General features: G+C 65.0%; 222 protein-coding genes, 1 tRNA gene and 1 other RNA gene. 103 read left to right on the forward strand and 121 right to left on the reverse strand.

Going from position 1 to position 223,943, the window contains the following annotated elements; genetic code table 11:
* Window positions 1–61: 61 nt before the first annotated feature.
* Window positions 62–526, forward strand: a complete 465-nt coding sequence (locus tag PD284_RS22105; protein WP_274630269.1) for an SRPBCC family protein — start codon at window positions 62–64, stop codon at window positions 524–526.
* A 156-nt stretch (window positions 527–682) separates the two neighbouring features.
* Here the strand turns inward: PD284_RS22105 and PD284_RS22110 are convergent, their stop codons facing one another.
* On the reverse strand, window positions 683–2,485 hold the full coding sequence (locus PD284_RS22110) for an IlvD/Edd family dehydratase (RefSeq protein WP_274630270.1): 1,803 nt from the start codon (window positions 2,483–2,485) through the stop codon (window positions 683–685).
* 151 nt (window positions 2,486–2,636) lie between these two features.
* Here PD284_RS22110 and PD284_RS22115 point away from each other — a divergent pair, with 151 nt between their 5' ends.
* Window positions 2,637–3,086, forward strand: coding sequence for an SRPBCC family protein (locus PD284_RS22115; protein WP_274630271.1), 450 nt, complete (start codon window positions 2,637–2,639; stop codon window positions 3,084–3,086).
* 37 nt (window positions 3,087–3,123) lie between these two features.
* On the opposite strand, the gene PD284_RS22120 is transcribed toward PD284_RS22115, so the two are convergent.
* The 3 genes from PD284_RS22120 to PD284_RS22130 form a co-directional block, all read right to left on the reverse strand.
* Window positions 3,124–3,411, reverse strand: coding sequence for a BrnA antitoxin family protein (locus PD284_RS22120; RefSeq protein WP_274630272.1), 288 nt, complete (start codon window positions 3,409–3,411; stop codon window positions 3,124–3,126).
* Window positions 3,392–3,667: a BrnT family toxin gene (locus tag PD284_RS22125; RefSeq protein WP_274630273.1), complete on the reverse strand. Its 276-nt coding sequence runs from the start codon at window positions 3,665–3,667 to the stop codon at window positions 3,392–3,394. The genes PD284_RS22120 and PD284_RS22125 overlap by 20 nt, the downstream gene beginning before the upstream one ends.
* A 101-nt stretch (window positions 3,668–3,768) precedes the next feature.
* Window positions 3,769–4,938, reverse strand: coding sequence for an Mrp/NBP35 family ATP-binding protein (locus PD284_RS22130; protein ID WP_274630274.1), 1,170 nt, complete (start codon window positions 4,936–4,938; stop codon window positions 3,769–3,771).
* Window positions 4,939–5,139: 201 nt separating this feature from the next.
* On the opposite strand from PD284_RS22130, the gene PD284_RS22135 reads away from it, so the two are divergent.
* The 4 genes from PD284_RS22135 to PD284_RS22150 all read left to right on the forward strand — a co-directional run bounded on the left by PD284_RS22135 (window position 5,140) and on the right by PD284_RS22150 (window position 7,618).
* Window positions 5,140–5,640 carry a VOC family protein gene (locus tag PD284_RS22135; protein ID WP_274630275.1) on the forward strand — a complete coding sequence of 167 codons (501 nt, stop codon included), beginning with the start codon at window positions 5,140–5,142 and terminating at the stop codon, window positions 5,638–5,640.
* Window positions 5,641–5,694: 54 nt separating this feature from the next.
* Window positions 5,695–6,114 carry a YciI family protein gene (locus tag PD284_RS22140; protein ID WP_274630276.1) on the forward strand — a complete coding sequence of 140 codons (420 nt, stop codon included), beginning with the start codon at window positions 5,695–5,697 and terminating at the stop codon, window positions 6,112–6,114.
* Window positions 6,115–6,139: 25 nt separating this feature from the next.
* A complete protein-coding gene (locus PD284_RS22145) occupies window positions 6,140–6,547 on the forward strand; it encodes a VOC family protein (protein WP_274630277.1) in 408 nt (135 codons plus the stop codon).
* A gap of 141 nt (window positions 6,548–6,688) precedes the next feature.
* Window positions 6,689–7,618 (forward strand): LysR family transcriptional regulator, encoded by a 930-nt coding sequence (locus tag PD284_RS22150; RefSeq protein ID WP_274630278.1) that lies wholly within the window; start codon window positions 6,689–6,691, stop codon window positions 7,616–7,618.
* Here PD284_RS22150 and PD284_RS22155 read toward each other — a convergent pair.
* Entirely contained in the window at window positions 7,593–7,853 is a 261-nt protein-coding gene (locus PD284_RS22155; protein ID WP_274630279.1) for a hypothetical protein, read from the reverse strand. The genes PD284_RS22150 and PD284_RS22155 overlap by 26 nt on opposite strands.
* 263 nt (window positions 7,854–8,116) lie before the next feature.
* On the opposite strand from PD284_RS22155, the gene PD284_RS22160 reads away from it, so the two are divergent.
* From PD284_RS22160 to PD284_RS22185, 6 genes are all read left to right on the forward strand, one after another.
* Window positions 8,117–8,344 carry a hypothetical protein gene (locus tag PD284_RS22160; protein ID WP_274630280.1) on the forward strand — a complete coding sequence of 76 codons (228 nt, stop codon included), beginning with the start codon at window positions 8,117–8,119 and terminating at the stop codon, window positions 8,342–8,344.
* A 248-nt stretch (window positions 8,345–8,592) separates the two neighbouring features.
* On the forward strand, window positions 8,593–9,072 hold the full coding sequence (locus tag PD284_RS22165; RefSeq protein ID WP_274630281.1) for a formate dehydrogenase subunit gamma: 480 nt from the start codon (window positions 8,593–8,595) through the stop codon (window positions 9,070–9,072).
* The gene (locus PD284_RS22170; protein WP_274630282.1) at window positions 9,069–10,625 is read left to right on the forward strand and encodes a formate dehydrogenase beta subunit; all 1,557 of its coding nucleotides are present in this window, start codon (window positions 9,069–9,071) and stop codon (window positions 10,623–10,625) included. Before PD284_RS22165 ends, PD284_RS22170 begins: the two co-directional genes overlap by 4 nt.
* 210 nt (window positions 10,626–10,835) lie before the next feature.
* Complete coding sequence (gene fdhF / locus PD284_RS22175; protein WP_274630730.1) at window positions 10,836–13,712, forward strand: formate dehydrogenase subunit alpha; 2,877 nt, start codon at window positions 10,836–10,838, stop codon at window positions 13,710–13,712.
* A gap of 2 nt (window positions 13,713–13,714) precedes the next feature.
* Complete coding sequence (fdhD, locus tag PD284_RS22180) at window positions 13,715–14,548, forward strand: formate dehydrogenase accessory sulfurtransferase FdhD (RefSeq protein WP_274630283.1); 834 nt, start codon at window positions 13,715–13,717, stop codon at window positions 14,546–14,548.
* Window positions 14,538–14,831, forward strand: coding sequence for a formate dehydrogenase subunit delta (locus tag PD284_RS22185; RefSeq protein WP_274630284.1), 294 nt, complete (start codon window positions 14,538–14,540; stop codon window positions 14,829–14,831). Before fdhD ends, PD284_RS22185 begins: the two co-directional genes overlap by 11 nt.
* A 175-nt stretch (window positions 14,832–15,006) precedes the next feature.
* On the opposite strand, the gene PD284_RS22190 is transcribed toward PD284_RS22185, so the two are convergent.
* From PD284_RS22190 to PD284_RS22240, 11 genes are all read right to left on the reverse strand, one after another.
* Window positions 15,007–15,576: an NADPH-dependent FMN reductase gene (locus PD284_RS22190; RefSeq protein WP_274630285.1), complete on the reverse strand. Its 570-nt coding sequence runs from the start codon at window positions 15,574–15,576 to the stop codon at window positions 15,007–15,009.
* Window positions 15,577–15,672: 96 nt separating this feature from the next.
* Window positions 15,673–16,530 (reverse strand): sugar phosphate isomerase/epimerase family protein, encoded by an 858-nt coding sequence (locus PD284_RS22195; RefSeq protein ID WP_274630286.1) that lies wholly within the window; start codon window positions 16,528–16,530, stop codon window positions 15,673–15,675.
* A 100-nt stretch (window positions 16,531–16,630) separates the two neighbouring features.
* Window positions 16,631–17,044 (reverse strand): hypothetical protein, encoded by a 414-nt coding sequence (locus PD284_RS22200; protein ID WP_274630287.1) that lies wholly within the window; start codon window positions 17,042–17,044, stop codon window positions 16,631–16,633.
* A 59-nt stretch (window positions 17,045–17,103) separates the two neighbouring features.
* Window positions 17,104–18,531 carry a gamma-aminobutyraldehyde dehydrogenase gene (locus PD284_RS22205; RefSeq protein ID WP_274630288.1) on the reverse strand — a complete coding sequence of 476 codons (1,428 nt, stop codon included), beginning with the start codon at window positions 18,529–18,531 and terminating at the stop codon, window positions 17,104–17,106.
* Between the two features lie 145 nt (window positions 18,532–18,676).
* The gene (locus tag PD284_RS22210) at window positions 18,677–19,492 is read right to left on the reverse strand and encodes an ABC transporter permease (protein ID WP_274630289.1); all 816 of its coding nucleotides are present in this window, start codon (window positions 19,490–19,492) and stop codon (window positions 18,677–18,679) included.
* A 176-nt stretch (window positions 19,493–19,668) separates the two neighbouring features.
* Window positions 19,669–20,640 (reverse strand): ABC transporter permease, encoded by a 972-nt coding sequence (locus PD284_RS22215; RefSeq protein WP_274630290.1) that lies wholly within the window; start codon window positions 20,638–20,640, stop codon window positions 19,669–19,671.
* A complete protein-coding gene (locus PD284_RS22220; protein ID WP_274630291.1) occupies window positions 20,637–21,011 on the reverse strand; it encodes an endonuclease domain-containing protein in 375 nt (124 codons plus the stop codon). Before PD284_RS22220 ends, PD284_RS22215 begins: the two co-directional genes overlap by 4 nt.
* Window positions 21,012–21,186: 175 nt before the next feature.
* The gene (locus PD284_RS22225) at window positions 21,187–22,185 is read right to left on the reverse strand and encodes an ABC transporter ATP-binding protein (protein WP_274630292.1); all 999 of its coding nucleotides are present in this window, start codon (window positions 22,183–22,185) and stop codon (window positions 21,187–21,189) included.
* Window positions 22,186–22,334: 149 nt separating this feature from the next.
* A complete protein-coding gene (locus PD284_RS22230) occupies window positions 22,335–23,492 on the reverse strand; it encodes an ABC transporter substrate-binding protein (protein ID WP_274630293.1) in 1,158 nt (385 codons plus the stop codon).
* 322 nt (window positions 23,493–23,814) lie between these two features.
* Entirely contained in the window at window positions 23,815–24,717 is a 903-nt protein-coding gene (locus tag PD284_RS22235; protein ID WP_274630294.1) for a LysR family transcriptional regulator, read from the reverse strand.
* A 177-nt stretch (window positions 24,718–24,894) separates the two neighbouring features.
* Window positions 24,895–25,677: a DeoR/GlpR family DNA-binding transcription regulator gene (locus PD284_RS22240; RefSeq protein WP_274630295.1), complete on the reverse strand. Its 783-nt coding sequence runs from the start codon at window positions 25,675–25,677 to the stop codon at window positions 24,895–24,897.
* A 217-nt stretch (window positions 25,678–25,894) separates the two neighbouring features.
* Between PD284_RS22240 and PD284_RS22245 the strand changes: the two genes are divergently transcribed.
* From PD284_RS22245 to PD284_RS22265, 5 genes are all read left to right on the forward strand, one after another.
* Entirely contained in the window at window positions 25,895–26,860 is a 966-nt protein-coding gene (locus tag PD284_RS22245) for an ABC transporter substrate-binding protein (protein ID WP_274630296.1), read from the forward strand.
* A gap of 167 nt (window positions 26,861–27,027) precedes the next feature.
* A complete protein-coding gene (locus tag PD284_RS22250) occupies window positions 27,028–28,041 on the forward strand; it encodes a quaternary amine ABC transporter ATP-binding protein (protein WP_411956242.1) in 1,014 nt (337 codons plus the stop codon).
* Between the two features lie 215 nt (window positions 28,042–28,256).
* Window positions 28,257–30,272 carry an ABC transporter permease gene (locus PD284_RS22255; protein WP_274630298.1) on the forward strand — a complete coding sequence of 672 codons (2,016 nt, stop codon included), beginning with the start codon at window positions 28,257–28,259 and terminating at the stop codon, window positions 30,270–30,272.
* Window positions 30,269–31,180, forward strand: coding sequence for a phosphotransferase family protein (locus tag PD284_RS22260; RefSeq protein WP_274630299.1), 912 nt, complete (start codon window positions 30,269–30,271; stop codon window positions 31,178–31,180). The genes PD284_RS22255 and PD284_RS22260 overlap by 4 nt, the downstream gene beginning before the upstream one ends.
* Window positions 31,177–33,630, forward strand: coding sequence for a GcvT family protein (locus PD284_RS22265; RefSeq protein WP_274630300.1), 2,454 nt, complete (start codon window positions 31,177–31,179; stop codon window positions 33,628–33,630). The genes PD284_RS22260 and PD284_RS22265 overlap by 4 nt, the downstream gene beginning before the upstream one ends.
* A gap of 40 nt (window positions 33,631–33,670) precedes the next feature.
* On the opposite strand, the gene PD284_RS22270 is transcribed toward PD284_RS22265, so the two are convergent.
* Complete coding sequence (locus PD284_RS22270) at window positions 33,671–34,303, reverse strand: class I SAM-dependent DNA methyltransferase (protein ID WP_274630301.1); 633 nt, start codon at window positions 34,301–34,303, stop codon at window positions 33,671–33,673.
* Between the two features lie 94 nt (window positions 34,304–34,397).
* On the opposite strand from PD284_RS22270, the gene PD284_RS22275 reads away from it, so the two are divergent.
* Entirely contained in the window at window positions 34,398–35,300 is a 903-nt protein-coding gene (locus tag PD284_RS22275) for a phosphotransferase (protein ID WP_411956243.1), read from the forward strand.
* 13 nt (window positions 35,301–35,313) lie between these two features.
* On the opposite strand, the gene PD284_RS22280 is transcribed toward PD284_RS22275, so the two are convergent.
* A complete protein-coding gene (locus PD284_RS22280) occupies window positions 35,314–36,234 on the reverse strand; it encodes a DMT family transporter (protein WP_274630302.1) in 921 nt (306 codons plus the stop codon).
* Window positions 36,235–36,354: 120 nt separating this feature from the next.
* The gene (locus tag PD284_RS22285) at window positions 36,355–36,648 is read right to left on the reverse strand and encodes a hypothetical protein (protein WP_274630303.1); all 294 of its coding nucleotides are present in this window, start codon (window positions 36,646–36,648) and stop codon (window positions 36,355–36,357) included.
* Between the two features lie 126 nt (window positions 36,649–36,774).
* On the opposite strand from PD284_RS22285, the gene PD284_RS22290 reads away from it, so the two are divergent.
* A complete protein-coding gene (locus tag PD284_RS22290) occupies window positions 36,775–37,404 on the forward strand; it encodes a CDGSH iron-sulfur domain-containing protein (protein ID WP_274630304.1) in 630 nt (209 codons plus the stop codon).
* Window positions 37,405–37,407: 3 nt separating this feature from the next.
* On the opposite strand, the gene uxuA is transcribed toward PD284_RS22290, so the two are convergent.
* From uxuA to PD284_RS22335, 9 genes are all read right to left on the reverse strand, one after another.
* Complete coding sequence (gene uxuA / locus PD284_RS22295; RefSeq protein ID WP_274630305.1) at window positions 37,408–38,607, reverse strand: mannonate dehydratase; 1,200 nt, start codon at window positions 38,605–38,607, stop codon at window positions 37,408–37,410.
* Window positions 38,608–38,750: 143 nt separating this feature from the next.
* Window positions 38,751–40,034 (reverse strand): amidohydrolase family protein, encoded by a 1,284-nt coding sequence (locus PD284_RS22300; RefSeq protein ID WP_274630306.1) that lies wholly within the window; start codon window positions 40,032–40,034, stop codon window positions 38,751–38,753.
* Window positions 40,031–40,972 (reverse strand): ABC transporter permease, encoded by a 942-nt coding sequence (locus PD284_RS22305; protein WP_274630307.1) that lies wholly within the window; start codon window positions 40,970–40,972, stop codon window positions 40,031–40,033. The genes PD284_RS22300 and PD284_RS22305 overlap by 4 nt, the downstream gene beginning before the upstream one ends.
* A 3-nt stretch (window positions 40,973–40,975) precedes the next feature.
* Window positions 40,976–42,025 (reverse strand): ABC transporter permease, encoded by a 1,050-nt coding sequence (locus tag PD284_RS22310; protein WP_274630308.1) that lies wholly within the window; start codon window positions 42,023–42,025, stop codon window positions 40,976–40,978.
* A gap of 83 nt (window positions 42,026–42,108) precedes the next feature.
* Window positions 42,109–43,623, reverse strand: coding sequence for an ABC transporter ATP-binding protein (locus PD284_RS22315; protein ID WP_274630732.1), 1,515 nt, complete (start codon window positions 43,621–43,623; stop codon window positions 42,109–42,111).
* A 173-nt stretch (window positions 43,624–43,796) separates the two neighbouring features.
* Window positions 43,797–44,822, reverse strand: coding sequence for a BMP family protein (locus PD284_RS22320; protein WP_274630309.1), 1,026 nt, complete (start codon window positions 44,820–44,822; stop codon window positions 43,797–43,799).
* Window positions 44,823–44,944: 122 nt separating this feature from the next.
* Window positions 44,945–45,628 (reverse strand): fumarylacetoacetate hydrolase family protein, encoded by a 684-nt coding sequence (locus PD284_RS22325; RefSeq protein WP_274630310.1) that lies wholly within the window; start codon window positions 45,626–45,628, stop codon window positions 44,945–44,947.
* A gap of 98 nt (window positions 45,629–45,726) precedes the next feature.
* On the reverse strand, window positions 45,727–46,710 hold the full coding sequence (gene mbfA / locus PD284_RS22330) for an iron exporter MbfA (RefSeq protein ID WP_274630311.1): 984 nt from the start codon (window positions 46,708–46,710) through the stop codon (window positions 45,727–45,729).
* A gap of 45 nt (window positions 46,711–46,755) precedes the next feature.
* Complete coding sequence (locus PD284_RS22335; protein WP_274630312.1) at window positions 46,756–47,307, reverse strand: winged helix-turn-helix transcriptional regulator; 552 nt, start codon at window positions 47,305–47,307, stop codon at window positions 46,756–46,758.
* A gap of 265 nt (window positions 47,308–47,572) precedes the next feature.
* Here PD284_RS22335 and PD284_RS22340 point away from each other — a divergent pair, with 265 nt between their 5' ends.
* The 5 genes from PD284_RS22340 (at window position 47,573) to ligD (ending at window position 52,733) form a co-directional block, all read left to right on the forward strand.
* Entirely contained in the window at window positions 47,573–47,926 is a 354-nt protein-coding gene (locus PD284_RS22340) for an ArsR/SmtB family transcription factor (protein WP_274630313.1), read from the forward strand.
* Window positions 47,926–48,399 (forward strand): SRPBCC family protein, encoded by a 474-nt coding sequence (locus PD284_RS22345; RefSeq protein WP_274630314.1) that lies wholly within the window; start codon window positions 47,926–47,928, stop codon window positions 48,397–48,399. The genes PD284_RS22340 and PD284_RS22345 overlap by 1 nt, the downstream gene beginning before the upstream one ends.
* A gap of 25 nt (window positions 48,400–48,424) precedes the next feature.
* Complete coding sequence (locus PD284_RS22350; RefSeq protein ID WP_274630315.1) at window positions 48,425–49,033, forward strand: glutathione S-transferase family protein; 609 nt, start codon at window positions 48,425–48,427, stop codon at window positions 49,031–49,033.
* 305 nt (window positions 49,034–49,338) lie between these two features.
* Entirely contained in the window at window positions 49,339–50,220 is an 882-nt protein-coding gene (ku, locus tag PD284_RS22355) for a non-homologous end joining protein Ku (protein ID WP_274630316.1), read from the forward strand.
* An 8-nt stretch (window positions 50,221–50,228) separates the two neighbouring features.
* Window positions 50,229–52,733, forward strand: coding sequence for a DNA ligase D (ligD, locus tag PD284_RS22360; protein WP_274630317.1), 2,505 nt, complete (start codon window positions 50,229–50,231; stop codon window positions 52,731–52,733).
* 16 nt (window positions 52,734–52,749) lie between these two features.
* On the opposite strand, the gene PD284_RS22365 is transcribed toward ligD, so the two are convergent.
* Window positions 52,750–54,744, reverse strand: coding sequence for an adenylate/guanylate cyclase domain-containing protein (locus PD284_RS22365; protein ID WP_274630318.1), 1,995 nt, complete (start codon window positions 54,742–54,744; stop codon window positions 52,750–52,752).
* Window position 54,745: 1 nt separating this feature from the next.
* The gene (locus PD284_RS22370; protein WP_274630319.1) at window positions 54,746–58,447 is read right to left on the reverse strand and encodes a tetratricopeptide repeat protein; all 3,702 of its coding nucleotides are present in this window, start codon (window positions 58,445–58,447) and stop codon (window positions 54,746–54,748) included.
* Window positions 58,448–58,601: 154 nt separating this feature from the next.
* Here PD284_RS22370 and PD284_RS22375 point away from each other — a divergent pair, with 154 nt between their 5' ends.
* Window positions 58,602–59,129, forward strand: a complete 528-nt coding sequence (locus tag PD284_RS22375; protein WP_274630320.1) for a Pycsar system effector family protein — start codon at window positions 58,602–58,604, stop codon at window positions 59,127–59,129.
* Window positions 59,130–59,238: 109 nt separating this feature from the next.
* Here PD284_RS22375 and PD284_RS22380 read toward each other — a convergent pair whose 3' ends face one another.
* The 11 genes from PD284_RS22380 to PD284_RS22430 all read right to left on the reverse strand — a co-directional run bounded on the left by PD284_RS22380 (window position 59,239) and on the right by PD284_RS22430 (window position 71,521).
* Window positions 59,239–60,672 carry an aldehyde dehydrogenase family protein gene (locus PD284_RS22380; protein ID WP_274630321.1) on the reverse strand — a complete coding sequence of 478 codons (1,434 nt, stop codon included), beginning with the start codon at window positions 60,670–60,672 and terminating at the stop codon, window positions 59,239–59,241.
* A 27-nt stretch (window positions 60,673–60,699) separates the two neighbouring features.
* Window positions 60,700–62,316 (reverse strand): GMC family oxidoreductase, encoded by a 1,617-nt coding sequence (locus tag PD284_RS22385; RefSeq protein ID WP_274630322.1) that lies wholly within the window; start codon window positions 62,314–62,316, stop codon window positions 60,700–60,702.
* A complete protein-coding gene (locus tag PD284_RS22390; RefSeq protein WP_411956244.1) occupies window positions 62,313–63,560 on the reverse strand; it encodes an alpha-hydroxy acid oxidase in 1,248 nt (415 codons plus the stop codon). The genes PD284_RS22385 and PD284_RS22390 overlap by 4 nt, the downstream gene beginning before the upstream one ends.
* Window positions 63,557–64,192, reverse strand: coding sequence for a glutathione S-transferase family protein (locus PD284_RS22395; RefSeq protein WP_274630324.1), 636 nt, complete (start codon window positions 64,190–64,192; stop codon window positions 63,557–63,559). Before PD284_RS22395 ends, PD284_RS22390 begins: the two co-directional genes overlap by 4 nt.
* 7 nt (window positions 64,193–64,199) lie before the next feature.
* Window positions 64,200–65,441 (reverse strand): aminotransferase-like domain-containing protein, encoded by a 1,242-nt coding sequence (locus tag PD284_RS22400; RefSeq protein ID WP_274630325.1) that lies wholly within the window; start codon window positions 65,439–65,441, stop codon window positions 64,200–64,202.
* A gap of 40 nt (window positions 65,442–65,481) precedes the next feature.
* Window positions 65,482–66,543, reverse strand: coding sequence for an ABC transporter ATP-binding protein (locus tag PD284_RS22405; protein WP_274630326.1), 1,062 nt, complete (start codon window positions 66,541–66,543; stop codon window positions 65,482–65,484).
* A gap of 69 nt (window positions 66,544–66,612) precedes the next feature.
* Window positions 66,613–67,620 carry a DUF2804 domain-containing protein gene (locus tag PD284_RS22410; RefSeq protein ID WP_274630327.1) on the reverse strand — a complete coding sequence of 336 codons (1,008 nt, stop codon included), beginning with the start codon at window positions 67,618–67,620 and terminating at the stop codon, window positions 66,613–66,615.
* A gap of 50 nt (window positions 67,621–67,670) precedes the next feature.
* Complete coding sequence (locus tag PD284_RS22415; protein WP_274630328.1) at window positions 67,671–68,351, reverse strand: GntR family transcriptional regulator; 681 nt, start codon at window positions 68,349–68,351, stop codon at window positions 67,671–67,673.
* A gap of 44 nt (window positions 68,352–68,395) precedes the next feature.
* On the reverse strand, window positions 68,396–69,259 hold the full coding sequence (locus tag PD284_RS22420) for a carbohydrate ABC transporter permease (protein ID WP_274630329.1): 864 nt from the start codon (window positions 69,257–69,259) through the stop codon (window positions 68,396–68,398).
* Complete coding sequence (locus PD284_RS22425) at window positions 69,256–70,182, reverse strand: carbohydrate ABC transporter permease (RefSeq protein ID WP_274630330.1); 927 nt, start codon at window positions 70,180–70,182, stop codon at window positions 69,256–69,258. The genes PD284_RS22420 and PD284_RS22425 overlap by 4 nt, the downstream gene beginning before the upstream one ends.
* A 28-nt stretch (window positions 70,183–70,210) precedes the next feature.
* Window positions 70,211–71,521: an ABC transporter substrate-binding protein gene (locus tag PD284_RS22430; protein ID WP_274630331.1), complete on the reverse strand. Its 1,311-nt coding sequence runs from the start codon at window positions 71,519–71,521 to the stop codon at window positions 70,211–70,213.
* Window positions 71,522–71,971: 450 nt separating this feature from the next.
* Between PD284_RS22430 and PD284_RS22435 the strand changes: the two genes are divergently transcribed.
* Genes PD284_RS22435 through PD284_RS22445 form a run of 3 tightly spaced genes read left to right on the forward strand, consistent with a single transcriptional unit; the run spans window position 71,972 to window position 73,478 of the window.
* Complete coding sequence (locus PD284_RS22435) at window positions 71,972–72,652, forward strand: glutathione S-transferase family protein (RefSeq protein ID WP_274630332.1); 681 nt, start codon at window positions 71,972–71,974, stop codon at window positions 72,650–72,652.
* A 44-nt stretch (window positions 72,653–72,696) separates the two neighbouring features.
* Window positions 72,697–73,008: an ArsR/SmtB family transcription factor gene (locus PD284_RS22440; protein WP_274630733.1), complete on the forward strand. Its 312-nt coding sequence runs from the start codon at window positions 72,697–72,699 to the stop codon at window positions 73,006–73,008.
* A complete protein-coding gene (locus PD284_RS22445; RefSeq protein ID WP_274630333.1) occupies window positions 73,005–73,478 on the forward strand; it encodes an SRPBCC domain-containing protein in 474 nt (157 codons plus the stop codon). Before PD284_RS22440 ends, PD284_RS22445 begins: the two co-directional genes overlap by 4 nt.
* A gap of 3 nt (window positions 73,479–73,481) precedes the next feature.
* On the opposite strand, the gene PD284_RS22450 is transcribed toward PD284_RS22445, so the two are convergent.
* From PD284_RS22450 to PD284_RS22475, 6 genes are all read right to left on the reverse strand, one after another.
* Window positions 73,482–74,375: an SDR family NAD(P)-dependent oxidoreductase gene (locus PD284_RS22450; protein ID WP_274630334.1), complete on the reverse strand. Its 894-nt coding sequence runs from the start codon at window positions 74,373–74,375 to the stop codon at window positions 73,482–73,484.
* 55 nt (window positions 74,376–74,430) lie between these two features.
* Entirely contained in the window at window positions 74,431–75,210 is a 780-nt protein-coding gene (locus PD284_RS22455) for a hypothetical protein (protein WP_274630335.1), read from the reverse strand.
* 231 nt (window positions 75,211–75,441) lie between these two features.
* Window positions 75,442–76,029, reverse strand: a complete 588-nt coding sequence (locus tag PD284_RS22460) for a protein-S-isoprenylcysteine O-methyltransferase (RefSeq protein ID WP_274630336.1) — start codon at window positions 76,027–76,029, stop codon at window positions 75,442–75,444.
* A gap of 170 nt (window positions 76,030–76,199) precedes the next feature.
* Complete coding sequence (locus PD284_RS22465; protein WP_274630337.1) at window positions 76,200–76,760, reverse strand: hypothetical protein; 561 nt, start codon at window positions 76,758–76,760, stop codon at window positions 76,200–76,202.
* A gap of 169 nt (window positions 76,761–76,929) precedes the next feature.
* Complete coding sequence (locus tag PD284_RS22470) at window positions 76,930–77,061, reverse strand: ABC transporter (RefSeq protein ID WP_274630338.1); 132 nt, start codon at window positions 77,059–77,061, stop codon at window positions 76,930–76,932.
* Window positions 77,062–77,245: 184 nt separating this feature from the next.
* Window positions 77,246–77,839 carry a L,D-transpeptidase gene (locus tag PD284_RS22475; RefSeq protein ID WP_274630339.1) on the reverse strand — a complete coding sequence of 198 codons (594 nt, stop codon included), beginning with the start codon at window positions 77,837–77,839 and terminating at the stop codon, window positions 77,246–77,248.
* A gap of 485 nt (window positions 77,840–78,324) precedes the next feature.
* Between PD284_RS22475 and PD284_RS22480 the strand changes: the two genes are divergently transcribed.
* The 4 genes from PD284_RS22480 to PD284_RS22495 all read left to right on the forward strand — a co-directional run bounded on the left by PD284_RS22480 (window position 78,325) and on the right by PD284_RS22495 (window position 82,143).
* Window positions 78,325–78,921 (forward strand): hypothetical protein, encoded by a 597-nt coding sequence (locus PD284_RS22480; RefSeq protein ID WP_274630340.1) that lies wholly within the window; start codon window positions 78,325–78,327, stop codon window positions 78,919–78,921.
* Window positions 78,922–79,087: 166 nt separating this feature from the next.
* Complete coding sequence (hdhA, locus tag PD284_RS22485; RefSeq protein WP_274630341.1) at window positions 79,088–79,855, forward strand: 7-alpha-hydroxysteroid dehydrogenase; 768 nt, start codon at window positions 79,088–79,090, stop codon at window positions 79,853–79,855.
* Window positions 79,856–79,926: 71 nt separating this feature from the next.
* On the forward strand, window positions 79,927–80,727 hold the full coding sequence (locus PD284_RS22490; protein ID WP_274630342.1) for an SDR family oxidoreductase: 801 nt from the start codon (window positions 79,927–79,929) through the stop codon (window positions 80,725–80,727).
* Window positions 80,728–80,865: 138 nt separating this feature from the next.
* Entirely contained in the window at window positions 80,866–82,143 is a 1,278-nt protein-coding gene (locus tag PD284_RS22495; protein WP_274630343.1) for a serine hydrolase domain-containing protein, read from the forward strand.
* 53 nt (window positions 82,144–82,196) lie between these two features.
* Here PD284_RS22495 and adhP read toward each other — a convergent pair whose 3' ends face one another.
* From adhP to PD284_RS22525, 6 genes are all read right to left on the reverse strand, one after another.
* Window positions 82,197–83,228 (reverse strand): alcohol dehydrogenase AdhP, encoded by a 1,032-nt coding sequence (gene adhP, locus PD284_RS22500; RefSeq protein ID WP_274630344.1) that lies wholly within the window; start codon window positions 83,226–83,228, stop codon window positions 82,197–82,199.
* Window positions 83,229–83,526: 298 nt separating this feature from the next.
* On the reverse strand, window positions 83,527–84,012 hold the full coding sequence (locus tag PD284_RS22505) for an SRPBCC family protein (RefSeq protein ID WP_274630345.1): 486 nt from the start codon (window positions 84,010–84,012) through the stop codon (window positions 83,527–83,529).
* Window positions 84,009–84,326, reverse strand: a complete 318-nt coding sequence (locus PD284_RS22510; protein ID WP_274630346.1) for an ArsR/SmtB family transcription factor — start codon at window positions 84,324–84,326, stop codon at window positions 84,009–84,011. The genes PD284_RS22505 and PD284_RS22510 overlap by 4 nt, the downstream gene beginning before the upstream one ends.
* 314 nt (window positions 84,327–84,640) lie before the next feature.
* A tRNA-Arg gene (locus tag PD284_RS22515) sits at window positions 84,641–84,717 on the reverse strand.
* Window positions 84,718–84,941: 224 nt separating this feature from the next.
* A complete protein-coding gene (locus tag PD284_RS22520) occupies window positions 84,942–86,435 on the reverse strand; it encodes a sensor histidine kinase (RefSeq protein ID WP_274630347.1) in 1,494 nt (497 codons plus the stop codon).
* A gap of 121 nt (window positions 86,436–86,556) precedes the next feature.
* On the reverse strand, window positions 86,557–86,943 hold the full coding sequence (locus tag PD284_RS22525; protein WP_274630348.1) for a YkvA family protein: 387 nt from the start codon (window positions 86,941–86,943) through the stop codon (window positions 86,557–86,559).
* A gap of 192 nt (window positions 86,944–87,135) precedes the next feature.
* Here PD284_RS22525 and rpmH point away from each other — a divergent pair, with 192 nt between their 5' ends.
* The 7 genes from rpmH (at window position 87,136) to yihA (ending at window position 93,313) form a co-directional block, all read left to right on the forward strand.
* Window positions 87,136–87,270 carry a 50S ribosomal protein L34 gene (rpmH, locus tag PD284_RS22530; protein WP_274630349.1) on the forward strand — a complete coding sequence of 45 codons (135 nt, stop codon included), beginning with the start codon at window positions 87,136–87,138 and terminating at the stop codon, window positions 87,268–87,270.
* 13 nt (window positions 87,271–87,283) lie between these two features.
* Window positions 87,284–87,637: a ribonuclease P protein component gene (rnpA, locus tag PD284_RS22535; RefSeq protein ID WP_274630350.1), complete on the forward strand. Its 354-nt coding sequence runs from the start codon at window positions 87,284–87,286 to the stop codon at window positions 87,635–87,637.
* A 19-nt stretch (window positions 87,638–87,656) separates the two neighbouring features.
* Window positions 87,657–89,453 (forward strand): membrane protein insertase YidC, encoded by a 1,797-nt coding sequence (gene yidC / locus PD284_RS22540; protein ID WP_274630734.1) that lies wholly within the window; start codon window positions 87,657–87,659, stop codon window positions 89,451–89,453.
* A 369-nt stretch (window positions 89,454–89,822) separates the two neighbouring features.
* A complete protein-coding gene (locus PD284_RS22545; protein WP_274630351.1) occupies window positions 89,823–91,187 on the forward strand; it encodes a M24 family metallopeptidase in 1,365 nt (454 codons plus the stop codon).
* Window positions 91,188–91,382: 195 nt separating this feature from the next.
* Window positions 91,383–91,871, forward strand: a complete 489-nt coding sequence (locus PD284_RS22550; protein WP_274630352.1) for an anthrone oxygenase family protein — start codon at window positions 91,383–91,385, stop codon at window positions 91,869–91,871.
* Window positions 91,872–92,024: 153 nt separating this feature from the next.
* Window positions 92,025–92,663 carry a CatB-related O-acetyltransferase gene (locus tag PD284_RS22555; protein WP_274630353.1) on the forward strand — a complete coding sequence of 213 codons (639 nt, stop codon included), beginning with the start codon at window positions 92,025–92,027 and terminating at the stop codon, window positions 92,661–92,663.
* Entirely contained in the window at window positions 92,660–93,313 is a 654-nt protein-coding gene (gene yihA, locus PD284_RS22560; protein WP_274630354.1) for a ribosome biogenesis GTP-binding protein YihA/YsxC, read from the forward strand. Before PD284_RS22555 ends, yihA begins: the two co-directional genes overlap by 4 nt.
* 175 nt (window positions 93,314–93,488) lie before the next feature.
* Here the strand turns inward: yihA and PD284_RS22565 are convergent, their stop codons facing one another.
* The 3 genes from PD284_RS22565 to PD284_RS22575 all read right to left on the reverse strand — a co-directional run bounded on the left by PD284_RS22565 (window position 93,489) and on the right by PD284_RS22575 (window position 95,486).
* Window positions 93,489–94,046, reverse strand: coding sequence for a fasciclin domain-containing protein (locus PD284_RS22565; RefSeq protein WP_274630355.1), 558 nt, complete (start codon window positions 94,044–94,046; stop codon window positions 93,489–93,491).
* 175 nt (window positions 94,047–94,221) lie between these two features.
* Window positions 94,222–94,950 (reverse strand): anti-sigma factor, encoded by a 729-nt coding sequence (locus PD284_RS22570; RefSeq protein WP_274630356.1) that lies wholly within the window; start codon window positions 94,948–94,950, stop codon window positions 94,222–94,224.
* Window positions 94,947–95,486 (reverse strand): sigma-70 family RNA polymerase sigma factor, encoded by a 540-nt coding sequence (locus PD284_RS22575; RefSeq protein ID WP_274630357.1) that lies wholly within the window; start codon window positions 95,484–95,486, stop codon window positions 94,947–94,949. The genes PD284_RS22570 and PD284_RS22575 overlap by 4 nt, the downstream gene beginning before the upstream one ends.
* A gap of 176 nt (window positions 95,487–95,662) precedes the next feature.
* Here PD284_RS22575 and argB point away from each other — a divergent pair, with 176 nt between their 5' ends.
* Window positions 95,663–96,559 carry an acetylglutamate kinase gene (argB, locus tag PD284_RS22580; RefSeq protein WP_274630358.1) on the forward strand — a complete coding sequence of 299 codons (897 nt, stop codon included), beginning with the start codon at window positions 95,663–95,665 and terminating at the stop codon, window positions 96,557–96,559.
* Window positions 96,560–96,608: 49 nt separating this feature from the next.
* Here the strand turns inward: argB and PD284_RS22585 are convergent, their stop codons facing one another.
* On the reverse strand, window positions 96,609–97,085 hold the full coding sequence (locus PD284_RS22585) for an Lrp/AsnC family transcriptional regulator (RefSeq protein ID WP_274630359.1): 477 nt from the start codon (window positions 97,083–97,085) through the stop codon (window positions 96,609–96,611).
* A gap of 136 nt (window positions 97,086–97,221) precedes the next feature.
* On the opposite strand from PD284_RS22585, the gene phhA reads away from it, so the two are divergent.
* On the forward strand, window positions 97,222–98,052 hold the full coding sequence (phhA, locus tag PD284_RS22590) for a phenylalanine 4-monooxygenase (protein WP_274630360.1): 831 nt from the start codon (window positions 97,222–97,224) through the stop codon (window positions 98,050–98,052).
* Window positions 98,053–98,068: 16 nt separating this feature from the next.
* Here the strand turns inward: phhA and PD284_RS22595 are convergent, their stop codons facing one another.
* Both PD284_RS22595 and PD284_RS22600 read right to left on the reverse strand, forming a co-directional pair.
* Entirely contained in the window at window positions 98,069–98,974 is a 906-nt protein-coding gene (locus PD284_RS22595; RefSeq protein ID WP_274630361.1) for a DMT family transporter, read from the reverse strand.
* 18 nt (window positions 98,975–98,992) lie between these two features.
* Window positions 98,993–99,985: an adenosine kinase gene (locus PD284_RS22600; protein ID WP_274630362.1), complete on the reverse strand. Its 993-nt coding sequence runs from the start codon at window positions 99,983–99,985 to the stop codon at window positions 98,993–98,995.
* A gap of 122 nt (window positions 99,986–100,107) precedes the next feature.
* Here PD284_RS22600 and PD284_RS22605 point away from each other — a divergent pair, with 122 nt between their 5' ends.
* Window positions 100,108–100,830, forward strand: coding sequence for a sulfate transporter family protein (locus tag PD284_RS22605; RefSeq protein ID WP_274630363.1), 723 nt, complete (start codon window positions 100,108–100,110; stop codon window positions 100,828–100,830).
* Here PD284_RS22605 and PD284_RS22610 read toward each other — a convergent pair.
* Together PD284_RS22610 and nth are read right to left on the reverse strand one after the other, a co-directional pair.
* Window positions 100,827–101,054 (reverse strand): YdeI/OmpD-associated family protein, encoded by a 228-nt coding sequence (locus PD284_RS22610; RefSeq protein ID WP_274630364.1) that lies wholly within the window; start codon window positions 101,052–101,054, stop codon window positions 100,827–100,829. The genes PD284_RS22605 and PD284_RS22610 overlap by 4 nt on opposite strands.
* A 94-nt stretch (window positions 101,055–101,148) precedes the next feature.
* On the reverse strand, window positions 101,149–101,916 hold the full coding sequence (gene nth, locus PD284_RS22615) for an endonuclease III (RefSeq protein WP_274630365.1): 768 nt from the start codon (window positions 101,914–101,916) through the stop codon (window positions 101,149–101,151).
* Between the two features lie 22 nt (window positions 101,917–101,938).
* Between nth and PD284_RS22620 the strand changes: the two genes are divergently transcribed.
* The 5 genes from PD284_RS22620 to PD284_RS22640 all read left to right on the forward strand — a co-directional run bounded on the left by PD284_RS22620 (window position 101,939) and on the right by PD284_RS22640 (window position 106,462).
* A complete protein-coding gene (locus PD284_RS22620) occupies window positions 101,939–102,430 on the forward strand; it encodes a DUF2244 domain-containing protein (protein WP_274630366.1) in 492 nt (163 codons plus the stop codon).
* A gap of 63 nt (window positions 102,431–102,493) precedes the next feature.
* The gene (locus PD284_RS22625; protein ID WP_274630367.1) at window positions 102,494–103,393 is read left to right on the forward strand and encodes a bifunctional helix-turn-helix domain-containing protein/methylated-DNA--[protein]-cysteine S-methyltransferase; all 900 of its coding nucleotides are present in this window, start codon (window positions 102,494–102,496) and stop codon (window positions 103,391–103,393) included.
* A 58-nt stretch (window positions 103,394–103,451) separates the two neighbouring features.
* A complete protein-coding gene (locus tag PD284_RS22630) occupies window positions 103,452–104,348 on the forward strand; it encodes a ribokinase (protein WP_274630368.1) in 897 nt (298 codons plus the stop codon).
* Window positions 104,349–104,365: 17 nt separating this feature from the next.
* Window positions 104,366–105,826 carry an amidase gene (locus PD284_RS22635; RefSeq protein ID WP_274630369.1) on the forward strand — a complete coding sequence of 487 codons (1,461 nt, stop codon included), beginning with the start codon at window positions 104,366–104,368 and terminating at the stop codon, window positions 105,824–105,826.
* Between the two features lie 21 nt (window positions 105,827–105,847).
* The gene (locus PD284_RS22640) at window positions 105,848–106,462 is read left to right on the forward strand and encodes a LysE family translocator (protein WP_274630370.1); all 615 of its coding nucleotides are present in this window, start codon (window positions 105,848–105,850) and stop codon (window positions 106,460–106,462) included.
* Window positions 106,463–106,472: 10 nt separating this feature from the next.
* On the opposite strand, the gene PD284_RS22645 is transcribed toward PD284_RS22640, so the two are convergent.
* Window positions 106,473–107,417, reverse strand: coding sequence for a nucleoside hydrolase (locus PD284_RS22645; RefSeq protein ID WP_274630371.1), 945 nt, complete (start codon window positions 107,415–107,417; stop codon window positions 106,473–106,475).
* A gap of 128 nt (window positions 107,418–107,545) precedes the next feature.
* On the opposite strand from PD284_RS22645, the gene PD284_RS22650 reads away from it, so the two are divergent.
* Together PD284_RS22650 and PD284_RS22655 are read left to right on the forward strand one after the other, a co-directional pair.
* Entirely contained in the window at window positions 107,546–107,971 is a 426-nt protein-coding gene (locus PD284_RS22650) for an Hsp20 family protein (RefSeq protein WP_274630372.1), read from the forward strand.
* Between the two features lie 73 nt (window positions 107,972–108,044).
* Window positions 108,045–108,299: a BQ00720 family protein gene (locus tag PD284_RS22655; protein ID WP_274630373.1), complete on the forward strand. Its 255-nt coding sequence runs from the start codon at window positions 108,045–108,047 to the stop codon at window positions 108,297–108,299.
* 66 nt (window positions 108,300–108,365) lie between these two features.
* Here the strand turns inward: PD284_RS22655 and ptsN are convergent, their stop codons facing one another.
* From ptsN to lptC, 6 genes are all read right to left on the reverse strand, one after another.
* Window positions 108,366–108,830, reverse strand: coding sequence for a PTS IIA-like nitrogen regulatory protein PtsN (gene ptsN / locus PD284_RS22660; RefSeq protein ID WP_274630374.1), 465 nt, complete (start codon window positions 108,828–108,830; stop codon window positions 108,366–108,368).
* A 68-nt stretch (window positions 108,831–108,898) separates the two neighbouring features.
* Window positions 108,899–109,480, reverse strand: a complete 582-nt coding sequence (gene hpf / locus PD284_RS22665) for a ribosome hibernation-promoting factor, HPF/YfiA family (RefSeq protein WP_274630375.1) — start codon at window positions 109,478–109,480, stop codon at window positions 108,899–108,901.
* Between the two features lie 244 nt (window positions 109,481–109,724).
* Window positions 109,725–111,245, reverse strand: a complete 1,521-nt coding sequence (gene rpoN / locus PD284_RS22670) for an RNA polymerase factor sigma-54 (RefSeq protein ID WP_274630376.1) — start codon at window positions 111,243–111,245, stop codon at window positions 109,725–109,727.
* 171 nt (window positions 111,246–111,416) lie between these two features.
* Window positions 111,417–112,154, reverse strand: a complete 738-nt coding sequence (gene lptB, locus PD284_RS22675) for an LPS export ABC transporter ATP-binding protein (RefSeq protein ID WP_411956284.1) — start codon at window positions 112,152–112,154, stop codon at window positions 111,417–111,419.
* Between the two features lie 80 nt (window positions 112,155–112,234).
* The gene (locus tag PD284_RS22680; RefSeq protein WP_274630378.1) at window positions 112,235–112,747 is read right to left on the reverse strand and encodes an LptA/OstA family protein; all 513 of its coding nucleotides are present in this window, start codon (window positions 112,745–112,747) and stop codon (window positions 112,235–112,237) included.
* Complete coding sequence (lptC, locus tag PD284_RS22685; RefSeq protein ID WP_274630379.1) at window positions 112,734–113,447, reverse strand: LPS export ABC transporter periplasmic protein LptC; 714 nt, start codon at window positions 113,445–113,447, stop codon at window positions 112,734–112,736. Before lptC ends, PD284_RS22680 begins: the two co-directional genes overlap by 14 nt.
* 297 nt (window positions 113,448–113,744) lie before the next feature.
* Between lptC and sppA the strand changes: the two genes are divergently transcribed.
* From sppA to PD284_RS22745, 12 genes are all read left to right on the forward strand, one after another.
* The gene (gene sppA, locus PD284_RS22690) at window positions 113,745–114,722 is read left to right on the forward strand and encodes a signal peptide peptidase SppA (RefSeq protein ID WP_274630380.1); all 978 of its coding nucleotides are present in this window, start codon (window positions 113,745–113,747) and stop codon (window positions 114,720–114,722) included.
* Window positions 114,723–114,780: 58 nt separating this feature from the next.
* Window positions 114,781–115,065 (forward strand): integration host factor subunit beta, encoded by a 285-nt coding sequence (locus tag PD284_RS22695; protein WP_274630381.1) that lies wholly within the window; start codon window positions 114,781–114,783, stop codon window positions 115,063–115,065.
* A 12-nt stretch (window positions 115,066–115,077) separates the two neighbouring features.
* Window positions 115,078–115,416, forward strand: coding sequence for a LapA family protein (locus tag PD284_RS22700; RefSeq protein WP_274630382.1), 339 nt, complete (start codon window positions 115,078–115,080; stop codon window positions 115,414–115,416).
* A 21-nt stretch (window positions 115,417–115,437) separates the two neighbouring features.
* Window positions 115,438–116,403, forward strand: coding sequence for a bifunctional Delta(1)-pyrroline-2-carboxylate/Delta(1)-piperideine-2-carboxylate reductase (lhpI, locus tag PD284_RS22705; protein WP_274630383.1), 966 nt, complete (start codon window positions 115,438–115,440; stop codon window positions 116,401–116,403).
* Between the two features lie 32 nt (window positions 116,404–116,435).
* Entirely contained in the window at window positions 116,436–116,846 is a 411-nt protein-coding gene (locus PD284_RS22710) for a cupin domain-containing protein (RefSeq protein ID WP_274630384.1), read from the forward strand.
* Between the two features lie 223 nt (window positions 116,847–117,069).
* A complete protein-coding gene (locus tag PD284_RS22715) occupies window positions 117,070–118,005 on the forward strand; it encodes a class I SAM-dependent rRNA methyltransferase (RefSeq protein WP_274630385.1) in 936 nt (311 codons plus the stop codon).
* Window positions 118,002–118,844: a TrmH family RNA methyltransferase gene (locus PD284_RS22720; RefSeq protein ID WP_274630386.1), complete on the forward strand. Its 843-nt coding sequence runs from the start codon at window positions 118,002–118,004 to the stop codon at window positions 118,842–118,844. The genes PD284_RS22715 and PD284_RS22720 overlap by 4 nt, the downstream gene beginning before the upstream one ends.
* Window positions 118,841–119,329: a signal peptidase II gene (gene lspA / locus PD284_RS22725; protein WP_274630387.1), complete on the forward strand. Its 489-nt coding sequence runs from the start codon at window positions 118,841–118,843 to the stop codon at window positions 119,327–119,329. Before PD284_RS22720 ends, lspA begins: the two co-directional genes overlap by 4 nt.
* A gap of 58 nt (window positions 119,330–119,387) precedes the next feature.
* On the forward strand, window positions 119,388–120,377 hold the full coding sequence (gene acuI, locus PD284_RS22730; RefSeq protein WP_274630388.1) for an acrylyl-CoA reductase (NADPH): 990 nt from the start codon (window positions 119,388–119,390) through the stop codon (window positions 120,375–120,377).
* A 74-nt stretch (window positions 120,378–120,451) separates the two neighbouring features.
* Entirely contained in the window at window positions 120,452–122,743 is a 2,292-nt protein-coding gene (locus PD284_RS22735) for a PAS domain-containing sensor histidine kinase (protein ID WP_411956245.1), read from the forward strand.
* Window positions 122,744–122,946: 203 nt separating this feature from the next.
* Complete coding sequence (gene olsB, locus PD284_RS22740) at window positions 122,947–123,741, forward strand: l-ornithine N(alpha)-acyltransferase (protein WP_274630735.1); 795 nt, start codon at window positions 122,947–122,949, stop codon at window positions 123,739–123,741.
* Between the two features lie 11 nt (window positions 123,742–123,752).
* Window positions 123,753–124,121, forward strand: a complete 369-nt coding sequence (locus PD284_RS22745; RefSeq protein ID WP_274630390.1) for an MmcQ/YjbR family DNA-binding protein — start codon at window positions 123,753–123,755, stop codon at window positions 124,119–124,121.
* A gap of 3 nt (window positions 124,122–124,124) precedes the next feature.
* Here the strand turns inward: PD284_RS22745 and PD284_RS22750 are convergent, their stop codons facing one another.
* The 11 genes from PD284_RS22750 to PD284_RS22800 all read right to left on the reverse strand — a co-directional run bounded on the left by PD284_RS22750 (window position 124,125) and on the right by PD284_RS22800 (window position 138,486).
* Window positions 124,125–125,018, reverse strand: a complete 894-nt coding sequence (locus PD284_RS22750; protein ID WP_274630391.1) for a carbohydrate ABC transporter permease — start codon at window positions 125,016–125,018, stop codon at window positions 124,125–124,127.
* 1 nt (window position 125,019) lies between these two features.
* Window positions 125,020–125,940, reverse strand: a complete 921-nt coding sequence (locus PD284_RS22755) for a carbohydrate ABC transporter permease (RefSeq protein WP_411956285.1) — start codon at window positions 125,938–125,940, stop codon at window positions 125,020–125,022.
* A 277-nt stretch (window positions 125,941–126,217) separates the two neighbouring features.
* Entirely contained in the window at window positions 126,218–127,543 is a 1,326-nt protein-coding gene (locus PD284_RS22760; protein ID WP_274630393.1) for an ABC transporter substrate-binding protein, read from the reverse strand.
* Between the two features lie 52 nt (window positions 127,544–127,595).
* Entirely contained in the window at window positions 127,596–128,651 is a 1,056-nt protein-coding gene (locus PD284_RS22765) for an ABC transporter ATP-binding protein (protein WP_274630394.1), read from the reverse strand.
* 266 nt (window positions 128,652–128,917) lie between these two features.
* Entirely contained in the window at window positions 128,918–130,360 is a 1,443-nt protein-coding gene (locus tag PD284_RS22770; RefSeq protein WP_274630395.1) for an aldehyde dehydrogenase family protein, read from the reverse strand.
* 40 nt (window positions 130,361–130,400) lie between these two features.
* The gene (locus PD284_RS22775; RefSeq protein WP_274630396.1) at window positions 130,401–131,606 is read right to left on the reverse strand and encodes a M20 aminoacylase family protein; all 1,206 of its coding nucleotides are present in this window, start codon (window positions 131,604–131,606) and stop codon (window positions 130,401–130,403) included.
* Window positions 131,593–133,434 (reverse strand): ABC transporter ATP-binding protein, encoded by a 1,842-nt coding sequence (locus tag PD284_RS22780; RefSeq protein ID WP_274630397.1) that lies wholly within the window; start codon window positions 133,432–133,434, stop codon window positions 131,593–131,595. The genes PD284_RS22775 and PD284_RS22780 overlap by 14 nt, the downstream gene beginning before the upstream one ends.
* Window positions 133,435–133,438: 4 nt before the next feature.
* Window positions 133,439–134,275, reverse strand: a complete 837-nt coding sequence (locus PD284_RS22785; protein ID WP_274630398.1) for an ABC transporter permease — start codon at window positions 134,273–134,275, stop codon at window positions 133,439–133,441.
* Window positions 134,276–134,278: 3 nt separating this feature from the next.
* Entirely contained in the window at window positions 134,279–135,220 is a 942-nt protein-coding gene (locus PD284_RS22790) for an ABC transporter permease (RefSeq protein ID WP_274630399.1), read from the reverse strand.
* An 86-nt stretch (window positions 135,221–135,306) separates the two neighbouring features.
* Window positions 135,307–136,884, reverse strand: coding sequence for an ABC transporter substrate-binding protein (locus tag PD284_RS22795; RefSeq protein WP_274630400.1), 1,578 nt, complete (start codon window positions 136,882–136,884; stop codon window positions 135,307–135,309).
* Window positions 136,885–136,902: 18 nt separating this feature from the next.
* A complete protein-coding gene (locus PD284_RS22800; protein ID WP_274630401.1) occupies window positions 136,903–138,486 on the reverse strand; it encodes a GMC family oxidoreductase in 1,584 nt (527 codons plus the stop codon).
* Between the two features lie 372 nt (window positions 138,487–138,858).
* Between PD284_RS22800 and PD284_RS22805 the strand changes: the two genes are divergently transcribed.
* A complete protein-coding gene (locus tag PD284_RS22805; RefSeq protein ID WP_274630402.1) occupies window positions 138,859–139,845 on the forward strand; it encodes a helix-turn-helix transcriptional regulator in 987 nt (328 codons plus the stop codon).
* Between the two features lie 88 nt (window positions 139,846–139,933).
* Here PD284_RS22805 and PD284_RS22810 read toward each other — a convergent pair whose 3' ends face one another.
* Complete coding sequence (locus tag PD284_RS22810; protein ID WP_274630403.1) at window positions 139,934–142,222, reverse strand: NADP-dependent malic enzyme; 2,289 nt, start codon at window positions 142,220–142,222, stop codon at window positions 139,934–139,936.
* Window positions 142,223–142,506: 284 nt separating this feature from the next.
* Here PD284_RS22810 and mutS point away from each other — a divergent pair, with 284 nt between their 5' ends.
* From mutS to PD284_RS22840, 6 genes are all read left to right on the forward strand, one after another.
* Window positions 142,507–145,215: a DNA mismatch repair protein MutS gene (mutS, locus tag PD284_RS22815; RefSeq protein WP_274630404.1), complete on the forward strand. Its 2,709-nt coding sequence runs from the start codon at window positions 142,507–142,509 to the stop codon at window positions 145,213–145,215.
* Window positions 145,216–145,344: 129 nt separating this feature from the next.
* On the forward strand, window positions 145,345–148,038 hold the full coding sequence (locus PD284_RS22820; protein ID WP_274630405.1) for a bifunctional diguanylate cyclase/phosphodiesterase: 2,694 nt from the start codon (window positions 145,345–145,347) through the stop codon (window positions 148,036–148,038).
* A gap of 88 nt (window positions 148,039–148,126) precedes the next feature.
* Window positions 148,127–150,934, forward strand: coding sequence for a [protein-PII] uridylyltransferase (locus PD284_RS22825; protein WP_274630406.1), 2,808 nt, complete (start codon window positions 148,127–148,129; stop codon window positions 150,932–150,934).
* Between the two features lie 172 nt (window positions 150,935–151,106).
* Window positions 151,107–152,714: a murein biosynthesis integral membrane protein MurJ gene (gene murJ / locus PD284_RS22830; RefSeq protein WP_274630407.1), complete on the forward strand. Its 1,608-nt coding sequence runs from the start codon at window positions 151,107–151,109 to the stop codon at window positions 152,712–152,714.
* 91 nt (window positions 152,715–152,805) lie between these two features.
* Complete coding sequence (locus PD284_RS22835) at window positions 152,806–153,147, forward strand: hypothetical protein (RefSeq protein WP_274630408.1); 342 nt, start codon at window positions 152,806–152,808, stop codon at window positions 153,145–153,147.
* Window positions 153,148–153,400: 253 nt separating this feature from the next.
* Window positions 153,401–154,486: a 3-deoxy-7-phosphoheptulonate synthase gene (locus PD284_RS22840; protein ID WP_274630409.1), complete on the forward strand. Its 1,086-nt coding sequence runs from the start codon at window positions 153,401–153,403 to the stop codon at window positions 154,484–154,486.
* Window positions 154,487–154,565: 79 nt separating this feature from the next.
* On the opposite strand, the gene gyrB is transcribed toward PD284_RS22840, so the two are convergent.
* Window positions 154,566–157,049, reverse strand: coding sequence for a DNA topoisomerase (ATP-hydrolyzing) subunit B (gyrB, locus tag PD284_RS22845; RefSeq protein WP_274630410.1), 2,484 nt, complete (start codon window positions 157,047–157,049; stop codon window positions 154,566–154,568).
* 306 nt (window positions 157,050–157,355) lie between these two features.
* Here gyrB and PD284_RS22850 point away from each other — a divergent pair, with 306 nt between their 5' ends.
* From PD284_RS22850 to PD284_RS22870, 5 genes are all read left to right on the forward strand, one after another.
* Complete coding sequence (locus PD284_RS22850) at window positions 157,356–158,228, forward strand: hypothetical protein (protein ID WP_274630411.1); 873 nt, start codon at window positions 157,356–157,358, stop codon at window positions 158,226–158,228.
* Window positions 158,229–158,346: 118 nt separating this feature from the next.
* Window positions 158,347–159,852 (forward strand): S10 family peptidase, encoded by a 1,506-nt coding sequence (locus tag PD284_RS22855; RefSeq protein ID WP_274630412.1) that lies wholly within the window; start codon window positions 158,347–158,349, stop codon window positions 159,850–159,852.
* Between the two features lie 101 nt (window positions 159,853–159,953).
* The gene (locus PD284_RS22860) at window positions 159,954–161,327 is read left to right on the forward strand and encodes a cytochrome P450 (protein WP_274630413.1); all 1,374 of its coding nucleotides are present in this window, start codon (window positions 159,954–159,956) and stop codon (window positions 161,325–161,327) included.
* A 21-nt stretch (window positions 161,328–161,348) separates the two neighbouring features.
* Complete coding sequence (locus PD284_RS22865; RefSeq protein WP_274630414.1) at window positions 161,349–161,588, forward strand: hypothetical protein; 240 nt, start codon at window positions 161,349–161,351, stop codon at window positions 161,586–161,588.
* Window positions 161,589–161,793: 205 nt separating this feature from the next.
* Complete coding sequence (locus PD284_RS22870) at window positions 161,794–162,162, forward strand: Fic/DOC family protein (protein WP_274630736.1); 369 nt, start codon at window positions 161,794–161,796, stop codon at window positions 162,160–162,162.
* 79 nt (window positions 162,163–162,241) lie between these two features.
* Here PD284_RS22870 and PD284_RS22875 read toward each other — a convergent pair whose 3' ends face one another.
* The 4 genes from PD284_RS22875 to rsmI all read right to left on the reverse strand — a co-directional run bounded on the left by PD284_RS22875 (window position 162,242) and on the right by rsmI (window position 165,176).
* A complete protein-coding gene (locus PD284_RS22875) occupies window positions 162,242–162,901 on the reverse strand; it encodes a peroxiredoxin (RefSeq protein WP_274630415.1) in 660 nt (219 codons plus the stop codon).
* 123 nt (window positions 162,902–163,024) lie between these two features.
* Window positions 163,025–163,846 (reverse strand): cyclase family protein, encoded by an 822-nt coding sequence (locus tag PD284_RS22880; RefSeq protein WP_274630416.1) that lies wholly within the window; start codon window positions 163,844–163,846, stop codon window positions 163,025–163,027.
* Between the two features lie 80 nt (window positions 163,847–163,926).
* Window positions 163,927–164,313 carry a YraN family protein gene (locus PD284_RS22885; RefSeq protein ID WP_274630417.1) on the reverse strand — a complete coding sequence of 129 codons (387 nt, stop codon included), beginning with the start codon at window positions 164,311–164,313 and terminating at the stop codon, window positions 163,927–163,929.
* Window positions 164,310–165,176, reverse strand: a complete 867-nt coding sequence (rsmI, locus tag PD284_RS22890; protein WP_411956286.1) for a 16S rRNA (cytidine(1402)-2'-O)-methyltransferase — start codon at window positions 165,174–165,176, stop codon at window positions 164,310–164,312. Before rsmI ends, PD284_RS22885 begins: the two co-directional genes overlap by 4 nt.
* 70 nt (window positions 165,177–165,246) lie before the next feature.
* On the opposite strand from rsmI, the gene PD284_RS22895 reads away from it, so the two are divergent.
* Window positions 165,247–166,497, forward strand: coding sequence for a penicillin-binding protein activator (locus PD284_RS22895; RefSeq protein ID WP_274630419.1), 1,251 nt, complete (start codon window positions 165,247–165,249; stop codon window positions 166,495–166,497).
* Window positions 166,498–166,575: 78 nt separating this feature from the next.
* Entirely contained in the window at window positions 166,576–166,776 is a 201-nt protein-coding gene (locus PD284_RS22900; protein WP_274630420.1) for a hypothetical protein, read from the forward strand.
* Between the two features lie 34 nt (window positions 166,777–166,810).
* On the opposite strand, the gene PD284_RS22905 is transcribed toward PD284_RS22900, so the two are convergent.
* The 5 genes from PD284_RS22905 to rph form a co-directional block, all read right to left on the reverse strand.
* Window positions 166,811–167,245 (reverse strand): EamA family transporter, encoded by a 435-nt coding sequence (locus PD284_RS22905; protein ID WP_274630421.1) that lies wholly within the window; start codon window positions 167,243–167,245, stop codon window positions 166,811–166,813.
* A gap of 45 nt (window positions 167,246–167,290) precedes the next feature.
* The gene (hemW, locus tag PD284_RS22910) at window positions 167,291–168,460 is read right to left on the reverse strand and encodes a radical SAM family heme chaperone HemW (protein WP_274630422.1); all 1,170 of its coding nucleotides are present in this window, start codon (window positions 168,458–168,460) and stop codon (window positions 167,291–167,293) included.
* Entirely contained in the window at window positions 168,457–169,104 is a 648-nt protein-coding gene (rdgB, locus tag PD284_RS22915; RefSeq protein WP_274630423.1) for an RdgB/HAM1 family non-canonical purine NTP pyrophosphatase, read from the reverse strand. Before rdgB ends, hemW begins: the two co-directional genes overlap by 4 nt.
* Window positions 169,105–169,515 carry a VOC family protein gene (locus PD284_RS22920; RefSeq protein ID WP_274630424.1) on the reverse strand — a complete coding sequence of 137 codons (411 nt, stop codon included), beginning with the start codon at window positions 169,513–169,515 and terminating at the stop codon, window positions 169,105–169,107.
* A 121-nt stretch (window positions 169,516–169,636) separates the two neighbouring features.
* Entirely contained in the window at window positions 169,637–170,353 is a 717-nt protein-coding gene (rph, locus tag PD284_RS22925; protein ID WP_274630425.1) for a ribonuclease PH, read from the reverse strand.
* A gap of 162 nt (window positions 170,354–170,515) precedes the next feature.
* Between rph and hrcA the strand changes: the two genes are divergently transcribed.
* From hrcA to PD284_RS22940, 3 genes are all read left to right on the forward strand, one after another.
* The gene (gene hrcA, locus PD284_RS22930) at window positions 170,516–171,586 is read left to right on the forward strand and encodes a heat-inducible transcriptional repressor HrcA (protein WP_274630426.1); all 1,071 of its coding nucleotides are present in this window, start codon (window positions 170,516–170,518) and stop codon (window positions 171,584–171,586) included.
* Between the two features lie 170 nt (window positions 171,587–171,756).
* Window positions 171,757–172,344, forward strand: coding sequence for a nucleotide exchange factor GrpE (gene grpE / locus PD284_RS22935; protein ID WP_274630737.1), 588 nt, complete (start codon window positions 171,757–171,759; stop codon window positions 172,342–172,344).
* Between the two features lie 123 nt (window positions 172,345–172,467).
* A complete protein-coding gene (locus PD284_RS22940; protein ID WP_274630427.1) occupies window positions 172,468–173,100 on the forward strand; it encodes a trimeric intracellular cation channel family protein in 633 nt (210 codons plus the stop codon).
* A 32-nt stretch (window positions 173,101–173,132) separates the two neighbouring features.
* On the opposite strand, the gene PD284_RS22945 is transcribed toward PD284_RS22940, so the two are convergent.
* Window positions 173,133–173,894, reverse strand: a complete 762-nt coding sequence (locus PD284_RS22945) for a GGDEF domain-containing protein (RefSeq protein WP_274630428.1) — start codon at window positions 173,892–173,894, stop codon at window positions 173,133–173,135.
* Between the two features lie 150 nt (window positions 173,895–174,044).
* Here PD284_RS22945 and PD284_RS22950 point away from each other — a divergent pair, with 150 nt between their 5' ends.
* Window positions 174,045–174,746: a pyrimidine 5'-nucleotidase gene (locus tag PD284_RS22950; protein ID WP_274630429.1), complete on the forward strand. Its 702-nt coding sequence runs from the start codon at window positions 174,045–174,047 to the stop codon at window positions 174,744–174,746.
* A gap of 18 nt (window positions 174,747–174,764) precedes the next feature.
* On the opposite strand, the gene PD284_RS22955 is transcribed toward PD284_RS22950, so the two are convergent.
* Window positions 174,765–175,604: an LOG family protein gene (locus PD284_RS22955; protein ID WP_274630430.1), complete on the reverse strand. Its 840-nt coding sequence runs from the start codon at window positions 175,602–175,604 to the stop codon at window positions 174,765–174,767.
* 146 nt (window positions 175,605–175,750) lie between these two features.
* Here PD284_RS22955 and dapD point away from each other — a divergent pair, with 146 nt between their 5' ends.
* The 6 genes from dapD (at window position 175,751) to PD284_RS22985 (ending at window position 180,073) form a co-directional block, all read left to right on the forward strand.
* Window positions 175,751–176,605, forward strand: coding sequence for a 2,3,4,5-tetrahydropyridine-2,6-dicarboxylate N-succinyltransferase (gene dapD, locus PD284_RS22960; RefSeq protein ID WP_274630431.1), 855 nt, complete (start codon window positions 175,751–175,753; stop codon window positions 176,603–176,605).
* Window positions 176,606–176,674: 69 nt separating this feature from the next.
* Window positions 176,675–177,037 (forward strand): DUF805 domain-containing protein, encoded by a 363-nt coding sequence (locus PD284_RS22965; protein WP_274630432.1) that lies wholly within the window; start codon window positions 176,675–176,677, stop codon window positions 177,035–177,037.
* The gene (locus tag PD284_RS22970) at window positions 177,030–177,452 is read left to right on the forward strand and encodes a DUF805 domain-containing protein (RefSeq protein WP_274630433.1); all 423 of its coding nucleotides are present in this window, start codon (window positions 177,030–177,032) and stop codon (window positions 177,450–177,452) included. The genes PD284_RS22965 and PD284_RS22970 overlap by 8 nt, the downstream gene beginning before the upstream one ends.
* Before the next feature lie 8 nt (window positions 177,453–177,460).
* Window positions 177,461–178,198 (forward strand): hypothetical protein, encoded by a 738-nt coding sequence (locus PD284_RS22975; protein ID WP_274630434.1) that lies wholly within the window; start codon window positions 177,461–177,463, stop codon window positions 178,196–178,198.
* A gap of 68 nt (window positions 178,199–178,266) precedes the next feature.
* Complete coding sequence (gene dapE, locus PD284_RS22980) at window positions 178,267–179,460, forward strand: succinyl-diaminopimelate desuccinylase (RefSeq protein ID WP_274630435.1); 1,194 nt, start codon at window positions 178,267–178,269, stop codon at window positions 179,458–179,460.
* Window positions 179,461–179,467: 7 nt separating this feature from the next.
* Window positions 179,468–180,073, forward strand: coding sequence for a transporter (locus tag PD284_RS22985; RefSeq protein ID WP_274630436.1), 606 nt, complete (start codon window positions 179,468–179,470; stop codon window positions 180,071–180,073).
* Here the strand turns inward: PD284_RS22985 and truA are convergent.
* The 6 genes from truA to def all read right to left on the reverse strand — a co-directional run bounded on the left by truA (window position 180,046) and on the right by def (window position 183,601).
* A complete protein-coding gene (truA, locus tag PD284_RS22990) occupies window positions 180,046–180,810 on the reverse strand; it encodes a tRNA pseudouridine(38-40) synthase TruA (protein ID WP_274630437.1) in 765 nt (254 codons plus the stop codon). The genes PD284_RS22985 and truA overlap by 28 nt on opposite strands.
* 3 nt (window positions 180,811–180,813) lie before the next feature.
* Window positions 180,814–181,314, reverse strand: a complete 501-nt coding sequence (locus PD284_RS22995) for a GNAT family N-acetyltransferase (protein WP_274630438.1) — start codon at window positions 181,312–181,314, stop codon at window positions 180,814–180,816.
* Window positions 181,311–182,246 (reverse strand): methionyl-tRNA formyltransferase, encoded by a 936-nt coding sequence (fmt, locus tag PD284_RS23000; RefSeq protein ID WP_274630439.1) that lies wholly within the window; start codon window positions 182,244–182,246, stop codon window positions 181,311–181,313. The genes PD284_RS22995 and fmt overlap by 4 nt, the downstream gene beginning before the upstream one ends.
* Before the next feature lie 52 nt (window positions 182,247–182,298).
* On the reverse strand, window positions 182,299–182,721 hold the full coding sequence (locus PD284_RS23005; protein ID WP_274630440.1) for a type II toxin-antitoxin system VapC family toxin: 423 nt from the start codon (window positions 182,719–182,721) through the stop codon (window positions 182,299–182,301).
* On the reverse strand, window positions 182,718–183,008 hold the full coding sequence (locus PD284_RS23010) for a plasmid stabilization protein (protein ID WP_274630441.1): 291 nt from the start codon (window positions 183,006–183,008) through the stop codon (window positions 182,718–182,720). The genes PD284_RS23005 and PD284_RS23010 overlap by 4 nt, the downstream gene beginning before the upstream one ends.
* Before the next feature lie 62 nt (window positions 183,009–183,070).
* A complete protein-coding gene (def, locus tag PD284_RS23015; RefSeq protein WP_274630442.1) occupies window positions 183,071–183,601 on the reverse strand; it encodes a peptide deformylase in 531 nt (176 codons plus the stop codon).
* A gap of 103 nt (window positions 183,602–183,704) precedes the next feature.
* On the opposite strand from def, the gene PD284_RS23020 reads away from it, so the two are divergent.
* From PD284_RS23020 to sugE, 3 genes are all read left to right on the forward strand, one after another.
* Window positions 183,705–184,934, forward strand: a complete 1,230-nt coding sequence (locus PD284_RS23020; RefSeq protein WP_274630443.1) for a DNA recombination protein RmuC — start codon at window positions 183,705–183,707, stop codon at window positions 184,932–184,934.
* Window positions 184,935–185,030: 96 nt separating this feature from the next.
* Entirely contained in the window at window positions 185,031–185,156 is a 126-nt protein-coding gene (locus tag PD284_RS23025; RefSeq protein WP_274630444.1) for a hypothetical protein, read from the forward strand.
* 151 nt (window positions 185,157–185,307) lie between these two features.
* Window positions 185,308–185,622 carry a quaternary ammonium compound efflux SMR transporter SugE gene (gene sugE / locus PD284_RS23030; RefSeq protein ID WP_274630445.1) on the forward strand — a complete coding sequence of 105 codons (315 nt, stop codon included), beginning with the start codon at window positions 185,308–185,310 and terminating at the stop codon, window positions 185,620–185,622.
* A 91-nt stretch (window positions 185,623–185,713) separates the two neighbouring features.
* Here the strand turns inward: sugE and PD284_RS23035 are convergent, their stop codons facing one another.
* On the reverse strand, window positions 185,714–186,139 hold the full coding sequence (locus PD284_RS23035) for a DUF6481 family protein (RefSeq protein ID WP_274630446.1): 426 nt from the start codon (window positions 186,137–186,139) through the stop codon (window positions 185,714–185,716).
* 229 nt (window positions 186,140–186,368) lie between these two features.
* Here PD284_RS23035 and PD284_RS23040 point away from each other — a divergent pair, with 229 nt between their 5' ends.
* The 3 genes from PD284_RS23040 to PD284_RS23050 all read left to right on the forward strand — a co-directional run bounded on the left by PD284_RS23040 (window position 186,369) and on the right by PD284_RS23050 (window position 189,710).
* Window positions 186,369–187,427, forward strand: a complete 1,059-nt coding sequence (locus PD284_RS23040) for an LLM class flavin-dependent oxidoreductase (protein WP_274630738.1) — start codon at window positions 186,369–186,371, stop codon at window positions 187,425–187,427.
* A 66-nt stretch (window positions 187,428–187,493) separates the two neighbouring features.
* A complete protein-coding gene (locus PD284_RS23045; RefSeq protein ID WP_274630447.1) occupies window positions 187,494–188,651 on the forward strand; it encodes an AI-2E family transporter in 1,158 nt (385 codons plus the stop codon).
* A gap of 60 nt (window positions 188,652–188,711) precedes the next feature.
* The gene (locus PD284_RS23050) at window positions 188,712–189,710 is read left to right on the forward strand and encodes an LLM class flavin-dependent oxidoreductase (RefSeq protein ID WP_274630448.1); all 999 of its coding nucleotides are present in this window, start codon (window positions 188,712–188,714) and stop codon (window positions 189,708–189,710) included.
* Window positions 189,711–189,721: 11 nt separating this feature from the next.
* On the opposite strand, the gene PD284_RS23055 is transcribed toward PD284_RS23050, so the two are convergent.
* The 9 genes from PD284_RS23055 to ffs form a co-directional block, all read right to left on the reverse strand.
* Window positions 189,722–190,180: a hypothetical protein gene (locus tag PD284_RS23055; RefSeq protein WP_274630449.1), complete on the reverse strand. Its 459-nt coding sequence runs from the start codon at window positions 190,178–190,180 to the stop codon at window positions 189,722–189,724.
* 92 nt (window positions 190,181–190,272) lie between these two features.
* Window positions 190,273–190,752 carry a GNAT family N-acetyltransferase gene (locus tag PD284_RS23060; RefSeq protein WP_274630450.1) on the reverse strand — a complete coding sequence of 160 codons (480 nt, stop codon included), beginning with the start codon at window positions 190,750–190,752 and terminating at the stop codon, window positions 190,273–190,275.
* Window positions 190,753–190,762: 10 nt separating this feature from the next.
* Window positions 190,763–191,950, reverse strand: a complete 1,188-nt coding sequence (locus tag PD284_RS23065) for a lytic murein transglycosylase (RefSeq protein ID WP_274630739.1) — start codon at window positions 191,948–191,950, stop codon at window positions 190,763–190,765.
* Between the two features lie 305 nt (window positions 191,951–192,255).
* Entirely contained in the window at window positions 192,256–192,714 is a 459-nt protein-coding gene (locus tag PD284_RS23070) for a hypothetical protein (RefSeq protein WP_274630451.1), read from the reverse strand.
* Window positions 192,715–192,942: 228 nt separating this feature from the next.
* The gene (gene recR / locus PD284_RS23075) at window positions 192,943–193,548 is read right to left on the reverse strand and encodes a recombination mediator RecR (RefSeq protein ID WP_274630452.1); all 606 of its coding nucleotides are present in this window, start codon (window positions 193,546–193,548) and stop codon (window positions 192,943–192,945) included.
* Between the two features lie 78 nt (window positions 193,549–193,626).
* Window positions 193,627–194,574, reverse strand: coding sequence for a cell wall hydrolase (locus PD284_RS23080; RefSeq protein ID WP_274630453.1), 948 nt, complete (start codon window positions 194,572–194,574; stop codon window positions 193,627–193,629).
* 288 nt (window positions 194,575–194,862) lie between these two features.
* A complete protein-coding gene (locus tag PD284_RS23085) occupies window positions 194,863–195,186 on the reverse strand; it encodes a YbaB/EbfC family nucleoid-associated protein (protein ID WP_274630454.1) in 324 nt (107 codons plus the stop codon).
* 9 nt (window positions 195,187–195,195) lie between these two features.
* Window positions 195,196–197,040, reverse strand: coding sequence for a DNA polymerase III subunit gamma/tau (locus tag PD284_RS23090; protein ID WP_274630455.1), 1,845 nt, complete (start codon window positions 197,038–197,040; stop codon window positions 195,196–195,198).
* A 108-nt stretch (window positions 197,041–197,148) separates the two neighbouring features.
* An RNA gene (gene ffs / locus PD284_RS23095) (signal recognition particle sRNA small type) lies at window positions 197,149–197,246 on the reverse strand.
* Window positions 197,247–197,429: 183 nt separating this feature from the next.
* On the opposite strand from ffs, the gene PD284_RS23100 reads away from it, so the two are divergent.
* The gene (locus tag PD284_RS23100) at window positions 197,430–197,849 is read left to right on the forward strand and encodes an HIT domain-containing protein (RefSeq protein ID WP_274630456.1); all 420 of its coding nucleotides are present in this window, start codon (window positions 197,430–197,432) and stop codon (window positions 197,847–197,849) included.
* A 29-nt stretch (window positions 197,850–197,878) separates the two neighbouring features.
* The gene (gene nudC, locus PD284_RS23105) at window positions 197,879–198,820 is read left to right on the forward strand and encodes an NAD(+) diphosphatase (protein WP_274630457.1); all 942 of its coding nucleotides are present in this window, start codon (window positions 197,879–197,881) and stop codon (window positions 198,818–198,820) included.
* A gap of 33 nt (window positions 198,821–198,853) precedes the next feature.
* Here the strand turns inward: nudC and PD284_RS23110 are convergent, their stop codons facing one another.
* Together PD284_RS23110 and PD284_RS23115 are read right to left on the reverse strand one after the other, a co-directional pair.
* Window positions 198,854–199,717, reverse strand: coding sequence for a prephenate dehydratase (locus PD284_RS23110; RefSeq protein ID WP_274630458.1), 864 nt, complete (start codon window positions 199,715–199,717; stop codon window positions 198,854–198,856).
* 10 nt (window positions 199,718–199,727) lie between these two features.
* Window positions 199,728–200,456, reverse strand: coding sequence for a 3-deoxy-manno-octulosonate cytidylyltransferase (locus PD284_RS23115; RefSeq protein WP_274630740.1), 729 nt, complete (start codon window positions 200,454–200,456; stop codon window positions 199,728–199,730).
* 196 nt (window positions 200,457–200,652) lie between these two features.
* Here PD284_RS23115 and PD284_RS23120 point away from each other — a divergent pair, with 196 nt between their 5' ends.
* From PD284_RS23120 to PD284_RS23160, 9 genes are all read left to right on the forward strand, one after another.
* On the forward strand, window positions 200,653–201,378 hold the full coding sequence (locus tag PD284_RS23120; RefSeq protein WP_274630459.1) for a c-type cytochrome: 726 nt from the start codon (window positions 200,653–200,655) through the stop codon (window positions 201,376–201,378).
* Window positions 201,379–201,524: 146 nt separating this feature from the next.
* Window positions 201,525–203,447: an extracellular solute-binding protein gene (locus tag PD284_RS23125; protein WP_274630460.1), complete on the forward strand. Its 1,923-nt coding sequence runs from the start codon at window positions 201,525–201,527 to the stop codon at window positions 203,445–203,447.
* Window positions 203,447–205,315 carry an extracellular solute-binding protein gene (locus tag PD284_RS23130; RefSeq protein ID WP_274630461.1) on the forward strand — a complete coding sequence of 623 codons (1,869 nt, stop codon included), beginning with the start codon at window positions 203,447–203,449 and terminating at the stop codon, window positions 205,313–205,315. Before PD284_RS23125 ends, PD284_RS23130 begins: the two co-directional genes overlap by 1 nt.
* A 108-nt stretch (window positions 205,316–205,423) precedes the next feature.
* Window positions 205,424–206,524 (forward strand): microcin C ABC transporter permease YejB, encoded by a 1,101-nt coding sequence (locus tag PD284_RS23135; protein WP_274630462.1) that lies wholly within the window; start codon window positions 205,424–205,426, stop codon window positions 206,522–206,524.
* Between the two features lie 32 nt (window positions 206,525–206,556).
* Window positions 206,557–207,672, forward strand: coding sequence for an ABC transporter permease (locus PD284_RS23140; protein ID WP_274630741.1), 1,116 nt, complete (start codon window positions 206,557–206,559; stop codon window positions 207,670–207,672).
* 50 nt (window positions 207,673–207,722) lie between these two features.
* Window positions 207,723–207,971, forward strand: a complete 249-nt coding sequence (locus tag PD284_RS23145) for a type II toxin-antitoxin system VapB family antitoxin (protein ID WP_274630463.1) — start codon at window positions 207,723–207,725, stop codon at window positions 207,969–207,971.
* Window positions 207,968–208,357, forward strand: a complete 390-nt coding sequence (locus tag PD284_RS23150; protein WP_274630464.1) for a type II toxin-antitoxin system VapC family toxin — start codon at window positions 207,968–207,970, stop codon at window positions 208,355–208,357. The genes PD284_RS23145 and PD284_RS23150 overlap by 4 nt, the downstream gene beginning before the upstream one ends.
* Window positions 208,354–209,982 (forward strand): ABC transporter ATP-binding protein, encoded by a 1,629-nt coding sequence (locus PD284_RS23155; protein WP_274630465.1) that lies wholly within the window; start codon window positions 208,354–208,356, stop codon window positions 209,980–209,982. Before PD284_RS23150 ends, PD284_RS23155 begins: the two co-directional genes overlap by 4 nt.
* 16 nt (window positions 209,983–209,998) lie before the next feature.
* Window positions 209,999–210,949 (forward strand): 2-hydroxyacid dehydrogenase, encoded by a 951-nt coding sequence (locus PD284_RS23160; RefSeq protein WP_274630466.1) that lies wholly within the window; start codon window positions 209,999–210,001, stop codon window positions 210,947–210,949.
* 22 nt (window positions 210,950–210,971) lie between these two features.
* Here the strand turns inward: PD284_RS23160 and PD284_RS23165 are convergent, their stop codons facing one another.
* Genes PD284_RS23165 through PD284_RS23175 form a run of 3 tightly spaced genes read right to left on the reverse strand, consistent with a single transcriptional unit; the run spans window position 210,972 to window position 213,601 of the window.
* The gene (locus tag PD284_RS23165; protein ID WP_274630467.1) at window positions 210,972–211,826 is read right to left on the reverse strand and encodes a C40 family peptidase; all 855 of its coding nucleotides are present in this window, start codon (window positions 211,824–211,826) and stop codon (window positions 210,972–210,974) included.
* A 2-nt stretch (window positions 211,827–211,828) separates the two neighbouring features.
* The gene (locus tag PD284_RS23170; protein WP_274630468.1) at window positions 211,829–212,179 is read right to left on the reverse strand and encodes a MarR family winged helix-turn-helix transcriptional regulator; all 351 of its coding nucleotides are present in this window, start codon (window positions 212,177–212,179) and stop codon (window positions 211,829–211,831) included.
* Between the two features lie 57 nt (window positions 212,180–212,236).
* Window positions 212,237–213,601 (reverse strand): leucyl aminopeptidase family protein, encoded by a 1,365-nt coding sequence (locus PD284_RS23175; protein ID WP_274630469.1) that lies wholly within the window; start codon window positions 213,599–213,601, stop codon window positions 212,237–212,239.
* A 133-nt stretch (window positions 213,602–213,734) separates the two neighbouring features.
* Here PD284_RS23175 and PD284_RS23180 point away from each other — a divergent pair, with 133 nt between their 5' ends.
* The gene (locus PD284_RS23180) at window positions 213,735–214,562 is read left to right on the forward strand and encodes a tetratricopeptide repeat protein (RefSeq protein ID WP_274630470.1); all 828 of its coding nucleotides are present in this window, start codon (window positions 213,735–213,737) and stop codon (window positions 214,560–214,562) included.
* A gap of 25 nt (window positions 214,563–214,587) precedes the next feature.
* Here the strand turns inward: PD284_RS23180 and PD284_RS23185 are convergent, their stop codons facing one another.
* The 8 genes from PD284_RS23185 to cpaB all read right to left on the reverse strand — a co-directional run bounded on the left by PD284_RS23185 (window position 214,588) and on the right by cpaB (window position 223,793).
* Window positions 214,588–215,664, reverse strand: a complete 1,077-nt coding sequence (locus PD284_RS23185; RefSeq protein WP_274630471.1) for a D-alanine--D-alanine ligase family protein — start codon at window positions 215,662–215,664, stop codon at window positions 214,588–214,590.
* Window positions 215,665–215,825: 161 nt separating this feature from the next.
* Entirely contained in the window at window positions 215,826–216,821 is a 996-nt protein-coding gene (locus PD284_RS23190) for a type II secretion system F family protein (RefSeq protein WP_274630472.1), read from the reverse strand.
* 9 nt (window positions 216,822–216,830) lie between these two features.
* Complete coding sequence (locus tag PD284_RS23195; protein ID WP_274630473.1) at window positions 216,831–217,844, reverse strand: type II secretion system F family protein; 1,014 nt, start codon at window positions 217,842–217,844, stop codon at window positions 216,831–216,833.
* A 9-nt stretch (window positions 217,845–217,853) separates the two neighbouring features.
* The gene (locus PD284_RS23200) at window positions 217,854–219,251 is read right to left on the reverse strand and encodes a CpaF family protein (protein ID WP_411956246.1); all 1,398 of its coding nucleotides are present in this window, start codon (window positions 219,249–219,251) and stop codon (window positions 217,854–217,856) included.
* Between the two features lie 119 nt (window positions 219,252–219,370).
* Complete coding sequence (locus PD284_RS23205) at window positions 219,371–220,654, reverse strand: AAA family ATPase (protein ID WP_274630475.1); 1,284 nt, start codon at window positions 220,652–220,654, stop codon at window positions 219,371–219,373.
* Between the two features lie 15 nt (window positions 220,655–220,669).
* Complete coding sequence (locus PD284_RS23210; RefSeq protein ID WP_274630476.1) at window positions 220,670–221,362, reverse strand: CpaD family pilus assembly protein; 693 nt, start codon at window positions 221,360–221,362, stop codon at window positions 220,670–220,672.
* A gap of 14 nt (window positions 221,363–221,376) precedes the next feature.
* The gene (locus PD284_RS23215; protein WP_411956247.1) at window positions 221,377–222,987 is read right to left on the reverse strand and encodes a type II and III secretion system protein family protein; all 1,611 of its coding nucleotides are present in this window, start codon (window positions 222,985–222,987) and stop codon (window positions 221,377–221,379) included.
* Window positions 222,984–223,793, reverse strand: a complete 810-nt coding sequence (gene cpaB, locus PD284_RS23220) for a Flp pilus assembly protein CpaB (RefSeq protein WP_274630477.1) — start codon at window positions 223,791–223,793, stop codon at window positions 222,984–222,986. The genes PD284_RS23215 and cpaB overlap by 4 nt, the downstream gene beginning before the upstream one ends.
* Window positions 223,794–223,943 lie beyond the last annotated feature (150 nt).

Below are 223,943 nucleotides of genomic sequence, written 5' to 3' on the forward strand. Positions count from 1 at the left end.
GTCGGATCGGGGGCGGCTTGCTCGTCCTTGCGACACAACCATAAATCAAGGAAACCCGCAGATGACCGCAGCCAATGACCGCGAACTGACTCTCACCCGACTGATCGACGCGCCGCGCGAGAAGGTTTTTCGCTGCTGGACCGAACCGTCGCTGATGGTGAAGTGGTTCGCGCCGAAGCCCTGGTCGACCCCGCGCGCCGAGACCGACCCGCGCGCGGGCGGCAAGAGCCTGATCGTGATGGCCGATCCGGACGGCAACGAGTTTCCAAACGAGGGAGTCTATCTGGAGGTCGTACCGAACGAGAAGATCGTCTTCACCGACGCCTTCACCGATGCGTGGTTCCCGTCGGAAAAGCCGTTCTTCGTCGGCATCATCACATTGGCAGACGAGAACGGCAAGACCCGCTACACCGCGATGGCCCGGCATTGGACCAAGGAAGACTGCGACGCCCACGAAAAGATGGGTTTTCATGAGGGCTGGGGGCAGTGTGCAGCGCAGATGGAAGAGGTGGCGAAGACGTTGTGATCGCCGTCGAGCAGCGTGGCACTATTGCCGGCCCAGCCCGTCATGCTGGGTGGAGGCAAGCCGTTCCTTGCGCTGCTCGGGGTCGAGACGTTGCCGCTGGGCGTCGCTCTGCTCAGATACGCTACCTGAGCAGAGCAGTTTGTTGCGGCCGAGGCCTCAGTGGTTGTCGCGCGGGACGCCGCTGGTGTGCGCCACGTCGCGGTACTTCACCGCCGGCTTGAGCACCATGCCCTGATCGAATTGGTCGACCATGCCGCGCTGGATCTCCTGCCACGGCGTCTGGTGCTTCGGATAGTGGAAGCCGCCATTGCCGTTCAGCGCAGCCCTGCGCTGGGCAAGCTCCTCGTCGGAGATGAGGATGTTCGCCGTGCCCTTGTTCAGATCGATGCGCACGCGGTCGCCCGACTTCAATAGCGCCAGCCCACCGCCGATGGCGGCCTCCGGCGCCGCGTTGAGGATCGACGGCGAACCCGACGTGCCGGACTGCCGACCGTCGCCGATGCACGGCAGCGAGTGGACGCCCTTCTTGATGAGGTAGGCGGGCGGCTGCATGTTCACGACCTCTGCGCCGCCGGGATAGCCGACCGGCCCCGCGCCGCGCATGAAGAGGATGGTGTGCTCGTCGATGCCCTGCGCCGGATCGTCGATGCGGGCGTGGTAATCCTCCGGTCCGTCGAACACCATCGCCTTGCCCTCGAAAGCCTCCGGATCGGCCGGGTTCGACAAATACCGGTCGCGGAACTCCTTCGAGATCACGCTGGTCTTCATGATCGCGCTGTCGAACAGGTTGCCCTTGAGGTTGATGAAGCCGGCGGCCTTGAGCATCGGCTCCGCGACGGTGCGGATGACCCTGGTGTCGAGATTTTCGACCTTGCCGCAGTTCTCGCCGATGGACTTGCCGTTGACGGTCAGTGCGCCGGGGTTCGGCAGCAGCTTCTCCTTCATCAGCTCCATGACGACGGCGGGCACGCCGCCGGCGTGGTGGTAGTCCTCGCCGAGATACTCGCCGGCCGGCTGCAGGTTGACCAGCAGCGGGATGTCGTGGCCGATCTTCTCCCAGTCGTCATTGTCGAGCTCAACCCCGAGGTGCCGGGCGATGGCGTTGAGGTGGATCGGCGCGTTGGTCGAGCCGCCGATGGCCGAGTTGACGACGATGGCGTTCTCAAAGGCCTGGCGGGTCATGATGTCGGAGGGCTTGAGGTCCTCGTGCACCATGTCGACGATGCGCTTGCCGGTGGCATAGGCCATCTGGCCTCGCTCGCGATAGGGCGCGGGAATCGCGGCCGAACCCGGCAGCTGCATGCCCAGCGCCTCGGCGAGGCTGTTCATGGTAGTCGCCGTGCCCATCGTGTTGCAGAAGCCGACCGAAGGGGCGGCCGATGCAACGAGATCGATGAACTGCGGATAGTCGATTTCGCCGGCGGAATGCATCTCGCGCGCCTTCCAGGCGATGGTGCCCGAGCCGGTACGCTGGCCGCGGTGCCAGCCGTTGAGCATCGGACCGACCGAGAACGCGATCGCCGGAATGTTGACGGTAGCGGCAGCCATCAAGAGCGCCGGCGTTGTCTTGTCGCAGCCAACGGTCAGCACGACGCCGTCGATCGGGTAGCCGTAGAGCACCTCGACGAGGCTGAGATAGGCGAGGTTGCGGTCGAGATTGGCTGTCGGGCGCTTGCCCGTCTCCTGGATCGGATGGCAGGGAAACTCGAAGGGGATGCCGCCCGCCGCCTCGATGCCGGCGCGGACGCGCTTGGCCAGTTCGATGTGGTGCCGATTGCAGGGCGACAGGTCCGAGCCGGTCTGCGCGATGCCGATCAGCGGCTTGCCCGACTGCAGTTCCTCGCGGGTCAGGCCGTAGTTCAGGTAGCGCTCGAGATAGAGCGCGGTCATGCCGGGGTTGTCCGGATTGTCGAACCACTCCTGCGAACGGAACTTCTTCTTGGTAACTGGCCCAGCCATCGGTCACTCCCTGGAAATGCTGCGGCCATCGTTATGACAACGCTACCATCGCGGCAAGAGCCCGCGTTGCACGTCTACGTTCGGGACTTTGGTGCGATAGACAAGCCCGGGCCGCTGGACTACGAGAACGCAACACAGGAGGAGGACGCGCATGGCCCTGGTGATCGAAGGCGAAGAACGAATCGCGGCGCCGATCGAGAAGGTCTGGGCGGCGCTCAATGACCCGGCCGTACTCAAGGACTCCATTCCCGGCTGCCAAAGCCTGGAGAAGACGTCGGACAACGAGCTGGCGGCAACCGTCGTGCTGAAGATCGGCCCGATCAAGGCGACCTTCAACGGCGAGGTGACGCTGAAGAACCTCAATCCGCCGCGCTCCTACACCATCCAGGGCGAAGGCAAGGGCGGCATCGCCGGCTTTGCCAAGGGCGGCGCGGACGTGAAGCTCACCGAGGACGGCCCGGACAGCACCATCCTCAAGTACGAGGCAAAGGCGGATGTCGGCGGCAAGATCGCCCAACTCGGCAGCCGGCTGATCACCTCGACGTCGAAGAAGCTCGCCGGCGAGTTCTTCTCCACCTTCGGCAAGAAGGTGGGTGGATAAGCGGCCTGCGGATGGAGCCTGAGTGTTGGCGAGCCTGTCAGGCGCGCCGCCGTTCACGCTCCATGACGTGCAGGCGAAGGACACGGTTGATTTCCGTCTGATATCCCCCACCCGCAGCATGCTCCTTGAACCAGGCGAGCACATCGGCATCGAGCCTGATCGTAACCGGCTGCTTCAGAGGCCGGTACAGGTCCCCTCGCCGCGCATCCGTCCAGTTTTCCGCTGGCGCTTCCGGGATATCGCTCGTGTCGATCTGATCGTCCGGCAGCGCTTGCAGCCTTGCGAGCCGCGCCAGTTGTTCCGGCTTAAGTGCCTTCCTGCTCATAGCGCCTCCTTTCGTGGCTCGTCGCCTTACGAGCGCCAATGATCCGCACAAGTTCCTCGTCATCCCCGTCCGGGTAAATGTGGACGACGACCAGAACGACAACCGGACCGACCACTCCGATCGCATGCCAGCGTTGTTCTCCATCGTTGAAGCGGTCAGGGACGATTACACGTAGCGGATCGTCCCAGACGGCCTGTGCATCCTCGAACGCGACACCGTGCTTCGCGAGATTTCTGCGGGCCTTTTCGGATCCCACTCAAAGTGCACCAGCCACACCCCTCTTACGGAAATGTACATACACTCCCGCAAGACTTCAACCGGATGCGCATTTGGGCAACCGGTTGGAGACTGTCTGCGCTACTCGAACACGATCGCCGGCGTTGAAGCCTCGGCTGCGCCGCGCTCTTCCTTCAAACGGTCCAGGACCTTCGACGCGATATCGCGATAGATCCCGGCCTGCGGACCGTCCGGTGCGGAGGCCACCACCGGCGTGCCGGCGTCCGAGGTCTCGCGGATCTGCATCTCGAGCGGCACTTCGCCGAGGAATGTCACGCCAAGCCTCTCGGCTTCATTCTTCGCCCCGCCGTGCCCAAAGATGTCGTAGCGCTTGCCGGTGTCGGGGGCGACGAAGTAGCTCATGTTCTCGACGATGCCGAGCAGCGGCACGTCGACCTTGCGGAACATGTTGAGGCCCTTGCGGGCGTCGATGAGCGCCAGATCCTGCGGCGTCGAGACGATGACGGCGCCGGCCAGCGGCACCTGCTGCGCCATGGTCAGCTGCGCATCACCGGTGCCGGGCGGCATGTCGACGACAAGCACGTCAAGATGGCCCCAGTCGACCTCCCGCAACATCTGGGTCAGCGCCGAGACGACCATCGGGCCGCGCCAGATCATCGGGGTTTCTTCCTCGACCAGGAATCCCATCGACATGACCTTGAGGCCATAGCGTTCCATCGGCTTGAGCGTCCTGCCGTCGGCCGTCTCGGGCTTGCCCTTCAGGCCGAGCAGGCGCGGCATGGAGGGACCGTAGATGTCCGCGTCGAGCACGCCGACCTTCAGTCCCTTGGCCTGAAGCCCCAGCGCCAGGTTGATTGCTGTCGTGGACTTGCCGACGCCTCCCTTGCCCGACGCCACGGCGATGATGGCGTCGATGCCGGGCACGCCGCGCTTGCCGCTGCTGCGTGATGGAGGCGCGGGCGGCGACGTGCGCGCGGCCGGTGATGGCGCTGCCGGGCGGGGCGCCGGCCGGGCCGGCGGGGCGGCCTCCATGCCGCCACCCTTCTTCTCCGCCGTCAGCGCCACGACCACGCCGGCGACGCCCGGCATGGCTTTCACGGCTCGCTCAGCGGCCGCGCGCAGAGGCTCGAGCTCCTGCGCGCGAGCGGCCGGCACGGTGACGGAGAAGAAGACCTTGGAATCGGCGATGAAGATTTCCGAGACCAGGCCGAGGTCAACGATGTTGCCCGTGAAATCCGGACCATTGACGGTCCTCAGTCTCTCGATGACGGCTTCCTTGGTGACGGACATTTGTGTGTACTTCCCGGCGAGGTGTTAGCTTCCAGATAATGCAGATCAGGAGGAACACCAAGCCGCCGGCGCGCCGCCGCCGCCGCCAGCGGCGATACGGCGCAGAATTTTTCGGGTGCGGTGTCGGGACGCGCAGTTTCGACACGTCTTCATTCTGGGCGGCGGGAGCGCGTGCCGATCGCAACGGATGAGGAGCAAACGATGCAGAAGATCACGACCTGCCTGTGGTTCGACGACCAGGCCGAGGAGGCGGCAAGGTACTACACTTCCGTGTTCCGCAACGCCAAGGTTGGGAAGATCACGCGTGCGCCGGCCGGCGGCGAGCCCTATGTCACACAGGGCGCAGTTCTGACCGTCGAGTTCGAGGTCGAGGGGAATGGCTTCGTCGCCCTGAACGGCGGCAAGGTCGACTTCGCATTCAACGACGCCATATCCTTCCAGGTCTCGTGCGCCGACCAGGCGGAAGTAGACGAGTACTGGTCGAAGCTCACCGCCGACGGCGGACGCGAAGTGCAGTGCGGCTGGCTCAAGGACAAGTACGGACTGTCGTGGCAGATCGTGCCGGAGGCGCTGACCCGGCTCATCGCGGACTCCGACAAGGCCAAGGCCGGTCGGGTGATGGCTGCGATGATGCAGATGGTGAAGATCGACATCGCCAAGCTGGAAGAAGCGGCGGCAGGGCAACAAGCAAAGGTGGCCTGAGGGCCGGACCGACGCGATCCTGCACCAGCCCGCCAAGAGCAAGAGGAGAAAACCGTGCGTTTCATGATGCTGATGATTCCGAAGGGCTACGAATCTGCCCCTCCGGGCGTCGACCTCGATCCCGAGGCGGTCGCGCGAATGATGAAGTACAACGAGGAACTGCAGAAGGCCGGCATCCTGCTGGCGCTTGATGGGCTGCATCCGCCGTCGAGCGGAGCGCGCGTCTCCTTCAAGGGAGGCGTCCCGATCGTGACCGACGGCCCCTTCACCGAGTCCAAGGAGGTGCTTGGCGGCTACTGGATGATCGAGGTGAACTCGCGCGAGGAAGCCATTGCGTGGGCGAAGCGCTGCCCGGCCGGCGACAACGAGGTCATCGAGATCAGGCAGGTGCAGGAGATGTCCGACTATTCGGAACCCGTCCAGGATATCGTCAAGCAGTATCCCGACATGCCGATGAAGTCGTCACAGGCATAGTCCACCACTTGCAGGGAGGAAGCCCTTGAAGTTCGTCGTCTATCTCTCGTTCGACGGCAATTGCCGCGAAGCTTTCCGGTTCTATGCCGACGTGTTCGGCGGGACCATCGTCAACATGGTGACGCATGGCGAGACGGAAGTCCGCGCCCATGTGCCGGAGGACTGGCACGACCGTATCATCAATGCCCACCTTGTTGCCGGCGAAGCCGAACTGATGGGCGCCGATTCGCCGCCCGGTTCCGGCCAGCCGTCCGGCTTCTCCGTATCGATCCAGCTTGAGGACGCCGCTCAGGGCGAGCGCATCTTCAACCGGTTCGCCGAGGGCGGTTCGGTCCTCATGCCGTTCGAGAAGACCTTCTGGGCCGAACGCTTCGGCATGGTCACGGACCGCTTCGACACACCCTGGATGATCAATTGCGGCATGGCTCGCTGAGGCAGCAGCCCGCCCCAGCATGGTCGCCCGCCTGATCGGCGGGCGCCACGGCCGTCAGTCGGTATTGCGCCGGCACGGCTTTTCCCCGACTGTTCCGCCACGAAGAATCTTGGGGCGGCGGTGGAGCGCCCGAACGGACGCATGATCGACAAGCTGGAATTCTTCATCGCGCTGGCAAGGGCCCAGCATTTCCGGCGAGCGGCCGACGACCTGGGTATCACGCAGCCGACGCTGTCGGCCGCCATAAAACAGCTGGAGGACCAGCTCGGCGTACTGCTGGTCAAGCGCGGGTCACGCTTTCAGGGCCTCACCCCCGAGGGGGAGCAAGTGCTCGCCTGGGCGCGCCGCATCACCGGCGACGCGCGCACCATGCGCGAGGAAATGCGCGCCGCCCGTCGCGGCCTTGCCGGACGCATCCGCATCGCTGCGATCCCGACCGCGCTGGCCATGATCCCGAAGCTGACCACGCCTTTCCGCGAAAAGCACCCGGGCGTGACCTTCTCGATCCTGTCGCGGACCTCGATCGAAGTCCTGTCGCTGCTCGGCAACTTCGATGCCGATGTCGGCATCACCTACCTCGACAACGAGCCGTTGGGACGCGTCGTCAGCGTGCCGCTCTATTCGGAGCGCTACCAGCTGATCACAGCTGCCGGAAACGAATACTCGGACCACAAGACTGTGACGTGGGCGGAGGTGAGCGAGTTGCCGCTCTGCCTGCTGACGCCGGACATGCAAAACCGCCGCATCATCGACCAGCATCTGGCCGAAGCGGGCGTACAAGTGCGGCCGACGCTCGAGTCCAACTCGATGATCGTGCTCTTCTCGCACATCCGGACCGGGAAATGGTCGTCGATCATGCCGCTCAACCTCGCCGAGACCTTCGGCTTCGCCGAGCCGATCCGCGCCATCCCGATCATCAAGCCCGATGCGAGGCACACGGTGGGTCTCGTCGCTGCGCCCCGCGAGCCGCACACACCGCTGGTCACGGCGTTGCTGGACGAGGCCGTCACGCTGGCGCGAGATTTCGCAAAGGCTGAGCGGGCACTCAGTGCATCAACGAAGGCAGGATGATCTCGACAACGGCGTGATCCGTCGAAACACCATCGAATTCCATCGCGGCGCTCATGCTTTGACCCTGCAAGAGCAAGGCGTGCTCGATGTCTTCGAGGGCCACGTTCTCGCGTTCATTCCTGCTGCTGACGGCTCTTGCTATTGCGGGAATGTTCAAGACACCGTGCTCGTCGAGTTCCGACTTGACCGTAACCTCAATATCGGCCCGCAACGCATGCGAAAAAAGTCGTTTCATAGCGCGGGCATCCTTATGTGGGAAATGCTCAAGTGGAACGATAACCCACGCATCGCCGAATGTAAACAGAATTCGCTGATTACCCTTTTATTTTCAATTAGTTAGTAGCTTTCACCGTTGCACCATAAGTGACGTTTCGCGGATCATGACACATGGGTGCAGCAATCTCATCAACCGTGTAAAACGATTGGTATTGCAAAGGCGCAAAACCCATCCATATAGTCACTTACTCATTATTGGTCCTTGGGGAAGGAGCCTAATCCGTGTCGGAACTCGAACGTCCTGAGCGTCTGCAAATCATGCTCAGCGGTGAGGAGCTGTTGGCCGTCGAGAATTTCCGCTTCGAGAAGCGCATGCCGAGCCGAGCTGCCGCCGTACGCGAACTGCTGCGCCGTGGACTGGCGGCGGAGGGGTTCCTTTCCGCGGAGGTAGGCGTGAAATCTCAGGATTTCGGTGTCCTCGACAAAGACACCAACGGGACCGACACCTAGCGCCCGACTCCAACCGGCAGGGCGTGGATCGCACTACTGGGCAGGTCGCGTCTGAAAGCGGCAGCGAAGAGAAGACAATGGCGCGAACAGGCCATGGTCCCCGATGCCCATGCGATATCAAGAAGCTGGAGGAAGGTTGATAGAATTCTTCTATCGAGCCACGAAACCGCTTTATTGATCTGAGCGGTTTCAACTGCTGTCATAAGCACTTAGCGTCGGGAGCGACGCGGATTCAGGGAGGGCGCTGCATGGCGATGCAGCTCGCAAGTACCGAAATCGAAGCGCGGACGGCCGGCGTTGTCGCCGAACTGAAGGACCTTGAGGGTCCCCTGCTGCCCATCCTGCACCAGATCCAGGACGAGTTCGGCTTCGTGCCGGAAGAATCCCTTCCCGTGATTGCCGAGGCGCTGAACCTCTCGCGGGCGGAAGTCTACGGCGTGGCGACGTTCTACCATGATTTCCGCCGCCACCCGGCCGGCCGGCACGTGCTGAAGCTCTGCCAAGCGGAAGCCTGCCAGTCGATGGGCTCCGATGCCGTGGCCGCCAAGGTGAAGCAGGCGCTCGGGATCGGCTTCCACGAAACCACCAACGACGGTGCGGTGACGCTGGAGCCGGTCTATTGCCTGGGCCTCTGCGCGTGCTCGCCGTCGGCCATGCTCGACGGTGAGGTGATAGGCCGCGTCGATGACGCAAAGATCGACGAGATCGTCGAGGCGGTGCGCTCATGACGGTCGCAATCTACATTCCCGACGATTCAGGAGCGCTGGCGCTCGGCGCCGACAAGGTTGCGAAGGCCATCGCAAGCGAGATCGCGGCGCGCGGGCTCGACGCCCGGATCGTGCGCAACGGCTCGCGCGGCATGTTCTGGCTGGAGCCGATGGTGGAAGTGGCCACCGAGGCCGGCCGCATCGCCTACGGACCGGTGAGCGCGAGGGACGTGCCGGGCCTTTTCGACGCCGGCCTGACCTCAGGAGCAGAGCATCCGAAGCGGCTCGGCAAGGTAGAGGAGATTCCCTTCTTCGCTAAGCAGACACGCCTCACCTTCGCTCGCGTCGGCATCACCGATCCGCTGTCGCTGGACGACTATCGGGCGCATGGCGGGTTGCGCGGTCTGGCGAATGCGGCCGCCATGCCCCCCGCCGACATCGTCGCGCAGGTGACGGAATCCGGGCTGCGGGGGCGCGGCGGCGCGGGTTTCCCGACCGGCATCAAGTGGAAGACCGTGCTCGATCAGAGAGACGCACGCAAATACATCGTCTGCAATGCCGACGAAGGCGACAGCGCGACTTTCTCCGACCGCATGATCATGGAAGGCGACCCCTTCGTCCTGATCGAAGGCATGGCGATCGCCGGCATCGCGACGGGCGCGACCAAAGGCTACGTCTACATCCGCTCCGAATATCCGCACGCGATCGACAAGATGCGCAAGGCGGTGGAGATCGCGCGCACGGCCGGCGTGCTGGGCGTCAACGTGCTGGGTTCGCCCAACGCCTTCGACATCGAGATCCGCGTCGGCGCAGGCGCCTATGTCTGCGGCGAGGAGACCTCGCTGCTGAACTCGCTGGAAGGCAAGCGCGGCGTGGTGCGCGCCAAGCCGCCGCTGCCGGCGATCCAGGGCCTGTTCGGCAAGCCGACGGTCATCAACAACGTCATCTCGCTCGCCTCGGTACCGATCATCATGGATCGCGGCGCGCAGTTCTACAAAGACTTCGGCATGGGACGCTCGCGCGGCACCATTCCCATCCAGATCGCCGGCAACGTGAAGCATGGCGGCCTGTTCGAGGCGGCGTTCGGCATGACGCTCGGCGAACTGGTGGACGACATCGGCGGCGGCACCGCGACGGGCCGGCCGGTGAAGGCAGTGCAGGTCGGCGGGCCGCTCGGGGCATACTTCCCGCGCGCGCTGTTCGACACCGCCTTCGACTACGAGGCCTTCGCCGCCAAGGACGGGCTGATCGGCCATGCCGGCATCACCGTGTTCGACGACACGGCCGACATGCTGAAGCAGGCGCGCTTCGCCATGGAATTCTGCGCCATCGAGAGCTGCGGCAAGTGCACGCCCTGCCGCATCGGCTCGATGCGCGGGGTGGAGGTGCTCGACCGCATCGCGCAGGGCATCGAACCGGCGAAGAACGTCGAACTGGTCACCGACCTCTGCAACACGATGAAGTTCGGATCGCTGTGCGCGCTGGGCGGCTTCACGCCCTACCCGGTGATGAGCGCGCTGACGCATTTCGGCGAGGATTTCGGGCCGCATCCCGTGAAGGAGGCGGCGGAGTGATGGCGTGCGCCAACATCCTCTCCCCCCTCGAGGGGGAGATGTCGCCGAAGGCGACAGAGGGGGTAACCTCAGAAGGCACCGCCGTGGCGTCGAGCACTGCCGCACGTACCCCACCCGGCCGCTTCGCGGCCACCCTCCCCTCAAGGGGGAGGGAAATAACCCCCTTCCCGCCGCGTTTCTGCGCTATAATTGCGCCTTAGGAGCCTCATGATGGGTCTCATCCAGGAAATCGACTACGGAACGCCTGAATCCAGATCCGAGAAGCAGGTGACGCTGACGGTCGACGGCCGCACCGTCACCGTCCCGGAAGGCACATCGATCATGCGCGCCTCGATGGAGGCAGGGGTCGAGATCCCAAAACTCTGCGCAACCGACATGATCGACGCGTTCGGCTCGTGCCGGGTGTGCCTTGTCGAGATCGAGGGACGCGGCGGCACGCCGGCCTCCTGCACGACACCGGTCGGCGAGGGCATGGTCGTGCACACCCGGAGCGACCGGCTGGACACGATCCGGCGCGGCGTCATGGAGCTCTACGTTTCCGACCATCCGACCGCCTGGGGCGAAAAGGCAGGCACCGGCGCCAGCGAATTTGACGAGGTGGTGGCGGCTGTCGGCCTGACCGAGAACCGCTACGGCACGGACGGCCGCAACCACGTGGCGCCCGGCGGCGGGTCGCTCACCATCGACTATATGGTGCGCGACGAGTCCAACCCGTATTTCACCTACGATCCGGCCCAGTGCATCGTCTGCTCGCGCTGCGTGCGCGCCTGCGAGGAGGTGCAGGGAACCTTCGCGCTGACGATCGAGGGGCGCGGCTTCGAGAGCCGCATGTCGGCCGGAATGAGCGAAGCCTTCGTGGAATCCGAATGCGTGTCCTGCGGCGCGTGCGTGCAGGCGTGCCCGACGGATGCCCTGCGCGAGAAGTCCGTGCTGGAGAAGGGCATGCCGGAACGCTCGGTCGTCACCACATGCGCCTATTGCGGCGTCGGCTGCTCGTTCAAGGCCGAGGTGAAGGGCGACGAGGTCATCCGCATGATGCCCTACAAGGATGGCAAGGCCAATCACGGCCACTCCTGCGTCAAGGGCCGCTTCGCCTACGGCTACGGGACGCACAAAGACCGCATCCTCAACCCGATGATCCGCGAGAAGATCTCGGATCCGTGGCGCGAAGTGAGCTGGGAAGAAGCGCTTGCCCACACCGCCAAGGAGTTCAAGCGGATCCAGTACCAGTACGGCCGCGGCTCGGTCGGCGGCATCACCTCCTCGCGCTGCACCAACGAGGAGACCTATCTCGTCCAGAAGCTGGTCCGCCAGGGCTTTCTGAACAACAACGTCGACACCTGCGCCCGCGTCTGCCACTCGCCGACCGGCTACGGGCTCGGCCAGACCTACGGCACATCGGCCGGCACGCAGGACTTCGACTCGATCGAGCGTACCGACGTCATCCTGATTATCGGGGCGAACCCGACCGATGCGCACCCGGTGTTCGGCTCGCGCATGAAGAAGCGCATCCGCGAGGGTGCGCGGCTGATCGTGGTCGACCCGCGGCGCACCGACAGCGTGCGCTCGGCGCATGTCGAGGCCGACTTCCACCTGCCGCTCAGGCCCGGCACCAATGTGGCGATGCTGACGGCGCTCGCCCACGTCATCGTGACGGAAGGCCTGTTTAACGAAGCGTTCATCCGCGACCGCTGCGACTGGGCGGAGTTCCAGGACTGGGCGTCGTTCGTCTCGATGCCCGAGAACAGCCCGGAAACGGTCGGCGCCTATGCGGGCGTAAATCCCGACGACATTCGCGGCGCGGCGCGCCTCTACGCGAAGGGCGGCAACGGGGCCATCTACTACGGCCTCGGCGTGACCGAGCACAGCCAGGGATCGACCGCAGTCATGGCGATCGCCAACCTCGCAATGGCGACCGGCAACATCGGCAGGCCGGGCGTCGGCGTGAACCCGCTGCGCGGCCAGAACAACGTGCAGGGCTCCTGCGACATGGGCTCCTTCCCGCACGAGCTTCCCGGCTACCGGCATATCTCGGGAGACGCAACGCGCGAGATCTACGAGAGCCTGTGGGGCGTGAAGCTCGACAACGAGCCGGGCCTGCGCATCCCCAACATGCTTGACGCCGCCGTGGAGGGCACCTTCAAGGGCATCTACATCCAGGGCGAGGACATCCTCCAGTCCGATCCGGACACCAGGCACGTCTCCGCCGGCCTTGCGGCGATGGAGTGCGTCGTCGTGCACGACCTCTTCCTCAACGAGACGGCCAACTACGCCCACGTCTTCCTGCCGGGCTCGACCTTCCTCGAAAAGGACGGCACCTTCACCAACGCCGAGCGGCGCATCAATCGCGTGCGCAAGGTGCTGGAGCCGAAGGCGCGCTATGCCGACTGGGAAGCCACTCAGAAACTCGCCCAGGCGATCGGCCTCGACTGGAACTACCAGCACCCGTCCGAGATCATGGACGAGATCGCCGCGACGACGCCGAGCTTTGCCGGCGTGAGCTTCGCCAAGCTGGACGATCTCGGCTCCGTGCAGTGGCCGTGCAACGAGAAGGCGCCCGAGGGCACGCCCGTCATGCACATCGGGGGCTTCGTGCGCGGCAAGGGCAAGTTCATCCGCACCGAGTACGTGGCGACCGACGAGAGGTCGGGGCCCCGCTTCCCGCTGCTGCTCACCACCGGCCGCATCCTCAGCCAGTACAACGTGGGCGCCCAGACGCGCCGCACGGAGAACGTGGTCTGGCATGAAGAGGACCGGCTGGAGATCCACCCGCATGATGCGGAAAACCGCGGTATCCGCGACGGCGACTGGGTGCGCATCCAGAGCCGCGCGGGCGAGACGACCCTGCGCGCCCTGATCACCGACCGCGTGGCTGCGGGCGTCGTCTACACGACGTTCCACCACCCGACCACGCAGGCCAACGTGGTCACCACCGACTATTCGGACTGGGCGACCAACTGCCCCGAATACAAGGTGACGGCCGTGCAGGTCAGCCCGTCCAATGGTCCCAGCGACTGGCAGATGGACTACGAGGAGCTGTCGCGCCGCAGCCGGAGGATAAAGGGGCAGCTCGAGGCGGCGGAGTAGCCTTGGCGCACTTCGTCCGCACTCCCCTCACCCCCGCCCCCCGCCTCGCGCGCCGGACGTCCGGCACGTCGGTCGCCGACCGCATGGTGCCCGAGGAAACACCGATCGCCCTCTCCTATGCCGGCACCACCCACGCGGTGATGATGGCGACGCCTGCCGATTTCGAGGATTTTGCCCTGGGCTTCTCGCTCACCGAGGGCATCGTCTCCTCGCCGGACGAGATCGAGGCCGTCGAGGTCACCGACCAAGGCCCCGGGATCGACATCCAGATCCGCCTGAAGGACCAGGCGAATACGCGCTTCGAGGCGCGTCGCAGGCGGCTCGCAGGGCCTGTCGGCTGCGGCCTTTGCGGCATCGAGTCGATCGAGGAGGCGATGCGCAGCGTCGAAGCTGTCGGCGAGTCTCGGGTCACGCTCAGCCCCGCCGAGATCGCGCAAGCCGTCAGGCTTCTGGCGAAGCAGCAGCCGCTGCACGCGCAGACCGGCGCGGTACACGCCGCCGGCTTCTACCTGCCTGGCAAAGGCATCGTCGCGGCGCGCGAGGACGTCGGGCGGCACAATGCGCTCGACAAGCTGGCCGGTGCGCTGGCGCGCGCGGGCATCGCCGGCGCGAGCGGCGCAGTGGTGGTGACCAGCCGCGTTTCCGTCGAAATAGTGCAGAAGACCGCCGCAATCGGCGCGTCATTGATCGTCGCCGTCTCCGCACCCACGGCGCTTGCGATCCGTACGGCAGAGGCCGCCGGGATGACGCTGGTGGCGCTGGTGCGCGGCGACGAGTTCGACGTCTTCACCCACAAGGATCGCGTTTCCGACGGAGCCGAACGACATGTCGCATGACGAAACCCACGCCGCGGCGGGCGTCGCAAAGATCGTTCGCATGGCCAATCAGATCGGCATCTTCTTCGAGTCCAAGCCGCACGACGAGGGCGTGGCCGGTGTGGCCGAGCATATCAACAAGTTCTGGGAGCCGCGCATGCGTCGGCACTTCTTCGAGGTGATCGACACAGGCGGAGCCGGACTGCGGCCGCTCGTGCTGGAGGCGGCCGCGAAGGTGAGGCGGCCAAGCCAGCCGATGAGCCTGGCCGAGGTCGCGCACGTGGACGACGCACCGAGCGGCTAAGCGACGTGCATTCAGGCGCATGCAAGTCCGCCGCTCTATCTATCTCTGATCCGCATCTGTGCGACGCCAGACGGTTCCGTCTGGCTGCAGTATGCTCTCGGCGGGGGCCGATACCCCCACCCCAATCCCGACCGCCCCTCCAAGGGCGAAATAAAGGGAGCGTATACGCGCTACCTCAGGCGGCGCGCGCCGGCTTCAGGGCGACAGTCCATTTGTGCAACTCGTCGAGCGCCAGCCGGGCGCCGCCGACGATCACGTCGGTGGGACGGAAGACGCCATCCTCTCCGACGTGCTGGCCCACCATCGGAACCGGGACGCCCTCCGGAATCGGCATCATCTTCACGCCGGTAAAGAGGAGCTTTGCGGCCTGAGCCGCACGCAGGCCGCCCGAAATGCCGCCGTAGCTGACGATGACGGCGGGTTTGTAGTGCCACTCCCGCGCAACGAACTGCACGGCGTTCACCAGGGTTGCCGGCGGGAAAAAGTCATACTCGGGCATGACGAAGGCGAAAGCGTCCGCCGAGGCCACGCTGGCGGCCCATCGCTTCGTGTGCTCGTGCTCATATTGTTGCATCGCAGGATGCTTCGGCTCGTCGAAAGCCGGGAGATTGAAATCGGCAAGATCGACGAGTTCCGGCGCGAACTTGCCGTGAGCGGAGGCGACGCCGTTGAACCACTCGGCAACTTTGGGACCAACCCGTCCCGGACGCGTGCTGCAGATGATTGTATGAAGTTTCAACGTCATTTCCGCCTTATTGAAATCAGATGATTTCTCATATCGAGCGGACAAGCCATGCATCAAGAAGGTACCTTGGAGTGTGTAGGTATCCTGGCGGTAACCTTACCCTGGGACAGCCTTCCTCCATCCGTCCCTGATGTGCCTGTATCCCTCGCGATACACGGCTTCCGGGCTCTCGGCGAAGTCTCGCCAGACCTTGGTCGCGGCGGCGAGGTCCTTGAGGCCGCGGCCAAAGGCCTCAATGGTCAGCCACCCGTCGTAGCCGCTCTTGCGGATTGTATTGAACGTCTCGTCCCAGGGAATGTTGCCGCGACCTGGAACGCCGCGGTCGTTCTCCGAGATGTGGATGTGGACGATGTTCGCGACATGCTTCGTATAGGCCTTGATCGGATCGGCCTCCTCGATGTTGGCGTGGAAGGTGTCGTACATCGCCTTGATGTTCGGATGGCCGATCTCGTCGATGTGCGCCGAGAGGTCGGCCATCGTGTTGACCAGATAGCACTCGAAGCGATTGAGCGCCTCCAGCCCCACCGTCACGCCGCGCTTTGCGGCATGGTCACCGATGGCTCGTTGCGATACGACGGAGCGCTTCTTCTCCGCGGCGGTGGGCCCCTGCCCCGAAAACCGTCCGAGCGTGGAGTGCAGCGGTCCTGACAGGAACCTCGCGCCAAGCGCCTCCGAGCAGTCGAGGGCCCATTTCATGTAGGCGATGCCGTTGCGGCGCGCCGCGGCGTCGGGGGAGATGAGGTTCATCGCCGGGTCGCCCATGGCCGAAACGGCCGTGCGCTCCAGGCCGATCCGGTCCAGCATGTCGCCGAGCCGCCTGTAGTCATCGGGCTGACCTTCGAAAATCGGAATCTCGACGCCGTCGTAGCCCGTCGCCTTGAGATCCTTAAGCAACGCCTCGTGCTTCCTGCCGACGCTGGTCGTCCACAGGAACATGCAGAACCCGATTTTCATGCGACCCTCCCCGCCATCTGGTCCTACCAGCTTGCAGGCTTTGGCCCGGCGCGCAAGCGCCACTTCGCCGGGCCGCGCAAACCAGGCCGGACGCCACTGCCTATCGCAGGCTCATGACCACCGCCGCCACGACCATGAGCGCCGTCATCGTCACGGCGGCGAGCCATGGCGAGCGGACGCCCGTCGCCAACTGCACCTGCCGCGATCGGAAGGCGGCCGGCAGGCCGCAGCAAAGACCGGCAACGGCCAGTGCCCAGGCCGGCCACACGTGACCTATGCGGATCGACCCGTAAGCCGTCCACGCGATGACGATCGCCAGCGCGACATAGGCCCCCGCCATGGACTGATAGACGCCCTTCAGCACCATGCGCAGCTTCGGCGTCAATGACACGCCATCCTGGGACATTGCGGCGGCGTGGTGTGGCGCGGGCACTGGGCCCAACCCGAATTTCACCGCCATGGCGAGCAGGCCCAGGACGACGATCCCGTACAGAGCCAATGCGATATTGATCACTCCGCCACCTCCCCGTGCCGCGTCAGATCATCGGGACCGCCCCTCGGCCATCGTGTGCGTCAACCATGCGCCACCATGACATGGCGCACTGCAGTGTAGTCCTCCAGCGCATAGAGCGACATGTCCTTGCCGTAGCCGGACTGCTTCAGGCCGCCGTGGGGCATCTCGTTGCACAGCATGAAGTGGGTGTTGATCCAGGTGCAGCCGTACTGAAGGCGCGACGCAGTCGCCATGGCGCGCGACACGTCCTTCGTCCAAACCGAGGATGCGAGACCGTAGTCGCTGTCGTTCGCCCAGGCGACCGCGTCCTCGACGTCGGTGAAGCGGGTCACGGATACGACGGGGCCGAACACCTCGCGCCGCACGATCTCGTCCTCCTGAAGAGCGCCCGCCACGACCGTCGGCTGGTAGAAGAAGCCGTTGCCCTCGCCCGGCTTTCCGCCGGTGGTGATCTCGATGTGCTTGAGCTCGGCAGCGCGCTCCACGAAGGAGGCGACCCGGTCGCGCTGCCGCTTCGAGATGAGCGGGCCGATCTCGTTTTCGGTATCGTCGGGCTGCGCATACTTGATCGTGGACACCGCGGCGGAAAGGTCGGCGACGAGTTTGTCGTAGACCTTCCTGCCCGCATAGACCCGGCAGGCGGCGGTGCAGTCCTGGCCGGCATTGTAGTAGCCGAAGGCCCGCAGCCCGGTCACCACCGCTTCGACGTCGGCGTCGTCGAAGACGATCACCGGCGCCTTGCCGCCCAGTTCCAGATGCGTGCGCTTCACCGACTTGGCGGCGGCCTGGAGCACCTTCTTGCCGGTGGCGATGTCGCCCGTGATCGAAATCATGCCGATCTTCGGATGATTGATCAGCGCGTTGCCGACGCTCTCGCCGCGGCCGAGCACGATGTTGACGACGCCTTCCGGCAGGATGTCGGCGAGAAGCTTGCCCAGCTTGAGTGCCGTCAGCGGCGTCTGCTCCGATGGCTTGAAGACGACCGTGTTGCCGCCGCCTATGGCGGGCGCCAGCTTCCAGGCCATCATCATCAGCGGATAGTTCCACGGCGCGATGGAGGCGACGAGGCCGATCGCGTCGCGGCGGATCATCGAGGTGAAGCCCGGCAGGTACTCGCCCGCAATCGCGCCAGGCATGGTGCGGACCGCACCGGCGAAGAAGCGGTAGCAGTCGACGATTGCAGGGATTTCGTCGTTGAGCACCGAATTGATCGGCTTGCCGCAGTTCAGCGCCTCGAGCGCGGCGAAGTCCTGGGCATTCCTCTCGATGGCGTCGGCGATCTGCAACAGATAGCCGGAGCGCTGCGCCGGCGTGGTGCGCGACCATGTGGCGAACGCCTTCTGGGCGGCGGCGACAGCTGCCTCGATCTGCGCCTGGCTCGCCTCCGGCAAGTTGAGGATGGTCTCGCCCGTCTTGGGATTGAGGATGGGCTCCTCGGTCTCGGTGCCGGCCTCGAACTTCGAGCCGATCAGCATTCCAGTGTCCATGGTCATACTCCCAATCGCATTTCGTTGAGGAGCGAGTAGGGAGTGGTGAGTAGTGAGTAGGCACCGGATGGCGCGACAGCGCGCCTATCCCGGCTACCACCCGCCCGTTCTACTCACTACTCACCACTCCCTACTCACTCCCTGTTCATTTCCCCGCTCCGGCGATCTGGTCGCCGTCGCGGGTCAGGTAGTAGGCGGCGAGGATCGGCAGCAGGGTCACCAGCACCACGACCATCGCCACGACGTTGGTCACGGGCCGCTGGCGCGGCCGCACGAGTTCCTCGAGCATCCAGATCGGCAGCGTCTGCTGCTGGCCGGCGGTGAAGGTCGTCACGATGACCTCGTCGAAGCTCAGCGCGAAGGCGAGCATGCCGCCGGCAAGCAGCGCCGTGCCGATATTGGGCAGCACCACATAGCGGAAGGTCTGGAAGCCGTTGGCGCCGAGATCCATCGACGCCTCGATCATCGAGCCCGAGGTACGGCGGAAGCGGGCGACGGCATTGTTGTAGACGACGACAACGCAGAAGGTCGCGTGACCGAGGATGATGGTCCAGGTCGAGAACGGAATATCCATCAGCGAGAAGGCCGAGCGCAGCGAGATGCCGGTGATGATGCCCGGCAGCGCGATCGGCAGGATGACCAGAAGCGAGATCGTTTCCCGGCCGAAGAATTTTGAGCCGGACACGGCCGCGGCGCACAGAGTGCCGAGCACCAGTGCGATCGCCGTCGAAACCGCGGCCACCTGCACGGAGAGTTTTAGAGCCTCCCAGACGTCCGGCCTGTTCCACGTCACTGCGAACCACTCGGTGGTTAAGCCCGGCGGCGGCCATTGGTAGGTCTTCTCCTCCGTCGTGAAGGCGTAGACGAAGATCAGCAATATCGGCAGGTGCAGGAAGAGCAGACCGGCGCCGGCGGCTATTTTCAGGGTGAGCGGCGCGCGGTTGTTCGGGTCAGAGCGCATGGGATGCCCTCCATCCAGCCCGATTGGTCAGCTTACCCCCACCCCTTACCCCTCCCCACAAGGAGGAGGGGGGCGTCACCCTATCGCCCAGCAGCAAATGTGTGGTGAGCGCCGTCGTTGAAGTCTCCCCTCCCCCTTGTGGGGAGGGGTAAGGGGTGGGGGTAAATTCAGAAAACCTAAAGCGCATCGAAGGCCCCCATGCGTCTGGCGCCCCAGAGATAGAAGGCCATGATGACGATCGGCACGACCGTGAAGGCAGCGGCGAGCGGGATGTTTCCGGCGGTTCCCTGATGGGCATAGACGGCCTGGCCGATGAACAGGCGCGAGGTGCCGACGATCTGCGGGATGATGTAGTCGCCAAGCGTCAGCGAGAAGGTGAAGATCGACCCGGCGACGATGCCCGGCAGCGCCAGCGGGAAGATCACGTTGGAGAAGGTCTGCCGCGGCGACGCGCCGAGATCGGACGACGCCTCGATGAGGTTGCCGGGCACGCGCTCGAGCGCTGCCTGGATCGGCAGGATCATGAACGGCAGCCAGACATAGACGAAGACGATGAAGGTGCCGGTGAACGAAACCGACAGCGAGTTGCCGCCGACGATGGGCAGCGACAGCCAGGCATCGAGCAGCCAGATCAGGTGCAGTTTGGCGAGCAGCCAGGTCAGGATGCCTTCCTTGGCCAGGATCAGCTTCCACGCATAGACCTTGACCAGATAGCTCGACCACAGCGGCAGCATGATGCCGAGATAGAACAGGGCCTTCCATTTGCCGCGGGCATAGCGGGCGGCGAAATAGGCGATCGGGAAGGCGATCACTGCCGAGGCGAGCGTCACCATCGCCGCCATCGAGACCGTGCGCAGGATGATGTCGAGGTTCGACGGCAGCAGCAGCTCGCCGTAGGTCTTCAGCGTGAACTCGCGGTTGATGAGGCCGGAGTACTCGTCGATCGAGAAGAAGCTCTGCAAAAGCAGCGCCAGCAGCGAGCCGAGATAGACGATGCCCAGCCACAGCACCGGCGGCAGGAGCATCAGCATCAGGAGGAACTTCGGCCGCCGCCAGAAGAGGTCGGACAGCGCCCCGGCGATGCCGCCCTTGGCCGGCAGGATAGCGGGTGCGGAGGCGTGATCGAGCGTGGCGGTCGCGGAGGTCATGATGAGCGTTCCATCAGGCCAAGCTCGCGCAGTATCTCTTCGATACAGCCGTCAAAGGCGTCCGATAGTTCCGCCGTGGTCAGCCGAACGACCTTGTAGCCTTGAGCGTTGAACCACTCGTCGCGTCGACGATCGCGGGCCTGCCGCTCAGGCAGGAAATGAAGGTCACCATCAACCTCGATGACCAACCTTTTCTCATGAACCACGAAGTCGGCGACATAGGGTCCGATCGGCGCCTGCCTGCGAACGTGCAGTCCATAGATGCGGCGAAACTCTTTCAGCTCCGACCCGAGCTTTCGTTCGCCTTCGGTCATATTTCGACGAAGTGTTCGAGCTCTCTTGATGGCCTCGGGTGCGATTGCGGTGGGCATCAGCAGAGCGTCCCCCAGTTGGAACCGCTTGTACCCCCACCCCTAACCCCTCCCCACAAGGGGGAGGGGGACAGATCGCCAACTCGCGTATGCCCCCGCAGGCAAGCTCGGCGCTGAAGGGCGAATCCCCCTCCCCCTTGTGGGGAGGGGTTAGGGGTGGGGGTCGGACAGAAAATCACTTGTCCCCCTCCATCAAATGCAGCTGGTCGCGATTGAAGGTCAGCATGACGTGTGCGCCCTGTTCCGGCAGTTTGGCCCCGGCCGGAACGGTCGCATGCAGGCGCAGGCCGTCCGCGTCGAGCGCGAGGCGCGTGGCGGCGCCCAGATAGTGCATCGACAGGACGCGCGCCGGCACGCCGTCGCCGCCGGTCGTCGGCGCGACACGGATCTGCTCCGGCCGCAGGCTTCCCCAGCGGTTCTGGCCGGAGTAGCGCTGGACGAAATCAGGCGGCAGCACGTTGGAGGAGCCGACGAAGTCGGCGACGAAACGGGTCTGCGGCTTCTGGTAGATTTCTTCCGGCGTGCCGATCTGCATGATCCTGCCGTCGTTGAAGACGGCGACGCGATCGGCCATGGACAGCGCCTCGCCCTGGTCGTGGGTGACGAAGACGAAGGTGATGCCCAGCGACTTCTGCAGGCTCTTCAGTTCCTCCTGCATCTGCTCGCGCAGCTTGAGGTCGAGCGCGCCGAGCGGTTCGTCGAGCAGCAGAACCTTAGGCTGGTTGACCAGCGCACGGGCAAGCGCGACGCGCTGGCGCTGGCCGCCGGACAACTGGCTGGGCTTGCGCGCGCCGTAGCCCGGCAGCTTCACGAGAGCGAGCGCGTCCTCCGCGGCGCGCCCGCGCTCGGCCTTGCCAACGCCCTTCACCATCAGCCCGTAGGCGACGTTGTCGAGCACGTTGAGGTGCGGGAAGAGGGCGTAGTCCTGGAACACCGTGTTCACGTTGCGCCGGTAGGGCGGAACCCCCTCCGCCCGCTCGCCAAAAATCTCGATGTGGCCGGCTGTCGGCTGCTCGAAGCCGGCGATGAGACGCAGGCAGGTCGTCTTGCCGGAACCCGAGGGACCGAGCATGGCGAAGAACTCGCCGGGCCGGATGTCGAGGTCGACGACATCCACCGCGCGCACCTGGCCGAAGTGGCGCGATACCTTCTGGAATGAGACGGCTGGGATCATGGCTCTTCCGTATTCGCGCAAGCGTAGCCGCGCCCTACCTCCCTCTTTGGGAAGGTCGCGCCGAAGGCGCTGGAGGGGTAGCGCGGCCGCCTGAGCCAACCCCACCCCGACGCTTCGTGTCGACCCTCCCTCAGGGGGAGGGTAAACGCCTACCGCCCGCCGATCACGCCGATATAGTCCGACACCCAGCGATAGTAGGGCACGCACTGGTCGTTCTGGCTGGCGCATTTCGAGGTCGGCGTCGTCCAGAACCGGACCTTGTCGAAATTGTCCATGCCGTTGGCCGTGCAGCCCTCGGCGGTCTGCATGCCGCGCTTGTCCGTGCAGGCCGCCGGGACAGACGGGTTCGCGCCGAACCACACCGAAAGATCGCTCTGCAGGTTGGAGGCCAGAGAATGCTCCATCCACATGTAGGCGCAATTCGGATTGGCGGAATCGACATGCATCATGGTGGTGTCCGCCCAGCCGGTCACCCCCTCCTCGGGGAACACTGAGGCGACCGGGTCCTTCGCGCCCTTCAGCAGGTTGACCTGGAACGGCCAGGAGCCCGAGGCGACCACGCCCTCGTTCTTGAAGTCGTCTATCTGGATGAAGGCGTCGTGCCAGTAGCGGCCGACGAGCTGGCGCTGCTGGCGCAGCAGGTCGAGCGCCGCCTTGTACTGGTCGTCGTTCAGTTCGTAGGGGCTCTTGATGCCGAGTTCAGGCTTGTGCGCCATCAGGTACTGCGCGGCGTCGGCGATATGGATCGGTCCGTCATAGGCCTGGACGCGGCCCTTGTTGGACTTGCCGTCGGGCAGCGTCTGCTCCTCGAAGACGACATTCCAGCTTTTCGGCGCTTCCTTGAAGACGTTGGTGTTGTACATCAGGACGTTCGGGCCCCACATGTAGGGAACGCCGTAGTGGACGCCGTCGACCGTGTGCCACGGCGCGTCCTTCAGCCGGTCGTCGAGCGTCGACCAGCTCTTGATGAGATCGATGTTGATCGGCTGAACCCGCTTGCCAGCGACGAGGCGCAGCGAGGCGTCGCCGGAGGCGGTGACGAGGTCGAAGCCGCCCTCGTTCATCAGCGCCACCATCTCGTCGGACGTGTTGGCGGTCTTGACGTTGACCTTGCAGCCGGACGCCTCCTCGAACTTGGTCACCCAGTCGAAGGCCTTGTCGGTCTCGCCGCGCTCGATGTAGCCCGGCCATGCGACGATGGTGAGCTGTCCCTCGGCAGGCCCGATCTCCTTCACCTGCGCGACAGCCTGCCCGGCCAGCCCCAACGCAAGCGCCATCGCGGTACAGGTCTTCAGCAACGATTTCATGATTGCCATCTCCCATTTGAGGCGCTGCTCTCTGGCGGCAGCGTGATCCCTGAATGTGAGCGTGATACGAATCTAGAGGTTTCGCAAATTGATTAAACAGAACATCGGTATCGGATTTTCCGATACCTGCGACAGCGCATACTTTTCCGTGCAACGACGCGTCCAGACCGGGGACGAAGCGCCGGCGAAGGGCCCTATGCAACGTCGTCGAGGGTCCCCCGCTCGCGGGGGTGTTGCCGGGCGGACCCATCCGGCCCAAGGAGCGCGCGAAATTGTCCGCCCCGGTTGCCGATGCGGCGTAACTTTGCACGTGGAAGGAAGCTCAGCGCCGCGTGGTGCGCTGCGATTGGGCAAGGCCGATGAAGTCGCGCGCCGCCTGCGAGAGACCCGAGCCGCGCCGCCACACCATGCCGACCTGCACGACGGGCAGCGACCCGGAAATGTCACGGGACTCGATGCGATCGCCTTCGAGCGACCATGGCCGGTAGACGAGGTCCGGCAGCAGCGCGATTCCCGCTCCCGTCGCCACCAGACTGCGAACCGCCTCCACCGAACGCGTGCGGAAGGCGACATGCGGACGTGCGCCAAAGGCGGCGAGCACCTTGCCGGTGTTCTCCTCGATTTCGTCCACCGTCAGCATGATCAGCGGCTCCCTGGCAATGTCGTCGATGCCGATGATGTCGGCGGACGACAGCGGGTGACCGAGCGGCAGCCACAGGCGGTAGGGCGAGACCTCCAGGATTTCCGCCTGCAGCGCCATGCGGTCGCGCAGGTTGGAAATGACCATCACCGCGACGTCGAGTTCGCCGCCGATGAGAAGATGCTCGAGATAGTCGCCATTGTCCTCGATCGCGCCTATCTCGACGCCCGGAAATGCGCGCCGGTAGCGGGCGAGCAGGTCCGAAAGCACATAGCCGGCGACCATCGACGTGACGCCGAGCTGGAGCCGGCCCGCCTCCGTCTGCTCCTCGGAAAAGGTGCGGCGCGCATCGGAGACTGAGGCGAGGATCTTGGTCGCGTGGCGCAGGAACTGATGGCCCTTGTGCGTGATGTTGAGGCCACGCGGATGACGGTCGAAGAGTTCGACGCCGAGATCGCGCTCGAGGTCCTTGATCGATTCCGTGACGGATGACTGCGAGATCGACAGATGCTGGGCCGCGCGCAGCACCGAGCCACGTTCCGCGACGGCGACAAAGAACTGAAGCTGGCGGAGCGTGAAGGCCATGTGGCTATCGTTTAGGCCTCCCCTCCCCCTTGAGGGGAGGGCCGATCCGCGGAGCGGATCGGGGTGGGGTCGCGGCGGAAGCAGTGGACGCCTTCGGAAGGTCGAGCGCGGCATTGACCGGCCCCACCCGACCGCTTCGCGGCCACCCTCCCCTCAAGGGGGAGGGATGGCTGATGCTCACGCCGCAGCCTCCCTGAGGCCGTTCGCAACGATGACCCGCACGCCCGCCTCTTCGAGGGCGGCGGCGACGTCGCGGGGCGGCAGGTGGTCGGTGTAGAGCTCCTGGAAGTCCTTGAAGTCGCAGACCTTCACCAGCCCGTGCCGGCCGAACTTGGTGTGATCGGTCACCACCACCGTGCGAGCGCCACGGGTGAGCACCATGCGGGCGAACTCGGCCTCATCCAGATTGTAGTCCATGATGCCGATGGCGGCGTCGACCGCACCCACCGAAAGAACGGAATGGGTGACCGTGAACCGGCTGACGAATTCTATGGCGGATGCGCCGAAGGCCGCGCCGCTGTCGCTGCGCAGTTCGCCGCCGGCCATGTAGACCTTGTTGCCGTTGACGGTCGCCAGGGTGCGGGCGATGTCCGACGAATTGGTGATGACGGTGAGCCGCCGGTGGCCGAGCAGTTCGCGGGCAAGGAAGCTGGTCGTCGTGCCGGTGTCCAGCATCACGGAATCGCCGTCCTGGATGGTCGTCGCGACGAGGCGGGCAATGGCGCGCTTGGCTTCCGCATTCTCACGCATGCGGCGCTCGAAAGGGGCTTCGCCCGCTAGCGACGGCAGGCTGATCGCGCCGTGCATCTTGAGCACCGAGCCGTCGTTGGTGAGCGGCTTCACGTCGCGGCGGACCGTTTCCAGGGAGACGCCGAGCTTTTCGGCAAGCGCGGCGATCGTGATCGTCCCCTCCTCCTGCAGCAGACGCAGGATCTCGCCATGGCGTTTGGAGTGATTCATGGTCGTCTCGCGTGGCGGAAAGTCATTGTGGGGCGCATATTTTCACAGATTTGGCGGATGACAACCGCACTCGGGCAAAAAAGCAAAGAAAGCCACAGCATCGCGTTGACAAGTCTTGGCCTGCTGCGAGACATTGTGTTCGGGAACTGGGCACAAGCGGTCGACAGAGCCGCGTGCCGATACTTGATCGGCCAACACTGCGAGCAGGAGGCTCTACATGTTGTTCACGTCGCACAAACTTACATGCGCCATTGCGGCGTTGACCGTTTCGACCGCTCTCGCCTGCTCTTCGGCGATGGCGCAGGAATCGACCGATCCGATCAAGCTGACCCTCCACGACTGGACCGGCCAGCTCATCACGACCGAGCTGATGGGCGAGGTGCTGAAGAAGGCCGGATACAGCGTGGAATACGTGCAAGCGGACTACCTGGCGCAGTTTGCCGGGCTGGAGACGGGCGACCTGCACGTAGCCATGGAGATGTGGGAGACGACCGGGCGGGACGCCATGGACGCCTCCACCGCCACCGGCAAGACCGAGGTGATCGGCCCTACCGGCATGAAGGCCAAGGAAGAGTGGTGGTTTCCCGAATACATGAAGGAGAAATGCCCCGGCCTGCCGAACTGGGAAGCGCTGAAGGACGAGAAGTGCGCCGAGGCGTTCTCGACAGCGGAGACTGCGCCGAAGGGCCGCTACCTTGGTGGCCCGGTCACGTGGGGCGGATTCGACGACGAGCGCGTCGAGGCGCTGGGGCTGCCCTTCGAGGTGATCCATGCCGGCACCGACGCGGCGCTATTCGCCGAGCTCGAGAGCGCCTACCAGCGGCAGGCGCCGATCCTGCTCTGGATCTACGCCCCCCATTGGGCGCCAACCAAGTACAAGGGCGAGTGGATCGAATTCCCGGAGTACACGAAGGAGTGCTACACCGACCCCAAATGGGGCTCCAATCCTGACGCGCTCTATGATTGCGGAAAACCCTTCGGCGAGATCTGGAAAGTCGGCTGGGTCGGCGTGAAGGACAAGTGGCCGGGCGCCTACAAGGCGATCAAGGCCTTCACCATCGACAACGACCAGATGGGGCAGATGATCACCGAAGTCGACCTCAACGGCAAGCCGGTGAGCGAGGTCGTGCAGGCGTGGATGGCCGCAAACGAGCCCACGTGGTCCAAGTGGCTCAAGAAGTAGGAGCGCCGAGGGCTAGCGATCTGCTGGAATAGCGCGATGTCGTTCGGTCCGTCAGATAGGCGCAGCCGGAATGCCCGCCTCCTTCGCGGGAGGAGCATTGCGGCGCGTGAGGTCCGAACCGGGCTGCATGGCACCGCCGGCGGCCACTCCCACATGGCGGCGGGATGATGGCCAATCAGTCCAAGCTCGTCTGCCGCAATGTCTGGAAGATCTTCGGCAGCGGCGCAGGCGAGTTCCTCGCCTCGCACGCCAATCCCGGCCCCGACGCGCTCGCCCGGGCCGGGCTCGTCGGCGCCGTGCAAAATGTCAATGTCGAGGTCCAGGCGGGCGAGATCTTCGTCATCATGGGGCTGTCGGGCTCAGGCAAGTCGACGCTCGTGCGCTGCCTGTCGCGGCTGATCGAGCCGACGTCGGGCGAGATCGTGTTCAACGGCGAGAACCTGCTGGCGGCGAGCGAAAGCCGGATGATCGAGATCCGCCGCCATCAGATGGGCATGGTCTTCCAGAATTTTGCCCTGCTGCCGCACATGAGCGTGCTCGCGAATGTCGCATTCCCCCTGGAAGTGCAGGGCATCGAGCGCGGGGAGCGTGAGGCGCGGGCGCAGAAGATGATCGAGTTGGTGGGGCTTGGCGGGAAGGAGGCGTTCTTCCCGCGCGAACTGTCCGGGGGACAGCAGCAGCGCGTCGGAATCGCCCGCTCGCTTGCGGTGGAGCCGGAGCTGTGGTTCCTCGATGAGCCGTTCTCGGCACTCGACCCGCTGATCCGCCGCGAGATGCAGGACGAGTTCATGCGCCTGCAATTCGTGCTGAAGAAGACCATCGTCTTCATCACGCACGACTTCGACGAGGCGATCCGCCTCGCCGACCGCATCGCCATCATGAAGGACGGCGCGATCGTCCAGTCCGGTACGCCAGAGGAACTGGTGCTGAGCCCGGCGACCGCCTACGTCGCCGAATTCACCCGCAACGTCACCAAGTCGAAGGTGATCAAGGTCGCCTCGATCATGAAGCCGGCACCTGCGGGGTTGAACGGCGCGGCGGTGAAAGCGCGTGCGACAGTGGCCGACACGGCCCCGCTGTTTCGTTCCGGCATCGATATCTTGCGGGTCGAGGACGCTGACGGCCGCACCGCCGGCGCCCTGCACCGCATCGACGTCGTCGATCTGATGATGCGGGGATAGACCATGCGTAGGTGTTGCAACACCCCCCTCTGGCCCGCCGAGCGTTTCCCCCTCAAGGGGGGATGTCGGCTGACTCATTCGATTTCGCCGATCGCCAACGTTTCCGGACTGGCGCAGGGCTCATCACGCGCAATCTCCTCCCTTGTGGGGGAGATGGCCGGCAGGCCAGCGGGGCGTGCCAGCGCACGAAGCGGCTCCGGAGCCGGGGCTCGGCGATGATTGCCCCCGTCATCGCTGCCCGCCGCCCAATCGCGCCGCGTCTAATCGGTCCGGCATCGGTTCCCTGGCTCATCGCCGGCATCGCCTTCATCATCGTCTGGCAGGCCGGCAAGGGGCTCCTGCCCTGGGCCTTCGACTTCCCGAAGGCCTGGCAGATCCCGGCGGCGCGGTGGATTGGCGACCTCATGAAGTGGCTCGTCAACGAAGCGAACTTCGGGCTGTTCACCTTCAAGGAACTGACGCGCTTCATCGCGGAAGTGGTCGACGCCCCCTACCGGATCGCGCTCGGCCTGCTGTCGACCGGCTTGCTGTCCGGCGAGGGATCGAGCGCCGTCCAGGTGCTGCCGCCCCTGTCGTGGGTCGCTGTGGTCGCCATCGTGGCCATGCTCGGCTACTACGCCGGGGGCCGCAGGCTGGCGCTTCTCGCCGGCGGCTGCTTCCTTTTCCTCGCCGTCTTCGGCCAATGGTCGAGCGCCATGGTGACGCTCGCCTCGATCCTCGTCGCCGTGCCGATCGGCGTGATCGGCGGCCTGCTGCTCGGCATCGCCGCGTACCGGTGGCCGCGCGTGGAAAAGGCGATCACGCCGCTTCTCGACCTGATGCAGACGATTCCAGTCTTCGCCTATCTGGTCCCCATTCTCGTGCTTTTCGGCTTCGGGCCGACTGCCGCGGTGCTGGCGACGGTCATCTATGCCATGCCGCCGATGACGCGCATCACGACGCTGGCGTTGCGCGGGGTGCCGTCGGAGGTGACCGACCTCGGACGCATGATCGGCTGCACACGCCGGCAGATGACGTGGCGGGTCCTGGTGCCCTCGGCCAAGGACAGCCTGATGGTTGGCGTCAACCAGGTGATCATGCTGTCGCTCAACATGGTGATCATCGCCTCCATGATCGGCGCCGGGGGGCTGGGGTTCGACGTGCTCGCAGCCTTGCGGCGGCTCCAGATCGGCGCCGGGCTGGAGGCGGGCCTGGCGATCGTCGCGCTTGCCATCGCGCTCGACCGGCTGAGCCAGGCTTTTGCATCGAAGGAGCGTGCGCCGCAGCCCGATGCCGGCGCGGGCTTTGCCGCAAGGCATCCCTACACGCTGGCGGCGCTCGTGCTCATCCTAGTCACAGGTATTGTCGGAGTGGTCGCGCCGGCCGTGCAGACCTATCCCGCGGCGCTGCAGGTCTCGACCGGCAGTTTCTGGGACGAGGTCGTGAAGTGGATCAACATCAACTTCTTCGACACCCTGGAAGCGACGAAGAACGCCGTCCTTCTCAACGTGCTGGTGCCGTTCAAGCGCTTGCTCGGCGACCTGCCCTGGGCAGGCGTCGTGGGTTTCCTTGCCTTTACCGGCTGGCGGCTCGGCGGCTGGCGGCTTGCCACGACAGCCGGATTGCTGTCGCTGCTCATCGCCGCCACCGGCCAGTGGGAGAAGGCGACGATCACCGTCTATCTCTGCGGCATCTCGGTCCTCATCGCGACGTTGATCGGCGTCCCGGTGGGCATCCTTGCCGCCGAGCGCGAGCGTCTCTGGCGCTGGGTGCAGGTGATCATCGACACCCTGCAGACGCTGCCGTCCTTCGTCTACCTGATGCCGGTCGTCATGCTGTTTCGCGTCGGCGATTTCACCGCCATGATCGCCATCGTCGCCTACGCCGTGGCGCCGGCCATCCGCTACACCGTACTCGGCATCCAGAAGGTCGACCCGCTGCTCATCGAGGCGGGGCGGGCGATGGGCTGCACGGACAGGCAGCTGCTCACCAAGATCAAGCTGAAGCTGGCCTTTCCCGAAATCCTGCTCGGCCTCAACCAGACCATCATGTTCGCCCTGTCGATGCTGGTCATCACCGCGCTGGTCGGAACCCGCGACCTCGGACAGGAGGTCTACATCGCGCTGACCAAGGCGGACACCGGGCGCGGCATCGTCGCCGGCCTGGCAGTCGCCTTCATCGCCATCATCGCCGACCGGCTGATCTCGGCGGGAGCTGGTCGTCTGAAAGCAAGGCTGGGGCTTGCATCATGAACGTTTCGGCCGCCTCCCAGCCGACCATCCACGACCGCATCCGCGCCCTGCCCTGCTGGAACGGCAGCATCGAGATCGCGCCGCTGGCGGGTGGTCTGAGCAATGCCAACTTCCTGGTGAAGGACGCCGCCGGCCGCCACGTCGTGCGTCTTGGCAGGGACTACCCCTTCCATCATGTGCTGCGAAGCCGCGAGGCGATGACGGCGCGCGCCGCCCACGCCGCAGGGCTCGCGCCGGCGGTGCATTATTCCGAGAGCGGCGTGCTGGTGACCGAATATCTCGGCGCCAGGACGTTCACGGCCGAGGACGTGCGCGCGAATGTCGAACCCATTGCACGCCTCGTGCACCGCTTTCACCACGAGATGCCGCGGCACGTGTCGGGGCCCGGCTTCATGTTCTGGGTATTCCATGTCATCCGCGACTATGCCCGGACGCTTCAGACCGACGGAAGCCGGATGACGGCCGAGCTCCCCGGATATCTCTCGCTCGCCGAGCAGCTCGAGCGCGCCCAGGCGCCGCTCCCGGTGGTCTTCGGCCACAACGATCTTTTGCCGGCAAATTTTCTCGACGACGGCGATCGTCTCTGGCTGATCGACTTCGAATATGCGGGCTTCAACACGGCCATGTTCGACCTCGCCGGCGCAGCTTCCAACGCGGGGATGGACGAAGCTCAGTCCGATCTGCTGCTCACGGCATACTTCGGCCACGCGCCCAACGCCGCGATCCGCAAGGCGCAGGCTGCGATGCAATGCGCGTCGCTTCTCCGCGAGGCCATGTGGAGCATGGTCTCGGAAATCCACCTCGACGCGCCGGGCGCCGACTACATCGCCTACACCAACGAGAATCTGGTGCGGCTGGCGGAAGCGCTCGACGCCTACAGAACGAGATACGGGACGGAAACATCATGACCCTGCCAAGCCATGCCGCCATCGTCGTGATCGGCGGCGGCATCATCGGCTGCTCCACCGCGTACCACCTGGCGCGCGACCACAAGGCGGACGTCATCCTGCTCGAGCAGGGCAAGCTGACATCGGGTTCGACGTGGCACGCCGCCGGCCTCGTCGGGCAATTGCGCTCCTCGGCCTCCATCACACGGGTGCTGAAGTACTCGGTCGACCTCTACAAGCGGCTCGACGCAGAGACAGGACTGGCGACGGGCTGGAAGATGACCGGCTGCCTGCGGCTGGCGACCAACGAGGACCGCTGGACGGAGTTCCGCCGGCTGGCGACCACCGCCAAGAGCTTCGGCATGGACATGGCGCTGCTGACGCCGGCCGAAGTGAAGGCGATGTGGCCGCTGATGGAGACGGGCGATCTGGTCGGCGCGTCGTGGCTGCCGACCGACGGCCAGGCCAGTCCTTCCGACATCACGCAGTCGCTCGCCAAGGGCGCGCGCATGCACGGCGCAAAGCTCTTCGAGAACGTGCGTGTTATTGGCTTTGCGATGAAGGACGGCCGCATCACCGCCGTACAGACGGACAAGGGCGAGATCGCCTGCGAGAAGGTGGTGAATTGCGCGGGTCAATGGGCCCGGCAGGTCGGCGCCATGGCCGGCGTCAGCGTGCCGCTGCAGCCCGTAAAACATCAATACATCATTACAGAGAAGATTGATGGGCTGGCGAGCGATGCGCCGACGATCCGCGACCCTGACCGCCGCACATATTTCAAGGAGGAGGTCGGCGGGCTGGTGATGGGCGGCTACGAGCCCGACCCGATCGCCTGGGACACGGGACTGCCCGGCGGCGACGTGCCCGGCGACTGGGAGTTCCGCCTCTTCGACGACGACTACGACCATTTCGAGCAGCACATGACGCAGGCCATCGCCCGCGTGCCCGCGCTGGAACGCGTCGGCGTCAAGCGGATGATCAACGGGCCGGAGAGTTTTACGCCCGACGGCAACTTCATCCTCGGCGCAGCGCCGGAATGCGCCAACATGTTCGTCGGCGCAGGCTTCAACGCCTTCGGCATCGCATCAGGCGGCGGCGCCGGCTGGGTGCTGGCGCAGTGGGTCGTCGACGACGAGGCGCCGCTCGACCTGTGGGTGGTCGACATCCGGCGCTTCTCGGGCCTCCACCGCGACCGGCAATGGGTGCGCGACCGCACGCTGGAAGCCTATGGCAAGCACTACACCGTCGCCTTCCCGCACGAGGAATACCTGTCGGGCCGTCCCGCGATCGTGTCGCCGCTCTACGACAGGCTGACGGCGCATCGCGCCGTGTTCGGCTCCAAGCTCGGGTGGGAGCGGCCGAACTGGTTCGCGCCGAACGGCATCGACGCCGAGGACGTCTATTCCATGAGCCGCCAGAACTGGTTCCGCCCCGTCGGCGACGAGCATCGCCACGTACGCGAGGCGGTCGGGATCTTCGACCAGTCCTCGTTCTCCAAGTACGAGCTGACCGGGCCGGACGCATTGCGCGTGCTCGACTGGATCTGCGCCAATGACGTTTCGAAGCCCGTCGGACGCCTGACCTACACGCAGCTCCTCAACACGCGCGGCGGCATCGAGGCCGACCTGACCGTCGCGCGGCTCGGCGAGGAGCATTTCTATGTCGTCACGGGCACCGGGTTCCGAACCCACGACCTCGCCTGGATAAAGGATCATATCGGATCCGAAATGCAGGTTTCGGTGGCCGACGTGACGGAAGCGTTCGGCACGCTGTCCTTGATGGGACCGAGCGCGCGCAAGGTGCTCCAGTCAGTGACCAAGGCCGACGTTTCGAACGCAGCCTTCCCGTTCGCGCACGTCCGCGAAATCGACATCGGAGGCCACAGTGTGCGCGCGCTTCGCGTCACCTATGTCGGCGAACTCGGCTGGGAACTGCACGTGCCGATCAAAGCGACGGGGGAGGTGTTCGATGCGCTGATGGCGGCCGGCAAGCTGTTCGGCATCCGGCCGGTCGGCTATCGCGCCCTGGAATCGCTGCGGCTGGAGAAGGGATATCGCGCCTGGGGCGCCGACATCACTCCGAACGACACGCCGCTCGAGGCGGGGCTTGGCTGGGCGGTGAAGCTGCGCAAGAACACCGACTTCCTCGGTCGCCGGGCGCTGGAGACGATCAACGGCGCTGTGCTCACGAAACGGTTCGCCGGTTTCACCGTCGACGATCCGGACATCGTGCTGGTCGGACGTGAAACGATCCTCAGGAACGGGGAGCCCGTTGGCTACCTCACCAGCGGCGGCTTCGGTTACACGGTCGGCAAGAACATCGGCTACGGCTACGTGCGCAACGCCGAGGGCGTCAGCGACGAGTACCTCGCCACCGGCGACTATGAGCTCGTCGTGGCGATGGAACGGACGCAAGCGACGATCCATCTGGAGCCGCTCTATGATCCCAGCGGTGAACGGGTGAAGGGCTGATTTTCCCGGTCGTCAACCGCCCCATTAATCAACGGCAAACCTATTTTACCCGCAACACCAGTCCCCGGCTGGGCACCGTGCCAACCTCGCCGGGCATCGATACATAGGGCATCGTCTCCTCGGCGCGGGACACGTTGCCTGCTGCCTCCAGTTCGGCGACGCGGTCGGCGAAGCCACTTTCCCATAGCGTGTTCTTGACGGTCAGCACGATGACGCCGCCGGGGCGGCAGATGCGCAAGAGTTCGTCCAGTCCCTCGGCGCCGACATGGCCCGAGGTAAAGACTCCCGCCGAAACGATCCCTCCAAAATGGGCGTCCGGGAAGGGTAGCGGCCCGCCGAGCGCCAACCGATGGAGCGCCGCGTAGGCGCCCCGGCGGGCAGCTTGCGCAAGCATTCCCTCGGAGATGTCGAGCGCCTCCACGTGCGGGTAGCCCATGATGCCAAGCCATTCGCCGATCAATCCCGTGCCGGCCCCGGCATCCAGTACAGGGGATGCCCCGCGCGGCAGATGACGCGCCAGCAGCGCGAGGCAGATCGTCGGGTGCCGGTAGCCTGCGGCGGACATGTCGGCGTCATAGGTCTCGGCCCAGCGGTCGTAGAGGGCGGCGACCTCCTGCGGCCCTTCGGCGTTGTAGACGGCGCCCAGCGCTCCCTCGTGATGTGCCTTGGCCATGTTGCTCCCTCGACCCTCTTGCGGTGTGGAGGGAATCATAGCCAAACAGCAAAAACTGTGGAACCGTCATTCCGACGGCATGAGGGGAGCGCGGATGCTGGAGAAGGAAGACGTTCGAGAAGCGCTGGCCGCAGTTCCGCTGCTCAGAAATCATAAAGGTCCGGTGACGCGCCTTGGCGGCCTCACCAACCGCGTGTTCCAGGTCGGGGACTATTGCCTGCGCATTCCCGGCAAGGGGACGGAGGAGTATATCAACCGCGCACACGAGAAGGTCGCAGCGCATGAGGCCGCGAGGGCCGGCGTCAGCCCGGAGGTGCTTCATTTCGACGACGCCGGCGTGATGGTGACCCGCTTCATCGCCGGGGCGCAGACGATGTCGCCGGCGGCGTTCAAGCTCAACGACGGCGCGCCGGCGCGAGCGGCAGAGGCCTTCCGCACCCTGCACAGCTCCGGTGCGGTGTTCCCGTTCCGTTTCGAACTCTTCGCCATGATCGACGACTACCTAAAGGTGCTGTCGACGAAGGATGTGGCGCTGCCCCGCGGCTATCACGACGTCGTGCGCGAGGCCGAGGACGTCCGCACCGCGCTCTCCGCACATCCCGCGCCGCTCGCCGCGTGCCATTGCGACCCGCTCTGCGAGAACTTCCTCGACAGCGGCGAACGCATGTGGATCGTCGACTGGGAGTATTCCGGCATGAACGACCCGATGTGGGATCTCGGCGACCTGTCGGTCGAAGCGAAGTTCGACGAGGCCCAGGACGAGGAGATGATCCGCGCCTATTTCGGCGGCGAGGCGAGGCCCGCCGAGCTCGGCCGCATCGTCATCTACAAGGCGATGTGCGACCTGCTCTGGACCCTGTGGGGCCTGATCCAGCTCGCCAACAAGAACACGGCCGATGACTTCCGGGCCTATGCCGACGGCCGCTTCGCCCGTTGCAAGGCGCTGATGGAGACGAAGGATTTCGCCCGGCACCTGAAGGCGGTGGCGAAGGGGTAGGCTCCCATTCCCCTCACGGCACCGTCGTCTTCACCGATTCCTCGGGCACTTCGGAAACCACCTTCTGGCGATGGAAGATGAAGAGCCCGGCCAGGACGATGATCGCCGAACCGATCAGGATGCGCGGCCCCGGCACGTCGCCGAAGAAGATGATGCCGAACACCACGGCCCACAGCAGCAGCGTGTAGTGGAGCGGCGCCAGCGTCGAGGCCGGCGCCAGCTTCAGTGCGCGAGTGATCAACAGGTGGGCGATGCAGGAGACGGCGCCGAGCAGCAGCATCGCGCCGAGGTCGAGCCCGGAGGGCGTCGTCCAGTTGCCGATCATCATGACAGCGCCCACCACGAGCGCGCCGATCGTCTGCCATGTCACCAGCGAGGTGTCGCTCGTCCCGCGCAATTTGCGGCTCAGGATGATGACCAGAGCAAAGGTGATGGAGCCCACCAGCGCGTAGGCCGACGACAGCGACAGCGCAGCCGACGACGGCTTGAGCATGATGAGGACACCGCAGAAGCCGAGCAGGATGGCCGCCCAGCGCCGCCAGCGGACCCGCTCGCCCAGCAGGAAATGCGACATGGCGGCGACATAGATCGGCCCCGCCATGTAGAAGCTCATGACGTCGGCAAGAGGCAGATAGACGACGGCTGCGTAGAAGAAGGCGGTATCCGCGGTGGCGCACACCACGCGCAGCACCTGGAGACCTGGGCGCTCCAGGCGAAACAGGCTCCCCCTTTCCTGCTTCGCGATCATTGGCCCGAGCACGAAAAAGGCGCCGATCGAGCGGATGAATACCACCTGGCCGACCGAGAATGTCGCGACCAGCCATTTGCCCATCGCATCGTTGAGCGCGAACATGAAGTCGCCGAGCAGCATCAGCAGGATGCCAAGGACGACGACATTCGAGCGCGACGTCAGCGCATTCGGCAGGAGAGACACTTCGAGATTTCCGAAAAGGGCAGTGGATCCCGCTAGCCGCTACGCCTTGGCGCTGGGACACGCAAGAACCCTCACGTCTATGTGGCGTTGTGCCACTTTCGCGGCAAACGCGAAACGGCGTCAGCGAGACAGCGGCCGTTCCTCCGCCGTTGACGGGACAGGCCGCGCGTAGAACATCCCCGGTCGATAGTACCAGGGATCGTAGCGCGAGAAGGCGATTTCATCGGCGCGACGGTCGGCGCGCCTGTCGAGGTCGATCCTCTGCAGGCATTCGGCGAAGGCGTCGTTACGCGTCTTGAACCCGTAGGATCGGCACTTGGCTTCATCGGCGGCGCGCCGTTCCTCCGGCGTCATGGTCGTGCAGCCCGCCAGCACGATCAGCCCGAACGCCAGGACGAAGTTGAGCCGGATCATGCAGGTGTCTCCCGTCGCCGCAATTCCTGACAAGTATAGTCCGCTTATATCGTGTCGCATAGCGGTGCGTTCACCGCCCCTCCGATCGTGCTAAGATCGTCCTGAGCAGGGCTGAGGAGCATACCCATGACCGTGCATCTCGTGGAAGGCGAAAAGGTCGATATCGGTTTCGACGGTCACCGCTGCATCCATTCCCGCAACTGCGTGCTCGGGCATCCCGAGGTCTTCGTGCCTAACGCGCCGGGCGAATGGATCCATCCCGAGGCAGCCTCCGTCGAGGCCATCGTGGCCGTGGCCGAAAGCTGTCCGTCGGGCGCCATCACCTATCGGCGCAAGGACGGCGGGCCGCAGGAGCAGCCGCCCGTCGTCAACACGGTGCGCCTGCGCGAGAACGGACCGCTTGCCTTCCATGCCGAACTCGAGATCAACGGCGAGCAATCCTATCGCGCGACGCTCTGCCGGTGCGGCGCATCCCAGAACAAGCCGTTCTGCGACGGCAGCCACAGTAAGTCCGGTTTTCAGGCGACAGGTGAGCCCGTGTCGAAGGAGTCGCAGGCGCTCGAAGCTCGCAGCGGGCCGGTCAATGTTACGCCGCAGTCGAACGGCTGCCTGAAGATCGAAGGCAACCTGGAGATCGTCACGGGCACCGGCCGAACCGTGGATCGCACCACCAAGGCGTTTCTCTGCCGCTGCGGGCAGTCGCAGAACAAGCCGTTCTGCGATGGCACCCACAAGAAGGTCGGGTTCGTGGCGTAGCGCTCAGTGCAGCCCCAGGCCGGGATATTTGATCGCGGCCGTCGCGCGCATGACGCCCCTGAGTTCGCCCAAGCCCTTGAGGCGGCCGATCAGGGAATAGCCCGGGTTGATCCGTGCCTTGCCGATGTCGTCGGCCAGCAGGTGGCCGTGGTCAGGGCGCATCGGGATCATCCAGTCGGTGCGGCCGGCGTCCTTGCGCTTCTGCTCCTCGGCCAGCAGCGCATCGATGACCGCCACCATGTCGGTCGAGCCCTCCAGGTGCTCAGCTTCGTAGAACGAGCCATCAGGCTCGCGGGTGACGTTGCGAAGGTGGGTGAAGTGGATGCGGCCGCCGAACTCACCGATCATGGCGACGAGGTCGTTGTCGGCGCGCACGCCGTAGGAGCCGGTGCAGAAGGTCAGGCCGTTCGCCGGCGTGTCCGCGACAGAGAGGATGAAGCGCACGTCCGCCGCGGTCGAGACGACGCGAGGCATGCCGAACAGCGAGAACGGCGGATCGTCGGGGTGGATGCAGAGGCGCACGCCGAGTTCTTCGGCGACCGGCACAACCTCGCGCAGGAAGCTGGCCAGATTGCCGCGCAGTTCGTCGTCGGTCATCGTGGCGTAGTCGAGCAGCGCGTCCTTGAACGAGGCGCGGTCGTACTGGCGCTCGGATGCCGGAAGGCCGGCGATCAGGTTCCTTTCGATCAGCGCGATACGATCATCGCTCAGTTCCTTCAGCTGCGTCTCGGCCTCGGCCACGCGCGCGGCTGGATAGGAGGCAGCGGCATCCGGGCGCTGGAGGACAAAGATATCGTAGGCGGCGAAATCGACCGCGTCGAAGCGCAGCGCCAGGCCGGTCGTCGGCAGGGCGTATCTCAAGTCGGTGCGGGTCCAGTCCACCACCGGCATGAAGTTGTAGCAGACCGCTTTCACGCCCGTCTCCGCAACGGCCCGCAGGGAGTCCTTCCAGCTGTCGACGGCGGCGGTCCGCCTGCCGTCGGCGATCTTGATCTCATTGCGAACCGGGATGCTCTCGACGACGTCCCAGGTAAGTCCTGCTGCCCTGATGCGGTCGTGCTGGACGTCGACTTCGTGCCGGGACCAGGCGGAACCGTCGTAGATGTGATGAAGCGCCGAGACGATGCCCACCGCTCCCGCCTGCTTCACATGGTCGAGCGTGACCGGGTCATTCTCGCCAAACCAGCGCCAGCACTGCCGCATGCCTCACTCCTCCGTTGCGCATGATTCCTAGCGCACCGAAGGGACAATTCCCATGCGAGATTGCTGTACCAGCGCGCTTCAGTGATTGCGGCTGGGCTGGGGACCGACCAAGCTAAGCCTATCCAGCGGCATTGCGCGATGGGTTAATCGGCAACTCTGTGCCGGCGGTTTATCGTCGCCGGCCGGCCCGCGATCGAAAGCGCCGCATCCCGCTTCGGCCGCTCCGACACCACCTTGCCGCGCGATACCACGCAGAGACGGTCGGGCCGCAGCCGAACCGCCTCGATCGGGTTGCCGGCGTCGAGCACGACGAGGCTGGCGCGCTTGCCGACCGCGAGGCCGAGATGGTCCAGGCCCATGATGCGCGCGTTCACGTTGGTGACCATGTCGAAGCACTTGGCCATGTCCGCCGGCGACGACATCTGCGCCACATGCAGGCCCATGAAGGCGACGTCGAGCATGTCGGCCGTACCCAGCGAATACCAGGGGTCGAGCACGCAGTCCTGGCCCCAGCCGACACGGATGCCCAGCGCCTGCATCTCCTTGACGCGGGTGAGGCCGCGACGCTTGGGAAAAGTGTCGTGGCGTCCCTGCAGCATGATGTTGATCAGCGGGTTCGGGATGATCGACACGTCCGCCTCGGCGATCAGCGGCAAGAGTTTTGAGACGTAGTAGTTGTCCATCGAATGCATGGACGTGCAGTGCGAGCCGGCCGCCCTGCCCTGCAGGCCGAGGCGCTGCGTCTCGTAGGCGAGCTGCTCGATGTGGCGCGAATGCGGGTCGTCGGTCTCGTCGCAATGCAGATCGACCATCAACCCGCGTTCCGCGGCCAGTTCGCAAAGTTCCGTGACCGAGCGCGTGCCGTCGGCCATGGTCCGCTCGAAATGCGGAATGCCGCCGACAATCTCGACGCCCATGTCGAGCGCACGGATGGTATTCTCTCGCGCAGTCGGATCGCGGTAGAGCCCGTCCTGAGGGAAGGCGACGAGCTGCAGGTCGATGCAGGGCGCGACCTGCTTGCGCACCTCCAGCAAGGCTTCCACGCCGAGCAGGCGGTCGTCGCAGGTGTCGACATGGGTACGGATGGCAAGCAGGCCCATCGACACGGCCCAGTCGCAATAGGCGAGCGCCCGGTCACGCACCTCCTCGAGGGTCATCACCTGCTTGAGTTCGCCCCACAGCGCGATGCCTTCGAGCAAAGTGCCGGACGCGTTGATGCGCGGGATGCCGTAGCTGAGCGTCGCGTCCATGTGGAAATGCGGATCGACGAAGGGCGGCGAGACGAGGTCGCCGGTGGCGTCGATCACACGCCCGGCTTCGGCCGCCAGGGTGGGCTCGATCGCTGCAATCGTCTCGCCGCGGATGCCGATGTCGGCGATCGTGCCGTCGGGCAGCGTGCCGCCCTTGACGATCAGGTCAAAACTCATCTCTCGCCTTTCTGATAGGGGACCATCAGCGCCTTGGGATAGGTCGCCCGGCGGGCAACCAGCACGAGCGCTGCGATCGACAGGATGTAGGGCATCATCAGGAAGACCTGGTAGGGCACGATGCCGCCGGAAAGTTGCTGCAGGCGGATCTGGTAGGCGTCGAATGCGGCAAAAAGGATGGCGCCGACCAGCGCCTTGCCGGGCCGCCACGAGCCGAACACGACCAGCGCGATGCAGATCCAGCCGCGACCGTTGATCATCTCGAAGAAGAACGAGTTGAACGCCGACATCGTAAGGAACGCCCCGCCGACCGCCATCAGCGCGCTGCCCGCCATCACGGCGCCCATCCGAATGCCGGTGACGGAGATGCCCTGGGCCTCGACGGCTGACGGGTTTTCGCCGGCGGCGCGGATCGCCAGCCCGAGCGGCGTTCGGTAGAGCACCCATGCGACGATGGTGACCGTCGCGAAGGCCAGATAGGTGAGCGGCGTCTGCGAGAACAGCGCCTCCCCGACCACCGGGATCTGCGAAAGGCCTGGGATCGGTAGCGGCTGGAACGGCTCGATCTTGGGCGGCGAGGTGACTTCCGGCAGCGCAAGGCGATAGACGAAATAGGTGAGGCTGGTAGCGAGCAGGGTGATGCCGATGCCGACCACGTGCTGCGACAAGCCGAGCGGCACCGTGAGCGTCGCGTGCAGGAAGCCGAAGGCAGCGCCAGCAAGCGCGGCGACGACGACGCCGGTCCACAGATCGCCGCCCGAGTAGACGGTGAACCAGCCGGCGAAGGCGCCGACCGTCATGATGCCTTCGATGCCGAGGTTGAGCACGCCGGCGCGCTCGCAGATCAGCTCGCCCATGGTGGCGAAGATCAGCGGCGAGGCGATGCGGATCGTGGCCACCCAGAACGACGCGGTGAAGAGGATTTCGAGGGCATCCATGGCCTATCTCCACTTCACCCGGTAGCGGACCAGCAGCATGGCGGTCACCATGGTCAGTAGCGCCGTCGCCACCATGACGTCGGCGATGTAGCTGGGCACGCCGGCAGCGCGGCTCATGGCGTCAGCGCCGACGAAGATGCCAGCGACGAAGATCGCAGATGCAACGACGCCCAGCGGATTGAGCATGGCCAGCATGGCGACGACGATGCCGGTGTAGCCGAAGCCGGGCGACAGATCGAGCGTCAGGTTGCCCTTGAGGCCCGACACTTCCGAGAAGCCGGCGAGCGCCGCCAGGCCGCCGGAGAGCAGGGCCGTCTTCATCAGCACGCCGTTGACCGGAATGCCGAGAAAGCGCGCGGCCTCGGGATTGTGGCCGACGGCGCGCATCTCGTAGCCCAGCACGGTTTTCTTCATCACGACCCACACCGCCACCGCGGCGACGAGCGCGACGACGAAGCCGTAGTGGAGTCGCTTGCCCGTGATGATGCGCGGCAGTTGCGCCTCGGCGATCACTTTCTGCGACTGCGGCCAGCCGAGGCCCATCGGGTCCTTCAGCACGCCTTCGAGCAGCATCGAGACGAACAGCAACACGATGAAGTTGAGCAGTAGCGTGGTGACCACCTCGTCGACGCCGAAGCGGGTCTTGAGCACGGCTGGTCCGAGGAGCAGTAATGCACCGGCAGCCATCACGGCCAACATGATGACGGGGAGCAGGATGACGGATGGAAGCGGCAGCGCGCCCGTGCCCAGGACCACCGTCACCACTCCGCCGATGTAGAGCTGCGCCTCAGCGCCGATGTTCCAGAGTTTTGCGCGGAAGGCGACGGCAACGGCAAGACCGGTGAAGATCAGCGGCGTGGCGCGGGTCAGCGTCTCGACCAGCGCAAACTGCGAGCCGGCCGCACCCTTGGCGACCAGGTAGAAGACGTTGAAAGGCGATGCGCCTGCCGCCAGAACCAGCAGCGAGGCAATGACGATGGTGACGAGGATCGCCGCCACCGGATATAGCAAAAGCTTGCCTAGCGACGGCGCGGGTTTCGGTTCAAGCCGCATGGACGCCTCGTGGCCAAAGCTGCCGATCTCCGCCTGTGGGGAGGAAATATCCGGCAGGACAGATGGGGGTGCTCACATCGACCTCATGCTGCCTGCTCCGCATGTCCCGCCATCAATTCACCCAACTCCCTTACCGTCCGCTCGCCACGCTTCGACGGCGCCGAAAGCTGCCCCTTCGACATCACGACCACCCGGTCCGAAAGCGCCAGGATCTCTTCCAGGTCTTCCGAGATCAGCAGGATGGCGGCGCCCCGCGCCCGCGCCTTGAGCAGGCGCTTGTGCACATAGGCGACTGCGCCGACGTCGAGGCCGCGCGTCGGCTGGTTGGCGAGGATGACGATGGGGTCGGGATCGAGCGCCCGGCCGAGGATCAGTTTCTGCATGTTGCCGCCGGACAGGAGCCGTATGCGCGCCTCGGGCGACGGACACTTGACGTCGTAGTCGCGGATCAGCTCCTCGGCGAAGCTGCGGGCGGCCTTCCAGTCCAGAAACCCGCGCCGGCTGAAGCGCTCTGTGCGATAGCGCTCGCCGATGACGTTTTCGGTGACGCTCATGTCGCCGATGCTGCCGACCGCGTGCCGATCCTCGGGGATGCGGGCAATGCCGGCGCCGAGCGCGGCGCGCGGCGACCAGTCGGCCGGTGCGTTGCCGCCGACCCGGATCGTGCCGGCGACCGGCTTCTCGGTGCCGGCGAGCAGGGCTGCAAGCGCCGCCTGGCCGTTGCCCGACACGCCCGCCAGACCCGTGATCTCGCCGCCGGTAAGCGTCAGCGAAACGCCGTCGAGCACCGCACCGGTCCCGCGGCGGGCCGTGGACACGTTTTCGAGGACCAGCAGCGGCCCCCCCGGCGTGGCGGTGGCGACTTCTGGCGGCGCCACCTCCTGCCCGACCATCAGCACAGCAAGCTCCCGGCGGTCGGTTTCCGCCGTTCGGCGCTCGCCCGACAGCTTGCCTGCGCGTAGCACCAGCACGCGGTCGGAAACGGCCATCACCTCATTCAGCTTGTGCGAGATGAAGATGATCGAAAGCCCCTTTGCCACCAGCAGCTTAAGGGTGCGGAACAAGGCGTCGGTCTCGGCGGGCGTCAGCACCGCCGTCGGCTCGTCGAGGATCAGGATCTTCGCGTCGCGATAGAGCGCCTTGAGGATTTCGACGCGCTGCCGTTCGCCGACGGATAGCGTGGCGACGACAGCACGAGGATCGACAGAGAGGCCGAAGTCCTTCGACAGTTCGGCGATGCGCCCGGCTGCCGCGCCGCGGTCCAGCCGCGCGCGCCACAGCGGCTGCGTGCCGAGCGTGATGTTCTCCATCACCGTCATGTTCTCGGCGAGCGTAAAATGCTGGTGGACCATGCCGATGCCAGCGTCGAGCGCCGCGCGCGGATCGCCGGGCGGCAACGGCCTGCCGAAGGCCTCGACCGTTCCCTCGTCCGCCACATAGTGGCCGAACAGGATGTTCATCAACGTCGTCTTGCCCGCCCCGTTCTCACCGAGCAGGGCGATCACCTCGCCACGCGCCAGCTCGAAGGAGATGGCGTCGTTCGCCGTCAGCGCGCCGAAGCGCTTGGTGATCGAAGAGAGACAAAGGACGGGGTTGATCCCTCCCTCTTGAGGGGAGAGTGGCCGCGAAGCGGCCGGGTGGGGTCCGTGCGGCAGGGCTCGGCGTCCTTTCTTTCCAAGACTGCGGTCAAGATGAGGTCGGCGCACGTCCGCGGCGACCCCACCCGGCCGCTTCGCGGCCACCCTCCCCTCAAGGGGGAGGGATGTCAGCGTTAGCTCGACTTCGGTTCGGCGTCGTTGATCTCGACGGTGAAGGAGCCGTCCTTGATCGCCTTCTCCTTTTCGGCAACCTTGGCCTTGGCTTCTTCCGGCACCTTGCCATCGAAGGTGCCGAGCGGCGCCAGGCTGCAGCCGCCGGCCTTCATGAAGGAATAGAGGCCGTAGTCCTCGGCCTTGAACGTCCCGGCCTTCACCTGCGCGATCGCGTGGTCGAGCGTCGGCTCGAAGTGCCACAGCGCGGAGGCGACCACCGTATCCGGGTATTCGGCCTGCGTGTCGATCACGTTACCGATCGCCAGGACGCCCTTCTCCTTGGCGGCGTCGGAAACCCCGAAACGCTCGGCGTAGAGCAGGTCCGCACCGCCGTCGATCTGAGCGAAGGCGGTCTCCTTGGCCTTCGGCGGATCGAACCACGAGCCGATGAAGGAAACCTGGAACTTCGTATCCGGCGCGCTCTCCTTCACGCCGGCCATGAAGGCGTTCATCAGCCGGTTCACCTCCGGGATCGGATAGCCGCCGACCATGCCGATGTTCTTCGACTTGGTCATGGCGCCGGCGATGATGCCGGAGAGATAGGACGCGTCCTGGATGTAGTTGTCGAAAGTCGCGAAATTCGGCAGAGCCGCATCAGGTTTGAAGCTCGACCCCATCAGGAAGGCCACATCGGGATAGTCCTTGGCGACGGTGCGGGCCGCATCCTCGACGCCAAAGACCTCACCGAGGATCAGCTTGTTGCCGGCTTCGGCATATTCGCGCATGACGCGCTCGTAGTCGGTGTTGGTCACGTTCTCGGTCGCGACATACTCGATGTCGCCGCGCTCCTTGGCCGTGTTCGCCGCCTTGTGCAGCCGGCTTACCCACTGCTGCTCGAAGGGGACCGTATAGATGGCCGCGACCTTCAGCTTTTCCTGCGCGAAAGCGCGGCCGCCCAGTGCGGCAAGCGCCGTGCCGGCGCCGGCAGCCTTGAGGAGCGTGCGGCGCGACGGCGCGCCGAAAATCGTGTTGGCGATGTTGGGCATTCGACCACCTCTGGTTGGACAGTTTTACGGGCAATCCCGGTGTTTTTATCGTTTGGTCAACGTTAGAAGAAATCTGCCCGAGCAGCAATCGGGCTGCCTGTTGGCGGCGTGGGATTCCGGCGTCAGGCGACGGTCACTTCAAAGTCTCCGACACCATCTACATGGGCGTTGAGACGGTCGCCGCGCTTCACCGCACCGACGCCGGAAGGGGTGCCGGAAAGGATGACGTCTCCCGGACGCAACGTGAAGAGGCCCGACAGGTAGGAGATCATCTCCGGCACCTTCCAGATCATCTGCGCGAGGTCCCCGGTCTGCCGACGGGCGCCGTTGACGTCCAGCCAGATCGCGCCACGCGCCGGATGCCCGATCGCCGTGGCCGGCACGATGGGCGAGGATGGCGCCGAGTGCTCGAAAGCCTTGCCGACCTCCCACGGCCGACCCATGTCCTTGGCCTTCGCCTGCAGGTCGCGACGCGTCATGTCGAAGGCGACGCCGTAGCCGAACACGCAATCCAGCGCCCGGTCGAGAGGGATGTCGACGCCGCCGTCCTTCAACGCGACCAGCAGCTCGACCTCGTGATGCACGTCGCTGGTGGCCGGCGGATACGGAAACTCGCTGCCGGCATACAGGTTGTCCGGATTTTTCTGGAAGAAGAAGGGAGGCTCGCGGTCGGGATCATGCCCCATCTCGACGGCGTGCGCCGCATAGTTGCGGCCGACGCAATAGACCCTGTGGATCGGGAAGCGGTCGGCCGTCCCGACAACGGGAAGCGAAACCGTCTCCGGCGCTGCAATGACAAAGCTCATCTCGTTGCCGCCCTTCCTGCGTCTGGCCTGCGCCCCTGTACGAGAAATCTCCTGCGGTTGGAACCCGCCGGACAAGGGACTGCACAGGATCGGAGGCGTCAGGCGTTTCCGATCAGAACGCCTGCCGCCAGCACAAGCGACCCGCCCAGCACAACCTGGAAGGCGGCGCGCAGGAAAGGCGTCTCCATGTAGCGGTTCTGGATGAAGGCGATCGCCCAGAGTTCGACGAAGACAACGGCGACGGCAATGGCGGTGGCGGTGGCGAAATGCGGAATGAGATAGGGAAGCGCATGGCCGAGACCGCCGACGGCCGTCATGATGCCCGACGCCAGGCCGCGCTTCACCGGCGAGCCACGCCCGGACAACTTGCCGTCGTCATGGGCGGCTTCCGTGAAACCCATCGAGATGCCGGCGCCTACAGATGCGGAAAGGCCAACCAGAAAGGTCTGCCAGGTGTCCTGGGTGGCGAAGGCCGCGGCGAAGATCGGAGCGAGCGTGGAAACAGAACCGTCCATCAGGCCAGCGAGGCCGGGCTGCACGTAGGTCAGGATGAACTGCCGCCGTTCGGCATGCGCCTCCTCCACCTGGACATCCTCAGGGACATGCCTCGCCTCCAGCCGCCGCGCCAGCGACTCGTGTCCCTTTTCTGCAGCGGCGAGGTCGCCCAGCAGCTTGCGGGTCGAGGCGTCCGCGGTGCGGGCTGCCGCTGCGGCGTAGAAGCGCTCGGCCTGCCGCTCCATCTCCTCCGCCTGCGAACGCACCTTGTCTATGCCAAGCGGACGCACCAGCCAGTCTGGCTTGCGCTCGTAGAAACCGCGCACGTGCTCGCGCCGGATCAGCGGGATGCGCTCGCCGAAGCGTTTTCTGTGGAGCTCGATCAGCGACGCGCGGTGCCGGTCTTCCTCCTCGGCCATGCCATCGAAAACCTTGGCGGAGTTCGGGAACTGGTCGCGGAGGCCGTCGGCATAGGCGCGGTAGATGCGGGCGCCGTCTTCTTCCGACGAGATCGCAAGCGCGAGTATCTCCTGTTCCGAAAGGGAATCGAACGATCGGCGGCCGAAGCCGAAGACACGCGAGAGCACTGCCCACTCCTAATTTAGAATGATTCTAAATTAAGGGCTGCATGATCAATCGTCAACGATGCCCGAGTCGCGACTTTCTGAGGCCACGCGGGCAATGCGCTGGCGCGCCACGACCTCCTCATAGGCCTCCTGCAGCCGTCGACGCACAGTCGGGCCGCATCGCCTCGCAGAGGGGCGCGCGCCGAGATGCTCCTCGCGCAGATCCTGCATGAATTCTTCCCAAAGCGCCGGGCCGCCCTCCTCCATCAGCTTCGCCCGAATGCCGAGCTCTTCGCTGACTGGCAGCCAGCGACGGCCCCACGCTCCGAGATGCGCCATGATCGGCACCAACCCGATCGCCATCTCGGTGAGGCTGTAGATCGCTTTCTGCTTGTGGGTCGGATCGTTGGCTTTCGTCAGCATACCGGCCTCCACCAACGCCCTCAGCCGGTCGGCCAGGATGTTAGACGAAATGCCTTCCAAGGAGCGCATCAGCTCGCGGAAATGCCGTTTTCCCCCGAAGATCATGTCGCGCAGCACGATCAGGCTCCAGCGGTCGCCGAACACCTCGACGGAGAGGTTGATCGGGCATCCCGAACGATGAGCATGATCCGCCACAAGCGCCTCGCTTGAAAAACCGATTGCATTTGACAAGCAGTTTCGTGATACTGCTTTTGGAACGCAATCAGTTTAGAGGAGACTGATGCGGTGCTCAAGCTGTCGACGCGCGAGCCTGCCGTCCCTAAACCCGACACCTCTCTGCGAACGGCGACGGCGCTACCTGCGCGAGAGAATTCACTGAAGCAGTTGCTTAAGCTTGACATCGGCATACCACCCTCCCAATACTTAAGCAACTTCTTCAGTAATGAGATCCTAGCCGCATATGCTGCACGACACCGCCCAGCTCGATCTGATGTTCCAGGCGCTCTCGGATCCGACACGGCGCGACATGGTCGAACGGTTGTCGCAGGGGCCGACCTCGGTCAGCGAATTGGCGAAGCCGTTCGACATGTCCCTCCCGGCCATCGTGCAGCATCTGCAGTTGCTGGAGGCGAGCGGCCTGGTGCGGAGCGAGAAGGTTGGTCGCGTGCGCACCTGCCGCATCGAGCCGGAAGCCTTCCGCCGGGCGGAGAAATGGATCAGCGACAGGCGACGGAGCTGGGAACGCCGCCTCGACAAGCTTGGCGACTACCTCGCCACCCAGGACGCAGGTGACAAACGCAAAGGGAGAACGTGATGACCGCAAGATCCGCCAATCACTCGACCATCGTGCTCGAGCGCACCTACGACGCCTCGCCATCGCGCGTGTTCGCTGCATGGTCCGATCCGGAGGCGCTGCTGCGGTGGGGATCGCCGGGCGAAGACTGGGACATGAGCTTCGACCGTTTCGAGTTCAGGGTCGGCGGTGGAGATGTGACCCGGTTCGGGCCGGCAGGCGGTCCCGTCTATTTCAACCGCACCCGCTACGAGGACATCCTGCAGGACGAGCGGATCGTCTCGACCGGGCAGATGACGGAAGGCGACAAGCTGCTGTTCGTGGGAGTGCTCACGCTCGAGTTCCACCCGGCCGGCAGCGGCTGCAGGATGGTGATGACGGAACAGGGCGTGTTCCTCGACGGCCAGGACGTTCCCGAGAACCATCAGGCCGGCTGGAGCCACATGCTCGACCAGCTGGGGGACGAGCTGGACCGCGGCCGCGCTGCGGCCTGAGCCACTCTACATCTGGAGGAAGACAATGAAACTTCATTGCGGCATCGGGCCGAATTCCTATCGCGTACGCATCTTCATGGCGGAGAAGGGCATCGACCTGCCTCTGGTAGAGGTCGACCTGATGAAGGGCGAGCACAAATCGCGGGAGTTCCTGAAGCTGAACTCGCTCGGACAGATCCCGGTGCTGGAGCTCGACGACGGCGCGGTGATCACAGAGAGCATCGCCATCTGCCGCTATCTGGAGGAACTGCACCCGGAGCCGGCGCTGTTTGGACGCACGGCGCTGGAGCGGGCCAGGGTCGAGATGTGGAACCGCCGGGCCGAGATCGAGCTGTTCGGCACCGTCGGCAACGTCGCGCTCCACTCTGATCCGATGTTCGCGGAGCGCCTCACCCAGTTTCCGGCCTTCGCCGAGACGCAGCGCGAACTGGCGCCGCAGAAGTGGCGCTGGCTCGACCGCGAGCTGGCGGACGGGCGTCCGTTCCTCGCCGGAGACTTCTTCTCGGTCGCCGACATCACCGCGGGCGTGGTCGCCTGGCTCGGCGACTTCTTCGGGATGAACGTGCCTGGCGACACACGACATGTGGCGGCCTGGCTGCAGCGGGTGCGCAGCCGTCCAAGCTGGAGTGCTTGACCCAACGGCCCATTCGGCACGCCCCGGCCGCCTGCGTGAGGGTCCTGGCTGATCTTCCAGGCACGCCGCAAATGCGAGACCTACTGAGGGTACATCGCGGCACATCGAGAAACCCATGTACTTCCAGCCCAGAGCCGACCCCGCTCGATCCGGACTTCCGGAAGCCCGCCCAGAAGACGATTCCCGCTTGACGGGAGGTTGCACACGACTTCGCGGCTGGAACCGTGTACGATCGCTGGCGTTTTGCCCCCTGTCGCAGTGCAAGGCGACAGTCTGTAACAGTATCCGGTAGGGGAGTTCGGCCAATGGCGCCGCGTCCAGCCTGGAAAGGGTATCTGAAACTGTCGCTGGTGACATGCGCGGTCGAGTTGTCCAGCGCAATTACCCAGGGCGAGAAGGTTTCGTTCCGCATCCTCAACCGGGAAACCGGCAACAGGGTCAAGCGGCAGTATGTCGACGCCGACACGAGCAAGCCGATCAAGGAAGGCGAGGAGGTACGCGGCTACGAAACCGGCGAGGACGGGTTCCTGCTCATCGAGGACGACGATATCGAGGCGGTGCAGATCGAGTCCTCGCACACGCTGGCGATCGACACCTTCGTGAACAAGTCGAGCATCGACCCGATCTACCTCGACACGCCCTACTATCTAACCCCCGGCGACAAGGTTTCCGAGGAGGCGTTCGCCGTGATCCGCGAGGCGCTGGAGAAGCGCAAGATGGCGGGGCTCTCGAGCATCGTGCTCTATCGCCGTGAGCGGCCGGCGGTCATCGAGGCGTTCGGCAAGGGCATGCTGCTCACGACGCTGCGCTATGACATGACCGTGCGCCAGCCCGACAGCATCTTCGAGGATATTCCGGACGACAAGCCCGATGCCGACATGGTGGAGATGGCGACCAGCTACATCGACAAGAAGATGGGAAAGTTCGATCCCAAGGACTTCGAGGACGAGTACGCGAACGCCCTGCTGAAGCTCGTCAAGGCGAGGAAATCCGGCCACAAGCCTCGCATCGTGAAGGCTGAGCCCGACAAGCCCTCCAACGTCGTCAACCTGTTCGACGCGCTGAAGAAGAGCCTTGCCGGCGAGGATGACGACAAAGGCAAGCCTGCGTCTTCCGGACGCCGGGCGTCCCCCAAGGCTAGCAGCAAGGGTACCGCCTCACGGTCGCGCGGCGACAAGGCCCGGTAGTCGACGGCATGGAGCGGCTCGAGGCCTATCGCGCCAAGCGCGACTTCCGCAAGACGAAGGAACCCTCCGGAAAGGCGCGCGCAAGGTCGCGGTCGAACGGCGGCATCTTCGTGGTGCACAAGCATGCCGCGACACGGCTCCACTACGACCTGCGGCTGGAGCACGACGGCGTGCTGTGGAGCTGGGCCGTCACCCGCGGTCCCAGTCTCGACCCTTCCGAGAAGCGGCTGGCTGTCCATGTCGAGGACCATCCGCTCGACTACGCCTCGTTCGAAGGCAACATTCCGAAGGGGGAGTATGGGGCTGGCGCGGTCATCGTCTGGGATGAGGGCACATGGGTTCCGGAGTTCGACGCCGACTTCGGCATGAGGAAGGGCCACATCAGCTTCGAGTTGAAGGGCGGCAGGCTCAACGGCCACTGGCATCTGGTGCGTCTCAAGCCGCGGGCCGGCGAGCGGACCGAGAACTGGCTGCTCATCAAAGCCGACGACGCCGCGGCCCGCCCCGGCGAGGATATTGTCGCGGATGCGCCGGAATCGGTGAAGTCGGGCCTCACCATCGAGGAGATCGCTGCAGGCAAGACCGCCCGATCGAAACCGCGCATCAAGGCAGCCCCTGCCAAGACAAAGGCGCGATCGAAGCGTGCGGCGGGCAGCGCCGAATTGCCGGATTTCGTGCCGCCTTGCCTGGCGACGTTGGCCAGCTCACCGCCCGAAGGCGAGGAATGGGTGCATGAGGTGAAGTTCGACGGCTATCGCCTGCAGGCCCGTCTCGACGGCGGCAAGGTTCGTCTGCTCACGCGCACCGGTCTCGACTGGACCCCGAAGTTCGACAGCGTCGCGAAAGCCCTCGAGCCACTCGATTGCGACACCGCCCTGATCGATGGCGAGGTGGTGGTGCTGGCCGAGGGAGGCCAGTCCTCCTTCTCGGCACTGCAACAGGCGCTGTCGGAACGGCGTCCTGACAGGATGATCTTCTACGCCTTCGACCTTCTCTTTCTCGATGGCGTCGATCTTCGCGAAGAGCCGCTTGCCGAGCGCAAGGAGCGCCTGAGGCTCCTGCTCGGCGAGGACACGCGGTCGGGCGCCTTGCGCTACAGCGAGCATTTCAGCGAGCCTGGCGGAAAGATGCTGCGGCATGTCTGCCGAATGGGCCTCGAGGGGCTCGTCTCCAAGCGCACGGACGCGCCTTACCGCAGCGGCCGCGGCAGCGACTGGATCAAGGCGAAATGCACGTTGCGGCAGGAGTTCGTCATTGTCGGCTACCTGCCCTCGGAGAAGACCGGTCGCGGGCTGCGGTCCCTGGTCATGGGATATCACGAGGACGGCAAGCTCCGGCCCGCCGGAAATGTCGGGACCGGATTTTCGCTCAAGGAAGGCAACGAGCTGAAGCACCGGCTGGACGGCATCAGGGCCGCGAAGGCTCCTTTCGGCGGGGACCTGGCACGCGACAAGCGGGTGGTCTGGGTGAAGCCCGAACTGGTCGCCGAGGTCGAGTACCGCTCGCTGACCAGCGACAACATCCTGCGGCATGCCTCCTTCCAGGGCCTGCGCGAGGACAAGCCGGCAAGGGACGTGGTTGCGGAGGTGGCAAAGGATGCGAGAAGCGTTGCAAAGCCAAAGGCGCGAGCGGAGCGCGCCGAGAAAGCCGGGGGACGGCCGATGACCTCCATCGAACTAAGCAATGCGGACAAAGTGCTCTGGCCGGACACCGGCAACACAAAGCGGGACCTGCTCGACCACTACGAGCGCGTGTGGGACAGGATGGAGCGGTTCGTGGCCAACCGGCCGCTCAGCCTCGTCCGCGCGCCCGACGGCGTCGAGAAGCAGCGCTTCTTCCAGAAGCATGCGTCGAAGGGCATGAGCGACGCCATCCGTGTCCTCAAGGATCCGCAGGACGGCGAGGAATTGCTCTACGTGACCGACTTCGACGGCGTCGCGGCGCTTGTCCAGATGGGGGTCGTGGAGATCCATGTCTGGGGATCGACCAATGACATGCTCGAGCAGCCCGACAACATCGTCTTCGATCTCGATCCCGACGAAGGCCTCGACGTCGAAGACGTGCGCGCCGCAACGCTCGACGTGAAGCGGCGGCTGGACGAACTGGAGATGCCGGCGCTGGTCAAGACATCCGGAGGCAAGGGGTTCCATGTCGTCGTGCCGCTGAAGCCAAAGGCCGACTGGCAGACGGTGAAGACGTTCGCCCACGATTTCGCGCGCGCCATGGAGCAGAGCGATCCGGACAAATACACCGCCACGCTATCTAAGAAGGCGCGCACGGGACGCATCTTCATCGACTATCTGCGCAACGGCCGCGGCGCGACGGCGGTGGCGCCATGGTCGAGCCGTGCGAAACCAAAGTCCACGGTAGCCGTGCCGGTGACGTGGGAGGAGATCGCCGGCAAGCGTCGCCCCGACGACTTTACGATGGGCGGCAAGCTGCTCGACGGCGCGCTGAAGGGCCCGGATGCATGGGCCGACTTCGACAAGATGCGCAGGGCGCTGCGGCGCTGACAGCCTGTCGGCGCCATCACGTCCTCGACACGAAGGTCTTGTTCGGATCGACGATTGGCGCAGCGGCGCGGCGCTTCGCCCATTGATAGTAGCCCGCAAGCTGCGGCAGCTCCCCGGCGAGGCTCGTAAGTCGCGGATCGTCCTCCCTGACTGCGCCGCGCTGCAGGTCGGCGACGAAAGCACGATGCCTCGTGAGCGTTTCCTGGGCAGCGGCCACTGGCGTCGACACCGCCACCACCTGGCTCTTGCCCTTTACGGTGATGCGGTCGAGTTCAGCCAGCGCGATGCCGCCCCCGATCTGCTTGACCGTCTCTTCGCCGATCAGGATCGAGACCCCGTAGGCCTTGGTCTCGCCTTCGAGACGGGCGGCAAGGTTCACCGGATCGCCGAGCGCGGAATAGTTGAAGCGGAAGTCGGAGCCCATATTGCCGACGACGCACGGCCCCGTGTTGATGCCGACGCCGATCTTCAACGGAATCGGCGTGACGCCCGTCCCTTCCGCCTCCTTCAGCCGCTCTGCGTTCAGCCGCTCTACCGCCACCAGCATGCCTTCCGCCGCCTGGATGGCATGGACGGCGTGATCGGGATCGTCGAGCGGGGCATTCCAGAACGCCATGATGGCGTCGCCGATGTACTTGTCGATGGTGCCTCCGGCCTTGAGGATCACGTCCGATAGCGGATTGAGCAGCCGGTTGATGAGCAGCGTCAGGCCTTCGGGATCGTCCTTCATCTGCTCCGAGATGGTGGTGAAGCCGCGGACGTCGCAGAACAGGATGGTCAGCATACGCCTCTCGCCGCCGAGCTTCAGCTGCTGCGGATCGGCCGCCAGCCGTTCGACCAGCACCGGGGAAACATATTGCGAGAAGGCGCGCGTGACGGTGCGGCGCAGCCGCCGTTCGGCGGCGTAGTCGCGCGCAGACTGCACGGCGGCAACTGCGGCAAAGGCGAGCGAAGGGCCGAGCGGCGGCAGGTAGACGCGATGCAGGGCAAGCAGCAGGAAGGTCACCATCGTGGTCAGCGCGACGGCGAAGATACCGGATACCAGGGTGGGCCAGCCCGTGCCTCGCCACACCGCCAGACAGCCGATCAGGGCAGCGACCGCGGTCAGCAAGGCGACTGCGGGAAGCGGTGCGGGCGTGACGAACAGTTTTCCGGCCAGGTTGTCGTAGAGCGTCGCCTGGATTTCCGCGCCCGGCACGAGGTGGCGGCTGCGCAAGGTCCAGGAGGTGGCGTAGGCGTCCGCCCCGCCCGCATCGATGGACGGCGCCGATTGCATGGAAAGCCCGACGATGACGACGCGGTCGCGAAAGAAGTCGGGCGGCAGAAACTCGTTCGGCCTCAGCGCCTGATAGTAGGATACGGTCTCGTAGTGACGTGCCGGCCCAAAGGTCTGGATGAGCGCGCCCGGCGGCAGCGCCGGAACCGCGCCTTTGTCCGCGACGCCCAGCAGCGACGAGGCGAAGCCGTCGGCATAGGGCGGTACACGGCGGACCGTTCCGTCCGCGTCGAGCAGCACCGAGGCTATGCCAGTCACGGCGCCGGTTTTCTGGAAGCGCAGCAGCGGCTCGACACGCACGCGCTGGTCCGCGTGCGGGCTCGTCACCACCGTCTCGTCGCCTGCCAGAACGACGTCCGGCCCGAGCGCGGCCTCAAGCGCCGAATCGCCGACCTGCGAGGACGGCTCGGCAAAGATGATGTCGAGGCCGATCGCCTTGGCTCCCGCGGCGCGCAGCGCGGCGACGAGCTCCCCGTGCAGATCCCGCGGCCACGGCCACTGACGCCCGATCTCGGCGAGGGAAGGTTCGTCGATGGCGACGATGACCGGCGAGTTTTCCGGCTTCGGGGGCGGCTTGTACGTGGACAGGAAATCGAAGAGGCGAAGGTCGAGGAGCCGCCAGCCGGGCGTGGTCGAAACCGCGATCACGGCGATCGTGACCAGCACTCCGAGCAGCAAGATCTGCCAGGCGCGTCCGGCTGTCGGCGACGCGGATGCGCGGCGCACGGCGAGCATGTCAGAACCTGATCTTCAACGAGCCGGTGAAGGTTCGGCCCCAGCCCGGAATGCCGGCGTCGACCTCGAAGTACTCGTCGAACAGGTTGTAGGCGGCGATTTCCAGCTCGAAACGCTTATCGAATGGCTCCCAGGTGAGGAAGGCGTCGGCGGTCCAGTAGCTATCGAGGGGAACGGAGGTATCGTCGACGCGATTGCCGACATAGGTCGCGGCGAGCGTCGCCTTGATGTTGTGGTCGTTGACCCAGGTCACGCCAATGCGCCCCAGCGTTTCCGGCACGAAGGGCAGCGGCCCGCCGAAACCGATGCTGGCCGGATCGCGGTTTTCGGAATCCGCATAGGCGAAGGTTCCGAAGGCGCCGAAGCCGTGGGTGAGCCAGACGTTGACGGTCGCGCTCACACGGTCGATCCGCCCATCGCTCAGCGACACCTCCTGCAGCGAGAGAGGCACGGGGATGGAGAGATCGTGCCCTTGCTGGTGCTGGTAGTCGATGCTGGTGAAGACGTGGTCCGTCCACTGCGCCTCCCAGCGGGCGGCAAACGTGTCGGTGTAGCCGCCGATGTCGAGCGGCATCTGGTTCGATTGCAGGCCGACGATGCCGACGGGCGCGAATGAAACGGCATTGATCGGCCAGCCCTCGCGCATGTAGCCGGCGCGCAGCCAGTGGCCCTCGGCAGGTGTCCAGGCGAGGCCAAGGCGCGGCTCGAAGTCGAGCTCGTCGAAGCCCGAGCCCTGGATGTAGGTCGTGAACACGCCGGCCTCCGCCTTCAGCGTCGGCGTGAACTCGTAGACGGCGTCGGCATAGGCGCGGCCGACGTTCAGGCCGACGTCGTAGCCGTCCGTCGTGACGTTCTCGAGTATGGTGCCAGGCGCGAATACGAAGAGCTCGGACCGGCTCTGGTCCAGCGTCCCGCCTTCGACGCCATAGCGTAGCGTCAGGTCGCCTGTCCCGTAGGTGTGATTGAGCGCAGCGAGATAGGAGGTCTGATCGGTGTTGATCACCTCGCCGAATCCGAGGACGCCGACGTCGATCCCATCGGTCAGAACAAATCCGCCAGCTTCCACGCTATCGCGATTGAATCCCGACGCGAAGATGCCCGCATTGACGATATTGCGGTAGCCGAGCGTGTGACTCCAGGCCAGCCCGTAGTTGCCAGTCTTGTCCTCGACCTGTCGCGAGTAACCCGTACCAAGGAGGTCCGTTCCAGGTAAATAATCAAATGGGATCGACTGGGTGAGCGTGGTCTCGGCATTCAGCAGTTCGCCGTTGACGTCCTGCAGATTGAAGTACGCCACGATGCGGTCGTTCGGAGTCGGACTGGCTGTGAGGTAGCCGGTGCCAGCGGTGCTGTCGTCCTTCAGGTCGAACGAACTGCTTGAGAAGAGCGCATTCGGCCTCGGCGTCCGCGTTTGTTCCGAGTCGCTTGCGTTCACCTGGCCATAAAAGCTGATCGGGAACGGATAGGCCATGTAACCCTTGACGATGCCCTCGCCGGTCCAGCCGTCGGCCGCGCCGCCGATCGCCCCACCCTCGATCGAACCCTCCAGGAAAGGCCGGCGCAGCAGGTTGGCGCTGCGATCGCGGCCCGCAAGCATCTGCGGATCGAGCATCAGCCCCATCAGGAAGGGGCCGTAGGACTGGTTCGTTGACACCGGCTCGCCCATTTGGTTGCCGAACGTCCCGTCGAGCATGAAGGACGAGGGACTGCCGGCGACGCTCTGGTCGACGAGCGCCGACGCCGAGAACGGATCGAACACCACGTCGCCATAGTAGCGGCCCCAGGCATCGAGACCCTGCAGGCGGTAGGCTTCGTTGAGTGTCGAACCCTGGTCGCGGCTGGCGCTCACCGAGGCGTAGTCGCCGCCACGGGCGCGAGACCTTTTCAGCGCCTCCTGTGCGGAGCGGATGGCGCGATCGGAATCGTAGTCGTTGATGGCGATCGCTGTCGCAAAACTCGCGGTGGCGGGGTCGTTGGGGTCGAGGCGGTCGGCGTTCTCCAGCGCCTGTTCGGCCGGTTCGTAGTCGCCGCTCTCGTAGTAGCCGGCGGCAAGCAGCAGGAGCCCCTGGGAATAGGCCGGGTTGGCCGTGGAGCCGGCCAACAGGTCCTCCATGGCCTTGTCCATCTCGCCGGTTTTCAGATGGTAGAGACCCCTGGCGGTCAGTCCGATGTCGAAGGCCGGATCGCTCGCGATCGCCTTGTCGATTTCGACCTTCGCTGCCTTCAGCCGGTCCTGCTCCAGATACATGATGGCGAGGTTGGCGCGCGACACCGGATCTTCGGGATCGAGCTCGATCGCCCGTTTCAGCGCGGCTTCCGCTTCGCGTGACGCGCCGCGCGCGCTCAGCACCAGGCCGAGCGCATTCCAAATGCTGGTGGAGCCCGGCGCAATCTGCGAGGCCCGGGTCAAATCGTCGAGCGCGCCGCTGAGATCGCCCTCGATGCCGGCGCGGTAGTTAGCGCGCGCCTCGAGCGCCGTCGGGTCCTCCGGATCGAGGGCCAGCGCCCGCTCAACACCCTCCTTCACCTGCTCGCGATCATCCACTAGCAGGGCGAACTGCGCGCGAACGGCCGGCAGGGTGGGGTCGTTGGGAAAACGCTGCTCGGCGCGGCGGATCACTTCTATCGCCGCAGGAATGTCCTTCAGGAAGCCGGCGGTCCAGGCCTCGATCATAGCTCCGTAGGGTCCACCGTCAGCTCCGGCAGGCGGCCGTTCGACATGGTCCGGGTTGGCGAGAGAGCGCGCAAAATAGCCGCCATAGGCGGCCATGGCGCGGCGGCTGCCCGACAATCGCGGCCTGGCGCGTTCGAACAGGGCATTGGCTTCCGCATAGCGTCCCGCCGACGCCGCCATGAGGCCGTCGATCAGGTCGAGCCGCGCGCGCTGCGCGGCGGACAGTTTGGACCGGCGCGCCTGGTCTACGGCTTTGCGCGCCGCTTCGCGGCCGTCATAGGAGAGCGACACCTCGGCAAGCGACAGCCAGTCCTCGCCGCTGCGCGCACTGTCCGGTATCGCTCCGACGCGCGCCCGCTCGCGGCGCATGTCGGGGCTCGACAAAGGCGAGGCCGGCATGGCGCCGAAACTGCTGCGCAACGACAGGTAGAACAGCATCTGCTCGCGGTCGGCCGGGTCGACGATGATCGTCTTCGTCGGGGCCGAACCGATCGACGCGGACGCCGCCTCGCCGCGCGCCACGGTGACCGAGCCAAATTCATTGGAGAGCTCGACCAGCCCCTCCAGGACGATCAGCGAGGTGCGTCCGTCGGCGTCGACGCTCATCGTCCAGTCGGTGCCGCGGATCGCCGCCGCTGCGGCCGGCGTCTCCACAACCACGCCGTCGCCGCCGCGCTCGGCGCGGGCCCAGATCGTTCCCGACTGGAGCGCAAGGTGCGAATCCGCGGCGACGCCGATCGACTTCACCACCATGGTGGTGTTGCGGCCGAGGCGGACCTGCGTGTTGTCGGAAAAGAGGACGGCCAGGCTGCCCAGCGCATTGGTGCGCAACTCGTCGCCCGCGAGCAGGTCCTGGTGGATGTCGACCCCGCGCCAGGAGCTGACGTCGATGAAACGCACCTCCTCGCCCGTCTTGCGCGCGATCACCGATCCTGCAGCCGGACTTGCCCGGGAAACGGGCTCCGCCAAGGCGACAGAAGTCCACAGAAGCGCGACGGCTGCCGCGATTGACGCCACACCTTTACGCATGATGGATGTCGTTGAGTGCCCCTTTTGTCTCGCTTATGCTGTCAATTCGGGGAGGCGGTCAAGGTCACGGGGGCGCCCGCCCAAACCCCTTTGGATTTTGCGGCGGCGTTGTTGCATCACTCCCACACTCTCACCAGGGGATTACTGGAGGATCATGACAAGTGCAGATGAAGCGGAGATGTGCTCTCCGATAAAAGCAGACGAAGAACAGTACCTTGATCATCTGAAAAAGGTGAATGACGTCTTTTACGATCAAATTCGACTTGCGGACCAGAAAGCCGCCTACATTTTTACATTCACCCTTGCATTTGTCGTAACCTCGGCGGAGGGACGCGGCGTATTCAACATCACGCGCTATACGACGGGCAATATTCTTCCAAGCCTGTTTTCCGGCCTGCTTGCAACGGCGCTCATCATTTCGATGGTGTCCGCCATCACGGTGGTGCTGCCGCGGAAGGGAGCACGCCCGACGTCGCTCTACTGGGGCGGATGGAAAGAGAATCGCGAGACATTTCTCAAGGCGCATGGCTGCCTCGACGGCGGATACCTGTTCGCCCAGTATCTCGGCAACGTCGATGCGCTCGCCGCCATCAACAGATCGAAATACCGGTCGGTCAGCCTGGCCTTCCGCAGCCTGATCGTCTCGGTCGTCTCTTATGTCGGGCTGCTGGCGTCCTCATAGGAGGCGTCGGCTCTGTATTCCGGGGCCGCCTTCCCCCGGAAATGGGAGAAGGTGTTGTCGAATGCGACGGGCGGGGCTGAGCGACGCGGTCAGCCCCGCGAGCGGATCGCTAAGCCCAACCGGAGATCGACTTGACCTCCAGAAACTCCTCGATGCCCCAGCGGCCACCCTCGCGGGCGCGGCCCGATGCCTTGACACCGCCGAAGGGCGATCCGGCGCCGCGCGGCTGGCCGTTCATCTCGACCATGCCCGAGCGCAGCTGGCGCGCCAGCCGGTTGCGGCGCTCCCCGTCCTGGCTCTGCACGTAGTTGGTCAGGCCGTAGGGCGTGTCGTTGGCGATTTCCACCGCCTGATCCTCATTGTCGAACGGGATCATCGAGAGCACCGGCCCGAAGATCTCCTCGCGGGCGATCGTCATGTCGTTGGAGACGTCGGCGAAAACGGTCGGCTGCACGAAGTAGCCGCGGTTGAAGCCTTGCGGCCGTCCGGGACCGCCGGCGACCAGCCGTGCCCCTTCGCCGATGCCGGTTTCGATCAACCCCTGGATGCGCTCGTACTGCCTGGCTGAGACCACCGGACCGATATGCGGCCCGGCTTCGCTTGCCGGACCGACGCGGATCGATTCCGCTACCTGTCGCGCCGTCTCAACCGCGCGGCCATAGACGGAGCGTTCGACCAGCATGCGGGTCGGCGCGTTGCAACTCTGGCCGCTGTTGTTGAAGCACTGGCGCACGCCGCGCTCGACCGCCTTGTCGTCGGCATCGGCGAAGATCAGGTTCGCGCCCTTGCCGCCGAGTTCGAGCCCGACGCGCTTCAGCGTGTCGGCCGCACCCTTGCTGACCGAGATGCCGGCGCGCGTCGAGCCGGTGAAGCTGATCATGTCGACGTCCGGATGCGCGACCAGGCGCGAGCCTGCGCCAAGCCCGTCGCCGTTGACCAGATTGAAGACGCCTGCCGGCACGCCGGCGGCGTGGACGATCTCGGCGAAGACGATTGCCGACAGCGGCGACAGCTCCGACGGCTTCAGCACGACGGTGCAGCCGGCTAGCAGCGCGGCGACGACCTTGAGCGCGATCTGGCTGATCGGCCAGTTCCAAGGGGTGATGAGCCCCGCCACGCCGATCGGCTCCATGATGATGCGGTCGTTCGGCGCGTGGGAGCCGAGCGGCTGGACGAAATCGAAGTCCCGCATGGCAGCCAGGAAGTTCGCCATGTGGCGCGGCCCGGCTGCAGCCTGGGCGTTGCGGGCGAGATCGATGGGAGCGCCCATCTCCTGCGAGATCGCGCGCGCCATGTCGTCGATGCGCTCGAGATGGATTTCGCGCATGCGCTCCACAAGGGCGATCCGTTCCGCAGGGTCGGTCGCCGACCACGACGGGAAGGCCGCGCGGGCGGCTGCGACCGCAGCGTCCGTATCCCGATCATCCGCCAGCGCGACCACCCCGAAAGGCTCCTCGGTCGTGGCGTCGATGAGGATCTGCTCGGCGGTCGAATGCGCGGCCTGCCAGCGGCCGTCGATGTAAAACTGGCGCAATTCCAACATGCGGTATTTCCTTGTCTGCGAAGCGGCTCAGGCGTTGTCTTCGAGGATCATCTCGGCGCCCTTCCAGCCGATCATCATCGCCGCGGCGTTGGTGTTGCCGGAGATGATGTTGGGGAACACTGACGCATCGATGACGCGAAGTCCGTTCACGCCGTGGACCTTGAGCCGCGGCGAGACGACGCCGTCGGCGGCATCCGGCGCCATGCGGCAGGTGGAGACGGGATGGAACACCGTGCCGGCGCGGCTGCGGATGTCGGCGACGAGCTCATCGTTGCTCTGCAGCGACGAGCCGGGGCGCACCTCCTCGACGATGAAGGGAGCCATTGCCTTGGTTGCTGCCATGCGGCGCAGGAAGCGTACGCCCTCGAGCATCTCGGCGACGTCGTCGTCGTGCGAAAGCGCATTGGCGGTGATCCTCGGGGCGGCAAGCGGGTCGCGGGACGCAAGGCGTATCTCGCCGCGGCTCTTCGGCCGGCAGTTCGAGATGCCCATGGCGAAGCCGGGCCAGGGATCGATCTCGCGCACCGCACGCTCGCCCGGACGCGGCGGCACGGTCGAGCTGGCCTGGAAATAGATCTGCATGTTCGGCCGCGTCAACGCCGGATCTGTGCGCAGGAAGCCGCCGCCCTGGTTCAAGCTCATGGCGAGGGGACCAGTGCGCGTGAGCAGGTAGCGGGAGCCGATATAGGCCTTGCCCCACCACGGCCTCAGCAGGCGGTTGAGGGTCGGGATCCGCGACCGCCAGGCATAGTTCACGCTCTGATGGTCCTGCAGATGGGCGCCGACATTGTCGTTGGCGATAAGCGTCTCGATGCCCGTTTCGGCCAGCAGCCGCCCCGGGCCGATGCCGGACAATTGCAGAAGGTGCGGCGAATTGATCGATCCGGCGCTGATGATCACTTCCCGCCGCGCGCGAGCGGATGCGGGCTTGCCCTTGTGGAGATAGTCGACGCCGACCGCCCTGCCCTGCTCGATGAGGATGCGCGTGGCAACGGCATGTGTCTCCACGCGCACGTTGGGGCGCTTCGATGCCGGATGCAGGTAGGCGCGCGCCGCGGACACCCGACGGCCCTTGCTTATGTTCTGCTGGTAGATCCCCATGCCTTCCTGATCGGCGCCGTTGAAGTCGAGGTTTCGTGGCAGGCCCAGTTCGCAACCGGCTTCAATGAAGCGCATGGCCAGGGGATGGACGAACTTCGTGATGTCGCTGACGCGGACCGGACCGCCGGCGGCGCGCCACTCGTCGGCGCCCGCCGCATTGTCCTCAAGCGCCTTGAAGGCCGGCAGCACGTCGTCATAGCCCCAGCCGACATTGCCGGCGGCGCGCCAGTCGTCGAAATCGGTGCGGTGTCCGCGTATCCAGACCAGCGCGTTGATCGAGCTGGAGCCGCCCAGCACCTTGCCGCGCGGCCAGTGGCTGACGCGATTGGCGAGGCCGGGGTCGGGCTCGGTCCGGAAATTCCAGTTCACTTCGGGATTGGTGAAGCACTGGGCGTAGCCGAGCGGCATCTGGACATGGAAGCGCCGGTCGCTGCCGCCCGCCTCCAGCACGAGGACGGAATTGCGGCCGCTTGCAGAGAGGCGTTCGGCAACCACCGAACCGGCCGAGCCGGTGCCGATCACGATATAGTCGTATGTGGTCATCGAGACCGTTGCTCCTGCATGGCTGCGGGCGCGCCGGAGATCCGCATCAGGCGATCCGGACCAAGCTCGTCCAGCGAATTGATGCCGAGCAGCGCCATGTCGCGGTCGATTTCCTCGGCGAGCAGCCGGTGCGCATGGGCGACGCCCGCCTCGCCGGCGATTGCCGCCGCGAAGATGAAGGGACGGCCGAGGAACACGAAGGATGCTCCGAGCGCCACCGCCTTGAGCACGTCCGTCCCGCGGCGGAAACCGCTGTCCATCATGACCGGGATCGCGCCCGAAACGGCTTCGACGATCTCAGGGAGCACCCGCAGCGGCGACGGCATGCAATCGAGCTGGCGGCCGCCATGGTTGGACACGATGACGCCGTCCGCGCCGCGCTCGAGCGCGATGCGCGCATCGCCGGCGGTCATGATGCCCTTTATCACCAGCCTGCCGGCCCAGCGTCTGCGGATCAGATCGAAATGCGACCAGTCGAGATGGTCCCTGCCGGCCATGTGGCGGACGACGTTGCGCGCCACGATTGGCGGCCCGCGATCCACCGACGAGTTCTCGAAATGCGGCATGCCGTGCAGCGCGATCGTGCGCAGGAACGTCTTCACCGTCCAGCGCGGCCGCACGATGCCGTCCCAGGCCAGGCGCAGCGTCGGGTTGAGCGGCGCGGAGAACCCGTTGCGCACATTGTTCTCGCGGTTCGCGACCACCGGCATGTCCACGGTCAGAACGAGCGTGCCGAAGCCGGCCCGCTCCACGCGGTCCAGCAGCGCCAGGATCGTGTCCGGTTCGCCGGGGAGATAGGCCTGGAACCACGTGCTCGGCGCCTCCTTCACCACGTCCTCGAGGCGGATCAGCGACGCGCCGCTCATAATCATGGGGATGCCGGCGCGCGCGGCTCCACGCGCCATGGCGAGGTCGCCGCGATAGGCCGACAGCGCGCTGAAGCCGACCGGCGAGATGCCGAAGGGCGCGTTGTATTCGACCCCGAACAGGTGCGTCTTCTGGCTCCGCTTCGACACGTTGACCAGCGTGCGCGGCAGGAAGGCGTATTCCTCGAAAGCGGCGCGGTTGTCGCGGGCCGAAGCGCTCGTCTCGGAGGCACCCGCGATGTAGCCGAAGATTGGGCGCGGCAGATAGCCGTGCGCCAGCCTCTGGAAGTCGTCGAGGGCGAGCGCGCGCTTCAGGCGGCGCGCCGCGCCGCGGCTTGGCCGCGGCAAGGACTCATGCGATGTCGGCGAGGCGTTCATTCTGCCGGCATGGGTATGTCGTTGACGTGAAGCGGCACGTGATAGCCGCGCTGCACGGCTGGCCGTGCCGCGATCGACAGATACCAGCGCATCACATTGGGGAAGGCGCTGAGATCGATCCGCTGCCACTCGAAGCGGGAAACCCACGGCCAGATCGCAATATCCGCTATCGAATATTCGTCGGCAACGAACTCGCGGCCGTCAAGGCGGCGGTCCAGCACGCCGTAAAGGCGCCGAGCCTCCGTTGAGAAGCGCTCCTCGGCATAGGCCGAGACGCCCGGATTGTATTTGAGGAAATGGTGCGCCTGGCCGAGCATCGGGCCGAAGCCGCCCATTTGCCAGTTCAGCCATTCAAGCGTTCTTATCCGACCCTCGCCAGACGACGGGATGAGCCGTCCGGCCTTCTCGGCGAGATAGACGAGGATGGCCCCCGATTCCATCAGGGTCAGGCCGTTGTCGTGATCGACGATGGCGGGGATCTTGTTGTTCGGGCTGATCCGCAGGAAATCCGGCGCGAACTGTTCGTCCCGGGTGATATCGACAGCGATCGCCCTATACGGCAGCCCGAGTTCCTCGAGCAGGATCGAGACCTTGCGCCCGTTGGGCGTCGTCCAGGTGTAGAGATCGATCATGGCCGGCTCATCGGCTCCTTGCGACGTTGGCGCGGTGCTGCGGGAAACCCGCCGTCTCGAAGCAGACTTCGGCGAGTTGCGCGACACCTTCGCGGATGTCGTCCGCGCTGGGCAGCGCGAAGCACAGCCGCATGAGATTGCGGGCGTCCTCGGGATTGCAGGCCCACTCCGGCCCCGGGTTGAAGACGACGCCACGCTTGGCTGCCGGCGCGACCAGTGTGCGCACGTCGAAGCCGTCTGGAAACCTCAGCCACACGAAGATGCCGCCGGCCGGCCGCACGACGTCGACCGACGCGCCGAACTCGCTGTGGATCGCGTCGAGCATCACGTCCAGCTTGGACGAGAGCCCGTCGACGAGGCTGCGCACGTGCTCCCGATAGCCGCCTCGCAGGTATTCCGCGACCACCATCTGGTCAAGCGCGCCGGTGCCGCCGTCGCTCTTCAGGGCCGCGATCTGGCGCAGGATGGCCGGATCGGCCACGACGTAGCCGATGCGCAGCGCCGGCGCGAGCGTCTTGGAGAACGATCCTATGTGGATCACCGATTCCGGCGCCAGCGCACAAAGGGCCGGCGGCGCCTGCTCGGCGAACGTCAGCTCGGCATAGCATTCATCTTCGAAGATCGGAACGCGGTGATGGCGGGCGATCTCGACCAGCCGATGCCTGCGCTCCAAATCGAGGATGGTTCCGGTCGGGTTTTGGATCGTCGGGATGGTGTAGATGTATTTCGGTCTGACGCCCCGCCCGGCCATGGCCTCCAGCATGTCGCCCAGCCGCGCGACGTCCAGGCCGCCGGCGTCGAGCGGCGCGCCGGCCACTTCGGCGCCGAGCTTGCGCGCCTTGCCAAGCGCGCCAGAATAGGTGAACGCCTCTATGACGACGGTGTCGCCGGGTTCGACCAGCACGCCGTTGACGAGGTCAAGGCCCTGACCCGAGCCGGACGTGACGAGAATGCCGGCGCGCGAGACCTCGATGCTACGCGTCTCGGCGAGCTTGCGGGCAATCTCGTCGCGCAGTCCTTCGAAGCCGAAGGCCCCGTGGCCGAGATTGTAGAGTGCCATCGACTGCCCATTCGCCCTCAGCGCCGCCGCCGAGGCCTCCGCCAGCGCTTCGACCGGAATGGCGTCCGGGTCGTTGTGCCCGCCGATGAAGTTGAAGCGTGGCAGGCCGTTCCATACCGGCAGCGGATCGGGCAGACCGCTCCGGAAACGGACGGTCTGCTGGGCGGCGGCGGTGGGCTCGGGGGTCATGTCAGCGGATCTCGAAGATGTGTGCCGGTGGTTGCGGTCCCTACATGCCGATCTCGCGCCGCTTGCCGGTGCGGCCGTCGAAGACATGCAGATCGCTCGGATGGACGCCGAGATGGATCGTCTCGCCCGGCCTCACATCGGTGCGGCCACGGATCAGGACGCGCACGAGGTGGCCAGCGATGCGCGCCGTGATCTGCGTCTCCGAGCCGGTCGGCTCGACCACCGAGACGGTCGCCGGCCAGCCTTCCGCGCCAAGCGTGAAATGCTCGGGACGCACGCCGATCGTGAAGCGGCCGTCGCCAGGCACCGCGACGGGCAGCGCCAGGCGCTCGCCGCCGTCGAGCATGAGGTCGGTCCCGCCTTCGACGCCGCCTTCGAGGAAGTTCATCGGCGGCGAGCCGATGAAGGCCGCGACGAAGAGGCTCTTGGGCTTGTCGTAGAGCTCGAGGGGGCGACCCTCCTGCTCGACCTTGCCGCCGTTCATGACGACGACGCGGTCGGCGAGCGTCATCGCCTCGATCTGGTCGTGCGTCACGTAGACGGTGGTCGTCTGCAGACGCTGGTGCAGTTCCTTCAGCTCCGAACGCATCTCGCCGCGCAGCTTGGCGTCGAGATTGGAGAGCGGCTCGTCGAACAGGAAAACATTCGGCTGGCGGACGATGGCGCGGCCCATGGCGACGCGCTGCCGCTGGCCACCCGAAAGCGCGCGCGGCTTGCGCTCCAGCAGCTGTTCGAGGCCGAGGATACGCGCAGCCTCCGCGACGCGCTTCTGGATCTCCGCCTTCGGCGTGCGCCGCTGGCGCAGCGCGAAGCCCATGTTGTCGCGCACGTTCATGTGCGGATAGAGCGCGTAGTTCTGGAAGACCATCGCGATGTCGCGATCCTTCGGCGCGACGTCGTTGACGACGCGGTCGCCGATGGCGATCTCGCCGTCCGAAATTTCCTCCAGTCCCGCGATCATCCGCAGAAGAGTCGATTTTCCGCAGCCGGACGGACCCACCAGCGCCACGAACTCGCCGTCCGGGATATGGACGGAAACCCCGTGGATGACCTCATGGTTCGAATACGACTTGCGGACATCCCTGATGTCGACTGTGCTCATCGCCGCTTTCCTTCTAGCTCTGACCAGGCGCAACGGATGCGCCGGAGTTCCTGTCCTGCTTTGCTCTGCTCACCACTTGCGATGCACTTCCTCGGCCCAGCCGAAGATGCGCTCCACCGGAATCCGCTCGCCGCTCTCGCTGACCACCGAGCCGTCGAACCAGCCGAAGACCTGGTGTTCCTTGCTGCACACGATCAGCCGGTCGAAATTCGAGTAGCGGTCGTAGACCGGCGTGAATTTGAGATCGACGCGGTCGCCGCGGATCGTCCACGGCTTCATCCAGTCGGCGCGGTCGTAGGTCCACTCCAGTTCCTGGCTGATCTTCTCGACGCGCTTGTCGATGCGCAGCGAGTTCTCGGTCGACGGCGTGCCGTCCGTCCACTTCGCGCCGAACTGCAGCCCGATCTCGCGTCCGCGCGAGACGCCGCTGCCCGACGCCCAGTTCCAGACGATCGAATAGGGCCAGCGGCCGCGACCATGATCGAGCGTCGCATAGGCGTTGGACAGCTCGTAGGTGCGGCCGTCCGCACGGACCGTCCCAGTGGCCGGCATGCAGTTGTCCTTGCGCGTGTACTGGAAGCGCTTGTTGTCCCATGGGACGACGACGCACATGCACTCGTGCCCGGGTTCCTCGAACGCCTGGATGGCCACCTCCATCCGCGCCGTCTTCGCCCTGAGCAGCGTGCCCTCGGCGTTCGGCTCCATGGAGATGCGCATCTTGTCGCCGGTTCCGGTCAACGGGCCGCTGCCCGACCGCTCCGGCATCGGCGTTACCTTGCCCCGCGGCAGCCAATGGATCTCGGCCTCCGAAAACGTCTCCATGGTCTTCAGGTCGAGGAAGAAGGCGGCGAGCGTAACGCGGTAGTCGCCATGCGAGATGTTGATCGCCACGACGAAATCGGGCGACGTCACGCACCAGTATTCGAAACGCTTGTTGCGTCCCCAGCCCTTGAGATTGGCGGTGTGCAGCGGCGTGCGCGACCAGCCGACCGCCGCCGGGTTCAGCGTGCCGTCCGGCCGACAAAGATCGACGGGCGCAGTGATCTCGCGCTCCGTCTTGCGGATTCCGCCTACCATTTACGATGTACCTCTTCCGGAAAACTCAACCTGCCGGCACGCCTGGAACTTCACTCCGTGGCCTCCACGAAGGCGTCCCGCGCTGCTGTCAGCGCGTTGATGAGCGCCGCGCCGGCGGCGTGCTCATGTTGCTTGACCAGTTCGGCGGCGCGCCCGAAGTCCTGCTGCCGGATCGCGTCGCGGATCAGCCGGTGCTCGGCAAGCGATCCCGGCAGCCGCGCCGGAACCGCCGCGAACCCCTGCTGGATCGAGGTCTGCGCACGCAGGTTCACCAGTATCTTGAAGCACCATTGCGAGGCAGGCGTATCGCAAAGCAGGACGTGGAACTCGTTGTTGAGCTTTGCATAGAGCTCGACGTCACTGTTCGCCACGGCCACCTCGGCGGCCTCGATGTTGGCGTCGATATTGGCCAACCGCGCCGCGTCGTAGAACGGGCCGCCAAACTCGATCGCCAGCCCGCCGATGAGACCGCGCAAGGCGTAGATCTCCTGCACCTGCTCGCCGCCGAAGCGGGCGACCACGGCGCCGACATGCGTCTGCACCTCGAGCCAGCCTTCCGAGGCGAGGCTGCGGATCGCCTCGCGGATCGGCGTCTCGCTGATGCCGAGCGCCTCGGAGACCTCCCGCGTCGTGATGCGGTCGCCGGAGCGCACGGCGCCCGACAGGATCATGCCCTGGATGTGGCGCCGCGCCACATCGGATTTGGTCAGATAGACGTGCGGTTGCGCCATTGCGACGACCCCTCCCCCTCGCGCCACCGTTCGGCCCTCCGCACTCATCCCTTGGTCGCGCCGTCAGCGAGGCCCTGGATGAGCCATTTCTGGACGAGCAGCGCAAAGACCGCGACTGGAAGAACGGTGATCGTCCCCACCGCCGTCAGGGCGGCCCAGTTGGCACCGTTGATCGTGTCGCCGGCGATGCCCTGGATGGCGACAGGAATGGTCGAGGCATTGCGGTTCGTCAACACAAGGGCGAACAGCAGTTCCTCCCAGGCAAGGATCATGCTGAAGATGAGCGTCGACATGATGCCGGGCAGCGAGATCGGCACGATGATCTTGAAGAAGGCGCCGAAGCGGCTGCAACCGTCGAGCATGGCCGATTCCTCGAGTTCCTTCGGCAGGGCGAGGAAGAAGCCGCGCATCAGCCACATCACATAGGGGATGAGAAAGGTACAGTAGGCAAGGATCAGCGTGATGTGCTGATCAGTGATGCCGAGGCTGCGGGCGACGAGGAACATCGGCACGGCGAGCGCGATCGGCGGCACGCCGCGCGACAGCAGGATCAGCGCGCCGATCGCACCCGCACCGCGCAGGCGGATGCGGGCGAGCGCGTAGCCTGCCATCGAGCCGGCGATGATCGACAGGACGCCGGAACCGATGGCGACGATGACCGTGTTGATCAGCCGGCGCTGGATATCCGGCCGTTGCAGGTAGGTGACATAGTGCTCGATGGTCGGCGTGAAGAACAGAACCGGCGGCGAGGTGAAGATGTCGCGCTGGTCCTTGAACGAGGTGACGACCATCCAAAGGATGGGGAACAGGAAGATCGCGCAGGCGAGGACGCCGAGCGCCACGCGGACATGGCGGCCGATCTTGATCTTGCGCCGGCGGCGGGCCGGCTGGAGCGTGACGGCGGTCAATAAAGTTCCTCCAGCTTGCGGCTGCCGCGCAGGAAAATGGCGGTGAGGACCATGGTGATGACGAGGACGACGACCGCCATCGCGGCCGATTCGGCGAAGCGCAGCGAGCGGAACGCTTCCTCGTAAATGAACAGGTTGACGACGTTGGTGGCGCCGCCCGGTCCGCCATAAGTGGCGGCGAGCGCGATGTCGAACATCTTCACGGCGCCCAACCAGCGGATGATGAAGGTGGCTGCGATGATCGGCACCAGGAGCGGCAGCGCGACGTGCCAGAGCGTCGACCACCAGCCAGCGCCGTCGATCTCGGCGGCCTCGAAGACATCCTTGGGCAAGGCCAGGAGTGCGGCAGTAGCGATCAGGACGACGAACGGCGTCCAGCGCCAGGTGTCGATGATGACGATGGCGGCCATGGCGAGATTCGGATCGCCAAACCAGTCCAGCGGGCCGATTCCGACCAGCCCCAGGACGTAGTTCATCATTCCCCATAGCGGATCCAGAAGCATCCGCCAGACGCCGCCCGCGACGACGGGAGCGACGACCATTGGGATGATGAACAGGGCGCGGACGAGGCCGCGTGCGCGCCATTCGGCATTGATGAGAAAAGCGATGCCAAAGCCTAGCACGATCTGAAGCGGCAGCGCGAAGACCAGGTAGACGAGCGTCACCTTCATGGATTCCCAAAAGCGGTAGTCTTCCAGCACATGCCGGTAGTTCTCCCAGCCGACCCATTCGACTGCGCTGAAGGTAGCCAGGTCGAAGCGCGAGAAGCTGATCTCGATCGTGTAGAAAATGGGATAGGCGAGGACCGCCATGAGGATGACCGTTGCCGGCAGCATAAAGGTCCAGCGCGATGCGAAATCGGCCAGCCAGCCGGATCGGCGGGGACGCGCGGCGCGCGCCCCGATGGCAAGTTCGGTGGTCATGGCAAGTCTCCGCCTATCCCGACGCGGGTCAGTTCAGGGTCTTCGCGATCTTGTCGGACGCGGCCTGCAGCGCCTCGGCAGGCGTCACGTTGCCGGCCATCGCACGACCGATCTCGTCGGCGAGGACCTGCTGGGCGGCATCCGAGCGCGGGTGGCGCAGGCGCCACATCTCGCCGGGGGCAGCGACGTCATAGGCCTGCTGCACGCTGGCGAAGACGGGCTCGAGCCAAGCGCTTTCCTGTTTGGCTGCGAGCGTGGACTTGCGCGACGGGAAGGTGCCCAACGCGTTGGCGCGGAAGGTTTCGCCTTCCTTCGAGCTCAGCCACTGCAGGAAAGTCCAGGCCGCCTGCTGCTTCTCGCTCTTGGCGCTGACCGCGCCACTCCAGATGCCGCGGTGGGTACCGGCGCTGGCCGAACCGGCTGGCATGACCTGGATTCCGACCTGTTCTGGCTTGAGTGTGGTCGACTTCGGGTCAACCGCAGACGCGCGGTACACGCTACCCCACTGGAACATGCTGGCGACGGTGCCCTGGCGGAACGACTGCATCGACTCGGTGTAGCCGTGGGCGAGCGAGCCGGGAGGGGCGAAGTTCAGCAGGTCCTTGTGGGTCTGCAGGGCGGCCACGCCGGCCTCGTTGTTGAAGGCGGGCTTGCCGTCGGCGTCGTACATCTTGCCGCCGTTGGCGTTGTAGATCGCCTGCCAGATTGTCGGGGTCAGCGGCTCGCGCACGAAATAGGTGTCGACCGCCCAGGCGTCGGTCTTGCCGTCGGCATTGGTGTCCTGCACCAGCTTGGGGGCCTGCTCCATGAACTGGGTCCAGGTCAGGGCCGGGGTCGGCTCAGGCACGCCGGCCTTCTCGTAGAGGGTGCGGTTGTAGAACATCATCAGCATGTTTGCGCGCAGCGGCACGCCATACTGGACGCCCTTCCACTCGGCGGCCGCGAGGGGCGCGCTGTTGAAGTCGTCCCAGTCATAGTCGGCGGCGGTCCAACCGGCGACGTCGGCGCTCTTCAGGTCGAGCAGGGCGCCGATCTCGGCGAGCTGCGGGACCCACGGATCGTCGACGATGAGCACGTCGTAGGTGGGCGAGCCACCGGTCGCATCGAGCATGCTCTTGGCGAGCAGCTCGACGTACGGAACGCCGTCGACCGTCACCTTGATATGCGGATAGTGCTTGTTGAACTCGACCACTTCCGTGGCCTGGATAGCGCTGGCGAAGGCCTCGTTGGCAATGACGTTGATCTCCACCGGGTTCTCGGCGGTGCCAACCCCGTCCTGGCCATATGCAAGCGATGCCGGCAGCGCGGCGGCCGCCGTGACGGATAGAGCGGCAGCCATGAGCGCACGCCGCGACGTCGAAGTTCTCTGAATTATTCTCAACGGTTCCTCCGAAACTGAACACGCCACGCTGCGATTCGATCCGCGCTTGATGTGGCGATCCGACCTATATTCTATAGAATGCGGAATGCACAATGTAGAATGGCCAAACGCTTAGAGAGGGACTAGCGGAGAGTCAACAGGCCCAGAAGGGCGATTTTATTCGAAATCAAACGAATTTCGCGCCAGAACGCCCCGAATTTGGTCCTTCAACGCACCTGATGAGCGAAAAGATCATCAACCATCAACCGCGGCGCGACGCGTTCGTCGCATTGCCGCGCCCGACGCCAGCGGCAAGACGCGAGCGTTCAAGACAACAGATAGTTTCCGGATAAGGAAACTATCTGTTGCAACCACGACCGCGCGCTGGTAACAGTTATCCATTGGTGAAACTTTTCTCGCGCAGACGCCATGTCGTTGACCCTGTACATCCATCCGCTGGCCTCGTTCTGCCACAAGGCGCTGATCGCGCTTTACGAGAACGCGACGGAATTCCGTTCGGTAACCGTCGATTTTGGCCATCCCGGCTCTGCCGCTGCGCTTCTCGAACGATGGCCCGTCGGCAAGATCCCGGTGCTCCATGATGCAGATGCCAGGCGCACGATCCCCGAAACCAGCATCATCATCGAATATCTCCAGCAGCATTATCCCGGCCCCTCACCGATGCTGCCCTCCGACGAGGAAGCCTGCCTGCAGGCGCGACTGTGGGATCGGTTCTTTGATCTCTATGTGAGCGTGCCCATGCAGAAGATCGTCACCGACCGCATCCGGCCGGAGGGCAGCCGCGACCCCTACGGCGTCGCCGAGGCACACGCCGCGCTGGACACGGCCTACGCGATGATCGACGGCCAACTTTCCGGGAGACGCTGGGCGACCGGCGACGATTTCACCTTGGCGGATTGCGCCGCGGCGTCAGCCCTCTTCTTCGCCTCCATCGTCCATCCCTTCGCCAGCGATCAAGCCCACCTGCAGGCCTATCTGGATCGGCTCCTCGAGCGACCTTCCGTCAAGCGGGCGATCGGCGAAGCTCGCCCGTTCTTCGGCATGTTTCCCTACCGGGACGCCATGCCGGAACGCTACCTTTCGATCTGACCGGGGAGGACGACGATTTGCCCTCGCAGCAGCAGTTCGACCGGATGTTCCAGGCCCTGTCTGATCCGCACCGCAGAGGCATGGTCGAACGGCTGAGCCGCGGCCCGGCCTCGGTGAAGGAACTGGCCGGCCCGATCCACCTCGCCCTGCCCTCCGCCCTCAAGCACCTCAAGGTGCTCGAAGAGGGCGGCATCGTACTGTCAGAAAAGGTCGGGCGGGTCAGGACCTATCGCATGCAGCAAGACGCGCTCAGACTAATAGGCGACTGGGTGCGGCAGAGAGAGACTGCCCTCAACCAGGCATTCGACCGGCTGGCGCAGGCAATGGCCGAACTTCCGGAGGAGGAGGGACAATGAACCTATCGGCGAACCACGCGACCTTCACCATCGTGCGCGATCTGCCCGGCAGCCCGCGCCACGCATTCCGCTTCTGGTCGGAAATCGATCTGAAGCGCAGCTGGAACAGCTGCCACCCGGATTGGGCGACGGTCGAGGCCAGCTTCGATTTCCGCATGGGCGGGTCGGAGGTGGCGCGGTGGCGGACGCCGGATGGCGAGCAGCGCGGGTTCCGCGCCCACTACTTCGAAATCGTGCCCGGCGCGCGCATCATCTATGCCTACGAGATGACGCTCGATTCCCGCTGCCTCTCGACGTCGCTGGCGACCGTGGAATTTGCCGCCAAGGGCGCACAGTCGACCATGACATTCACCGAGCAGGCCGTCTTCCTCGATGCGGACGGCGACCCCGCCGCACGGGCTGCCGGAACGGAGATCGGCTTCGAGCGACTGGTCGCCGTCATGGAGCAGCAGCGCTCCGCCCAGCATTGAGGATCAGGACAAGGTTCGCCAGGGACCGCCGGTCCGCCGCGGCGTCCGATTTGCGCCGCAGCACCTCTTGTATCGCTTTCCCGAACCGCACGGGCAAGGGTCATTGCCGCTGCGCTGTAGCTTTCCGATGAACGGCAAGGTCACGACCGAGGGCATCAGCGACGCAAGAAGGATCGCCAGCCGGGCGGACATGCCCGGCACCACCAAGCGCCGACGCGACCTGAAGCCGCGCCACGCGCGCTCAGCCACCTCGTCGGCGCCCAGCTTGGGCAGCATGCTGAAGAGGGATGTCCGTCCGGCGCCCGAGCTTTCGAGAAAGCCCGTTTCCACCGGCCCGGGCGTCACGCAGGTGACGGTCACCCCGGTCAGGCGCAGTTCCTCATGCAGGCTCTGGGAGAACGAGAGCACGAAGCTCTTGCTGGCGTAGTAAAGGGTCATGTAGGGCCCGGGAACGAAACCGGCGATGGAGCTGAGATTGAGGACCCCGCCGCGCTTGCGCGCCACCATTCCCGGCAGGAAATGGAGGGTCAGTCCGCTCAGCGCGCGTATGTTGACATCGATGATGCCGAGCTGATCCTCGATCGGCAGCGCCGTCGCCGCGCCCCTCAAACCCAAGCCTGCGCTGTTGACGAGGACGTCGCAGAACAGCTTGTGCCCGGACAGGAAGTCGTCGATGCGCGCCGTTGCGTCGGCGTCCAGCAGATCCAACTCGAGCGTGAAGGCCTCGCTGCCGGCTTCGCGAACCTCCGAGGCTGCCGAAGCGAGCCCAGCCGGGGAACGCGCGATGAGAACGACGGCTGCGCCCTCGCGCGCGGCCACCCTCGCTATCGATCTCCCGATCCCCTCCGACGCGCCGGTCACCACCACGGCCGGTCGGCCTTCATCGTGAAGGGTCATGGCGCTGTTCCTGCCTTCAATCCACTCACCTTCCACGGGCGCGCGGACGCCAAGGTTACCCGACATCGGATCGCATGCCGGAAACGCTCGCGTCTTCTGCCAGTTGCGCCACTTCCTCCGCAACAGCGCCGTTGAGTATCTCCTCAAATCTCACCAATGCACGCGCGACGTTTGCGCCATCCATCACCCGGTGGTCATAGTGGATGCGCACCGTCACCGAGCCGTCCTCCGCGATGGGGCCGTAGTTGAAGAGGGTGGTCAGCGGCGTGAGAGGGTTGAGCGACTCCGCCCCCAGACCCGAGTACACCGAAAGCTGGAAAGTGCCGAAGTAGTTTGCCCGCTGCCGCCCGATGTTCAGCCCCAGCCACATCAGCAAGTGCCGCACCGGCGCGGGAACGCGGGCAAGCGACAGCGCCCGCCGGAACTCCTTGATCTCGAGAACCGGGCGCGACCGCGCTGTCTGGATGAGGGTGTCGATCCCTTCGATGGGGCGGCGCTCCGGACCCTTGATGGTGCTGAGCAGGACGGCCCGCTCGCCCTCGTGCTCGCGTTCATGCGCAATCGAGGCCACACTGAGGGGAAACTCGTAGAGCTGCGGCCGGGGCAACTTCACATAGGCGCGGCGCAATTCCGGGGTCTCCTGCGAAAGCAGGGCGTAGCCCTTGAGGAAAATGGCGGTCCACGATGGCCTGGCGGGCGACATCGTCCTTGCCCGCAGCAGCGGCGCGATGTTCATCCGGCGCTGCACGGTGATCCGCGGCACGCCGATCGAGAACTTCATGAGATCGCCGACCAGACGCCGCGGCGTCGACAGCTTGATGGCGCGGCCTCGCATCGAATGACCTAAAACCGGCTAGCGACGTTGGCCGGGAACGCACCGCGGGCGGTCCCGCGCCAACCTGCGCGCCTTCGGTCGATCAGCGGCGGCGCCGGCATTCGGATCGGGCGGCGATGGACGCCAGCAGCGGCCGTGAGCTTACCGGTATGCCTGCGGACCCTCGCTCGCCTCCCGGCACTCGTCTCTTCGCCACTCAACGCAGTCTCCATCCAACGATCATGACGGGTCCTAGTAGAGATGGGGGAGAAGCCGTTTTGTCCTCTCCATGTAGCTGAGGTACTGGGGCCCGAAAATCTCCAGCATCATGCGCTCCTCCTCGCGAACCCGCAACGCGAACAGCACCGCAAAACCAGCCAGGCCCGCCAGACCGGCGATCCAGTTCGGCACCAGGAACGCCTGGCCGACGCCCATCAGAAGGAAGGATGTGTACATTGGATGGCGGACCAGGGCGTACGGCCCGGTGCAGACCAGTTCATGCCGGTCGCGAATCTCCAGCGTGATCGACCAGTTTCTCCCGAGAGCCTTGTGGGACCGGCGGAAAACCCATAGCGCCGCGGCGAAGATGATGGCTCCCAGAACGATCGCCAGCGCATGGGTAGGACGATCCGCCCCCGCCGGGAATCCGGTCGCAAGATAGATGCCAGGCAGGATCGCCAATCCGAAGAGTGCTGCGCCCAGCCCTATCGCCTCCGAAAGGGAGCGCCTGTTGCTGACGACCCGCACGCGCTTGGCTCGACGCTCGAAAGGATACCGGATGATGTACCAGGCTACAATGCCGATCACCCAGACGATCTCACCAACCACAGCCACCGTCATGCGCACTCCGGGCGATCGGCTCGTATCCGCGATCCAGCGACATCCCTCGCCGCCAGATCAGCGCTCCGCCGCTCATCGCTCTTTTCAACGCGGCGAGCATAGCGCAGCAGCACCATGGGAACCAGCGCCCGAACGCATCTGGGCGCCTGAGATCCCACCGCAGGATGCGATTATGTGTTCATCTCGCGCAGCTTGGTGATGAACTGCTGCGGCCGAAGCCACGGGCCCGGCGTCTTGTAGCCCATGGAGCGCGCCACGTCGGCGACGAATTCATTGCAGTTGGCGAGACTTGCGTGCCAGACCTTCGAACTCTTCTGCAGCCGTCGAATGTCGGCGACGGCCTTCCTGTATTCGGGCTCGCTCAGCATGACGCGCCAGCTAGCCGACCTGTATTGCTCTTCAAGGTCGCCATCGCTCCATCCGGTCTCGGCAGCCACCGGCATGAAGTGGCCGAGCACGTAGGGAACCTCGCTGTCCGAGGCGGGATGCCGTCCGGCGACCTCGGGCGAAACCATCGCGCCCGCCTTGTTCAGCTGGCCGAAAACCACATAGGAATGGCCGTAGCTCAGCGCATAGCGCGAGCGAAACTCAATGAAATAGCGGTCCGCTGCTTTGGTCGCACCGCGATTGGACACGAACTTGGGCTGGGGAGCCAAATCCTCGGACACGCACCCAGCCACCCATGCTCCAAGCAGGGCCACCAATAGGCATCGGCCAATGACAAGCGCCATTCCGCCCTCCGTTCCTCGAAGCCCGGTCAACGAAGAGCCTTCGCGACCAAACCCCACTGCAAAGCGATCGTCCGACCGCAACGCACGGAGCCATTCCTCACTGGACCGTCAGTCGAATTGGGGGATGGATCGGGAAATCGCATCCCCCAAAAAGACGGTATGTCAGTCGTTACTTGTAGACCGGAGCCGGTTCTTCGGCCACGGGCGGCGGAGCCTTGCCTTTACCCTTGCCGACTGTTCCACAGGCGCTCAGACCGGCAACAGAAATCAAGGCAACAACCGCTACGATTACTCTTGTCATAGTCAATCCTTTCCCCAGAGGCGAATAGGCTTGAAAGTACACGGGCATTGATAACCGCGAATTGCGTCAGAGCCTAGTGCAACAAGGACACAATTCATTGCCGGATACGAATATGAGTTGATATGCGGGGTTAGGGTTAACTTGCGTTGCCATTCGATCACAGATATGGCCTGCCTTCGGCGCGTCAGACGACGATCACCGTGGCGCCCACCGGCGTCCGCTCATAAAGGTTGATGATGTCGTCGTTGGTGAGGCGGATACAACCGCTCGACACGGCATGTCCGATCGTCCACGGCTCATTCGTACCGTGCAGCCGAAACATGGTGTCCTGTCCGCCCTTGTAGAGGTACAGGGCGCGCGCTCCGAGCGGGTTGTTCGGCCCGCCCTCCACCCCGCCGGCATATTGCACCAGCCGCGGCTTCTCTCTCATCATGTTCGCCGTGGGCGTCCATGACGGCCATTCGGCCTTGCGGCCTACAGAGACCTGGCCCCTCAGGGTGCGGCCCTCCTCGCCGACGCCCACGCCATAGCGTGTCGCCCAACCGTCGCCCTCGACATAGTAAAGGTAGCGTTCGTTGGTATCGACGACGATCGTCCCCGGCGCATCGCCGCCGTCGTATCGCACCCGCCGCCTGCGGTAGCGCGGATCAACGCTGGCAAAGGCTCGGGCGGCGGCCCCGGGCGGCCCGGCCATTTGCGTCATGGGCGTGCACCCATAAGCAAAGACGGCCACTCCACCCAGTATAAACCCTCGGCGCGCAATCTTGTCTTTGCTCATCCGCCCACTCTGACCTGATTAGGATGTAACGGCTTCTCATAACATCCAAGCAATCGCAGGCCAAGCCTCGCACAACCCTGCTGTTGCAATATTGAGGTCGAGACTCCTTAGCGCATGCGCCTGCGTTTCGCCTGTTGCAAACGTCCACCTGCGATTCGATCCCCCGAGACACGCCTCGGCTGCGGGCGTCCACACTTGTCAACGCCCGGCTTTGGGAGCACGCTCAGCACGGACCTTCGCGGTCCGGGTCAGGGCGTGGCTTTCGACGACCGAGCCTGATCGGAAAGCCGGTAGCGGGCGATACCCGGCGCATTGCGAAGGTTCATGGCAGAGACGAGTTGGAACAGTCCGCTGCCCGCGATGAAGCGCAAGCTGCGAAGTCCGCAGTCGGTTCATCGGCAGGCAGCGTCGGGGGCGGCCGCGCCACTCGCGATCAACACGATGTCCATCGGATGAATGTCCATTGAGAACCAGGGAGGAGCACAATGCCTATTTCCAGCGTTGCTCGATTTGGTGTCGCGTTCGTGATTGCGGTGATCGGCATGGGGCCTGCGGCCGGAACGGCGCAGGCAGACGAGGTCCCGAAAGCCGAGATCGAAGCCATGCAGAAGGCGCTCGCCAAGTACAAGGATCCCTATGTCGCCGTGCGCGATCTGTATCTCTCCACGGTGGGCTGCGTGCACTACGACGGCTCCAAGATGGAAGGTCACATGCACTACCCCAAGGGAGCCATGGGCATCCACTTCGTGAACCTGACGATCCAGGGTCCGCCCGACCCGATGAAGCCCAATGTGCTCATCTACGAACCGGTGGACGGAAAGCTCCAGCTTGTCGCGGTAGAATGGCTGGTGCCGGTCGCCGCCGCCAAGGAGCGGCCGAGCCTCCTCGGCCAGCCGTTCCAGGGGCCGATGGAGGGGCATGAGCCGCTCATACCGCAGGGATTTCATCACTACGACCTGCATGCCTGGCTGTTCAAGGACAACCCTGAGGGCATGTTCAGCCCCACCAACCCGAACGTCAGTTGCGAGGATACGGAATTCTCGCTGCTCGAAATGCCGACCAAGCTGGTGAGCGCGCCCTGACCGACAAGTCGGAGCGTTTGGCGTCTCCCAGGAGCACGGCGCGCCGGCTGCGCGCCGCGCCCCTGCGGCTGGGCTTCGGGTCCTGATAGTGGCGATACGGGTGGACGACTGGAAACAAAGCCCCATTTTCCAGCAACGATAGATCGCGCCGAACGGAGGATACGAAATGTATGATCCGAAAGATTTCAGGCTCGACGGGCATGTGGCGACGGTCACCGGAGCAGGTGCGGGTATCGGGCGCGCCATCGCGGAGACCTTCGGCGCGGCCGGGGCAGCGGTGATGGTCAGCGATCTTCACGCGGAGACGGCCGCGAGCGTGGCGAAGGAAATCGAGGCAAAGGGCGGACGGGCGGACGGAATGGCCTGCGACGTCACCAAAGAGAGCGATCTCGCGGCGCTCGTCCGCGGGACCGTGCAAGCCTTCGGCAAGCTCACGCTCCTTGTCAGCAACGCGGGCGGCGGCGGGCCGAAGCCTTTCGACATGCCGATGGAGGATTTCCGCCGGGCCTACGACCTGAACGTCTTTTCGCTTTTCCGTCTGGCTCAACTCGTCACGCCCGAAATGGAAAAAGCCGGAGGCGGCTCCATTCTCGTCATCACATCCATGTCGGCCGAGAACAAGAACAAGCGCATGGCCTCCTACGGCTCGTCCAAGGCGGCGGCCAGCCACCTAGTGCGCAACATCGCGTTCGACCTCGGACCGAAGCACATCCGCGTGAACGGCATCGCGCCTGGCGCCACGCGCACCGACGCGCTGAAATCGGTGCTCAATGACGACATCGAGAGGAAGATGCTGGCGCACACGCCCATCAACCGGCTCGGCGAGCCGCAGGACATGGCGAACGCTGCGCTGTTCCTGTGCTCGGCCGCCGCCAGCTGGATCAGCGGACAGATCCTGACGGTATCCGGCGGCGGCGTGCAGGAGCTGGACTGACCGTCGCGAGCCAGCACGCGCTCGACGCCCCCGGCGACGATCGCCCATCCCCCAGGAAAAAGGGCTAGACCATGGCTGACCGGCTCGACGCGTTTGAGGATTTCCGCATGGATGGCCACAGCGTCATCCTGACCGGAGGCGCGCAGAACATCGGCGCCGGCGTCGCGAAGGTCCTGGCAGCGGCCGGGGCGAAGGTGATGATCGCCGACCTTCAGGGCGACAAGGCCGCACAAACTGCGGAGCGGATCGAGGCCGAAACCGGCGGCCGCTGCATCGGCATGGCCTGCGATGTGACGAAGGCCGAGGATATCGCCGCGGTCGTCGCGGCGACGGTGAAGGCGTTCGGAGGCATATCGACGCTCGTCAACAATGTGGGCTGGGGCCGGCGTCACGACGATCCGACAGCAATCACCGAGGAAGACTTCATAACCTCCTACAAGTTGAACACCCTCAGCGCCTACCGCATGTCGATGGCCTGCCTGCCGCATCTGCTCAAGGCCCGGAACCCCGCCATCGTCAATTCGGGCTCGTTCTCCTCGGCCGTGCCGGCCTATGACATCCTCGCCTACGCAACATCCAAGGCGGCGCTCAACCAGATGATGGTCTCGATCGCGCACATGCTTGCGAAAAAGGTGCGTGTGAACTCCATCCTCATCGGGACCGTGATGACGGAAGGCTATGGCGATGCAGGGATCGATCCGGCCATGCGGGAGAAGCTGATGCATCCCGACAACCTGATCGGACGTACGGGCCAGCCGCGCGACATCGCCAACGCGATGCTGTGGCTGTGCTCGCCCGCCAGCGCATGGGTCAGCGGACAGATTATCAACGTTCACGGAGGAGGCTCGACCGTTCGGTTGTTCGGCGAATGACGCATTGAAATTGTCGCCGCTTCGCCGCCCCCGGGCGTATCTGAAGTTGCCGGCTGCGTGGAAACAGGAAAGTGAATCCGGATGAGGACCGTCACATGCTTGATCCTGGCCGCCACAACGACGCTTGGAGGCTCTGCCATGGCCCAACAGTCGGAATCCTGGTCCGCCCGCGCGTCCGATCCTAGATCCCTAGGGTGGATGCAGGGCTTTCCCCCTCCTCCCGACAAGGCGATCCGTTTCACCGATCCGGACTACTTTTCCTTTCCCAAGCTGCGCTGGACTGTCTGTCACTTTCGCGAGCTGATGCCGACAGTCGGTGTGGCCCGAGGCCCGGATGCCGCCCGGCCGCTGCCGGAATCACCTGACCCCGGCATCGACAAGGTCGCCTTCATGCCGCTCGGCGGGGGCGGAACGATGACCTGGTCGGACGCCTTCGACGCCAATTTCACCGACGGCATCATCGTTCTTCATCATGGCCGCATCGTCTATGAGCGCTATGCCGGTTGCCTGGACAGGACCAACCTGCATGGCGCCATGTCGGTGACGAAGTCGCTGACGGGGCTTCTGGGCGAAATCCTGGTGGCGGAAGGCAGACTGGATGAAAAGGCCCTGGTCGGCGACCTTATCCCTGAACTGAAGGAAAGCGCGTTCGGCGACGCCACCGTGCGCCAGGTAATGGACATGACCACGGCGCTCGATTTCTCCGAGGACTATGCCGATCCGGATGCGGAGGTGTGGGTCTATGCGCAGGCAGGCAGCCCGCTGCCGAAGCCGGCCGGCTATGAAGGCCCCCGCAGCTATTTCGAGTTCCTGCAAACCGTGCGCAAGGAGGGCAGACACGGCGAGGCGTTCGGCTACAAGACGGTCAATTCCGACGCTTTGGGCTGGCTGATCGCGCGTACGGCCGGGGAATCGGTCGCAGCGCTTCTGTCGGAGCGCATCTGGAGCAAGATCGGCGTCGAGCGGGAAGCGTTCTACACAGTCGATTCCATCGGCACCCCGTTTGCCGGCGGAGGGTTCAACGCAACGCTGCGCGACATGGCCCGGTTCGGACAACTCCTGCTTGATGAAGGCCGGCTGGACGGCGAACAAATCGTGCCGCAAGCTGCAATCGCCAGCATCCGGCGAGGAGGCAGCCTCGAAGCCTTCGCCAAGGCGGGCTACGAGCTTCTGCCGGGATGGAGCTATCGCAGCATGTGGTGGATCAGCAATAACGCCCACGGTGCCTATGCCGCACGCGGCGTTCACGGCCAGACCATCTGGATCGATCCGGCCGCGGATATGGTGATCGTCAGGTTCGCCTCAAATCCAGTCGCAGCCAATGCCGCCAGCGATCCCACCTCGTTGCCGGCCTACCATGCCGTGGCGCAGTACCTGATGGCCAAGGATAGCCAGCCGTCGAAGTCAACGCCGTAATCCGGGAGAGCGCCGTTCGCCCCAAGCCGAGCTTGCTAAACCGGTCGAGACGTTCACGAAAATTCCAGAACCATCCGGCCGTCGATCTTGCCATGCTCGAGATTCGCGAAGATCTCGTTGATGTCTTCGAGCTTCGCCTTGGTGATTTGGCTGCGCACCTTGCCCGACGTGGCAAAAGCGATCGCCTCGTCGAGGTCGCGGCGCGTGCCCACGATCGACCCGCGAACGGTGATTCGCTTCAAGACGACGTCGAAGATCGGGGTCGGGAAATCCCCCGGAGGCAGGCCGACGAGGCTGACCGTGCCCTTGCGGCGAACCATTTGCAGAGCCTGCGCGAAGGCCGGAGGCGACACCGCCGTGACCAGGATGCCGTGGGCGCCGCCGTTGGTCGCCTCGATCACCTTGCCGACGGCGTCGGCCGACCGCGCGTCGATCGCGACGTCAGCGCCGGAGCGGTGCGCCAGATCGAGCTTGTCGGGCGCAATGTCGAGCGCGACGACGTTGAGCCCCATCGCCTTGGCATATTGAATCGCGACGTTGCCGAGACCGCCAATGCCGGAAATGGCGACCCATTCGCCCGGTCGCGCTTCGGTTTCCTTGAGGCCCTTGTAGGTGGTGACGCCGGCGCACAGAATCGGTGCGATCGCCGCGAAATCGATTTCGGCAGGAAGCCTGGCGGCGAAGGGGGCTGAAGCGACCACATACTCGGCAAAACCGCCGTTGCAGCTGTAGCCGGTGTTGTGCTGACGCTCGCACAAGGTCTCCCAGCCGGTCTCGCAATACTCGCAGCGCATGCAGGCGTCGTGCAGCCAAGCCACGCCCACGGCATCGCCGACCTTACGATCAGTTACTCCCGGACCTACAGCCACCACGATGCCCGCCGCTTCATGGCCCGGAATGAAAGGCAGTGACGGCTTTACCGGCCAGTCGCCAGCGGCGGCGTGCAGGTCGGTGTGGCACACGCCGCAAGCCTTCACTTCGACCAGGATCTCGCCATGACCCGGCGAAGGGACAGGGACCTCCTCGATCCGCAGCGGCTTGCCGAACTCGTGCACCACGGCGGCCTTCATCATCGCCTTGACCATGAGAAATCCCCTTCGCTTGTTTCGCGGGCGGGTCCGATCAAATAAAAACGGCAACGACGCGTCGGCTATCGTGGCGCAGCCGGCAACGACGCCCCGCTCGCGCGCGTACAATGCGGAAGGCGGCGGTTTGTTCCGAAGTATTGGCCGATTTGACGTCTGCGCCCTCGCGGAGCCGGACCGCCGAGTGGACCGAGACGACGATACCCGGTTGACCTCAATCTCGCTGGACTACGATTACAACGGGACGAAGCAATCCCGATGAGGGATTGCTTCTGTCCGAGCATCCAGCCTGCGTTTGTCAGCCCGCGTGGGTGAGCAGATCGGCATAACGCTGCAGATACAATGGCCAGCCCTGATCGCCCGCGACGCCGTCCCGCACGCCCTCCCAGCCGCCGCCATGGCGGTCCAGTTCGCGGTGCTCAATCTCGACGCGGGTCCGGTTCGGTGTCTCGGCGATGAACCGGACCTCCCACTCGCTGGTCTTTTCCGGATCGGTCTCGATCTGCCATTGGGGGCTGATGTCCCAGCTGAGCAGCACGCGGTCCGGCGGATCGTAGGCCAACACGCGCGCCCAGCGGCATTCGCTGCCATCGGCGCCACGGTCATAAATGTGCCCGCCGACTCGAGGTTCGAACACCGTCTCGGCAATCTCCACGCCGAGCATGTTGTGCTCTGAAGGTTTGAAATTCCCGAACTCCTCGGTGAAGACCTTGAAGGCGCGCGCAATCGGCGCCTCAACCACAATGGATTGTCTCACAAGCGTGACCGCTACATGTCTGTTCATTCTGACTCCTTCGGCGGTTGCTCGACGACCACCTTGTAGGCCGCCAGCGTCTTGCTCCAAAACCGGTCGAGCCAGGCACGCATCTGGCCAAGCCCGTGGGGGTCGACGTGATAGACGTTGCTCGCGCCTTTCGGCTCCGCGCGGACTAGGCGCGAATCGCGCAGCACCTTCAGATGCTGCGAGACCGCTGACTGCGAAACCGGAACCTGCCGGGTGAGCTCGACGACCGAGCGCGGACGCTCCGCGATCAGCTCGAAGATCGTGCGGCGGGTCGGGTCGCCCAGGGCGGTGAGTTGCGCGGCATCAACAGTCATGCCTAATGATTAGTCGATACTGATTATTATGTCAAACGGGGTCGGTCATCTCACAGTACTCCATGCCCTGACTTCGACGTCCCGAGATGAACTGTGCAACAGCCGCTGCTGGTCCGGCTCTTTGGGATGATGCGCTCAGGCGCTCGATTTTCGCGCCGCGTGGTCGACGCTTACAGGCCGCATGATGGCCTGATGGGCCCGTCAGAACAGATTTTCGGAGGAAGGATTGGCAAAGCATGGCGGGCCAGAACAGCCATGGCGCCCGGCTCGTCAAAATCGTTGCCGTCTGGGCAATTCATTCTATCGAGAGAAAATGGCGCGCCCGAAAGGATTCGAACCTCTGACCCCCAGATTCGTAGTCTGGTGCTCTATCCAGCTGAGCTACGGGCGCGCAACGGGCGGTCTAGTGACAGCCCCTTCGGATCGGCGAGGCCGCCGACCGCGAACGAGGTGCTACCTAACGACCGAAGAACCGAATTGCAAGCGCGATTGGGCGATTTTCTTTCATGTGCCAAAATAGCGCCACTCATCCACAGGCTGGCTATGCACGAGGCGCCGCAGCACGCGGGCGCTTCCCAGTCGCAGGACAGCGCGCACGGCTGGCATGCGCAGCGATCAGGCGGGCCGGCGCAGCGCTCCCCTCGCCTCCTCCAGGTTGACCGGCTGGTCCGGGATAGTGACCGAGAACACGGTGCGGCCGCCGATGCTTTCCACCAGTTCCAGCGCGCCGCCATGGGCGCGCACCAGCTCGTGCGCGATGGCAAGGCCGAGCCCGGTGCCGCCGCTGCGGGCCGAGCCGTGGAATGCGGTGAACAGGTTTTCCAGCGCCTTCTTCGGCAGGCCCGGACCGGTGTCGGCGACAAGGATGCGCGAAACGCTGCCGGTGCGCCCGGCCGAGATGGTGAGGCGACGGACAATCGCCGTCTCCACGTCTCCCGCCATCGCCTGGATGGCATTGCGGCAGAGATTGAAGAGCACGCGGAAGAGCTGTTCGGCGTCCGCGTCGACCTCGAAGGCCGGCTCCACGGCGTTGACAAACTCGATCCCGGAGGCTTCGCCGCCCAGGGCGTCGTGGACGTCCTCGACGAGCCGGCCGAGCTTGAGGCGACGACGCGAAGGCGGCGGCTCGTGGGTGCGGCCATAGGCCAGCACGCCGCTCGAATAGGCGACGGCGCGATCCAGCGTGCGCACCAGTTTCGGCGCGAGCGACTGCACCGTTGGATCGTTGATCGTACGCAGGCGGTCGGACAAGAGTTGCGCGGACGCCAGCATGTTGCGCATGTCGTGGTTGATCTTGGAGACGGCGAGACCGAGATCCGCCAGGTGCTTGCGTTCGGCGAGCATCTTCTGCAGCGTCGTCTGCATTCCGGCGAGCTCGTGCTCGGCGACGCCGATCTCATCGGTCCGGTCGGCCGGCCTGACGATGCTCCCCGGCTCGTCCGGCGCGCGCGAGAAGGCGAGCATGGCGCTGGTCATGCCACGGATGGGCCTGATCATGATGCGGTCGATCGCCGCGTAGACGAGCACCGCGGTGAAGACGGAGAGCAGCAGAGACACCAGCGCCACATTGCGCGAATAGGCGAGCATCGCGTTGCGCAGCCGCCAGTCCGGCATGATCAGTTCGAAGACCTTGTCGCTTTCTCCCACCGTGCCGAAGACGCGGATCATGCGCTTGCCGCCGCTGAACAGCGTGTCCAGGGCCGCAGCAACGGAGCCCGGCATGTCGGCGACGTCGACATTGATGTGCTGGTCCACTTCCTGCGGCATGTCGGAGACGGCGAGCAGGCGCGACACGCCGTTTTCGTCGCGCACGGCGATCGCCTTGGCGCCGATCGCCAGCAGCACGTCCTTCTGCAGCGAGGGCGACGTTTCGGCGGCGTCGTTCTGCAGCAGCACGATGCTGACCGCGGCCGCGGTCGCCAGCCTCTCCTCCAGCCAGCGGATCCGGAAGTTGGCGATCGAGGGTACGAAGATAAGGACCTCGGCGACCATCACGAAGACGACCGTGAGCATGAGCAGCTTGGCCGAAAGCCCGCGCGCCAGGGGCACGCTCGTCCTCTCGCCGACGTCAGAGCCGGTCGCGGCTTCGGTTGGAGGACTTGCGTCCATCTTGGCGGCAACGCTCCAAATGCTCGGCTAGGCGCAGCACGGCCCGGCGGCATGCAATCGCTTCCAGCATTAGTCCAACCAGCGCCATTTGCCAAACCGTGCGATAGGCCATGCGTGCGGATCATCGGGCCCGGTACGGCCAGAAAAGCCATGCCAGCCCGGCCGCGGAGACGATCCAGATCGCGACGACGATGGCCACTCCGGCCCGACCGGCCGGGCGCAATGCGCGCCGTTCCGCCTCGGCGCGGAACTCGTCCATCAGCTCCGGTGGAACGAGCTTCACCGCGAGCAATATGCCGAGTGGAACGATGATCAGGTCGTCCAGGTAGCCCAGCACCGGCACGAAGTCCGGTATCAGGTCGACAGGGCTCAGCGCGTAGGCCGCGACGGCGGCGGCGGCCAGCTTTGCGTACCAGGGCACGCGGGGGTCGCGCGCGGCGAGCCACAGCGCCACCACATCGCGCTTCATCCGGCCAGCCCAGCGCCTGATCGAACCTCTCGTCGCCATGCCGCTGTCCTCCGGAGGCCGCTACCTGCCGTCGCGGCCGCAATTGACTCGGCACCGGCTTCTCCCTATAAGCCGCGCCACGTTCGGACCGCCACTCCGGCGCATGTATTCATTGTGCCCGGGCGGAATGGACCAGCTCCTGTTCCAAGAGAAACAGATCCAAGAAGGGCCGCACGCCGCGGTATCAAATAAATGAAGCGCACCTATCAACCCTCCAAGCTCGTCCGCAAGCGGCGTCACGGTTTCCGTGCCCGCATGGCCACGAAGGGCGGACGCGGCGTCATCGCTGCGCGCCGCAACCGCGGCCGCCAGCGCCTGTCCGCCTAGGCGGACTTCCTCCTTGCCGGACAACGGCACCCCGCCGCGTCGGCCGCCAGAGCGGCTGCGCAAGCGGGCCGAATTTTTGGCCGTCCGCCGTGGCGAAAAGCGCCGCGGGCGGCTTTTCCTGCTTGAGGTTCTTGACCGCGGGGACGCCGGGGCGCCCCGCGTCGGCTATACGGTGACCAAGAAGGTCGGCAATGCGGTCGTCCGCAACCGCATCCGCAGACGGCTGCGGGAGGCCGTGCGCCTTCATGCCGCCGCTGACATGTCCCCCGGCAATGACTATGTGATCGTCGGACGCGAGGAACTGACCTCGACTCCGTTCGCCGACATCGCGGCCGAACTTTCCCGACGCATCCGCGGACGCCGATAGCGCAGAGACCTGACACATGATGGAAAATAACCGCAACTTCTTCATCACCATCGCGCTGTCGGTGCTGATCCTGACGCTGTGGCAGGTCTTCTTCATGAATCCGCGCATCGAAAAGGAGCGCGAGCAGGCCCGCATCGAAGCCCAGCAGAACGAGCAGCAGACTCCAGGCCAGACCACCACCCCTGTCGCTCCGGGCGCTACGCCGGGCGTGACCATACCCGGCTCGGACGGCGTCACCGTGCAGGGCCGCGAGCAGGCGCTCGCCGCCTCGCCCCGCGTCAAGATCGACACGCCGAGCATCTCGGGCTCCATCAATCTCAAGGGCGCCCGCATCGACGACGTGAAGCTGAAGCATTACCGCCTCACCGTGGATGACGACTCGCCTAATATCGAGCTTCTCAACCCGTCCTCGCTGGCCAACGGCTTCTACGCCGAGATCGGCTATGTCGGCAGCGCCGACAGCGGTGCGGTGCCCGGCCCCGACACCGTCTGGACTGTCGAAGGCTCGCCGACGCTGACGCCTGCGACGCCGGTCGTCCTCACCTACACGAACGAGAAGGGCCTCACCTTCACCCGGCAGATCTCGGTCGACCAGAACTACATGTTCACGGTTACCGATACGGTCGCCAACGCCGGCGGCGCGCCCGTCACGCTCAGCAACTACGGCCGCGCGACGCGCTTCGACAAGCCGACCCATGCCTCCATCTACGTGTTGCACGAAGGTCTGATCGGCGTGACCGGCGAAGAAGGCCTGCAGGAGATCAGCTACTCGACCATCGAGGACGACAAGAGCGTCGTGCCCGGCAAGTCGAACGACGGTTGGCTCGGCATCACCGACAAGTACTGGGCGCTTACTCTGGTGCCGTCCGGCAAGCAGTCCTTCCAGCCGCGCTTCAGCTATCTCGAGGACGGCCGTACCCGCTATCAGTCCGACTTCCTGACCGATCCGCTGACCATAGCGCCCGGCCAGTCGCAAACCGTCGAGACGATGGTATTCGCCGGCGCCAAAGAGGTGGCCAAGGTCGACGCCTACGAGACCGAGCGCGGCATCCGTCAGTTCGAGCTCCTGATCGACTGGGGCTGGTTCTATTTCATCACCAAGCCGATGTTCCACCTCATCGACTGGTTCTACAAGCTGCTCGGCAATTTCGGTCTGGCCATCCTCGCCACCACCGTCGTCGTCAAGGCCATCTTCTTCCCGCTCGCCAACAAGTCCTACAAGTCGATGGCGAACATGAAGATGGTGCAGCCCAAGCTCCTCGAGATCCGCGAGAAATACGCGGACGACAAGATGAAGCAGCAGCAGGCGATGATGGAGCTCTACAAGACCGAGAAGATCAACCCGATCGCCGGCTGCTGGCCGGTGCTCCTGCAGATCCCGGTCTTCTTCGCCCTCTACAAGGTGCTCTACGTCACCATCGAAATGCGGCACGCGCCGTTCTTCGGCTGGATCCAGGACCTGGCTGCGCCCGATCCGACGTCCATCTTCAACCTGTTCGGATTGCTGCCCTTCGCCGTGCCGGCCTTCCTGCTGATCGGCGTATGGCCGCTGATCATGGGCGTCACCATGTTCCTGCAGATGCGCATGAACCCGACGCCGCCCGACCCGACCCAGGCAATGATCTTCAACTGGATGCCGGTTATCTTCACCTTCATGCTGGCCTCGTTCCCGGCCGGCCTGGTCATCTACTGGGCATGGAACAACCTGCTCTCCATCATCCAGCAGGGCGTCATCATGAAGCGCCAGGGTGCCAAGATCGAGTTGTGGGACAATCTCGCCGGCCTGTTCAAGCGCAAGCCGACGCCAGCCGAATAGTCGACCTTGGGCGGGTGCCTTGCGCGACCCGCCCATGCGAGCCCGCCTCTGGCTCGCTTTCGTTGCGGCTCCGCGAGAAGCCAGCCGTGACCCCCCTCCCAGCCTGCCCCGCACAACGACTTTGGCGGGCATGCGCCACAAAGCGCCCATCCTGAAATCAGAGCCATGAGGAAAGCGGTCGGCGGCAGGGCCCAGTGCGTCGCCGAGCGTCGCGCCGCATGGCCGTCTTCCGAAGATGGCTCAATTCCCTCCGGCACGTTCATGCAGCATGGACCTTGAATAGCGCGCGCGGTCGCGGCTTCATGGCGGCGAGGTCTATCGCCGCCGTCCGACTGGTTCGCACGGCGCGTCAGGAGGAGGAAAAAGAGTATGAACGTCTCTCTGAAGCCGGTCGGCCTGCCCGACTTCGGCCCGCTCGGCGACAAGCCGCAGATTGCGCCCGACATCTATGAGGCGCGTGTCAAGGCTGCCTACGCGAAGGCCGGATGCGACTGGCTGGCCGTCTACGCCGATCGTGAGCACTTTGCCAACATCGCCTTTCTGACCGGCTTCGAGCCGCGTTTCGAGGAGGCCTTCCTGCTGCTGGGTCCCGGCGGCGCGCGGGTGCTCCTGACCGGAAACGAATCGAAGGACTACGCACCGCTCGCCGGGCTCCCCGGCATGACCGTGCTGCTCGCCCAGACCCTGAGCCTGATGGGACAGGACCGCAGCCAGTTCCCGCGCTTTGCCGAACGGCTGAAGGATGCCGGCGTCAGCCAAGGCGACACGGTCGGGCTTGTCGGGTGGAAGTACCTCGAGCCGTTCGAGGACGAGGCCCACGAGAGCGCCTTTTACGTGCCGACGGTTTACGTACAGGCGTTCCGTCGCGTGGTCGGCGCCAGCGGCGTCCTGCGCGACGCGACGCCCGTCCTTCTGCACCCGGAGAATGGCCTTGCCGTTACGATCGACGCCGATCAGATCGCTGCGTTCGAGTGGTCGGCCACGCGCTGCTCGCTGGCGCTCTGGCGCATCGTGGCGGGCGCGCGCGCCGGCGACAGCGAGTTCGACGCCGTTTCGCGCATGGGCTATGCCGGCGACGCGCTGAACGTCCACACCATGTTTGCGTCCGGCAGCGCGGGCGAGACCATCATCGGCCTGCGCAGCGCCAGCGCCCGGAAACTCAAGCAGGGCGACGGCGTGACCACTGCCCTCGGGCATTGGGGCGCGCTGTCCTGCCGGGCCGGTCTCCTCGACACCGGCAACGATGAGCTCCTGGCACTCGCCAAGGGCTACTTCCAGGGCCTCGTCGCCTGGTACGAGAGCGCCGCAATCGGCAGGGACGGGAACGCCATCCATGAGGCAGTGCTGGAGACGCTGGCCCGGGCAAACCTGAAGCCCGCGCTGAACTCCGGACATCTCGGCGGCTACGAGGAATGGGTCCACAGCCCCGTGAGGCCCGGATCGCAGGACCGGCTCCGCTCGGGAATGCACTTCCAGGTCGATGTCATTCCGACACCGATACCGGCCGGCTGGGCGCTGAACTGCGAAGATCCGGTCGTGCTGGCCGACGAGACGCTGCGCGCCGAACTCCAGGCACGGCATCCGGCGGCGTTCGCCCGCATCGCCGCGCGCCGCGACTTCATGAAACGCAGCGTCGGCCTCGATCTTCGGCCGGAGATCCTGCCGCTGTCATCGACGCCGCTCTACTTCGCGCCGTTCTGGCTGAAGAACGACCACGTCCTGGTCCGCGACTGAGGATACCGCGCCAGGGGCAATACTGGCCCTGTCAGTCGAAGCGTAATAGCCGGAAGCCGGGCGCCTCCGGCTCTGGCCATGTTGAGACGGGATCCCCGCACGCCTCCTTGCGGCAGCGGCGGCACACACACCACTTGACCGCCGCCCGCTCTCCGTGGATGCCTGTGGCGCATCCGATGTCGAGGGACACTGCCTATGCTCGCCTCACTCGCCACCCTGCTGATCTTGCTCGTCGCTCTCGGCTCTGCGCTGATGGCCGGCACCTTCTTCGCCTTCTCCAACTTCGTCATGCCGGCGCTCGGCAAGCTGCCCGCGGAGCAAGGCATCGCGGCCATGCAGTCGATCGACCGGGTCGTCCTCAATCCCCTGTTCCTGTTCATATTCAGGGGAACTGCCATTGCCGCGGCAATCCTCGCCCTGATCGTATTCCCGACTATCGGCGAACTGACTTCGATCCTGATCGCTGTTGCGGCGCTCTGCTACATCATCGGCACGTTCGGCGTCACGATGGTGTTCAACGTGCCGCTGAACAAGGCGCTGGAAGCGGTGAGCCCCGCATCGGACGAAGGCGCTACCCTCTGGCAGCGCTACCTGAAGGATTGGGTCTTCTGGAACACAGTCCGCACCGTGCTACCGACCATCGGCCTGATGCTCCTGATGATCAGTTTGCTGGTGAGGGACTGAGCCCTCTCCACACAGATCACGAACCACCACGTCGGTAGCCCCAGACGAAAGAGGGGCGCGTTGACGATGGCGCATGCTGAGAGAAATGCGTCAGCGACCTTGAACGGCCCGAATCCAAATGCGAAGACCCTGCCAAACGAGGCCGCCGCAGGCATGACCGGACCCAATCCCGACATCAAGCACCCGATCTTCATGCATCCGCGCGTCGGTTTCCTGAAGCCGCTGGTCGACGCGCCGAACATAGAGATCGGCGAGTTCACCTACTATGACAGCCCGAACGGCCCGGACAAATTCGCGGAACGATGCGTTCTGCACCATTACGAATTCATCGGCGACAAGCTCATCATCGGAAAGTTCTGCGCCATCGCCGAGGGCGTGCGCTTCATCATGAACGGCGCCAACCACACCATGTCCGGGTTCTCCACCTATCCTTTCAACATCTTCGGCCACGGCTGGGAGGAAGGCTTTGACCAGAAGGCGTGGGAGGGCGAGCTGCGCGGCGACACAATCGTCGGCAACGACGTGTGGATCGGCATGGATGCCGTCATCATGCCCGGGGTTTCGATCGGTGACGGGGCCATCGTCGGCGCCAAGGCAGTGGTGACGCATGACGTGCCGCCCTATGCGGTCGCGGCGGGGAACCCTGCAAGGGTCGTGAAGAGCCGCTTCGACAAGCGCACCGTGAGACGGCTGCTCGAAATTGCCTGGTGGGACTGGCCGCTCGACAAGATCACGCGGAACGTCAATGCGATCCGTGGCAACGACCTTTCCTCGCTGGAGGCAGCACGATGAACACCACCCAGGCCATCAGCGCCGACATCTTCACGACGCCCTGGGTCTTCATCCGGGGCGTTCCTTCCATGCAATTCCTGCCCCCCGAGGGGCCGCCCGAAATCGCCTTCGCGGGGCGCTCGAACGTCGGCAAGTCCTCGCTGATCAACGCGCTGGTCGAGCAGAAGGGACTGGCGCGCACCTCGAACACGCCCGGCCGGACACAGGAACTCAACTACTTCGTACCGGACGGGTTTTCGGGCGAGGCCGGCGATCTGCCGCCGATGGCGCTCGTCGACATGCCGGGCTATGGCTACGCGGAGGCGCCGAAGGGCCAGGTCGACCAGTGGACGAAGCTCATTTTCGACTACCTCAGGGGGCGCGTCACGCTGAAGCGCGTCTACGTGCTGATCGACGCCCGCCACGGCATCAAGAAGAACGACGAGGACGTGCTCGCGCTGCTCGACAAGGCGGCGGTCTCCTACCAGATCGTGCTCACCAAGACCGACAAGATCAAGGCGGCCGGCGTGCCCAGGCTGGTCGAGGATACGCTCGCGAAAATCAAGCGACGGCCTGCCGCGTTTCCGGAAATCATCGCCACCTCCTCCGAGAAGGGCGGCGGCGTCGACGAACTGCGCGCTGCGATAGCCCGCGCGGTCAACGGGAACTGATTGACCGATCCAGCGCCATGTCCCCCAATGCAAGACGCCCCGCGCCGGCAATGAGGGGGAGAGCCGGGCGGGGCGCGGGGCGCGCACGTTGCCAGAGAGGTTCGGGTCTTCTTATCCACGCGCCTTCGAAGAGGGGACCGGACGGCAAGCGGCCGATCCCGCATCGGTGAAAGGTTCACATCTTCGGCAGAAGCACCTTGTCGATCACATGGATGACGCCGTTCGACTGATCGACATCGGCGATGGTGACGGTGGCCACGCTGCCGTTCTCGTCCGTGATCGTGATCTTGTCGCCGTCGTGCTTGGCCGTGAACGTGCAGCCGCCCACCGTCTTTACCGGGTGCTCGCCTTCGTCGTCGGCGATCATCTTGTTGATGTCGTTAGCAAAGGCTTCCGCACCGACGACGTGGCAGGTCAGGATCCTGGTCAGCTGATCCTTGTTCTCGGGTTTCAGCAGCGTCTCGACCGTGCCTGCCGGCAGGGCGTCGAAGGCTGCATTGGTGGGCGCGAAGACCGTGAACGGGCCGGGGCCCTGCAGCGTCTCGACCAGTCCGGCAGCCTTCACCGCCGCGACCAGCGTGGTGTGGTCCTTCGAATTGACCGCATTCTCGACGATGTTCTTGTCGGCGAACATGGGCGCGCCGCCGACCATCGGATTCTCGGCATAGGCAGACGTCGCGAGGGCGGACAGGGCAGCGGCCGCGATCAGGGCCGGTGAGAAGAGCTTCTTCATTTCCAGTTACTCCCTTGGGCGATGTTCCCCTCTGGCGGAACGAAAGGAGTTACGGAGCAGGCGATTCGGAGTTTCACCCAGCGCGTAAATTACACAATGAATTCCTTGGGTTAATAATATCGCGGCCCGACGCAGTTGCCCGGTTCGATAATACGGATCGGGGTCAGCGAAAGTTTCAGATCGACTTGAGATCGCCGGCCGCGACGACCGGACCCGTGGGCTGACCTGTCGGCGAGCCGCCCGCTGGCTCGAGGCTGATCGCAAGGACGGCGCCGGCGGCGAGCTTTGCCCTGACCTGCGGCGAGATGGTGATGTGGATGGTCTCGCCCGCCGGGAGCACGCCCATCGACATGGGCGCGTTGTCGCCTTCGATCATCCAGAGTTCAAAGTCGCGGTCCGCCGCCTTGGCGCCCGAAACATGCGCCAGCGAAACCTGCCCCTCGTCCTCGTCATAGACGGCGAGGTATTTGACGTCGCTGGCGTCGGCAGCGAGGGAAGCGACCATGCGCGTCTCGGCTTCCTCAACCCGCGGTCCGAGGAAAGGCAGAGCCAGCGCAACCGCGAAAGCCGCCAGAGAGGCGGCGGCAAGTCCCCGCCACAGTGCGAGGCTGGACCACAGCGACGGACGGGCGGCCTGTGCAGCCACGCCTGGTTCGGCCGATGCGAAGAGGCGCCTGTCTATCGCAGTCTTTGCCGCGACCGGCGGCTCGGCCGGCGCATAGGCGCTCGCGAGAGGCGAAAGGTCGATTTCCCAGCGGTCCACGAGACGCGCAAAGGCGGGATCGGCATCTGCCCGCGCGGCAGCGGCCTGCCGCTCGGCCTGTTCGAGGACGCCCAGGACATACTCGGCGGCGAGAATGTCGTCGCCTCCTGGTTCAGGCGGATTTTCGTCCTGCAGCGTCATCGCTCCAGACACTCTCTCAGTTTCAGCAGGCTGCGGCGCAGCCAGGTCCGCATTGTGTTCAGGGGGACCTTGTGGCGCTCTGCGAGTTCCACATAGCTGTCGCCCCTCAAATAGGCGCCACGGACCGCAGCAGCCTTCTCCTTGTCCAGTTCCTCCAGGCAGTCGTTGATGCGCGCCTGTTCGTCGCCGGCGACGGCCCGCTTCTCGGGGTCGGGCGACGGGTCGGCCACGTCCAAGGCTTCGTCGAGTTCGACGGCAGGCCGGCGGCGTTGCCTGATGCGGTCGATCGCATGATTGCGGGCGACGGCCACCAGCCAGGAGATCGGGCTCAGATCCGAGACCGCAAAGCGGTCGGCCTTGGTCCAGATCTTGACATACACCTCCTGCAGCGCCTCTTCGGCCTCGGACCGATCGTTCAAGACACGCAGGCATACGCCGAAGAGTTTCGCGCTCGTCTGGCGGTAGAGCGCGTCGAAGGCCGTACGGTCCTTCATGGACACGCGGACGATCAGCTTCGTGATGTCCTGCGGCGTCATCGGGTCGCGCCAACCACGGACGGGTTCACCATCGCACGACCTTACGTTGCGGAAGATGCGGTGCATAGCCCGCGAGTGAAGCTGGCTTGCACATGCCCTGCGCGCATCGCCGATTGCCCCGGCGGCGACTTCTTTGTAAGACCGCCGCGGTCCTTCATCGCCCAGGAACGAGAACCATGACGACGGATATCCCCTCCTCCGCCGAAGCCCAGGCCGCACTGCTCTCGCGCGCCTTGCCCTATATGCAGCGCTACGAGAACAAGACGGTCGTGGTGAAGTATGGCGGCCACGCCATGGGCGACACTCAGCTCGGCAAGGCCTTTGCCCGCGACATCGCCTTACTGAAACAGTCCGGCGTCAATCCGATCGTCGTGCACGGCGGCGGCCCGCAGATCGGCGCGATGCTGACCAAGATGGGCATCGAATCGAAGTTCGAGGGCGGCCTTCGCGTGACGGACCAGAAGACCGTCGAGATCGTCGAGATGGTGCTGGCCGGCTCGATCAACAAGGAGATCGTCGCCCTCATCAACGCAGAGGGCGAATGGGCGATCGGCCTGTGCGGCAAGGACGGCAACATGGTCTTCGCCGAGAAGGCCAAGAAGACCATGGTCGACCCGGACTCCAACATCGAGCGCATCCTCGATCTCGGCTTCGTCGGCGAGCCGGTCGAGGTCGACCGCACGTTGCTCGACCTCCTGGCGCGCTCGGAGATGATCCCGGTCATCGCGCCGGTGGCCCCCGGCCGGGACGGCCACACCTACAACATCAACGCCGACACCTTTGCCGGCGCCATCGCCGGTGCACTCAACGCCAAGCGGCTCCTGTTCCTGACCGACGTCCCCGGCGTGCTCGACAAGGAGAAGAACCTCATCGACGAGCTGACGGTCTCGCAGGCGAAAAAGCTGATCAAGGACGGCACCATCTCCGGCGGCATGATCCCCAAGGTCGAGACCTGCATCGAGGCGATCGAGCGCGGCGTCGAGGGCGTCGTCATCCTCAACGGCAAGACGCCGCACTCGGTCCTCCTGGAGCTGTTCACCGAACACGGCGCAGGCACGCTGATCGTGCCCTGACAGTCTGTTCCGCGCGGGTCGATGAGGGAGCGATCCGCGCGGGGCCTCCCTACCTCCTCAAATGCTCCAGCGGCACGTGCGACGGGCCCTTGATGTTGCGCAGCACCAGCTGCGTGTGCACGTCCCGCACGCCGGCGAACCGCATCAGCCGATTCATGACGAAATCGTTGAGGTCGTCCACGCTCGGCACCATCACGTGAAGCAGGAAGTCGTACTCGCCGGTCATCGTCCAGCAGGCGGCCACCTCGTCCATCCGCTCGACGGCGGCGATAAAACGCTCAGGCGAGCCGTCGCTGTGGCTGGCGAGACGCACCTGCACGAACACCTCCACCATCAGCCCAACCGCGCGGCGACCGATCACCGCCCGAAAACCCTTGATGACGCCCGCCTGCTGCAGGCTGTCAAAGCGGCGTGCGCAGGGCGTGGTCGAGAGGCCGATCTCCTGCGCAAGCTCCGACACCGGCTTGCGCCCATCGCGCTGCAGGATGTCCATCATCCTGACCTCGAACTCGTCGAACTGAGGCATATTCGCTCCTCCAGACTGCATTTCGAGCGATCATAACTCAGATTCAGGCAACACCGAGCCAAACAAAGCAAGAATCACTCGCGCCCTTGTCCTAACCTTCCCGCAATGGCGCAATGCGCCGCCCGGAGGAACGACAATGAGCATCAGCGTCGCCGACTACGCCCGGGAATGTGCGGCACAGGGCCTACGTGGGAACTACGACATCTGCCGTCCCGACTTCACCGTGGAGCAGCACTATGATTACACCGACGCCGAGCAGGAGGTCTGGCGCACGCTCTGCGACCGCCAATCGAAGCTGACCGCGCGTCTGGCGCACCGCTCCTATCTCGACGGCATTGACCGCCTCGGGCTCATGGAGCGCATCCCCGACTTCGACGAGGTCAGCGCTCGGCTGAGGAAGCTGACCGCCTGGGAGCTGGTTCCGGTCCCCGGGCTCATTCCAGGCGACGCCTTCTTCGTCCACCTCGCCAACCGCCGCTTTCCGGTGACCAACTGGCTGCGCAAGCCGCAGGAACTCGACTACATCGTGGAGCCAGACATGTTCCACGACTTCTTCGGCCACGTGCCGGCGCTGGCCCAGCCCGAATTTGCCGACTTCATGCAGACCTACGGCAAGCGCGCGCCGGCGGTCCACGACGCCGGCGGCGCCGACATGTTCTCGCGGCTCTACTGGTACACCGCCGAGTACGGCCTGATGGGCGAGGACGGCCCGGTAAAGGCGTTCGGGGCCGGCCTGATGTCGTCGTTCACCGAGCTGCAGTTTGCGGTTGAGAGCCCTGATGCGCACCAGGTGCCGTTCGATATCGAGACCGTGATGCGGACGGTTTACGAGATCGACAAGTTCCAGCGCGCCTACTTTGTGTTGCCGTCGTTTGGCGAACTCAAGGATGCGCTCGGGAACGCGGATCTGGAGACGATCGTCAAGCGTTGGAAGGACAAGCCGCCGCTCGATCCCGCTGTCATCTGACGGCGGCGTACGCGCGTCAGCCGACGACCAAAAGCACCAGGATGCCGCCGACGATCAGCAGGCAGCCGAGGATCTCGAGCGCGTTCACCTTTTCGCGGAAGACGAAAACCGACGACGCGAAGGTGAACAGCATCTCGATCTGGGCGAGCGACTTGACGATCGCGGCGTGCTGCAGCGTCATCGCCATGAACCAGCCGAAGGAGGCCGAGGCGCCGACCAGCCCGACGATGAGCGACGGCCGCCAGGCATCCGCAATGCGGCCGAGCTCCGCGCGGTCGCGCGCCAGCATCCACGCCATCATCACCAGCGTCTGGAGCACGATGACGACGGCCAGCGTCACGGCGGCCTGCATCATGAAGTTGGGGCCGCCCAGCGCCAGCGACGCGGCCCGGTAGGCAACGGCGGAAACGCCGAACAGCGTGCCGGAGGCAAGTCCGATGAGGGCGGTGCGGCTGCCCACCGAGGTGATCAGGCTCTTCCAGCTCAGCGCCGTCTGCGCCACCGAGATCAGCATGACGCCCACCACGCTGATCGCGATGGCCGAGATCACGCCGAAGGTCACCGTCTCGCCGAGGAACAAGAGACCGAACACAGCCGCCTGCGCGGGCTCGGTGCGAGAATAGGCGGTGCCGACAGTGAAATTGCGGAAGGAGAAGAGATAGACCAGCAGGAAGGTTGCAGCGATCTGCCCAAGGCCGCCGAGGACGGCCCATGCCAGGAACGCGCCGTTCAGCCGCGGCAGCTCGTAGCCGACGCCCCAGTGCAGCACGGCGACGAAGGCCAATGCGAAGGGAAAACCGAAGCCGAAGCGGACGAAGGTCGCCCCCGTCGTGCCCATGCGGCCCTTGAGATGCTTCTGCATCGCCGAGCGAACGTTCTGCAGGAACGCCGCGGCGATGGTGATCGGGATCCAGAGTTCCATTCCCCTCCCCCGGCCGCTTTACAGGAGCCCGATTTCCTGCGCGGCGGCCTGGAGGCTCTGCCGGGGGCGCGGCCCGATCTGCTGGATCACCAGCCCCGCGGCGAGCGATCCGAGCTTGCCGCAATCCGCCAGCGACCGCCCCGTGGTGTAGCCGAACAGGAAGCCGGCCGCGTAGAGGTCGCCTGCCCCCGTGGTGTCGACAAGGCGGTCGATCTCGATCGCTTCCACCTGGATCGTCTCGTCGCCGCGCACGATGACCGATCCGCGCTCCGACCGCGTCACCGCGGCCAGCCGGCAATCCTTGCGGATCAAGTCCAGGCCCTTTTCGAACGAGGACGTCTGATAGAGCGACTTCAGCTCGCTCTCGTTGGCGAATACGATGTCCACCGTGCCCGACCGCATCAGGTCCAGGAACTCGTCGCGGTACCGGTCGACGCAAAAGGAGTCCGAGAGCGTCATCGACACTTCGCGGCCGGCGGCATGGGCGTGCTCGGCGGTCAGACGGATCGCTTCCTTAGCCCGCGGCGGATCCCACAGATAGCCTTCGAAATAGGTGACCTTGGCTCCGGCCGCCTTGCCGGCCTCGACATCCTCTGGGCCAAGCTCGATACAGGCGCCGAGATAGGTGTTCATCGAGCGCTCGCCGTCCGGCGTCACGAAGATCATCGAGCGTGCGGTGGGCGGCGATCCCGCCAGCGGCTTGGTGTCGAACGCCACGCCCTGCGCGGTGATGTCGTGGCGGTAGATCCCGCCCAGATGATCAGACGAGACCTTGCCGAAGAAGGCGGCCCGCCCTCCGAAACTCGCAATGCCCGCCGCCGTGTTGCCGGCGCTCCCGCCCGAAGCCTCGATCGCCGGTCCCATGCGGCTGTAGAGAAGTTCGGCGCGTTCTGCGTCGATGAGGTTCATCGCCCCCTTGATGATGCGGTTCTCGACGAGGAAGGCGTCGTCGCACTGCGCGATGATGTCGACAATGGCGTTGCCGATACACAGCACATCGTATTCGCTCATCAATGAAGGCCTTCCCGCGGTTGGAACCCGGCGTTTCTGGCACGCCGGGCGCGCGCGGGTCTACAGGGTTCCGGCCGATTTGCAACCTTGCAGCGGCGAAACGGCGCGACTATCTGCCCGACATGATACTCGACGCCGCGCTCGCCTCGCTCCGCAAGCTGTTCACGCCAGAGTTCCGCTGGGTCTTCCTGAAGACTCTGGGCCTGACGCTGCTCGCGCTCATTGCGCTCTGGTTCGGCCTGCGGGAAGTATTCGAGTGGCTTGCGCTGCCGTGGCTGGTGGCGTTCTCGCCCGAGGTTCCCGACTGGGCCGCGTGGCTCGGTCCGATTGCCGCCATAGCCGCGGGCATGGTGCTGGCCTTCGGCCTGGCGCTGCTGATCGCCCCGATTAGCGCGCTCGTCGCCGGCCTATTCCTCGACGACATCGCCGAAGTGGTGGAGCGCACCGACTATCCGCAGGATCCGCCGGGCCGCGCCGTTCCCGCGATGCGCGCCCTCGTGCTTTCGCTGAAATTCCTCGGAGTGGTGATCCTCGGCAACCTGATCGCGCTGGCGCTGCTGCTGGTGCCCGGCGTCAACATCGCCGCCTTCTTTCTCGTCAACGGCTACTTGCTCGGGCGCGAATTCTTCGAGTTCGCCGCAATGCGCCACATGAGCGAGGCGGACGCGAAGGCGCTGCGCCAGGACAATGCCGGCACTGTCTTCGTCGCCGGACTGGTCGTCGCGGCCTTCCTCGCCATCCCCTTGCTGAACCTGCTCACGCCGCTCTTCGCCGCGGCGATGATGGTGCATCTCAACAAGGCCGTGTCGGCGCGAGGCGCGCTCGCACCCAGCGTGCGGCGCTAGCCCTTCCAGGCCATGTTCATATAGACGCCTCCCTTGGCGAGTTCGTCGAGCATCTGCCGCAGCCTCCTGGCTCGCGTCTCTTCGCGCTTCGCGCCGATGATCCAGCCCAGATAGTCGTTGCGCTGATAGTCTGGCCGCGCCTCGTAGGCCTCCACCAGGTTCCGTTTGACGAGCGCCGCACGCACGTCTTCCGGCATCGGGTTGAGGTCACGCTTCAGCGCCATGACAAGCCTCCTGTGGCAGGAAACCATCAGCTAGCGGAGCGCGTGCGCGGATCAAGGCCAGCGGCTGGAGATCCGGCGCTTTTGAACCGCGCAGCTAGGACGCTGCGGCTGATTCGAGGGGTTCGAGAGGCACCAGCGGCGCCGGGATCTCGTTTGTCTTCACCGCCGCCTTGCAGATGTCGGCGATCACGCAGAACTGGCATTCGGGCTTGCGAGCCTTGCAGACATAACGCCCGTGCAGGATCAGCCAGTGATGGGCATGGCGCAGGTACTCGTCCGGGATGATGCGGACGAGTTCGGCCTCCACTTCGTCCGGCGTTTTGCCCGGCGCGAGCCCGAGCCGGTTGCCGATGCGAAGGATATGGGTGTCGACCGCCATGGTGGGCTGGCCGAACGCCATGTTGAGGACGACGTTCGCGGTCTTACGGCCCACGCCCGGCAGCTTGACCAGTTCGTCGCGGCTGTCGGGCACCTCGCCGCCATGGTCCCGGATCAGCGCTTCCGACAGGGCGATGACATTCTTGGCCTTGTTCCGCCACAGTCCGATGGTCCGGATGTATTCGCCGAGCCGAGCCTCGCCCAGGGCGACCATTTTTTCAGGCGTATCGGCGATCTTGAACAGGGCGCGCGTCGCCTTGTTGACCCCCACATCCGTCGCCTGCGCCGAGAGCGCGACCGCGACCAGCAGGGTGAAGGCGTTCACATGTTCCAGTTCGCCCTTCGGCTCCGGCCGCTGCACGGAGAAACGCCGAAAGATCTCGTGGACTTCGGCAGGCGTGTAGCGGCTCTTGGGCCGACGCGCCTTCGGGCTTCTCACCGTCCTGGCCGGGGCTGCTACTTTTTGTGACTTGGGCTTCAGCATGCGCTCTCTATAATCAACGGCCATGAGCGAGACAAACACCGCTTACGCCGCCGACGAACCGTTCTTCCGGGCGCTGCTCACGCCGCATCGGTCGCTCGGCCGCACCGGTTTCCTGGTGCTGATGGGCGCGGTCACCTTCTGCTGGATCGTCACCGGCGCCTTCTTCCTCGCCCATGGCGCCTGGCCGGTGTTCGGCTTCTTCGGGCTGGACGTGGTGCTGCTCTACGTGGCGTTCAGGCTGAACTACCGCGCGGCCCGCGCCCGTGAAGAAGTGTCGGTGTCGCGCACGTCGCTCGACATCCGCAAGACGGCCCCTTCCGGCAAGTGGGAAGCGCACCATTTCAACCCGTTCTGGGCGAAGTTCGCCGTCGCGCGCCGCACCGACATCGGCATCACCGCGATGGCAGTGGAAGGCCAGGGCCAGAGCGTGCTGATCGGAAGCTTCCTCAATCCGGACGACCGCGAGAGTTTTGCCAAGGCATTTTCGCAGGCGCTGGCGACAGCCAGACGCTAGACGGGAATCGGGTGGGAAATCGACCTTCGCGGCGCGATATTCGCGTTCAAGGAGTTATCCGCTATGAACGCACACATGCCGATGAAAGCCTCGATCGCCCTCGACACCGACATCACCCCGGACGGGACCGACTATGAGGTCGTGCGCAAGGTCATCGAGAAGATCAGCCTCGACTATCGCGACCAGCCGTCACTAGAAACGCTGGCGGAAGCCGTCGGCGACACCCCGAACGGGCTGCAAAAGCTGTTCACGCGCTGGGCGGGGTTGACGCCCAAGAGCTTTCTGCAGGCCGTGACGCTCGATCACGCCCGCAGATTGCTGGACGAAGGCATGTCGGTGCTCGATGCGACCTACGAGGTCGGTATGTCGGGACCCGGCCGCCTGCACGACCTCTTCGTGACACACGAAGCAATGTCGCCCGGCGACTACAAGTCGCGCGGCGCGGGCCTGACCATCCGGTACGGCTTCCATCTGTCGCCCTTCGGTGTCGCGCTGATCATGGTCACCGACCGCGGGCTCGCCGGCCTGTCTTTCAACGACGCCGGCGACGAGCGCGCCGCCTTCGCCGACATGTCGGGCCGCTGGCCGAACGCCGCCTATGTTGAGGACATGTCGGCAACCGCGCCCTATGCGGCGCGGATCTTCGATCCCGCGAAATGGCGATCCGACCAGCCGCTGCGCGTCGTCATGATCGGCACCGACTTCCAGCTGCGCGTGTGGGAGGCGCTGTTGCGCATCCCGATGGGCAAGGCGTGCACCTATTCGGCCATTGCGCAGAGCATCGGCACGCCGGCCGCCAGTCGTGCGGTGGGCGCTGCGGTCGGCGCAAACCCGCTCTCCTTCGTGGTGCCCTGCCACCGCGCGCTTGGAAAATCCGGGGCGCTGACCGGTTACCACTGGGGCCTGACCCGCAAGCGGGCGATCCTAGGCTGGGAGGCCGGCCAAATCTCCGCCGCCTCCTGATTGCCGCGGGCAACGACGCAGGTTAAGGCTTCCGGAGCATTCCGGAGGCCTTCTTCACGTGATTACCGTCGTCGGTTCCATCAATCTCGATCTCATCGCGGCAATGGATCGCCTTCCCGAGCCCGGTGAAACGGTGCTCGGCAACAATTTTGCTACTGCACCCGGCGGCAAGGGCGCCAACCAGGCGCTGGCTGCCGCGAGAGCCGGTGCAAAGGTCCGCATGGTTGGCGCGGTGGGCCGCGATTCCTTCGCTGGCGAGGCGGTCGAACTCTTGAAGGCCGGCGGCGTCGATCTCGGTCGGGTGGCAGAAATCGAGGGCGCGACCGGGATCGCCGTCATCTTTGTCGGCGGCGACGGCGAGAACGTCATTGCGGTCATCCCCGGCGCCAACGCGACAGTCGATGCAGCCGCCATCAGGAACCTCGAGTTCGCGCCGGGCGAGCACATTCTCCTCCAGCACGAGATCCCGCTCGCGGCGGTGGAAGCCGTACTCGATTCGGGCCGCGCGGCCGGCAGCGTGACTTTGCTCAACACGGCGCCCTTCCGCGCCGACGCCGCTCCCCTCTTGGCAAAGGCGGACTATGCCGTCGCCAACGAGACCGAGTTCGATCTCTTCGCAGACGTCCTGTCGCTCCCGGGCGGCTCGCGGGAGGAGCGCATGCGCGCCTATGCGGCCACGACCGGCCGCGCGATCATCGTCACGCTGGGCGGCGACGGCGTGCTGGCGGCAACCCCGCAGGAATTCCTGAAAGTCGCGGCGATGAAGATCACGCCAGTCGACACCGTCGGCGCCGGCGACACCTTCTGCGGCTATCTCGGCGCCGGGCTGGATTCCGGGCTGCCTTTGGGCGAAGCTCTGCGGCGGGCGGCCGCGGCAGGCTCGCTCGCCTGCCTGAAGCCGGGCGCACAGCCGGCCATTCCGCTGTCCGCCGAAGTGGATGCCGCACTGACCTAGCGGTAGGGGAGACACGCATGACGGAACGGCCTCGGACGAAGCATGACATCCCTGAGGCCAGCGAGCTCTGTCGCCTGTCCGCAAGGGAACTGGCGGCGCGGATCGCAAGGCGGACGCTATCCGTCCGCGAGGTCGTAACCGCGTTCCTCAACCGCATCGAGGCGGTCAACTCCAAAGTCAACGCCATCGTGTCGCTGCGCGAACGCGGCGACATCCTGCGCGAAGCCGATGAGAAGGACGCGTATCTTGCCGCCGGAGGCAAGGCCGGGCCGCTGTTTGGCCTGCCCATCGCGATCAAGGATCTCGCCGAGACGAAGGGGCTCCGCACCACCTGGGGCTCGCCCATCTTCAAGGATTTCGTGCCCGACCGGGACGCCATCCACGTCGAGCGCATCCGCGCCGCGGGCGCCGTCATCATCGGCAAGACCAACGTTCCCGAATTTGGCCTCGGCTCGCAGACCTACAACAACGTCTTCGGGCCGACGCTCAACGCCTTCGACCCGGAATTGTCGGCCGGCGGTTCGAGCGGCGGCGCGGCCGTGGCGCTGGCGCTCGACATGTTGCCGATCGCGGACGGCAGCGACTATGGCGGCTCGCTGCGCAATCCGGCCGCCTTCAACAACGTCTACGGGCTCCGCCCCTCCCAGGGTCGCGTCCCGGGATCTCCTGACAAGGATCTTTTCTTCGCCCAGATCGGCGTGGACGGCCCGATGGGCCGCGACGTACGCGACCTCGCCATGCTGCTGGACGTGCAGGCCGGTTACGACCCGCGCTCTCCGCTGTCGCTCGCGACCGATGGCAGCTTCCTCGCCGGCCTCGACCGGCCGGCATCCCCCGCCCGCATCGGCTGGCTCGGCGATCTCGGCGGGCACCTGCCCATGGAGGCGGGCGTGCGCGAGCTGTGCGAAACAGCGGTCAGGCGCTTCGAAGAGGCGGACTGGAAAATCGAGGCGATGGTTCCGGCCTTCGACTTCGAGGCTTTGTGGGCGGCATTCGCCACGTTGCGCCATGCCGCCAGCGGATGCGGCCTGAAACCGCTCTACGACGATCCGCACCGGCGCGCGCTGCTAAAGCCAGAAGGACTGTTCGAGGTCGAGGGCAGCCTGAACCTGACGGCCCCCGACATCCATGCGGCCACCATCGTGCGCTCGGACTGGTACCGGGCGGTTCTCGCGCTTTTCGATCGGTTCGACCTTCTGGCCCTGCCCAGTGCGGCCGTGTTCCCCTTCGCCGTGACGACCCATTGGCCGAGCGAGATCGCCGGACGCAGGATGAGCAGCTACCACCGTTGGCTCGAGGTCGCATCCTACGCCTCGATGGCGGGCTGCCCCGCGGTCAACGTGCCGGCCGGCTTCGATGCCGCCGGCCGGCCTATGGGCCTGCAGCTTATCGGACGGCCGCGGGGTGATCTGGCCGTCTTGCGCGCAGCCGCACTCTATGAAAGCCTGCTTGACTGGCCGGCAGGCGCATCGCACTAGCCGGCGAGCCGGGAGGCCCTGATGTCCGTCGAGCTCTACGCCGCCTATCTTCTCGCCTGCATCGTGATCGTGCTGGTGCCCGGGCCGACTGTCACGCTGATCATCGCCAATTCTATCCGCCACGGCACAAGAGCCGGACTTGCCAACGTCGCCGGCACGCAGGCGGGACTTGCAATCATGATCGCCATCGTCGGCGTCGGCCTGACCTCGCTGATCGCGGGCATGGGGCACTGGTTCGAATGGATCCGCCTTCTGGGCGCCGCCTACCTCATCTGGCTGGGGATCCAGATGCTGCGGTCGAAGGAAGCCCTCGACGGCGACGGAAACGCCCGGAAGCCGAGCGGCGGCTTCTTCGTACAAGGCCTCGCCGTCGCCCTGAGCAATCCGAAGACGCTGGTCTTCTTCGGCGCCTTCTTTCCGCAATTCATCGACCCGGCCGGCAGCTACGCGCTGCAGCTCTGGGTCATGGGCCTCACGGCGATGGTGGTCGCGGCCGTCAGCGACAGCGCCTACGCGCTCGCCGCCGGGCGCGCCGGCCGCCTGCTGTCGGCCGGCCGCATCAGGCTGCTCTCGCGCATCAGCGGAAGCTTCCTGGTGGGCGGAGGCATCTGGCTCGCGCTGTCGCGGGCCAAATAGCCCTCTGGCGTCAGTTCAGCCGGCCCAGCCGTTCAGTGAGCAGGGCGAAAAAGCCGGCAGCGTCGACGTCGCGCATCACCGTGGCGTTCTTCTGGCGGTCGGTCACGCCCCACCAGTCGACGACCGTCATGCCCATCGTCAGTTCCGAGGCGGTCTCCACCTCGACATTGCACTCCCTGCCCTTGAACAGTTCGGGCTTCAGCAGGTAGGCGATGACGCAGGGATCATGCAGCGGTCCGCCATCGGTACCGTACTTTTCCTCGTCGAAACGCTCGAAGAACTCCAGCAATTCCGCGGCCGCGATGCCCGCGCGCGTCCCCAGCCCGCGCAGGGCGGCCAGGCGAGAGGACGTGGTCAGCGCCTTGTGGGTCACGTCAAGCGGCATGATCACGACCTTGATGCCGGATTTCAGCACCACATCGCAAGCGTGCGGATCCACATAGATGTTGAACTCCGCCGCAGGCGTGATGTTGCCTCCCTCGAAGAAGCCGCCGCCCATCAGCACGATCTGCTTGATTCGCGCCGCAATCCTCGGCTCGCGGTTGAGCGCCAGCGCGATGTTGGTCAGCGGGCCGAGCGGGCAGAGCGTCACAGTGCCGCTTTCCTCCCGCATCAGCGTCTCGACGATGAAATCGACTGCGTGCTGTTTCTGCAGCGGCATCGTCGGCTCAGGCAGGTCCGGCCCGTCGAGCCCCGTCTTGCCGTGGACATGTTCGGCAGTGACGAGCTTGCGCACCAGGGGGCGGCTGGCGCCCGCGAAAACCCTGATGTCGGAGCGTCCCGCCAGCTCGCAGATCTTGCGCGCATTCTTTTCGGTCAGTTCGAGCGGCACGTTTCCGGCAACCGCAGTGACGCCGAGAATGTCGAGTTCCGGGCTGCCCAACGCCAGCAGAATGGCCAGGGCGTCGTCCTGGCCGGGGTCGGTGTCGATGATGATCTTATGGCTGGCAGGCATTCGGCTTCCTCATTTGGCAGGCGGCATCTGCAGTCTTGAACTTGCCGCGGCGGCGGACCATATCAGCAACACGGGAATGGATGCCATCCGGGTCCCTTTCCTTTCGGTCGCTCTTTGAGGACACTGGAATGAGCCGCATGACGCCCTTTTCGAGCCCGCTTCTGCTCGGGTTCGATACGATGGAAAAGACGTTGGAACGTCTTGCCAAGTCCGGCGATTCCTACCCTCCTTACAACATCGAGCGCGTCCGCTGTGGCGACGGCCAGGGCGACAAGCTGCGCATCACGCTGGCGGTGGCCGGGTTTGCCGAGGAGAACCTCGAAGTTACGACCGAAGAGAACCAGCTGATGGTTCGTGGCCGGCAGACCGAGGAGGGCGATCGCGAATACCTCCATCGTGGCATCGCGGCGCGCCAGTTCCAGAGGACCTTCGTCCTTGCGGACGGAATGCTGGTCAGGGGGTGCGAATTGAAGAACGGGCTGCTGTCGATCGATCTCGAACGCCCCGAGCCGCAAAGGCTGGTACGGAAAATAAACATTTCGGTGAAAGACTGATGTCGACCGCACCGGAACCAAGAGCTCTGTCGCGGGTTGGTTCGATTGGACGCCCCGCACATAGGAGGCTGAGATGACTGAGAACCAGACCAGAAACGTATCCCAGGCCCAGCTTGCCCATATCGGCGAGGGCGCCGTCGCCTATGTCCGCGAAATGGTCAGCGACGATCTCAAGTCCAAATTCCCTGGCCTGCCCGAGATCGCGCCGGGCACCAAGCTGTGGGCTGTCTTCGCCGCCAATGGCCAACCCATCCTCTTGTCCGACAAGCGCGACACCGCGCTGGCGGGGGCCTTCCAGAACGATCTGACGCCCGTCGCCGTGCACTGAAGCGGCGCGCTTGCGCACCACAGGGCGGTCGCTCGACCGCCCTCCCTCCCATCGTCAATGATATGACTAGGCTGCGTGCGACGCAGGCGTGTGCGCCAGCAGCGCATGGATTGCGGCGGCATCCTTCGTGCCGCGGACCTTCGCCACGGTGTCAGCGTCGCGCAGGACCCGGGCAATGCGCGACAGCGCCTTGAGGTGATCGGCGCCAGCGCCCTCCGGCGCCAGCAGCAGGAACACGAGATCGACGGGCTGGTCGTCCAGCGCCTCGAAATCGACGGATGAATCCAGGCGCGCAAATACGCCTGTGATGCGCTTCACGCCGGCCAGCTTGCCGTGCGGAATGGCGATGCCGTTGCCTACTCCGGTCGAGCCGAGGCGCTCGCGCTGCAGAATCGTGTCGAAAATCTCACGTTCCGGCAGCCCGGTCACAGCCGCGGCCTTTTCCGACAGGAGTTGCAGGAGTTGTTTCTTCGAGTTCGCCCGCAACGTCGGCATGATTGCCGGAACGTCGATCAGATCGCTCAGATCCATCACCAAAATCCTTGTGCTCCGCCCATCGCTGCCCGGCTCCCCCGCCCAGCAGCGTCGGCGAGGTAACGTTACGCCCGCGCGGTCTTCACCGAAGACGGGTCGATCCAGCCGATATTTCCGTCCGGCCGCCGGTAGACGATGTTGACCTCCTGATTGCCAGCGTTCCGGAACACGAAAACCGGGCTTTCCTTGGTGTCGAGTTCAATGACAGCCGATGCGACCGACATGGTCTTCAGGGCCATGGACGACTCAGCCACGACAACCGGCGCGAAGTCTTCCGCAACCTCGACCTCTTCGTCGGGCAGCGCCGCCATGACGGTGTAGGAGACATTGACCGATTCGTTGTTGCCGCCCACCGGATGGGTCTTCAAACGGCTCTTGTAGCGGCGCATCCTGGATTCGAGGCGGTCCGCGGCGATCTCGAATGCGGCGGTAGGTTCCTGGCTGTCGCCCGTCGCCTGCAGAGCCATGCCCGAATCCAGATGAACCATACAGTCCGCCGAAAAGCGCGAGCCCGACTTGAGGACGGTGACGTGCCCTGAATACCCACCCCCGAAATATTTGTCGACCACTTCGCCGACTCGGCCCTCGATGCGGGTTCGAAAGGAGTCGCCAATCTCCATGTGCTTGCCAGCGATACGTAAGTTCATTTGTTGGTGAACCTTCCCTGCTCGTCAGTCGGATTGGAGTTTATACCCGTGGGCGGTGCGCACAAGGTTTGCGGCGTCCAATGCGCCGTGCTCAGGTCCAAACTTTCTGGTTAGACACAGGTCTTGGGGCGACGTTTCATTGCTCTGAAGACAACCACCCTGCTCATGCGGGCGGGCTTCTAGTGAGTTCCCGGGGGAATGTCAATGAAGGGTTAAGGAGCGCATCGAGCGACGCCGCGGCAGGCTATGCTCTATTGCCCGCCAGCGCACGCTTCTCGCGCCGCCGCTGGACCGAGGATGGTATGTCCATGCCTTCCCGGTATTTGGCGATGGTGCGGCGGGCAACGTCGATGCCGTCCGCCTTCAGCATCTCGACGATGGCATCGTCGGAGAGCACGTTGGAAAGCTGCTCCTCGGCGATCAAACTCCTGATCCGGTGGCGAACCGCCTCCGAGGAGTGCGCCTCCTCACCGGAGACGGACGCGATCGAGGCGCTGAAGAAGTAGCGCAGCTCGAACACGCCACGCGGCGTCAGCATGAACTTGTTGGCTGTGACCCGACTGACGGTCGACTCATGCATGGAAATGGCGTCGGCAACGGCCTTGAGCGTCAAGGGACGCAGATGGCGCACGCCGTGGGTGAGAAAAGCGTCCTGCTGCTTCACGATCTCGCCGGCGACCTTGAGAATCGTGCGCGCCCGCTGGTCCAGGCTGCGTGTCAGCCAGTTGGCGTTCTGCAGGCATTCGGACAGGAAGTCCCGCTCCTGCTGGGACTTGGAGGACGCACTCACCTTTGCGACATACGCATTGTTGACAAGCACCCGCGGCAGCGCGTCCGCGTTGAGCTCCACCGTCCAGGTTCCGTCCGAGGCAGGCCACACCTCCACGTCGGGGACGATCGATTCGGCGCCTCCCCCCTGAAAGGCGAGGCCGGGCCGCGGATCGAGGGCCCGCACCTCGGCCACCATGTCCATGAGATCCTCGTCGTCGACCCCGCAAAGCTTGCGCAGAGCGACGAAATCGCGCTTCGCCAGAAGCCCCAGATTGGCAAGCAGGGTCCGCATGGCCGGGTCCAGCCGATCGAGCGCCGCGAGCTGCAGCGACAGGCACTCGGCCAGGCTCCGCCCGAATATGCCGGCAGGCTCGAACGTCTGGCAGAGCGCCAGGACATCCGAGACGGCCTCAGTATCCACTCCGAGCCGATGGACGATCTCGGCAGGATCGGCGTGCAGGTAGCCTGCGTCATCGAGTCCGTCTGCAAGCTCGCGGGCAATGAGCCGCGAGGCAGGATCGGCGATCAGGAAGGCGATCTGTTCGGCGACGTGGTCACCCAGCGTGACCGGCGCCGCAGCCAGATCCTCCATGTCGAAATCGCCCGCGGATTGGGCCAGCGCGCCGGCGCCCGACGATTTCCACTGCGCGTTGAGATCAGGCGCGAGCCGATCGCTGACGCCGGGATCGTCAGGAAAGATGTTCTCGAGCGAGGAATCCATCTGCTCCGACATCGACTGGGCGGTCCAGGCGCCGTCGTCGCGAACCCACATGCTGTCCGCAGCCGCGTCCGCATCGTTCTGCTGGGGTTCTGGGGGAAGCGCTTCCTCCCGCTGGTCGACCCGCTCGAGAAGCGGATTGCGCTCCATCTCCTCGTCGACGAAGCGCTCCAGTTCGACATGGCTCAACTGAAGCAGCCGGATCGATTGCATCAGCTGGGGTGTCATCACCAGCGACTGGGATTGGCGCAGCTGCAGTTTGGTCGCGAGCGCCATATGCGGTCGAGAACTCCGGGATTCACTCGAAGGCAGGCCGCCGTACGGGCTCTCACCCGCCAAGGCCAGTTGAATCAAACTGGCCCGGCTCTTGCTTGTCAAGTAAAGACGATAGGCCAGCTTCGCTTACGAAGCGTTACATCGCCTCCGCCCAGCCCCCCTGCAGGGGCGTCAGAGCGTGAAGCCTTCGCCAAGATAGAGACGCCGCACGTCCGGATTGGCGACAATCTCGGCCGGATTGCCGTGGGTGAGCACCTCGCCGGCATGGATGATGTAGGCACGGTCGATGAGCCCGAGAGTCTCGCGCACATTGTGATCGGTGATGAGCACGCCGATGCCCCGCGCCGTGAGGTGCCGCACAAGCCGCTGGATGTCCGCCACAGCGATCGGATCGATGCCCGCGAAAGGCTCGTCGAGCAGCATGTAGCTTGGACGGGTGGCAAGCGCCCGCGCGATCTCGAGGCGTCGCCGTTCACCGCCGGAGAGCGCGATTGCGGGCGCCTTGCGTAGATGCGCAATGTGAAATTCTTCGAGCAGGGCGTCGAGCGTGGTTTCCCGCTCTGCGCGGTTCTTCTCGACCACCTCCAGGACGGCGCGGATGTTGTTCTCGACGGTCAGGCCGCGGAAGATGGAGGCTTCCTGGGGCAGATAGCCGATGCCGAGGCGCGCGCGCCGGTACATCGGCATGCTCGTCACGTCGAAGCCGTCGATCTCGATCGTGCCCCTGTCGACGGGGACCAGCCCGGTGACCATGTAGAAGCAGGTGGTCTTGCCGGCGCCGTTCGGGCCCAGCAGCCCCACCGCCTCGCCGGCGCGCACGCCCAGCGACACGCCATTCACGACCTGCCGGCCCTTGTAGCTCTTCGTCAGCTCACGCGCGATCAGCGTGCCTTTCAGGCCCTCGCGCATGGCGGACTGGGGCGCGGCCACAGGCTTAACCTGCCGCGGGCTCTTCGAGTCCTGCAGCGCCGGGGAGGGAGCGTCCACCATCAATTTCCTTGGGAGCTTGGCGTAATGAGTACCTGAACGCGGCCCTCGAGCTGCGATTTGCCGGTCTGTGTGTTGACGGTGAGTTTTCTGCCCTTGGCGACGTTTGCGCCTTCCGTCAGCACCACTTCCTTCCCGGTCAGAACCAGGGTGTTGCTGGCGACGTCGAATTGCCCTTCGTCGCCGGTGGCGACCTGCTCCTTGGACCGGAGGTAGACCTTGTCCTTCACCTCGAGGCGCTCGATCTGCTGCGACCCGCTGGTCGGCGAGCCCGCGCCCTTGGCGTAGTAGACGGTCATGAGACCGGCCTTGAGCAGCGTGTCGCCCTGGACGACATTCACGTTGCCGGAGAAGATGGCCATGCTCTCCGCCTCCCGCACCTCGAGCTTGTCGCTTTCGATCTGGATGGGCTGGTCGCCAGCCAGGCGAATTCCGGGACCGGTCGCCTCCTGCGCCACGGCAGAACCTGCTGCCAGCGTCAGCAGTACGAATGCCAGCAGGCTAGTTCCCCGCATGTTGCTCTCCCGTTTTGTCGGCCGCCCCGAGCGCCCCCGGCGAAAGGTTCAGGCGCACGCGCTTTTCGAACACCAAAACCTTCCCATTATCAAGGATGGATAGCGAGTCGGCCGTGATCTTGTTGCCATTCATGGTTATCGCGACCGGGCGCTCGGTCTTCATGGTGCCGTTGTCGATCTCCACGCGGGCGGTGTCGAGTTCGGCCGTCATGCCGTTGCTCGACTTGACGGTGAAGGGGGTCTGGATGTCCAGTACGTTGGCGCGGCTGTTGTAGACGCCGCGCTCCGCGAGGATTGTCGCCGAATCGGTCACGTCGATCGGCACGGTGGCGTCGATGCCGTGCAGCACGATCACATGCTGCTTCGCCGGCTCCTGCAGCGCGCGCTCCGCCGTCAGCGAGTACGGACGATTGTCGCTGGTCACGCCGTTCAACTTGGGATTAGCCATCACCAGCTTCCCGTCCGCATAGGCGACGCTGGCGATGTCGTATGTCAATTGCGGCACCCGCGACAAGAAGGTGTAGCCGGCGAATACAAGCGTGATCCCCAGGCCGAGAATGGGCAGCAGCCACTTAAGCACACGCACCTTGGACGAGTAGGAGCGGGCGCGCGCGAAATCGGTTTCAAGGGAACGCACGCTCTGGGACGCACGTGCGGCAATAAGCTCGTCTTCTTTGGTGATGGTCGTTGCCGCTGACATCAAAGATATCCAATGGTCATTTATCGAGTTTGCACCGCAGCAGCGGCACGGAAGGGGGTATCCAGCGGACTTTCCGCCGCCCTCAGATATCTGGTGTTCCCAAGTGGCATATGGTCCCGCCTGACGCACGTGCGCCCCAATCGCGGGCCGCCCGTCAATCACACGAGCGATGTCAGATCAATATGGTCATTTTTCGATAAGATGCCAGCCCCCGGGAGAGCGCATCCCTGTTGTGAGTAGCCCCCGCCTCCCGCATCGAGTACAACCGTCCGTCTCATATTGCGTCACGAGGACAAAATGGCCACGCGAGCTGACGACCTGATCGAGCGCCACCGGCTTCGGCGCAAGCTGACGTTCTGGCGCGTCGCGGCCCTCGCCGTGGCCGGCTTCGGCATCGCCGCCGCGGCCTACGCCCTGGGCGACGACGGCTTTCGCGGACGAGCCGTCGATCACATCGCCAAGATCAAGATCGAGGGCACCATCACCGAGGACGAGAAACTGATCGAGCGCCTCGAGGACATCCGCAAGGCGAACCACGTCAAGGGCGTCATCCTGTCGATCGACTCGCCCGGCGGCACCACCGTCGGCGGCGAGGCGATCTACGAGCAGGTGCGCAAGCTGGCGCGCGACAAACCGGTCGCCGCGCAGGTCGGCACGCTGGCGGCATCGGCAGGCTACATGATCGCCACGGCCACCGACCACATCGTCGCCCGCCAGTCGTCCATCATCGGGTCGATCGGCGTGCTGATCCAGTTTCCGAACTTCACGAACATGATGGAAAAGCTCGGCATCACCCTCGACGAGGTGAAATCCTCGCCTCTGAAGGCAGAGCCATCGCCGTTCAACCCGACGACCGAACCGGAGCGCGCCATGCTGCGCTCGATGATCCTCGACAGCTACGACTGGTTCGTCGGGCTTGTCGAGGAACGGCGCCCATTGTCCCGCGCCGAGGTGACTGCAATCGCCGACGGCTCGGTCTTCACCGGCCGGCAGGCGTTGCAGAGGAAGCTGGTGGATTCGCTCGGGGGCGAAGAGAAGGCGATCGACTGGCTGGGCACAAAGGGCGTCGACACAAAGCTCGAAGTCGTCGAGTGGAAGCCTGAAAAGTCAAGCGGCGGCTTCTTTTTCTCCCAGGCCCTTTCCAATCGGATCGCACAGGCCCTGGGTTTGCCTTCCGGAAGCCTGGACGTCCTTCATGAACTCGGCGCCGAACGGTTGTTTCTTGACGGGCTGTTGTCGGTCTGGCACCCTGAAAGAGCTGCGATCCGCGGCTGAAAATCAAACAAAATCATCCCTATAGTGCAATTGCAGCCAACATGTGGGGAACGCGCTCATGATCAAATCTGAACTCGTCCAGCTAATCGCAAACCGCAATCCGCACCTCTTCCTGAGGGATGTCGAGAACATCGTGAACGCCATCTTCGAAGAGATCACGGACGCGCTGTCGGAGGGAAACCGGGTGGAGTTGCGCGGTTTCGGGGCCTTCTCCGTGAAGAACCGCCCTGCCCGCACCGGACGCAACCCGCGCACGGGGGAAGCCGTCGACGTCGAGGAGAAGTGGGTTCCTTTCTTCAAGACCGGTAAGGAATTGCGCGAGAGGCTGAATGCGTCGAAATAGTCGGTGTCGCCAATGATCAACAGACTCGTCCTCGTCGCCATCCTCGTTCCGATCGCCATCGTCCTGATCGCGCTCGCGGTCGCCAATCGGACGTGGGTGCCCTTCACGCTCGACCCCTTCAATCCCGGCAACCCCGCATTGACGATCCAATTGCCGCTCTTCGTGCTTGTCTTCCTGGCCGTAGCTGTGGGCGTCATCATCGGCAGCTGTGCGACCTGGCTGAAGCAGGGACGCTACCGCAAGCTGGCGCGCCAGCGCAGCGCCGAAGCCGAATCGCTGCGCGCTGCGAACAAGGCCGGGCTGAAGGCCGCGGCCCCGGTGCAAACCAGCCTGCCAAAGCCCGCCGCATGATGCAGCCCGGGAGGTCGATCAATGCTCACGCTGTCGGCAGGTGACGTCGACACAGCCCTCACTTTCGAAGGGCTGGTCGAGACGCTGCGGAAGGCTTTTCACGACGGTGCGGTGCAGCCGGTACGGCACCACCATACCATCGAGCGGCCGGACGGGGCCGCATCGACGCTGCTGCTGATGCCGGCATGGAACGACTTCAATGCGACGGGAACCTCCGCTGGCGGCTATGCCGGGGTCAAGATCGTCACCGTTTCGCCGGACAACAACAAGATCGGCAAGCCGGCCGTCATGGGCGTCTATCTGCTGCTCGACGGCGTCACCGGCGAGCCGCGCGCCCTCATCGACGGCCAGCGGCTCACGCAATGGCGGACAGCCTGCGCCTCGGCGCTGGGAGCCACCTATCTGGCCAGGAAGGATGCCTCCCGGCTACTCATCGTCGGCGCGGGCGCCCTGTCGGGCTTTCTTGCAAAGGCGCATTGCGCCGTCCGCCCCATCGCCTCGGTGCGCGTCTGGAACCGCACTCAGGCCAACGCGGAAAAGGTCGCGGCACAATTGCGCGCCGAAGGCCTGCCGGCAGAGGCTGCAGCCGATCTCGACGCCGAGGTCTCGCTGGCCGACATCGTGTCATGCGCAACCATCTCGACGACGCCGCTGATCAAGGGGGCGCTGCTGAAGCCCGGCGCGCATCTCGATCTGGTCGGCGGCTTCACGCCGGCCATGCGCGAAGCGGATGACGACGCCATTCGCAGGGCGCGCGTCTTCGTCGATACGCGCGCCGGCGCGACCAAGGAGGCCGGCGACATTGTCCAGCCGCTCGAATCGGGCGTGCTGAAGCCGGAGGCGATCGCGGGCGACCTCTACGACCTGACGCGCGGCAGCGCGGCCGGGCGCGGCGCTGCCGAGGAGATCACCTTGTTCAAGTCGGTCGGCGCAGCCATCGAGGATCTGGCCGCGGGAGTCGCCGTGTATGAAAGGATGCGCAACTAGACCGTTCGCGCGCCAAAGGGAGGGGACCAACCATGAGCGCCGTCGATCCATCCAAGCTCGAAACCCAGACATTCGACTGGGGCATCATCAAGTGGCTGGTGAGCCCGGACAGCACACCGGGCGCCAACATCACGTTCGGCCAGGTCGTACTCCTTCCCGGGGAAGGCCACACGCGCCACAACCACCCGCAATCGGAGGAGATCCTCTACGTGCTCTCCGGCGTCGGCAGGCAGATGGTCGATGACAAGCCGGAATTCGAGGTGCGGGCGGGCGAGACGATCTACATCCCCACCGCGATCTATCATTCCACCGTGAACACGGGCTGGGAACCGCTGGTGCTGCTCGCCATCTACAATCCCGGCGGCGCCGAGCGCGACCTCAGGAACCTGCCGGACTTCAAGGCCGTGCCCGTCGGCAAGGCCCCGAGACTGACGCGGTCGTAGCGCCACACGGAAGCGGACTGCCGGGGCGAACGCGCCAAAGGGGCGTTTGCCTGCGACCGTCCACTGTGCCAAAAGCAGGCCGACATCGGAACCGAATGGACACTCCGTGAAGCCTGCGCACAAAACAGGTCAGAACCAACGCAGCCATGCGCCGCGCAAGAACGCGGCCACCCCGGCGCGCGGGCCCTCCGAGGCCAGGCAACCCCTGCGCCAGGACGACCCCATGCCGGCTCCCGCCAGAGCTGAGCGTCGCAGCGATCCGCTGCCCGCCGAGCAGGTGCCGCTCATCCTCGAGGTCCTGCCCAACGCCGACTATGCGCTGCTCGACAGCGGCGGCGGCCTGAAGCTCGAGCAGTACGGGCCCTACCGCATCGTGCGGCCGGAGGGCCAGGCGATCTGGCAGCCCGCGATGCCGCCAAAGGAGTGGCAGAAGGCCGACGCCGTCTTCACCGGCGACACCGACGAAGAAGGCATGGGCCGCTGGCGCTTCCCCAAAGCCGCCCTCGGCGAGACATGGCCGATGCGCCACGACGGCATCGACTATCTTGGCCGCTTCACCTCGTTCCGGCATGTCGGCGTGTTCCCAGAGCAGGCGTCCCACTGGGATCATATGGCCGGCCTGATCGCGACCGCAAAACGACCGGTCAAGGTGCTCAACCTCTTCGGCTATACTGGCCTCGCATCGCTGGTCGCGGCGCGCGCCGGCGCCGAGGTGACCCATGTCGACGCTTCGAAGAAGGCGATCGGCTGGGCGCGCGAAAACCAGGAGATGGCGCGTCTCTCCGACAAGCCGATCCGCTGGATCGTCGAGGACGCCATGAAGTTCGCCGAGCGCGAGGAACGGCGCGGCAGCCGCTACGACATTGTCCTGTTCGATCCGCCGGCCTATGGACGCGGACCAAAGGGCGAGGTCTGGCAGCTGTTCGAAGACCTGCCTCGCCTTGCCGAACTCTGCCGTTCGATCCTGTCGCCGAAGCCGCTCGCCGTCGTGCTCACCGCCTATTCGATACGGTCCTCCTTCTTCGCCATCCACGCCCTGATGCGCGACACCTTCGCGGGAATGGGCGGAACCGTCGAATCGGGAGAACTCGTCATCCGCGAAAAATCCGCCGGCCGCGCGCTTTCCACCTCCCTCTTTTCGCGCTGGATTGCCCAATGAGCGAGCGCGTCGGAAGGGTGCGCGAGGTCACCAGCCTCGCCAATCCGCTGGTCAAGGACATCAAGGCGCTGGCGCTCAAGAAATTCCGCGACCAGCAGAACGCCTTCATGGCCGAGGGCCTGAAGCTCGTCATCGACGCGCTCGACCTTGGCTGGTCGATCAGGACGCTGGTCTTCGCCAAGTCCGCCCTCGGCAACGCCGCCGTCGAGAAGGTGGCCGCGCGCACCGTCGCGGCGGGCGGCACCGTGCTCGAGGTTTCGGAGAAGGTGCTCTCCGCGATCACCCGGCGGGACAACCCGCAGATGGTGGTGGGCGTCTTCGCCCAGCGCTTGCAGCCGCTGAAGTCGATCCGGCCCGCCGGCGACGACGTCTGGATCGGCCTCGACCGGGTGCGCGACCCCGGCAATCTCGGCACCGTCATCCGCACCGCCGACGCAGTCGGCGCAAAAGGCGTCATCCTGATCGGCGAAACCACGGACCCGTTCTCGCTGGAAACGGTCCGCGCCACGATGGGCTCGATCTTCGCCGTACCGGTTGCGAGAGCCACGGCCGAAGCCTTCCTGGAGTGGCGAAAAGGCTTTCCCGGCCTGGTCGCCGGCACCCACCTCAAGGGCGCGGTCGACTACCGGACGGTGAAATTCGAAGGACGGCCGACGCTGCTCCTTATGGGCAACGAGCAGCAGGGGCTTCCCGACGAACTCGCCAAGTCGTGCGACCGGTTGCTGCGCATCCCGCAGGCCGGCCGCGCCGACTCCCTCAACCTCGCGGTGGCGACCGGCGTCATGCTCTTCGAGATCCGGCGGAGCGCGCTGACACTCGAACCCGGCGGCATGGAATGAAGGCAGTTTGCGGTTATTCGGCGCTGGTTGCGGCGTCCGTGGCGCTCGACCAGTGGATCAAGGGGCTCGTCGAAGCCAATCTTGTCATGCACGAACAGGTCGACATCCTGCCGTTCTTCGCGCTCTACCGCACCTACAACACCGGCGTCGCCTTCTCGATGTTCTCGTCGGTCGGCGACCTGCCTCTCACCATCCTGTCCGTGGCGGTCATCGCCTTCGTGCTCTTCCTGGGGTCGCGGTCGGCGCCCGGGCAGACCTTTGCCCGTATCGGCTTCGCCCTCATCGTCGGCGGCGCCATCGGCAACCTGATCGACCGCGCGATGCTCGGCCACGTGGTCGACTATTTCCTCTTCCACACGCCCGTCTGGTCGTTCGCCGTCTTCAACCTCGCCGACGTCTTCATCTCGGTGGGCGCGTTCCTGGTCATCCTCGAGGAGTTCGTTCAATGGCTGCGCGAACGCAAGGCGCGCCATTCGGACAATTGACGGTGCGCGGCGTGCGCCGCACAGTTCTTGCGCATCCCGCCCGCCCAAGGAGGACAAGATGACAGATACGTTCAAGGCGATCCTCGTGACGCGCGGCGAGGACAAGTCGCAGTCGGTCGGCGTGACGGAACTGACCGACGCCGACCTCATGGAAGGCGACGTCACCGTCAGGATCGAAGCGACGACCGTCAACTACAAGGATGGCCTCGCCATCACCGGCAAGGCACCGGTCGTCAGGCGTTTTCCGCTCGTTCCCGGCATCGACTTCGCAGGCACGGTCGTCAGTTCCGATCACCCGGATTGGGCGCGGGGCGACAAGGTCATCCTCAACGGATGGGGCACCGGCGAGACCCATCACGGCGCCTATGCGGAAAAATCGCGCGTCAAGGGCGACTGGCTGGTCCCGCTGCCGGACGGCATGTCCCCACGCGACGCCATGGCGATCGGAACCGCCGGCTATACGGCCATGCTGTCGGTGATGGCGCTGGAGCGCCACGAGATCACGCCGGATCGCGGCCCGGTCATCGTCACCGGGGCAGCCGGCGGCGTCGGCTCCGTCGCCATCTCGATCCTCTCCAAGCTCGGCTACCACGTCATCGCCTCGACGGGCCGGACGTCCGAAGCCGATTTCCTCAAGGACCTCGGAGCTGCGGAGATCATCGACCGCAACGAACTTTCCGGGCCCGCCAAGCCGCTCGCCAAGGAGCGCTGGGCTGGCGGCGTCGATGCCGTCGGCAGTACGACGCTCGCCAACGTGCTCTCGATGACGTCCTATGGCGGCGCCATCGCCGCCTGCGGACTAGCGCAGGGCATGGACCTGCCGGCGAGCGTGGCGCCGTTCATCCTGCGCGGCGTCTCGCTGCTCGGCATCGATTCGGTGATGGCCCCCAAGGCCCTGCGGCTGGAAGCCTGGCGTCGTATCGCGACCGACCTCGACCATGCCAAGCTCTCCGCCCTGTCGGTGGCGATCGGCTTCGACGACATCCTGCAGGCGGGCCGCGACATCATCGACGGCAAGATACGCGGCCGCGTCGTCGTCGAAATGTAGAAAGCGGCGACATCCCTAAAATTGCAGCGATCGGCCAAAAGCTTCCCTAAGCCTTGGTGGAGTATGTAGCGGGCATGGTCGCGGAGCATGTCAAAACGTCAGTCATCGACGCAGCTTTCCGGGAGACGGAAGCTGCGGGTCCCGAACGACGCGCTATCGTTGCCCCGCCCCTCGTACCCAATATCGAGCGGCCGCCGGCGCCCCGGCTCGAGGCCTGGGGACTGCCCCTCATCATGGCAGCGTTGGTGTTTACCGGCCTTGCGCATCTCATGGGAGCGCCGCACTACATCGTCATCGGCTTGGCCACTTGCGCCCTCGCCGGCCTCTTCATGCTCAACAGGACCGTCCGCCGCGAAAAGCGGATGGCGACGCTGTTCGACGACAGCGAGGCGCAGAGCCGCGCCCACATCGAGACGCTGGCGGATCGCGTCTGGGAGCTCCAGGAGAGCGAGGAACGCTTCCGCGGCCTCATCGACGCGCTGGGCGACCTTGTCATCCATCGCGATCGCGAGGGACGCATCGTCTATGCGAACAAGGTCTTCGCCGACCTCGTAGGCCACCCGCCGCACATGCTGAAGGGCAAGACCCTCGGTGAGCTCGGCATCGAGGTGGGCATCGTGCCCGACGCCGCCTTCTGGGACGGCGAATGCCTGAGCTCCACGGACGTCGCCATCCGCGTCGCCTCCGGCACCCGCTGGTTCTCCTGGATCGAGCTTTCGGTGCGCGACAAGGTCAGCGCGGACGTCTCCCACCGGGCGATCGCCCGCGACATCACCAGCCGCAAACGCGCCGAGACGGCCCTGATTGCATCACGCGAGCGCGCCGAGTTCGCCAGCCGCGCAAAGTCGCAGTTTCTGGCGACGGTCAGCCACGAAATCCGCACGCCGATGAACGGCATCATGGGCATGGCCAAGCTTCTCGCGGACACCGACCTGACGCCCGAACAGAAGACCTATGTCGGGGCGGTTTCGACGTCGGCCAGCGCATTGCTCGCGCTCATCGACGACCTGCTCGACTATTCGAAGATCGAGGCTGGCCGCTTCGAACCTGAATTCCAGAACGTCTCGCCGCGCGAGCTGACCGACAATGTCGTCGAATTGCTGGCCTCCAGGGCGTTCGCCAAGGGAATCGGGCTCGGCTGCGTCGTCGCGGCCGATGTCCCCCAGATGGTCACGTCGGATCCCGGCCGGCTGCGCCAGGTCCTTCTCAACCTGATCGGCAACGCCATCAAGTTCACCGATACGGGCGGTGTCTCCGTGCGGGTGCAGACCGCCGGCGACCTATCCAGCCCGCGGCTTGCCTTCACCGTCAGCGACAGCGGGCCGGGTCTGCTCGAGAAGGATCTGGAACGCATCTTCGAGGAGTTCGAGCAAGCCGACGGCACTTCCACGCGCGAGCATGGCGGGGCCGGGCTCGGCCTCACCATCTCCAAGCGCATCGTCCAGTCGATGGGCGGCGCGATCACCGTCAAGAGCAAGCCCGGCGCTGGCTCCGAATTCAGGTTCGAGATCCCCGCGCGCGACGTGCAGCCTCTGGCGACCTCGCGTGAACGCGTCCTCGAGCATCGCAACGCGGTCATCGTTTCGAAGAACACGGTCGAAGCCGAAACGCTGGCGGAAGCCATCCGCAGTCACGGCGGCGTCGCCAGGGTCGCGACCACGCCGGAGCAGGCGGCCTCACTCGCCGAGGGCGCTAACACGCTGCTCATCGCGGCCGGGTTGGAACATGCCGACGGTCGTCTGATCCAGCGGCTCCGGCACTCCGGCTTCGCAGAGTGCGAAGCGATCACACTGATCGCACCGAACGAGCGCAGTCTGCTGCAGGAATTCCGCGCCAACGGCTACTCGACCTTCCTGGCGCGGCCAGTCCGCGGCGAAACCCTGCTTCGAGTCCTGATGAGCGAACCGGAGGGACGTGCAATTCCTTCCTCCTCCAGCCCCGTGCCGGCGGCGAAAGCTGGTACACCGCCCTCGCATGCGGGACAAAGCGTGCTGGTTGCGGAAGACAACGAGATCAACGCGCTGCTGGCGCGCTCCGTGCTTCAGAAGGCCGGATACAAGGTGGATGTCGTCAACAACGGCAAGGAAGCCGTGGAGGCGCTGGAAGCCTCGACGCAGCGCCGGCGCTACGACGTGGTGCTGATGGACCTGCACATGCCGGTGATGGACGGACTGGACGCAATCACGCTCATTCGACGTCACGAGGAGGAGACCGGCGTACCGCCCGTGCCGATCATGGTGCTTTCAGCCGATAGCCAGGAGCAGACGCGACATACGACGCTCTCCCATGGCGCCAGCGGCTTCCTGATCAAACCGCTCGATCCTGACGCCCTCGTGCGGGCCGTCGAAGACCATCTTGCCGCGTGACGACCCGCCTGCCCTGAGCGGACCATGTGGCCCGCTTTGCAGACAAAGCGCATACCCCATGTCATATTCATGTAGCAGATTCGACCTATCCTCGGCTCGAGTGGGCCGAAGGAGAAATATCCGTGCACGCCTCGACAGCATCGCCGGTTCTCGGCGCTCCTGACTATCGCTCGCCTGAACGGCAACCGCTGCCTGCCGGCGCGATGCTCGGCAAGATCGGAACGCTCGAGGTCCGCCTGGCGCGCAATGCGGAGGAGATCGTCGCTGCCCAGGAAATCCGCTACCGGGTGTTCTATGAGGAACTCGGCGCACGCCGCGCCGCAGGCGGCTGCGACGAAGGCCGTGACTTTGACCGCTTTGACGCGATCTGCGACCACCTGCTCGTGCTCGACAGCTCGATCGAAGGACCCGAAGTGCGCCAGATCGTCGGGACCTACCGGCTGCTACGGCAGGAGACCGCGATGGCCGCCGGCGGCTTCTACTCCGAGGACGAGTTCGAACTTGCGGCTCTCGTCGCCCGCCATCCAAACACGAACTTCCTGGAGCTCGGGCGCTCATGCGTGCTGCCTGCCTATCGTGGCAAGCGCACCATCGAAGTTCTGTGGCAGGGCATCTGGGCCTATGTGAACCACTACGACATTGGCGTGATGACCGGCTGCGCCTCCTTCCAGGGAACCGAACCTGCCGACCATGCCGAGGCGCTTTCCTTCCTCGCACATCACTGCCGCGCCGAGGGCGAATGGGCGATCCGCGCCGTTGCGGATCGCTATCGGGCGATGGACCTGATGCCGCCGGAGGCGATCGGACTACGCTGCGCGATGGCGGCCATGCCGCCGCTCATCAAGGGCTACCTGAGGCTCGGCGCCAGGATCGGCGAAGGGTGCGTCATCGACCACGAATTCGGCACGATCGACGTCTGCATCGTGCTGCCGGTCGCCAGCCTCGACGCCCGCTACGTGACCCACTATTCGCCGGACGCGACCCGGTTCGCCGCCTGACGGGCGCGACAATGCCCGACGACACACTCGCCCCCGCATTCGACAAGCTGCGCCGCGCCGCCGCGGGGCTTCCGAACATCTCGGAAGGCACGTCCTACGGCACGCCGTCGCTGCGGGCCGGCAAGAAGTTCCTGGCGCGCGTCAAGGATGCCGACACGGTGGCCGTGATGTGCCCGCTCGAGGAGAAGGAGGTGCTGCTCGCGGCCGCGCCGGAGTTCTACTTCGAGACCGACCACTACAGGGGCTGGCCGGCCATGCTGGTCCGCGTCCACGACATTCCGATAGAAGAGCTCGCCCACCGGCTGGAGCGCGCCTGGCAGATTCAGGCCACGCCAAAAATGCTCAAGGCGCGCGGCCCTGCGGGCCGCAGCGGCGGCTGACGCCTATTCCTTCACCGCTCCGGTCATCGACGAGACGTAATGCTCGACGAAGAACGAATACAGGATGACCACCGGCAGCGAGCCTATCAGCGCGCCGGCCATCAGCGCGCCCCACTCGTAGACGTCAGAGCGCACCAGCTCGGTCAGCACGCCGACCGGCACGGTCTTGTTCTCCGACGACTGGATGAAGGTCAGCGCGTAAATGAACTCGTTCCACGACAGCGTGAAGGCGAAGATGCCGGCCGAAATCAGGCCCGGCACCGACAGCGGCAGCACGATCTTGGTGAGGATCTGCCAGCGAGTTGCCCCGTCGATCAGCGCGCATTCCTCCAATTCGAACGGAATCGAACGGAAATAGCCCATCAGCAGCCAGGTGCAGAAAGGCACGAGGAAGGTCGGATAGGTGAGGATCAGCGCAAACGAGGTGTCGTAGAGCCCGAGGTTGAAGACCATCACCGAGAGCGGGATGAACAGGATCGATGGCGGCACGAGATAGGCGAGAAACACCGCCAGTCCCACCTGGCGCGAACCGGAGAAACGCAGCCGCTCGATCGCGTAGGCGGCGAAGACGGAGGCCAGCAGCGAGAGGAACGTCGCGGCCACCGAGATGATCACCGTATTGAGCAGCCAGCCGGGATAGGACGTGTCGAAGAGCAGGTAGCGGATGTGTTCCAGCGTCGGGTTGACCACCCAGAACGGGCTGAAATCGTTGAAGTTGGTCATCTCGACGTTCGGCTTCACCGCCGTCACGGCCATCCAGTAAAACGGGAACAGCAGCACGAAGACGAAGATGGCGAGCGGCACATAGATGGTCACCACGCGGCGCGGCAGGCTCTGCAGGTAGCCCATCCCCCCTTCGTCGCCGACCGCAGGCGCCTTGGTGTCGGTAACGGCCATCTCAGTCGCCTCCGCCCTGCTGCCACCTGCGCCGCTGCAGGCCGAAATAACTGAACAGGATCGCGGCGAGCAGGAAGGGGATCATCGCCACCGCGATGGCAGCCCCCTCGCCGAGCAGCCCGCCCGAGATGCCGCGCTGGAACGACAGCGTCGCCATCAGGTGCGTCGCGTTGACCGGGCCGCCGCGCGTCAGCACGTAGATCAGCTGGAAGTCGGTGAAGGTGAACAGCACCGAGAACGTCATGGTGATCGCAATGATGGGGGTGAGCAGCGGCAGCGTCACATAGCGGAAAAGCTGCCAGCGGCTGGCGCCGTCGAGCGTGGCCGCCTCGTAGAGCGATTGCGGGATCGTCTGCAGGCCGGCCAGCAGGGTGATCGCCACAAACGGGATACCCCGCCAGACATTGGCTGCGATGACGGAAGCGCGCGCGTTCGTGGGATCGCCGAGGAAGTTGATTCGGCTGTCGATCAGGCCGAGTTCCATCAGTGCCCAGGAAATGATCGAGAACTGCGAATCGTAGATCCACCAGAAAGCGATGGCCGACAGCACCGTGGGCACCACCCAGGGCAGGAGCACCGCCGCCCGGAAGAACGTCTTGAACGGCAGGTTCTCGTTGAGGATCAGCGCCAGCCAGAGGCCGAGCACGAATTTCAGGATCGAGGCCGAGATCGTATAGAGCAGCGTGTTGAAGACCGAGAGCCAAAAGACGCTGTCGTCCCACAGGTACTCGTAGTTCTCCAGGCCGATGAAGATGCCCGGCCTGCCGATGCGCGCGTCGGTGAAGCCGAGCCAGACGCCGAGACCCAGCGGATAGGTGAGGAAGACCAGCAACAGCGCCGCCGCCGGCAGCATGAAGCCGAAGGAGAGGAAGCCGCGGCTCTCCGATAGGCGGGAACGGAAGGAACTGCGCTGGGCAGTCATGGTTTCGAGAGCGGCCATTCAGCAATCCTTGGTCTTCAGTCTCGCCATTTTCGGCTCGTGGAGCATCCGCTCACGGCGCTTGCAGTTGGAGCACACGCCCCCACTCCGTCTCGCCTTTGGCTCGACACCCCTCCCCCACGTTCGTGGTGGAGAGGAAGGGCGCCAAGCTTACGGCCGGCATTTCCTCTCCCCCGTCGATCGGGGGAGAGGTGGTTCGCGCAGCGAACCGGAGTGGGGGTCGAAGGCGCACAGCAAGGCGTTTGTGCTGCGCCTTGCGCTACACCCGATAGTAGCGGTTGGCCCGCTTCTCGGCCTCCTCCATCGCTTCCTGCGGCGTGGCCTGTCCTGTCACCGCCCTGGCGAACATGTCGACGAGCACGTAGTCGGCCATCGTCGCCGCCGAGGCGTAGCCGAGCGGACCGGCATAACCGTTGGGCCGCAGCGTCTCGGACGCCCTGGCATAGGCGGCGTTGTTCGGGTCCTCCGACCAGATCGGATTGTTGGCGAAGCCCTTCAGCGTCTGACAGCAATAGCCGGCGGAGCCCTTGATCCAGTCGTTCATCTGGGCCTCCTCGAACATGAACTGGAGGTAGGCCTTGGCGGCGTTTGGATAGGGCGTGTAGTTGAAGATCACCGCCACGGTGGTCTGGTGGAGTTCGACCGACTGTCCGACCGGGCCGATCGGCAGGTTCGTCGTGCGGATGTCCTTGGCGATCTCGGCCAGCTTCGGATCGTTGTCCTTGTTGATCTTGGCGGTGTTGTAGGCCGAGATGCCGTTGGCGATGATGCCGAGCTCACCGGCGAGGAAGGCGCGGTTGTTGTTGACGTCGAGCCAGCTTTCGGTGCCCGGGATGAAGGTCTTGTAGAGTTCCATCGCATATTCGATGGCCTTCATCGTCTCGGGGCTGTTGATCGCCACCTTGCCGCTCTCGTCGACCATCTTGCCGCCATGGCTCCACAACAGCCAGTGCGCGTAATTGTTGCCGTCGCCGACACCGTGGCCGTGGGTGAATCCGGCCGGGTGACCGATCTTCTGCATCGCCTTGCAGAGCTCGAGGAAGCCAGCGGTGTCCTTCGGGAACTCCGAGAAACCGGCTTCCTTCACCCAGCTATCGCGATACACGATGGCGTTGCCGATGGCCGCCAGCGGCAGACCGATGAACTTGCCGTCCTTGACCGCGTATCCCTTCGGTCCGTCGTACCAGCCGCCATACTTGCCGCCGAGATATTCGCCGAGGTCGGTCACGTCGAGCAACTTGTCGGGATACTGGAACGCATCGTCGAACCAGACGAGCATCAGATCGGGGCCGGATCCGACATTGGCCGCCACGGCGGCCTTCGGCCGGATGTCCTCCCAGCTCTCCTTGTCGACGCGCACCTGCACGCCGGTCGCATCGGTGAACTTCTTCGTGTTGGCGAGCCATGAATCCTCGTCGCCCTGCACGAAAGGCGACCAGCGCAGCAGCCTGAGCGTGGCGCCCTGTTCCGGCGTGTATTTCGGGGCGTCCTGGGCGAAGGCGGGAGAGCCGATGAGCCGGCTTCCGATGGCGCCGGCGGCTACGCCGGCCGTCGTCCTGATCACGTCACGTCTGGTAAATTTCATCGTCACTTTCCTCCTGCTTGATTGTTATGTCCTGCAGTCCTGACGATCGATCCTAGAGTCGCCTCCCCGTCTCGCCGTCAAAAAGGTGGATGAGATTGGAATCCGCCGAAAGCCGTATGGTCTCGCCCGGCTCGAACACGTGGCGCTCGCGAAAATTGGCGACGATTTCCTCGCCGCCCGGTGTGCGGCCGACCATCTGCACTTCGGATCCGGTCGGCTCGACGACGGCAACCGTCACCGGAAAGCCCCCGTCCGACAGCCGCAGGTGCTCGGGCCGGATGCCGACGACCACACCCGCTCCGTTGGAAGCGTTCGCCGCGCCGTTCAGCGGCACCGATATGCCGCCGGCTCCCTCGAAACCGCCCTGCCCAATATTTCCCTTGAGAAGGTTCATGGCCGGCGAGCCGATGAAGCTCGCCACGAAAAGGTTGTTGGGACGGTCGTAGAGCTCCAGCGGCTTGCCGATCTGCTCTACGATGCCGTCGTGCATCACGACGATCTTGTCGGCCATGGTCATGGCCTCGATCTGGTCGTGGGTCACATAGACCGTCGTGGTCTTCAGCCGCTGGTGCAGTTCCTTGATCTCGGCCCGCATCTGGACTCGCAGCTTGGCGTCAAGATTAGAAAGCGGCTCGTCGAACAGGAAGACCTGGGGATCGCGCACGATGGCGCGGCCCATGGCGACCCGCTGGCGCTGGCCGCCGGAAAGCTGGCGTGGATAGCGCTCGAGTAGCGGCGTCAGCGACAGAATCTCCGCCGCGCGCGCCACACGGGCGTCGCTCTCCGCCTTCGGCGCGTTCTTCAGCATCAGCGAAAACGCCATGTTCTGGCGCACCGTCATGTGCGGGTAGAGCGCATAGTTCTGGAAGACCATGGCAATGTCGCGCTCCTTGGGGGCGACATTATTGACGACGCGACCGCCGATCGCGATCTCGCCGCGCGAGATGCCCTCAAGCCCGGCGATCATCCTGAGAAGCGTCGATTTCCCGCAGCCGGACGGGCCAACCAGCGTGACGAACTCGCCATCCTCGATGTCGACGCTCACCCCGTGAAGGATCTCGACCGAGCCGAATGATTTTCGCACGTCGCGGATCGAAACAGACGCCATCGGCTCCCCCCGAACGGTGTTGTTGCACCCCCTTCGAAGGGAACGCGCTTGTCCGCGCGACGAGCCCGGCTTCCTCCCTGGCCGTCGCACCGATGAACGGTAGCGCTACCAACCGCGGCTGTAAAGCGGTGTCGCGGCCGGAAGAAACCGGCACCCTATCGGCTGCTCTTCCGGACACGAGGGTTGCGGCGCCGACACCTTGCGTCAGCACCGACCGATTGCGAGAAGCGGACGCACCGACCTTGCGATCGACGCGACGGCGGGCCTCAGTTCCAGGCCATCTCCGGCACGGTGTCGAAGCCGACCAACGACTTGACCTCCAGATACTCTTCGAGCCCTTCCACCCCGCCTTCGCGGCCGTTACCCGAGAGCTTCATGCCGCCGAAGGGCACTGCAAAGTCCATGGGCGTATAGTTGAACGTCACGTGGCCGGTACGCATGCGCTTGGCCACGTAGGTCGCCATCGCCGGATCCCTGGTCTGCACGAAAGACTGGAGGCCGTAGGGCGTTGCTTCAGCCAGCTCGATCGCGTCGTCGATGTCGGCATAGGCCTGCAGGATCAGGACAGGGCCGAAAACCTCCTCGCGTGCGATCTTCATGCCGCGCTCGGCAATCAGCACAGTGGGCGCGATGTAGTAGCCCTGATCGAAGCCCGCAGCCCGCTCGCCCCCGCCGCAGACCAGTCGCGCACCCTCGGCTACGGCTTCCCGGATGATGCGGCCGAGCATCTCGAACTGCTGGCGCGAGGCGACCGGACCGACATCCACATTGTCTTCCAGCGGGTTGCCGATCCGCAGGCTCTTGGCGGTTTCCGCCGCGATGGCGGCGGCCTTCTCCAACTGGGATGCGGGGACCAGCATGCGGCTGGGCGCGTTGCAGCTCTGGCCGCTGTTCCGGGTGCTGCGGATCAGGCCTTCGCGCACCGCGTGCTCCAGATCGACATCGGGCAGAACGATATTCGCTGCGTTTCCTCCGAGTTCCTGCACGACCCGCTTGAGGGTCGGTGCGGCAGCCTGGGCGATGCGTATGCCCGCGCCGACCGAACCGGTGAAGGAGAGCAGACGCACATCGGGATGCTCCACCAGCGCCGCACCGGCCTTCAGGCGGCCGAGCACGAGATTGAAGCCACCCTTGGGCAGGTCGCTGGCCGCAATCACCTCGGTCAGGATGATCGCCGCCGTCGGGGCGATCTCGCTCGGCTTCAGCACCATCGGACAGCCGGCCGCAATCGCCGCCGCAACCTTGATGCTGATCAGGTGCAACGGCCAGTTCCACGGCGTGATCAGCCCACAAACACCGATTGGTTCACGCACGACCATGGTGCCGCCGCGCTGTTCCGCGAAACGGTAATTGCTCAGTATCTCGCTGTAGTTGCGGTAGTGACCGACTGCGTTGACGATATGGGGGCCGCGCGCGATCCAGAGCGGCGAGCCCATTTCGGCAGTGATGGACTGTGCGATTTCCTCGGCCCGCGCCTCGATCCCATCGGCGATCTGCCCGAGTATCTTTATCCGCTCCGCGACAGGCAGAGCCACCACTGCACCGGCCGCCGCGACCGCGGCTTTGACAGCCTCGTCCACATCCGCTGCGCCGCCGCCAAGGAAGCGCCCGCAAGCTTGCTCGGTCGCGGGATTGATGGCGTCGAACTCGTCCGCATCAAGGGGCTGACGCCAGGCGCCGTCGATATAAATACCGCTTCGGGAGATCATCTTTATCTCTTCTTGTCTTGGAAATGTCTGTCGGCGGCCGTCAGCTGCAGAGGCTGTCGACGAGCGCCACCCAGTAGGCCATGCCATGGGGCAGCACGGCGTCGTTGAAATCATAGGCGGGATTGTGGACGCTGGGCCCGTCGCCGACGCCGAGCAGGCAATAAGAACCCGGCTTCTTCTCCAGCATGAAGGCAAAATCTTCCGAGCCGGTTCCAGGGAGCATGACCCCGACGGCCTGCGCATCGAAGACCGCGAGCGCCGCGTTGCGCGCATCGGTTGTGGCAGCGGGATCGTTCACGGTCGGGGGATAGCGGTGCTCATAGGTCACCTGCGCCTCGCCTCCATGCGCCTCGGCCGTGGTCTGCGCTATGCGTTTGATGGCAGCCTCGGCCATCGCCTGAACCTCAGGCTCGAAGCACCGCACCGTCCCGGCAATGGTCACGCTGCCCGGGATGGCGTTGATCGCCTCGCCGCCGTTGATCTGCGTGCAGGACACGACGAGCGCCTTGGCGGGGTCGGCGAGCCTGGACACGATCGACTGAAGGCCAAGGACGACATGGCTGCTGATGACGATGGGATCGATGGCCAGATTGGGCTTGGCCGCGTGGCCGCCCTTCCCCATCACCCGGATATGGAAAAGATCATAGCCGGCCATGACCGGACCTGGCGCAAACGCCATGCTGCCCGCCGCCAGACCGGGACGGTTATGCAGCCCGAACACCTTGTCGACCGGGAAGCGCTCGAACAGGCCCTCCTCGATCATGACCCGGGCGCCGCCCTCGTTTTCCTCGGCAGGCTGAAAGATGAAGACGACGCGGCCTTTGAAGCGCCGCCGCGCCGCAAGGTATTTTGCAGCGCCCAGAAGCATGGCCGTGTGGCCATCATGTCCGCAGGCGTGCATCTTGCCGGGAATGGTCGATGCCCAGGGCAGGTTAGTAGCCTCGGTGATGTCGAGCGCATCGATATCAGCCCGCAGACCGATGGACGGTCCGCTGCCATCCCCTTCCAGGACGCCGACGACGCCGGTGCCGGCGATGCCCTCATGCACCTCGATGCCGCCGAAGCTGCGCAGCTTTTCCGCGATGAAACGGGCGGTGTTCACTTCTTCGAACGCCGTCTCGGGATGGGCATGCAGATGCCGTCGCCAGTTCGTGACCTCCTCGACCTGCGCCAGGATTGCTTCCGCAATTCCGGTCACGGCAGGCGTCTGGTCCTGCGTCGCTTGGGCCAGGTCATTCGAGGACATAGTGGCCGCCTCCAAGATCACGGTAGTTGCGCTTGGTCAGCGCCTGCTCGGTGACGAGATCGTCGCGACGCACCGGTTCGCTCTGAACGTTGCCGATATGGGCGCGGCGGCTCGGGTCGGGAACAGGGACAGCCGAGAGCAGCCGCTGCGTATAGGGATGGGCAGGGTTGCCGAAGACCGCAGATCGGGGTCCGATCTCCACGATCTCGCCGAAATACATCACGGCGACGCGATGGCTCAGCCGCTCGACCACGGCCATGTCGTGCGAGATGAACAGGAACCCGATCCCGTAGCGATCCTGCAGGTCCATGAACAGGTTCAGCACCTGCGCCTTGACCGAGACGTCCAGCGCCGACACCGCTTCGTCTGCGACGATGACCTTCGGCTTCAGAGCAAGAGCACGGGCAATGCATATCCGCTGGCGCTGGCCGCCGGAGAATTCATGCGGGCGGCGCGAGACCATGTCGGCCGAGAGCCCGACTTCCTCGAGCAGACGGCGCGCCGTCTCAAGCCCCTCGGCCCGGCTGAACCCGTGCGCCAGCATCGGTTCAGCGATGGCGTCGCCGATCCGAATACGCGGGTTGAGGCTGGCGTAGGGATCCTGGAACACCATCTGGATGTTCCTGCGGGCCTCGCGCAACTGCTGCTTGCCAAAATCCGTCATCGACTTGCCGCCGATCGTAATGCGGCCCGCATCAATCTTCTGCAGGCCCATCACGCTGCGCGCCACCGTCGTCTTGCCGCAGCCCGATTCACCCACGATCGACAGCGTCTCGCCCGCCTTCAGGTCGAAACTGACGCTCTTGACGGCGCGGACGACATTCTTGCGCAGGATCGACTTGCCCGCGGCCACCTCGAAGCTGACCGCGATATCCTTGACGTTCAGCACGGTCTCCTGCGGCGCTTCCGCCAGGTCTGCCCGTGCCGCCGGGGCTTGTTCGTCGCCGATCAGCGCAAAGCGTTCGGGCTTGGCGCGGCCGCGCATGCTGCCGATGATCGGCACCGCCGAGAGCAGCCGCTGCGTGTAGGGCTCGCCCGGCGCCTCGAAGATCTGGCGCGACGCCGCCTTCTCCACCGCCTGGCCATGCCGCATGACGACGACGTCGTCGGCCACTTCGGCGACCACGCCCATGTCATGGGTGATGAACATGATCGCAGTCTGGTCCTCCACCTGGATCTGCTTGATCAGGTCGACGATGTTGGCCTGCGTGGTGACGTCCAGCGCGGTCGTGGGCTCGTCAGCGATGAGCAGGTCGGGACTGCAGGCCAGCGCCATCGCGATCATCACGCGCTGGCGTTGTCCGCCGGAGAGCTGATGCGGATAGTCCGACACACGGCGCGCGGCGTTCGGAATCCGGACCTTGTCGAGAAGCCGGATCACCTGATGCGTCAGGTTGCTTCCGTCACCCTTGCCGTGCCGGCGAAGCACTTCCTCGATCTGCATGCCGATCGGGAAGACCGGATTCAGCGAAGTCATCGGCTCCTGGAAGATCATGCCGATGCGGTTGCCGCGCATGTCCTCCATCTCACGCTCCTTCAGCGTGAGGAGGTTGCGGCCATGCAGCAGGACGCCGCCGGTCGTGATGGTCGTCTTTGGCATCAGGCGCATAATGGACAGGGCGGACACGCTCTTGCCCGAACCGGATTCGCCCACCACGGCCAGGGTCCGGCCTCTGGGGATGTCGAACGACAGGTCGCGCACCAGGGAAATCGGGCCGTTCTCGCCCGGAACCGAGATGCACAGGTCGCGCACCGCCAGGACGGGCTGCTGCGAGGTCGCCTCGCTGCCGCCTGGACGCTGCGCCGTGATGATGTCGGTCTCTCCCATCTCGTTACCTCGGCGCCTTCGGATCGAGCAGGTCGCGCAGACCGTCACCCATCATGTTGATCGAAAAGACCGCGATCGACAGGAACACCGCCGGGAAGACGATGATCATGAACTTGACCTGCCAGAGCATCCGGCCCTCGGCGATAATGTTGCCCCAGGACGGGATCGACGGCGGCGTGCCGGCGCCGATGAAGGACATGATCGCCTCCATGATCATCGCAGCGGCAAAGATGTAGGTCGCCTGCACGACCAGCGGCGCGAACGTGTTGGGAAGGATGTGCCGCACGATGATCGTCGGCGTGCGGGTGCCCGAGACCATCGCCGCCTCGACATAGGTGCGCTCGCGCAGCGAGAGGACGCTGCCGCGAACGAGGCGCACGACCCGCGGGATCTCGGAGACGGTGATCGCAATGATGACGTTGAGCACCGAGCCGCGCATCAGGGCCGTCATGGCGATGGCGAGCAGCACGGCGGGGATCGACATCAGGCCGTCCATGATCCGCATGACGACCATGTCGACGATGCGGAAATAGCCCGAGACCAGACCGATCAGAAGACCAATCACCGTGGCCAGGATCGCCACCGAAAAGCCGATGAGCAGCGAGATGCGCCCCCCGTAGAGCACCCGGGAGTAGAGATCGCGTCCGTAGGTGTCGGTTCCGAACCAGTGCTTGGCGGAAGGCTCGAGCGTCCGCGCGATCGGATTCATGGTCAGCGGATCAACCGTCCCAAGCCAGGGGGCGAAGACGAAGAGCAGCGTGATGAGCAGCAGGATGCCGCCGCCCACCGTGATGCTCGGATTGCGGAGCGCGGCCCGCCAAATGCTTCTGTTGGAGTGCATCGCTCAGTACCGGATTCGCGGGTCAAGGACGACGTAGCAGATGTCGATCAGCAGGTTGACGAGGACATAGACGAAGGAAAACAACAGCATGATGCCCTGGATGACGGGGTAGTCACGCCGCAGGATCGCGTCGATCGTCAGCCGGCCGAGCCCCGGGATGCCGAAGACGCTCTCGGTCACGACGGCTCCGCCGATCAGAAGCGCGACACCGACGCCGATGACTGTCACGATCGGGTTGGAGGCATTGCGCAACGCATGCAGGAACAGGATGCGCTTGCTGCGCAGACCCTTGGCGCGGGCCGTGCGGATATAGTCCTCAGACAGGACCTCCAGCATCGCTGCGCGGGTGATGCGCGCGATCAGCGCAATATAGACCAGCCCTAGGGCCACCGACGGCAGCACAAGATGCCTCAGCCAAGGCAGTACGCCGTCAGCCAGGTAAGCGTATCCCTGAACCGGGAACCATCTCAGCTCCAGGGCGAAATAGCGCGCCAGGACATAGCCGATGATGAAGACAGGCACCGAAAACGCGGAAATCGCAAACAGCATCACCAGCCTGTCGGCGATGGTGTTGACCTTTGCAGCCGCCAGGACGCCCATGGGCACGGCAACGACGACGGCCAGGATGATGGTCAGGAACATCAGCGACAGCGTCGGCTCGATCCTCTGGGCGATCAGCTCGACAACGGGCGTGCCGTTCATGATCGAATTGCCGAAATCCAGTCGGGCGATGTCGCCCAGCCAGCTGGCATAGCGCACAAGGAAGGAGTCGTTCAGGCCAAGCGCTTCGCGGATCTTCTCCACGTCGGCTGCGGTGGCGTTCGGTCCCGCGATGACATGCGCGGGATCGCCGGGCGTCAGATACAGCAGCGAGAACACCACGATCGACACCACGAAAAGGACTGGCACGATCGAGATGAGGCGACTTGCAATCGGCTTGTACACAGAAGCGTTCCTAACTTTGCCGATGACACGAAAAGGCGGAGCGGCTGCCGGGTTCGCCCTTGCAGCCGCTCGCAGTCAGACAAGCGTCACTTGCGCTCGAGATTCCAGAAGACCGGAATCGAGGACGGGATGATGCCTTCGAAGCCGCTGCGATAGGCGGCCGGCTGCGCGATCTGACCCCACATCACGGCGGGAGTTATCTCGTAGGCGCGCTCCGAGATACGATCCGCCAGCTGCTTGCGCTCTTCCTCCGACGTGGCGCGCGGGAACGCAGCCAGGTACTCGCCCATCTTCTCGTCGCAGTGCCAGCCGGCATAGTCGACGCAGTTGCGCGCGGTGTAGAAGTGCGTGTTCGGCAGGCTGAGATCGAGACCGGTGGCATGCACGCCGAACAGATGCCAGGCTTCCGGATTGGCGCGGGTGCTCAGCACGCTGGCCCAGTCCATCGCCTGCAGTTCGACGTTGAAGCCGACCTGACGCAGCCAGTCGGCCGCGACCGCCGACGACACACGCGTCGCATCGATGTCGGTGGCCTGAAGAATGACGATCTTCTCGCCATTGTACTTCGTCTTGGCCAAGGCTTCCTTCGCCAGCTCCACCGACGGGGCCTCGGGGGAGATCGACCCGGCCGTGGTCTCGTAAGGCGTGCCGCACAGGAAGAACGACTTGCAGTCGGGCACCGTGTACTGGCCACTCAGCCCCAACGCTGCAGGAACCGAATTCTGGTCCACCACGCTCCAGAGAACGCGGCGGATCTCCGGATCGTCAAACGGCGCCAGGCGGTGGTTCAGCCGGAAATAGCCCTGGTACATGTTCACGCCGGTGAACGACAGCACCTTGATGTTCGGGTCGCCTTCCAGAACCGGCAGCAAGTCGAACGGCGGATATTGTACGTAGTCGATCTCGCCAGCGGTCAGAGCGGTCGCGGCGGTGACCGCATCCGGCAGCGTCTTGATCACGAGTTCGTCGATGTTGACGACCTTGGCGCCAGCCATGAAATCTGCCGGCTCGCTGCGCGGGACATAGCTGTCGTTCCGCTTCAGCACCATCGTGTCACCCTGACGGTGACGCTCGCGGTCATAGACGAACGGACCCGAGCCGACGACTTCCTGCAGCTGCACATTGGCCGGCGTCTCCGCCAGGCGCTTGGGCATCATGAAGGCGACCGGCGCGTTCGGATGGCCGAGCGCAGTGGTGATGAGGCCGAAAGGCTCCTTCAGCTTGATCGTGAACTCGGTCGCGCTGTCCGCCGTGATGGCGTCGGTCGCGTTGCGCAGCTGGACGCCAAGAGCGGCGACTTCCCACCAGCGCTTGATCGAAGCGACGACGTCTTCCGAGGTGACGGGAGCGCCGTCATGCCACTTCAGGCCGTCACGCAGCTTGAAGCTCCAGGTCAGGTTGTCGTCGCTCACCGTCCAGGTGTCGACCATCTGCGGCTTGATATTCCCGGCGCCGTCCATCGCGAACAGGGTGTCGTACACCATGTAGCCGAAGGTCCGCGTGATGTAGGCGGTGGTGAAGTGCGGGTCGAGGGTGACGATCTCGGCCTCGAGCACGGCCGTGAGCGACTTGTTCCCTTCGGCGGCGGCGCTACCCGCGAAACCGACCTGCGCAACCCAGAGCGCAACCGCACTGGCTGCAAGCCCCTTGATAAACCTGTTCATGATACGACGGCTCTCCCTTCAGTGAATCTCGTCTATGAGCGCAGCAGCCTTCTCACCGATCATGATGGCTGTTGCGTTGGTGTTTCCGCCGATGTGATCGGGGAAGATGGACACGTCCGCCACCCACAGGCCGTCCACGCCGCGGACGTTGAGGTCCGGCGTCACCACGGAGTCGGGATCGTTGCCCATGCGGCAGGTTCCGGCCGGGTGATAGAAGGGACGGGTGTTGGAGCGGATGAATTTGTCGTCGCGGCCGGCTCCCTCGTCGGGAACGTCCAGGAACCGCACGAAACGGCTGCGCAGCGGCTCGCTTTTGACCAGATCGCGCACCCATTTCAGCGAATAGCGCATCGCCTCGTAGTCGTCGGGATGATCAAGGTAGCGGGGGAATATGCGGATCGGATCGGCCGGGTTGGCCGAGGCCAGTTCAAGATGCCCGCGGCTCTGCGGATAGTTCGCATTGACCAGGATGGTGATAAGGTTGCGCCTCGGGAACACCCGTTTTCCGTTCCGCATGAAGCTGCCATACGCAAACAGCAGGAACTGCATGTCGGTGTGCTTGAGCTGGGGCTGCGACCGGAAGAAGCCGATCAGCTGCGCCGACGGCGTTCCCATCGGTCCCCTGCCCCGCAGAAGCCAGTCGGCGAAGGCCAGCGCACCCCGGAGCGGGCTGCGATAGGAATTGCTGGTCGGCTCGTTGAGCTCGGCCAGGACATACATCCCGGGATGCTCCATCAGGTTCCTCCCGACCTGCCGGTTGACCACCTGCGCGTCGATGCCGTGCTGCTTCAGCGCGGCGGGATCGCCGATGCCCGACAGCATGAGGATCTGCGGGGTGTTGATTGAGCCCGCCGACAGGATGACGCCCTTGCGCGCCTTGAGCGTCTCGATGCGACCGTTGCGCTCGATCTCGACACCCACGGCGCGGCCGCCTTCCAGAACCACCTTGCGCACCAGCGCGCCGTCGAACACTGCGAGGTTCTTGCGGCCCAGGTTCGGCTTGACATATGCATCCCAGGTCGACGCACGCTTGCCGTTCTTCGTCGTGCCCTGGTTCCACGCAACGCCGTCCTCATCCACGCCGTTGATGTCGGCGACTTCCCGGATGCCCATGTTCTTGACGCTCTCAAGCACGGTGCGGGAAACCGGATGGCGGAACCGAAGCTGCTCGACATTTTGCGGACCCTGCCCGCCGCGCCATTGGTTGGGTCCGAAATCCGACGTCTCCATGCGGCGGAACACCGGCAGCATGTCGCGCCAGCTCCAGCCGGCGTTGCCCATCTCCGCCCAACGGTCGAAATCCGCGGCACGTGCACGGACATAGATCATGCCGTTGATGGCAGACGATCCGCCCGGCACCCGACCGCGCGGCCAGGCCTCGACCAACCCGTTGCGGGTTGGATCGGGCTCGGTCTGGTATTTCCAGTCATAGCGCTCGTTGCCGATCGTATAGAGCAACGCGGCGGGAACGCTCGTGATGTTCAACTTCTCGCGTGTGCCGCTCTCGACGAGCGCGACCGAGCGGTTTGACTGCTCGGTAAGCCTGGACGCAACGGCGCATCCTGCGCTTCCCGCGCCAACCACGACAAAGTCAAACTCCATTCGTTCCATCTTCAGCTTGCCGGGATTTTCTCTCGAGCAGCGCCCGTCGACCGGCCGCTCATTGGCGACCTGACCTGCCAACCGCCCTCCAAGCAGTCAACCTGCCGGAACCGCCGGACTTATGGGAAATGCACTTTCTTTTGTCGCACCACGCGCGCCGCAGCAGAGAGAAACGGGTTTTCAGCTGCAAGAACAAACAGTTGCGATTTGCGGGACAGAATGTCCCATACGCATGGTCAACGCCGGGCTGCTTTACAGCCTCTTGGGCCCTGCTTATGAAGACGTCAGGCTCACCTCGACCAACTTGGTGTCGCCCCTTGGCTACTATGCCAATCCTGAGGCGCTTGATATCGGACGGACTATCCGACTGCCATGCACACGGCTATTCCGGCCGCATACACAGACTGGGCTTCCAGGCAGGAGATCGAAAGCACCATCTCCAGAGGTGGCCTCCGGCTCCGCGCAAATCAGAACTTCGACGGCCTCAACTGTCATCTGGAGTCGCTGACCGGAACCGTCGGAGGCGTGGTTCTGGACGGTCGCTACAGATATGACCAGGAACACGAGTTTTCGGGCGGGTCCTGGTTCAAGATACGCATCCAGCTGAGCGGAACCACCGATTTCGCGTTCGATCGCGCGGACCGCAAGCAGAGGATTTCGGACGCGCGCCTGTTCGTCATCAGCCATCGCAACAATGTCACCAAGACCCAGCGCTTCAGCGCCGGCTCGCGGGAGAGGATCATCACCCTACGCTTCGACTGCGACGACCAGGGCATCCCGGGCCCAGACGTTGCAGCCGGACTTGGTGAACGGCAGGCGCTGGCAAAGTCTCTGACCGACCAGGAGACGCTGTGCGACCTGGCCCTGCCGCCGATGATCTCCCGTCAAGCCGAGATCCTGATGCGAGGCATGGACGCGCTGCCTGCAGAGACATCGCAGTCGCGCATGCTGACCTTGTCGGAAAACTGCCTGGACTATGTGACGAGACGGCTGCTTGGCAGGAAGATCGGCAATCAGCTGACGACGCAACGGGCGTCGCGCATCGTCGCCCTGGCAATGGAGATCATCGAGGCCGACCTCTCCACCCCGCCCTGCCTTCAGACGCTGTGCCGGCGGGTCGGCGTAAATCGCAACATCCTGAACAACGCTTTCCGTCAGGTGACCGGCGAAACCGCATTTACGGTGCTGCGGAGCCGTAGGATGGAACTCGCCCGCGAACTCCTGGTCTCTTCCAACCAGTCGATCAGCCACATCGCTCAACTCGTCGGCTACTCGCAGCTTGCGAACTTCTCGGCAGCTTACCGCGACTCGTTCGGCGTCGCCCCCTCGCAGGAATTCGAACGCAAGAACCGCTGCTGACGCCAGCCGCGTGGGGCAAACGGGCGGCGGCAAGCGATCGCGCAGCTCGCGCTCACGCCTGCAGCCGCCAGGCGCTGGCGCCGTCGCTTTACGCTCCCGCCGAAAACGCCGCCATCGCCGCCATGTTGACGATGTCGCTGTCCTTCGCGTTGAGCCCGACGATCTGCACCGGCTTGTTCAAGCCGACCAGGAGCGGGCCGATCACTGTGGAGCCGCCCAGTTCCTGAAGCATCTTGGTGGAGATCGAAGCCGAGTGGAAGGCCGGCATGACCAGCACGTTGGCCGGGCCGGACAGGCGGCAGAACGGATACTGCTGCTGCATCAGCCGATGGTTGAGCGCGACGTCCGCCGCCATCTCGCCGTCATACTCGAAGTCGACCCGCCGCTTGTCGAGGATCTTGACCGCCTCCTGCACCCGCTCGGAGCGTTCACCGGGCGGGTGGCCGAAGGTCGAGTAGGCGAGCATGGCGACGCGCGGCTCGTAGCCCATGCGCCGCGCGAAGCCGGCCACTTCCTCGGCAATGTCGGCGATCTCGATGGCGTTCGGCATGTCGTGCACGGCGGTGTCGGCGACGATCACCGTCCGGCCGCGGCAGAGCGCAATAGAGACGCCGATGACCGAGTGGCCGGGGCGCGCGTCGATGACCCTGCGGATCTCGTCGAGCGCCGTCGAATAGTTGCGGGTGACGCCCGTGACCATGGCGTCGGCGTCGCCCAGCGCCAGCATGCAGGCGGCAAAATGGTTGCGGTCGTTGTTGATCAGCCGCTGGCAGTCGCGGAACAGATACCCCTTGCGCTGCATGCGCTCGTAGAGATGGTCGGTGTAGATCGCATTGCGGCGCGACAGGCGGGCGTTGATGATCTCGATACCGGGCCGATTGAGGTCGATGCCGGCGGCACGGGCATTGTCCCTCACCACCTCCTCGCGGCCGACGAGGATGGCGGCGCCGAGGCCCTGGTTCACATAGGACACTGCGGCGCGCATGACCTGCTCTTCCTCGCCTTCGGCGAAGACGGTGCGCTTGGGCTGGCGGCGGACGCGGTCATAGATGCGCTGCAGGGTCGAGGCGATCGGGTCGCGGCGGGCCGAGAGCTCCTGCGCGTATTTTGCGAGGTCGGGGATCGCACGCCGGGCGACGCCGGTGTCCATCGCCGCCTTGGCGACGGCGACGGGAACGGCCGAAATCAGGCGCGGGTCGAACGGCACCGGGATGATGTAGTTCGGACCGAATTTTGGCCGGTTGCCCTGGTAGGCGGCGGCGACGTCGTCGGGAACGTCCTGGCGGGCGAGTTCGGCCAGCGCCTGCGCGGCGGCGACCTTCATCTCGTCATTGATGGTGGTGGCGCGCACGTCGAGTGCGCCGCGGAAGATGTAGGGGAAGCCGAGCACATTGTTGACCTGGTTCGGATAATCCGAACGGCCGGTCGCCATGATGGCGTCGGTGCGGATCTCAGCGACCTCTTCCGGCGTGATTTCCGGGTCGGGATTGGCCATGGCGAAGATGATCGGGTTCTTGGCCATCGACTGGACCATTGTCGGCGTCAGCGCCCCCTTGGCCGACACGCCGAAGAAGACATCGGCGCCCTCGAGTGCTTCGGCGAGCGTGCGCAGATCCGTGTTGACGGCGTGGCCCGACTTCCACTGGTTCATGCCCTCGGTGCGGCCCTGATAGACCACGCCCTTGGTGTCACAGAGGATGACGTTCTCCGGCGCGAAACCCATCGCCTTGACCAGTTCGATGCAGGCGATGCCGGCCGCGCCGGCGCCGTTGCAGACCAGCTTGGTCGTCTTCATGTCGCGGCCGGTGATCTCCAGCGCGTTGATGAGGCCGGCAGCGGAGATGATCGCCGTCCCATGCTGGTCGTCATGGAAGACCGGGATGTCCATCATCTCGCGCAGTCGCTGCTCGATGATGAAGCACTCGGGAGCCTTGATATCCTCGAGATTGATGCCGCCGAAGGAGGGGCCGAGGAAGCGTACGCAGTTGATGAATTCGTCGGCGTCCTCCGTATCGACTTCGAGGTCGATGGAATCGACGTCGGCAAAGCGCTTGAAGAGGACCGACTTGCCTTCCATCACAGGCTTGGACGCAAGCGCACCAAGATTGCCGAGGCCGAGAATGGCGGTGCCGTTGGAGATGACGGCGACCATGTTTCCGCGCGTGGTGTAGTCGAACGCCTTGGCAGGGTCCTCGGCGATCGCCTTCACAGGCTCGGCGACGCCCGGGGAGTAGGCGAGAGACAGATCGCGCTGGGTCGCCATCGGCTTGGTCGGATTGATCTCCAGTTTGCCGGGACGGCCCTCGGCGTGGAAGTCGAGCGCTTCCTGCGAGCTGACAGACGGGCCGGAGCCTTCGCGTTTCTTACTGGATGACATGTGGGTGCGTTTCCTCGGGCGCGATCTTTTGTGGAGCTTTTCGGATTAAGGCTACAATTCACCGGCGTAAACCGGCAAGCAGCAAGAGAGTGTTTTGTGCGATCGGAAAGCCGCCGCCCGTACAAGTCTCCAACAACAGATGCACGCTCCGCCGATGACCGGTTGCCAGCCCTGATCCCCCGTGGAAGACGGGGACAAGATCAAGAGGTTGACGCCGATGTCTCCCTCTTCCGGTCGGCAGAGGGTAAGGGTGGGGTCCTGCGCCAGAGTTCCGCGAATAGACAATGAACGACGAAACCCGAATCCGGCCCGAGGGGGCAATCGCTGTTCCCGGCCCCACGCCGATGATGGAGCAGTTTCTCGAGATAAAGGCGGCGAACCCGGATTCGCTCCTTTTCTATCGCATGGGCGACTTCTACGAGCTGTTCTTCGAAGACGCGGAACACGCGAGCCGGGCGCTCGGCATCGTTCTCACCAAGCGCGGCAAACATGCCGGCCAGGACATCCCCATGTGCGGGGTGCCGGTGCATGCGGCCGACGACTATCTGCAGAAGCTGATCGCACTGGGCTTCAGGGTCGCCGTGTGCGAGCAGATCGAGGATCCTGCGGAGGCGAAGAAGCGCGGCTCAAAGTCTGTCGTGAAGCGTGACGTCATCCGACTGGTCACGCCTGGAACCATCACCGAGGACAAGCTGCTCGCCCCCTCGGAGTCGAATTTCCTGATGTCGATGGGGCGGGTGAAAGGCAGCGGGGATAGCGGGTACGCGATTGCCTGGATTGATATATCAACCGGAACTTTCCGCGTTTCAGAGACTTCGGCGGATCGGCTGCTCGCTGATATATTGCGCGTCGATCCGAAGGAACTCATTGTCCCGGAGCCGGTCTATCATGACGAGGAACTGAAGGCCGCTTTCGATGTGCTCGGGCGCGTGGCGACACCGCAGCCGCCGAGCCTGTTCGATTCCGCCACCGCCCCCACCCGCATCGCGCGCTTCTACGACGTCGCCACGCCGGACAGCTTCGGCTCGTTCAGCCGGGCGGAATTGTCGGCGATTTCCGGGGCGATCGCCTATGTGGAAAAGACGCAGAAGGCGGAGCGCCCTCCCCTCGCCCATCCGGCGCGCGAGCAGGCGGGTTCTACGCTGTTCATCGATCCGGCGACCCGGGCCAATCTGGAGCTGCTGAAGACACTGTCCGGCAGCCGCGCCGGATCGCTCTTCTCAGCGATCGACCGGACGGTGACGGGGGCTGGTGCGCGGCTGCTCGCCGACCGGCTGATGGCGCCGCTCACGGACACCGCCGCAATCGTCGAGCGGTTGGACTCGGTCTCCTTCTTCCAGCTCGAAAGCCGCGCCTGCGAAGCCCCGCGCGAGGTGCTGAAGGGCGCCCCCGACATGATGCGGGCGCTGTCCAGGCTGGCGCTCAACCGCGGCGGTCCGCGCGACCTCGGCGCGCTGGCTGCCGGATTGCAGGCGGCGATGACGCTGGCGCAGCTGCTTCCCGCGGGCGGGCTGCCGCCCGAACTCGCCCGGGCGCAGGCGGACCTCAACGCGCTCCCTGCCCGTCTTCTCGAGCACCTTAACCAGGCGCTGGCTGACGAACTGCCGCTGCTGAAGCGCGACGGCGGCTTCGTGCGTACTGGCCACCACGCCGAGCTCGACGAGGTGCGCGCGCTGCGCGACGAATCGCGGCGCGTCATCGCGCAGATGGAGCGTGACCTGATCGAGGAGACGGGCATCCGTTCACTGAAGATCAGGCACAACAATGTGCTCGGCTACTACATCGAGGTGACCGCCAACCATCAGGCGATCATGAACGGCAGCGACGAGGCCAAGGCGCGCTTCATCCACCGGCAGACCATGGCCAACGCCATGCGGTTCACCACGACGGAACTTGCCGGCATGGAGACCAAGATCGCCAACGCCGCAGATCGCGCATTGACGATCGAGCAGGAGATCTTCGACCGGATGGTGGCCGAGGTCATTGGCCATGCCGAGTCAATAAGGGCGGCTTCGGCGGCGCTGGCCGCGGTCGATGTCTCCGCTGCTCTGGCGCTGCTCGCCGCCCAGGAAAATTTCACGCGTCCGACCGTCGACGACAGCCTCGCCTTCAGGATCGACAACGGGCGGCATCCGGTCGTGGAGCAGGCGCTGAGACGCCAGGACGGCAGCCCCTTTGTCGCCAACGACTGCAACCTGTCGCCGGAGGTGAACGGACGCAACGGCGCCATCTGGCTTCTGACCGGCCCCAACATGGGCGGTAAGTCGACGTTCTTGCGCCAGAATGCGCTGATCGCCATCCTCGCGCAGACCGGTTCCTTCGTGCCCGCCGAACATGCGCATATCGGCGTCGTCGATCGCCTGTTCTCCCGGGTGGGAGCCTCCGACGACCTTGCCCGCGGGCGCTCGACCTTCATGGTCGAGATGGTGGAAACGGCGGCCATCCTCAACCAGGCAGGCGAACGCTCGCTCGTGATCCTGGACGAGATCGGACGCGGGACGGCCACCTTCGATGGACTGTCGATCGCCTGGGCGGCAGTGGAGTACCTGCACGAGAAGAACCGCTGCCGGGCAATCTTCGCCACGCACTTCCACGAGATGACTACGCTCGCCGGCAAGCTGCCGCGCCTCCACAATGTGACCATGCGGGTCAAGGAATGGGAAGGCGACGTGATCTTCCTGCATGAGGTGGCGATGGGCGCAGCCGACCGCTCCTACGGCGTGCAGGTGGCGCGGCTCGCCGGTCTGCCGGAAGCGGTCGTCGCGCGTGCGAGAGAGGTGCTCGGGCAGCTCGAAGCCGGCGAGACCTCTGGCAAGGCAAGCAGGCTGATCGATGATCTGCCGCTGTTCAGCGCCGCGATCCGCCGGGAGACGCCGCAGCAGACAGCGAACGACGCGCTCACGCAGGCGTTGGCCGCCCTCAGCCCCGACGAGATGACGCCGCGCGAGGCGCTAGACGCGCTCTACAGGCTCAAGGGCGTGGCAGGGAAATAGCGCCGCGGAACGGCAAGTCGGCGCTGCGTGGGCGCGGATCGCGGGCCCAGCCGCCGGCTCATTGCAATCCAACGTTAAGTAACGCTGGATAAGGTGCCGACACGAATCAGAGGCCCGCGCGTTTCAGTCATGGAAGTGCCCCGCCGCCACCGCCTGTTCAGGCAACTGGCGCATGCCGTCTTCCGCAAGACGCGCATACCGGCGATCGTGACTCTGATCGTCATTGTCGCTGCCGGCGTCTACGCTCACCGGCAGAACGCCGCTGTCTTCGACCGAGACCTGCGCAGTGCCGTGCTCAGCAAGGTCAGCGTCGTGCGGGCCAAGCTGGAAGGCAACGTAAACGGCAACATCCAGCTTGTCCGCGGTCTCGTCGCAACGCTCGCCACCGAGCCGAACATGAGCCAGGCACGGTTCTCCGAACTTGTCTCGAACCTGCTCGCCGACCGATCGCAGTTGCGCCACATCGTCGCCGCGCCGGATCTGGTCGTACGTCTCTTCTATCCCGTGGAAGGCAACGAGCGCGTCTATGGCCTCGATTACAACAGGATCGAAGAGCAGCGCGAAGCGGCGTACCGGGCCCGCGACACCGGCACGCTGGTGTTCGCCGGTCCGGTCGACCTGGTGCAAGGCGGACAGGGTTTCATTGGCCGCTTCCCTGTGTTCCTCACACGCAAGGATGGCGGACGGGACTTCTGGGGCATCCTCTCCGCAGTCATCGACACGCAGGCGCTGTTTCGCGACAGCGGCCTGCTCGACCCGGACCTCCCGATCGACATCGCCATCGTAGGTCGCGATGCCCTCGGCACCCGGGGAGAACTCTTCTTCGGCAAATCCTCTGTTCTGCAAGGCAATCCGGTGACGGCCGATGTTGTTGTGCCATCCGGCACATGGCGCATCGCTGCCGTGCCGAAAGGCGGCTGGCCCGCGGTCCCTCCCCGCACGTGGCAGCTGTGGCTGCTCATCGCGCTTGCCGGAGCGCTGATCATGGCGCCGATCGTGCTGTCCGCACGCCTGATCGAGGAGCGCACGAAGAACATCGGCGAACTCAGGCGCCGCGAGCGGCAGATGCGCCGCATGTCGCGCCGCCTCGAACTCGCCGTCGACAGCTCCCGCATCGGCGTCTGGGAACTCAACGCGGACGATGATAGCCTGCTGTGGGACGCTCGCATGAACGAGCTCTACGGCTATCCGACCGATGGCGGCGCGCGCACCTATGCAGACTGGCAGCGGCGCATCCATCCGGAGGACCTGGCGCGGGTTCTGGAGGCTTTCCCGCACCCGCCGCTGCCCGACACCAACCTGCAGATCGAATACCGCCTGACGCTTCCGAACGGGGAGGTTCGGCACGTCCGCGAGTGCGCCAAGTCGTATCAGGATCCCGGCGAACCGCTGAAGCTGGTGGGGGTCAACTGGGACGTCACCGCGGACGTCACGTTGCGCGAGCACCTGAAGCGCGCCAACATGCTGTCCGAGGCGCGCAACGCCGACCTTGAGGCGGCCAAGGCGCGCATCGAGTTCAACGCCCTGCACGATTCGCTCACAGGGCTGCCGAACCGGCGGTTCCTGGACGAGGTGCTGGCGCGGCACGTAGAAAGCAAGGACGGCGAGCGGGCCGGACTGCTGCACATCGATCTCGACCGTTTCAAGCAGATCAACGATACGCTCGGCCACGCCGCCGGCGACGCGATGCTGGTACACGCCGCGGCAGTGCTCAAGGGCAGCCTGCAACCCGAAGACTTCGTTGCGCGGGTCGGCGGCGACGAGTTCGTCGTGATCTGTATGACCCCAGCCGGCACAGACCTGGCGGCGTGGACCCAGAAGCTCGCGGATCTGGCCGACGAGATCATCGCCAAGATGCACCAGCCGGTGACCTTCAAGGGACACGAATGCCGCTTCGGGGTGAGCATCGGCATCGCCACCGACACCGGGGAGGACGCGAACCCGGGCGACCTGCTGGTCCATGCAGACATCGCCCTCTACCGGGCGAAGAGCCGCGGCCGCAACCGGCACCAGTTCTTCAACGATGCCCTGCAGGAGGAGATCATCACCACCAAGCGCATCGCAGACGAGATCCTATCCGGCCTGGAGCGCAACGAGTTCGTCGCCTACTACCAGCCCCAGTTCGACGCGACGACACATGACGTGATCGGTGTCGAGGCGCTCGTCCGCTGGCGGCACCCGAGCAAGGGCTTGCTCGCCCCCCGCGCGTTCCTGAAAACGGCGGAGGAACTCAATGTGGTGGCCACCCTGGACCGCATGATCCTCGAGCAGACACTGGCGCAGCTCGCACAATGGGATGAGATGGGCCTCAGCGTCCCCAAGGCGTCGGTCAACGTCTCCGCCCGCAGGCTGCACGACGAGGAACTGATCAGCAGCCTGCGCGAGCTCGAGCTCGAGCCCGGCCGGATATCCTTCGAACTGGTGGAGTCAATCTTCCTGGACGAGAACGACGAGCTGATCACCTGGAACGTCGAGCAGATCAAGGGCCTCGGAATCGACGTCGAGATTGACGACTTCGGCACCGGACATGCTTCGATCGTCAGTCTCCTGAAGCTGTTGCCCAGCCGGCTCAAGATCGACCGGCAGCTGATCATGCCGGTGTTGCGCTCGCCGGCGCAGCGCAAGCTGGTGCGCTCGATCGTCGAAATCGGGAAGTCGCTCGGCATCGAGGTTCTGGCGGAGGGCGTGGAGACGCTTCACCATGCGCGAGTGCTCAAGGATCTGGGGTGTACCGGACTCCAAGGCTACGTCTTCGCGCGGCCGATGAGTTCCGACGAGCTGACGGACTTCCTGAAATCGCGCGTCCTGGCCAGGGCTTCCTAGGCGCTGCGCCCCGCAGTATTCAGCGCGCTGAAATCAGGCTATAGAGCCCCGCCCCAACCTCGGCCGGAAGCTGCACCAGCACTGTTACATGGCGACCGTCTCACTTCATCTGGACAAGGTCATTGATGGCGCGCAATTGCGCCGCGACCTGACTGAACTGACCGCCGGAACCGGTGGCGACGGATCGTCGCCGGCGGTGCGCTCGGCGGCGCTGGCACTGTTCCGACGGACGCTTGACCAGGGGCGGGCTGCGGTCGAGGAGATGATGAGGGCGGACGGCGGCGGCCGCGCCTGTGCTCAGCGTCTGTCGCATCTGATGGACGAGACGATCAGCGCGCTCTACGACTTCGCCGCCACCCACGTCTACCGCTCGAAAAACCCCTCGGCCGGCGAACGCATGGCCATCGTTGCGGTGGGCGGCTACGGGCGCGGCACGTTGGCGCCGGGGTCCGACATCGACCTGCTCTTTCTGCTGCCCTACAAGCAGACGCCCTGGGGCGAGCAGATCGTCGAGTACATCCTCTACATGCTGTGGGACCTCAGGCTGAAGGTCGGGCACGCGACCCGCAGCGTCGACGAATGCATGCGCCAGGCGCGCGACGACATCACCATCCGCACGACGATCCTCGAAGCGCGGCTGATCCGGGGCGAGCAAAGCCTCTATGACGAACTCATCGAGCGCTTCGACAAGGAGCTGGTGAGCGCGACCGGCCCCGAATATGTGCAGGCCAAGCTTGCCGAGCGGGACGCGCGCCACGCCAAGTCCGGCGAGAGCCGCTATCTTGTCGAGCCCAATGTCAAGGACGGCAAGGGCGGCCTGCGCGACCTGCACACGCTGTTCTGGATCGGCAAATACTTCTACCGCGTGCGCGACAGCGAGGAACTGGTCGGCAAAGGCGTTTTCACCCGCGCCGAGTACAACCAGTTCGTCAAGGCCGACGACTTCCTGTGGGCTGTGCGTTGCCAAATGCATTTTCTGACGGGCAAGGCCGAGGAACGCCTGCATTTCGACATCCAGCGCGACATCGCGGAGCGCCTCGGCTACACCAGCCATCCGGGGCTGTCCGCCGTCGAACGCTTCATGAAGCACTACTTCCTGACCGCCAAGACGGTGGGCGACCTGACGCGCATCTTCTGCGCCGCGCTGGAAGAGGAACAGGCCAAGCACGTGCCTGGCTTCAACCGCATCTTCCTGACCTTCTCGCGCCGCAAGCGCAAGCTCGCCGGCACCAGCGACTTCATCGTCGACAACCACCGCATCAACATCGCCGATGACAAGGTGTTCGAGCGCGATCCTGTGAACATGCTGAGGCTATTCTGGCTCGCCGACAAGCACGGGCTGGAGTTCCACCCGGACGCCCTGAAGCTGCTGACGCGGTCTCTCCGGCTGGTCGACAAGAACCTGAGGCGCGATGAGGAGGCCAATCGGCTCTTCCTCGAGATCCTGACGTCAGACCGCAACCCCGAGCTCAACCTCAGGCGGATGAACGAAGCGGGTCTGCTCGGCAAGCTGATTCCCGAGTTCGGTCGCATCGTCGCGATGATGCAGTTCTCCATGTACCACCACTACACGGTGGACGAGCACCTTTTGCGCTGCATCGGGGTGCTGTCGGAAATCGAGCATGGCGAGGGGGAGAAGCTGCATCCGCTGTCGCATTCGCTGGTGCCGACACTGCGTCGCCAGCGCAACGTGCTTTACTTGGCAGTGCTGCTGCACGACATCGCCAAGGGGCGGCCCGAGGACCATTCGGTGGCCGGCGCACGGATCGCGCGGCGGCTTTGCCCGCATATCGGACTGTCGCAGGCAGATACCGAGACGGTCGCCTGGCTGGTTGAGAACCACCTCTTCATGTCGATGATGGCGCAGACGCGCGACCTGAACGACCGCAAGACCGTCGAGGATTTCGCGGCTGTCGTGCAGTCGGTGGAGCGCCTCAAGCTGCTGCTGATCCTGACCGTCTGCGACATACGCGGCGTGGGACCGGGCGTGTGGAACGGCTGGAAGGGACAGCTGCTGCGCACGCTCTACTACGAGACCGAACTGCTGCTCACCGGAGGCTTTTCCGAGGTGTCGCGCGTCGAGCGGACGAAGGTCGCCCGGGCGAGGCTCGAGGAGGCGCTGGCCGGCTGGCCGGAAGCCGAGCGGGAGCGGCTGATCGGTCTGCACTACTCCAACTATATGCTGACCGTGGATCTCGCGGACCAGATCCGTCATGCCGACTTCATCCGCGAGGTGGACGCTGCCGAAAGGAAGTGCGCCACGATGGTCAAGCCGCACGAGTTCGAGGCGGTCACCGAGATCACCGTGCTCGCCCCCGACAATCCGCGCCTGCTTTCCATCATCAGCGGCGCCTGCGCGGCGGCAGGCGGCAACATCGTCGACGCGCAGATCTTCACCACCTCCGACAGCCGGGCGCTGGACACGATCCTGATCAGCCGCGAATTCGACCTCGACGAGGACGAGCGTCGCCGCGCAGAGCGCGTCGGCAAGCTGATCGAGGATGCGCTGTCCGGCAAGGCGTGGCTCTCCGACATCCTCGACAAGCGCGCCAGGCCGAAGCGGGGCGCAAAGACGTTCCGCATCGAGCCGCGCGCAGACGTGCGCAACACCCTCTCCAACCGCTTCTCTGTCATCGAGGTGCGCGGGCTGGACCGGCCGGGCCTGCTGTCGGAGCTGACGGGAGCGCTGTCGGACCTGTCGCTGAACATCGCATCCGCCCACATCACGACGTTCGGCGAGAAGGTGATCGACACGTTCTACGTGACCGACCTGACCTGGCAGAAGATCGAGAACCCGACGCGACTAAAGACGATCCAGGACCGGCTGATCCGTATACTCGAGGGCGACGGCCAGTCCCGTTCGCCCAAGCCGCGGGCGGAGGCGGCGGCGGAATGACGGGCGCTGTGCCTGCCCGCTCCCCCTTGAGGGGGACGACCGCCGCAGACGGGCGGCCGGGTGCGGGGTTTCCCACCTGGCTCGGCATTGTCTCCGCCTCGCGCACCGCCACACCCAATCGACCCGGCCGCTACGTGGCGACCCTTGCCTCAAGGAGGAGGCGAACTACCGCATGAGCCTTTTGAGAAAATTCGCAACGGTCGCCTCCGGCACCATGATGAGCCGGCTCCTCGGCTTTGCGCGCGAGATGCTCATGGCGGCAGCGCTCGGCACAGGGCCGGTCGCGGACGCCTTCTACGCAGCCTTCCAGTTCCCGAACACCTTCCGCCGGCTGTTTGCCGAAGGCGCGTTCAACACCGCTTTTGTGCCGCTGTTCGCCAAGGAGATCGAAGCCAACGGCATCGACGGCGCGCGACGCTTCTCGGAAGAAGTCTTCGGCGTGCTGTTCAGCGTCCTGCTGGGACTGACCATCGTCATGGAGCTGTCCATGCCGTTGCTGGTCCGCTACCTGATCGCGCCCGGTTTCAGCGAATCGCCGGAAAAGCTCGCCTTCACGGTGACGCTTGCGACGATCATGTTCCCTTACCTGATCTGCATGTCACTCGGCGCCATGATGGCGGGAATGCTCAACTCGCTGCGCCGCTACTTCGCCGCGGCCGTGGCGCCCGTCTTTCTCAACATCATCCTGGTCGCGGTCCTCGCCTATGCCTGGTACGAGGGCATGGACGCGGTCGCGGTCGGCTATGCGCTCGGCTGGGGCGTGCTGGCGGCGGGGCTGGTGCAACTCGCCATCGTCTGGGCCGCCGTGCGCCATGCCGGCGTCAGGATCGGCTTCCGGCGGCCCCGCCTGACGCCGAACGTGAAGCGGCTGCTGTGGCTGGCGCTGCCGGCGGCTATCACCGGCGGCATCACCCAGATCAACACGCTGATCGGCACCGCCATCGCCTCCGGGCAGGCGAGCGCCGTCTCCTCGCTCAACCTAGCGGATCGCGTCTACCAGCTCCCCCTCGGCATCGTCGGCGTCGCGGTCGCCATCGTGCTGCTCCCGGAACTGGCGCGCGCGCTGAAGGCGGGCGACGATCGGGAGGCGTCAAATCTCCAGAACCGCTCGGTCGAGTTCACGCTGTTCCTGACACTGCCCGCGGCGGCTGCGCTGCTCGTCATGTCGGAACCGATCGTGCGGGTGCTCTACGAGCGCGGCCAGTTCGCCATCGACAACAGCACGCCCACCGTGGCTGCGATTCTCGCCATCTTCGGGGCGGGACTGCCGGCCTTCGTCCTGATCAAGGCCTTTACGCCCGGCTACTTCGCCCGCGAGGACACCCGCACGCCGATGTGGTTCGCCGCCATTTCGGTCGTCGCCAACATCGGCATCGCGCTCGCCGTCTTCCCGACGATGGGTGCACCCGGCATCGCCGTCGCCTCCGCCGTCGCTGGCTGGATCAACGCGACACTGCTGCTCGCCGTCCTCATCAGGCGTGGGCATTGGGGCAAGGACGTGCCCCTCCTTACACGTATCCCGCGGCTGCTGCTTGCTTCGGCGGTGATGGCCGCCGCGATCTGGTACGTGAAGGAGACAATCGCAGCACCCTATCTGGCTTCCGGTTCGCCGCTGGCGATCCAGGCATCCGCCCTGGCGGTGGTGATCGCCGGGGCGATGGTCGTCTACTTCGCCGTCGCCTTCGGCACCGGCGGCGCCAGCCTGGGTGTTATCCGGCGCAATGTGAGGCGCAGCAAGGCGGCAAGACCCGCAGACGTTTCCGGATCCGACAACGCCTGATCACATGTTCACCCTCTGCTGACCCATACTGACAGGCTGTTGTCAGGAGGGGGGTGCTATGAATGCCGGGTAGAATAGCTGGAGCATCCCCATGGAAACCGCCCGGAACCCGATCGCTTGGGAACAGTCATTGCTGGTGACCTTCCAGGCGGCAGCTCACAGCCTCCGCGAGATCGTCGAGGATGTCGAGGCGATCGCTCCGGCGTTGCCGGGCGCATGCAGCGCACCGACCACGCAAGCCGGGATGGACGTGGTGGACGTGGCGCTCGAGCTTCCTGACGATGCGGCGCTGCTCAACCGCGTCATCGGCGTGATCTTCCGGGCGCAGGAGGAACTGGAACCGAGGATTCGGGTGCGCCGAGTGCTCGGCGGCCAGACGCGCGACTGCCGCGCTGCACATCCTTCCTGCGGGCCGCAGACGGCCGCGGCATAGCGGAGAAGGCAGTCAGGCCGGCCACGGCGCAAACGCAGTCGAGATTGCGGGGGTGACAGGGCGCTCCACTTGCAGTATAGCGCATGCATGATCCACCTTGCCGCCAGCTATTTTTGGTACTTTAGCTTCGAGAGCTCGCCGGCGGTGGGAGGATCACGCTCGATCTGAAGATTGAAGCAGAAAAGTCCGAACAGCCGCCAGACCTGGCGGCTTTTTTGTGTCGCCGGCAGGTCCCAAACTGGAGCCAAGAGCCGTGTTGACCACCACAGACGACCTTCGCGTCAAGGAAATCAAAGAACTGAGCACACCCGACGAGGTGATGCGCGAGATACCGCGCACCTTGACGGCCACCAAGACCGTGACCGCGGCGCGCAACGCGGTCCACGCCATTCTGCAGGGTAGCGACGACCGGCTTCTGGTCGTCGTCGGCCCCTGCTCAATCCATGATCCGGAAGCCGCCATCGACTATGCGGTGAAGCTGGCCGCCCTGAGGGAGACGCTCGCCGACCGGCTTGAGATCGTGATGCGGGTCTACTTCGAGAAGCCGCGCACGACAGTCGGCTGGAAGGGGCTCATCAACGATCCGGACCTCGACGACAGCTTCAACATCGACAAGGGTCTCAGGCTGGCGCGCAACGTGCTCTCCGCCGTCAACAATCTCGGCCTGCCAGCGGCAACCGAGTTCCTCGACATGACGACGCCGCAGTACATCGCCGACCTGGTTTCCTGGGCCGCCATCGGCGCGCGCACAACCGAAAGCCAGATCCACCGCGAGCTGGCGTCCGGCCTGTCATGCGCGGTCGGCTTCAAGAACGGGACCGACGGCAACGTGCGGATTGCTGCGGATGCCGTCAAATCGGCCTCGCACCCGCATCACTTCATGGCGGTGACGAAGGGCGGGCGCTCGGCCATCGCCGCGACGACCGGCAACGGCGACTGCCACATCATCCTGCGCGGCGGCAGCCAACCCAACTATGACGCGGCGAGCGTCGATGCGGCCTGCGCGGATCTTGCGAAGTCAGGCCTGAAGCCGCAGGTGATGATCGACGCAAGCCACGCCAACAGCTCCAAGAAGCCGGAGAACCAGCCGCGTGTGGTCGATGACATCGCGCACCAGATGGCGCAGGGCGACCGCCGCATCATGGGCGTGATGATCGAGAGCAACCTGGTCGCCGGCCGGCAGGATGTCGTGCCCGGCAAGGCGTTGACCTACGGCCAGAGCATCACCGACGGTTGCATCGACTGGGACACCACCGCCGACGTGCTGCAGGTGCTCGCCGAGGCAGTCGAGGCGCGGCGAAAGGCGCGCCAGGCGGAGGTCCGCTCCGGCGCAGCCTGACGCCTGTCTGGCGGCAAAAACAGCAGGCGGCGGATCGATGGCTCCCGAGCCGCCGCCGGACTCAAGCGATACGGCGTCCTCAGACGTCCAGGTTCGCCACGTTCAGCGCGTTCTCCTGGATGAACTCGCGGCGTGGCTCGACCTCGTCACCCATGAGGCGGCTGAACAGCGAATCGGCGTCGGTGGCGTCGGAGATTTTCACCTGCAGCAGCGAACGGGCGTCCGGATCGAGCGTCGTCTCCCAAAGCTGCTCCGCGTTCATCTCGCCAAGACCCTTGTAGCGCTGCATAGTCAGGCCCTTGCGACCAGCGGCGAACACCGCATCGAGGAGCGCCAACGGTCCCGCGATCGCCTGCGAGACATCCTTGCGGCGAAGCGTCGGCGGCGTTGCGTAGACCTCTTCGAGGCGTGGCGCGTAGCGGTCGAGCGCGCGCGCGTCGGCGGAATTGATCAGCCCCATGTCGAGATGCGCCGTTTCCTTGACGCCGCGCACGGTGCGTTCGAACACATATCCGCCGGGGCCTTCTTCATTCGAGGTCGAGACATGGCCGTCCCAGCCGCGCTCGGTGTCCTCGGCAATGGCGTCCAGCCGGGCCGCGACGATCTTGGCCACGACGTTGGCGCGGCCGAGGTCGTCGAAGAGCTCCGGCTTCAGCGCGCCGGCGGTCGCCGCCTGCTCGACGACGCTGCGGTTGTAGCGCGTGTGGAGCCCGTTGATCAGCGAGCGCACCGCAAGCGCATCCTCGACCACCGCATGCAGATCCTGGCCGCTGCGAACCTCGCCGGAAGCCAGCGTGAGAGAAGCGTCGTCGAGGCCCGAAGCGATCAGGAATTCCTCGAACGCGCCTTCATTCTTGATGTATTGCGAGCTCTTGCCGCGCGTCACCTTGTAGAGCGGCGGCTGAGCTATGTAGAGATGACCGCGCTCGATGAGTTCCGGCATTTGCCGGAAGAAGAACGTCAGCAGCAGGGTGCGGATGTGAGCGCCGTCGACGTCGGCGTCCGACATGATGATGATCTTGTGGTAGCGTAGCTTGTCGATGTTGAAGCCATTGACCTCATCCTTGCCGACGGACGTCCCGAGCGCAGTGATCAGCGTGCCGATCATGTCGGACGACAGCATGCGGTCGAAACGTACGCGCTCGACATTCAGGATTTTTCCGCGCAGCGGCAGGATGGCCTGGTTCTGACGCGACCGGCCGCTCTTGGCCGAGCCGCCGGCGGAGTCGCCCTCGACGATGAACAGTTCGGACTTGGCCGGGTCGCGCTCCTGGCAGTCCGCCAGCTTGCCTGGCAACGAGGTGACGCCCAGTGTGCTCTTGCGGGTGATGTCGCGCGCTTTGCGCGCCGCCTCGCGGGCGGCGGCAGCCTGGATGACCTTCTCGACCACCACCTTGCCTTCGGCCGGATGTTCTTCAAGCCATGTCCCAAGAGCCTCGTTCACAAGGCTTTCCACCACCGGACGGACCTCGGAGGACACCAGCTTGTCCTTGGTCTGCGAGGAGAATTTCGGATCCGGAACCTTGACGGACAGCACCGCCGTCAGGCCCTCGCGACAGTCGTCCCCGGTGAGTTCGACCTTCTCCTTCTTGGTCAGGCCCGAACTGCTGCCATAGCCGATGACCTGGCGCGTCAGCGCGCCGCGAAAGCCGGCAAGGTGCGTTCCGCCGTCGCGTTGCGGGATGTTGTTGGTGAAGCACAGCACGTTCTCGTGGTAGCTGTCATTCCACCACATGGCCACCTCGACGGTGATGCCGTCGCGCTCCGCGCGGATGGCCACCGGCTTGTCGATCAACGGCTTCTTCGCCCGATCGAGAAACCGAACGAAAGCTTCCAGGCCGCCCTCGTACATCAGTTCCGCCTGCTTGACGTCGGCGTGGCGCTTGTCGGTCAGCACGATGCGCACGCCGGAGTTCAGGAAGGCGAGTTCGCGCAGCCGGTGCTCCAGCGTGTTGTAATCGAAGTCGACCATGGAGAACGTCGCTGGCGAGGGCAGGAAAGTGACAGACGTGCCGCTGCGACCCTCATAAGTGCCGGGCTGCTTGTCCTGTACGTAGCTGCCGACCACGGCAAGCGGCGCATCCGCCTCGCCATGGGAAAAGCTCATCTCATGAATCTTGCCGTCGCGACGAATCTTGATCTTCAGCCAGACGGACAGCGCATTCACCACCGAAACGCCAACGCCGTGGAGGCCACCGGAGACCTTGTAGGAATTCTGGTCGAACTTCCCGCCCGCATGGAGTTGCGTCATGATGACTTCGGCGGCGGAAACGCCCTCCGTCGGGTGAAGATCGGTAGGAATGCCGCGGCCGTTGTCAGCCACCGTACAGGAGCCGTCCGGGTTGAGCGTCACCGATACCAGGTCGGCATGACCCGCGAGCGCCTCGTCGATGGCGTTGTCGACGACTTCTGTGACCATGTGGTGCAGGCCCGACCCGTCGTCGGTGTCGCCGATATACATCCCCGGACGCTTGCGGACCGCGTCCAACCCCTTCAAAACCTTGATTGAATCAGCGCCGTACTGAACGCTGCCGCCGTTGCCGTTTTCGGTATCGTCGCTCATGAACTGCTTTCATTGGAACTGAGGCGGAGCTACGCGCGGAATGCGGCCGAATCACGCCTCGCATGACCTTCTAGATATAGGCTTTCCAAGCCGATTCTCCAAATCGGCGCGGCATTTTGCGCCTCTGAAAGTAGTGAATCCTGACCGCCACGCCGCGATGCGCGGCAAGTCAAACCGGCGACAGGGAAGACCGGCGCTCCAGGCGCATTGTGCGTCAGGAAAACCACCCTTCCGGCGACCGGCGCTTTACATCCATCTCTCCCTATGGTTGCGTATATCAACATCGACAACTTTCGAGGGAAGATTATGTCGATACTCTTCACGATCATTCGCAATGGGAATGACTTTTCGTGCCGAGCCGCCGACCAGTTGCAATTCTTCGTCGGGCGTCGGGTCCCCTATGAGGGCAATATCGGGCTCTATAACATATTCTCCGGCAGCCGGCTGACGCGGCTGATCTACGAAGCCGCAAACTTCAAGGACAAGTTCGGCTTCTGGGCCTCCTTCATAGAGCCGACTGCAATCTGCGAAGGCCGCAACTTCCTGACATTGAACAGCTATGACCGCGCCGCATTCACGTTCGGATTCGGGCAGTTCGCGGCGCATGTCCCGAACGGAGATTTCGTCAGATACTTCCGGGCAATGCTCGGCTTGCCGGGCGCAAATGAGTATTTTCCGCACCTGGGCCTCATCGACGAGCGCATCTGCCGCACCGAGAACCCGGACGCTCCGGTCGTGCTGGAAACCGACGAGAGCACTGACAAGCTGATGAAATACCTCAACCCGGACCTGTCCGAGGTGCAGGATGCCGAGGTGATCGCTGCTGCCAAGCTCATCCACTGGACCACCAACTCGGTGGACGCCCAGGCGGCGCAGGTCAATCAGATGATCGCGACCTTTCGCAGCCTCATGCGCCGCGCCGAGAACCGCGTCGGGATCGACGGACGCCCCGCAGCCCAGTGCGCGGTGATCGCGGACATCCTGCACCAAGGACGCGCCGGCCGGATGACGTGGCCGCTGATCGACAGCGCGTTGAGAAGCCCCAATCCGCTCGACAGGCTGCTGAAGATCGGCCTGCCTAAATGGGAGGAGCGTCTGAGAACGCTCCGCAGGGCTCTCGCGGCGCGACCGGAGTTCCAGGTCAAGCGCTGGAGCAGCGCTCATGAAGAGTTCGTCTGAGCGGGCTCCGGCGCGAAGCCGCGCGACGCCATCGACCCGCGCAACCGTCGGACACGGTCCTGTGAATTCGGCCTGTCCCATCGCATGATAGCCTCGGCGCGCATTGTGTGGAGGCGTCATGCGACCGCTGTTGAGAGAATTCATCCTCGCGCTCTTCCTGCTCGGCAGCGGCACGGCCCCGGTTGCAGCGGACGTCGCCGACCGGCCCGCGCCCTCGGGAGGCGCCCTGTCCCTGCTCCCGGTCCCGCAGACGACCGATCATTCGATCACCATTTCCGGGCGCACGCTCGACTATCGGACGAAGGCCGGCACGTTGTCCCTGCTGTCCGGCAAGGGAGAGGTGACAGCCGAAATCTTCTTCGTCGCCTATGCGCTGCGCCCGGGAGCAGACGCGCGCCAGAACCGGCAGCGCCCTCTCACCTTCGTTTTCAACGGCGGACCGGGGGCGGCAGCCGCCTACCTTCATCTCGGCGCGCTGGGACCGCGCATCATCGCGACGGCGGCGGACGGGAGCTTCCTCCCCTCGCCACAGAGGCTGATCGACAATCCCGATACCTGGCTGGACATGACCGACCTGGTCTTCGTCGATCCGGTCGGCACGGGATACAGCCGCGAGGCGCCGGGCCAGGAGACCCGCAGCTTCTGGGGCGTCAGCCAGGACGCCACGTCCATGGGCGCCTTCGTCCGCCTCTTTCTCGCCCGGGAAGGCCGCACCGGCTCGCCGGTGTATCTAGCTGGAGAAAGCTATGGCGGATTCCGCGCCGCGCTCCTGGCCAAAACGCTGCAGGAGGACATCGGCATCAGCCCGAGCGGCATCGTGCTGATCTCACCGGCGCTGGAGTTCACGCTGGTGCGCCCGGACGAATTCCAGCCCCTCCACTGGGCGCTTGAGCTACCCTCGCTCGCGGCCGTCCGCCTGCGCAGCGAAGGCGTTACAGGCCCGGAATTCGAGGAACGGCTGGCCGAGGTCGAGCGCTATGCGCTCGGCGACTATCTCACCGCGCTCGTCAGCGGTCTCGAAGAAGGTGGCCGGCGGGCGAGCCAACGCGTGGCCGAGTTCACCGGGTTGCCGCTCGATCTCGTGCAGAAGAATTTCGCGCGGATTTCCACCTCGCTGTTCACCAGTAAGTTTTCGAGCGATGCGGGCAAGGTACTCAGTGCCTATGACGGCATGATCGGGGTGACCGACCGGTCGGGGGCAAGCGGCCCCGACCCGGTGCTCGATCGCAGCGTCCCGGTGCTCACCTCGGCTTTCGTCGACTATGCACGCGAGGAGCTGAACTTCCGCACCGACATGAGCTACCGCGTGCTCAACCGGCAGATCAGCGGCAACTGGGACTACGGGACCAGCCCCACCCGCCAGGGCTATGTCGGCGTGATGGGCGACCTGCAGCAGGCGCGGACGCTGAACCCCGCGCTCGGCGTGCTGATCGTCCACGGCTACACGGATCTGGTCACGCCCTACATGGTCTCGCGCTATCTCGTCGGCCAGCTTCCGCCGCTTCCGGAAGCCAAGCCGATCCGAATCGACGTGCTCGACGGCGGCCACATGATGTATTTCCGGCAGGACGGAAGGCGGGCGCTGAAGGAAGCGGCCGCGGAGCTGTATGAGGCGACGCAGTGAGGACGCTCCGCCCAGGCCAGCTGCACGCGCGCCCTTCGCTCAACGCTTCGATCGACGTCACTTCGATTGAAGCCTCCACCTGCCCGGCCTAGATTCAGCTTATGGACACCTCGCCCGCACCGTTCGTCCCGCCCGCGCCGCAACCGCGAAGCTCGCCGCCGTCGACGCTGGAGATGATACGGATCGTCTACCGGAACCCGCTCGAGCTGTGGGGCGAGCCCTCCTACAACGAGCCGTGGATCAGCGTGACGGGCATCGGCGGGCCGCTGGTGATCGCCAACGACCCCGGCCTCGTCCGCCACGTGCTGGTCGACAATGCGAAGAACTACAAGATGGCGCGGGTGCGCCAGCTCATCCTCAGACCGATCCTGCGCGACGGCCTCCTGACGGCCGAAGGCGACGTCTGGAAGCGCTCGCGCAAGGCCATGGCGCCGGTGTTCACGCCGCGCAACATTTTCGGCTTCGCCCGGCCGATGCTCGATCGCACGCTGGCCTTCGTCGAGAAATACGAGGAAGTTTCCGGGACCGTCGACATCGCCCACGACATGACGATGCTGACCTACGACATCCTTGCCGAGACCCTGTTCTCGGGCGAGATCGCCGGCGAATCCGGCAGTTTTGCCCATGACGTCGACCGGCTGCTGGAGACCATGGGGCGCGTCGATCCGCTCGACCTGCTACGCGCGCCGGAATGGCTGCCGCGGCTGACCCGGTTGCGCGGGCGCAAGACGATGGCCTATTTCCGCAAGATCGTCAGCGACACGATGGAGATGCGGGCCGAGCGGCTGCGCCGCGATCCCGACGGGGCGCCGCAGGATTTTCTGACGCTGCTGCTCAAGGCCGAGGGACCGGAGGGGCTCAGCCGCGCCGAGATCGAGGACAATATCATCACCTTCATCGGCGCCGGCCACGAGACGACCGCGCGGGCGCTCGGCTGGACCCTTTTCTGCCTCGCCGAGGCGCCGTGGGAGCGCGACAAGGTCGAGGTCGAGATCGACGCCGTGCTCAAGCGCGAACCCGATCCGGCGAAATGGCTGGACGCGATGCCGCTGACGCGGGCCGCTTTCGAGGAGGCGCTGCGGCTTTATCCGCCGGCGCCGTCGATCAACCGCGAGCCGATCGAGCCGGAAACCTACAAGGACCTCTACATCCGCAAGGGCGCGGCAGTGCTGGTCATGCCCTGGGTGATCCACCGCCATCGGAAGCTCTGGGACAAGCCGGACGCCTTCATGCCAGAGCGCTTCCATCCGGGGCGGCGCGAGAAGATCGATCGCTTCCAATACCTGCCCTTCGGCGCGGGGCCGCGGGTGTGCATCGGCACGACCTTCGCCATGCAGGAAGCCATCATCGCCCTTGCCGTGATGCTGTCGCGGTTCCGCTTCGATACCGTTGCGGAGACGCAGCCCTGGCCGGTTCAGAAGCTGACCACCCAGCCACAGGGTGGTCTGCCGATGGCGGTGTCGCGGCGGAGGTAAGCGTGTCCGGCGCCCGGATCGGTGGCAGCTTTCGGCGGAATCCGCTCTGGTGACGCCCTGAAGACTGAAGCGAACATCCCGCCCGCCGGCTTGACGCTGAAGGAAGCGATGCACCTGCAGGCGCTCGAAGGCAATCCGCTCGATGCCAGTCAAGTTGCAATGTTCGAGATGTTTGAGCGCGAGGGATGGTCGGAAGAGCGCTGTATCGCCTATTTGCGACAGCGCGTGCTTGACCGGCATGGCGCCATCCCCGGCGAATGACCGACGAGGTCTATTGCTATCCTCCCAGTTATGGCGTTCTTCGCAACAAGTTCGGCATTCGTGACGCGGACGAACTCGACTATGTCGAACGCGAGTTCGTGGCGCGGCGCATGCTCGGTCGCGTTCCCTCCGGAAAGTTCGACCTCGCGCATCTGAAAGCCATCCACGGCATCTGTTCCAGGATCTCTACGACTGGGCGCGACAGATACGCACCGTCGAGCTTTCGAAGGGCGGCAGCCAGTTCCAGTTCCGGCGTTTCATCGAGACCGGAATGGCGGATGTGCACCGCCGACTCGTCGAAGCGGATTTTCTTAAAGGCCTGTCGGGCGACGCATTCGCGCGGCAGGCCGGAGAGATCATCGGCGACATCAACCATGTGCACCCGTTCCGCGAGGGAAACGGCCGCGTGCAGATGGTCTATCTCAGGCAACTCGCCGCCGAAGCCGGCCACCGGCTCGACGTGACGCGGATCGAGCGAGAAGCCTGGATGGCCGCCTCGCGCGACGCGCATTTCGGCCGCTACGACCGAATGCGCCGCTGCATCTCAGCGGCGCTGGCCGAACCGGGAAGCTGATTTCCCGCCGCCATGGCGCGCCATCCTCGCCGGGAATGAAGGCGTGCGCCACGCGGCGAAAAAGGGGCTACCGCAACGATCAGTTCGCCGGCTGCTTGGTCTTCCTCAGATAGGGCAGCACGCGTTCGAAGCCGCCATAGACGGTGTTGCCTTCCTCGTCGGAGACGGCCGCGGTCAGCACCACATCTTCGCCCTGCTTCCAGTTGGCCGGCGTCGCCACCCGATGCTTGGCGGTGAGCTGAATGGAGTCGATCGCGCGCAGGATCTCGTCGAAGTTGCGCCCCGTCGTCATCGGATAGGTCAGCGTCAGCTTCACCTTCTTGTCCGGTCCGATGACGAACACCGAACGAACCGTCTGGTTGTCGGCCGGGGTGCGCCCCTCGCTGGTGCCGGCCGTATCTGCCGGCAACATGTCGTAGAGCTTTGCGACCTTCAGCTCGGTGTCGCCGATCATCGGATAATTGACGGCGTGTCCCGTAGCCGTCTCGATGTCGGCTTTCCACTTGTGGTGGCTTTCGACGGGATCGACCGAGATACCGATGATCTTTGCGTTGCGCTTGGAGAACTCGTCCTCCATTCCCGCCATGTAGCCAAGCTCGGTCGTGCAGATCGGCGTAAAGTTCTTCGGGTGTGAGAAAAGGACCGCATAGCCGTCGCCGATCCACTCGTGGAAATTGATCTTGCCTTCGGTGGTGTCAGCCGTGAAGTCGGGGGCAGTGTCGTTGAGGCGAATGCTCATAGGGGTATCCTTCCCTGCTCGTTGTGACCGTTTGACGAACGGGTCAGCCGATCAGCTCTAAAAACTTTGGTATCCGGTCATAATGCAACGTGCCGCCCGAAATCGCCAGTGCGTTCACCGCCTCTAGACCATTGCGAACACACGCGCAGGACCGCCGGTGCCGCCCTTGATCTTGGGGGCGCCGACGATGATGGTCGCGCCCTTGGCGGGCAGGCCGTCCAGATTGGCGATGCCCTCGATGCCGTAGCGACCGGCCGGCAGCCAGGTGTTGTGGACAATGAAGTCCGGCGAGGCGCCGAAATCGAGCGACAGCGTGTCGACCGCAATCGCCTTCGCCGAGGTCTCCAGAAGCAGCTTGACCGCGTCCACATGGAAGCCGGGGAAATGCATCGTCTTGCCGTCGTCCCCGACATTGCGGAACTTGTCGGTCAGCACATGTTGACCCCAGCCGGAGTTCATGGCGACAACGCAGCCTTCCGGCAGGTCGCCATTGGCCGAGGTCCAGGCCTTGATATCCTCCGGCGTCACCTGCGCGTCCGCGCTCTCCGCCGCCTTCGACTTGATGTCGATGACGACGAGCGGCGCCACCAGGTCCTCGACGGGCAGCTCGGCGACGGACTTGCCGTCCGCGCTGAAATGGAGTGGCGCATCGATGTGGGTGCCGGTGTGCTCGCTCAGGCGAAGTTCGTAGAGGTTGAAGGTGTCCTTCGCGTAGTCGAACTTCTTGTCGTAGAAGAGCTGCTGGCCGCCGAAGTAGGTCGGAAACTTGTCGAACAGCTCGTGCGTCAAGTCGTGTGTCTTGGCTGGCGTCTGCGCGAATACCGGGGTTGGGGCGGACGTGGCCAGCGCGGCGACGCCCGCTGCGGCGGCCAGGCCGCCGGTGAAGAAGCTCCTGCGGCTCAGCATGCTGGCTTTGACATTCTCGATGACGCAGTGATGGCACATCTGGAACGCTCCCCTTCGTGTCCGTTGCGCGGCAAGAGTGTTCCCTCCGGCAGCGTCTGGCAAGGCAGGTTTACGCTACGTCAGATGCGTCCCTGGAAAATATTCTCCACATGCACCGGCCAGCGGCGCGGCAGCACCGCCACCATGTCGAAACGGAGCGAAAGGCGCGCATAGTCGCGCTGGCGGACCAGCCAGAGATCGGCCGCGCCCTCGATGCGCCGCGCCGACATGCCGCCGATGGCGTCCATCGCCTCGGCCAACGTGGGGCGCGCCTTCACCTCGACGATCAGGACCAGATCCCCGCGGCGGGCGATCAGGTCGATCTCGCCGAGTTTCGTGCGGTAGCGTCGGGCCACGATGCGGTAGCCCTTGACCAGCAGGGCCAGCGCCGCCAGCCACTCGCTGCGGTGACCGCGGCGATAGGCGGCGAAGCGTCGGGCACGCGCCGTCTCGCCACCCTCTGTCACCGCCCGGTTTCCTTCAGCTCGAGCAGGCGGCGGTAGAGGTCCGGCTTCTTGCCGCCGGTCATGCGGGCCGCCTCGCCGGCCGCCTTGGAAGCAGGCATCTCCGCGGCCAGCGACAGGAGCAGGCGGTCGACGTCACCGGCCTCCACTGGCTCGTCCCCCGGCGGCGCCACGCAGACGACGACCTCGCCCTTCGGCGTCTCCGCTTCGGCATAGTGTGCGGCAAGCGAGGGCAGGGTTTCCGTCCGGAACTCCTCGAACGCCTTGGTAAGTTCCCGGCCGATTGTCGCGCGGCGCTCGCCCAGCACGTCGGCCATGGCGGCAAGGCTGTCGGCAAGGCGGCGTGGCGATTCGAAGAAGATCAGTGTCGCCGGAACGGCCCTGAGTTCCTCCAGGCGTGACCGGCGGGCGCCGTCCTTAACCGGCAGGAAACCGGCAAACATGAAGGCATCCGAAGGCAGGCCGGAGCCTGTCAGCGCGGCAAGCACGGCCGAGGGACCGGGCACGGGGACGACGCGGATGCCCGCCTCGCGCGCCCGCTCGACAAGGCGATAGCCAGGGTCGGAAACCAACGGCGTGCCCGCGTCCGATACCAGCGCGACGCTGCGGCCCTCCTCGAGCGCAGCGATCAGTCGCGGTCCGGCCTCCTCCGCATTGTGTTCATGATAGGCGAACGACCGTTGCCTGATGCCGTAGCGGTCGAGCAGGACGCGGGTGACCCGGGTGTCCTCGCAGGCGAGCACGTCGCAGGCGGCCAGCGTCTCCAGCGCGCGCAACGTGATGTCGCCGAGGTTGCCGATCGGCGTGGCCACGAGATAAAGCGCCGGCTCGAGCGGCCGAGCGGCGATTTCCGTGCCGGCGATCACGTAGGCTGCCCGATTTTCCACATTTTCTCCGTCGATTGAGCGGGATCGATCCGCGCGGCCAAGCATTGACATGTCGAGCATGGGGTTGCAAAGCGCGCGAACACGTCCTGAAGACTTGCCGATGAAAGCCAATCTTACACGACGACGCCTGCTGCTTGGCGGGCTTTCGATGCTGGCCCTGGCGTCCGCCGGCTGTCAGTCGGTGCCGACTGGCCTGCCGGGTGAACCGCAGCAGCAACAGCCGAGCGTGACCGAAGCTCTGCCGCCCGCCAACGGCGAGATCATCGGCGCGGGTGCGGTGCGGGTGGCTATGCTGCTGCCGCTGAGCGCCCCCGGCAGTGGCGGCAAGATCGGCATCGAATTGCGCAACGCCGCGCAGCTCGCCATCGAGGATCTTGGTGCGGACTCCCTGCAGATCGTGGTCAAGGATACCGCAGGCGAGCCGGCGCAGGCGCTCGCCATGGCGACCGAAGCGACGGCGGAAGGGTCCTCCCTCGTGCTGGGGCCGGTATTCGCGCCGGAAGTCATTCAAGCCGCGACCGTATTGCGGCAGGCAGGCAAGATCGCGATCGCCTTCTCGTCGGACCAGACGGTGGCGGGTGGCGGCGTCTACCTGAACTCGTTCCTGCCGCAGAGCGTGGTCGACCGTACCGCGGCCTACGCGTTCTCGCAGGGCTACAAGACCTTCGTCGCAATGGTTCCTAACAACGCCGCAGGCGCACTGGCGGAGCGGCAACTGCAGCAGACGCTCGGCGTATTGGGCGGCGCGCTGCTGCAGGTGGAGCGTTACGACCCCAGCGACGCCTCGGTGCAGACCGCGGCCTCCAACATCGCCGCCAAGGCCGGCGAGGCGCAGGCGATCTTCATCCCGGACGGCGGCAACAGCCCGAGCGCAGTCGCTGCCGCGCTGCGCTCGAACGGCGTCGACCTGAGCGGCAAGAAACTGCTCGGAACCGGGCTCTGGAGCAGCGCAGTGCTTGGCGACCCTACTTTGACCGGTGCCTGGTTTGCAGACACCGACCAGCAGAAGCTCGGCGAGTTCAAGGCGCGCTATGCACAGAAGTTCGGCGCCGAGCCGTCGACCAACGCGGTGCTTAGCTATGACAGCGTGGCGCTGGCGGTAGGCATCGTGAGGCTGCATGGACCTGTAGGCTTCACACCCGCGGTGATCGAGGCCCGCTCCGGCTTCACGGGCTACGGCGGCGTGTTCCGCTTCGGCTCGGACGGCTCAAACCAGCGCGCCTATACCGTGTACGAAGTGCTTCCCGGAGGGCAGCGCAAGGTGGTGAGCCCGTCGCCCACGAGTTTTAGCGGCGCCTGACCCGCCTTTCGGTCAATTTTCTTGAAGCCGAGGAACATCCCGGTTGCCAGGCGGTTGTTCTCTCCTTCGGAGGAACACATGGGCGAACTGGAGATCCAGGATAGCTTTGCGCCGTATTTCGATCCAAAGACCGAGATCGGAATCGAAAACGCCCAAAGGACGCGGGCCAAACGGCAGCCGCGAAGAAAGCCGGCGGCCAGCCAAACAGCGGAGCCCGGCCCGGCAAGACCGGCACGCCGGCACGCATCGTCGGGCGAGCGGCCAGAAACGTCATCCTGACGAATGCGATGAAACCCGCGAAGGCGCCGATGTGTCAGCGCTGTGCAACCAGGATAGCGCCGCCGCCGATCAGCATCACCCCGATCCAGTTCACCAGTGTCAGGCGCTCACCGAGGAAGACCACGCCGAATACAGCCACGAGGACGACGCTCAGCTTGTCGATCGGCGCGACCTGTGCGGCGTCGCCGAGCTTGAGCGCGCGGAAATAGCAGACCCAGGACGCGCCCGTCGCCAGCCCGGACAGGACGAGGAACAGGTAGGTGTTGCCCGGGATCGCGGTCGGGACCTGCAGCCGGCCGGTTGCCGCGAGCAACGCCGCCAGCACCCCAAAGATCACGACGGTGCGGATCAGGGTCGCATAGTCGGAATCGATGTCGTGGACGCCTACCTTGGCGAAAATCGCCGTCAGGGCCGCGAAAATCGCCGACAGCAGCGCCCAGAACAGCCATGATGACGTTAAATCGGCCAAGCGACGCCCCTCTATGGTGAAAGCAATACACTCGCGCTCGGCTGCCTACCGCGCAAGGTCTGCCACAAGCGCGTCGAGCACCACCATGCCGGCGGCGGTGGCGCGCAGGCCGGAATTGCCGACCGGCGCGATCAGGCCTTCTTCCTGGAGGATCGCCATGCGGCGCGACGACAGCAACTGGCCCGACAGCGCCTCGTAGCGCGTCAGGTCGATGCCTTCGACCAGCCTCAGCCCCATCATCAGGAACTCGTCGGCCTCTTCCGAGCGCGTCAGCACTTCGCCGCCGGTCAGGCCCTGGCCCTTTGATTCGACGAGATTGAGCCACGCTTCAGGGAACTTTTCGGTGAAGGTGACCACCCTTTTGCCACCCTCGACGTAGCGGCCGTGGGCGCCGGGCCCGACTCCGACATATTCGCCGTAGCGCCAGTAGGTCAGGTTGTGGCGGCTCTCGCAGCCCGGCTTCGCATGGTTCGAGATCTCGTAGGCGGGCAGGCCGTGGGCGGCAGTGACCTCCTGCGTCATCTCATAGAGATCGGCCGCCGCCTCGGCGTCCGGGAGGACGAATTTTCCGGCCGCGTGGAGGGCGTGGAAGCGCGTGCCCTCCTCGATGGTGAGCTGGTAGAGCGAGAGGTGGTCGACGGCGTAGCCGATGGCGGTTTCCAGTTCGGCCGCCCAGGCGTCGCAGGTCTGGCCGGGGCGCGCGTAGATGAGGTCGAAGGAGAGCCGCGGGAATATCTCGCGGGCCAGCCCGATCGCCTTCAACGCCTCCTCCACATTGTGCAGGCGGCCGAGAAAGCGCAGGTCCGCATCGTTGAGCGCCTGGACACCCAACGAAACGCGGTTGACGCCGGCGGCACGGTAGCCGCGGAAGCGCTCGGCCTCCACGGAAGAGGGGTTGGCCTCGAGCGTCACCTCAATACCGTCGGGCACGGTCCAGTTGGCGGCGACGGCCTCCAGGATCGCGCCGACCGTTTCAGGCTTCATCAGCGAGGGCGTGCCGCCGCCGATGAAGATGCTGGTGACGGTGCGGGGGCCGGTGCGTTCGCGACGGTCGGCCAGTTCGGCAATGAACGCCTTGGCGTAGCGCTCCTGGTCGACGCCCTGATGGCGTACATGGCTGTTGAAGTCGCAATACGGGCACTTGGCCGCGCAGAATGGCCAATGGACGTAGATCCCGAAGCCCGGATCCCGATCTATCGGAACGATCCTCCTCACGCCGAACCGAGGCGCGCGCGCGCAAGCTTTTGGAAGGCGCGGGCGCGATGCGAAAGGGCTTCCGCCTGGCCCGGCTTCCACCCGTGCTTTTCCTCGGCGCTCATTTCGCCAAAAGTGCGGACGTGGCCGAGCGGCAGGAAGACCGGGTCGTACCCAAAGCCTTTTTCGCCGCGCGGCGGCCAGACGAGGTGGCCCTCCGCAGCGCCACGGAAATACTCGGCCTCTCCGTCGGGCCAGGCCAGGCAGATGACGGCGACGAAGCGGCCGGCGCGCTGCCCGGGCTCGGTCGCGCCCTTCTCCTGAAGCAGTTTTTCCGTCTTCTCCATCGCCATCATGAAATCGCGCGTGCCGTCCGGCTTTTCAGCCCAGTTGGCCGTGTAAACGCCGGGTTGGCCATCAAGGGCGTCGACGACGAGGCCGGAATCGTCCGACATGGCCGGAAGGCCGGTGGCCTGAGCGGCGGCGAACGCCTTGATGTAGGCATTCTGCTCGAAGGTGGTGCCTGTCTCCTCGGGCTCGGGCAGGCCGAACTCCTTCGCCGATTTCGTTTCGATGCCGAAGGGCGCCAGCAGATCGGCGAATTCGCGCAGCTTGCCTGAGTTGTGGCTCGCAACGACCAGGGTTTGCCCGTTCAGATCACGCATTCAAAGACCCCAGATACGCGGTTCGGCGAACTCGATCGAATTGCCGGATGGATCGCGGAAATAGATTGAACGGCCGCCGTTCGGCCACTCGAAATCGGCTTCAATCGCGATGTTGAGTGATTCCAGCCGCGACTTCCAGCGGCCGATCTCGTCGGCCGTGGCCGAGAAGCAGAGATGGCCTTGCCCGGCAGTTCCATGCGGCGGCACCGGCAGCTTGGCGTCCGGCGGCGGTGGGTTCCTGGTCGCCTCGGCGTTGAAGAGAAGCAGGACGCCCTGCCCGCAGCGGAAGAATGCGTGACGGCCCGGAACCGCCGAAATTCGGCTGAGATCAAGCACGTCTGCGTAAAACGCCTCTGCCGCGACAAGGTCGGTGACGTAGAGGGCGGTTTCAAGGACGGCGGAAGGGGTCATGAGCGGACCTTGGCGCTTTCGGCGCGACTGCGATGCTCGCCCCCTCTTCCCACCAGCGGAAAGCCGGCGGCCGCGAGGCGGCCGAACGGGAGGGAGCAAGACCACATCGCAAGGTACTCCCTTAGCCGACCGCCATCTGCTGGAGGCTGACCAGCCGCCGGATGCCGTTTCTGGCAAGGGACATCAGCTCGCCGAACTGCTCCTCGGTGAACGGCTCGCCTTCCGCCGTTCCTTGGACTTCCACGATGCCGCCCTTGCCGGTCATGACGAAATTGGCGTCCGTGCCAGCCGAGGAATCCTCCAGATAGTCGAGGTCGATCACCGGCCGGCCGTTGTGGATGCCGCAGGAAATGGCGGCCACGTGGTCCTTCAGGACTTTCGAAACCGCGATCATCTGACGCGCCTCCATCCAGCGCAGGCAGTCGTGAAGCGCCACCCAGCCGCCGGTGATGGCCGCGGTGCGCGTGCCGCCGTCGGCCTGGATGACATCGCAGTCGACCGTGATCTGCCGCTCGCCCAGCGCCTGGAGGTCCACCACGGCGCGCAGGCTGCGGCCGATCAGGCGCTGGATCTCGAGCGTACGGCCGCCCTGCTTGCCCGCCGAGGCCTCGCGCCGCATCCGATCGCCCGTCGCGCGGGGCAGCATGCCGTATTCGGCCGTGACCCAGCCCCGCCCGGAATTGCGCATCCAGTTCGGCACCTTTTCTTCGAGGCTCGCGGTGCAGAGCACGTGCGTGTCGCCGAACTTGACGAGGCATGAGCCTTCGGCGTGCTTGGACACGTTGCGTTCGAAGGAAATTGCCCGCATCTCGTCGGGCTGGCGTTTGGAGGGGCGCATTCGGCTCTCTGCTGTCGCTGGTCGGGATTCGTGGCCGGCTTTTACCGGCAGGGCGAGCCCTACGCAAAGGAAAAGCCATCTGTCGCCACAAGACGGCCGGGCGTGATGTTGAGTTCGGCGCGGCGCGGTCTATATCTTGACGCCTGAAGGTTCCTTGCTGCGATGACCAAGCCGATCACCGATCCGACCCTGCAGACGCTCGACCTGCGCTCGCGAGACATATTCCGCCGCATCGTCGATTCGTATCTGCGCGATGGCGAACCGGTCGGCTCGCGCAACCTGTCGCGGCTGCTGCCGTCCACGCTGTCGCCGGCCACCGTGCGCAACGTGATGAGCGATCTCGAACATCTCGGGCTCGTCTACGCACCCCATATTTCGGCGGGGCGACTGCCGACCCAGAAGGGGCTGCGCTTCTTTGTCGACGCCTTCATGGAGCTTGGCGACCTGACCGAGGAGGAGCGGCGCGCCATCGAGGCTCAGATGAAGGCGTCGGGCAGCGGCGCCTCGGTAGAGCACATGCTGACCGAGGCCAGCCAGATGCTTTCCGGGCTGTCGCGCGGCGCCGGGGTGGTGCTGACCGCCAAGAACGAGATGCCGCTCAAGCATATCGAGTTCATCCAGCTGGAGCCCTCCCGGGCGCTGGCCGTGCTGGTGTCGCAGAGCGGCGACGTGGAGAACCGTGTGGTCGAGCTTTCGCCCGGCGTGACCACGTCCCAGTTGCACGAAGCGTCGAATTTCCTCAACGCCCACATCCGGGGGCGAACGCTGGCCGAGGCGCGGACGGAGATCGAGCGCCTGAAGGACGAGACGCGGCAAGCGCTCGACACGCTGTCGCAGGCCCTGGTCGAGAAAGGGCTGGCGATCTGGGCGGGCGCGGAAAGCGGCCTGCCGGCGCGGCTGATCGTGCGCGGGCGCGCGAACCTGCTCGAGAACGTGACCGCGCAAGCCGATCTGGAACTGCTCAAGCATCTGTTCGACGATCTGGAGACGAAAGACGGTTTGATCCAGCTTCTCGACCTTGCCGAAAGCGGCTCGGGCGTGCGCATCTTCATCGGCTCTGAGAACAAGCTGTTCTCGCTGTCCGGCTCGTCGCTGGTGGTCGCGCCCTATCGCGACAAGGATGCCCGCGTCGTGGGCGCGCTCGGCGTCATCGGGCCGACCCGGCTCAACTATGCCCGCATCGTGCCGATGGTAGACTATACCGCGCAACTGATCAGCCGGATGCTGCGTTAGCTGCATTCAGGCGTCCACATCGCTCTGCCCGGCGCGTGACGTCTGGCAAAGCCGCCTCGAGCCTTGATTTTTGGACTCCGAAGCTCGATATCGGGCGCAACTTCGTGGCCCCCAAGACCAACGGAAATCCAATGAACGACATCCCCAAGGAAAACGGCTCGGTTGAAGACATGCTGGATACGTCGGAGACCGTGAACGTCGAAGCGCCGGATGAAGGCGATTTCGAGGTGCTGACGCGCCTGATGAAGGAAAACGAGGAGCTCAAGGACCGCGTGCTTCGCTCCGCCGCGGAAATGGAGAATCTTCGCCGCCGCACGGCGCGTGACGTCCAGGACGCCCGCGCCTACGCCATCGCCAATTTCGCGCGCGACATGCTGTCGGTGTCGGACAATCTGCGCCGCGCCATCGAGGCCGTGCCCGCCGAGGCAAACGATGCGGGCCTGACAGCGCTCGTAGAGGGCGTAGAGGTCACCGAACGTGCCATGCTGGCCGCGCTCGAGCGCCACGGCGTTAAGAAGCTTGCGCCGGAAGGCGAGAAGTTCGACCCGAACTTCCACCAGGCCATGTTCGAGATCCCCAACCCGGGGGTTCCGACGGGCACCGTGCTGCAGGTCGTCCAGCCCGGCTATTCGATCGGCGAGCGCGTGCTGCGGCCGGCCATGGTCGGCGTGTCGAGCGGCGGCCCCAAGCATGCGCCAGCCAACGACGCCAAGCCCGAGCCGGGACCGGTGAACGAGCAGGCGGAAAAGGACGCGTAATAAGGGAAGAAGGGAGTAGGGCAACAAGGTTTCCGAGTGCCTTGGCCCGGCGTCGGATTGCAGGCGGGCTGGTAGGGTATATTGTTTCTCCCTACTCCCCTACTCTTTCAGTCCCCTAGACCCATGCTCCTCATCCAGATCCTCGACTATGCCGGCGTGGCGGTGTTCGCCGCCACCGGCGCGCTTGCCGCGTCGCGCAAGCAGCTCGACATCATCGGCTTCCTGTTCCTGGCCAGCGCCACGGCGACCGGCGGCGGCACGGTCCGCGATCTGATCCTCGGCGTCCCGGTCTTCTGGATCGGCAATACCGACTACATATGGATCTGCCTGGCCGTCACGCTGATGGTCTACTTCTCCGCGCACCGCGTCGAGTCGCGCTACAAGCTGCTGCTCTGGCTCGACGCCGTGGGCCTCGCCGCCTTCTCGGTGATGGGAGCGCAGAAGGGGCTGACGATCACGGGCTCGGCGCCGGTCGCCATGATCACCGGCATGCTGACCGCCGCTTTCGGAGGCGTGCTGCGCGATCTTCTGGCCAGCGAACCCTCCGTCCTCCTCAGTCGCGAGATCTACGTCACCGCCGCATTGGCCGGCGCTGCGACCTACACCATCATCGAGATCGCCGGCGCGCCGATGAACCTCTCCGCGGTGGCGGGGTTCATCGTTGCCTTTGCGGTGCGCGGCGGGGCGCTGAAGTTCCACTGGCGCCTTCCAGTCTACAAGAGCCGACCAGGCCGGCCGCCCAAGGACATCCCTTAAAGGACCGGCTTGTCCGCCGCCTGCCCGTAGGCTCAGGCGGCCACCTTGGCATCGGTGTCGAGGATGGCGCGGTTGCGGCCGCTCTTCTTGGCGGCGTAGAGCTGCTTGTCGGCGGCGCGCATCAAGTCGCTCAGCGTCGCGTTGGCCGACAGCCCGGTGCCGCCGATACTGACCGTCAGCGGCAGCTCGCCGGCTTGGCCCGGCGAGAACTGGATGTCCTCGACCTGCCTCCTGATGCGCTCGGCGACCTGCGTGGCCTCCCGCGCGCTGGCGCCGAGAAGCAGGACGGCGAATTCCTCTCCGCCGATGCGGCCGATCAGGTCCCCTGCGCGGACGCCCCGTTCGATCGCGGCCGAGATTTCGAGCAGCGCATCGTCGCCGACCAGATGGCCGAAACGATCGTTGACCGACTTGAAGTGATCGGCGTCGATCAGCAGCAACGCGCCGGCCGTCGCGTGCCGGCGGCATGCCTCGACCTCCTGGAAGAATGTCTCGCGATTGAGAAAGCCCGTCATCGGATCCCGACGCGACTTTTCCATCAGCTTGGCGTGGGTGTCCGCCAGTTCCTGGTGCGTCGCCGCAAGGGCTGCGAGGGCGACCTTCAGCCGGTCGCTCTGCCAGAACGTGTATGCGCTTACCGGAAATGCCACGAAGATCGGGCAAAGGATGCACATCAACCAGGCCGTTCCGTCGACTACGCCGCCAAAGGCGGGGACGATGGATATCGCGACGAGGAGGGAAGCGGCGATGGAGAGGAGGGTCGCCAGCGTAGCTTTGAAGAGGATGCGTATCATGTCTGCCGCACCCAATGCGCCGCCGGATCGAAACATACCGTTTCGCCGTTCCGTAAAACTCGAACTATGAGAGGGGAAGCCGCCGCCGAGAGGCATTTCGCCGCGCCCCGGCAGTTCCGGTCCGGCGCTTCCTGGGTTAGTAGGTCAGACATGACAAGCACACCGGACGCCGCGCGCTTCGCGCACATCACCTCCTGGGTCTTCGACCTGGACAACACGCTGTATCCTCACCACACGAACCTGTTCTCACAGATCGACGTGAGGATGACCGCCTATGTGTCGGAACTGCTCAAGCTGCCGCGCGACGAGGCGCGCAAGCTGCAGAAGGAGCTCTATCTTGAGCACGGGACCACGCTTGCCGGGCTGATGGCGCGATACGGCATCAATTCGGACGATTTTCTCCAGCGCGTCCACGACATCGACTATTCGTGGCTGTCGCCCGACCCGGCCCTGGGCGCCGCCATCAAGGCCCTGCCGGGGCGAAAGTTCATCCTGACGAACGGCAGCCGCACGCACGCGGAGCGGACCGCACGCCAGCTCGGCATCTTCGAGCAGTTCGACGACATATTCGACATCGTCGCCGCCGGCCTGACGCCGAAGCCGGCGCGGGAGACCTACGACAAGTTCCTCGCCCTCCACGAGGTGGCGGGCCCCAACGCCGCAATGTTCGAGGATCTGGCGCGCAACCTCATCGCGCCCAAGGCGCTCGGCATGACCACCGTGCTGGTGGTGCCGCGCAACTTCGAGCCGACCTTCTCCGAGATCTGGGAGCGCGACGCAGCGCAGGAGGACGAGGTCGACTATGTCACGGACGACCTGACGGCGTTCCTGCGGACGATTGTGCCGGAGTGACGCGAGGGCGACCCGCCCTCAGATCCCGTAAAACTCCCGGATGATATTCCAGGCCTCGTCGGCGGTCTCGGCGTAGTCGATGATCTCCTGGTCGCCCGGCGATATGGTGCCTTGTTCGGCCAGATAGTCGAGGTCGAACGCGCGTTCCCAGAACTTCCTGCCGAAGAGGATCACCGGCACGCGCTCCATGCGGCCGGTCTGGATGAGCGTCAGCGTCTCGAAGAATTCGTCCAGCGTGCCGAAGCCGCCCGGGAAAACCACGATCGCCTTGGCCCGCATGACGAAATGCATCTTGCGGATGGCGAAGTAATGGAAGTTGAAGCACAGCTCCGGCGTCACGTAGGGGTTCGGGGCCTGCTCGTGCGGCAGCACGATGTTGAGGCCGATCGAGGGTGCGCCGACGTCGTGCGCACCGCGGTTGCCGGCCTCCATGACGCCTGGCCCGCCGCCGGTGACGACGACGAATTCACGGTAGTAGGAACCAGCCGACTGCTGCGAACAAAGGCGGGCGAACTTCCGGGCCTCGTCGTAGTATTTGCTGTTCTGCTCGAGATTGCGCTTCTGCGTCTCGTTCTTCGCCGCCCAGGCGGGTCCGCCGGGCTCCGGCAGACGCGCGCCGCCGAACATGACGACGGTGGAGCGGATACCCCTCTCGGCCAGGATCATCTCCGGCTTGAGGTGTTCGAGCTGGAGACGCACGGCCCGGGTCTCGCGGCGCGTCATGAAGTCTTCGTCGTTCCATGCGAGGCGGTAGGTCGGCGCGCGCGTCTGCGGCGTGTCCGGCACGCTCTTGGCGCGTTCGAGGTCTTCGTCCGAATGCGGCAGCGGTGTCCAGCCGGCATTCTCCATCGGTTTCATAGCTTTATTCCCGTTCAGTCGTGTCGCACCGTACGATCCCGGCGGCGCGATTGACCCCTCTCCGTGCATGACATAGTAGGGTCCGCGCAGTTTCGAACCACCCTACTCGTCCGCGTCTTAACGCCACCTTTAACGGAGTATTTGCCATGGCGAAGCCTGATCTTGCCAGCCTCGAAAGGGTTATCGACAAGGCATTCGAGGAACGGGAAGGGATTTCCCCGGCAACGCGTGGCGAGGTGCGCGACGCCATCGAGACGGCGCTCAACCTGCTTGATCGCGGCGAGCGCCGCGTCGCCGAGCGCCAGGACGACGGCCGCTGGCACGTGAACCAGTGGCTGAAGAAGGCCGTTCTGCTCTCCTTCCGGCTCAACGCCATGGAAATTATCAATGGCGGGCCGGGCGATGCGGTCTGGTGGGACAAGGTGCCGTCGAAGTTCAGCGGCTGGGGTGCGGTCGACTTCGAGAAGGCAGGTTTCCGGGCCGTTCCGTCGGCGATCGTCCGCCGCTCGGCCTATGTGGCGCCCGGCGTCGTGCTGATGCCGTCCTTCGTCAATCTGGGCGCCTTCGTCGACAGCGGCACGATGGTGGACACCTGGGCGACGGTCGGTTCCTGCGCGCAGATCGGCAAGAACGTGCACCTCTCGGGCGGCGTCGGCATCGGCGGCGTGCTGGAGCCGCTGCAGGCCGGACCGACGATCATCGAGGACAACTGCTTCATCGGCGCGCGCTCGGAGGTGGTCGAAGGCTGCATCGTGCGCGAAGGCTCGGTGCTTGGCATGGGCGTGTTCATCGGTCAGTCGACCAAGATCGTCGACCGCGCGACGGGCGAAGTTTTTTATGGCGAGGTCCCGGCAGGTTCCGTGGTCGTCGCTGGCACCATGCCAGGCAAGCCTCTGCCGAACGGCGAGCCGGGGCCCAGCCTCTACTGCGCAGTGATCGTAAAGCGCGTCGACGAGAAGACGCGTTCGAAGACTTCGATCAATGAACTGCTGAGAGATTGATCTTTTTAATGCGCCGACGCACCTTCCACGCGGCGCGGGTTAACGCGCCGTTCTTTCCTGGAGGGTGAGATGGACTGGAAGTGGCTCCTTACAAGCTTTGACGGACGCATAAACCGCGCAAAGTTCTGGGCTGGCATCGGCGCACTTTTTGTGGCCGGGCTGGTCGCCACGATCATCGACATGCTGGTCGGCTCGGAGATGGATTTCGGCGAGGCCGGGAAACTGGGGGTCGTGAGCCTGATCGTTTCGCTGGCGTCGATCTATCTCGGACTTGCCCTCTACGCGAAGCGCTGGCACGATCGCGACAAATCCGGATGGTGGTCGTTGATCGTGTTGATCCCGGTCATCGGCGCGCTCTGGATCTTGATCGAGCTCGGCATCCTCGAGGGCACGCGCGGCTCCAATCGATACGGATCCGATCCTCTTGCCTAGCACAAGCACATTCATCTGGCTTTTCTTCAAACCTTCGGGCCGCGTGGGACGCGCAGTCTATTTCCTCGCCAGCATGCTTATCGGCGTCATCCAGATGTTTCCGATCTACAAAGCCATCCGCGAGCTTATCCGCCTCGGTCCGGAGACTTTCGCCAATCGCAGCATCGAAGAGCTCTTTCAGCTGAGTCCCGAGTTCGAATATTGGTGGTCCATCGCCGGATTCCTGACTTTCGTAATGCTCTGGCCAAGCATCGCGCTGACCGTGAAGCGCCTTCATGACATCGGCCGATCAGCACTCTTTACAGTCGTGCTGTTCATACCGATCGCGCAACTGGTCGCATTCATCCTGTTCTGCGCGGTGCCGGGCAATCCTGGCCCGAACAAATACGGGGTGCGGGCTGACGTGCCGCAGTGAGGAGCTGAATGGGGGGCAGGAAGCGCGTCGTGCGCGGGCCGTACCGGGTCCTCGACCCCGAACAGATCATCAGGACGGCGCGGCTCCTCGACCAGCGCGTGGCCGACCGGTTTCCCGATTCGGGATTGCGCAAGGTGTCCTCCGAACTGGTGACGCTCGCATGCGACCTTGCGAGGGAAGCCAAGGTGCTGGAAGCGCCGATCTGGTGGCTGCGGCTGCTGATCGGCGCCGGCATCGTCGCCGGTGGGGCGATCTTCCTGTTCGTGGGAACCTTCGTCCCGCTGAGCCGCCTCTCGACCGGGGCCTTCGATTCCGTCCAGGGGCTGGAGTCGACGATCAACACGATGCTCCTGGCGACGCTCGGGCTGCTGGCGCTGGTCCGCTCCGAAGAACACATCAAGCGCCGGCAGGTATTCCGGTCCTTGCACGGGCTGCGCTCGCTGATCCACGTGGTCGACATGCACCAGTTGACCAAGGATCCTATGGTCCTGTCGCCCGAGTTCAAGGCCGCAACCCACTCGCCGCCGCGCATCACCGATCCCGCAGAACTGGCGCGCTATCTCGATTATTGCTCGGAGATGCTATCGATCACCGGCAAGATCGCGGCGCTGTTCGCACAGTCGGTCAACGATGCGGTGGTGGTCGAGGCCGTCAACGACATCGAGGAACTTGGCTCCAACCTGTCGCGCAAGATCTGGCAAAAGATCACCATGATCGACCAGCGAAGCCTGGCGAAGGCGGGTTAACAATCAGGCGACCAAGGGAAGGCACGCCGCCGTGACACCGCCATCCGATTCAACTATGCGTGATGGCCATGAGCCCGAAAATATCCATAGACCCTGTCGACAACCTTGCCGTCCTGATCCGCTGCCCGTCAGTGACGCCGGCCGAGGGCGGAGCGCTTTGCGCGCTTGAGAAGATGCTGGCGCCGCTGGGCTTTTCGGTCGAGCGGCCGGTCTTCCGCGAAGACGGCACGCCGGACGTCGAGAACCTTTACGCGCGACTGTCCGGCAACGGCCCGCATCTCATGTTCGCCGGGCACACGGATGTCGTGCCGGTGGGCGACGAGGCCGCGTGGACGCACCCGCCCTTCGCCGCGGCCGTGGCCAACGGCATGATGTACGGCCGCGGGGCGGTCGACATGAAGGGCGGCATCGCCTGCTTCGTGGCAGCTGTGGCGCGCTATGTGCAGACCCACGGCAACCCCAGGGGATCAATCTCCCTAGTGATCACCGGCGACGAGGAGGGGCCATCGATCAACGGCACTGGAAAGCTGCTCGAATGGGCGGCTGCGCAAGGCGAGAGCTGGGACGCCTCGATCGTCGGAGAACCTACCAACCCGGAGGCGCTCGGCGACATGCTCAAGATCGGGCGGCGCGGCTCCATCTCCGGCCTCATCACCGTGCAGGGTAAGCAGGGCCACGCCGCCTATCCGCATCTGGCGGACAACCCGGTGCGGGGACTGATGGCGCTGCTCGACGCGCTGCTTGCGACGCCATTCGACGAAGGCACCGCGGATTTCCAGCCGACCAATCTGGAAGTGACCAGCGTCGACGTCGGCAATCCGGCGACGAACGTGATCCCCGCAAAGGCGACGGCCGCCTTCAACGTCCGCTTCAACGACACCTGGACGGCAGAAACGCTGCAGGCCGAGATCCACAACCGCATGGACCGCGCCGCCGCGCGCAGCAAGTACCGCAAGGGACGCAAGGAGCCGGTTTCCTTCGAGCTTGCATGGAAGGACCGGCCGAGCCAGGTTTTCCTGACCCGCGACGACCGGCTGGTCGGGCTCTTGTCGCAGTCCATCCAGGCGGTGACAGGGCGCACGCCGCAACTCTCCACCTCTGGCGGGACGTCGGACGCCCGCTACATCAAGGATTACTGTCCTGTCGTGGAGTTCGGGCTCGTCGGCCAGACCATGCACATGGTGGACGAACGCGTCGCCGTCGACGACCTCGAAACGCTGACGAACATCTATCTGCGCTTCCTGGAAGACTGGTTCGCGTGACCTGCCCATGCCCGATGCCGCCGAGATACGACGAAACCTGACAGGCGCCTGGCAGCTGATGATGGGCAGGCCGGACGGCATGCGGCTGCTCGACACCTCGATCGAAGGTTTCTGGGACTCGTTTTTTGCGATCGCGTTCGCCGCGCCGGCGCTGGCCGTGGGCTGGATCGCGGGCGCCAACGATTTCCAGCAGATGGTGGTGGGCGGATCGCGGGTCTCGACCATCGTGCGGCTCGCCTTCATCGACCTTGCCGTCTGGATCCTGCCGCTCGTCGCGCTGGCGCTGGTGGTCAAGCGCGCCGGCATTGCAGACCGTTTCGTCCCTTATGTCGTATCCGCGAACTGGGCTTCCGTGCTGCTCGTCTGGATGATGCTGCCCCCGAGCCTGCTGCGGCTGGTCGCCCCGGAGGCGGGCGATCTTGCATCGACGCTGGCGGTGCTGCTCTTCATGGTCTCGCTGGTGCTGAGCTGGAGGCAAACGAACGCCGCGCTGAACAAGGGGCCAGCTGTGGCGACGGCGCTGTTCGTCGGCATGTTCCTCTGTGCGCTCGCCGTGCTGGTCGTGCTGCAGGCGGCGTTCGGACTTCACGTGCCGGAGCAGATGCCGGGGTAGTCGACCCCGACCAGATAGAGCCCGTCCGGCGGCGCGACCTGCCCGCAAGCCGTGCGGTCCTTGGCCTCAAGGGCCGCCCTCAGATCGGCGGCCGACCAGTTGCCCTCCCCCACCTGCTTCAGACTGCCCACCATCGAGCGCACCTGGTTGTGCAGGAAGGAGCGGGCGGACGTCCGGACCTCGATGACGTCGCCGGAACGCGTGACATCGAGCCGGTCGAGCGTGCGCATCGGGCTGTTGGCCTGGCAATGGGCCGAGCGGAAGGTGGTGAAATCGTGCCGTCCGAGCAGCCCCTGCGCCGCGGCATGCATGGCCTCGGCGTCGAGTTTGCGAGGCACGCGCCAGGCGCGATGGAGTTCCAAGGCAAGCGGGGCGCGCCGGTTGACGATGCGGTAGAGGTAGTGCCTCGCCGTCGCCGAGAAGCGCGCGTCGAAGGAGTTGTCGACCGCCGCCGCCGAGAGGATCCCGACCCTCTCGCCCGCGCGCGCCAGATGGGCGTTCAGCGCATTGGCGACGGTGTCGGCCGGCCACGCCTTCTCGAAATCCAGATGCGCCACCTGCGCCGTGGCATGGACGCCGGCATCGGTGCGGCCTGCTCCACGGAGGGTCAGAGTCTCGCCGGAGAATTGCTGCGCCGCCTGCTCGATCGCCGCCTGCACCGAGTGGTGGCCTGCCTGGCGCTGCCAGCCGGCATAGGCGCTGCCGTCATACTCGATGTCGAGGCGGTAGCGCGGCATCGCTCAGAGCGCTCCGAAGGGCTCAGGATAGACCAGCCGGCCAGTCGACGGCGCATCGCTCCAGGCCAGCGCCTGCAGCGCCTCGCATTGATAGTCGCTGTCGAAGCCCGCGGCGCGCGCATGCGCATAGCCGAAGCGGCCGTAATAGGCGGGCTCGCCGAGCACGACCGAGAGGCGTTCCCTGGGCTCGATGCGTGCATGCGCTTCCGCGATCAGCAGTCCGCCAACGCCCCGCCTTTGATGTGCGGGCGCGACCGCAAGCGGGGCCAGGGCCACGGCCGCGACGTCTTCCCGGTCGTCGGAACGGACAAGCAGGCGCGAAAAGACCACATGGCCGACCACTTCATCGCCGTGCAAGGCCACCAGTTCGAGCACGAGATCCCCCGATGCCCGCAGCGCCTCCACCAGGTCGGCTTCGGCGGGGCCGCCAAAGGCGGCCAGTTCGACCGCGCGTATGGCGACGAAATCCTCGGGAGTGGCCGGTCTGACCGTGTAGCCGCTCATGCGAACACCGTACCGGACGTCAGTTTGGCGCCACGGAGGAAGTCGTTCGCCGAAACTGGCTTGCCGCCCGCGCGCTGGAGCTCGACCAGGCGCACGGCGCCCGCCCCGCAGGCAACGTTTAGACGGTCGTCGAGCAATACTCCGGGAGCACCCTCGCCCTCCCCCATCGTGGAGCGAAGGATCTTCAGGCGTTCGCTCTTGCCGCCGATCTCCACCTCGCACCAGGCGCCGGGAAACGGCGAAAGGCCGCGTATGTGGTTGTGCACGTCGGCAGCCGGCCGCGCCCAGTCGATCCGTGTTTCAGACTTGTCGATCTTGCTGGCGTAGACGACGCCGTCCTGCGGCTGAGGGATGAGATCGAGTTTCCCTTCCTCCAGACGGGCCAGCGCCGCGACCATGAGACCGGCGCCGGCCTGCATCAGCACGTCATGCAGCTCGCCGGCCGTCATGTCGGGGCCGATCGACACCCGCTCGGTCATCGCGATCGGTCCGGTGTCCAGACCCGCATCCATCTTCATGACCATCATGCCGGTTTGCACGTCGCCCGCCATGATGGCGCGCTGGATGGGTGCTGCGCCTCGCCAGCGCGGCAGCAGCGAGGCGTGCCCGTTGTAACAGCCAAGGCGCGCTCCCTTCAGGATGGGAAGGGGCAACAGCAGGCCGTAGGCGACGACCACTGCGACATCCGCCTGCAGCGCGCGAAACGCCTGCTGCTCGCCTTCGCCCTTGAGGGACTTCGGCGCGCGGACTTCGACGCCGAGCCGCTCGGCCTCGCGCTGCACGGGCGACGATGTCAGCTCCAGTCCGCGCCGACCGGCCGGGCGGGGCGGCTGCGTATAGACGGCGGCGACGTCATGACCGGCCTCCGCGATGGCCCGCAGGGTCGGAACGGAAAAGTCCGGCGTTCCCATGAAGATGACGCGAAGCGGCATGCGGTCTCCGCCGGCAAATGGCCGGATTGGATTGATCTAAACGCCGACGGCGTCAGGCCCCTGCTTCAAACGGATTTACCAGCTTGAGGTCAAGACCCACGAAGTCGCGGACATTGCGTGTGGCGAGGGTGGCGCCGTGGACGAGGCAGATCGCAGCGATCATGGCGTCCTGGACGCTGATCGGACGTCCTAAGCTCTCTCGCAACGCCCTCACCACGCCTGCACGCTCAAACGTACGAGTGTCCATTTCAAGCGTCCTGCCCACAAAGGCGTTGCGCAGCATCGACAATGTCGTCCGATACCTGATCGAGCCGCTTCGCAGAAAGTGTCGCTCCGCGCCGTAAGCCTGCTCCATCAAAACGGGGTCGCACACAAACGTCTCTCTCATGTCGATCGACGCGATCCAGTTCAGGACCGGTCCGGCGGGACGTGGCCTTTGAAGTTCCGAAACGATGTTCGTGTCGAGCACGATCATTCCGGATCAGGAACGGGCCGTCCGAAGTCGCGCTTCCCCTCAGCCTCGACTTCCTCCATGATCCTCGCGAATTCCTCAGCTTCCGGATCGTCTGGCGCGGTATGAAGAATCGGCCGCAGGACATCCCACGCCGAAACGAACGGCTTTTCATCCGCCGCATCCGCCGACAGCGACTTGCGGAGAAGATCGATCGACTTCGCCGACAAGCTCAGCCCGTCGCGCCGCGCCGCGGCTTCGATCTGCCGCTTCAGCGCTTCAGGCACATTCCTGATCAGCATGTCGCCCATCGGAACCTCCAATTGATATCAATGATATCAAACGAAGCGACCGGGCGCAAACACGTGAAAACTTATCCGACCATCCGCTCGGGGACGCGGTCGCGCGCCAGCTTCTTGAACTTCCGCACGACCATGTCGCGCTTGAGCTTGGAAATGTAGTCGATGAAGAGAACGCCGTTCAGATGGTCGATCTCATGCTGCAGACAGGTGGCGAGCAAGCCGTCGGCCATCACCTCCTGCTGCTTCCCGAGCTGATCGATAAATCGCACGCGCACGCCGGCAGGACGCTCGACCTCGGCGTAGTAGTCGGGGATCGACAGGCATCCCTCCTCGTAGACGGAGCGGTCATCGGACTGCTCGACAATCTCCGGATTGATGAAGACCTGCGGCGCCTTGGCCTCGTCGTCCTTGGACACGTCGATGACCAGCATGCGCAGCGGCTCGCCGATCTGGATTGCGGCAAGCCCGATGCCCGGCGCATCGTACATGGTCTCAAGCATGTCCTCGGAAAGCTTTCGCACCGCGTCGTCCACTGTCGCGACGGGTTGCGAGACCTGACGGAGGATCGGATCGGGAAGGATGATGAGAGGCCGGATCGACATGTCGCCTCACCTAGGCGTTCGCCGGCAAGGCGTCAACAGGGCGGACAGCCGAATGTTCACGTTTTGATCTGTTCGCGGCTGACGAATCTGCTATGCTCGCCCCATGGATGGAGTGAGCGCAGTTCTGTCGGAACCGTTAATTCGCCTCGGCGCGTCCGCGATCAGCCTCGGTCAGGCGGCGGCTGCCGCGCTTGCGCTTCTCCTGGCCCTGCTCGTCATTTTCGCCGTGGCGCTGTGGCGCTCCTCCGGGGCGCGGGTGGCGGCGGCCGGGGAAGCGGCGCAGCGCGCCCGCGAGGCGGATGTGCGCATGGCGGGCATCCTCCAGGCGCAGTCGGAACTTCAGGGCAGGCTCGGCGCCATCGCCGAGGTGTTCGGCGCGCGGCAGGCCGAACTCAACCAATCGATCGGCCAGCGCCTCGACGCCATGACCGGACGCATCGGCCAGACGATGACCGAACAGACCAGGTCGACGCATGAGAGCCTGACCAGGCTGCAGGAGCGGCTGGCCGTCATCGACAAGGCGCAGGGCAACATCCAGTCGCTGGCGGGCCAGGTCGTCGAACTGCAGGCAATCCTCTCCAACAAGCAGACGCGCGGCGCGTTCGGCCAATCGCGCATGGAGGCGATCGTCGCCGACGGGTTGCCGAGCGGCGCCTTCGAATTCCAGGCGACCCTGTCGAACGGCAACCGGCCGGACTGCCTGATCCGGATGCCCAACGGCGCGCCCGGGCTCGTTGTGGATGCTAAGTTCCCGCTCGAGGCATGGAACGCCATCCGCGCCGCCGATGGAGCAGAGAGCCAGAGATACGCTTCGCAGGCGTTCCGCAGGGACATCGAGGTCCACATCCGGGACATCTCCGACAAATACCTGGTCGCAGGCGAGACGCAGGACACGGCCTTCATGTTCGTGCCATCGGAATCCGTCTTCGCCGAGATCCACGAGAACTTCGAGGCGATCGTGCAGAAGGCGCACCGTTCGCGCGTGGTCATCGTATCGCCGTCGCTGCTGATGCTGTCGATACAGGTCGTGCAGGCGATCCTCAAGGATGCGCGCATGCGAGAACAGGCGCATGTCATCCAGGGCGAGGTCATCCGCCTGCTGGAGGACGTGTCGCGTCTCGACGATCGGGTGCGAAAGCTGCAGGGGCATTTCTCGATGACACAGAAGGACATCGAGCTGATCCTGACGTCGACGGAAAAGGTGACGAAGCGCAGCCGCAAGATCGAGGCGCTGGAGTTCGGCGAGGTCGCGGACGGATCCGCGGAGGACGCTCAAGTGAGCGCGGAGAGCCGAACCGGCAACCTGCGGCTGCGGGTCGTCGACGACGCGTAGGCGGCGGCGGACAAGCATGCCGCTCCACGCCAGATGTCACTTGCCCTTGCAAACGAGTCTTGCTTCACTCATGCCAGCTCAGTTGAGGAGGCGATCATGGCCAAGGGCGCGATGAAACCAGGCAAGGAAGCACGCAAACCCAAAAAGGACGCCAAGAAGCCGGCGACAACGCCTGCAGCCAAGGCTCCTCCGGTGCAGGCGACCCGCTCAAAGGAGAAGTAGCCGCGACGAAGGGCACGTGCAGGCGGGCCCGATCAGGCATGACCGGGCAGGGGTTGCGTTGCCATTGGTCCCGTCCTAGGTGAGGCGTGCAGGGACGACCCTGCTTTTTCCATTCATCCGGCCGGGACGACCCGCCTTCACGGAGCGTTCCATGGCGTGGACCTACCTCTTCTTCGCAGGTCTTTTCGAGATCGGTTGGGCAATCGGCCTGAAGTATACCGAAGGCTTCAGCAAGCCGATTCCAACTGTTCTCACCGTACTGTCGATGATCGTGAGCCTGTGGCTACTCGGCATCGCGCTGAAGACCCTGCCAGTCGGCACGGCTTATGCGGTGTGGACCGGCATCGGCACGGTCGGCACGGCGCTGCTGGGCATTTGGCTGCTCGGCGACCCCGCAACGGTGCTAAGGCTTGCCTGCATAGGTCTGATCGTTTGCGGCATCCTCGGCCTGAAGCTGGTGGCGTAGCCCCGACTGCAGGCGCAAGCCCTACAACGGCGAAAACCGCGCGAGATCGTCGATCCCGCGCGGTTCTTGATTCAGCTTTGCAAGAGGCGATTTAAGCCTTGAAGCCCGGAGGCAGTCGACCGCCGCGGGCCTTGCGCGCGGCGTAGCGCGCGTCGCGCTTCGCCTTCTGGGCAGCTTCCAGCGCGAACTGCGCGGAGAGGCGCTCGGTCTCCTCAGCCTCGCGGATGCGCGCAAGCTCTGCGGCTTCCGCTTCCGCCTTCAGACGGGCCTCTTCCTCTGCCTGGCGGCGCGCCTCGGCTTCCGCAGCCTCGCGGGCGAGACGCTCCTGCTTGAGGCGGGCCTTCTCGGCCTCACGGATAGCGCGCGCCTCCAGGATGGCCTTGCGCTCGGCCTGGCGAGCGATCACCGCCGGGTCGTCGGCCGCGGGACGCGCCTTGAACTTATCCAGCAATGCCCGCTTCGCTTCGTTCGCCGAGCCGCGCCGCTCGGCGAAGTCCTTTTCCCTGTAAATTGCCAATGTGACGTCCTTGAATGTTTTCGCGTCGCTTACATACTAATCGACCGCTAGAGTTCAAGCCGGGAAGCGCCCATTCGGGGCAATTTTGCACTGTGTTGCGGCAATGAAACGCAACAAGTCGGCCAACTTCGACAATCCTGATCAGGCAGGGGCGCTCATCGGGGCGCGACTGGCGAACAATCCTCGCCCATCTTACTTAGCAGCCAGCGCATCCGAGGATCATTTCGCCATGGAGCTAGGTCTCTACACCTTCGCCGACGTCAGCGTGACACCGGGTCCTGACGCCATCGACCCCCACCAGCGGCTGCGTAACCTGATGGAGGAGATCGAACTGGCGGACCAGGTGGGCCTCGACGTGTTCGGCCTCGGAGAACATCACCGTCCCGACTATGCCGCCTCGGCGCCGGCCGTCATCCTGGCCGCGGCGGCGGAGCGTACGAAGCGGATAAAGCTGACCAGCGCCGTGACCGTGCTCTCCTCCGACGATCCGGTGCGCGTCTTCCAGCAGTTCGCGACGCTCGACCTGCTGTCGGGCGGGCGCGCCGAGATCATGGCCGGGCGAGGCTCCTTCATCGAGAGCTTTCCGCTGTTCGGCTACGATCTCGGCGACTATGACGAACTCTTCGCCGAAAAGCTGGACCTGCTTCTCAAGCTCAACGACAGCGTCAACGTCACCTGGTCCGGGAGCATGAGGGCGCCCATCCACGATCGTGGCGTCTATCCGCGCCCCTATCAAGACAGGCTGCCGATCTGGATCGCCGTGGGCGGAACGCCGCAATCTGTCGTGCGCGCCGCGCAGCTCGGGCTGCCGCTCGCGCTTGCCATCATCGGCGGAGAGCCTGCGCGCTTCGCGCCGCTGTTCCAGCTCTACCGAGAGGCGGCGCGGCGAAGCGGGCACGATCCGCAGAAGCTCGCGACCAGCCTGAACGTGCACGGATTCGTGGGCGAGACCACCGGGCAGGCTGCCGACGACTTTTACGAACCCCAAGCCGAAGTGATGAACCGGATCGGCCGGGAGCGCGGCTGGGGACCGACGTCGCGCGCCCACTTCGACCAGGCGCGCTCCCCGCGAGGGGCGCTGTTCGTAGGCGATCCCGAGACTGTCGCCGAGAAGATCGTGGCCCAGCACAAGCTGTTCGGCAACGACCGCTTCCTGCTGCAGATGGCGATCGGCGTGATGCCCCACGCCAAGATCATGAAAGCCATCGAACTTTACGGTACCAGGGTCGCGCCGATCGTTCGCCGCGAGGTGCAGGCGGCGAAGGGCGCGGAGCCGGCAGGCGCATAAGGGAACGCTTTTCGCCGACTGCCGTTGTTTCAACCGGCGCGCCGCGCGCCGGTTGAGGGTCTCGACATGAAGGAAAATCACCTCGGAGCCGGTGACGACAACGGCGCACCGGCAGTTCCGGTGGAATGGCGTTTCGCCCGCTTCTGCCTGGTGGGCATCTTCCTGTTCACGCTGGTTTACGCGCTCTATTTCGCGCGTGACTTCTTCATGCCGGTCATCCTCGCATTCCTGTTGGCTCTGATGCTCACCCCTGTCGTGCGCTTCCTCAGCAAGCGCGGCGTGCCGGCGCCCCTCTCGGCAACCCTTCTCGTGCTCTTCTCCGTCGGCACGATCGGCATTGCCGGCTACTTCCTCAGCGGCCCGGTCATCGCCCTGGTTAACGACGCGCCCAGCATCGGCCGGCGGGTCGCCGAGCGGCTGGCCGAGATCAGGCACCCTTTCGAAAAGGTCATGGAGGTCTCCGAGCAGGTGGAGAAGGCAACCAGCGCGACCGAGGAACCGGGCGTCCAGAAGGTGGTCGTGGCGCAGCCCGGCATCGTATCGCAGGCGGCCGGCAACCTGCTTTCTGCAGGCACGTCCGCGGCCATCACCTTCGTGCTCTCGCTGTTCCTGCTCGCCTCCGGCACGATGTTCTACGAAAAGATCATCCAGTCATTCACCCGGCTCAGCGAAAAGAAGCGGGCGCTGCGCGTCGTCTACGACGTCGAGCGCGAAATCTCGCGCTATCTGCTGACCGTGGCGTTGATCAACGGCGGACTGGGCATGGCGATCGGAGCGGGACTGTGGGTGATTGGCGTTCCCAACGCCGCCATCTGGGGCATTGCGGCGGCGCTGCTCAATTTCCTGCCCTATATCGGAGCCGCCGCTACCATCATCGTTGTCGCGGCGATTTCACTCATCACATTCGACACGCTGGCCTATGCGCTGCTCGCGCCGGCCTACGTAATCTTTTGCAACGTCGTCGAGGGACAGCTGGTCACGCCGCTCGTCGTCGGCCGGCGGCTGGAGATCAATGCGGTGGCGATCTTCATCGCTGTCGCCTTCTGGTCCTGGCTGTGGGGGTTCATCGGCGCGCTGATCGCGGTGCCGCTGCTGGTCGTGATTAAGGTGTTCTGCGACCACTTCGACCGCCTGCGCCATATCGGCAACTTCCTCTCGGCGCAGCAAACCTCGGTCGACGAGGAGGACGAACCCAACCCTGCCACGCCTGCCGCGGCGGCCTGAGACTGGTATGCGCGGAGCCGATCCCTATATCCGGATGAGACATCCGCTCCGGGGGCCAGCATGACCGTTCTTTCCGTACTCGACCTGTCGCCCGTCCCGGAAGGCAGCCGCCCCGCGCAGTCCCTTGCCAACACCGTCGACCTTGCCCGCCACGTCGAGGCGCTGGGCTACCATCGCTATTGGCTGGCGGAGCACCACAACATGCCCGGCATCGCCAGCGCCGCGACATCCGTGGTGATAGCGCATGTCGCGGCTGCGACGACACGGATCAGGGTCGGCGCAGGCGGCATCATGCTGCCCAACCATTCGCCTCTGGTCATTGCGGAGCAGTTCGGCACGCTCGCCGCGTTCCACCCCGGCCGCATCGACCTCGGGCTCGGCCGCGCGCCCGGCACCGACATGGCGACCGCCCGCGCGCTGCGCCGTCACCTGCAGGGCGACGTCGACAGCTTTCCGCAGGACGTGGTCGAGCTCATCAACTACTTCGCGCCGGCGGAACCGGGCCAGCGCATCCGGGCGGTTCCGGGAGAAGGCGAGGAGGTCGAGGTCTGGGTGCTAGGATCGAGCACCTACGGCGCCCAACTCGCGGCGATGCTCGGCCTCCCCTACGCCTTCGCCTCGCATTTTGCCCCCGCCGAGATGCAGCATGCGATCGACATCTACCGCTCGCGTTTCCAGCCGTCGGAGCGCCTGTCAAAACCCTATCTGATGCTCGGCCTGAACGTCTTCGCCGCGGAAACGGACGCCGAGGCGCGGCTCTTGTTTTCCTCGCTGCAGCAGGCCTTCGTCAATCTCAGGTCCGGCCGCCCCGGCAAGCTGCTGCCACCGGTGGAGAACTACGCCGCCGGTCTCGATCCGGCAGCCAGAACGATGCTCGACCATGCGCTTTCCTGCTCCATCGTAGGATCGCCGGACCGGGTGCGGCAGGAACTGGACGCTTTCGTGCGCCGCACCGGCGCCGACGAACTGATGGTGACTGCCCAGATCTTCGACCACGCAGCGCGCAAACGCTCCTTTGAGATCCTCATGGAGGCGCACCGGGCCTTGACCGACGCGTAGGCGGCTGAACCTCATCTACGAGGCGAGAAGTTCATCACCCAGTTGGTCTCCCAGGTTTCGCCGCCATCGTCGGAGAAAGCTTGTTCCCAGCGTGGTGAATCTGTGGAAGCGTTCCAGCGGAACCGGGCCAGAACGGCGCGGCCCGCATGCTCCTCGCCGCCATAGAAGAGTCCAACGCCACCCTCGAACCGGCCCACCATAGGCTCCAGCACTCGATGTCGGTCATTGTCCACCCAATGGATCGACCACTGACCGTCAACTGGATTGAAGACGCGCAGCGACAGGCCGACGAAATCGCTGCCGGGCAAGGTCATTTCATCCAGATTGCCGGCGCCGTTCAGGATCTTGCGGCAAGAGGTCGACGCATCGAAATGCTGCCACTCACTGCTTCCGGCGAACCGCTCGACCAGTTTCTCGTTGGCGATGTTCCAGTCGCCGATCAGGAAATCGAAATCCGATGCGCTGCTCATCCGGGCCTCCCATGGCTTGATCGCCGGCTTCTAGCGCAGGGCTCCTGACAGCCCGACGTCAGGAGACATCGGTCATGGCAATGCAGGGCCGCCTACCCCTCCCAGGGCACTTCGATCATGCCGGCCTGCGCATAGAGACGCCGGCCTGCCTCGTTGTTCGCCTCCACCTTCAGGTCGACGTGCGTCGCGCCCCTGGCGCGGAACGCCGCGAAGACCTGCAGCAGGAGGGCGCGGCCAAGGCCCTGCCGGCGCATGTCGGGCCGAACGGCGAGATCCTTGAGGAAATTGCTGGTCCAGCACTGAGCGACGCCAGCCAGCCCGCCGGCGCGGTCGAAGGCGAGGAAGCACAGCGCCGCGTCAAATTCCGGGTCGCCGCCCACCCTGCTCCACCAGTCCTCGAAGGACGGAAACAGGTCTTCGTTCCCCTCCCCGTAGGTGGCGAGAAGCAAGGCGTGCATGGGCCTCGCGTCGTCGACGCCGCCGAGCGTGCGCACGGAGATGCCGTCCGGCCAGACCGGAGGCGGCTCCGTCCCGTCCAGAACGCGGCGCATACGCAGCGAGCCCTTGATCATCGCCGTGCTCCTATCCCAGCGCTTCGACCAGTTCGCGGTCCGGAAAACAGGTGGCCGCTTGGCCGTTCTTCGCCTGCCAGTCGCCGATCGAGCGGCGAGTCTTGAAGCCCGGCAGGCCGTCTGCGCCGCCAACGTCGTAGCCGAGCTTCTCCAGGCTGCGCTGCATCTCCGCTATGTCCGAGCGATAGAGGCCGCCGACCTTGCCCCATTGCCCGGCGAACGACTGCTTGCCGCCCGCGATGCGGTCGCCGCCGTGGCCGACGAAGAGCGCATAGAGGTCGCTCTCGTTGTATTCCTTGAGCACGTAGAAATTGGGCGTGACGATGAACGCCGGCCCGTTGCGGCCGGCCGGCATCAGCAGAAAACCCTCGGCGCGCGCCTCATGGGCCGGAAACGGCTTTCCGTTGACCCGCGCGACGCCCATCTTCGCCCAGTCGGAGATCTTTTTCCCCTGATCCGGCCCCTCGAGCGCGCAGGAGACGGAATCGGGCACGGTGACCTCGAAGCCCCAGTCGCGGCCCTTCACCCAGCCGTAGTGCGCAAGATAGTTGCCGATCGAGCCCAGCGTGTCGGGGACGGAGTTCCAGATATCGGCGCGTCCGTCGCCGTCGAAGTCGACTGCGTGCTGCAGGAAGGACGTCGGCAGGAACTGCGGCTGGCCGAGCGCGCCCGCCCAGGAGGATCTCATCTGCGCCGGCGTCGCCCGGCCCTGCTCGACCATCTGGAGCGCCGCGAGCACTTCCTTGCGGAACATGTCCTTGCGGGTGGCCAGAAAAGCCTTGGTGCCCAGCACCTCGAACGCATTGTAGGGGATCTTGGCCGCGCCGAAGCCGGATTCCCGTCCCCAGATCGCGAGGACGACGCCTGCGGGAACGCCGTACCGCTTTTCCACCGCAGACAGCGTCTTCCCGTACTGGCCGGCGCGCTGGCGGCCGCCGGAGACGACGGCAGAGATCGTCTTGTCCGCAAAATAGTTGCCGGGCGAGCCGAACTCGGCCTGGTGCTGCTTCTTCGGCGTCTTGGGCTTCTCCCCTGGCATCACCAGATCGGGCAGCTTCATATTGGGCGTGACCCCCGCGAACGCCGCATCGAAGGTGCTGCGGGAGACGTCGTTGGACTTCGCCTCGGGCCAGAGATCGGTTTCCAGCCAGGTGCGGAAGAGTTGTTCGACGCTGGCGGCGGACGCGGGAACCTGCATGCCGGCGAGCAGCGCGAAGGCGAGAACGAAGCGGCAGAAAACGCCGCGGGCGCGCCGCCGCTCCGCCCTGTCCTGCCGCGGATACCCCGGTCGCCCGTAGTCCCGTACCCGCCTTTGGTCGGGAAGGAGCATGTCGGAGATGATGCGGAGAGGCGTTCTGAAATCGTCGATCTGTTTGGGCATAGGATGACTATAGAGGCTGGCGCGGCAAAGGGACAGCGAACGCAAGCGCACTGCGGCCGGACGCAGGCCGTAGCGTCGCGCGCCCCGCGGCAACAGGCAGGAAGAACGATTGACGCGCGCCGTTACTGCTCAGGTGCAAAGAGTTGGTTGCTGTAGGGCGACGGGTAGGTCGGCTTCCGGATGTTGATGAAGGGGCGGTCGGCCGCCACGTGACAGCTGTTGCACCGGTCGGTGAGCTCGGTGAAAGCCGCCTCGAACTGCTCGACGCTGGCGGCCTTGACGGTTTCGCCGACGACAGTCATGAGCCTCCGGGTCTCCGCGAGGCCCTCGCCGGGCATGTCCGGGTAGAGCCGCGCCACCTCCTCGAGGCTGGCATCGAGCTGCTCCAGCTCATATTCGGCCAATGGCCAGTTCAGCAGGCTGCCCGCATACCAGAGTTTCGAGTGGCGCACCTGTATCGCAGCCATCATGTCGCTGAGGCGCGGTTTGTACGTGTCGGATCTGTCCTGCGAAATCGCCGACGAATTGGAGGTGACCAGTATGACGAGCATAATACCAACACCACATTTCAACGAGCGCATTTGCTCTCCCCTCGTGGCTGGTGTCGAATTCTCACATTCGATCGCGGGTACAGGATAGCAGATTTATGGACGCAGAGGTTGCACATTGCAGCCGTGGGTTAACGCCGGTCCCTGTCGCCCCTGCCGGGTCGACACAACGAACGCGGAAACGGCCCACACGGGCTGGCCAGCGTGCAACACTCGGCACACAAGTGCAGACCTCCCTTTAACCGGGAGCAAGCGGAGCGATCAGAATGCTGTCCGCGACTTCAGCGCAGCGGCCAGAGTGCCTTCGTCCAGATAGTCGAGTTCGCCGCCGACCGGCACGCCATGCGCCAGCCGCGTCACCTTGACCTCGAAATCCGAAAGCTGGTCGGTGATGTAATGTGCCGTGGTCTGGCCCTCGACGGTGGCGTTGACCGCGAGAACCACCTCACGGATGCCGCCCTCGGCAACGCGCGCGATCAGCCGGGCGATGTTGAGCTGGTCGGGGCCGACGCCGTCGAGCGGCGACAGCGTGCCGCCCAGCACGTGGAAGCGCGCATTCATGGCGCCTGCGCGCTCCAGCGCCCAAAGATCGCCGACGTCCTCCACGACGATCAGCATTTCAGGGTCACGGCGCGGATCGATGCAGATGGTGCAGGGATCGACGGTGTCGATATTGCCGCAATTCGAGCAGACCTTCACGTGCTCGACTGCATCGGCCATGGCGCCGGCGAGCGGCTGCAGCAGCGCTTCCTTCTTCTTGATGAGGTGAAGCGCGGCGCGGCGGGCCGAGCGCGGCCCAAGCCCCGGCACCTTGGCAAGAAGCTGGATCAGACGCTCGATTTCGGGGCCGGCGATTCGCTTGGACATGGATGTCCTATAAATCGAATAGCAGGACGCGAGTAGTGATCAGGAGCCATGGGCGGCAGGTCGCGCCTGACGCGACCGTTAGTTGGACCGGACGACCAGCTTGCCGAGAATTCCCGATCCGTCGCTCCAGCCATCGTTTCCGCTGCCCGGGTTTGAATAGGCTGGCTGAACGGTATCGCCGCCGAAACGCTCCGACGAGGGCGCGTCGATTGTGCCTGCGTCCGCCGCACCGAGCACCGCCGCCACCGAAGTGGGAGTTATCGCCATGGTGTCAGGCAGTTGCGCAACGGCCGGATGGACCGGGAGTGCATCTTCTTCCACGAAGGCCGCCTGCCGAACGATCGCAGTCTCACGGCCGCTCTGTGATGGCGTGTCGCCGGCAAACGCGACCTGCACCTCCTGCTCCGGCGTCGGCCGACCGGCGACGGCGACGGGTGCGGCCTGCGGCAGGGCGGCCGGCGGCTGTTCAGCCTGGGCGACCATCACGGTTTCGACGCCCGGCATCACGTCGTTCTCGGGCCTTGGAAGGCGGTCCTGTTTGCGGCTGCGCTTCTCGTAGAAGGCATTGCCGCCGGCAACGGTGGTGTAGTGCATGTTCTTGTAGGGGAACTTGAGCCCCGCGGTGTGGAAGAACATGACGTCCTCATGCACCTTGGGATGTCGCTCGCCCTTCAGCACGGCGTCGGCGGCGGCCATGACGTCGGGCAGCGCCTCGGACTTCATGGGACGCGACAGCACACCCGGTGCGAACTGGCGCTTGGCGCCAACCACCTCGCAGATGTCGTCGCCCCACTTGCCGGTATCCTTGCGGTTCATGACGACAGAACCCACAGCCACCAGGCCGTCGCGGCTCGAACGGTTGGACTCGAAGAACATGGCGCGCGCCAGGCACTCGCGCTCCCGCGCGCTTGCACGATAGGCATGCGTGCGACCAGGCGACACCATCGACTGCGCGCTGGTGAAGTTGCCGCCGACATTCGACGCGCTCTGCGTGCAGCCGGCAATCGCGACAAGCGCGACGAACATGGCGACTCTCGGCACAGGGCCGCGCGTCAAGCTATTCATTCCAGACTTCCGATTTCCCCGGCCGGCAGGTTCCAGCCGCTTTCGGGCGAAATCATGGCCCGAACGTGGTTAATGTTTCGGTACGATCTGTCTGGAAGGTTCGTTGACCCACGGGCACCTTTTTAGAAGTGTCCGGGATAACAAGAACTTAGGCGCGATCGCGCGCCGTTGGCCGGGCGAGGAACAAGACGCTGTGCCCCGCCATTTTTGCTGCCGGAAGGCATCGCATCCCGGCGAAGCCCGCCATAATCAGAACGGCAGCTTCATTCCGGGCGGGATGGGAAGACCCGCCGTCAGCGCCTTGGTCTTCTCCTGCATGGTCTCCTCGACCTTGACCTTGGCGTCGTTGTGCGCGGCGAGAATGAGGTCCTCGAGGATCTCGACCTCGTCCTCCTTGAAAAGGGAGGGGTCGATGTCCAGCTTCTTCATCTCGAACTTGCCGGTGAGCGTCACCCTGACGAGGCCGCCCCCGGCCTGACCGGTCGCCTCCAGCAAAGCGATCTCCTCCTGCATGGCCTGGAACTTGGCCTGCATCTCCTTCGCCTTGCCCATCAGGCCGAGAAGGTCCTTCATGTCGAACTCCTATTCGTCGTCTTCGTCCGGCTCCGGATCGGGAGCCGCGTCAGTTTCCGCGCCTTCCGATTCCGCAGCGGTCGGAATGCGCACGTCGATGATCTTGGAGCCGGGAAACTGCGACAGGATGGCGGCGACGGCGGGGTCGCTGCGCGCATCCATGAAGGCCGTCTCGCGGCGGTGGTTCTCCTCCTCGGCGAGCGTCTTGCCGCCCTCCTCGCGCGACAGCGAAACGACCCAGCGCGCGCCGGTCCAGGCCTGCAGCTTGGTGCCGAGGTCGTTGAGCAGGTTGCGCGGCGCTTCGTCGGTCAGGCTGACGTCGATGCGGCCTGGCTCGATGCGAACCGGACGCACGCAGCGCTTCACCAGAACCTTGAACGCCATGTCGCGGTTCTGGTCGGCCAGTTCGGCGATATCGGAAAGCGAACGGATGCCGCTGAACGCCGGATTCGGCAGGGCTTGCGGCGCCGGCGCCGCCGCCTGGGCCGGAGCGGCGACCGCTGCATCGGCCTCCTCGACCGGTTGCGTCTCGACAAGCCGCATGGCGGGCGCGGCGGAGCCGGCCGAGGCCATCCGCGCTTGCGAAACCGCCGAGGCCAGGCCGCCGCCATTGGACGGCGGCGCGGATGAAGGCGTCGTCGGACGCGTCGGTGCGGACGTCGCGCCGTCGGGCGCATCGTCCAGCGACTTCAGCGCCTCGTCGAGCGTCGGCAGGTCGGCGGCGTGAGCGATGCGGATCAGCACCATATCGCCGGCGCTCACCGGACGGTTCGAGGACTGCACTTCGGGAATCCCCTTGAGCAGCATCTGCCATGTCCGCGACAGCACGCGAACGGAGAGTTTTTCGGCGAATTTGACGCCGCGCCGCCGCTCCTCCTCGGAAATCGAGGAATCCTGCGCTGCATCAGGCACGAATTTCAGCCGCGTCACCAGATGGTTGAACTCGGCGAGATCGGTCAGCACCGCAGCCGGGTCGGCGCCGACATCGTATTGCGCGCGATATTCGTTGAGCGCCGCGGCGATGTCGCCGACCATCAGCTTCTCGAACAGATCGACGATGCGGGCGCGATCGGCGAGCCCCAGCATGGCCCGCACCGCCTCGGCGGTGACCTTGCCTGCGCCGTGGGCGATCGCCTGATCGAAGATCGACAGCGAATCGCGCGCCGACCCTTCGCCCGCGCGTGCGATCATGGCGAGCGCCTCATCCTCGAAATCGATCGATTCGAGAGCGGCGATATTCCTCAGGTGACCGACCAGGACGTCCGCCGGGATGCGGCGGAGGTCGAAGCGCTGGCAGCGCGACAGGATGGTGATCGGGACCTTGCGGATCTCGGTGGTGGCGAAGATGAACTTGACGTGCGGCGGCGGCTCCTCGAGCGTCTTCAGCAGGCCGTTGAAGGCCTGCGTCGAGAGCATGTGCACCTCATCGATGATGTAGACCTTGTAGCGCGCGGACACCGGCGCATAGCGAACCTGCTCGATGATCTCGCGGATGTCGTCGATGCCGGTATGCGAGGCGGCGTCCATCTCGATCACGTCGACATGGCGGCCTTCCATGATCGCCTGGCAATGCTCGCCCGGCACGGAGAGATCGACGGTCGGCTTTCTGAGGCTCTCCGTCTTGTAATTGAGAGCACGCGCGAGAATGCGGGCAGTGGTCGTTTTACCGACCCCACGAACGCCCGTCAGCATCCAGGCCTGCGCGATGCGGCCGGTCGCGAAGGCATTGGTCAGCGTCCTGACCATCGGCTCCTGGCCGATCAGTTCCGAGAAATTGGAGGGGCGGTACTTGCGCGCGAGCACGCGGTAGGCGCCGGCGGCCTTTCCCTTGTCGATGCTGCCGGCGTCGCTCATTCGCCCTGTCTCTTCCAAACGGCACGGCCCGATGCAGGACCAGAGTGTCGCCCATGACGAGACTGGCCGTCAACGTGGCGGCGCCATTTCCGCATGAAGGACGATGAGGCGGGAGGCTGGAACAATGACCCGTTCCGGGGCTCGTTAGGGCTGCTTCCTTCCGGACCTGACCCGGTTGGCGAGTGGAGCGTCCACCACCAACCTCCCGAGTCGCATATCGGCAATCTGCTTTCGAAATGCAAGAGGGCAAGACGCCAAGAAGCCCGATGACGCGAGAATCCGCCATCCGGGAAAGCCGAGGGCGAATGAATGCTTGCGGGACGCCAAACCACATTCTAGCTTCGTCGGGAGCGCAAGCATTCCTAACAAGTATTCGGACTGGAAACGCCATGCTGACGGGCAAAAAAACCGGTTTCGAACTTGACGGACGGCTGGAAGCCGACAGCGAGCACGTGATGTGGCTCGGCCTGTGCGAGTTGCGCGCGATGAACGATCGGCGCTGGCCCTGGCTGGTCCTTGTGCCCCAGCGGCCGGGCATCGAGGAGGTGCACGACCTGACGCCGCTCGACCAGGCCATGCTGACCTTCGAGACGAATCTCGTGGCGCAGGGTCTGAAGAAGGCGACCGCCTGCGCGAAGATCAATACGGGCGCGCTCGGGAACATCGTGCGCCAGCTCCATGTGCACGTCATCGCCCGCAACGAGGGCGATCCGGGCTGGCCCGGCCCCGTCTGGGGCCACGGCCTGCGTGAGCCCTACCGCCCCTCCGACCTCCACCGCTTTTCAGAAACGATCCGCACGTCCCTTTAGTCGCCGGCGCGTCACTTCCCAGAGCTTCCATGACATTCGCCCTATTTGACGCGCCACTCCAGGAGCCGAGCCAATTCGTCGGCTTCGGCGGCAACCGCATAGACCGACAGGCCGAGCACCGCAGCGACGACGCCACGACGAGGGCGCTGGCCGATCCCTCCGCGAGGCTGATGCTCATGCGCGGCGGCCGCTGTTACCTGAAGCTCGACGGCGCAGCGTTCGATCCGTACTTCGATCTCGCAGGGGCCGAGGCAATGCGCGCCGACCTCGCAGGCGCCGTGCTTCTCGGCGTCGATGCGGATGGGCCGATCATTGCCGCACCCGGCGGACTGGAGCCCGACGCGCTGCCCGACGGCGTCAAGGCGATCGACTACCGCTCGATCAACGTGCAGGGGCTGATCGACCCGGCCGCCCTCGGCGCGCTGGCGCAGGGGGCATCGCTGTTGGCCTGGCACGCCAGCCACGCTTTCTGCAGCCGGTGCGGGACGCGCAGCGAAATGCGCATCGGCGGCTACAAGCGCCAGTGCCCGAACTGCAACGCCGAACATTTTCCGCGCACCGATCCTGTCGCCATCATGCTCGCGGTCACCAGGGACCGCTGCCTGCTCGGCCGGAGCCCGCATTTCGCGCCGGGCATGTTTTCCGCGCTGGCAGGGTTCATCGAACCGGGCGAGACCATCGAAAACGCCGTGCGTCGCGAGACCTTCGAGGAATCCGGCATCCGCCTCGGCCGCGTCGCCTATCACGCCAGCCAGCCCTGGCCGTTCCCCTACTCGCTGATGATCGGCTGCTACGGCGAGGCGCTGAACGAGGACATCAACGCCGACATGACCGAGCTCGAAGCCTGCCGCTGGTTTTCGCGCGACGAAGTTTGGGCTGCGCTGGAAGGCAGGCATCCCGACGGCATCATCGTGCCGCCCCGCGCGGCAATCGCCAGCCAGCTCATCCGCAACTGGGCCGAGAGCGACTGATCTGCGCCGCGAGACTCGTGCGCCGGGCGCCGATCAGTCCGCGACGTTCCATTCCTCGCGGGAATCGCTTCGCGGATAGACGCCGAGGATGCGTATCTCCTTGGAGAAGAAGCGCAGCTCTTCGAGAGCGTTCTTCACGCCGACGTCCTCGGGATGGCCCTCGATGTCGGCGTAGAACAGCGTCGCCGTGAAGGCGCCCAGCTGGTAGCTCTCCAGCTTGGTCATGTTGACGCCGTTGGTCGCGAAACCGCCCATCGCCTTGTAGAGCGCTGCAGGCACGTTGCGCACCCGGAAGATGAAAGTGGTCATCATCTTGGCGTCGGGCGACGGAAGCTCGACCCACTGCTTGCTCTTGGTCAGGACGACGAAGCGGGTGACGTTGCTGTCGGTGTCCTCGACATTCTCCTCGATGATGTCGAGCCCGTAGAGATCGGCGGCGAGCCGCGGAGCCAGCGCCGCCATGCTGCGGTCGCCGACCTCGGCGACCAACTTGGCCGCACCGGCGGTGTCGCCCGCAACCATCGGCTTCCAGCCGTTCTTGCGGATGTATTTGCGGCACTGGCCGAGCGCGTGGATGTGGCTGTGGACGGTCTTGATCTCTTTGCGGTCGACGCCCTTCAGCACCATCAACTGGAAATGGATCGGCAGAAAATACTCGCCGACGATGTGGAGCTTCGATTCCGGCAGGATGTGGTGGATGTCGGCGACGCGGCCAGCAATCGTGTTCTCGATCGGGATCATGGCGAGATCGGCCTTGCCGGTCTCGACCGCGTTGAAGGCGTCCTCGAAGGTCGGACAGGGCAGCGGCTCCATGCTCGGGAACATGTTGCGGCAGGCGGTGTCCGAATTTGCGCCGGGCTCGCCCTGGAAGGAGATGCGGTTCGTCTTCTGCGTCATTCTCTATGTCCTAGGAGGCAAGCATCGTGCGTGCGCGCTCGAGATCTTCCGGCGTATCCACGCCGAGCGGCACCGAGCTCACGATCTCGGCGTCGATTCGCATTCCCCCCTCCAATGCACGAAGCTGCTCCAGGCGTTCGCGCTGCTCGAGAGTGGAGGGCGCAAGCGACACGAAGCGCTCCAGCGCGGAGCGGCGATAGGCGTAGAGCCCGATGTGGTGATAGAGCGGCCCGTCGCCCCAGGGGGCCGTGGCGCGGGTGAAATAAAGAGCGCGAAGGCGCGAGGCGGAAAGCGGCGATCCCACGATCTTGACGACGTTGGGATTCACGCGCTCCTCGTCGCGGGTGATTTCGACGCCGAGCGTGGCGATGTCCACGGCCGCCTCCTCCAGCGGCGCAACGGAGGCGCGGATCAGCTCAGGCTCGATGGTAGGCAGATCGCCCTGCACGTTGACGATGGTTTCGACCTGCCCCACCGGATCGAGGCTCTGCAGCGCCTGGAAGATGCGGTCGGAACCGGACTGATGATGCGCGCCGGTCATGACGGCCTCAAACCCGTGCTGGCGCACGGCATCGGCCACCTCTTGCGTATCCGTCGCCACCACGACGCGGCCGAGCCCGCTCTCGCTCGCCCGCCGCGCCACGTGCACGATCATCGGAGCGCCGGCGATGTCGGCGAGAGGCTTGCCCGGCAGGCGCGTTGAGGCCATGCGGGCGGGGATGAGCACGAGTGTCGACATGATGTTCAGGCGGTCGGAATTGCGTTCGGAAGGTGTCAAAACGTCTCACGGAAAGGGCCCTTATAAGTGTTGCAAGGGTGAAGCAAAAGACCTAGTTTCCGCGCGGTTTGCCGCGCCTTGACATGGACGCCTCGGCGGTTGGTTCGGGTGGCACTTTCAGCCGGCATCGCCGGAGATAACGGAGCGTCGGGGGCGCATGGACTCTTTTGAATTCAACAAAGTAATCGGCGCCCTGCTTGGCACGGTGTTCGTCGTGTTCTCGATCGCCATCATTTCCGATTCGATTTTTGCTGCGCCCGTGCCGGAAAAGCCCGGCTTCGCCATCGAGGTCGCCGAGGCGGAAGCCGGCGGGGAAGCCGCAGGCGGCGCCGAAGCCGTGTCGATCGCGACCTTGCTCGCCAGCGCGAACGCCGAGGCCGGCGCCACGGTCTTCAAGAAGTGCGCCGCGTGCCACACCACCGAGAATGGCGGCGCCAACAAGGTCGGCCCCAATCTCTGGAACGTCGTCAACCGCCCGATCGCGTCTCATGAAGGCTTCGCCTACTCCACCCCGATGAAGGATTTCGCGCAGGGCGGTTCGGTGGTCTGGGACTATGACCACCTCGACCACTTCCTGAATTCGCCGAAGGGCTACATCAAGGGCACGGCGATGGGCTTTGCGGGCGTCAAGAAGCCCGACGAGCGCGCCAACCTGATCGCCTACCTGCGCACGCTGTCGGATAGTCCGGCGCCGCTGCCGACCGCCGAGGCCACCCCCGCCGCCGCCACCGGCGAGACGCCGCCGGCCGAGGGCGCCAGCGCGCCGGCCGAGGCTGCTCCGGCCGCGCCTGCAGAGGCTCCCGCGGCTCCTGCGGAAACCGCTCCGGCCGCCCCAGCCGAGCAGGCTCCCGCCGCTCCCGCCGAGCCGGCGCCGGCCCAGTGACAAAAATGTAATCTTCGAGACCATGAAAAAGCCGGGCTCTGCCCGGCTTTTTTGCTATGAGACGCCGGAAGCACCGGTTCGCAGGTGTCCCGCAAGGGTCCTATGCCGACATGGATCCGGCAAGACCCCCATCGAAGAGGAGCAGGATGGCGATTTCATTCACGGCGACGCGCATTGCCCTTGCCGCCGGCGCGATCGCGGCGGGCACGATGCTGGCAGGCGCACAGGAGTGGCAGACCACCTCCTCGCTCATGGGCGAGTCCAGATACGGCCAGAATTTCCAGCGCTACGACCACGTCAATCCGGATGCGCCCAAGGGCGGAACGCTGAACTCGGTCGCCACCGGCTCCTTCGACAGCTTCAATCCCTATATCGTGCGCGGCTCGCCAGGCGCAGGCTTCGCGCAATTCGGCGGTGGGCTGCTCTATGACACGCTGATGGAACAGGCGATCGACGAACCGAGCGTCAGCCACCCGCTGGTCGCCGACGCCTACAAGTTCCCGGACGACTATTCCTCCGCCACCTACCGGCTGAACCCGGCGGCGAAATGGCATGACGGCAAGCCGATCACGGTCGACGACGTGGTTTGGTCGTTCAACGTGCTGAAGGCCAACAGCCCGATGTACAACCGCTACTACGAGAACGTCACCGAGGCGGTGGCGCTCAACGACCGCGAGGTCGAATTCCGCTTCGACCAGAAGGGCAACCGCGAGTTGCCCAAGATCCTCGGCGACCTTGCGATCCTCCCCAAGCACTGGTGGGAGGGAACGGATGCGAGCGGCAAGAAGCGCGACATCTCGCAGCCGACGCTGGAGGCCCCGCTGGGCTCCGCCGCCTACAGGATCGCCAGTTTCAAGCCCGGGCAGGAGATCGTCTGGGAGCGGGTGCCCGACTATTGGGGCGCGAAGCTGCCGGTGAAGATCGGCCGCGAGAACTTCGACAAGCGCCGCTACGTCTACATCCAGGACGACAACGCCGCGTGGCAGGCCTTCACCAAGGGCGGCTTCGAGGACATCCATCCCGAAAACAGCTCGCGCCGCTGGGCGACCTACTACAATTTCCCCGCCTTCACGGCAGGCGACGTCGTCAAGAAGGAGTTCGCCGCAAAATCCCGCGCCTCGATGCAGGGCTTCGTCATGAACATGCGGCGGCCAAAATTCCAGGAGCCGAAGGTCCGGCAGGCGCTGACCTACGCGTTCGACTTCGAGACGATGAACCGGACCATCTTCTACGGCTTCAACACCCGCACCAGCAGCTACTTCGTCGGCAGCGAACTCGCCTCGAGCGGGTTGCCGAAGGGCCGCGAGCTGGAAATCCTCAGCGAGCATAAGGACAAGCTTCCGCCGGAAGTGTTCACCACCGAATACAAGCTGCCGGTCTACGAGCAACCCAAGACCGGTCAGCCACAGGCAGATCCCGCCCCGGCAAATCCGCCCCAGCCGGAGCGCGCGCATCTGCGCGAGATCGTGAAGCTCTTCGCGGAAGCCGGCTGGAAGATCCAGAACGGCACGATGACCAACCAGAAGACGGGAGAACCGTTCACCATCGAGATACTCGGCAACAACGACACCGACGAGGTGATCTCGAACCCCTACATCAACCAGTTGAAGAAGATCGGGATAAAGGCGACGCTGCGCATCGTCGACCCCAGCCAGTACGTCAACCGCGTCAACAATTTCGACTTCGACATGCTGACGACGGTTCTGGCGCAGTCCGACTCGCCCGGCAACGAGCAGCGCGACTTCTGGTCCTCGAGGGCCGCCGACACGCCGGGCTCCCGCAACCTCTCCGGCATCAAGAACCCGGTCGTGGATGCCCTCATCGACAAGGTGATCTTCGCCAAGGACCGCGAGGAGCTGGTGGCGGCGACGAACGCGCTCGACCGCGTGCTGCTGTGGAATTTTTACGTGGTGCCGCAGTATCACCGCGCTGTGGTCTGGCTCGCCTACTGGAACAAGTTCGGCATTCCCGACAAGCAGCCCGACTACATCGGCCCGGACACCGACTCCTGGTGGATTGATCCCGCAAAGGAAGCCGCGCTGGCCGCCAAATACAAGGGCGGCAACTAATGGCGGCGCTCAGCAGGCGGTTGTTCCTGGCCGGTTCGGGTGCCGTGCTGGCGGCGCCCCTGTTGCCTGCGACAGGCATCGCCAGAAGCGCGACCGGGGCGCCCCTGCACGGCCTCTCCGCCTTCGGCGAACTGAAGTACGGGCCCGACTTCCAACACTTCGATTATGTGAACGCCGACGCGCCCAAGGGCGGAACCTTTCGCTACGGCCCGTCGCAATGGCTCTACAACCAGAATCCATACACCTTCAACACGCTGAACAGCTTTGTCCCGAAGGGCGATGCACCGCCCCGCATGGAGATCTGCTTCGACGCGCTGATGGTCAGCGCGATGGACGAGCCGGACTCCATCTACGGGCTGGTGGCGAAGACGGTCACCATCTCGCCTGACCGCAACAGTTTTGAGTTCGCGCTGCGTCCAGAGGCAAAATTTCACGACGGATCGCCGCTGACCGCCGAGGACGTTGCGTTCACCTACAGGACGCTCAAGGAACACGGCCATCCCGAATTGTCGCTGCCGCTGCGTGAGATGACCGAGGCAGCGGCGGTGGATGCCCATACCTTCCGCCTCACCTTCTCCGGCGAGCAATCCGACCGCACCATTCTCGACGTCGCGACGTTTCCGATCCTGTCCAAGGCGCATTTCGAGAAGGTCCCATTCGACAGTTCGCGGCTTGAGCCACCGCTCGGCTCCGGACCCTACAAGGTGGGGCTCGTCAATCCCGGCCAGACCATCGATTACGAGCGCGTGCCCGACTATTGGGGCCGCGACCTGCCGGTGAACCGCGGCATCTATAACTTCGACAAGCTTAGGGTGGAGTTCTACGGCGACCGCCAGGCAGCTTTCGAAGCCTTCAAGAAGGGCGAGGTGCTGTTCCGCGAGGAGGCCACCTCGCGGCTGTGGGCGACGGCCTACGATTTCCCGGCCATCACCGCCGGCAAGGTGGTCAAGCGCGAGTTCCCGTCGGAGAAGCGGCCCGCCATGCAGGCGATCGCCGTCAATCTCAGGCGCGAGCGCTTCCAGGACCAGCGCGTGCGGCGGGCGATCGCGCTCTGCTTCGATTTCGAATGGACCAACAAGGCGCTGTTCTACGGGCTCTACGAGCGCTCGCAGTCCTGCTTCGAGCGGTCGGAATTCAAGGCCAGCGGAACGCCTACCGCCGATGAGCTGAAGTTGCTGGAGCCCCTGCGCGACAAGCTGCCGCCAGAGGTGTTCGGCGAGGCGTACAGCTTGCCCTCGTCCGACGGCAGCGGCCGCGACCGCAAGCTGCTCGGCGAGGCGCGCCGGCTGATGGCGGAAGCCGGCTGGAAGCCGGAGGGCCGGGTCTTCCGCAACGACAAGGGCGAAGCCTTCAAGCTGGAGATACTCGTCGACGACGAGGGTTTTGTGCGCATCTATTCGCCCTGGGTCGAAAGCCTGAAGGCGATCGGTTTCGACGCCTCCATGCGCGTCGTCGATTCGGCGCAGCACCAGGCGCGCCAGGCCGACTTCGACTTCGACATGATCGGCATGGCGCTGCTGTTCAGCCCGACCCCGACGCGGGAGGGCATGGACGGGATTTTTCACTCGAAGTCGGCAACCCTGCCGGGATCGCGCAACCTCACGGGCACCACCGATCCGGCCATCGACGCGCTGGTCGACGCGATCGACGAGGTCACCAGCCGCCAACAGCTCATTACGGTGCTCAACGCGCTCGACCGGGTCTTGCGCGCGCGGCTCGACTGGATTCCAAGTTGGTATTCGGCGAATCACCGGGTGGCCTTCTGGGACATGTTCGGCTTCAAGGAGCCCAAGCCCGACTATGCATTCGCGATCGAAACGCTGTGGTGGTTCGACAAGGAGAAGGCAAAGGCGATTGGGAAAGGGTGAAGAGCGTTCTGCAAGGCAGGCGAGAAGCCAACGATTTGGCTCTTCGAGCGATGAACGCCCGGTGCGCAACAGGACTGCCGGGCGACCAATGATGCAGGATCTCGCCTGATGGCCGCCTATATCCTCCGCCGCATCCTGCTGATGATCCCGACCATCCTCGGGATCATGGCGATCTCGTTCGCGGTGATCCAGTTCGCTCCGGGCGGACCGGTCGAGCAAGTCATCGCGAAGCTGACCGGCCAGGGCGGCGACGCCGGCGAACGCATTTCCGGAGGCGGCGCGGATGCCGGCGGCGGCAATTTCGACGCCATGGGCGAAGGCTCGTCAAAATACCGCGGCGCGCAGGGGCTCGACCCCGAGTTCATCGCAAAACTCGAACAGCAGTTCGGCTTCGACAAGCCGCCGCTGGAGCGCTTCGGCAAGATGTTGTGGGACTACGCCCGCTTCGACTTCGGCGAGAGCTATTTTCGCGACATCTCGGTCTTGGACCTGATCATCGAGAAGATGCCGGTGTCGATCTCGCTCGGCCTTTGGATCACCCTGCTGTCCTACCTGATCTCGATCCCGCTCGGCATCCGCAAGGCCGTCAATGACGGCTCCGCCTTCGACATCTGGACCAGCGGCATCGTCATCGTCGGCTACGCCATCCCTGGGTTCCTCTTCGCCATCATGCTGATGGTGCTGTTTGCGGGCGGCTCCTTCCTCGACTGGTTCCCGCTGCGCGGGCTCACCTCGGAGAACTGGTCGCAGATGTCCTGGCCCGACCGCATCCTCGACTATTTCTGGCACCTCGCCCTGCCGCTGACGGCGATGGTGCTGTCGGCCTTCGCCACGACGACGCTGCTGACGAAAAACTCGTTCCTCGACGAGATCCGAAAGCAGTATGTGGTGACGGCGCGCGCCAAGGGCCTGTCGGAGGGCCGTGTGCTCTACGGGCACGTCTTCCGCAACGCCATGCTGATCGTCATCGCCGGCTTTCCGGGCGCCTTCATCTCGGCCTTCTTCACCGGCTCGCTGCTCATCGAGAACATTTTTTCGCTCGACGGGCTCGGCCTGCTCGGCTTCCGCTCCGTGCTCGACCGCGACTATCCGGTCGTGTTCGCCAATCTCTACATCTTCTCGCTGCTCGGCCTGTTCGTAGGCCTGATCTCCGACCTCATCTACACCTGGATCGATCCGCGCATCGACTTCGAGCGGAGAGACGTGTGAGCGAGATCCAGTTGAAAGCCAACGTCGAACAGATGCGCGAACGCTCCGTGCGGCCCTGGCTGTCGCCGCTCAACCAGCGCCGCTGGCAGAATTTCAAGGCGAACCGGCGCGGCTACTGGTCGCTCTGGATCTTCCTCGTCCTGTTCGTCCTTTCCATGTTCTCGGAGTTCCTCGCGAATGACAGGCCCATCCTCGCCTCCTACAAGGGCGAGATCCTGTTCCCGACGATCGTCGACTATCCGGAGGAGAAGTTCGGCGGCTTCCTGGCGATCACCGATTACCGAGATCCCTTTATCCAGGAGGAGATCAAGGCCAACGGGTGGCTCATCTGGCCGCCCGTCCGCTACTCGTATCGCACCGTCAACAACGAGATCCCGGAAGCGGCTCCCGCCAAACCGAGCTGGCGCTACACCAAGGAAGAGCGCTGCTCGCGCTACGCGCAGGGCGTCGACGACCCGAACTGCGTCGTCGGCAACTGGAATTGGCTGGGCACCGACGACCAGGCGCGCGACGTGCTGGCCCGCGTCATCTACGGCTTCCGCGTCTCGGTGCTGTTCGGGCTGGTCCTGACGATCGCCTCCGCCGTCATCGGCGTCTCGGCCGGCGCCGTGCAGGGCTATTTCGGCGGCTGGACCGACCTCCTCCTGCAGCGCTTCATCGAGATCTGGACGTCGATCCCCGTACTCTACCTGATCCTGATCATCGCCGCCGTGCTGCCGCCGGGCTTCTTCATCCTGCTCGGCATCATGCTCCTGTTCTCCTGGGTCGGCTTCGTCGGGGTGGTGCGGGCCGAGTTCCTGCGGGCGCGCAACTTCGAATATGTGAACGCGGCGCGGGCGCTGGGCGTGCCCAACCGCACCATCATGTTCCGCCACCTTCTGCCGAACGCCATGGTGGCGACGCTCACTTTCCTGCCCTTCATCCTCAACGGCTCCATCACCACGCTCACCTCGCTCGACTTCCTCGGCTTCGGCCTGCCGCCCGGCTCCGCGTCGCTCGGCGAACTTCTTCGCCAGGGCCAGCGCAACCTCAACGCGCCGTGGCTCGGCATCTCCGGCTTCGTGGTGATCTCGCTGATGCTGTCGCTGCTTATCTTCGTCGGCGAGGCGACGCGCGACGCCTTCGACCCGCGGAAAACCTTCAGGTGATGCGACGAGTATGGTATAAACTTCAGCGATTTTCTACCATGGAGGCCACAATGAGCCTTAACATCAAGAGCGAGCGAGCCCATCAGCTGGCACGCGACCTCGCCCGTGAAACCGGGCTGAGTATGACTGCGGCGGTGGAAAAGGCTCTCGAAGATCAGCTGATGCGCATACATCGGCACGCCGAGAGAGAGTATCGATATCAGCGCATCAAGGAGATCGTCTCCAAGTTGCCGCCTGCGCCCCCCGGCGTGACGAGCGATCACTCCGACCTTTATGACGACGATGGGTTGCCTGCATGATCGTCGATGCGTCCGCGCTGCTCTCCATTGTGCTTGATGAACCCGACGCAGACAGGTTCAGCCGTGCCATAGCCGACGAACTGGAGGATCTGCTGATTTCCCCCATCAACTTCGTGGAAGCTGCCATCAGGGCGGACAAGCAAGGCAAGGCAACGGCGAAGGCTCTCGATGACATCATGCGTGTCAGTGGCATCAAGATATTGCCACCGTCGATCCATCAGACGCGCCTTGCCCGCGAAGCCTATCAAACGTTCGGCAAGGGCAGCCATCCGGCTAAGCTGAACCTCGGCGACTGCTTCGCCTATGCCCTGTCTAAGGCGCGCAGCGAACCATTGCTCTTCAAGGGCGACGATTTTCGAAAGACGGACGTGGACGCCGCGCTTTGACCTCTCCCCTCCTCTCCGTCCGCGACCTCTCCGTCGCCTTCACGCAAGGCGGCAAGACGACAACCGCGGTCGACCGCATTTCCTTCGACATCGACAAGGGAGAGACGGTCGCGCTGGTCGGGGAATCGGGTTCCGGCAAGTCTGTCTCGGCGCTGTCGGTTCTGAAACTCCTGCAGTATCCGGCCGCCAGCCACCCGTCTGGCCAGATCATGTTCGGCGGCCAGGATCTGCTCAGCCTGGACGAGCGCGAGCTGCGCAAGGTGCGCGGCAACAAGATCACCATGATCTTCCAGGAGCCCATGACCTCGCTCAATCCGCTGCACACGATCGAGCAGCAGATCGTCGAGGTGCTGAAGCTGCACCAGGCGATGGGCGACCGCCAAGCGCGAGCGCGCACGCTGGAACTCCTCAAGGAGGTCGGCATCCGCGATCCCGAAAGCCGCCTGGGCGCCTATCCGCACCAACTTTCCGGCGGCCAGCGGCAGCGCGTGATGATCGCCATGTCGCTCGCCAACGAGCCGCAACTGCTCATCGCCGACGAGCCGACGACCGCGCTCGACGTCACCGTCCAGGCGCAGATCCTGGAACTCCTCGCGGGGCTCAAGGGAAAGAACGGCATGTCGATGCTGTTCATCACCCATGACCTCGGCATCGTGCGCAAGGTCGCCGACCGCGTCTGCGTGATGAAGAAGGGCAAGATCGTGGAAAGCGGACCGACCGAAGAGCTTTTCCGCAATCCCCAGCACGAATACACGCGCCACCTCCTCGCAGCCGAGCCCAAGGGACGCCAGCCTGTCCCCGATCCGGATGCGAAAACGGTGATGAAGGGGCAGGACATAAAGGTCTGGTTCCCGATCAAGCGCGGCTTCATGCGCAAGACGGTCGGCCACGTGAAGGCCGTCGACGGCATCGACGTCAGGGTGGCGGCCGGCCAGACGCTCGGCGTTGTCGGCGAATCCGGCTCGGGCAAGACGACGCTGGGCCTTGCCCTCTCCCGCATGATCTCGTCCACCGGCCGCATCGACTTCGAGGGCCGGGACATCGACAAGCTCTCCTTCACCGACATGCGGCCGCTCAGGCGCGAGTTGCAGATCGTCTTCCAGGATCCGTACGGCTCGCTCAGCCCGCGCATGTCGGTCGCCGAGATCATCGAGGAAGGACTGAAGATCCACGAGCCCAAGCTGTCGGCAGACGACCGCGACGACAAGGTGGTGGCCGTGCTGAAGGAGGTGGGCCTCGATCCCGAGACACGATTCCGCTACCCGCACGAATTCTCCGGCGGCCAGCGGCAGCGCATCGCGATCGCGCGCGCCATGGTGCTCAATCCGAAATTCGTCATGCTGGATGAGCCGACCTCGGCGCTCGACATGAGCGTACAGGCGCAGGTGGTGGATCTGCTGCGCAGCCTGCAGGCCAAGCACAACCTCGCCTACCTGTTCATCAGCCACGACCTCAAGGTGGTCCGCGCGCTGGCCAATCATGTGATCGTCATGCGCAACGGCCAGATCGTGGAGTCCGGGCCCTCCGAGCAGATTTTCGAGCGGCCGCAGACCGACTACACGCGCGCCCTGATCTCTGCGGCCTTCAAGGTGGAGACGGCGCCCGTCGGCGTGGTGAGCGAGTAGACAGGGGCTGTAAACAATGACGGAAACCCCCAGCGGCCGCGTCCTCCTCGCGATCTCCGGTTATCATCCACAGCGCTGGCTCGACCTTTTCTCGGCCCGGCGAGAAACCACGCTGGAGCCCGACGGCCCGAACGACCCCTCGATCCGCTATGCGGTCGTATGGAGGCACCAGCCCAACCAGTTGAAGGGGTTCCCGAACCTCAAGGCGATCTTCTCGCTGGGCGCGGGCGTCGACCACATCATGAACGATCCCGGCCTGCCGGACGTACCGATCGTGCGCATGGTGGCCGACAACCTCACGCAGTACATGGTCGAGTATGTCGTGTGGCGGGTGCTCGACCATCACCGGCAGGGCGGCCTCTACCGTGCGCAGAAACAGAAGAAGATCTGGCACGAACCTTCGCAAAAGCCGGCCAACGACATCAGCGTCGGCATCATGGGTTTTGGGGAACTCGGCGCGGCGGTCGCCAAGGTGCTGCTGACGCTCAACTACAAGGTCAGCGGCTGGAGCCGGCGGGCCAAGTCGACGCCGGGAGTGACCACTTTTCACGGGGAGGACGGGCTGGCGCCGTTCCTCAACGGCACGGACATCCTCGTCGTTCTCCTGCCGCTGACGCCATCGACCGCGGGCATCGTCAACTACGACCTGCTCAGGCAATTGCGCCGCCGCAACGGGCTTGGCGGCGCCGTGCTGATCAATGCCGGACGGGGAAGGCTTCAGAAGGACGCGGACATCCTCAAGGCGCTCGACGACGGGACCTTGAAGGAGGCGACGCTCGACGTGTTCGAGACCGAGCCGCTTCCGAAGACCAGCCCCCTTTGGACGCATTCAAAAGTCTTCATCACCCCGCACGCCGCGGCCACCTCGGATCCGGACCACCTCGTCCCGTCCTTGCTGGCGCAGATGGAAGCGTTCGAGCGCGGCGAACCGCTGAAGAACGTCGTGGACCGCGCGGCGGGATACTGAAGCGAGCGGGTAGGCGACTGTTCTACGGTCGCCTGAACGCCACCGGCATGCCGTAAAGATGCCCGATGCGGGCGATGGCATCGCGCAGCGATTCCAGCGAAACCAGCATCGTGTGGCCGCTTGCGTGGATCATGTTGGACGGGTCGGTCATGATCGCGACATGGCCCTTCCAGAACACCAAGTCGCCGCGCCGCAAGCCGGAGAAATCCGCGGGAACATCCAGAAGCGTTCCGATCGAGCCCGCCTGCATGTCGGTGTCGCGAAGCACGCTGACCCCCGTCATCCGCAAGGCGAGTTGGACCAGCCCCGAGCAGTCTATGCCGAAGCCGGTCGCGCCGCCCCAGAGATACGGGGTGTGGATCAGCGTTTCCGCGACCGAGACGTAGTCCGCCGCGTGGCTCTCTGTCGGCAGCAGATGCGAGGCGATCACCGCTTCGCCGCTGTCGAGAACAGCATAGGACGTGCCACGGGTCTCGGCCTGGCCGACGACGCAGACGCGCGAGCCCATCGACAACGCGTAGACGCGCGGGAATTTTAGATCCGGGGCCGGATAGACGAAGGTGCGCGGCACCGAAACGATATGTGTGGCATCTGATTTGCGCTCGCCGACGGCGCTTGCGTCGGCATAGCCGACATAGCCGTCGCGCTCCGCCTGCAGCCACGCCCAGCCGTCCTTTTCCTCGAAGACCTGCACGTCGTCGCCGGCTATCAGCTGGGTGTCCATCCCTGACCTTGTCTCGGGTGCAGTGCGGAGGTCGGCGACGGGCGCAACCATGCGGGCCGCGCGCCCGGTCACAAAGCGCTCTGCCTCGACCTTGCCGCGCAACCGTGCATCCGCCAGGTCGGGCCGGAAGGCGTTCAAACGCTTGTCATGCATCGTCAAATCGGCAGTTCCCTGGCCTTGGCGATGATGACGTCGCCCAGGCGTTCCACATACAATGCCCCCTCGACCGTTCGCCTGACAAGGACATTACGGCGATCTTCGGCATCGCGATGGCGCGACACCAGCTTCAGCGCCCCCATCGTGTCGAGAGCACGCGTCACAACGGGTTTCGTGACGCCAAGCGCTGCCGCCAGTCCGCGAACCGTGTGCGGCGGCGGATCAAGATAGATGGTGAGCAAGATCGCCATCTGCCGCGACGTGAGGTCGTGCGCGTCGTCCCGCACCTCCGACAGCGAGACGGTCTGCCAAAGCCTCAGGGCTTGCGTGGGGCGCAGCTGTATTCCCATGGCCGGAGCGTAACGCCAATTCGTTTCGCTTCCGTTTCAAGCGCCGTTAACTCAGGCTCACACCGGGTAGCGCTTCGACAAGGCACGTTCGAGGGCGCGGATGGCTTGCGCCTCCCCACCCACCGGGCAGTGCGGCTTCTCGACCGGGTTCCAGGCGAAGATGTCGAAATGCGCCCAGGTCCGCGCCTTCTGCACGAATTTCTTCAGGAACAGGGCAGCGGTGATCGAGCCGGCGAATCCGTCCGTCGTCACATTGTTCGTGTCGGCGACCTTTGAGCCGAGCCGCGCCTCGTATGGCTTCCACAGCGGCATGCGCCAGAGGGGATCCTCCGCCGCGACGGCTTCACGGGAAAGCTCCTCCGCGAACGCGTCGTCGTCCGTGTAGAAGGGCGGCAGATCGGGTCCCAGGGCGACGCGGGCAGCGCCCGTCAGCGTGGCCATGTCGATCAGGAGTTCCGGCTCCTCCTCGTCGGCAAGCGCCAGCGCATCGGCCAGGATCAGGCGTCCCTCGGCGTCGGTGTTGCCGATCTCGACGGTGATGCCCTTGCGGCTGGCGAGGACATCGCCGGGACGGAAGGCGTTCCCTGCGATGGCATTCTCCACCGCCGGGATGATGACGCGCAGCCGCACCTTCAGCCCCGCGCCCATGATCATCGAAGCCAGACCGAGGACATTGGCAGCGCCGCCCATGTCCTTCTTCATCAGCAGCATGCCGCTGGCCGGCTTGATGTCGAGGCCGCCCGTGTCGAAGCAGACGCCCTTGCCCACCAACGTGACCTTGGGCGCATCCTCCGGCCCCCAGCGCATGTCGATCAGCCGCGGCGCATCGGGGGATGCCCTACCGACCGCGTGGACCATCGGGAAGTTGTGCGTCAACAGCTCGTCGCCGACGATCGACGTGACGTCGGCGCCATGAGCGTTCGCAACGCGGCGCGCCGCTGCCTCGAGCGCCGACGGACCCATGTCGCTGGTCGGCGTGTTGACGAGGTCGCGCACCAGACTGACCGCATCGGCGAGGCGACGCACGCGGCCGACGTCGGCGGCATTCGGCACGACGAGACGAAGCGCCCTACCCGCCTTCTTTCCGTAACGCGTGAACACGTAGTTGCCGAGCGCAATGCCGAGCAGGATCTGCTCGGGATCGTCCGCGCCTTCCGGGAGACGCCACAATCCCTCCGGCAGCGACTTTCCAAGCGCGCCGGACAACAGGCGGCCCTCCGAGCCATTTCCAAGCAGCGCGCCCGACACACTGCCGGATGCGTCCGCGAGCAGCAGAAGCCTTCCCGCCTCGCCGGAGAAGCCATTGGCCTTCGCCCAATTGACGGCAGCCGGATCCAGGCCGCTTTCATCGAGCTTGTCCTTGCCGACCAGATAGATCGGCAGCGCGCCTTCGACGGCGCCTTCGACGAATTCAACGCTCATTTCGCAGGTCCTTGACAGGGAGATTAGCCACAGGCGGCTCTTAACCAACCGTTAGGGTTAACGGAATATTTCTCCAAAGAGGGGACGGCCCACAGGCAAGGCCGCAGCATTTCGAACGGAGAGTCGGGGGCCGATGTTCACCAAACGCCGCGCGAAGGCAACTGCTAATCGCATTCTGATGGCCGGCGCGGCGATGGCCGTGGCGGCGACGCTGGCCGGCTGCGCCAACGACCGTATGACCACCGGCTCCATCTCCCGCGCCACCTCCGGGAAAGCCGTCGAACAAATGTCGGCCGGCGAACTTTCGAACGCCGCCGTGTCGCTCGGCCAGGCCTATGCCCGTGATCCGAAGGACAAGGCGACAGGGCTTCGATATGCAGCGGTGCTGCAGATGAACGGCCGCGCCGACCAGTCGCTTGCGGTGATGCGCAAGCTGGCGATCATTCATTCGAAGGACCGCGAAGTGCTGGCCGCCTACGGCAAGGCGCTGGCGGGCGCCGGCCAGCTCGAACCCGCGCTCGACGCCGTCCGCCGGGCCCAGACGCCCGAATATCCGGACTGGAAGCTGCAGTCCGCCGAAGCCGCCATCCTCGACCAGCTCGGGCAGCCCAACGAGGCGCGCGCCCTCTATCGCAAGGCTCTCGACGCCAAGCCGAACGAGCCTTCGGTGCTCTCGAATCTCGGCATGTCCTACCTGCTCGAAGGCGATCTCAAGACGGCGGAAACTTATATGCGAACCGCCTCCGACCAGCCGGGCGGCGACAGCCGCGTGCGCCAGAATCTCGCCCTCGTCGTCGGCCTTCAGGGGCGCTTCGCCGAGGCGGAGCAGATCGCCAGCCAGGAGCTGTCACCGGAGCAGGCCCGCGCCAATGTCGCCTATCTGAGATCGATGCTCTCCCAGCAGAACGCGTGGAAGCAGATCAAGGAAGAGGACGGCCGGCGGGAAACCAACACCAACTGATCCCGTCCGTCAGGCGGGGTCGCCTTCAGGCGGCCCGGGCGGCACGCCCCAGCCCGTGCGCCACCAGCCGGTCGATGACCTCGGCATAGCTGACGCCACTAGCGGCCATCGCCTTAGAATACATGCTGATGTCGGTGAAGCCGGGTATCGTGTTGAGCTCGTTGACGAGAAACCGCATGTCCTGCGTCACGAAGAAATCCACGCGTGCCATGCCATCGCAGCCGACCGCGCGGAACGCCTTGGCCGCCGTCTCGCGGATGTCGCGCTCAATCTCCCCCGGCAGTTCGGCAGGGATCTTCAGGGCCGCACCCTCCGCGTCCACGTACTTGGCATCGTAGGTGTAGAAGCCGTGGCTCTCGGCCGGCACGATCTCGCCCGGACGAGACACGAAAAGCCCGCCCTGCGCATCCTCCAGCACGCTGCATTCGATCTCGCGGCCACGGACGAATTCTTCGGCCAGCAGCTTGCTGTCGTGCCTGAAACCCTCGGCGAGCGCCGCCTTGTAGTCCGCTTCGGTCGACACCTTGCTCACTCCCACGGACGAGCCCTGCCGTGCCGGCTTGACGAACACCGGGAGCCCGAGCGTTTCCCGCAGTTCGGCAAACCCCGGAACCGTTTCGCGACGTATCGTGACGGAGCGCGCAACGGGAACACCGGCCTCCTTCAGCAGCCGCTTGGCGATGTCCTTGTCGAGGGCCGCGGCCGAGCCGAGGATGCCGCATCCGACCAGCGGCACGCGTGCGACCTCGGCAAGCCCCTGCACCGCTCCGTCCTCGCCATGCAATCCGTGCAGGACGGGAAAAAGCGCGTCGACCCGTGGCAGTTCGTAGGGCCGGCCTTCTGCAGGAATGGCCATCGCACGCCCCTGCCCTCCCGGCACCAGGCAGATCTCCGTTCCGGATGACGGCTTCGCCAGTTCGCCATCCTCGAAGCTGCTCAGAATCCATTGCCCTTCCCGGGTGACGAACACGGGGAGGAGGTGGTACTTCGCGGGATCCAGCGCCCGTGCGACATTGGTCGCCGAAAGCACCGACACGTCGTGCTCGGCCGAGCGTCCTCCGAAGAGGACGAGGATGCGGAGCTTCGAGGGGGTATCGGCCATGGGCGTCTCCCAAGAGAGATGAGCTGAGCGGCGCCGAGAGGCGGGCGTGGATCGTATACGGACCTGACCGAAGCCGCACAACCCGCCCCTGCCGGCGAGCGCTTCCTGATGCAATCGGGCGGCGGGCCTGCCGGGCGAGATCGGGCAGCGACCGGGAAGGCCTAGTTCGGAAAGATGCCGCGCTGGCTCACCTGGATGCCGGCTGGGCCGAGGATGACGGCGAACAGCACCGGCAGGAAGAACAGGATCATCGGAACCGTCAGCTTGGGCGGCAGAGCGGCCGCCTTCTTCTCTGCCTCGTTCATCCGCATCTCGCGGCTCTCCTGGGCCAGCACGCGCAGGGCGTGCGCCACGGGCGTACCGTAGCGTTCGGCCTGGATCAGCGTCTGGGACACCGACTTGACCGATTCCAGGCCCGTGCGTTCGGCCAGATTTTCATAGGCCGCACGGCGTTCCTGGAGATATGACAGCTCGGCATTGGTGAGCACCAGTTCCTCGGCGAGGTCGACCGACTGGCTGCCGATCTCGTCGGCCACCTTGCGGAAGGCGGCTTCGATGGACATGCCGGATTCCACGCAGATCAGCATCAGGTCCAGCGCGTCGGGCCAGGCAAGCTGGATGGACTGCTTGCGTTTGGTGGAGCGGTTGGTCACGTAGAGCACCGGCGCGTAGAAGCCGCCATAGCCGGCGAGGATGCAGACGAACAGCTTCACCATCGGCGGCTTGTCCGGCAGTCCGCCGAGGACAAAAATGTAGATCGCGGCCAGCGCCAGGCCCGCGGCGGGCATCACCAACCGCGCAAAGAGAAAGATGTTCGTCGGATTGTTGCCGCGGAAGCCGGCGTGGCGCAGCTTCTGCATGGTCGATTCGTCGGCCAGCGCTCGCCTCAGATCGAGACGGTCAACGATTTTGCGTACCCGCTCCGACTGCTCCTCGCGCAGCCCGCCCTTGCGCCGCTCCGCATCGCTCGCCAGCCAGCTTCGCTGCTTGGCGCGCAGCTGCTCGCGCTCCAGCGCGACCGACTTCATCCGGCTTTTGAGCGGATCGCCGCCGAAGGCCGGCAGCGCAGTGACCAGAGTGGCGAAGACGGCGATCGCGACGAGGATCGAGATCAGGAAGGAAGGGTCCGTGAGCGTCTTGATGACCTGTTCCGACATCGCGCGGCCTCAAACCTCGAAATTGATCATCTTGCGCATCACCATGATGCCGATCGACATCCAGAACAGCGAGACGCCGATGATGATGTGGCCGACGCTCGTCGTGAACAGCGGCATGATATAGTTGGGGCTCGACAGGTAGACGAGGCAGGCGACGATAAAGGGCAAGGCGCCGATGATGGCGGCGGAAGCCTTGGCTTCCATGGAGAGCGCCTGCACCTTGGCCTTCATCCTCTTGCGGTCGCGCAGCACGCGCGAAAGGTTGCCCAGCGCCTCGGAGAGATTGCCGCCCGCCTGCGACTGGATCTGGATGACGATGCCGAAGAAGCCGGCCTCCGGGCAGGGCATGGTCTCGATCATGCGCATCGAGGCGTCGGGTATCGAGAGGCCGAGTTGCTGGGCCTCGACGATGCGGCGGAACTCGGTCTTTACCGGTTCCTTGGCTTCGTGCGCGATCAACCGTACTCCGTCATTCAACGGCAGGCCGGATTTCACCGCGCGCACGATGATGTCCAGGGCGTTGGGGAACTCTTCGAGAAATGCCTTGATACGGCGCTTGCGCAGGAACGACACGGTCCAGCGCGGGAAGCCCACCACGCCCACGAGGAGCGCCGCCGGCACCACATAGATTGGCGCGCCCCCGGCGAAGGCGGCGAAGGCAAACACGGCCCCGCTGATCGCCGAATACATCCAGAAGCGCTCAATCGGAATTGAGAGACCGGCCTGCTTGATCTGGACCTTGAGCGGCGGCTTGCGGAGGTTGCGGTCGCGATCCTTCTCCCGCTCTTCGAGAGCCTTGAGCGACTCGGCGATCGACTTGCGCCGGCGCACCACCTCGGCATCCCGGTCGCGCATGGCGCGTTCGGAATCGCGCTCCAGATCCGAGCGCTTGACGCCCTCCAGCCGCCGCTCCGCCTTGCGCTCGTCCTGCACCCGGTTGAACAGGAGCGCATAGGCGACACTGCCTGCGCTGAGCCCCGCGAGGGCGACGATCGCCAGAAAAGTGAGATCCAGGCCGAACATGGGATCCGATCAATCCGCCCGCTTTTCCATGGCTTCCAGCGCACCGGCCAGACGCTGCTCCTCGCCATAGTAGCGCGCGCGGTCCCAGAAATGGGGACGACCGATGCCGGTCGACACGTGCTGACCGAGAATGCGCCCCGAGGCGTCCTCGCCCTTGATGTTGTAGAGCACGAGGTCCTGGGTGATGATGACGTCGCCTTCCATGCCGATCACTTCCGTGATGTGGGTGATGCGACGGGAGCCATCGCGCAGGCGGGCTGCCTGGATGATGACATCCACCGAGCCGACGATGATCTCGCGCACGGTCTTCTGCGGCAGCGAGTACCCTCCCATGGCGATCATCGATTCCATACGGTTCAGGCATTCGCGCGGCGAGTTGGAGTGGATGGTGCCCATCGAGCCGTCGTGACCCGTGTTCATCGCCTGCAGCAGGTCGAACACCTCGGGTCCGCGCACCTCGCCGACGATGATGCGTTCAGGACGCATACGCAGGCAGTTCTTGACGAGGTCGCGCATGGTCACTTCGCCCTCGCCTTCAAGGTTCGGCGGGCGGGTTTCCAGCCGAACGACATGGGGCTGCTGCAGCTGAAGTTCCGCCGTATCCTCGCAGGTGATGACGCGCTCTTCCCGGTCGATATATTTTGTCAGGCAGTTGAGCAAAGTCGTCTTGCCCGAACCGGTGCCGCCCGAGATGATGACGTTGCAGCGCACCCGGCCGATGATCTTCAGGACCTCGGCGCCTTCCGGCGCAATCGCGCCGAACTTCACCAACTGATCGAGATTGAGCTTGTCCTTCTTGAACTTGCGGATGGTTAGGGCAGCGCCATCCAATGCCAGCGGCGGGGCGATGACGTTGACGCGCGAGCCGTCCGGCAATCGGGCGTCGCAGATCGGCGAGCTTTCGTCGACGCGGCGGCCGACCTGGCTTACGATACGCTGGCAGATGTTCAGCAGCTGTTGGTTGTCGCGGAAGCGGATCGACGTGTTCTCGACTTTGCCGTTGACCTCGATGAAGACGGTCTTGGCGCCATTCACCATGATGTCGGCGATGTCGTCGCGGGCGAGCAGCGGCTCCAGCGGGCCGTAGCCCAGCACGTCGTTGCAGATATCCTCGAGCAGTTCCTCCTGCTCGGCGATCGACATCGCGAAATTCTTGATCGCGATGATGTCGTTGACGATGTCGCGGATTTCCTCGCGGGCGCTCTCCGGGTCGAGCTTGGCCAGCTGCGAGAGGTCGATCGTATCGATCAGCGCCGAGAAGACCTGCGATTTGGTGTCGTAATAGGTCTCGCTGCGCTCGCGCATGGGCGCGCGTTTCTCGCGCTGCGGGGCCATGGGCGGAGGCGCGTCGACCGCGATGCGCTTTGTCGCCGATCGCGCGTCCGCAGACGCGGCCGGAGCTGGCATTTGCCTCGACTGGGAGGCGTCGCCAGGGGGCGACGGCCGGAATTCCGGCACGCCCCGGTCGCCTCCATCACTGCCCCGCTTCCCAAACATCGTCGACTACCTGCCTCGCGCGGTGCGCGTCACTTCTTGCGCTTCAGCTTGCCGAGCAGATCGGCCAGGATCGGCTGCTTCTTTGTCTTGATCTCGCCGCGGCCCGTGAGCACGTGGGCGATGTCCCGGACCATCTGAACCGCCGGGTGCTTGGAATCCATTTCGCCAAGCATGCGGCCATTGTTCGATGCATTCCCGAACAACTGCGGATCGAAGGGAACGACCGCCATGGGACTCAGTCCCAAGGGCTCGCTGAAGTCCGCTGGTGAAATCTCGGGACGCTTGGCGATCCCCGCCTGATTGAGGACGAGTCTCGGCGGAGCGTCGTTGGGCCTCAGCTTCTTCAGCATGTCGACCATGTTCTTGGTGTTGCGCAGGTTTGCCAGATCCGGCACGGCGGTGATGACCACCTCGTCGGCCTGGGCCAACGTGCTCCGACTCCAGCCGCTCCAGATATGGGGCACGTCGAGCACCAGCAGCGGGGCCGTGCGCTGCGCCGTGTCGATGATGGACGTGAACGCGTCGGCGTCGAAGTCGTAGACGCGATCGAGCGTCGAAGGTGCGGCGAGCAGCGACAGGTGCTCGGCGCACTGCGCGAGCAGGCGGTCGAGATAGACCTCGTCGATGCGCTCCGGGGAAAACACCGCCTCGGCGATGCCCTGCACCGGATCCTGATCGAAGTTGATGTTTGCGGTGCCGAAAGGAAGGTCGAGGTCCATGACCACGACTTCCGACTTGAACAGCGTCGACATGCACCAGCCGACATTGTGGGCAATCGTCGACGAGCCGACGCCGCCCTTGGCGCCGACGAATGCGATCGAACGGCCGATCGGGGCGGCATCCGGATCGACGAAGATGGTGGACGTGACGCCGATCACGTCGGCCAGAGAGATCGGCGCCACCATGTATTCCGACACGCCGGAGCGGACGAGATCCCGATAGAGGCCGACGTCGTTGTAGTGGCCGATCACCACCACCTTCGTGGTCGGATCGCAAAATTCGGCAAGCTGCCGCAGGGCCTGCAGCAGCGCATTAGGCTCCTGCCGCGACTCGAGGATGATGAGGTTCGGCGTCGGAGCCGACCTGTAGAACTCGATCGCCGTGGCTATGCCGCCCATGTGCACCTTAAGGTGCGCCTTCGCCATGCGGCGATCCTCGGCTGCCCGCTCGATAGGATTGGCGATGCCCTCCGTCTCGCAGAACGCCTGGATGGAGATACGCGGGATCGGGCGCATCGCCTTCATGGACGCCGCATCGCGCTGAACCTGATCGTGATCCTCGTAGTCGGGATCAAGGGCCACGTTGTTGCTCATCCCCGCCTCCCGCAACTAGTATTGCACCTCACCACCGCCGCCGCCCGAAGCACGGTTCCGGTAGTCGTCTATGACGATGTTGCGTCGCTCGGCGTCGATGTCGCCAGGCTTGCGCGGACCGAGCAGATCGGCCGGATTGGCGATCTGCGCGGCCAGATTGTTCTGATAGGCGCAGCCGAAGTTCGCGTAGTGCTTGTTCTCGACGGTGTTCGTCAGATCGTCCGGCCACCTGCCGCAGCGATCCGTGTGCGCGGTCATCGCCACGTAGGAGACCCGGATCGGGGCCTCGGTCTCGGCGGCGCCGGCCTGATATGCGAGCACCGAAATGCGGCTGCGCGGCACTCCGTTCCTCTTGAGCACCTGGACCAGCCCCTCGGCGACGTGGTTGGCCGCAAGCTCGTTGACCGAACCCGCGGGAATGAGGATCGACACCGGCGGAGCGGCGCTGCGATCGTAGTTGGCGATGAAGCCCTCGACTGCGATGCGCTGGGTCTTGGTCGCGTCGCGATCGGTCGCGGCGACCGGCACGTCGACGACCTGCTCCTTTTGGGAGATCATGATCGGGTGATTGGTCCGGTAGTCGTCCGGGATCGAGCCCACCGTGATGCTGTCGCGGTTTGCGCAGCCGGCCAGCAGCGCCAGCGCGGCGATCGCGACCACCGGGCGCAGAGCGCCGGGAAAGCTGGATCCTATGGATTCGAAGCGCATGGTCGGAACTCCGATCACTTGTAGATGTAGCCGACGACGCCGTGGTAGCGGCCATTCGGCAGGTCGGTCTTCATGGTGCCGTAGACGCGGTTCACACGGCCCAGGATGAAGCCGGCGCCATCGCTGGGGGGATTGAAATTGTCGTCGGGCCTGGCCAGCGCCTGGCGGGAGGTCGGCTTGGTCAGGTAAGGCGTGATGATGATGACCAGCTCGCTTTCGTTGCGCACGAAGTCCCTGCTGCGGAACAGCGTGCCCAGCACCGGGATCTTGGTCAGGCCAGGAAGGCCATGGACCGCCTGCCGCAACTCGTCGCGGACGAGGCCGGCGATCATCATGGAGCCACCTGAGGGCAGCTCGACCGTGGTGTCGGCCAGGCGCTTGCGCAGCGACAGGAAATTTGCGCCCTGGATCATCAGAGGATCGGCGGGAAGGCCAACGGACCCTTCCGTGGTCGGCTCCGAGACCGAGGTGCGGACCTTCAGGCTTATGCGCCCGGGCGACAGCACGGTCGGAAGGAACTCCAGCCCGATGCCGTACTCGATCTTCTCGATGCCGTAGGTGACGCCGCCATAAGATGCCGGCTCGTCCAGAACTCCGTCGCCATTGTTGTCGATGGCAGGGCTCGGCGGCGACACCGACTGGCTGCTCACGAGGTTGAATTCCCCGCCGACCTTGAACGTCGCCTTCTCTCCGGAAACCGCGGTGAGAGTGGGTTCGGCCAGCGTCTTCATGACGCCGGTCTGTTCCATCGCGTTGAGATAGCTGTCGAGGATATCGCCGGTCAGCGAAAGGCCGGACTGTGCAAGCGGCTTGCCAAGGCCGTAGATCGGCTTGCTGATGGCGCCCCAGCTCAGGCCGTTGCTAGCGCCGCTGGCGATCATATTGACGCCGAGCTGCTTCATGACGGAGCGGCTGACCTCGGCGACGGTCACTTTCAAGGTGACCTGGTCCTCGCCGACGATCTTCAGGAGGTTGACGATCTGGCTGACACGCCGCGAGCGGTCCGGATTGTTGATCGCCACGCCGGAGTCGGACGAACCGCCTGAGGCCGTCTGCGAATACTGGCCGGTCGTCGCCTCGCCACCGCTGACGAAGATGCGCGCAAGGTCGACCGCACGCGTCGAGTCGAGAGGCGTCTCGACAGTGCCGGTGAGCACGACGTTGTCGTTCAGGAGTTCGACCGTGATGTCGGACTCGGGAATGAACCGCTTGAGATAGGCCTCAAGGCCGGTGACGTCGCGCTCGACCTTCAGGTCAAGGCTGACGATCTGCTCGCCGTTGGGTCCGAACACGTAGATGTTGGTCTCTCCGACCGCCTTGCCGAACAAGAAGATGCGCCGCGAGGTGCGGGTGACGGCATCCGCCACGCCGGGATTGGCAACCAGTATGTCGTAGGCATCGGCGGGCAGGTCGATGACGATCGACTTGTTGAGGCCGAGGTTGACCCGCTGGGCGCCCTTGCCCAACGAGCGCACTTTCGCTTCCTGGGCGACCGCAGCAGCGTCGAGGGCCGGCACACCGGGGCTCGCCGCCAGCATGGCGCATGAGATCGCCAGCGTGCCGGCAGTGCGCAGCGCGCGCCTGCCACGCGTGAGAGCCATGCGAAGGCTATCGGGATGCGTCATTTCCTCGCCCCTACCTCGGTGACCTCACCGGACCTGATCAACCGCACGGTGCCCCCCTTGCCGCGCCCGGCCACGAGGTAGTCGGCCTGATCGCTCGGTCTCTCATTGGTGTCGACGATGGCGCGCAGAGTGAGCGACAGGCGGTCGGCCATCTGTTGCGCGACCGTGATGATCTCGGCCTGCTCGGGTGTCAGCTCCAGCGTGGCTGTCGACCCCACCTTGACCTTCTTGCCTTCCTCGTCCTCCTGAATCGTCTGGTCGATCGCCAGGACGCGGATGTTCTTGAGGATCGTTTCGGTGACGAAGCCGCCGGGGCTTCCCGTCGCGCCTTCGCCGCGCCGCACCATGATCACGTCGACAAAGTCGTTGGGCAGGATGAAGCCGCCTGCCGCGGATTCAGCCGAAATCGACGTCGCGACGGCCCGGTGGCCGGCCGGAAGCACCGCCGACAGGAAGGACTGGCCGCCCCCGATGAGCTTCGACTTGCGGACCGGCTCGCCGGCATAGAGCGGCACGCGCGCCACGGATTCGCGCATCTGCTCGAGCGCCTCCGGCTCGGTGCTGCGGGTGATGAAGTTCGGGTTCACCGCGTCGTCGGGCCAGCTCTGCCAGCTGATCCTGTCGCCCAGGCTGGTGCCCATCGACACGTCGGAGGCAAGGACCAGAACTTCCGACGTGGCAATCGTCGGCGCCGGAGCTTGAACTATCGCCCGGGGAGCCTCGTTGTTCATGAACTTGGCGACGTAGCCAGCGCCGCCAGCGGCGGCGACAGCCACACCCAGAATAATCACTCGCGACGCTGGCATGATTTCGGACCCCAAGCCGCCAAATCAGCAATTCGGGGCCGACAATGCGTCCGCAATCGTCAAATTATGGTTAATTCAATCCTTACGATTGTGATTAATTTAACGTTTACGACAATTCTAACAACCATCGCGAGTGTCGTGTTTTCAAAG

It is taken from the genome of Mesorhizobium shangrilense (genome assembly GCF_028826155.1).
GTDB classification, from domain to species: Bacteria; Pseudomonadota; Alphaproteobacteria; order Rhizobiales; family Rhizobiaceae; genus Arvimicrobium; species Arvimicrobium flavum.

Bases quoted from the DNA above. Each gene is read 5' to 3' on its own strand.
- PD284_RS22105 (WP_274630269.1), top strand. From the start codon at position 62: ATGACCGCAGCCAATGACCGCGAACTGACTCTCACCCGACTGATCGAC.
- PD284_RS22110 (WP_274630270.1), bottom strand. From the start codon at position 2,485: ATGGCTGGGCCAGTTACCAAGAAGAAGTTCCGTTCGCAGGAGTGGTTC.
- PD284_RS22115 (WP_274630271.1), top strand. From the start codon at position 2,637: ATGGCCCTGGTGATCGAAGGCGAAGAACGAATCGCGGCGCCGATCGAG.
- PD284_RS22120 (WP_274630272.1), bottom strand. From the start codon at position 3,411: ATGAGCAGGAAGGCACTTAAGCCGGAACAACTGGCGCGGCTCGCAAGG.
- PD284_RS22130 (WP_274630274.1), bottom strand. From the start codon at position 4,938: ATGTCCGTCACCAAGGAAGCCGTCATCGAGAGACTGAGGACCGTCAAT.
- PD284_RS22135 (WP_274630275.1), top strand. From the start codon at position 5,140: ATGCAGAAGATCACGACCTGCCTGTGGTTCGACGACCAGGCCGAGGAG.
- PD284_RS22150 (WP_274630278.1), top strand. From the start codon at position 6,689: ATGATCGACAAGCTGGAATTCTTCATCGCGCTGGCAAGGGCCCAGCAT.
- PD284_RS22155 (WP_274630279.1), bottom strand. From the start codon at position 7,853: ATGAAACGACTTTTTTCGCATGCGTTGCGGGCCGATATTGAGGTTACG.
- PD284_RS22165 (WP_274630281.1), top strand. From the start codon at position 8,593: ATGGCGATGCAGCTCGCAAGTACCGAAATCGAAGCGCGGACGGCCGGC.
- PD284_RS22170 (WP_274630282.1), top strand. From the start codon at position 9,069: ATGACGGTCGCAATCTACATTCCCGACGATTCAGGAGCGCTGGCGCTC.
- fdhF (WP_274630730.1), top strand. From the start codon at position 10,836: ATGGGTCTCATCCAGGAAATCGACTACGGAACGCCTGAATCCAGATCC.
- PD284_RS22185 (WP_274630284.1), top strand. From the start codon at position 14,538: ATGTCGCATGACGAAACCCACGCCGCGGCGGGCGTCGCAAAGATCGTT.
- PD284_RS22190 (WP_274630285.1), bottom strand. From the start codon at position 15,576: ATGACGTTGAAACTTCATACAATCATCTGCAGCACGCGTCCGGGACGG.
- PD284_RS22195 (WP_274630286.1), bottom strand. From the start codon at position 16,530: ATGAAAATCGGGTTCTGCATGTTCCTGTGGACGACCAGCGTCGGCAGG.
- PD284_RS22205 (WP_274630288.1), bottom strand. From the start codon at position 18,531: ATGGACACTGGAATGCTGATCGGCTCGAAGTTCGAGGCCGGCACCGAG.
- PD284_RS22210 (WP_274630289.1), bottom strand. From the start codon at position 19,492: ATGCGCTCTGACCCGAACAACCGCGCGCCGCTCACCCTGAAAATAGCC.
- PD284_RS22215 (WP_274630290.1), bottom strand. From the start codon at position 20,640: ATGACCTCCGCGACCGCCACGCTCGATCACGCCTCCGCACCCGCTATC.
- PD284_RS22220 (WP_274630291.1), bottom strand. From the start codon at position 21,011: ATGCCCACCGCAATCGCACCCGAGGCCATCAAGAGAGCTCGAACACTT.
- PD284_RS22225 (WP_274630292.1), bottom strand. From the start codon at position 22,185: ATGATCCCAGCCGTCTCATTCCAGAAGGTATCGCGCCACTTCGGCCAG.
- PD284_RS22230 (WP_274630293.1), bottom strand. From the start codon at position 23,492: ATGAAATCGTTGCTGAAGACCTGTACCGCGATGGCGCTTGCGTTGGGG.
- PD284_RS22235 (WP_274630294.1), bottom strand. From the start codon at position 24,717: ATGGCCTTCACGCTCCGCCAGCTTCAGTTCTTTGTCGCCGTCGCGGAA.
- PD284_RS22240 (WP_274630295.1), bottom strand. From the start codon at position 25,677: ATGAATCACTCCAAACGCCATGGCGAGATCCTGCGTCTGCTGCAGGAG.
- PD284_RS22245 (WP_274630296.1), top strand. From the start codon at position 25,895: ATGTTGTTCACGTCGCACAAACTTACATGCGCCATTGCGGCGTTGACC.
- PD284_RS22250 (WP_411956242.1), top strand. From the start codon at position 27,028: ATGGCCAATCAGTCCAAGCTCGTCTGCCGCAATGTCTGGAAGATCTTC.
- PD284_RS22255 (WP_274630298.1), top strand. From the start codon at position 28,257: ATGATTGCCCCCGTCATCGCTGCCCGCCGCCCAATCGCGCCGCGTCTA.
- PD284_RS22260 (WP_274630299.1), top strand. From the start codon at position 30,269: ATGAACGTTTCGGCCGCCTCCCAGCCGACCATCCACGACCGCATCCGC.
- PD284_RS22265 (WP_274630300.1), top strand. From the start codon at position 31,177: ATGACCCTGCCAAGCCATGCCGCCATCGTCGTGATCGGCGGCGGCATC.
- PD284_RS22270 (WP_274630301.1), bottom strand. From the start codon at position 34,303: ATGGCCAAGGCACATCACGAGGGAGCGCTGGGCGCCGTCTACAACGCC.
- PD284_RS22275 (WP_411956243.1), top strand. From the start codon at position 34,398: ATGCTGGAGAAGGAAGACGTTCGAGAAGCGCTGGCCGCAGTTCCGCTG.
- PD284_RS22285 (WP_274630303.1), bottom strand. From the start codon at position 36,648: ATGATCCGGCTCAACTTCGTCCTGGCGTTCGGGCTGATCGTGCTGGCG.
- PD284_RS22290 (WP_274630304.1), top strand. From the start codon at position 36,775: ATGACCGTGCATCTCGTGGAAGGCGAAAAGGTCGATATCGGTTTCGAC.
- uxuA (WP_274630305.1), bottom strand. From the start codon at position 38,607: ATGCGGCAGTGCTGGCGCTGGTTTGGCGAGAATGACCCGGTCACGCTC.
- PD284_RS22300 (WP_274630306.1), bottom strand. From the start codon at position 40,034: ATGAGTTTTGACCTGATCGTCAAGGGCGGCACGCTGCCCGACGGCACG.
- PD284_RS22305 (WP_274630307.1), bottom strand. From the start codon at position 40,972: ATGGATGCCCTCGAAATCCTCTTCACCGCGTCGTTCTGGGTGGCCACG.
- PD284_RS22310 (WP_274630308.1), bottom strand. From the start codon at position 42,025: ATGCGGCTTGAACCGAAACCCGCGCCGTCGCTAGGCAAGCTTTTGCTA.
- PD284_RS22320 (WP_274630309.1), bottom strand. From the start codon at position 44,822: ATGCCCAACATCGCCAACACGATTTTCGGCGCGCCGTCGCGCCGCACG.
- PD284_RS22325 (WP_274630310.1), bottom strand. From the start codon at position 45,628: ATGAGCTTTGTCATTGCAGCGCCGGAGACGGTTTCGCTTCCCGTTGTC.
- PD284_RS22340 (WP_274630313.1), top strand. From the start codon at position 47,573: ATGCTGCACGACACCGCCCAGCTCGATCTGATGTTCCAGGCGCTCTCG.
- PD284_RS22345 (WP_274630314.1), top strand. From the start codon at position 47,926: ATGACCGCAAGATCCGCCAATCACTCGACCATCGTGCTCGAGCGCACC.
- PD284_RS22350 (WP_274630315.1), top strand. From the start codon at position 48,425: ATGAAACTTCATTGCGGCATCGGGCCGAATTCCTATCGCGTACGCATC.
- ku (WP_274630316.1), top strand. From the start codon at position 49,339: ATGGCGCCGCGTCCAGCCTGGAAAGGGTATCTGAAACTGTCGCTGGTG.
- ligD (WP_274630317.1), top strand. From the start codon at position 50,229: ATGGAGCGGCTCGAGGCCTATCGCGCCAAGCGCGACTTCCGCAAGACG.
- PD284_RS22365 (WP_274630318.1), bottom strand. From the start codon at position 54,744: ATGCTCGCCGTGCGCCGCGCATCCGCGTCGCCGACAGCCGGACGCGCC.
- PD284_RS22370 (WP_274630319.1), bottom strand. From the start codon at position 58,447: ATGCGTAAAGGTGTGGCGTCAATCGCGGCAGCCGTCGCGCTTCTGTGG.
- PD284_RS22375 (WP_274630320.1), top strand. From the start codon at position 58,602: ATGACAAGTGCAGATGAAGCGGAGATGTGCTCTCCGATAAAAGCAGAC.
- PD284_RS22380 (WP_274630321.1), bottom strand. From the start codon at position 60,672: ATGTTGGAATTGCGCCAGTTTTACATCGACGGCCGCTGGCAGGCCGCG.
- PD284_RS22385 (WP_274630322.1), bottom strand. From the start codon at position 62,316: ATGACCACATACGACTATATCGTGATCGGCACCGGCTCGGCCGGTTCG.
- PD284_RS22390 (WP_411956244.1), bottom strand. From the start codon at position 63,560: ATGAACGCCTCGCCGACATCGCATGAGTCCTTGCCGCGGCCAAGCCGC.
- PD284_RS22395 (WP_274630324.1), bottom strand. From the start codon at position 64,192: ATGATCGATCTCTACACCTGGACGACGCCCAACGGGCGCAAGGTCTCG.
- PD284_RS22400 (WP_274630325.1), bottom strand. From the start codon at position 65,441: ATGACCCCCGAGCCCACCGCCGCCGCCCAGCAGACCGTCCGTTTCCGG.
- PD284_RS22405 (WP_274630326.1), bottom strand. From the start codon at position 66,543: ATGAGCACAGTCGACATCAGGGATGTCCGCAAGTCGTATTCGAACCAT.
- PD284_RS22410 (WP_274630327.1), bottom strand. From the start codon at position 67,620: ATGGTAGGCGGAATCCGCAAGACGGAGCGCGAGATCACTGCGCCCGTC.
- PD284_RS22415 (WP_274630328.1), bottom strand. From the start codon at position 68,351: ATGGCGCAACCGCACGTCTATCTGACCAAATCCGATGTGGCGCGGCGC.
- PD284_RS22425 (WP_274630330.1), bottom strand. From the start codon at position 70,182: ATGACCACCGAACTTGCCATCGGGGCGCGCGCCGCGCGTCCCCGCCGA.
- PD284_RS22430 (WP_274630331.1), bottom strand. From the start codon at position 71,521: ATGGCTGCCGCTCTATCCGTCACGGCGGCCGCCGCGCTGCCGGCATCG.
- PD284_RS22435 (WP_274630332.1), top strand. From the start codon at position 71,972: ATGTCGTTGACCCTGTACATCCATCCGCTGGCCTCGTTCTGCCACAAG.
- PD284_RS22440 (WP_274630733.1), top strand. From the start codon at position 72,697: ATGTTCCAGGCCCTGTCTGATCCGCACCGCAGAGGCATGGTCGAACGG.
- PD284_RS22445 (WP_274630333.1), top strand. From the start codon at position 73,005: ATGAACCTATCGGCGAACCACGCGACCTTCACCATCGTGCGCGATCTG.
- PD284_RS22450 (WP_274630334.1), bottom strand. From the start codon at position 74,375: ATGACCCTTCACGATGAAGGCCGACCGGCCGTGGTGGTGACCGGCGCG.
- PD284_RS22455 (WP_274630335.1), bottom strand. From the start codon at position 75,210: ATGCGAGGCCGCGCCATCAAGCTGTCGACGCCGCGGCGTCTGGTCGGC.
- PD284_RS22460 (WP_274630336.1), bottom strand. From the start codon at position 76,029: ATGACGGTGGCTGTGGTTGGTGAGATCGTCTGGGTGATCGGCATTGTA.
- PD284_RS22465 (WP_274630337.1), bottom strand. From the start codon at position 76,760: ATGGCGCTTGTCATTGGCCGATGCCTATTGGTGGCCCTGCTTGGAGCA.
- PD284_RS22470 (WP_274630338.1), bottom strand. From the start codon at position 77,061: ATGACAAGAGTAATCGTAGCGGTTGTTGCCTTGATTTCTGTTGCCGGT.
- PD284_RS22475 (WP_274630339.1), bottom strand. From the start codon at position 77,839: ATGAGCAAAGACAAGATTGCGCGCCGAGGGTTTATACTGGGTGGAGTG.
- PD284_RS22480 (WP_274630340.1), top strand. From the start codon at position 78,325: ATGCCTATTTCCAGCGTTGCTCGATTTGGTGTCGCGTTCGTGATTGCG.
- hdhA (WP_274630341.1), top strand. From the start codon at position 79,088: ATGTATGATCCGAAAGATTTCAGGCTCGACGGGCATGTGGCGACGGTC.
- PD284_RS22490 (WP_274630342.1), top strand. From the start codon at position 79,927: ATGGCTGACCGGCTCGACGCGTTTGAGGATTTCCGCATGGATGGCCAC.
- PD284_RS22495 (WP_274630343.1), top strand. From the start codon at position 80,866: ATGGCCCAACAGTCGGAATCCTGGTCCGCCCGCGCGTCCGATCCTAGA.
- adhP (WP_274630344.1), bottom strand. From the start codon at position 83,228: ATGGTCAAGGCGATGATGAAGGCCGCCGTGGTGCACGAGTTCGGCAAG.
- PD284_RS22505 (WP_274630345.1), bottom strand. From the start codon at position 84,012: ATGAACAGACATGTAGCGGTCACGCTTGTGAGACAATCCATTGTGGTT.
- PD284_RS22510 (WP_274630346.1), bottom strand. From the start codon at position 84,326: ATGACTGTTGATGCCGCGCAACTCACCGCCCTGGGCGACCCGACCCGC.
- PD284_RS22520 (WP_274630347.1), bottom strand. From the start codon at position 86,435: ATGGACGCAAGTCCTCCAACCGAAGCCGCGACCGGCTCTGACGTCGGC.
- PD284_RS22525 (WP_274630348.1), bottom strand. From the start codon at position 86,943: ATGGCGACGAGAGGTTCGATCAGGCGCTGGGCTGGCCGGATGAAGCGC.
- rpmH (WP_274630349.1), top strand. From the start codon at position 87,136: ATGAAGCGCACCTATCAACCCTCCAAGCTCGTCCGCAAGCGGCGTCAC.
- yidC (WP_274630734.1), top strand. From the start codon at position 87,657: ATGGAAAATAACCGCAACTTCTTCATCACCATCGCGCTGTCGGTGCTG.
- PD284_RS22545 (WP_274630351.1), top strand. From the start codon at position 89,823: ATGAACGTCTCTCTGAAGCCGGTCGGCCTGCCCGACTTCGGCCCGCTC.
- PD284_RS22550 (WP_274630352.1), top strand. From the start codon at position 91,383: ATGCTCGCCTCACTCGCCACCCTGCTGATCTTGCTCGTCGCTCTCGGC.
- PD284_RS22555 (WP_274630353.1), top strand. From the start codon at position 92,025: ATGACCGGACCCAATCCCGACATCAAGCACCCGATCTTCATGCATCCG.
- yihA (WP_274630354.1), top strand. From the start codon at position 92,660: ATGAACACCACCCAGGCCATCAGCGCCGACATCTTCACGACGCCCTGG.
- PD284_RS22565 (WP_274630355.1), bottom strand. From the start codon at position 94,046: ATGAAGAAGCTCTTCTCACCGGCCCTGATCGCGGCCGCTGCCCTGTCC.
- PD284_RS22570 (WP_274630356.1), bottom strand. From the start codon at position 94,950: ATGACGCTGCAGGACGAAAATCCGCCTGAACCAGGAGGCGACGACATT.
- PD284_RS22575 (WP_274630357.1), bottom strand. From the start codon at position 95,486: ATGACGCCGCAGGACATCACGAAGCTGATCGTCCGCGTGTCCATGAAG.
- argB (WP_274630358.1), top strand. From the start codon at position 95,663: ATGACGACGGATATCCCCTCCTCCGCCGAAGCCCAGGCCGCACTGCTC.
- PD284_RS22585 (WP_274630359.1), bottom strand. From the start codon at position 97,085: ATGCCTCAGTTCGACGAGTTCGAGGTCAGGATGATGGACATCCTGCAG.
- phhA (WP_274630360.1), top strand. From the start codon at position 97,222: ATGAGCATCAGCGTCGCCGACTACGCCCGGGAATGTGCGGCACAGGGC.
- PD284_RS22595 (WP_274630361.1), bottom strand. From the start codon at position 98,974: ATGGAACTCTGGATCCCGATCACCATCGCCGCGGCGTTCCTGCAGAAC.
- PD284_RS22600 (WP_274630362.1), bottom strand. From the start codon at position 99,985: ATGAGCGAATACGATGTGCTGTGTATCGGCAACGCCATTGTCGACATC.
- PD284_RS22605 (WP_274630363.1), top strand. From the start codon at position 100,108: ATGATACTCGACGCCGCGCTCGCCTCGCTCCGCAAGCTGTTCACGCCA.
- PD284_RS22610 (WP_274630364.1), bottom strand. From the start codon at position 101,054: ATGGCGCTGAAGCGTGACCTCAACCCGATGCCGGAAGACGTGCGTGCG.
- nth (WP_274630365.1), bottom strand. From the start codon at position 101,916: ATGCTGAAGCCCAAGTCACAAAAAGTAGCAGCCCCGGCCAGGACGGTG.
- PD284_RS22620 (WP_274630366.1), top strand. From the start codon at position 101,939: ATGAGCGAGACAAACACCGCTTACGCCGCCGACGAACCGTTCTTCCGG.
- PD284_RS22625 (WP_274630367.1), top strand. From the start codon at position 102,494: ATGAACGCACACATGCCGATGAAAGCCTCGATCGCCCTCGACACCGAC.
- PD284_RS22635 (WP_274630369.1), top strand. From the start codon at position 104,366: ATGACGGAACGGCCTCGGACGAAGCATGACATCCCTGAGGCCAGCGAG.
- PD284_RS22640 (WP_274630370.1), top strand. From the start codon at position 105,848: ATGTCCGTCGAGCTCTACGCCGCCTATCTTCTCGCCTGCATCGTGATC.
- PD284_RS22645 (WP_274630371.1), bottom strand. From the start codon at position 107,417: ATGCCTGCCAGCCATAAGATCATCATCGACACCGACCCCGGCCAGGAC.
- PD284_RS22650 (WP_274630372.1), top strand. From the start codon at position 107,546: ATGAGCCGCATGACGCCCTTTTCGAGCCCGCTTCTGCTCGGGTTCGAT.
- PD284_RS22655 (WP_274630373.1), top strand. From the start codon at position 108,045: ATGACTGAGAACCAGACCAGAAACGTATCCCAGGCCCAGCTTGCCCAT.
- ptsN (WP_274630374.1), bottom strand. From the start codon at position 108,830: ATGGATCTGAGCGATCTGATCGACGTTCCGGCAATCATGCCGACGTTG.
- hpf (WP_274630375.1), bottom strand. From the start codon at position 109,480: ATGAACTTACGTATCGCTGGCAAGCACATGGAGATTGGCGACTCCTTT.
- rpoN (WP_274630376.1), bottom strand. From the start codon at position 111,245: ATGGCGCTCGCGACCAAACTGCAGCTGCGCCAATCCCAGTCGCTGGTG.
- lptB (WP_411956284.1), bottom strand. From the start codon at position 112,154: ATGCGCGAGGGCCTGAAAGGCACGCTGATCGCGCGTGAGCTGACGAAG.
- PD284_RS22680 (WP_274630378.1), bottom strand. From the start codon at position 112,747: ATGCGGGGAACTAGCCTGCTGGCATTCGTACTGCTGACGCTGGCAGCA.
- lptC (WP_274630379.1), bottom strand. From the start codon at position 113,447: ATGTCAGCGGCAACGACCATCACCAAAGAAGACGAGCTTATTGCCGCA.
- sppA (WP_274630380.1), top strand. From the start codon at position 113,745: ATGGCCACGCGAGCTGACGACCTGATCGAGCGCCACCGGCTTCGGCGC.
- PD284_RS22695 (WP_274630381.1), top strand. From the start codon at position 114,781: ATGATCAAATCTGAACTCGTCCAGCTAATCGCAAACCGCAATCCGCAC.
- PD284_RS22700 (WP_274630382.1), top strand. From the start codon at position 115,078: ATGATCAACAGACTCGTCCTCGTCGCCATCCTCGTTCCGATCGCCATC.
- lhpI (WP_274630383.1), top strand. From the start codon at position 115,438: ATGCTCACGCTGTCGGCAGGTGACGTCGACACAGCCCTCACTTTCGAA.
- PD284_RS22710 (WP_274630384.1), top strand. From the start codon at position 116,436: ATGAGCGCCGTCGATCCATCCAAGCTCGAAACCCAGACATTCGACTGG.
- PD284_RS22715 (WP_274630385.1), top strand. From the start codon at position 117,070: ATGCCGGCTCCCGCCAGAGCTGAGCGTCGCAGCGATCCGCTGCCCGCC.
- PD284_RS22720 (WP_274630386.1), top strand. From the start codon at position 118,002: ATGAGCGAGCGCGTCGGAAGGGTGCGCGAGGTCACCAGCCTCGCCAAT.
- lspA (WP_274630387.1), top strand. From the start codon at position 118,841: ATGAAGGCAGTTTGCGGTTATTCGGCGCTGGTTGCGGCGTCCGTGGCG.
- acuI (WP_274630388.1), top strand. From the start codon at position 119,388: ATGACAGATACGTTCAAGGCGATCCTCGTGACGCGCGGCGAGGACAAG.
- PD284_RS22735 (WP_411956245.1), top strand. From the start codon at position 120,452: ATGGTCGCGGAGCATGTCAAAACGTCAGTCATCGACGCAGCTTTCCGG.
- olsB (WP_274630735.1), top strand. From the start codon at position 122,947: ATGCTCGGCAAGATCGGAACGCTCGAGGTCCGCCTGGCGCGCAATGCG.
- PD284_RS22745 (WP_274630390.1), top strand. From the start codon at position 123,753: ATGCCCGACGACACACTCGCCCCCGCATTCGACAAGCTGCGCCGCGCC.
- PD284_RS22750 (WP_274630391.1), bottom strand. From the start codon at position 125,018: ATGGCCGTTACCGACACCAAGGCGCCTGCGGTCGGCGACGAAGGGGGG.
- PD284_RS22755 (WP_411956285.1), bottom strand. From the start codon at position 125,940: ATGACTGCCCAGCGCAGTTCCTTCCGTTCCCGCCTATCGGAGAGCCGC.
- PD284_RS22760 (WP_274630393.1), bottom strand. From the start codon at position 127,543: ATGAAATTTACCAGACGTGACGTGATCAGGACGACGGCCGGCGTAGCC.
- PD284_RS22765 (WP_274630394.1), bottom strand. From the start codon at position 128,651: ATGGCGTCTGTTTCGATCCGCGACGTGCGAAAATCATTCGGCTCGGTC.
- PD284_RS22770 (WP_274630395.1), bottom strand. From the start codon at position 130,360: ATGATCTCCCGAAGCGGTATTTATATCGACGGCGCCTGGCGTCAGCCC.
- PD284_RS22775 (WP_274630396.1), bottom strand. From the start codon at position 131,606: ATGTCCTCGAATGACCTGGCCCAAGCGACGCAGGACCAGACGCCTGCC.
- PD284_RS22780 (WP_274630397.1), bottom strand. From the start codon at position 133,434: ATGGGAGAGACCGACATCATCACGGCGCAGCGTCCAGGCGGCAGCGAG.
- PD284_RS22785 (WP_274630398.1), bottom strand. From the start codon at position 134,275: ATGCACTCCAACAGAAGCATTTGGCGGGCCGCGCTCCGCAATCCGAGC.
- PD284_RS22795 (WP_274630400.1), bottom strand. From the start codon at position 136,884: ATGAACAGGTTTATCAAGGGGCTTGCAGCCAGTGCGGTTGCGCTCTGG.
- PD284_RS22800 (WP_274630401.1), bottom strand. From the start codon at position 138,486: ATGGAGTTTGACTTTGTCGTGGTTGGCGCGGGAAGCGCAGGATGCGCC.
- PD284_RS22805 (WP_274630402.1), top strand. From the start codon at position 138,859: ATGCACACGGCTATTCCGGCCGCATACACAGACTGGGCTTCCAGGCAG.
- PD284_RS22810 (WP_274630403.1), bottom strand. From the start codon at position 142,222: ATGTCATCCAGTAAGAAACGCGAAGGCTCCGGCCCGTCTGTCAGCTCG.
- mutS (WP_274630404.1), top strand. From the start codon at position 142,507: ATGAACGACGAAACCCGAATCCGGCCCGAGGGGGCAATCGCTGTTCCC.
- PD284_RS22820 (WP_274630405.1), top strand. From the start codon at position 145,345: ATGGAAGTGCCCCGCCGCCACCGCCTGTTCAGGCAACTGGCGCATGCC.
- PD284_RS22825 (WP_274630406.1), top strand. From the start codon at position 148,127: ATGGCGACCGTCTCACTTCATCTGGACAAGGTCATTGATGGCGCGCAA.
- murJ (WP_274630407.1), top strand. From the start codon at position 151,107: ATGAGCCTTTTGAGAAAATTCGCAACGGTCGCCTCCGGCACCATGATG.
- PD284_RS22835 (WP_274630408.1), top strand. From the start codon at position 152,806: ATGGAAACCGCCCGGAACCCGATCGCTTGGGAACAGTCATTGCTGGTG.
- gyrB (WP_274630410.1), bottom strand. From the start codon at position 157,049: ATGAGCGACGATACCGAAAACGGCAACGGCGGCAGCGTTCAGTACGGC.
- PD284_RS22850 (WP_274630411.1), top strand. From the start codon at position 157,356: ATGTCGATACTCTTCACGATCATTCGCAATGGGAATGACTTTTCGTGC.
- PD284_RS22855 (WP_274630412.1), top strand. From the start codon at position 158,347: ATGCGACCGCTGTTGAGAGAATTCATCCTCGCGCTCTTCCTGCTCGGC.
- PD284_RS22860 (WP_274630413.1), top strand. From the start codon at position 159,954: ATGGACACCTCGCCCGCACCGTTCGTCCCGCCCGCGCCGCAACCGCGA.
- PD284_RS22875 (WP_274630415.1), bottom strand. From the start codon at position 162,901: ATGAGCATTCGCCTCAACGACACTGCCCCCGACTTCACGGCTGACACC.
- PD284_RS22880 (WP_274630416.1), bottom strand. From the start codon at position 163,846: ATGTGCCATCACTGCGTCATCGAGAATGTCAAAGCCAGCATGCTGAGC.
- PD284_RS22895 (WP_274630419.1), top strand. From the start codon at position 165,247: ATGTCGAGCATGGGGTTGCAAAGCGCGCGAACACGTCCTGAAGACTTG.
- PD284_RS22900 (WP_274630420.1), top strand. From the start codon at position 166,576: ATGGGCGAACTGGAGATCCAGGATAGCTTTGCGCCGTATTTCGATCCA.
- rdgB (WP_274630423.1), bottom strand. From the start codon at position 169,104: ATGCGTGATCTGAACGGGCAAACCCTGGTCGTTGCGAGCCACAACTCA.
- PD284_RS22920 (WP_274630424.1), bottom strand. From the start codon at position 169,515: ATGACCCCTTCCGCCGTCCTTGAAACCGCCCTCTACGTCACCGACCTT.
- rph (WP_274630425.1), bottom strand. From the start codon at position 170,353: ATGCGCCCCTCCAAACGCCAGCCCGACGAGATGCGGGCAATTTCCTTC.
- hrcA (WP_274630426.1), top strand. From the start codon at position 170,516: ATGACCAAGCCGATCACCGATCCGACCCTGCAGACGCTCGACCTGCGC.
- grpE (WP_274630737.1), top strand. From the start codon at position 171,757: ATGCTGGATACGTCGGAGACCGTGAACGTCGAAGCGCCGGATGAAGGC.
- PD284_RS22940 (WP_274630427.1), top strand. From the start codon at position 172,468: ATGCTCCTCATCCAGATCCTCGACTATGCCGGCGTGGCGGTGTTCGCC.
- PD284_RS22945 (WP_274630428.1), bottom strand. From the start codon at position 173,894: ATGATACGCATCCTCTTCAAAGCTACGCTGGCGACCCTCCTCTCCATC.
- PD284_RS22950 (WP_274630429.1), top strand. From the start codon at position 174,045: ATGACAAGCACACCGGACGCCGCGCGCTTCGCGCACATCACCTCCTGG.
- PD284_RS22955 (WP_274630430.1), bottom strand. From the start codon at position 175,604: ATGAAACCGATGGAGAATGCCGGCTGGACACCGCTGCCGCATTCGGAC.
- dapD (WP_274630431.1), top strand. From the start codon at position 175,751: ATGGCGAAGCCTGATCTTGCCAGCCTCGAAAGGGTTATCGACAAGGCA.
- PD284_RS22965 (WP_274630432.1), top strand. From the start codon at position 176,675: ATGGACTGGAAGTGGCTCCTTACAAGCTTTGACGGACGCATAAACCGC.
- PD284_RS22975 (WP_274630434.1), top strand. From the start codon at position 177,461: ATGGGGGGCAGGAAGCGCGTCGTGCGCGGGCCGTACCGGGTCCTCGAC.
- dapE (WP_274630435.1), top strand. From the start codon at position 178,267: ATGAGCCCGAAAATATCCATAGACCCTGTCGACAACCTTGCCGTCCTG.
- PD284_RS22985 (WP_274630436.1), top strand. From the start codon at position 179,468: ATGCCCGATGCCGCCGAGATACGACGAAACCTGACAGGCGCCTGGCAG.
- truA (WP_274630437.1), bottom strand. From the start codon at position 180,810: ATGCCGCGCTACCGCCTCGACATCGAGTATGACGGCAGCGCCTATGCC.
- PD284_RS22995 (WP_274630438.1), bottom strand. From the start codon at position 181,314: ATGAGCGGCTACACGGTCAGACCGGCCACTCCCGAGGATTTCGTCGCC.
- fmt (WP_274630439.1), bottom strand. From the start codon at position 182,246: ATGCCGCTTCGCGTCATCTTCATGGGAACGCCGGACTTTTCCGTTCCG.
- PD284_RS23005 (WP_274630440.1), bottom strand. From the start codon at position 182,721: ATGATCGTGCTCGACACGAACATCGTTTCGGAACTTCAAAGGCCACGT.
- PD284_RS23010 (WP_274630441.1), bottom strand. From the start codon at position 183,008: ATGGGCGACATGCTGATCAGGAATGTGCCTGAAGCGCTGAAGCGGCAG.
- def (WP_274630442.1), bottom strand. From the start codon at position 183,601: ATGTCGATCCGGCCTCTCATCATCCTTCCCGATCCGATCCTCCGTCAG.
- PD284_RS23020 (WP_274630443.1), top strand. From the start codon at position 183,705: ATGGATGGAGTGAGCGCAGTTCTGTCGGAACCGTTAATTCGCCTCGGC.
- PD284_RS23025 (WP_274630444.1), top strand. From the start codon at position 185,031: ATGGCCAAGGGCGCGATGAAACCAGGCAAGGAAGCACGCAAACCCAAA.
- sugE (WP_274630445.1), top strand. From the start codon at position 185,308: ATGGCGTGGACCTACCTCTTCTTCGCAGGTCTTTTCGAGATCGGTTGG.
- PD284_RS23040 (WP_274630738.1), top strand. From the start codon at position 186,369: ATGGAGCTAGGTCTCTACACCTTCGCCGACGTCAGCGTGACACCGGGT.
- PD284_RS23045 (WP_274630447.1), top strand. From the start codon at position 187,494: ATGAAGGAAAATCACCTCGGAGCCGGTGACGACAACGGCGCACCGGCA.
- PD284_RS23050 (WP_274630448.1), top strand. From the start codon at position 188,712: ATGACCGTTCTTTCCGTACTCGACCTGTCGCCCGTCCCGGAAGGCAGC.
- PD284_RS23055 (WP_274630449.1), bottom strand. From the start codon at position 190,180: ATGAGCAGCGCATCGGATTTCGATTTCCTGATCGGCGACTGGAACATC.
- PD284_RS23060 (WP_274630450.1), bottom strand. From the start codon at position 190,752: ATGATCAAGGGCTCGCTGCGTATGCGCCGCGTTCTGGACGGGACGGAG.
- PD284_RS23065 (WP_274630739.1), bottom strand. From the start codon at position 191,950: ATGCAGGTTCCCGCGTCCGCCGCCAGCGTCGAACAACTCTTCCGCACC.
- PD284_RS23070 (WP_274630451.1), bottom strand. From the start codon at position 192,714: ATGCGCTCGTTGAAATGTGGTGTTGGTATTATGCTCGTCATACTGGTC.
- recR (WP_274630452.1), bottom strand. From the start codon at position 193,548: ATGTCCAAGCGAATCGCCGGCCCCGAAATCGAGCGTCTGATCCAGCTT.
- PD284_RS23080 (WP_274630453.1), bottom strand. From the start codon at position 194,574: ATGTTCGTCGCGCTTGTCGCGATTGCCGGCTGCACGCAGAGCGCGTCG.
- PD284_RS23085 (WP_274630454.1), bottom strand. From the start codon at position 195,186: ATGAAGGACCTTCTCGGCCTGATGGGCAAGGCGAAGGAGATGCAGGCC.
- PD284_RS23090 (WP_274630455.1), bottom strand. From the start codon at position 197,040: ATGAGCGACGCCGGCAGCATCGACAAGGGAAAGGCCGCCGGCGCCTAC.
- PD284_RS23100 (WP_274630456.1), top strand. From the start codon at position 197,430: ATGCTGACGGGCAAAAAAACCGGTTTCGAACTTGACGGACGGCTGGAA.
- nudC (WP_274630457.1), top strand. From the start codon at position 197,879: ATGACATTCGCCCTATTTGACGCGCCACTCCAGGAGCCGAGCCAATTC.
- PD284_RS23110 (WP_274630458.1), bottom strand. From the start codon at position 199,717: ATGACGCAGAAGACGAACCGCATCTCCTTCCAGGGCGAGCCCGGCGCA.
- PD284_RS23115 (WP_274630740.1), bottom strand. From the start codon at position 200,456: ATGTCGACACTCGTGCTCATCCCCGCCCGCATGGCCTCAACGCGCCTG.
- PD284_RS23120 (WP_274630459.1), top strand. From the start codon at position 200,653: ATGGACTCTTTTGAATTCAACAAAGTAATCGGCGCCCTGCTTGGCACG.
- PD284_RS23125 (WP_274630460.1), top strand. From the start codon at position 201,525: ATGGCGATTTCATTCACGGCGACGCGCATTGCCCTTGCCGCCGGCGCG.
- PD284_RS23130 (WP_274630461.1), top strand. From the start codon at position 203,447: ATGGCGGCGCTCAGCAGGCGGTTGTTCCTGGCCGGTTCGGGTGCCGTG.
- PD284_RS23135 (WP_274630462.1), top strand. From the start codon at position 205,424: ATGGCCGCCTATATCCTCCGCCGCATCCTGCTGATGATCCCGACCATC.
- PD284_RS23140 (WP_274630741.1), top strand. From the start codon at position 206,557: ATGCGCGAACGCTCCGTGCGGCCCTGGCTGTCGCCGCTCAACCAGCGC.
- PD284_RS23145 (WP_274630463.1), top strand. From the start codon at position 207,723: ATGAGCCTTAACATCAAGAGCGAGCGAGCCCATCAGCTGGCACGCGAC.
- PD284_RS23150 (WP_274630464.1), top strand. From the start codon at position 207,968: ATGATCGTCGATGCGTCCGCGCTGCTCTCCATTGTGCTTGATGAACCC.
- PD284_RS23160 (WP_274630466.1), top strand. From the start codon at position 209,999: ATGACGGAAACCCCCAGCGGCCGCGTCCTCCTCGCGATCTCCGGTTAT.
- PD284_RS23165 (WP_274630467.1), bottom strand. From the start codon at position 211,826: ATGCATGACAAGCGTTTGAACGCCTTCCGGCCCGACCTGGCGGATGCA.
- PD284_RS23170 (WP_274630468.1), bottom strand. From the start codon at position 212,179: ATGGGAATACAGCTGCGCCCCACGCAAGCCCTGAGGCTTTGGCAGACC.
- PD284_RS23175 (WP_274630469.1), bottom strand. From the start codon at position 213,601: ATGAGCGTTGAATTCGTCGAAGGCGCCGTCGAAGGCGCGCTGCCGATC.
- PD284_RS23180 (WP_274630470.1), top strand. From the start codon at position 213,735: ATGTTCACCAAACGCCGCGCGAAGGCAACTGCTAATCGCATTCTGATG.
- PD284_RS23185 (WP_274630471.1), bottom strand. From the start codon at position 215,664: ATGGCCGATACCCCCTCGAAGCTCCGCATCCTCGTCCTCTTCGGAGGA.
- PD284_RS23190 (WP_274630472.1), bottom strand. From the start codon at position 216,821: ATGTCGGAACAGGTCATCAAGACGCTCACGGACCCTTCCTTCCTGATC.
- PD284_RS23195 (WP_274630473.1), bottom strand. From the start codon at position 217,844: ATGTTCGGCCTGGATCTCACTTTTCTGGCGATCGTCGCCCTCGCGGGG.
- PD284_RS23200 (WP_411956246.1), bottom strand. From the start codon at position 219,251: ATGCCAGCTCCGGCCGCGTCTGCGGACGCGCGATCGGCGACAAAGCGC.
- PD284_RS23205 (WP_274630475.1), bottom strand. From the start codon at position 220,654: ATGAGCAACAACGTGGCCCTTGATCCCGACTACGAGGATCACGATCAG.
- PD284_RS23210 (WP_274630476.1), bottom strand. From the start codon at position 221,362: ATGCGCTTCGAATCCATAGGATCCAGCTTTCCCGGCGCTCTGCGCCCG.
- PD284_RS23215 (WP_411956247.1), bottom strand. From the start codon at position 222,987: ATGACGCATCCCGATAGCCTTCGCATGGCTCTCACGCGTGGCAGGCGC.
- cpaB (WP_274630477.1), bottom strand. From the start codon at position 223,793: ATGCCAGCGTCGCGAGTGATTATTCTGGGTGTGGCTGTCGCCGCCGCT.